The 230,686-nt window shown below is 45.3% G+C and carries 193 protein-coding genes and 1 other annotated feature (1 of these 194 cut by a window edge); of the genes, 101 read left to right on the top strand and 92 right to left on the bottom strand.

All coding sequences use genetic code 11. The features are described from left to right. From oppB to RH86_RS15550, 16 genes are all read left to right on the top strand, one after another. Positions 1 to 690, top strand: the 3' portion of a protein-coding gene (gene oppB / locus RH86_RS15625) for an oligopeptide ABC transporter permease OppB (RefSeq protein ID WP_005596057.1). Its footprint begins 231 nt before the window's first position; only the last 690 of its 921 coding nucleotides appear in the window; the start codon falls outside the window, past its left edge; it ends in the stop codon at positions 688 to 690. A 15-nt stretch (positions 691 to 705) separates the two neighbouring features. Then, entirely contained in the window at positions 706 to 1,608 is a 903-nt protein-coding gene (oppC, locus tag RH86_RS15620; protein ID WP_009387052.1) for an oligopeptide ABC transporter permease OppC, read from the top strand. A gap of 29 nt (positions 1,609 to 1,637) precedes the next feature. Continuing rightward, positions 1,638 to 2,609 carry an ABC transporter ATP-binding protein gene (locus RH86_RS15615; RefSeq protein WP_005596059.1) on the top strand — a complete coding sequence of 324 codons (972 nt, stop codon included), beginning with the start codon at positions 1,638 to 1,640 and terminating at the stop codon, positions 2,607 to 2,609. Next, on the top strand, positions 2,606 to 3,598 hold the full coding sequence (gene oppF, locus RH86_RS15610) for a murein tripeptide/oligopeptide ABC transporter ATP binding protein OppF (RefSeq protein WP_005596060.1): 993 nt from the start codon (positions 2,606 to 2,608) through the stop codon (positions 3,596 to 3,598). Before RH86_RS15615 ends, oppF begins: the two co-directional genes overlap by 4 nt. A gap of 259 nt (positions 3,599 to 3,857) precedes the next feature. After that, entirely contained in the window at positions 3,858 to 4,886 is a 1,029-nt protein-coding gene (locus tag RH86_RS15605) for a PotD/PotF family extracellular solute-binding protein (protein WP_009387051.1), read from the top strand. Continuing rightward, positions 4,886 to 5,929: a histone deacetylase family protein gene (locus RH86_RS15600; protein WP_009387050.1), complete on the top strand. Its 1,044-nt coding sequence runs from the start codon at positions 4,886 to 4,888 to the stop codon at positions 5,927 to 5,929. The genes RH86_RS15605 and RH86_RS15600 overlap by 1 nt, the downstream gene beginning before the upstream one ends. Positions 5,930 to 6,120: 191 nt before the next feature. Then, positions 6,121 to 7,065: a glutathione S-transferase family protein gene (locus RH86_RS15595; RefSeq protein WP_009387049.1), complete on the top strand. Its 945-nt coding sequence runs from the start codon at positions 6,121 to 6,123 to the stop codon at positions 7,063 to 7,065. Between the two features lie 346 nt (positions 7,066 to 7,411). Next, positions 7,412 to 9,493: a type VI secretion system tip protein VgrG gene (locus RH86_RS15590; RefSeq protein ID WP_009387048.1), complete on the top strand. Its 2,082-nt coding sequence runs from the start codon at positions 7,412 to 7,414 to the stop codon at positions 9,491 to 9,493. Then, positions 9,490 to 10,290 (top strand): DUF4123 domain-containing protein, encoded by an 801-nt coding sequence (locus RH86_RS15585; protein WP_009387047.1) that lies wholly within the window; start codon positions 9,490 to 9,492, stop codon positions 10,288 to 10,290. Before RH86_RS15590 ends, RH86_RS15585 begins: the two co-directional genes overlap by 4 nt. Continuing rightward, entirely contained in the window at positions 10,283 to 13,303 is a 3,021-nt protein-coding gene (locus tag RH86_RS15580; protein WP_009387046.1) for a hypothetical protein, read from the top strand. Before RH86_RS15585 ends, RH86_RS15580 begins: the two co-directional genes overlap by 8 nt. Beyond that, entirely contained in the window at positions 13,303 to 14,286 is a 984-nt protein-coding gene (locus RH86_RS15575; protein WP_009387044.1) for a hypothetical protein, read from the top strand. The genes RH86_RS15580 and RH86_RS15575 overlap by 1 nt, the downstream gene beginning before the upstream one ends. A gap of 416 nt (positions 14,287 to 14,702) precedes the next feature. Next, positions 14,703 to 15,203: a Tfp pilus assembly protein FimT/FimU gene (locus RH86_RS15570; RefSeq protein WP_223296354.1), complete on the top strand. Its 501-nt coding sequence runs from the start codon at positions 14,703 to 14,705 to the stop codon at positions 15,201 to 15,203. Continuing rightward, complete coding sequence (locus RH86_RS15565) at positions 15,190 to 15,756, top strand: pili assembly chaperone (RefSeq protein WP_009387042.1); 567 nt, start codon at positions 15,190 to 15,192, stop codon at positions 15,754 to 15,756. The genes RH86_RS15570 and RH86_RS15565 overlap by 14 nt, the downstream gene beginning before the upstream one ends. After that, entirely contained in the window at positions 15,756 to 16,604 is an 849-nt protein-coding gene (locus tag RH86_RS15560) for a prepilin-type N-terminal cleavage/methylation domain-containing protein (protein WP_009387041.1), read from the top strand. Before RH86_RS15565 ends, RH86_RS15560 begins: the two co-directional genes overlap by 1 nt. Continuing rightward, positions 16,579 to 16,968 (top strand): hypothetical protein, encoded by a 390-nt coding sequence (locus RH86_RS15555; protein ID WP_005594679.1) that lies wholly within the window; start codon positions 16,579 to 16,581, stop codon positions 16,966 to 16,968. The genes RH86_RS15560 and RH86_RS15555 overlap by 26 nt, the downstream gene beginning before the upstream one ends. After that, entirely contained in the window at positions 16,965 to 23,864 is a 6,900-nt protein-coding gene (locus RH86_RS15550) for a DUF6701 domain-containing protein (RefSeq protein WP_009387040.1), read from the top strand. Before RH86_RS15555 ends, RH86_RS15550 begins: the two co-directional genes overlap by 4 nt. A 141-nt stretch (positions 23,865 to 24,005) precedes the next feature. On the opposite strand, the gene RH86_RS15545 is transcribed toward RH86_RS15550, so the two are convergent. Then, positions 24,006 to 24,599, bottom strand: a complete 594-nt coding sequence (locus RH86_RS15545) for a TetR/AcrR family transcriptional regulator (RefSeq protein ID WP_005594683.1) — start codon at positions 24,597 to 24,599, stop codon at positions 24,006 to 24,008. Positions 24,600 to 24,787: 188 nt separating this feature from the next. Here RH86_RS15545 and RH86_RS15540 point away from each other — a divergent pair, with 188 nt between their 5' ends. Together RH86_RS15540 and RH86_RS15535 are read left to right on the top strand one after the other, a co-directional pair. Next, a complete protein-coding gene (locus RH86_RS15540; protein WP_009387039.1) occupies positions 24,788 to 25,903 on the top strand; it encodes an efflux RND transporter periplasmic adaptor subunit in 1,116 nt (371 codons plus the stop codon). Continuing rightward, positions 25,903 to 28,953, top strand: a complete 3,051-nt coding sequence (locus RH86_RS15535; RefSeq protein ID WP_009387038.1) for an efflux RND transporter permease subunit — start codon at positions 25,903 to 25,905, stop codon at positions 28,951 to 28,953. The genes RH86_RS15540 and RH86_RS15535 overlap by 1 nt, the downstream gene beginning before the upstream one ends. 68 nt (positions 28,954 to 29,021) lie before the next feature. On the opposite strand, the gene RH86_RS15530 is transcribed toward RH86_RS15535, so the two are convergent. From RH86_RS15530 to RH86_RS15520, 3 genes are all read right to left on the bottom strand, one after another. Then, on the bottom strand, positions 29,022 to 29,273 hold the full coding sequence (locus RH86_RS15530) for a DUF3081 family protein (protein WP_009387037.1): 252 nt from the start codon (positions 29,271 to 29,273) through the stop codon (positions 29,022 to 29,024). A gap of 281 nt (positions 29,274 to 29,554) precedes the next feature. Next, positions 29,555 to 31,708, bottom strand: a complete 2,154-nt coding sequence (pta, locus tag RH86_RS15525; RefSeq protein WP_005594696.1) for a phosphate acetyltransferase — start codon at positions 31,706 to 31,708, stop codon at positions 29,555 to 29,557. A gap of 135 nt (positions 31,709 to 31,843) precedes the next feature. Next, positions 31,844 to 33,040 (bottom strand): acetate kinase, encoded by a 1,197-nt coding sequence (locus RH86_RS15520; protein ID WP_005594698.1) that lies wholly within the window; start codon positions 33,038 to 33,040, stop codon positions 31,844 to 31,846. 362 nt (positions 33,041 to 33,402) lie between these two features. On the opposite strand from RH86_RS15520, the gene yfbV reads away from it, so the two are divergent. Then, on the top strand, positions 33,403 to 33,855 hold the full coding sequence (gene yfbV, locus RH86_RS15515; protein WP_005594701.1) for a terminus macrodomain insulation protein YfbV: 453 nt from the start codon (positions 33,403 to 33,405) through the stop codon (positions 33,853 to 33,855). Positions 33,856 to 34,190: 335 nt separating this feature from the next. On the opposite strand, the gene ald is transcribed toward yfbV, so the two are convergent. Continuing rightward, the gene (gene ald / locus RH86_RS15510; protein ID WP_009387036.1) at positions 34,191 to 35,315 is read right to left on the bottom strand and encodes an alanine dehydrogenase; all 1,125 of its coding nucleotides are present in this window, start codon (positions 35,313 to 35,315) and stop codon (positions 34,191 to 34,193) included. A gap of 156 nt (positions 35,316 to 35,471) precedes the next feature. Between ald and lrp the strand changes: the two genes are divergently transcribed. Together lrp and RH86_RS15500 are read left to right on the top strand one after the other, a co-directional pair. Further along, positions 35,472 to 35,966, top strand: a complete 495-nt coding sequence (gene lrp, locus RH86_RS15505) for a leucine-responsive transcriptional regulator Lrp (RefSeq protein ID WP_006710825.1) — start codon at positions 35,472 to 35,474, stop codon at positions 35,964 to 35,966. A 243-nt stretch (positions 35,967 to 36,209) separates the two neighbouring features. After that, entirely contained in the window at positions 36,210 to 39,278 is a 3,069-nt protein-coding gene (locus RH86_RS15500; RefSeq protein WP_009387035.1) for a DNA translocase FtsK, read from the top strand. Positions 39,279 to 39,570: 292 nt separating this feature from the next. Here the strand turns inward: RH86_RS15500 and dsbB are convergent, their stop codons facing one another. Next, positions 39,571 to 40,092 carry a disulfide bond formation protein DsbB gene (dsbB, locus tag RH86_RS15495; RefSeq protein ID WP_005594708.1) on the bottom strand — a complete coding sequence of 174 codons (522 nt, stop codon included), beginning with the start codon at positions 40,090 to 40,092 and terminating at the stop codon, positions 39,571 to 39,573. 83 nt (positions 40,093 to 40,175) lie between these two features. After that, positions 40,176 to 41,762 carry a Na(+)/H(+) antiporter NhaB gene (gene nhaB / locus RH86_RS15490; RefSeq protein WP_009387034.1) on the bottom strand — a complete coding sequence of 529 codons (1,587 nt, stop codon included), beginning with the start codon at positions 41,760 to 41,762 and terminating at the stop codon, positions 40,176 to 40,178. Between the two features lie 637 nt (positions 41,763 to 42,399). Here nhaB and fadR point away from each other — a divergent pair. Next, positions 42,400 to 43,239 (top strand): fatty acid metabolism transcriptional regulator FadR, encoded by an 840-nt coding sequence (fadR, locus tag RH86_RS15485; protein ID WP_009387033.1) that lies wholly within the window; start codon positions 42,400 to 42,402, stop codon positions 43,237 to 43,239. A gap of 85 nt (positions 43,240 to 43,324) precedes the next feature. Here the strand turns inward: fadR and RH86_RS15480 are convergent, their stop codons facing one another. From RH86_RS15480 to RH86_RS15460, 5 genes are all read right to left on the bottom strand, one after another. Then, the gene (locus tag RH86_RS15480; RefSeq protein WP_009387032.1) at positions 43,325 to 44,413 is read right to left on the bottom strand and encodes a hybrid-cluster NAD(P)-dependent oxidoreductase; all 1,089 of its coding nucleotides are present in this window, start codon (positions 44,411 to 44,413) and stop codon (positions 43,325 to 43,327) included. A 160-nt stretch (positions 44,414 to 44,573) separates the two neighbouring features. Further along, positions 44,574 to 46,235, bottom strand: coding sequence for a hydroxylamine reductase (gene hcp, locus RH86_RS15475; RefSeq protein WP_009387031.1), 1,662 nt, complete (start codon positions 46,233 to 46,235; stop codon positions 44,574 to 44,576). A 206-nt stretch (positions 46,236 to 46,441) separates the two neighbouring features. Then, positions 46,442 to 48,001, bottom strand: a complete 1,560-nt coding sequence (gene norR / locus RH86_RS15470) for a nitric oxide reductase transcriptional regulator NorR (RefSeq protein WP_009387030.1) — start codon at positions 47,999 to 48,001, stop codon at positions 46,442 to 46,444. A 163-nt stretch (positions 48,002 to 48,164) separates the two neighbouring features. Then, entirely contained in the window at positions 48,165 to 49,334 is a 1,170-nt protein-coding gene (locus RH86_RS15465) for a DUF1887 family protein (RefSeq protein ID WP_009387029.1), read from the bottom strand. Between the two features lie 150 nt (positions 49,335 to 49,484). Beyond that, positions 49,485 to 51,476 carry a methyl-accepting chemotaxis protein gene (locus RH86_RS15460; RefSeq protein ID WP_009387028.1) on the bottom strand — a complete coding sequence of 664 codons (1,992 nt, stop codon included), beginning with the start codon at positions 51,474 to 51,476 and terminating at the stop codon, positions 49,485 to 49,487. A 221-nt stretch (positions 51,477 to 51,697) separates the two neighbouring features. On the opposite strand from RH86_RS15460, the gene hinT reads away from it, so the two are divergent. The 7 genes from hinT (at position 51,698) to RH86_RS15425 (ending at position 57,928) form a co-directional block, all read left to right on the top strand. Continuing rightward, a complete protein-coding gene (gene hinT, locus RH86_RS15455) occupies positions 51,698 to 52,048 on the top strand; it encodes a purine nucleoside phosphoramidase (RefSeq protein WP_005594716.1) in 351 nt (116 codons plus the stop codon). Between the two features lie 110 nt (positions 52,049 to 52,158). After that, the gene (locus RH86_RS15450; RefSeq protein WP_190275919.1) at positions 52,159 to 53,529 is read left to right on the top strand and encodes a COG3014 family protein; all 1,371 of its coding nucleotides are present in this window, start codon (positions 52,159 to 52,161) and stop codon (positions 53,527 to 53,529) included. Further along, a complete protein-coding gene (locus RH86_RS15445) occupies positions 53,529 to 53,918 on the top strand; it encodes a YcfL family protein (protein ID WP_005594718.1) in 390 nt (129 codons plus the stop codon). Before RH86_RS15450 ends, RH86_RS15445 begins: the two co-directional genes overlap by 1 nt. Before the next feature lie 62 nt (positions 53,919 to 53,980). Beyond that, positions 53,981 to 54,571, top strand: a complete 591-nt coding sequence (lpoB, locus tag RH86_RS15440) for a penicillin-binding protein activator LpoB (RefSeq protein ID WP_005594719.1) — start codon at positions 53,981 to 53,983, stop codon at positions 54,569 to 54,571. A 45-nt stretch (positions 54,572 to 54,616) separates the two neighbouring features. Then, positions 54,617 to 55,468: a phosphotransferase gene (locus RH86_RS15435; protein ID WP_009387026.1), complete on the top strand. Its 852-nt coding sequence runs from the start codon at positions 54,617 to 54,619 to the stop codon at positions 55,466 to 55,468. Between the two features lie 167 nt (positions 55,469 to 55,635). Then, the gene (gene ycfP / locus RH86_RS15430; protein WP_005594721.1) at positions 55,636 to 56,175 is read left to right on the top strand and encodes an alpha/beta hydrolase YcfP; all 540 of its coding nucleotides are present in this window, start codon (positions 55,636 to 55,638) and stop codon (positions 56,173 to 56,175) included. Positions 56,176 to 56,638: 463 nt separating this feature from the next. Then, on the top strand, positions 56,639 to 57,928 hold the full coding sequence (locus RH86_RS15425; protein ID WP_005594723.1) for an NAD(P)/FAD-dependent oxidoreductase: 1,290 nt from the start codon (positions 56,639 to 56,641) through the stop codon (positions 57,926 to 57,928). 67 nt (positions 57,929 to 57,995) lie between these two features. Here RH86_RS15425 and RH86_RS15420 read toward each other — a convergent pair whose 3' ends face one another. From RH86_RS15420 to RH86_RS15405, 4 genes are all read right to left on the bottom strand, one after another. Further along, positions 57,996 to 58,535 carry a GNAT family N-acetyltransferase gene (locus RH86_RS15420; protein WP_009387025.1) on the bottom strand — a complete coding sequence of 180 codons (540 nt, stop codon included), beginning with the start codon at positions 58,533 to 58,535 and terminating at the stop codon, positions 57,996 to 57,998. Between the two features lie 187 nt (positions 58,536 to 58,722). Next, a complete protein-coding gene (locus RH86_RS15415) occupies positions 58,723 to 59,490 on the bottom strand; it encodes a peptidoglycan binding protein CsiV (RefSeq protein WP_009387024.1) in 768 nt (255 codons plus the stop codon). Positions 59,491 to 59,526: 36 nt separating this feature from the next. Beyond that, on the bottom strand, positions 59,527 to 62,991 hold the full coding sequence (mfd, locus tag RH86_RS15410) for a transcription-repair coupling factor (protein WP_009387023.1): 3,465 nt from the start codon (positions 62,989 to 62,991) through the stop codon (positions 59,527 to 59,529). A gap of 9 nt (positions 62,992 to 63,000) precedes the next feature. Then, the gene (locus tag RH86_RS15405; protein WP_009387022.1) at positions 63,001 to 63,567 is read right to left on the bottom strand and encodes a hypothetical protein; all 567 of its coding nucleotides are present in this window, start codon (positions 63,565 to 63,567) and stop codon (positions 63,001 to 63,003) included. A 176-nt stretch (positions 63,568 to 63,743) separates the two neighbouring features. Here RH86_RS15405 and lolC point away from each other — a divergent pair, with 176 nt between their 5' ends. Genes lolC through lolE form a run of 3 tightly spaced genes read left to right on the top strand, consistent with a single transcriptional unit; the run spans position 63,744 to position 66,875 of the window. Beyond that, on the top strand, positions 63,744 to 64,952 hold the full coding sequence (gene lolC / locus RH86_RS15400; RefSeq protein WP_038219770.1) for a lipoprotein-releasing ABC transporter permease subunit LolC: 1,209 nt from the start codon (positions 63,744 to 63,746) through the stop codon (positions 64,950 to 64,952). Then, positions 64,945 to 65,631, top strand: a complete 687-nt coding sequence (gene lolD / locus RH86_RS15395; RefSeq protein ID WP_005594731.1) for a lipoprotein-releasing ABC transporter ATP-binding protein LolD — start codon at positions 64,945 to 64,947, stop codon at positions 65,629 to 65,631. The genes lolC and lolD overlap by 8 nt, the downstream gene beginning before the upstream one ends. Beyond that, positions 65,631 to 66,875, top strand: coding sequence for a lipoprotein-releasing ABC transporter permease subunit LolE (gene lolE, locus RH86_RS15390; RefSeq protein WP_009387020.1), 1,245 nt, complete (start codon positions 65,631 to 65,633; stop codon positions 66,873 to 66,875). The genes lolD and lolE overlap by 1 nt, the downstream gene beginning before the upstream one ends. Positions 66,876 to 67,067: 192 nt before the next feature. On the opposite strand, the gene RH86_RS15385 is transcribed toward lolE, so the two are convergent. Beyond that, a complete protein-coding gene (locus RH86_RS15385) occupies positions 67,068 to 67,595 on the bottom strand; it encodes a DUF2062 domain-containing protein (protein WP_005594734.1) in 528 nt (175 codons plus the stop codon). Positions 67,596 to 67,603: 8 nt separating this feature from the next. Between RH86_RS15385 and RH86_RS15380 the strand changes: the two genes are divergently transcribed. Genes RH86_RS15380 through kdsB form a run of 5 tightly spaced genes read left to right on the top strand, consistent with a single transcriptional unit; the run spans position 67,604 to position 73,620 of the window. After that, positions 67,604 to 69,916 carry a DNA internalization-related competence protein ComEC/Rec2 gene (locus RH86_RS15380; protein ID WP_083823377.1) on the top strand — a complete coding sequence of 771 codons (2,313 nt, stop codon included), beginning with the start codon at positions 67,604 to 67,606 and terminating at the stop codon, positions 69,914 to 69,916. A 32-nt stretch (positions 69,917 to 69,948) separates the two neighbouring features. Continuing rightward, a complete protein-coding gene (gene msbA / locus RH86_RS15375) occupies positions 69,949 to 71,700 on the top strand; it encodes a lipid A ABC transporter ATP-binding protein/permease MsbA (protein WP_009387017.1) in 1,752 nt (583 codons plus the stop codon). A 3-nt stretch (positions 71,701 to 71,703) separates the two neighbouring features. Further along, positions 71,704 to 72,711, top strand: a complete 1,008-nt coding sequence (lpxK, locus tag RH86_RS15370; protein ID WP_009387016.1) for a tetraacyldisaccharide 4'-kinase — start codon at positions 71,704 to 71,706, stop codon at positions 72,709 to 72,711. Continuing rightward, positions 72,692 to 72,871 carry a Trm112 family protein gene (locus RH86_RS15365; RefSeq protein ID WP_005594740.1) on the top strand — a complete coding sequence of 60 codons (180 nt, stop codon included), beginning with the start codon at positions 72,692 to 72,694 and terminating at the stop codon, positions 72,869 to 72,871. The genes lpxK and RH86_RS15365 overlap by 20 nt, the downstream gene beginning before the upstream one ends. Beyond that, positions 72,871 to 73,620, top strand: a complete 750-nt coding sequence (kdsB, locus tag RH86_RS15360) for a 3-deoxy-manno-octulosonate cytidylyltransferase (protein WP_009387015.1) — start codon at positions 72,871 to 72,873, stop codon at positions 73,618 to 73,620. The genes RH86_RS15365 and kdsB overlap by 1 nt, the downstream gene beginning before the upstream one ends. 61 nt (positions 73,621 to 73,681) lie before the next feature. On the opposite strand, the gene RH86_RS15355 is transcribed toward kdsB, so the two are convergent. The 3 genes from RH86_RS15355 to RH86_RS15345 form a co-directional block, all read right to left on the bottom strand. Next, positions 73,682 to 75,220: a SpoVR family protein gene (locus RH86_RS15355; RefSeq protein ID WP_009387014.1), complete on the bottom strand. Its 1,539-nt coding sequence runs from the start codon at positions 75,218 to 75,220 to the stop codon at positions 73,682 to 73,684. Positions 75,221 to 75,229: 9 nt separating this feature from the next. Then, positions 75,230 to 76,501, bottom strand: a complete 1,272-nt coding sequence (locus tag RH86_RS15350) for a YeaH/YhbH family protein (RefSeq protein ID WP_005594743.1) — start codon at positions 76,499 to 76,501, stop codon at positions 75,230 to 75,232. Between the two features lie 95 nt (positions 76,502 to 76,596). Then, the gene (locus tag RH86_RS15345) at positions 76,597 to 78,531 is read right to left on the bottom strand and encodes a PrkA family serine protein kinase (protein ID WP_005594744.1); all 1,935 of its coding nucleotides are present in this window, start codon (positions 78,529 to 78,531) and stop codon (positions 76,597 to 76,599) included. A 358-nt stretch (positions 78,532 to 78,889) separates the two neighbouring features. On the opposite strand from RH86_RS15345, the gene RH86_RS15340 reads away from it, so the two are divergent. Further along, on the top strand, positions 78,890 to 79,618 hold the full coding sequence (locus RH86_RS15340) for a MipA/OmpV family protein (protein ID WP_038219786.1): 729 nt from the start codon (positions 78,890 to 78,892) through the stop codon (positions 79,616 to 79,618). Between the two features lie 66 nt (positions 79,619 to 79,684). On the opposite strand, the gene RH86_RS15335 is transcribed toward RH86_RS15340, so the two are convergent. Beyond that, positions 79,685 to 80,185, bottom strand: a complete 501-nt coding sequence (locus tag RH86_RS15335) for a YfbU family protein (RefSeq protein WP_005594746.1) — start codon at positions 80,183 to 80,185, stop codon at positions 79,685 to 79,687. 295 nt (positions 80,186 to 80,480) lie between these two features. Between RH86_RS15335 and RH86_RS15330 the strand changes: the two genes are divergently transcribed. Continuing rightward, the gene (locus tag RH86_RS15330; RefSeq protein WP_009387012.1) at positions 80,481 to 81,569 is read left to right on the top strand and encodes a linear amide C-N hydrolase; all 1,089 of its coding nucleotides are present in this window, start codon (positions 80,481 to 80,483) and stop codon (positions 81,567 to 81,569) included. A 73-nt stretch (positions 81,570 to 81,642) separates the two neighbouring features. On the opposite strand, the gene pflA is transcribed toward RH86_RS15330, so the two are convergent. The 4 genes from pflA to RH86_RS15310 form a co-directional block, all read right to left on the bottom strand. Next, positions 81,643 to 82,383: a pyruvate formate lyase 1-activating protein gene (gene pflA / locus RH86_RS15325; protein ID WP_005594749.1), complete on the bottom strand. Its 741-nt coding sequence runs from the start codon at positions 82,381 to 82,383 to the stop codon at positions 81,643 to 81,645. A gap of 205 nt (positions 82,384 to 82,588) precedes the next feature. Further along, positions 82,589 to 83,584 (bottom strand): lipid A deacylase LpxR family protein, encoded by a 996-nt coding sequence (locus RH86_RS15320; protein ID WP_009387011.1) that lies wholly within the window; start codon positions 83,582 to 83,584, stop codon positions 82,589 to 82,591. Positions 83,585 to 83,841: 257 nt separating this feature from the next. After that, on the bottom strand, positions 83,842 to 86,118 hold the full coding sequence (pflB, locus tag RH86_RS15315) for a formate C-acetyltransferase (protein ID WP_009387010.1): 2,277 nt from the start codon (positions 86,116 to 86,118) through the stop codon (positions 83,842 to 83,844). 300 nt (positions 86,119 to 86,418) lie between these two features. Next, entirely contained in the window at positions 86,419 to 87,966 is a 1,548-nt protein-coding gene (locus tag RH86_RS15310; RefSeq protein WP_005594752.1) for a DUF3360 family protein, read from the bottom strand. Between the two features lie 654 nt (positions 87,967 to 88,620). Here RH86_RS15310 and RH86_RS15305 point away from each other — a divergent pair. The 4 genes from RH86_RS15305 (at position 88,621) to RH86_RS15290 (ending at position 91,893) form a co-directional block, all read left to right on the top strand. Then, the gene (locus RH86_RS15305; RefSeq protein WP_009387008.1) at positions 88,621 to 89,391 is read left to right on the top strand and encodes an ABC transporter ATP-binding protein; all 771 of its coding nucleotides are present in this window, start codon (positions 88,621 to 88,623) and stop codon (positions 89,389 to 89,391) included. Between the two features lie 171 nt (positions 89,392 to 89,562). Then, a complete protein-coding gene (locus RH86_RS15300) occupies positions 89,563 to 90,330 on the top strand; it encodes an ABC transporter substrate-binding protein (protein WP_009387006.1) in 768 nt (255 codons plus the stop codon). A gap of 141 nt (positions 90,331 to 90,471) precedes the next feature. Then, entirely contained in the window at positions 90,472 to 91,212 is a 741-nt protein-coding gene (locus RH86_RS15295; protein ID WP_009387005.1) for an ABC transporter permease, read from the top strand. A gap of 3 nt (positions 91,213 to 91,215) precedes the next feature. Then, positions 91,216 to 91,893 carry an ABC transporter permease gene (locus RH86_RS15290; protein WP_009387004.1) on the top strand — a complete coding sequence of 226 codons (678 nt, stop codon included), beginning with the start codon at positions 91,216 to 91,218 and terminating at the stop codon, positions 91,891 to 91,893. 69 nt (positions 91,894 to 91,962) lie between these two features. On the opposite strand, the gene RH86_RS15285 is transcribed toward RH86_RS15290, so the two are convergent. The 7 genes from RH86_RS15285 to RH86_RS15255 are packed head-to-tail and all read right to left on the bottom strand — an operon-like array spanning position 91,963 to position 98,518. Further along, positions 91,963 to 92,799: a LytR/AlgR family response regulator transcription factor gene (locus RH86_RS15285; RefSeq protein WP_009387003.1), complete on the bottom strand. Its 837-nt coding sequence runs from the start codon at positions 92,797 to 92,799 to the stop codon at positions 91,963 to 91,965. Beyond that, on the bottom strand, positions 92,796 to 93,851 hold the full coding sequence (locus RH86_RS15280; protein WP_009387001.1) for a sensor histidine kinase: 1,056 nt from the start codon (positions 93,849 to 93,851) through the stop codon (positions 92,796 to 92,798). The genes RH86_RS15285 and RH86_RS15280 overlap by 4 nt, the downstream gene beginning before the upstream one ends. After that, positions 93,851 to 95,134, bottom strand: coding sequence for a hypothetical protein (locus RH86_RS15275; protein WP_009387000.1), 1,284 nt, complete (start codon positions 95,132 to 95,134; stop codon positions 93,851 to 93,853). The genes RH86_RS15280 and RH86_RS15275 overlap by 1 nt, the downstream gene beginning before the upstream one ends. Further along, positions 95,134 to 95,913: an outer membrane lipoprotein-sorting protein gene (locus RH86_RS15270; protein WP_009386999.1), complete on the bottom strand. Its 780-nt coding sequence runs from the start codon at positions 95,911 to 95,913 to the stop codon at positions 95,134 to 95,136. The genes RH86_RS15275 and RH86_RS15270 overlap by 1 nt, the downstream gene beginning before the upstream one ends. Further along, complete coding sequence (locus tag RH86_RS15265; RefSeq protein WP_009386998.1) at positions 95,906 to 97,171, bottom strand: ABC transporter permease; 1,266 nt, start codon at positions 97,169 to 97,171, stop codon at positions 95,906 to 95,908. Before RH86_RS15265 ends, RH86_RS15270 begins: the two co-directional genes overlap by 8 nt. Next, on the bottom strand, positions 97,159 to 97,857 hold the full coding sequence (locus RH86_RS15260; protein ID WP_009386997.1) for an ABC transporter ATP-binding protein: 699 nt from the start codon (positions 97,855 to 97,857) through the stop codon (positions 97,159 to 97,161). Before RH86_RS15260 ends, RH86_RS15265 begins: the two co-directional genes overlap by 13 nt. Positions 97,858 to 97,867: 10 nt before the next feature. Next, positions 97,868 to 98,518, bottom strand: coding sequence for a hypothetical protein (locus RH86_RS15255; protein ID WP_009386996.1), 651 nt, complete (start codon positions 98,516 to 98,518; stop codon positions 97,868 to 97,870). A gap of 237 nt (positions 98,519 to 98,755) precedes the next feature. Here RH86_RS15255 and RH86_RS15250 point away from each other — a divergent pair, with 237 nt between their 5' ends. Further along, positions 98,756 to 99,340: a hypothetical protein gene (locus RH86_RS15250; RefSeq protein ID WP_009386994.1), complete on the top strand. Its 585-nt coding sequence runs from the start codon at positions 98,756 to 98,758 to the stop codon at positions 99,338 to 99,340. Between the two features lie 186 nt (positions 99,341 to 99,526). Further along, on the top strand, positions 99,527 to 99,967 hold the full coding sequence (locus tag RH86_RS15245; RefSeq protein ID WP_009386993.1) for a hypothetical protein: 441 nt from the start codon (positions 99,527 to 99,529) through the stop codon (positions 99,965 to 99,967). A gap of 93 nt (positions 99,968 to 100,060) precedes the next feature. Here the strand turns inward: RH86_RS15245 and RH86_RS15240 are convergent, their stop codons facing one another. Beyond that, positions 100,061 to 101,071, bottom strand: a complete 1,011-nt coding sequence (locus RH86_RS15240; protein WP_009386991.1) for a DUF6929 family protein — start codon at positions 101,069 to 101,071, stop codon at positions 100,061 to 100,063. 406 nt (positions 101,072 to 101,477) lie between these two features. Here RH86_RS15240 and RH86_RS15235 point away from each other — a divergent pair, with 406 nt between their 5' ends. Continuing rightward, positions 101,478 to 101,720 (top strand): DUF6868 family protein, encoded by a 243-nt coding sequence (locus RH86_RS15235; RefSeq protein ID WP_009386990.1) that lies wholly within the window; start codon positions 101,478 to 101,480, stop codon positions 101,718 to 101,720. Positions 101,721 to 101,776: 56 nt separating this feature from the next. Here RH86_RS15235 and RH86_RS15230 read toward each other — a convergent pair whose 3' ends face one another. The 7 genes from RH86_RS15230 to RH86_RS15200 form a co-directional block, all read right to left on the bottom strand. Further along, positions 101,777 to 102,037 carry a hypothetical protein gene (locus RH86_RS15230; protein WP_005594772.1) on the bottom strand — a complete coding sequence of 87 codons (261 nt, stop codon included), beginning with the start codon at positions 102,035 to 102,037 and terminating at the stop codon, positions 101,777 to 101,779. Between the two features lie 185 nt (positions 102,038 to 102,222). Then, the gene (locus RH86_RS15225) at positions 102,223 to 102,918 is read right to left on the bottom strand and encodes a DNA-3-methyladenine glycosylase I (RefSeq protein WP_009386989.1); all 696 of its coding nucleotides are present in this window, start codon (positions 102,916 to 102,918) and stop codon (positions 102,223 to 102,225) included. A gap of 91 nt (positions 102,919 to 103,009) precedes the next feature. After that, positions 103,010 to 103,630: a thiol:disulfide interchange protein DsbA/DsbL gene (locus tag RH86_RS15220; protein ID WP_005594776.1), complete on the bottom strand. Its 621-nt coding sequence runs from the start codon at positions 103,628 to 103,630 to the stop codon at positions 103,010 to 103,012. Between the two features lie 90 nt (positions 103,631 to 103,720). Continuing rightward, positions 103,721 to 104,086: a hypothetical protein gene (locus tag RH86_RS15215; RefSeq protein WP_009386986.1), complete on the bottom strand. Its 366-nt coding sequence runs from the start codon at positions 104,084 to 104,086 to the stop codon at positions 103,721 to 103,723. Positions 104,087 to 104,241: 155 nt separating this feature from the next. Further along, a complete protein-coding gene (locus RH86_RS15210; protein ID WP_009386985.1) occupies positions 104,242 to 107,067 on the bottom strand; it encodes an Hsp70 family protein in 2,826 nt (941 codons plus the stop codon). Positions 107,068 to 107,256: 189 nt separating this feature from the next. Continuing rightward, positions 107,257 to 109,221 (bottom strand): Hsp70 family protein, encoded by a 1,965-nt coding sequence (locus RH86_RS15205; RefSeq protein ID WP_009386984.1) that lies wholly within the window; start codon positions 109,219 to 109,221, stop codon positions 107,257 to 107,259. Continuing rightward, positions 109,221 to 109,853, bottom strand: a complete 633-nt coding sequence (locus RH86_RS15200; RefSeq protein ID WP_009386983.1) for a DUF2760 domain-containing protein — start codon at positions 109,851 to 109,853, stop codon at positions 109,221 to 109,223. Before RH86_RS15200 ends, RH86_RS15205 begins: the two co-directional genes overlap by 1 nt. Positions 109,854 to 110,143: 290 nt before the next feature. Here RH86_RS15200 and RH86_RS15195 point away from each other — a divergent pair, with 290 nt between their 5' ends. Further along, positions 110,144 to 111,673 carry a sensor domain-containing diguanylate cyclase gene (locus tag RH86_RS15195; RefSeq protein ID WP_009386982.1) on the top strand — a complete coding sequence of 510 codons (1,530 nt, stop codon included), beginning with the start codon at positions 110,144 to 110,146 and terminating at the stop codon, positions 111,671 to 111,673. Between the two features lie 96 nt (positions 111,674 to 111,769). Beyond that, the gene (locus tag RH86_RS15190; protein WP_005594785.1) at positions 111,770 to 112,300 is read left to right on the top strand and encodes a 3'-5' exonuclease; all 531 of its coding nucleotides are present in this window, start codon (positions 111,770 to 111,772) and stop codon (positions 112,298 to 112,300) included. 80 nt (positions 112,301 to 112,380) lie between these two features. On the opposite strand, the gene RH86_RS15185 is transcribed toward RH86_RS15190, so the two are convergent. The 3 genes from RH86_RS15185 to RH86_RS15175 form a co-directional block, all read right to left on the bottom strand. Beyond that, positions 112,381 to 112,833: a TerB family tellurite resistance protein gene (locus tag RH86_RS15185; protein WP_009386981.1), complete on the bottom strand. Its 453-nt coding sequence runs from the start codon at positions 112,831 to 112,833 to the stop codon at positions 112,381 to 112,383. A gap of 149 nt (positions 112,834 to 112,982) precedes the next feature. Then, entirely contained in the window at positions 112,983 to 114,896 is a 1,914-nt protein-coding gene (locus RH86_RS15180; RefSeq protein WP_009386980.1) for a peptide-methionine (S)-S-oxide reductase, read from the bottom strand. 44 nt (positions 114,897 to 114,940) lie between these two features. Beyond that, a complete protein-coding gene (locus RH86_RS15175) occupies positions 114,941 to 115,330 on the bottom strand; it encodes a hypothetical protein (RefSeq protein WP_009386979.1) in 390 nt (129 codons plus the stop codon). Between the two features lie 97 nt (positions 115,331 to 115,427). Between RH86_RS15175 and RH86_RS15170 the strand changes: the two genes are divergently transcribed. The 4 genes from RH86_RS15170 to RH86_RS15155 all read left to right on the top strand — a co-directional run bounded on the left by RH86_RS15170 (position 115,428) and on the right by RH86_RS15155 (position 122,216). Then, the gene (locus tag RH86_RS15170) at positions 115,428 to 116,753 is read left to right on the top strand and encodes a MipA/OmpV family protein (RefSeq protein ID WP_009386978.1); all 1,326 of its coding nucleotides are present in this window, start codon (positions 115,428 to 115,430) and stop codon (positions 116,751 to 116,753) included. Between the two features lie 162 nt (positions 116,754 to 116,915). Continuing rightward, entirely contained in the window at positions 116,916 to 120,845 is a 3,930-nt protein-coding gene (gene hrpA / locus RH86_RS15165; RefSeq protein ID WP_009386977.1) for an ATP-dependent RNA helicase HrpA, read from the top strand. 178 nt (positions 120,846 to 121,023) lie between these two features. After that, positions 121,024 to 121,518: an outer membrane beta-barrel protein gene (locus RH86_RS15160; protein WP_009386976.1), complete on the top strand. Its 495-nt coding sequence runs from the start codon at positions 121,024 to 121,026 to the stop codon at positions 121,516 to 121,518. Between the two features lie 161 nt (positions 121,519 to 121,679). After that, positions 121,680 to 122,216, top strand: coding sequence for an RDD family protein (locus RH86_RS15155; RefSeq protein ID WP_009386975.1), 537 nt, complete (start codon positions 121,680 to 121,682; stop codon positions 122,214 to 122,216). Between the two features lie 64 nt (positions 122,217 to 122,280). Here RH86_RS15155 and RH86_RS15150 read toward each other — a convergent pair whose 3' ends face one another. From RH86_RS15150 to RH86_RS20195, 8 genes are all read right to left on the bottom strand, one after another. Then, a complete protein-coding gene (locus RH86_RS15150; protein WP_009386974.1) occupies positions 122,281 to 123,543 on the bottom strand; it encodes a dicarboxylate/amino acid:cation symporter in 1,263 nt (420 codons plus the stop codon). 424 nt (positions 123,544 to 123,967) lie between these two features. After that, entirely contained in the window at positions 123,968 to 124,774 is an 807-nt protein-coding gene (trpA, locus tag RH86_RS15145) for a tryptophan synthase subunit alpha (RefSeq protein ID WP_009386973.1), read from the bottom strand. Then, positions 124,774 to 125,964, bottom strand: a complete 1,191-nt coding sequence (gene trpB, locus RH86_RS15140) for a tryptophan synthase subunit beta (protein ID WP_009386972.1) — start codon at positions 125,962 to 125,964, stop codon at positions 124,774 to 124,776. Before trpB ends, trpA begins: the two co-directional genes overlap by 1 nt. A gap of 11 nt (positions 125,965 to 125,975) precedes the next feature. Continuing rightward, on the bottom strand, positions 125,976 to 127,403 hold the full coding sequence (gene trpCF / locus RH86_RS15135; protein WP_009386971.1) for a bifunctional indole-3-glycerol-phosphate synthase TrpC/phosphoribosylanthranilate isomerase TrpF: 1,428 nt from the start codon (positions 127,401 to 127,403) through the stop codon (positions 125,976 to 125,978). Positions 127,404 to 127,416: 13 nt separating this feature from the next. Continuing rightward, entirely contained in the window at positions 127,417 to 128,415 is a 999-nt protein-coding gene (gene trpD / locus RH86_RS15130) for an anthranilate phosphoribosyltransferase (RefSeq protein WP_009386970.1), read from the bottom strand. An 11-nt stretch (positions 128,416 to 128,426) separates the two neighbouring features. After that, positions 128,427 to 129,017, bottom strand: coding sequence for an aminodeoxychorismate/anthranilate synthase component II (locus RH86_RS15125; protein ID WP_005596516.1), 591 nt, complete (start codon positions 129,015 to 129,017; stop codon positions 128,427 to 128,429). A 15-nt stretch (positions 129,018 to 129,032) separates the two neighbouring features. Continuing rightward, positions 129,033 to 130,622: an anthranilate synthase component 1 gene (locus RH86_RS15120; protein WP_009386969.1), complete on the bottom strand. Its 1,590-nt coding sequence runs from the start codon at positions 130,620 to 130,622 to the stop codon at positions 129,033 to 129,035. A 126-nt stretch (positions 130,623 to 130,748) separates the two neighbouring features. Beyond that, positions 130,749 to 130,864, bottom strand: a sequence feature (Trp leader region). Further along, complete coding sequence (locus RH86_RS20195; RefSeq protein WP_009386968.1) at positions 130,811 to 130,936, bottom strand: hypothetical protein; 126 nt, start codon at positions 130,934 to 130,936, stop codon at positions 130,811 to 130,813. (Overlaps the previous feature by 54 nt.) A 243-nt stretch (positions 130,937 to 131,179) precedes the next feature. On the opposite strand from RH86_RS20195, the gene rnm reads away from it, so the two are divergent. The 6 genes from rnm to RH86_RS15090 all read left to right on the top strand — a co-directional run bounded on the left by rnm (position 131,180) and on the right by RH86_RS15090 (position 142,226). Further along, on the top strand, positions 131,180 to 132,046 hold the full coding sequence (gene rnm, locus RH86_RS15115) for an RNase RNM (protein WP_009386967.1): 867 nt from the start codon (positions 131,180 to 131,182) through the stop codon (positions 132,044 to 132,046). Between the two features lie 23 nt (positions 132,047 to 132,069). After that, complete coding sequence (locus RH86_RS15110; RefSeq protein WP_005596520.1) at positions 132,070 to 132,690, top strand: L-threonylcarbamoyladenylate synthase; 621 nt, start codon at positions 132,070 to 132,072, stop codon at positions 132,688 to 132,690. Positions 132,691 to 132,818: 128 nt separating this feature from the next. Beyond that, positions 132,819 to 133,787, top strand: coding sequence for a 23S rRNA pseudouridine(2605) synthase RluB (gene rluB, locus RH86_RS15105; protein ID WP_005596522.1), 969 nt, complete (start codon positions 132,819 to 132,821; stop codon positions 133,785 to 133,787). A 257-nt stretch (positions 133,788 to 134,044) separates the two neighbouring features. After that, positions 134,045 to 139,489, top strand: coding sequence for a response regulator (locus RH86_RS15100; RefSeq protein WP_009386966.1), 5,445 nt, complete (start codon positions 134,045 to 134,047; stop codon positions 139,487 to 139,489). 87 nt (positions 139,490 to 139,576) lie between these two features. Next, positions 139,577 to 140,698 carry a two-component system response regulator gene (locus RH86_RS15095; RefSeq protein WP_009386965.1) on the top strand — a complete coding sequence of 374 codons (1,122 nt, stop codon included), beginning with the start codon at positions 139,577 to 139,579 and terminating at the stop codon, positions 140,696 to 140,698. Between the two features lies 1 nt (position 140,699). After that, positions 140,700 to 142,226: a response regulator gene (locus RH86_RS15090; RefSeq protein WP_009386964.1), complete on the top strand. Its 1,527-nt coding sequence runs from the start codon at positions 140,700 to 140,702 to the stop codon at positions 142,224 to 142,226. Positions 142,227 to 142,270: 44 nt separating this feature from the next. On the opposite strand, the gene RH86_RS15085 is transcribed toward RH86_RS15090, so the two are convergent. The 5 genes from RH86_RS15085 to RH86_RS15065 all read right to left on the bottom strand — a co-directional run bounded on the left by RH86_RS15085 (position 142,271) and on the right by RH86_RS15065 (position 146,676). Continuing rightward, on the bottom strand, positions 142,271 to 142,582 hold the full coding sequence (locus tag RH86_RS15085; RefSeq protein WP_223296353.1) for a hypothetical protein: 312 nt from the start codon (positions 142,580 to 142,582) through the stop codon (positions 142,271 to 142,273). Positions 142,583 to 142,649: 67 nt separating this feature from the next. Further along, positions 142,650 to 143,207: a hypothetical protein gene (locus RH86_RS15080; protein WP_009386961.1), complete on the bottom strand. Its 558-nt coding sequence runs from the start codon at positions 143,205 to 143,207 to the stop codon at positions 142,650 to 142,652. A 233-nt stretch (positions 143,208 to 143,440) separates the two neighbouring features. Beyond that, a complete protein-coding gene (def, locus tag RH86_RS15075) occupies positions 143,441 to 143,944 on the bottom strand; it encodes a peptide deformylase (protein WP_009386960.1) in 504 nt (167 codons plus the stop codon). 195 nt (positions 143,945 to 144,139) lie between these two features. After that, positions 144,140 to 144,757, bottom strand: a complete 618-nt coding sequence (locus RH86_RS15070) for a tetratricopeptide repeat protein (protein ID WP_223296352.1) — start codon at positions 144,755 to 144,757, stop codon at positions 144,140 to 144,142. Between the two features lie 302 nt (positions 144,758 to 145,059). Beyond that, positions 145,060 to 146,676, bottom strand: coding sequence for an NAD(P)/FAD-dependent oxidoreductase (locus RH86_RS15065; protein ID WP_009386958.1), 1,617 nt, complete (start codon positions 146,674 to 146,676; stop codon positions 145,060 to 145,062). 242 nt (positions 146,677 to 146,918) lie between these two features. Between RH86_RS15065 and fdxA the strand changes: the two genes are divergently transcribed. Continuing rightward, positions 146,919 to 147,242 (top strand): ferredoxin FdxA, encoded by a 324-nt coding sequence (fdxA, locus tag RH86_RS15060; RefSeq protein ID WP_005596535.1) that lies wholly within the window; start codon positions 146,919 to 146,921, stop codon positions 147,240 to 147,242. A 126-nt stretch (positions 147,243 to 147,368) separates the two neighbouring features. Here the strand turns inward: fdxA and RH86_RS15055 are convergent, their stop codons facing one another. Then, positions 147,369 to 148,103: an RNA methyltransferase gene (locus RH86_RS15055; RefSeq protein ID WP_005596536.1), complete on the bottom strand. Its 735-nt coding sequence runs from the start codon at positions 148,101 to 148,103 to the stop codon at positions 147,369 to 147,371. A 322-nt stretch (positions 148,104 to 148,425) separates the two neighbouring features. Between RH86_RS15055 and RH86_RS15050 the strand changes: the two genes are divergently transcribed. Then, positions 148,426 to 149,604, top strand: coding sequence for a flavohemoglobin expression-modulating QEGLA motif protein (locus RH86_RS15050; protein ID WP_009386957.1), 1,179 nt, complete (start codon positions 148,426 to 148,428; stop codon positions 149,602 to 149,604). Between the two features lie 571 nt (positions 149,605 to 150,175). After that, a complete protein-coding gene (locus RH86_RS15045; protein ID WP_009386956.1) occupies positions 150,176 to 151,066 on the top strand; it encodes a leucine-rich repeat domain-containing protein in 891 nt (296 codons plus the stop codon). Between the two features lie 125 nt (positions 151,067 to 151,191). On the opposite strand, the gene RH86_RS15040 is transcribed toward RH86_RS15045, so the two are convergent. From RH86_RS15040 to RH86_RS15025, 4 genes are all read right to left on the bottom strand, one after another. Continuing rightward, entirely contained in the window at positions 151,192 to 151,902 is a 711-nt protein-coding gene (locus RH86_RS15040; RefSeq protein WP_009386955.1) for a hypothetical protein, read from the bottom strand. A 491-nt stretch (positions 151,903 to 152,393) separates the two neighbouring features. Then, the gene (locus RH86_RS15035; protein WP_009386954.1) at positions 152,394 to 152,792 is read right to left on the bottom strand and encodes a hypothetical protein; all 399 of its coding nucleotides are present in this window, start codon (positions 152,790 to 152,792) and stop codon (positions 152,394 to 152,396) included. Positions 152,793 to 152,918: 126 nt separating this feature from the next. After that, positions 152,919 to 153,533, bottom strand: a complete 615-nt coding sequence (locus tag RH86_RS15030; RefSeq protein ID WP_139047660.1) for a hypothetical protein — start codon at positions 153,531 to 153,533, stop codon at positions 152,919 to 152,921. Positions 153,534 to 153,840: 307 nt separating this feature from the next. Further along, entirely contained in the window at positions 153,841 to 154,944 is a 1,104-nt protein-coding gene (locus tag RH86_RS15025) for a leucine-rich repeat protein (RefSeq protein ID WP_009386951.1), read from the bottom strand. Between the two features lie 328 nt (positions 154,945 to 155,272). Here RH86_RS15025 and RH86_RS15020 point away from each other — a divergent pair, with 328 nt between their 5' ends. Beyond that, on the top strand, positions 155,273 to 155,611 hold the full coding sequence (locus RH86_RS15020; protein ID WP_005596540.1) for a hypothetical protein: 339 nt from the start codon (positions 155,273 to 155,275) through the stop codon (positions 155,609 to 155,611). 213 nt (positions 155,612 to 155,824) lie between these two features. Beyond that, positions 155,825 to 156,352 carry a hypothetical protein gene (locus RH86_RS15015; protein ID WP_009386950.1) on the top strand — a complete coding sequence of 176 codons (528 nt, stop codon included), beginning with the start codon at positions 155,825 to 155,827 and terminating at the stop codon, positions 156,350 to 156,352. Between the two features lie 354 nt (positions 156,353 to 156,706). Here the strand turns inward: RH86_RS15015 and RH86_RS15010 are convergent, their stop codons facing one another. The 3 genes from RH86_RS15010 to RH86_RS15000 all read right to left on the bottom strand — a co-directional run bounded on the left by RH86_RS15010 (position 156,707) and on the right by RH86_RS15000 (position 158,844). Then, positions 156,707 to 157,201 carry a YcxB family protein gene (locus RH86_RS15010; protein ID WP_009386949.1) on the bottom strand — a complete coding sequence of 165 codons (495 nt, stop codon included), beginning with the start codon at positions 157,199 to 157,201 and terminating at the stop codon, positions 156,707 to 156,709. A gap of 116 nt (positions 157,202 to 157,317) precedes the next feature. After that, on the bottom strand, positions 157,318 to 157,560 hold the full coding sequence (locus RH86_RS15005; protein WP_009386948.1) for a hypothetical protein: 243 nt from the start codon (positions 157,558 to 157,560) through the stop codon (positions 157,318 to 157,320). Positions 157,561 to 157,746: 186 nt separating this feature from the next. After that, positions 157,747 to 158,844: a transporter substrate-binding domain-containing protein gene (locus RH86_RS15000; protein ID WP_139047659.1), complete on the bottom strand. Its 1,098-nt coding sequence runs from the start codon at positions 158,842 to 158,844 to the stop codon at positions 157,747 to 157,749. Between the two features lie 225 nt (positions 158,845 to 159,069). On the opposite strand from RH86_RS15000, the gene RH86_RS14990 reads away from it, so the two are divergent. Continuing rightward, a complete protein-coding gene (locus RH86_RS14990; RefSeq protein WP_009386945.1) occupies positions 159,070 to 159,420 on the top strand; it encodes a hypothetical protein in 351 nt (116 codons plus the stop codon). Between the two features lie 25 nt (positions 159,421 to 159,445). Beyond that, positions 159,446 to 160,030 carry a hypothetical protein gene (locus tag RH86_RS14985; RefSeq protein WP_009386944.1) on the top strand — a complete coding sequence of 195 codons (585 nt, stop codon included), beginning with the start codon at positions 159,446 to 159,448 and terminating at the stop codon, positions 160,028 to 160,030. A 125-nt stretch (positions 160,031 to 160,155) separates the two neighbouring features. On the opposite strand, the gene RH86_RS14980 is transcribed toward RH86_RS14985, so the two are convergent. Next, complete coding sequence (locus RH86_RS14980) at positions 160,156 to 161,442, bottom strand: DEAD/DEAH box helicase (protein WP_005596549.1); 1,287 nt, start codon at positions 161,440 to 161,442, stop codon at positions 160,156 to 160,158. 214 nt (positions 161,443 to 161,656) lie between these two features. Here RH86_RS14980 and RH86_RS14975 point away from each other — a divergent pair, with 214 nt between their 5' ends. The 4 genes from RH86_RS14975 (at position 161,657) to RH86_RS14960 (ending at position 164,374) form a co-directional block, all read left to right on the top strand. Then, positions 161,657 to 162,007 (top strand): MerR family transcriptional regulator, encoded by a 351-nt coding sequence (locus RH86_RS14975; protein WP_009386943.1) that lies wholly within the window; start codon positions 161,657 to 161,659, stop codon positions 162,005 to 162,007. Positions 162,008 to 162,066: 59 nt separating this feature from the next. Beyond that, the gene (locus tag RH86_RS14970) at positions 162,067 to 162,651 is read left to right on the top strand and encodes an NAD(P)H-dependent oxidoreductase (RefSeq protein ID WP_317623643.1); all 585 of its coding nucleotides are present in this window, start codon (positions 162,067 to 162,069) and stop codon (positions 162,649 to 162,651) included. A 172-nt stretch (positions 162,652 to 162,823) separates the two neighbouring features. Then, on the top strand, positions 162,824 to 163,822 hold the full coding sequence (locus RH86_RS14965; RefSeq protein ID WP_009386941.1) for an FUSC family protein: 999 nt from the start codon (positions 162,824 to 162,826) through the stop codon (positions 163,820 to 163,822). Positions 163,823 to 163,894: 72 nt separating this feature from the next. Then, entirely contained in the window at positions 163,895 to 164,374 is a 480-nt protein-coding gene (locus RH86_RS14960; protein WP_009386940.1) for a peptide-methionine (S)-S-oxide reductase, read from the top strand. Between the two features lie 70 nt (positions 164,375 to 164,444). On the opposite strand, the gene RH86_RS14955 is transcribed toward RH86_RS14960, so the two are convergent. The 7 genes from RH86_RS14955 to trxB all read right to left on the bottom strand — a co-directional run bounded on the left by RH86_RS14955 (position 164,445) and on the right by trxB (position 174,643). Further along, positions 164,445 to 165,860 (bottom strand): aspartate aminotransferase family protein, encoded by a 1,416-nt coding sequence (locus RH86_RS14955; protein ID WP_009386939.1) that lies wholly within the window; start codon positions 165,858 to 165,860, stop codon positions 164,445 to 164,447. Between the two features lie 157 nt (positions 165,861 to 166,017). After that, complete coding sequence (locus tag RH86_RS14950; protein ID WP_009386938.1) at positions 166,018 to 167,550, bottom strand: NAD-dependent succinate-semialdehyde dehydrogenase; 1,533 nt, start codon at positions 167,548 to 167,550, stop codon at positions 166,018 to 166,020. Between the two features lie 275 nt (positions 167,551 to 167,825). Next, a complete protein-coding gene (locus RH86_RS14945) occupies positions 167,826 to 168,338 on the bottom strand; it encodes an Lrp/AsnC family transcriptional regulator (RefSeq protein WP_009386937.1) in 513 nt (170 codons plus the stop codon). A gap of 37 nt (positions 168,339 to 168,375) precedes the next feature. Beyond that, positions 168,376 to 169,563 carry a M24 family metallopeptidase gene (locus tag RH86_RS14940; RefSeq protein ID WP_009386936.1) on the bottom strand — a complete coding sequence of 396 codons (1,188 nt, stop codon included), beginning with the start codon at positions 169,561 to 169,563 and terminating at the stop codon, positions 168,376 to 168,378. Between the two features lie 472 nt (positions 169,564 to 170,035). Then, the gene (gene cydC, locus RH86_RS14935) at positions 170,036 to 171,772 is read right to left on the bottom strand and encodes a heme ABC transporter ATP-binding protein/permease CydC (RefSeq protein WP_009386935.1); all 1,737 of its coding nucleotides are present in this window, start codon (positions 171,770 to 171,772) and stop codon (positions 170,036 to 170,038) included. Continuing rightward, the gene (gene cydD, locus RH86_RS14930; protein WP_009386934.1) at positions 171,765 to 173,552 is read right to left on the bottom strand and encodes a heme ABC transporter permease/ATP-binding protein CydD; all 1,788 of its coding nucleotides are present in this window, start codon (positions 173,550 to 173,552) and stop codon (positions 171,765 to 171,767) included. Before cydD ends, cydC begins: the two co-directional genes overlap by 8 nt. A gap of 128 nt (positions 173,553 to 173,680) precedes the next feature. Then, positions 173,681 to 174,643 (bottom strand): thioredoxin-disulfide reductase, encoded by a 963-nt coding sequence (trxB, locus tag RH86_RS14925; RefSeq protein WP_009386933.1) that lies wholly within the window; start codon positions 174,641 to 174,643, stop codon positions 173,681 to 173,683. Between the two features lie 398 nt (positions 174,644 to 175,041). On the opposite strand from trxB, the gene RH86_RS14920 reads away from it, so the two are divergent. Both RH86_RS14920 and RH86_RS14915 read left to right on the top strand, forming a co-directional pair. Beyond that, the gene (locus RH86_RS14920; protein WP_009386932.1) at positions 175,042 to 175,698 is read left to right on the top strand and encodes a 2OG-Fe dioxygenase family protein; all 657 of its coding nucleotides are present in this window, start codon (positions 175,042 to 175,044) and stop codon (positions 175,696 to 175,698) included. Continuing rightward, positions 175,682 to 176,920, top strand: coding sequence for a cysteine desulfurase-like protein (locus RH86_RS14915; RefSeq protein ID WP_009386931.1), 1,239 nt, complete (start codon positions 175,682 to 175,684; stop codon positions 176,918 to 176,920). The genes RH86_RS14920 and RH86_RS14915 overlap by 17 nt, the downstream gene beginning before the upstream one ends. 110 nt (positions 176,921 to 177,030) lie before the next feature. Here RH86_RS14915 and RH86_RS14910 read toward each other — a convergent pair whose 3' ends face one another. Further along, positions 177,031 to 177,861, bottom strand: coding sequence for a DUF2797 domain-containing protein (locus RH86_RS14910; protein ID WP_009386930.1), 831 nt, complete (start codon positions 177,859 to 177,861; stop codon positions 177,031 to 177,033). Between the two features lie 273 nt (positions 177,862 to 178,134). On the opposite strand from RH86_RS14910, the gene RH86_RS14905 reads away from it, so the two are divergent. Next, positions 178,135 to 179,448: a GGDEF domain-containing protein gene (locus tag RH86_RS14905; protein WP_009386929.1), complete on the top strand. Its 1,314-nt coding sequence runs from the start codon at positions 178,135 to 178,137 to the stop codon at positions 179,446 to 179,448. Between the two features lie 133 nt (positions 179,449 to 179,581). Here the strand turns inward: RH86_RS14905 and RH86_RS14900 are convergent, their stop codons facing one another. From RH86_RS14900 to RH86_RS14890, 3 genes are all read right to left on the bottom strand, one after another. Continuing rightward, a complete protein-coding gene (locus RH86_RS14900; RefSeq protein ID WP_009386928.1) occupies positions 179,582 to 180,316 on the bottom strand; it encodes a vancomycin high temperature exclusion protein in 735 nt (244 codons plus the stop codon). Further along, on the bottom strand, positions 180,316 to 180,639 hold the full coding sequence (locus tag RH86_RS14895) for a DUF3392 domain-containing protein (protein WP_009386927.1): 324 nt from the start codon (positions 180,637 to 180,639) through the stop codon (positions 180,316 to 180,318). Before RH86_RS14895 ends, RH86_RS14900 begins: the two co-directional genes overlap by 1 nt. A gap of 64 nt (positions 180,640 to 180,703) precedes the next feature. Further along, on the bottom strand, positions 180,704 to 182,392 hold the full coding sequence (locus tag RH86_RS14890; RefSeq protein WP_005596584.1) for an NAD-dependent malic enzyme: 1,689 nt from the start codon (positions 182,390 to 182,392) through the stop codon (positions 180,704 to 180,706). Between the two features lie 197 nt (positions 182,393 to 182,589). On the opposite strand from RH86_RS14890, the gene RH86_RS14885 reads away from it, so the two are divergent. From RH86_RS14885 to RH86_RS14875, 3 genes are all read left to right on the top strand, one after another. Further along, positions 182,590 to 184,950, top strand: a complete 2,361-nt coding sequence (locus tag RH86_RS14885; RefSeq protein WP_009386926.1) for a helicase-related protein — start codon at positions 182,590 to 182,592, stop codon at positions 184,948 to 184,950. A gap of 224 nt (positions 184,951 to 185,174) precedes the next feature. Next, positions 185,175 to 185,552 carry a hypothetical protein gene (locus RH86_RS14880; protein WP_009386925.1) on the top strand — a complete coding sequence of 126 codons (378 nt, stop codon included), beginning with the start codon at positions 185,175 to 185,177 and terminating at the stop codon, positions 185,550 to 185,552. Between the two features lie 234 nt (positions 185,553 to 185,786). Next, a complete protein-coding gene (locus tag RH86_RS14875) occupies positions 185,787 to 186,428 on the top strand; it encodes an outer membrane beta-barrel protein (protein WP_009386924.1) in 642 nt (213 codons plus the stop codon). A gap of 89 nt (positions 186,429 to 186,517) precedes the next feature. Here the strand turns inward: RH86_RS14875 and RH86_RS14870 are convergent, their stop codons facing one another. From RH86_RS14870 to RH86_RS14845, 6 genes are all read right to left on the bottom strand, one after another. Further along, a complete protein-coding gene (locus RH86_RS14870) occupies positions 186,518 to 187,708 on the bottom strand; it encodes an amino acid aminotransferase (protein ID WP_009386923.1) in 1,191 nt (396 codons plus the stop codon). A gap of 415 nt (positions 187,709 to 188,123) precedes the next feature. After that, the gene (locus RH86_RS14865; RefSeq protein WP_005596593.1) at positions 188,124 to 188,423 is read right to left on the bottom strand and encodes a hypothetical protein; all 300 of its coding nucleotides are present in this window, start codon (positions 188,421 to 188,423) and stop codon (positions 188,124 to 188,126) included. A gap of 172 nt (positions 188,424 to 188,595) precedes the next feature. After that, positions 188,596 to 188,826 carry a hypothetical protein gene (locus tag RH86_RS14860; protein ID WP_009386922.1) on the bottom strand — a complete coding sequence of 77 codons (231 nt, stop codon included), beginning with the start codon at positions 188,824 to 188,826 and terminating at the stop codon, positions 188,596 to 188,598. A 255-nt stretch (positions 188,827 to 189,081) separates the two neighbouring features. Next, entirely contained in the window at positions 189,082 to 190,482 is a 1,401-nt protein-coding gene (gene asnS, locus RH86_RS14855) for an asparagine--tRNA ligase (RefSeq protein ID WP_005598750.1), read from the bottom strand. A gap of 357 nt (positions 190,483 to 190,839) precedes the next feature. Beyond that, positions 190,840 to 192,195: a leucine-rich repeat-containing protein kinase family protein gene (locus RH86_RS14850; protein ID WP_009386920.1), complete on the bottom strand. Its 1,356-nt coding sequence runs from the start codon at positions 192,193 to 192,195 to the stop codon at positions 190,840 to 190,842. A 198-nt stretch (positions 192,196 to 192,393) separates the two neighbouring features. Beyond that, a complete protein-coding gene (locus tag RH86_RS14845; RefSeq protein ID WP_009386919.1) occupies positions 192,394 to 194,031 on the bottom strand; it encodes a methyl-accepting chemotaxis protein in 1,638 nt (545 codons plus the stop codon). Positions 194,032 to 194,313: 282 nt separating this feature from the next. On the opposite strand from RH86_RS14845, the gene queD reads away from it, so the two are divergent. Continuing rightward, the gene (gene queD / locus RH86_RS14840; RefSeq protein ID WP_005598753.1) at positions 194,314 to 194,676 is read left to right on the top strand and encodes a 6-carboxytetrahydropterin synthase QueD; all 363 of its coding nucleotides are present in this window, start codon (positions 194,314 to 194,316) and stop codon (positions 194,674 to 194,676) included. A 97-nt stretch (positions 194,677 to 194,773) separates the two neighbouring features. Here the strand turns inward: queD and RH86_RS14835 are convergent, their stop codons facing one another. From RH86_RS14835 to RH86_RS14820, 4 genes are all read right to left on the bottom strand, one after another. After that, a complete protein-coding gene (locus RH86_RS14835) occupies positions 194,774 to 195,238 on the bottom strand; it encodes a GNAT family N-acetyltransferase (RefSeq protein WP_009386917.1) in 465 nt (154 codons plus the stop codon). A gap of 160 nt (positions 195,239 to 195,398) precedes the next feature. Then, a complete protein-coding gene (locus RH86_RS14830) occupies positions 195,399 to 196,760 on the bottom strand; it encodes an L-serine ammonia-lyase (protein ID WP_005598757.1) in 1,362 nt (453 codons plus the stop codon). 91 nt (positions 196,761 to 196,851) lie between these two features. Then, positions 196,852 to 198,105: an aromatic amino acid transport family protein gene (locus RH86_RS14825; RefSeq protein WP_005598758.1), complete on the bottom strand. Its 1,254-nt coding sequence runs from the start codon at positions 198,103 to 198,105 to the stop codon at positions 196,852 to 196,854. Between the two features lie 291 nt (positions 198,106 to 198,396). Further along, positions 198,397 to 199,005, bottom strand: coding sequence for a CoA pyrophosphatase (locus RH86_RS14820; protein WP_009386916.1), 609 nt, complete (start codon positions 199,003 to 199,005; stop codon positions 198,397 to 198,399). 162 nt (positions 199,006 to 199,167) lie between these two features. On the opposite strand from RH86_RS14820, the gene RH86_RS14815 reads away from it, so the two are divergent. After that, positions 199,168 to 199,710 carry a heme NO-binding domain-containing protein gene (locus tag RH86_RS14815; protein ID WP_009386915.1) on the top strand — a complete coding sequence of 181 codons (543 nt, stop codon included), beginning with the start codon at positions 199,168 to 199,170 and terminating at the stop codon, positions 199,708 to 199,710. A 5-nt stretch (positions 199,711 to 199,715) separates the two neighbouring features. After that, on the top strand, positions 199,716 to 201,425 hold the full coding sequence (locus tag RH86_RS14810; RefSeq protein ID WP_009386914.1) for an ATP-binding protein: 1,710 nt from the start codon (positions 199,716 to 199,718) through the stop codon (positions 201,423 to 201,425). A gap of 97 nt (positions 201,426 to 201,522) precedes the next feature. Here RH86_RS14810 and pabB read toward each other — a convergent pair whose 3' ends face one another. Continuing rightward, complete coding sequence (gene pabB / locus RH86_RS14805; protein ID WP_009386913.1) at positions 201,523 to 202,905, bottom strand: aminodeoxychorismate synthase component 1; 1,383 nt, start codon at positions 202,903 to 202,905, stop codon at positions 201,523 to 201,525. Positions 202,906 to 203,083: 178 nt separating this feature from the next. On the opposite strand from pabB, the gene RH86_RS14800 reads away from it, so the two are divergent. The 17 genes from RH86_RS14800 to RH86_RS14720 all read left to right on the top strand — a co-directional run bounded on the left by RH86_RS14800 (position 203,084) and on the right by RH86_RS14720 (position 220,473). Further along, a complete protein-coding gene (locus RH86_RS14800; protein WP_009386912.1) occupies positions 203,084 to 204,604 on the top strand; it encodes a fumarate hydratase in 1,521 nt (506 codons plus the stop codon). A gap of 183 nt (positions 204,605 to 204,787) precedes the next feature. After that, on the top strand, positions 204,788 to 204,973 hold the full coding sequence (locus RH86_RS14795) for a hypothetical protein (RefSeq protein ID WP_005598773.1): 186 nt from the start codon (positions 204,788 to 204,790) through the stop codon (positions 204,971 to 204,973). 150 nt (positions 204,974 to 205,123) lie between these two features. Further along, on the top strand, positions 205,124 to 206,500 hold the full coding sequence (locus RH86_RS14790; protein WP_009386911.1) for a YcjX family protein: 1,377 nt from the start codon (positions 205,124 to 205,126) through the stop codon (positions 206,498 to 206,500). Continuing rightward, complete coding sequence (locus RH86_RS14785) at positions 206,497 to 207,525, top strand: YcjF family protein (RefSeq protein WP_009386910.1); 1,029 nt, start codon at positions 206,497 to 206,499, stop codon at positions 207,523 to 207,525. The genes RH86_RS14790 and RH86_RS14785 overlap by 4 nt, the downstream gene beginning before the upstream one ends. A 101-nt stretch (positions 207,526 to 207,626) precedes the next feature. After that, positions 207,627 to 209,171, top strand: a complete 1,545-nt coding sequence (gene tyrR, locus RH86_RS14780; protein WP_009386909.1) for a transcriptional regulator TyrR — start codon at positions 207,627 to 207,629, stop codon at positions 209,169 to 209,171. Beyond that, positions 209,171 to 209,755, top strand: coding sequence for a ribosomal protein S5-alanine N-acetyltransferase (gene rimJ / locus RH86_RS14775; protein ID WP_009386908.1), 585 nt, complete (start codon positions 209,171 to 209,173; stop codon positions 209,753 to 209,755). Before tyrR ends, rimJ begins: the two co-directional genes overlap by 1 nt. Then, complete coding sequence (locus RH86_RS14770) at positions 209,755 to 210,342, top strand: HD domain-containing protein (RefSeq protein ID WP_005598778.1); 588 nt, start codon at positions 209,755 to 209,757, stop codon at positions 210,340 to 210,342. The genes rimJ and RH86_RS14770 overlap by 1 nt, the downstream gene beginning before the upstream one ends. 13 nt (positions 210,343 to 210,355) lie before the next feature. Then, complete coding sequence (locus RH86_RS14765) at positions 210,356 to 210,829, top strand: DUF2947 domain-containing protein (RefSeq protein ID WP_005598779.1); 474 nt, start codon at positions 210,356 to 210,358, stop codon at positions 210,827 to 210,829. Between the two features lie 239 nt (positions 210,830 to 211,068). Further along, positions 211,069 to 211,245: a hypothetical protein gene (locus tag RH86_RS20575; RefSeq protein ID WP_005598780.1), complete on the top strand. Its 177-nt coding sequence runs from the start codon at positions 211,069 to 211,071 to the stop codon at positions 211,243 to 211,245. Positions 211,246 to 211,635: 390 nt separating this feature from the next. After that, positions 211,636 to 212,232, top strand: coding sequence for a GTP cyclohydrolase II (locus RH86_RS14755; RefSeq protein WP_009386906.1), 597 nt, complete (start codon positions 211,636 to 211,638; stop codon positions 212,230 to 212,232). A gap of 190 nt (positions 212,233 to 212,422) precedes the next feature. After that, positions 212,423 to 213,685: an imelysin family protein gene (locus tag RH86_RS14750; protein WP_009386905.1), complete on the top strand. Its 1,263-nt coding sequence runs from the start codon at positions 212,423 to 212,425 to the stop codon at positions 213,683 to 213,685. A gap of 125 nt (positions 213,686 to 213,810) precedes the next feature. After that, positions 213,811 to 215,205, top strand: a complete 1,395-nt coding sequence (locus RH86_RS14745) for a di-heme oxidoredictase family protein (protein ID WP_009386904.1) — start codon at positions 213,811 to 213,813, stop codon at positions 215,203 to 215,205. 23 nt (positions 215,206 to 215,228) lie between these two features. Beyond that, positions 215,229 to 216,254, top strand: coding sequence for an imelysin family protein (locus RH86_RS14740; RefSeq protein WP_190275916.1), 1,026 nt, complete (start codon positions 215,229 to 215,231; stop codon positions 216,252 to 216,254). Then, positions 216,244 to 217,329 carry a DUF1513 domain-containing protein gene (locus RH86_RS14735; RefSeq protein WP_009386902.1) on the top strand — a complete coding sequence of 362 codons (1,086 nt, stop codon included), beginning with the start codon at positions 216,244 to 216,246 and terminating at the stop codon, positions 217,327 to 217,329. The genes RH86_RS14740 and RH86_RS14735 overlap by 11 nt, the downstream gene beginning before the upstream one ends. 111 nt (positions 217,330 to 217,440) lie before the next feature. Then, positions 217,441 to 218,979, top strand: a complete 1,539-nt coding sequence (locus RH86_RS14730) for a murein L,D-transpeptidase (protein ID WP_009386901.1) — start codon at positions 217,441 to 217,443, stop codon at positions 218,977 to 218,979. A 209-nt stretch (positions 218,980 to 219,188) separates the two neighbouring features. Further along, positions 219,189 to 219,731 (top strand): YcbK family protein, encoded by a 543-nt coding sequence (locus RH86_RS14725; protein WP_009386900.1) that lies wholly within the window; start codon positions 219,189 to 219,191, stop codon positions 219,729 to 219,731. Between the two features lie 85 nt (positions 219,732 to 219,816). Further along, the gene (locus tag RH86_RS14720) at positions 219,817 to 220,473 is read left to right on the top strand and encodes an MBL fold metallo-hydrolase (protein ID WP_009386899.1); all 657 of its coding nucleotides are present in this window, start codon (positions 219,817 to 219,819) and stop codon (positions 220,471 to 220,473) included. A gap of 116 nt (positions 220,474 to 220,589) precedes the next feature. On the opposite strand, the gene RH86_RS14715 is transcribed toward RH86_RS14720, so the two are convergent. After that, positions 220,590 to 221,312: a DUF2982 domain-containing protein gene (locus tag RH86_RS14715; protein WP_411572010.1), complete on the bottom strand. Its 723-nt coding sequence runs from the start codon at positions 221,310 to 221,312 to the stop codon at positions 220,590 to 220,592. A gap of 254 nt (positions 221,313 to 221,566) precedes the next feature. Here RH86_RS14715 and RH86_RS14710 point away from each other — a divergent pair, with 254 nt between their 5' ends. The 6 genes from RH86_RS14710 to RH86_RS14685 all read left to right on the top strand — a co-directional run bounded on the left by RH86_RS14710 (position 221,567) and on the right by RH86_RS14685 (position 227,577). Further along, a complete protein-coding gene (locus RH86_RS14710) occupies positions 221,567 to 221,953 on the top strand; it encodes a hypothetical protein (protein ID WP_009386897.1) in 387 nt (128 codons plus the stop codon). A 376-nt stretch (positions 221,954 to 222,329) separates the two neighbouring features. Then, on the top strand, positions 222,330 to 223,451 hold the full coding sequence (locus tag RH86_RS14705; RefSeq protein ID WP_009386896.1) for a TRAP transporter substrate-binding protein: 1,122 nt from the start codon (positions 222,330 to 222,332) through the stop codon (positions 223,449 to 223,451). A gap of 186 nt (positions 223,452 to 223,637) precedes the next feature. Then, entirely contained in the window at positions 223,638 to 224,171 is a 534-nt protein-coding gene (locus RH86_RS14700) for a TRAP transporter small permease subunit (RefSeq protein ID WP_009386895.1), read from the top strand. 10 nt (positions 224,172 to 224,181) lie between these two features. After that, entirely contained in the window at positions 224,182 to 225,465 is a 1,284-nt protein-coding gene (locus tag RH86_RS14695; RefSeq protein WP_005598805.1) for a TRAP transporter large permease subunit, read from the top strand. Positions 225,466 to 225,593: 128 nt separating this feature from the next. After that, positions 225,594 to 226,949, top strand: coding sequence for a cache domain-containing protein (locus RH86_RS14690; protein ID WP_009386894.1), 1,356 nt, complete (start codon positions 225,594 to 225,596; stop codon positions 226,947 to 226,949). Then, positions 226,942 to 227,577 carry a response regulator transcription factor gene (locus RH86_RS14685; RefSeq protein WP_005598809.1) on the top strand — a complete coding sequence of 212 codons (636 nt, stop codon included), beginning with the start codon at positions 226,942 to 226,944 and terminating at the stop codon, positions 227,575 to 227,577. Before RH86_RS14690 ends, RH86_RS14685 begins: the two co-directional genes overlap by 8 nt. Before the next feature lie 168 nt (positions 227,578 to 227,745). On the opposite strand, the gene RH86_RS14680 is transcribed toward RH86_RS14685, so the two are convergent. The 4 genes from RH86_RS14680 to RH86_RS14665 form a co-directional block, all read right to left on the bottom strand. After that, complete coding sequence (locus tag RH86_RS14680) at positions 227,746 to 228,627, bottom strand: dihydrodipicolinate synthase (RefSeq protein ID WP_009386893.1); 882 nt, start codon at positions 228,625 to 228,627, stop codon at positions 227,746 to 227,748. Then, positions 228,624 to 229,040, bottom strand: coding sequence for a PTS lactose/cellobiose transporter subunit IIA (locus tag RH86_RS14675; RefSeq protein WP_009386892.1), 417 nt, complete (start codon positions 229,038 to 229,040; stop codon positions 228,624 to 228,626). Before RH86_RS14675 ends, RH86_RS14680 begins: the two co-directional genes overlap by 4 nt. Continuing rightward, the gene (locus RH86_RS14670; protein ID WP_009386891.1) at positions 229,024 to 230,364 is read right to left on the bottom strand and encodes a PTS cellobiose transporter subunit IIC; all 1,341 of its coding nucleotides are present in this window, start codon (positions 230,362 to 230,364) and stop codon (positions 229,024 to 229,026) included. Before RH86_RS14670 ends, RH86_RS14675 begins: the two co-directional genes overlap by 17 nt. A gap of 20 nt (positions 230,365 to 230,384) precedes the next feature. After that, a partial coding sequence (locus tag RH86_RS14665) for a PTS sugar transporter subunit IIB (RefSeq protein WP_009386890.1) occupies positions 230,385 to 230,686 on the bottom strand: 302 nt, incomplete at its 5' end.

Genomic DNA, 230,686 nt, shown 5'->3' with positions numbered 1-230,686 from the left:
TCTTTTAAATACCTTGATTACTCTGTTAACGAGTTGATGGCGGATGCACTGCCTGTCTCGGCGAAAGTGGGGGTGATTGCCTTTATCTTCACCGTCATTCTTGGTGTCTCGATCGGTACTTTTGCTGCCCTGCGGCAAAATAGCATCGTCGACTACGCCATTATGTCGACGGCAATGCTTGGGGTGGTATTGCCCTCCTTTGTATTAGCGCCAGCACTGATCTATTTATTTTCACTGCATTGGAAAATATTCCCTGCTGGTGGGTGGCAAGATGGTGGTTTCGAATATCTCGTTCTGCCTGTTATCGCCATGTCTTTACTTTACGTTGCAACCTTCGCTCGTATTACGCGTGGTTCAATGATTGAAACCTTAAACAGTAACTTTATTCGTACCGCACGTGCGAAAGGTTTGAGCTACCCGTATATCGTGGTGAAACACGCTCTGAAACCTGCATTGTTACCTGTTGTGTCATACATGGGGCCTGCGTTTGTCGGCATTATTACCGGTTCGGTTGTGGTAGAAACCATTTTTGGTCTGCCAGGTATAGGCAAGCTGTTTGTGAATGCTGCCTTCAACCGTGACTATTCGCTAGTAATGGGTGTCACCATTTTAATTGGTTTCCTCTTTATTCTATTCAACGCCATCGTTGATATTTTACTAGCAATGATCGACCCGAAAATTCGCTACTAGCAGGGATGTATGGTTATGTTGACAAAAAAAGAAAACCTTGAAGCGATCGAAAAGTTCTCAGAGAACTTAGAAATTGAAGGTCGCAGTTTATGGCAAGACGCTCGTATCCGCTTTATGCGTAACAAAGCGGCAATGGTGAGTTTGTTTATTTTAGTATTGATGACATTGGCAGTGATCTTTTTGCCAATGTTCTCACCGTATGCCTTTGATGATACTGATTGGTATGCGATGCACGTTGGACCGAATGCTGAACACTGGTTTGGTACCGACAGTTTAGGCCGTGATTTATACGTACGTACGTTAGTGGGTGGTCGCATCTCCTTGATGGTGGGTGTGATGGGCGCTTTTGTTGCGGTATTGATTGGTACGCTTTACGGCGCCGCTTCTGGTTTTATCGGCGGTAAAGTGGATCGCATCATGATGCGTATTCTCGAGATTCTATACGCCGTACCATTCATGTTCCTTGTGATTGTTTTGGTCACTTTCTTTGGTCGTAATATCGTGCTGATTTTCGTTGCGATCGGTGCGATTGCGTGGCTCGACATGGCGCGTATTGTACGTGGTCAAACACTGAGTTTACGCAGTAAAGAGTTTATCGAAGCGGCGCATGTGTGTGGTGTCAGTAACTGGAAGATCATCACTCGTCATATTGTGCCGAACGTTTTGGGTATTGTAGCGGTTTACTCAACCTTACTTATCCCAAGTATGATTTTGACGGAATCTTTCCTTTCATTCCTTGGTCTTGGTGTTCAAGAGCCGATGACAAGTTGGGGCGCGCTGCTACAAGAAGGCTCGCAAACGATGGAAATTGCAATCTGGCAGCTGGCGTTCCCAGCCTCGTTCATGGTTGTGACTCTATTCTGCTTCAACTACGTTGGTGATGGCCTGCGCGATGCGCTGGATCCTAAAGACAGATAATCAATAATAACGATGATAAGGAAGCGAAGATGAGCTTATTAGATGTCAAAGATCTGCGCGTCGAGTTTACCACTCAAGATGGTATTGTAACCGCAGTTAACGATTTGAATTTTTCACTCAATCAAGGTGAGACCCTTGGTATTGTGGGTGAGTCCGGCTCTGGTAAATCACAAACGGTGTTTGCCATTATGGGGCTGCTAGCGAAAAACGGCATTATTTCCGGTAGTGCTAAGTTTGAAGGTCGTGAAATTCTTAATTTGCCAGAAAAAGAGCTAAACAAAGTTCGTGCTGAGCAAATTGCCATGATTTTCCAAGACCCAATGACCTCACTTAACCCATACATGAAAGTCAGTGACCAGCTGATGGAAGTGCTGATGCTGCATAAAGGTATGGGGAAAGCAGAAGCGTTTGAAGAATCAGTACGCATGCTGGAAGCGGTAAAAATCCCTGAAGCGCGTAAACGTATCACCATGTACCCGCACGAGTTTTCAGGCGGTATGCGCCAACGTGTGATGATAGCAATGGCACTGCTGTGTCGCCCTAAATTGCTGATTGCCGATGAACCAACCACCGCACTGGATGTAACGGTTCAAGCGCAAATCATGGATTTGCTTAATGAGCTGAAACAAGAGTTCAACACGGCGATTATCATGATCACGCACGACTTGGGTGTGGTTGCCGGTTCATGTGACAAAGTACTGGTAATGTATGCTGGCCGTACCATGGAATATGGCTCGGTGGACGATATTTTCTACAACCCAAGCCACCCGTATGCGGAAGGTCTGTTAAGAGCGATCCCGCGTTTAGATACAGAAGGTGAAATACTTCCAACCATCCCGGGTAACCCGCCAAACTTGCTACGTTTGCCAACTGGCTGCCCGTATCAAGAGCGTTGCCACCGTGTTACCGAGCGTTGCTCTAAAGAAGCGCCTATCTTGTTGCCATTTGGCGATGATCGTCAGCGCGCGTGTTTTTCTGATTGGGAGGCTTGGAACCGATGAGCACAGATAAAAAATTACTACTGGACGTTAGAGATCTTAAAGTTCACTTCAGCATTGCCTCTAAATCGGCATGGCCATGGGCTAAACCTGCCAGCTTGAAAGCGGTGGATGGCGTCAATGTTCGCTTGTATGAGGGGGAAACCTTAGGCGTTGTGGGTGAGTCCGGCTGTGGTAAATCCACCTTTGCTCGCGCCATTATCGGCTTGGTTGAAGCGACGGAAGGCGAAGTGGTGTGGCTAGGTCAAGATTTGACTAAAATGCGCAGTGTGCAACGCCGTGAAACGCGCAAAGAAATCCAGATGATCTTCCAAGATCCGCTGGCGTCACTCAACCCGCGCATGACCGTTGGCGACATCATTGCAGAGCCACTAGAAACCTTCTACCCAGAGCTTTCAAAGCAACAAGTCAAAGATAGCGTAAAAGAGATGATGACTAAGGTTGGCCTGCTACCGAACGTGATTAACCGCTATCCGCATGAATTTTCTGGTGGTCAATGTCAGCGTATTGGTATTGCTCGAGCACTGATCTTAAAACCAAAAATGATCATTTGTGATGAACCGGTATCTGCACTGGACGTTTCAATTCAAGCTCAGGTCGTTAACCTACTGAAAGAGTTGCAAAAAGAGCTTGGTTTGTCGCTGGTCTTTATTGCTCATGACTTATCCGTAGTGAAGCACATCTCTGATCGCGTATTGGTGATGTATTTAGGTAACGAAGTGGAGTTGGGTGAATCGGACGCGCTATTTGCTGATCCTAAGCATCCTTACACGCGCGCTTTAATGTCGGCCGTACCAATTCCAGACCCTAAATTGGAACGCGAGAAAACAATACAAATGTTGGAAGGCGATTTGCCATCGCCAATCAATCCTCCATCTGGTTGTGTGTTCCGTACCCGTTGTCCACAAGCTACCGAGATTTGTGCGCAGAAAAAGCCACAATTACAAGGTTCAGATGTTCACGCTGTGGCTTGTTTGAACGTCAGCGTCTAGGTGGTTTGCATTAAATCATTGTGATGATTTCGCCTGTGACAGGCATAGGCGCGGCTTCTTTGTAGGTCGCGCTTTTTTTATCTGATGAGAATGCAAACGTTAAATTGGCACTAAAAGCCACTATTAAATTGTGGTTTTATTATAATTGTGAACTATATCAATAAACTGCATGGCGTGCGCTTGATCTCACTCTTAGACTGCTATTTAATCCGCGGCGCGCAATATCGCGTTATGACACATTGATAGCATGTTAACGTAAATGAAAAATACTCTTGTTGCTTCGGCCCTAGTCGGCCTTCTTTCTTCTTCTCCTGTTTGGTCCGCTACCACTCTTAATATCTACAACTGGTCTGAGTATCTTCCTCAATCGATCATTGAAGATTTCACAAAAGAAACCGGTATTAAAGTTAATTACGCGACGTTTGAAAGTAATGAAACCATGTACGCTAAGCTTAAGCTTATCGATGGTGAAGGTTACGACATCGTAGTGCCATCGACCTACTATGTATCCAAACTGGCGAACGATGGACTATTGCATCGTATTGATAAATCGAAAATCGACACTTTCGCACAGCTAGATTCAAGCATCATGAATCAAAGCTTTGATCCACAGAACAACTACTCTTTGCCTTACATGTGGGGCAGTACTGCCATCGGTTATAATTCTGAAGTGATCGACGGTAGTCAACTGACTGGCTGGGCTGATTTGTGGAACAGTGAGTACGCAGGCCAACTGCTGCTTACGGATGATGTGCGTGATGTAATGGGCATGGCATTGATCTTAGGCGGTCATAGCGTGAACTCCCAAGATGCCGATGAATTGCAACAAGCGTATGAGCGCTTAACCAGCTTAAAACCTAACGTTATGGTGTTTAACTCTGATGCACCACACGTGCCACTGATCACCGGTGAAGTGAATGTTGGTATGCAGTGGAACGGTACGGCTTACCGCGCCCAGCAAGAAAATCCTGCGATTCGCTTTGTTTACCCACGCGAAGGGGCGATTTTCTGGATGGACAACATCGTGATTCCAGAAAAAGCACAGAATAAAGAAGCGGCTTACGCTTTCATTAACTTCTTACTTGAGCCAGAAAATCAGGCGACGGTGGTAAAAGAGATCGGTTATGCTGTGCCAAATTTACAGGCGCTGGCACATTTGCCGACAGAAATTCGCGATAGCGAAATCATTTTCCCGCCAGCAGACGTTAAACAAAAAGGCCAATTTCTTGGTAGTGTCGGTGACGCAGTAGGATCTTATGAGCGTTACTGGATGGAGCTTAAAAAGTAGTGAAAGTTATTTACAGCGAGAAGCAGCGTTTACACCGAGTGAAGTATGAGTTTCTTTCCGGTGAACCAACCGCGTGCTTTGAAAAACCTGAACGTGCTGACATGGTGCTAAACGCGATTGATCAGCATGGTGGTTTTAGTGTGATTGCGCCTAACAGTTATGGCACCGAACCAATGCAGTGGGTTCATACCGCTGATTATGTTGAGTTCCTGCAATCGGCTTGGTCTGAGTGGGAAGCCCGCTTTGGTAGCGAACACGATGCTTCGCCGTATTGTTTTATTAGTCCACGCCATTTGCGCCATCGTATCCCAAAAGATATCGAAGGTAAGTTGGGCTACTACAGTTTCGACATGACGGCTGCGATCACCAAAACCAGTTGGGAAGCGATTCAGTCTGCGACAGATTGTGCTTTAACCGCTGCTGATTTGATCATGCAAGGTGAGCAATCGGTATTCGCACTGTGTCGCCCACCGGGTCACCATGCAGCGCCTGATTTAATGGGCGGTTACTGCTACATCAACAATGCTGCGATTGCTGCTGAGTCACTGCGCCGTCAAGGCAAAGAGAAAGTCGCGATTTTGGACGTTGATTACCATCATGGTAATGGCACACAAAGCATCTTCTACGAACGTGACGATGTGTTGTTTGTGTCGATTCATGGCGATCCAGATTACGATTACCCGCACTATATTGGCTTTGCTGATGAAGTGGGAGAAGGGGCAGGTGAAGGCTTTAACCTCAATCTTCCATTACCACAAGGTAAAACCGACTGGACTTTGTATGGCCCTGCATTACAAACTGCGTTGGAAAAAATCCAACAGTTTGGCGCGGATGCCTTGGTGATCTCTTTGGGTATGGATACCTACGAGCACGATCCAATCAGTTACTTCAAACTAAACCGCGATAACTATGCTGAAATTGGTCGTCAATTAGGCCAGTTGCAATTGCCAACCTTGTTTGTATTTGAAGGTGGTTATGCGGTGGATGACCTTGGCCATAATACTGTCGCAGTATTAGATGGTTATATGAACTCTCCAGCGTAACGTCAGTTCTGAATACGGAAGGTATAATAGTCGCCCACTTTAAGTGGGCGTTTTTTATCTGAGAATCCAGTGACTTATTTACCCTAGCTTCATTTGAAAAAGCTGAACATCTTCGGCAATTTATTCCGCTTATCTATCGTGATTCACTGATTATACTGATTAATAGTGAATACGATTAAGGAGCGAATAAAATGGGACAATTGGTTAACGGCGTTTGGCACGATACCTGGTATGACACCAAAAATAATGGCGGCAAGTTTGTCCGTGAAGACGCGGGGTTTCGTGATTGGGTGCAGGACAACCCAAAAGCCAAGTTTCAACCAGAATCCGGTCGCTACCATCTTTATGTCTCCCTTGCTTGCCCTTGGGCTCACCGCACGCTTATCTTACGAACGCTGAAAGGGCTAGAGCCACACATCGATGCGACGGTTGTCTGCCCTGATATGCTCAGTGAAGGCTGGCAAATGGGCTTACCTGAACCCTTATTTGGTCACACCCGGCTGCATCAAATTTACACCCAAGCGAAGGCCGATTACACGGGCAGAGTGACGGTGCCCGTCTTATGGGATAAGAAAACCCAAACGATTGTGAGTAATGAATCATCAGAGATCATCCGCATGTTTAACCGCGAGTTTGATCGCCTTACTGGTAATGTGGATGATTACTATCCGCAGCATCTACGTAGCGTAATTGATGAGTGGAATGACTATATTTATCCGGCGATTAATAATGGCGTGTATCGGTGTGGCTTTGCGACTACCCAAGAGGCTTATGAAGAAGCGTATCAGCAGTTGTTTGAGGCGCTTGATCGAGTAGATCGTCATCTTGAAACGCATCGTTACCTTGCGGGTAACCAAATAACCGAAGCGGATTGGCGTTTGTTCACCACATTGATTCGTTTCGATGCGGTCTATGTTGGTCATTTCAAATGCAATAAGCAGCGCATCCAAGACTATCCGAATCTAAATGGCTACTTTAAAGAGCTCTATCAGGTAGAGGGGATCGCGCAGACGACAGACTTTTACCACATCAAGCGCCATTATTATTTTAGCCATACCAGTATTAATCCCACTCAAATTGTGCCGCAAGGGCCGCTATTAGATTTGGAATCTCCTCACGGGCGGATGCATCTATAGGCTAATCAATCGTTGTGATCGACGAGTGTCATCTCATGTTGTGGGCGAAGATCAGCAAGCAAGTTCTTACCCTGCTGAGCAAGATCTTGCTTGTTAGGGCAAGATCTTGCTCGGTCAAACTAGTTGTTCAAGTTAAATAACTGATATTAAGGGTTATTTTCTTTGGCATTATTCTTGTATTTACTCATCAAACGGAGTGTCACTTAACCCAATCGCTAATCAATAGCATGACGTTATTTCTAAATCGGTGGTTTTTGTACCGAATGTCTAAATATCGAAGTGGCCGTTACCTCTTAAGATTCACTTTTCTTGGGAGATTTTGCTGTTTAGATCATAAGGAATAGTGATGGCCACATTAGCATTCACCATTAAAATTAATGGCTTGGAAGATGACACTTTAGTTGTTCGTCAATTTGAAGGGCATGAGACCCTCTCTGAGGGTGAGTTTGCCAATCAGTCTTGTTATGGCTTTCGTTACCAAGTTGAGCTTGCCAGTCGCCGTTTAGACTTAACGCCGGATGACATCGTCGATCAACCCGTCGAGTTAACAATGTATCGCAATGCCCAATGTGTGCAGCGGGTGCATGGTATTGTGCGCAGCTTTTCTCAAGGGGATATTGGTCATCATCATACTTTCTATTCTCTTACGATAGTCCCCGCGCTAGAGCGTTTATCTTTAAGGCAAAACAGCCGTATTTTCCAGTTGCAAACCGTACCTGAAATCATCTCGGTGTTATTGCAAGAGATGGGTATTCAAGATTACGCCTTTGCCTTAACGAGAGAGTGTTTGCCGCGAGAGTTCTGCATTCAATATCGAGAAACTGATTTAGCGTTTATTCAGCGCCTAGCGGCTGAAGAGGGGCTGGTATACAACTTTGAACATGTTGATGGGAAACACTCGGTAATTTTTAGTGATGCAACCGAGTTGTTGCCGAGTTTGGAGATGCCCATTACCTATAATGCGCAGGCTGGTGGGGTTGCTGACACGCCGTATATCCATGCTCTACAAAGCCAAACGCAAGCAGAAGTGGCGCAAGTGACGCTGCATGATCGTAGCTTTAAAAAACCAACCTACCGTTTTGCCCAGCATGCCCAAGCAAGCGAGCTGGATTATCAGCGTGATGACTACGAGCACTTTGATTATCCAGGGCGTTATAAACAGGATGAAAGTGGTAAGGCGTTTAACCAGATTCGATTGGATTACTTGAGAAGAGAAGCGTACACCGCCAATGGACGAAGTAATCAGCCGTTATTGCGCGCGGGTTATCGCTTTACCTTACAAGATCACTTAAATCCAGAGTTTAACCGTGAGTGGCTGGTGGTTTCTGTTACGCATAAAGGCGAACAACCACAAGCACTCGAAGAAGAGGCGGGCAGCGGAGCAACAACCTATACCAATAACTTCAAACTGATCCCTGCCACACAAGTATGGCGCGCCGTCCCTCAACCCAAACCACAAGTCGATGGGCCGATGATTGCGCTGGTGGTGGGGCCAGAAGGCGAAGAAATTTACTGTGATGAGCATGGCCGCGTAAAACTGCATTTCCCATGGGATAGGTATTCCAACGGTAATGAACATAGTTCTTGTTGGGTACGAGTTTCACAAGGTTGGGCTGGCTCGCAATATGGCATGATGGCAATACCGCGTATTGGCCATGAAGTGATTGTTGAGTTTCTCAATGGCGACCCAGATCAGCCGATTGTGACTGGTCGAACTTATCATGCCACCAACGTTTCCCCCTATACGTTACCCGATCACAAAACCAAAACGGTGCTACGCAGCGAAACCCACCAAGGTGAAGGCTTTAATGAACTCAGTTTTGAAGATCAATCGGATGCAGAAAAAATCTACCTGCATGCGCAAAAAGATTTTGAAGCGGATGTACTTAACGACAGTACCACCCACATCAAACATGATAAGCACCTCACCATTGATAATGACCGTTTTAGCGAAATAAAACACAATCATCACCTAACAGTAGCAGGAGAAAGCCGCAGCAAGATCAGCAAAGATCAGACGCTGATTGTTGATGGCTCCATGCACATTAAAACCGGTAAGTTATGGGTCAATGATGTCGGTAGTGAAGTTCACGTCAAAGCCGGGGAAAAAGTCGTCATAGAAGCGGGCAGCGAGATCACCGTCAAAGCGGGCGGCAGCTTTGTCAAAATCGACCCCGCGGGCGTGCACATTGTTGGCGCAGCAATCAATCTAAATTCAGGCGGCAGCGCAAGTAGCGGTAGTGGCTATGCAGGGCAAGTGGCAGCGCTGCCGCTGGGGGTAGCACCATTGGCTCCGCCATTATCGGTTACCCCAGAATTTGGTGCGGCAATTTTGAAAGCGGCGCAAGCTGGCGTTTATATGCTACCCATCTGTGGACAACAAAGTGATGGTTCGTGCACCTTGGGTGAAGAGTGCCGTTGCAAATGATGACAACGACAGACCTATTAACCCGAATTGAACAAGGCGCGTCTTTGTTTGCCATCGTTGACCCGAATCAATACCAAGACTCACTGGCTCTTTTTAAGCTCATCGATGGGATGGAGTTTCGTCCTCTTTTTCGAGGTACGCCTTATCAAGAGTTAATTCCCCACAGCCCTAAGCTCGTTAAATTGACGGAGCAAAGTCGCGCGCTTATTGATGATGTTTTTAAGTGCTTGTCTGGTTGTGTTGTTGCAAGTAATGACGATATAGATCAACTCAACCAAACGTTAGGTGAAATGCTACTCGCTGAGCATGATTCTGAGGGAAAGGTATTTATGCGCTTTTTTGCACCAGCAATGGCACATGCAATATTGAATAGCCCAGAACTTTCCCATTGCTGGAGAGGTTGCAGTCAGGTTTGGTTGCCCTGTTACAAAGGTGAACAATGGCTTGAGTTTGACAAAACAGAGTGTATCAAACCATCAACTCTTCGGATTGCACCAGAAGATTCTCAAGCAGTGATCACCGAACATCTTGCCTATTTGTTGGCAAAAACCAAAGCATGGCAAAACTTAACGTTGGTTGAGGTAAAACTGGCGGCGCAATCATTAGCAAAACTGACGACTCAAGAGACTCTCTCTGCGAAGAAAATGATGCAGTGGGTAGAGTGGCTTGCACTAAATACGTCAATCATGACTGAACCATCATGGCTTTCGCTATTAAACAATCCAATTTCAAATAATGAAAAGTGGCAGAGCGCACAGGCGCTTGTTAGTCAATCTGCGGAGATTACTCATGTCTAACTCTAAAATAGAATTACCTAGTATTGACGTTGCCCCGAGAAGTGGTCCTTTCCCGCTAAACCCCGCTTTACCGATTTCTGTATGTAAACCTGAAAAACAACCGAAAAAATATAAAGATATCGCCTATTTGATGGATGGCGATTATTTCTATTTATTGACTGAAGACGCTTGTGATTTTCTTGATGATGCAGAAAAAAAACTGCAAAGCGTGATAAAGGACAGAGGCAAAGATAATGTTATGTCCGCATTGGCGCAAGCAGGCGTGATAGATGGATTACTAAGCACTGATCCAAGCAGTTTTTTATCCGATCAAGATAAGGCTGATTATTTAGAAAAAAAGCAGTGGCTAGCCGAGGCACCTAAAAACGCCGCGAAGTATCACGAGTCACAAGGTCAATTTGCTACAGGACAAGGATGGCAAGATTTATACATTTATCACACAGAGCAGATGGAACATTATCAAAAAAAAGGCCGAAAAGCCGCAAAAGAGCAAGGTTATGTGTGGGACAAAGAGACTCTTTATTCGCCGAAAGAAACCAAAATCAAACAATTCATCGCACAATATAAACAGGCGCGACATGTCTTTGCTGAAGAGAGAGAAAATACACCGCAAGAGCAAATTAATAATCTAGAACAACGCATCATTCAGACCAAAGCTTTTATTGAAAGCCTTCCTAAAGGCTATGATGTACATAAAGCGGCGGAATTGGCACTGAGTAGAAGTGAATTATCGTTAGCAAAAAAATCACCGATGTTAGAAAAGTTAACCGACGCAATAGAACATTTAGCCTTGGCCGGTATTGCGACGCCAGAATTCGCTTTGGCGAATATATCCGGTGACGATGGCCATAGCTTGCTGGCTGAGTACCATCGCTACATGATTGACGCGGATAACTTTGAACAATCACTCCAAAATAGGCTGAAAGCGTTAGACAGTTCAACCAATCATTACGCTATCCCGCCAAAAGACATTTTGCGTGAAGAGTATGAGGTGCTTAAGAGTTTAAGAAGTAAAGCGAAGCAATTGCATCAACAAGCTCAAATAGCGATAGCGAAGATGGGCAACCCTTGTTTTTTGCTTTGGAACCCGTCGGATTATAAAACCAAGCCCTCAGATAGAGTGTTTACCGATCAATTTCCGCTACGTGAATATTTACGAGGGACGCCTAACCCAAAAAGTAGAGAGGGACAGTTCGAACAATTACGTTACTTCAGTTTGGCCTATTTGGCACAGCCTGAAGTGGATGGAACGACAGCAAAACCGGATTGGTCAGCAACGCTTAAAAATGATACCGCTTTTTATACGGCCATGAGGCAGTATGTCGACCGCCTTCCAATAGAGAAGGGCTGGTTTGATGAGCGTGGTCTGTTTCTTTATGATGAATTTAAACACTCGCTCACTAAGAATAATATTCAGATTGAAGCTTTAGGTGAAGACTACGGTCAGGCGAAAGAGTGGCAGGCCACATTAGAACAAGTGCTTTACTCTGATGAGCTGAGAAAAAGGATCGACCCATTTGATGGCTCACTTCAGGGGCAGTTTTTCCGTTTTGTGACCTTAGATGTGAATGCTGGCGCTGAGATAAACACTAAGCTTGAAGTAAAGAGTGATCTTTTTTCAAGCGAGAGTGAGAGTGCTATAGAAAAAAAAATGGAAGTGAAAGGTGAAGTGGTACTTGCGCGCGGAGAAATAAACCTAGTGCAAGCTATGAGCGGCCAAAAATATCTCTACTACCCTTCAGCCGCTGATGTTAAGCCAAACCGTGAACTTGATGTTGACTACATGGACAACGGCGAACAAAAAACAACAATCTTTTGTTTTGGTGCATTACAAAACCGGATTTCTATTAAAGCGTATGGTTTTGCGGGTGCGAACTTGGCTTTAGGAGCGGGCGTTAAATATGGCTCGAATGGTTTGGAGTTTAGTCACGTTTATCAACAGAAAAAGCATCTAGGTAGCGAAGTACTCACAACAGAGCTCGTTGAACTGAAAGCGGAAGCTCAATTGGGTGTTGAGTTGGCCTGCTACATCGACTGGCATTTACCTCAAGGGAAGCACGCGATTCCTGATTATCTTATCGATGATCAATCGCAGCCGATGACGTTAGCGAAAATGGCCGCGAAAGCAGAAGTGTCCAAAGAGATAAAATGGCCGTTTTATTTTCGATTAGCCGATAAAAAAATACTCATTGGTATGCAAGTAGAGAATGTCGGGGCAAAATTTATCGTCGAAGGTGCTATCAACCCAGATGGCCTCAGTGCGTGGGTTTGGCAGTTTCAAAGGTTATTAAGGCAATGCAATTATAAACGTATTGAAATTGCTGACAGCGAAACCTTTAATACCATGAGTATGCTCAGTCGTTCAATGTTGTATAGCCAGTTGCAGATCGGGCTATTTTTAGCCAAAGGCAAAGATACGTTAGATAACATTTTGAGTGTGTTTGATAGTGACCGCGCAGGCATTGTTGCTTACACACTCTATCAAGGCGATGAAACTTTCTTGAGAGATTGGATTCGATTAATGCACCCAGAAGCATTGGGACCATTGATTGGCACGTTGTTGAGAGATGCAGAGGAAACGAAAATTCAATCAGATGAAGGCGTAAAGGTTAAATATAACAGTCAAAGCGTACTTGCAATGCAGCAAATAGTGCTAGCGAATATATTACGCTGGTTAGCGACAGATCCTGCAAAGACCATCATTCATCGTTTGGTTGAAGAGGCATTTGCGCGCACAGAGCCCGATGAAACCTCAGAATATAAAGAAGAGCGGTTACTGGAATTTAAAGTGACAAAGGAAAGAATCGAACGATTTTTAGAACGAGAAGCTGAATTAGCAACAACGGATATTGCACTTTCTCATGATAGGCGAAGCGCCTTAATGCATACTCGACAACATCTAGATTCGATCTCTTTTCCATTGTATGCAGATGTTTGTGCACGAGAGGATGAACTTAATATGAAAGTAGCGGATCACAAGCGAAGCCAAATGAAAGCATGGGGAGCGTACTAATGAAATGGTTAAAATATTATAGATTTATCTTAGTCGCTTTTGTGGTTGGTTTTTCATCGTTACTTCATGCCAACCAGCCAATCGAAGAGCTCACACCCAAGCAAGCTTACCAGCAAGGAACATTGTTCTATCAACAAAACAAATATACGCAAGCGAGACCACTCTTAAAGTATGCTGCTGATCAAGGTTACCCAGCAGCAGCATTGATGTATGCCGATACATTTTATGCCAATTTATTTATCCAGACTGAAAGAGAAACGGAATATAACGTTATCGCAGCTGAAATGGGCAGTATTTATGGCATGCTTCGGTCGGGTGGAAGGCGTTCATTGAGTTCTGAAAGTGGTGTATGGAAGACAAAGAGCACTCGGATAATAAATAACCTTGCTGAACAAGGTAATAGTTTTGCCATGAGATTGTTGTATGCCAGCATCGATAATAGTGATAATAGTGATTATTGGTTAAAAAAAGCCGCAGAAGCGGGAGACCCATTTTCACAGCATGAGCTTGCCAGACGTTATGAAATGGGAGACTACTGGTTTCTTATTCCCGGTAAGCGAGAAAAAGAAACGGAACGTTTTTTCAAAGCCGCTGCTGATTCAGGTTATTGGCTAGGTATGCTCGATTATGCAGATCGCCTTAAAAAGCGCGGTAATATTAAAGGCTATCAATCAATCATCGATGAGCTAGTTGAAGCTGGAGATGCATTGTCAATTTTGGGGATTTCGGGTAGTTATGTTGACGCCAAAGAATATGAGTTAGCTGCGTATTACAGCAAAATTTATCTAGATTCTATGGGCAATGAAGGCAAGCAAAGTGGATATAAGGCAGCTCAGTCAATTTATGATGAAGCTACTTTACCTCTTACCTCAGAGCAGATTAAACAAGTCGATGTTAGAGTCCAACAATACCTAAAAACTCACACGGTTCGTTATCAAAAACGCATCAAGGATTACGAGTACACGTTAGATTCTTTTCAATGATTCAATCCCCACCAGGGTCGCACATCGCGGCCTCTTTTGTACTTAGCTTCTGAGCTACAGCCATGATTTCAAACACTCGATCGTGCTAACTACTTAAATAAAAATTTAATAAACAATTTGATTACCTGCCTTTATTTAAGATGAAGAATTGCATGTTTTTTGTTCGGTCAGGCCATTTTATGATGACTAGTTATGCAAAAATGTCGCATGCAAGTGTGTGTTTTGATTTGCGTTGTTATGTGAATCAATAGGGTGTAATTGGCGAGATAATCATCGATAAATCTAAGTTTTCATTTAAATGACGCAATATACGCAACAAAGTGTGATTTGCGTCCAAATTACTTGTGTAACAAAACATAAATAGCGTTAGAATAAAGTGATAAAAATTAAATAGTTTGCTGACTTTTTTATTGCTTATGCTGCTTAAATCTCGAAATTACACTGGCTTTACTCTTGTTGAGCTGGTGGTGACAATTATTATCCTCTCAATTCTAGGAGCCGTGGCCTACACGAGGTTTCCGTCTATCTCGGGTTTTACCTTACCAAGCTATTGCCATGTGGCGAAGTCGGCGGTGCGCCGCGTGCAAACCCAAGCGATGAATGATGTTGCTAGTAGCTCTGCTTATCAAATCATCGTCACACCAACAGAATTGACTTGGCATAATGCGAGCCTTGATCTCAACGATAGTCCAAATTGTAGTGGTTCATTTTGCAGTCGATTGGTTGCGATCAGTGAGAAAGATCTTCAGCGTGGGGTTCATTTTTCACCACAACAATTCTCGTTTGATACCATGGGCCGTTTTGTTAGTGCCGCTCATAGCAGCAACAACCAAGCGTTAATAGAGCTTTCATCACCGCGAGAAGCCAGCAAGCAAATCATCGTCTACCGAGAAGGATACGTTGATGGTTGCTCATAACCCCCTTTGCTCACTAAAGCGTCATCACCATTCCCATCAGCACGGATTTAGCCTAATTGAGAATGTCATCGCGATTTGCCTGGCAGGATTTTTGATGATTGCCTTTTCCTCGTTGCTGGCCCCTGCGGCGGTGCAGAGTGCCGATGCTTTAACTCAACAACGAGCATCACAACTTGCTACCTGGCTGCTACAAGAGATGTATTCGCGTGAATTTGATGAGGTCAATATTCAGCATATTGAGCGATGTGGTAGTGATTCTCTTGCCTGCTCAAGTGAAGTAGGAATAGACAGCAATGACTTGAATAACCTTCGTGATGATTTTGATGATTACGATACCCATGGTGTCGCCATGCCCATTAGCGAGTTTGGGTTAAACATTGATGGTGCGTATCAAGGCTTTTTGGTCACAATAGCGGTTCGTTATGCTAATGACCAATTTCAAGCTCTACCGCTTGGAAGTGCTCCTACTCCGACCAAAATAGTCATTTTGACGATTCAACGTGGTCAAGATGGACAAGCGCTGACGTTTAATGCGTTTCGGAGCAATTATTAATGCTAACACAGACGATTGCCCCGATGTTAACGACGAAAAAAACACGCCCGAGCTTTGGCTTTACGCTGATTGAGATGGTGGTGAGCATGGTCATTATTGGCATCATTAGTATTGGACTGATCAATTATGGCGTCATTAGCTCCACCTTGTATATGGACTCAAAATACCGCTTATCAGCATTAGAAGAGGCGCGTTTTCTTCTTGCCCGTTTTGGTCGTGAATTGCCCAATTCGGTGCCAATGAGTCCAAGAATTCTCGGTGAAGGTGAGTGCATTGAATATATCCCCATGCTTTATGTGGGTGAGTTTTTGCCTGACCAGTTAGATCTTAGTGTTCAGCACAGTGAAACGGTCATTCCTCTCACTCATCCTATTCGAGCGTCGTTGCTCGCACAGTGTTTTATTGACGCTAAGCTGCCCTGTTTAGTCAGTATTTATCCGAGAAAATCACAAGAGCTATATCTTGGAGCGAACGTAGATAACCAAATTTACACTCTAAAGTCGGTAGGGAATCAGTCTTTAACCGTTGATGAAAGTATGTTGAGAAGGCCGTTAACCCCTTCAAATCGACTATTTGTCTATCAGCCCTTTGCACGACAAATGTGCGCAACAGCGCAGCAAATGCGTTATTACCCCAACTATCCCTTGAAAGAGGCAGGACAAGGTGTGTTCAACACAGAAGAGTGGACGCCCTTTGCCAAGCAGTTGAGTGGGAGCCAACCTGTTTTTTCTCTCGGCTTTAATGGGACCTATTCGAGCACCGCGAGTATGAAGTTTTCGTTGAAGGTTAATCAAGGCACAGAAACAGTGGAGTTTATGCAAAATGCACAAATCCTCAATGGTCAATAAACGACAGCAAGGCAGTGCGCTTTTGGTGATTTTGTTTGTGATAGTGATCGCCACCTTCTTTGCCGCGCAGTTGTTCCAGTTAACCAAACAATCTAACCAAGCCAACACTTATGAAGTGCTTAGTACCCGTGCTTACTGGGGCGCTCGCTCATTGGTAGAAAGGTTGGTGTATGAAATTACCCCCGTAGCGGGAACGAAAAAAGCATCATGTTTGCCGTCATACCAGATAGAAGCATTTCCAAGTTGCCGTTTTGAGGCGAGTTGTACCCCTAATGGTGAGGCGACGATAGTCACGTCTACTGCCATATGTTCTGAGCAGGCGTATCGAGTGAGCCGTAAGTTTGAAGTAGAGGTTAGACCGTGAGTAAAAAGCTATTTTTATTGATGTTGACGCTGTTTTTCTCCACGTATTCATTGGCACACAATGGTCACAATCAGGGGAGTGCCAACCGATACCATGGCTATTCAGTCTCTGGCTTCATTTTCGAACATTATGATTTTGGTGGGCAATCGCGAGATTTCTATCCTGGTGCTAATGGTATGGTCGCGATGGATAGAATATCGATCGATGTTAAGTTGGCCAATTATTACAATTCCAATCGTGCTTACTATGCTCGTACTGATGGGCGTGGCCAATTTTGGTTTAATCGGATTCCCAATGGAACGTACATTTTAACGTTGCCGAATGTTCGCCCGATGGGCTCGGATAAAGATGGGCAAATTTATTCTGAGCGTGGCGACTGTAATGAGTGTCTACCTGTTCAGGTATGGCCATATGTAAGCGATCACTATCAGCGAACAGTGGTCGTTAATGGTGGTAGTGTTTACGATGCCAACATCGGTTTTAGCTATAGTGTGGTGAACAATAATAACGACTCCGGTGTAGGCTCATTGCGTCAGTTTTTGCTCAATACGCGTTACTTAACCACAGGGCGTCATCCTACCCGCTTAGAGAAAGAAAATCTGCGTCAAGAGTGGCACCCAAGTGGGGTCGACAATGCGATTTTTACTCGTCAACTGGCTGACATCGTTCTGCAATCACCACTGGAAATTTACGATACCGAAGACACTTATGTTGATGCTCGTGTTCGTTTAGGAAGTGGGCGAGCACTTACACTCAATAACCGTCGAAACAAACCTCAGCAAGGTGATTACGGGATAAAAATCACCAACAGTGAAGATCTTCTGATTGCAGGAATGAACTGGAATTATTTTGATGATGCGGTTTATCTTGATCATAGTGAAGAGGTTGAAGTTACCGATAACAGCTTCAATCATACCCGCGATTCCGGTGTTAAGTTGGTACGCAGTGATGAGAACATCATTTCACGCAATATATTTAATGACACAGTGAATGCCGAGCTGCATGAAGATCAAGCCGCCGCGGTATACCTGTACGCATCTGATAACAACCAAGTGATTGGTAATGCATTCTTTGATACCGGAAAAAATCACCCCGCTCCGGCACCAGCTAGTTGGTTAGTCTCGGGTGTGCGTGTGTATTACGGTCATAGTAACCGTATTAGCCAAAATACATTTTCGAATACTCGAGGTTTAGCGATCGATCTACGCCTTAATGAGGGTATTGGCCAACACTCGGAAAATGATGGTCACTATTCTTGGGGGGGCGATATCAGTAATGAAGGTATTGACTATCCTATTTTAGACAATGTATCGGAATCCGGTATCGTTACAGGACGAGTTTCTTTAAGTAACATCGGTGAGCATTATCTAAGTTGTAAAAACCAAGATATCACGGATGTGACCGTCGAACTCTACAAAGCGAGCGGTCAAGCCAGTAATTCAACGATTGAAGGAACCGCTTTTCTCGGTAATTGTCGCTTGAATGCGCGCGGTGAAATTGCAAGTTGTAATCTCGATAACTCTCGCTTTTCCGCCGGTGATCCAATTACCTCAATCGCGATTGATAAGTGCGGTAATACCTCTGAAATGGGTCAAGTGATCACCAGTGAAGACGATGGTAGTTATGATTACGGTGATGCGCCGAACCAAGATTTGCATACCGGTTGGGGTAAGGCTCGTTTTCCAGTACTTAAAGCCGATAATGGCGCCAGACATCGCGTGAAAGCCAATACGTGTTTGTTACCCGTTGGGGCTAGTGAGTGCGCGTTTCATGTGGATGAAGAGAAAGAGGGCCAACCGTCACGTTATGCGAGTGCAGATCAAGAAGATGATGGCGTAAAAATCAATCCAAATAACAGCGAATTAAGCAACGCAGCGATGCCGGTTCTGATGACGGGCTATCTGGATCGTGATGGACGTGAGCAACGTGTCGACAACCAAATTTCCGTTAATGCATCGAAGGCTGGTTATATCTCGGTGTGGTTAGATAAAAACCAAGATGGCAGTTGGCAGGGATTTGAGCGCAATACTCGTCCAGTATCAGAAATGCTACTTGACCGTTATCCAGTTAACGCCGGTGAAAACGTGATTAGTGGGCTTTATCTTTCGCCTTACGATGTGCATGGTGAGAGTTGGCTGCGTATTCGTTACTCGACCGATCAAAACGATGTTACACAACCAACGGGTGTCGCGCTTGATGGTGAGGTAGAAGATTACCGTGTTTGGATTGCAGCGCCTTCACTCGAAGTTGCAGGCTGTGAAGCCGGGCTGCAAAACGGCTCATTTGAACACTTCTTCATTGAGAAAGAACATAATGGCTGGGATACGCCAGAAAGTTCAGTTGCCGGTTGGTCGATTGAGCAACTTGATCCGACACTCAATCCACAAGACTATTTTCCAGTCGAACCGCGCCGGAGCAATATTGAGTTTAACCGTTATGACTATTATGTGAAGCAACCATCGTCTGATGGCAGTCTTAATGTGGCGGAAATGAACGTTTATAACCCAACCATGATGTACCAAGATATTGTGACGAAACCGGGTGATAAAATTCGTTGGTCATTTGATTACTCTAACCGCACAGTGCCTAACGATGGCAAAAATGACCAGATTTCGCTGTTGTTTGGTAGCCCAAATAGCCAGTTGGTTGAAGACCGCGTGATTGATGGCCAAGATCGTTGGGTTAAATATACCGGTGTCTATACAGTACCTGCTGGTCAGTACGTTACACGTATTGCGTTTCGATCTAATTATCCTACGGTGGCATCGTCGGGGAATATCTTAGATAACGCTAAATTTGGTTGTGAAATTGGCTATGACTATGGTGATTTACCCAGTCGTTATGGTCAATTAAATCAAACTCGTTATGAAGTCGTGCCTAACCTTTATATCGGTGAAGAAGCGCCTGATACCGAATTAGCGGCTCAGATCTCTGAGTCTGCTAGTGGCGATGATCAAACGGGCTTTAACGATGAACGTACCTTTGCTAGTCCTGTAATACTTAAAAAGCAACATCAGGTAGAAATAGCAGACTTGAAAGTGGTCAACAGCACTGGGAAAGCCGCCAAACTTGATGCATGGATTGATTTCAATCGCGATGGGGTGATGGAAGACAAAGAGCGCGCCGCGCCGCATACGATCCAATCAAAACATGGCGCGCAAAACGTGACTTTGACTTGGAACGGTATCAACCCAAATAAATGGACCACGCAAGACTCTTCATTCTTGCGCTTAGTGTTGTCACAAGATTCCTCTTCTCGCCGTCAAAATGGTGAGGTAGAAGATCATCTGGTCTATTTCACAAATGATGATCTCTTGCCACAACCGGGTCGCTGCGATGGATTTATTCAGGTCAAAGACCCACAAGGCAGCGGCCGTTATCAATACGCAAAATGGGTCGCTAATGGTGGGCAATTAGCGATTGAAAGCATTAACCCCGCACTTGCGACTGATGAAATTAAGGTGGTGGGGCAAAATCCCATTGATGGTTTAACCTACGGGGTGGGCTCTGATCGCCGTTATGGTTGCACATCTGGCAGTCGATCTAGCTGTGAAGTGCACTTATTTGTTGCAGACCAAAGTCGCAATCCGGCTGCTGAGTTTCATCATTTGGTACCGCTGCGTGCGGCACATGATGGTGTGACTATCCTTGATAAAGAGGGGCATCGCTATACATTCCGTGCTGATGAAATCTTTAATACGCAAAAGAGTGCTGACAATGGCTCGAAAAAACTATCACGTGCCAATTCCGGTGATGTCAGTCTGGATGGGCGCTACTTAGTGATTGGCCGCGGAGTATGGCGTAGCTTAGTTCGTATCGATTTGAAGACAGGCGTGTTTGATACCATTCAACTTGATATTCCACAAGGAGAAGGTACGCCGTGGAGCGCCGATTTTGCGTTTAATCCGCAGTTCGGCGACAGCCGCTACGTGTATGGGTTATCGGGGGACCTCAAGTCACTGTATCGAATCGCTATTGTCGATATCTCTGCGCGTGAAAAAGCGGGCAGCTATTCTCGCTTGCCGTTGAAGTTAGTGCTCAATTCCAGTTTGTCGGTAAACAATCCGCAATGGCCAATAAAAGATCGTAGTGGCAAGTTAGCTTCTGGTGGTGTGGGTATCAACAAAGGCGGCATTGTCTTTGCGATGACGAATGGCGGTTTGCATGATCTTAACCAAAATGGCCGACTCGATTCAGCAGAGCTAAAGACGCCAACGACGGCACTGTATTCGATTGATATTGCTAAACAAGAAATTCGTTTTGAGCTACAAGGTGTTGAAGAGTCGACGACCAGTAACGATGCGGGTGGTTGTGCGATTCATGCCGATTATGGTGATGTACCTGAAGTACTCGAAGGCGGTAACCCTGCGCGCCACTTAGGTTCTAGTGAATTACTTAAGTTGGGTCATCACTGGTCGGCAGATATAGGCCCGGGTCATGATGGCTATGCTGATTCCGATTTTTCCGATGATGGTGTGATCATTCGTGACAAAACCAGCGGCAGCGAAATAAGTTTGCCGAACGGAGCACTGCTGCCACTGCGAAGTTATGCGATTTCGCTTGATAAGCGTGGTGGCGGACAAGCGACGGCATGGGTTAACTGGGGTAATGATACCCAATGGCACAGCGTCAATCTGAATAAGGGTATCGATGTGCCCCTTAATGCGGGAGCTCGAGGTTATTTACGCGTTCGCTACGCCGATCGTGCTGTCACCAGCCCTTATGGGGAAGCGCCTTCGGGGGAAGTTGAAGACATCAGTTTTGCGATTGGTAACCCAATTAAAGGTATCAAGGTGACCGCGCCCGGCTCACCACTGACCTGTGAAGTGGCGGAATATCGTATTCTTCTCGACGTGGAAGGCGGCGTGTTATCACAAGATCTCAATGTTGATGTTAGCTTTGAAAATCCACCGAGTGGCTGCTGGTTCGACGCATCGCCATTTGGCCGTGAAGATGCTGCTTCGCATCCTCGATGTTCAGGTAACAGCAAAACAATATTGTTCAATAAGAATGGCAGTTTGAATCGTTCAATTTGGGTCGCGACCGATTCTGAATTAGGTCCGGTCACATTAAAAGCCAGCGCCAAAGATGTTGGCTTTGATAAAGATTCGGCGCAATTTAGTAAAACGGGCTTTAAGATCGTGCCATATCAAGCGCCTCAATATTATAAAGCCGGACAAGAATTTTCTCTGCAACTGGCTCGTAAAGTCGCTCTAGAAGATCAAACAAGTTGTGCGATTGATACCGACTACCAAGGGGATAAAACATTTACATGGCGCTATAACCAAGGCCTTGAGCCTGTTCTGGGTGACATGTCTCTGCAAGGTAAAACGCTCAATGCTAAAGGTGAAAAGCGCACGGTTTCGTTCTCCAATGGCGTGAGTGAAGTGTTGCCAGCAAGCTACACAGAATCAGGTAGCTTGAATATTGAAGCGGATTACCAGTTAGCAGAAGGGTTGCCAAAATCGGCGGATATGAGTTTGACCGTTAATCCCTATGCGCTGGTGGTAAAACGTAATTACAGTGCTAATGATAGCAAGCTGGAAAACCGGGGTATTCAGCAGCCTTTTGTCTCGGCTGGTACTCCTTTTATGGTTGAGGTTGCGGCGGTAGCAAAAGATGGCACTATTACCCGTAATTTCAATGCTTCGCTAGCCAGCGGTAAAACAGGGTTTGATAGCGGTGTTGTGGTACCCGTTAGCCAAACGAGCAACGCACCACGATTAAGTGCACCGAATGGATTGAATCGCGTTTTTACCAACGGGCTATTAACCAACCGTTTTGAATATGACAACGTTGGGGCGATAAGTACTCATTGGGCGGTAGACCGCTATGCAGGGCAAACAGGATTAGCCAGTTTCCTCGATACGCAGCAAACCAGTGACGCGTTGGAGAATTACGACCAAGTTGGATATTTTTATCCTGACTATATGTTGCTATCGAGTCAATTTTCAGTGCCCATGACGCACAATGGTGAACCGTGGACATATTTTGGTAAGCCGGATGTGGCACTCGCATTTTCGCTTAGTGCAAAAAGTGCCAATCATCGTGATTTGAGTTTTTATGATGCGAGTGTACTAAGTGCTGCTGAGAAGCCACTGCTTGCGAGTATGATATTTGATTACGGTAACTTAGCAATGCCAAGCTGCAATCAACAACTGTTGGTTGATGAGGACAATCAGCCTCTTGATTTCGCTCAGTCATGGAGTAAGGGCCAGTGGCAGCTAAAAGATCACACCGCGATGTTTTATCGAGATGTGGGATGTAAGCAGCCGTTGAGTGATGTGGCATTGCAGGCGTCAGTGTCTAGCAATGTGGCGGGACGTACGATTCCCATTTATCAAAATAGCGATATGGACACCGATCTCAGTGGTGAACCTATTCCGCTTGGTGAATCTGTCGATGTTCGATTTGGTCGCCTAGTGGTTAATAACGCGTCAGGCCCTATTGATCAGTTATTACCGATGGCGATACGTGCAGAATATTGGCAAGGTAGCCGATTTATCAATAATGAGTGGGATCAATGGTCTCAGGTTGGCCAAAGCGGTATTGCCAACTTACCGACGATGGAGCACATAAAAACCTCTCCAGCCAAAGATGGACAAGCGGCCCCAGTCATCATGGCGGGATCAATGGAGACGAATAGTATCAGCAATGGTCAAGTGACCACGCATATCGGTGGCAATGCGCCGGGCTACGCTCGCGTGCCATTAACTTTTAGTGGCGGCGCTGAAAAATGGCTCGGTTATTGTTGGTTAATTGATGATGCATCGACATCTGCGTCAAGCGAGTGCCGTCGTCAAGTGGATTACTGGCAAGCCCCTGAGGCTCTCGCAACATTTGGGGTATCGGCTGGCTCGAATAACGTGATCTATTTTATGGAAAAATATCAGTAGTGAAGCGCTATCTAGCGGTTAAAAAGTAGCGGTTAAAAACGAGACTTAACCTATAAGTAAAAGCCCCAAAATTTGGGGCTTTTTTAGTTGTGCAGCATGGCTAGTTTCGAGTGTTAGATAAGCGACAAATAAGCCATTTGATTAAGGGGCAAAGGCTCGCACAATGGTGGTCACGATGGTTGATACCTTATGTTCCAGTTCCTCGGCTTCAGGGCGAGGAAGAATATCGAGTACTTGAGGCCAAAAAAGCAGTCCTTGGAACACGCTAACATAAACACTAGTAATGGTTTGTTCGTCGTCGGCGACCAGCTTGCCGCTTGCGAGTGCTTTGCTAAACCAGGCGCTGACTGCGCGAGTACGATAGAGGCGCTGGGTAATGCTTTTAGCTAAATCAGGTTGGCGGAAAAACTCCATCACAATGGTGCGTGATAGAGCGATGCCATAAGTGTTATACATCACATCAATTTCACGTAATGTCACAAGCCTTAGCTGTTCTTCGAGTGGTGCGTTTTCATCAAATGGATAATCGACATTGCGCACAATATTTTCTTGAATATCAACTAGAACCTCTTCAAATAACAGTTCTTTGCTTTCGAAGTGGCGATATAAAGTCCGTTTAGAAACCTCTGCTGCAGCGGAGACATTGTTCATGTTCGCGGCTGAAAACCCATTTTGAATGAACTCTTCTTTTGCGGCTTCGATGATAGCAAGCCGTTTTTGTTCTGAACGGGTCATCTAGCTTCTCCTTAAGTGCGATGTGACGCGGGTAATATCACTAGTCTAGCAATATGCGCCTCGAAGGTAAACTTTTGAGTTTACTTTGATTAAAAGCTCCAATAAAATCCCAAAAAATAAACTCATGAGTTTACATTTATTCGCTCTAATTTAGAGCAGATGCAATCTTTGCCTCTTAGGAGAACAACGTGAAAAAAGCGCACAATACCGCCACTTCTGCGAAGTTAAAATCACTCGCATTGGCGATAGGTATCTCTTTATCTGGTGTCATGTTGACTGGCTGCGGTGCTGAAGCCGAAACGCCAGTGGTTAAAAAATCGGTCAAGCCAGCATTAACGGAAACCGTAACGGCAAGTCGTGGCGACAATTTGAGCTTTAATGGTGTGGTCCGTGCTGCAGAGCGTGCAGACCTATCGTTTCGTATTGGTGGCCGTTTAACTGACATCATGGTGAAAGAGGGTGATCGTGTCATTCAAGGTCAGCTATTAGCCCGTTTGGATTCTCGAGATGCGGAGATTGCATTAGCGTCAGCTCGCTTAGAGTTAAATAACGTTGAAGCCGAATACCAACGCGCAAAGGCGATTTACGAAAAGAGCAAAGCGATTTCAAAAAGCAGTCTCGATGAGCTAACTACCCGTTATAACTTGGCGAAAAACCGTCGTGATGAAGCGCAACGTCAGCTTGATTACACTCGTATTGAAGCGCCATTTGCCGGTATTATCGGCCGCAAGCTGGTGGATAACCACATGCAAATCCAAGCAAATGCGCCAGTGTTCACTTTGCATGATTTGAGCGATATGGAAGTGGTCATCCACATTCCTGATAGCGTGATGCTTTCTGGCTTGCGTAGTACAGAAGCGAAAGCGGAAATCAGTGCGATTCCAAGTCAGTTATTTGATTTGAGTTTACGTTCTTACGCGACTCAAGCCGATCCAATCTCGCAAACTTACGCCGTGGTATTAGGGTTTAAAAATCTTAATGGTTATCGCGTATTGCCGGGTATGACGGTGAAAGTGTTACCTGCTGAGCAAGATAATGATCTTGAGAATCCTTTGATTACACTGCCAATTACCGCGGTTGTGCCGGATAACCAAGGCAAGCAGTTTGTTTGGCTAGTTGGTGCCGATAACACGGTAGAAAAACGCTTTGTTGAGGTTGGGGCATTAAGCCGTGATCGCGTCGTGATCAACGACCACCTTGAGTTAGGCGATAAAGTGGTCATCGCTGGCGTATCAAGCTTATTAGAGGGAATGGAAATCCGCCCAATGAGTAATGATGCCCAAGGCAATAACGAGGCGCACTGATGAATATTGCTCGCTATACCATCGCAAAACGCACCAGTGTGTGGGTGATGATTGCCCTGATTTTGCTGGGTGGTTACATCAGCTACTTAAAACTGGGCCGGTTTGAAGACCCTGAATTTGTCATTCGCCAAGCCGTGATCAATACCGCTTACTCAGGCGCGACAGCGCAAGAAGTTTCGGATGAAGTGACCGATTTGATCGAAGGGGCGGTGCAATCGCTGCAAGAGCTCAAAGAGGTTAAATCAGTTTCCAAACAAGGCATGTCGGAAGTCACGGTTGAGATCAAATTGGAATTTGCCAAGAGCTCAGCAGAACTGCAACAAGTGTGGGATAAGTTAAGACGTAAAATTGCCGATGTGCAGCGTCAATTACCTCCGGGAGCAGGGCCGTCGATTGTTAATGATGACTTCTCCGATGTTTATGCTTTGTTCTTTGCGGTAACCGGTGACGGTTACAGTGACAAGCAGTTACAAGATTATGTTGATGGCTTACGTCGTCAGTTGGTGCTTGTACCGGGCGTCGCAAAAACGGCAACGCTAGCTGAACGTCAAGAGACCATTTTTGTTGAGATCTCGAGCGAGCGCTTAGCGAAGTTTGGCGTTTCGGCACAGCAAGTGTTCCAAGTATTGCAAAAGCAAAACGTGGTGACGGTAGCTGGTGCGATTGAAACCACTGATATGCGCATCCCGGTGATCCCAGATTCCAATATTCGCTCGTTTGATGATCTGCGTAATCTGCAAGTGGGTGTCGGCCAAGGCAATACAGTGATGCGCTTAGGCGACATTGCCACGGTGACTCGTGGCTATCAAGAGCCAGCAAGCATGTTGATGCGTTATAACGGTCAACGCGCGGTTGGATTTGGTATCTCGAATGTCACTGGCGGTAACGTGGTGGATATGGGCGACGCGGTAAAAGTGCGCCTTGCTGAACTTGAAGACCAACGTCCTTTGGGAATGGAATTACACGTTATTTCGATGCAGTCAGATTCGGTTCGTGCTTCAGTGGCGAACTTTATCGATAACCTGATTGCGGCGGTAGCGATTGTATTTATCGTACTGCTGCTGTTTATGGGCGTACGCTCGGGCATCATCATCGGCTTTGTATTATTGCTGACGGTTGCCGCAACGCTATGCATCATGTTCATCGAAGATATCGCCATGCAGCGTATTTCGCTGGGCGCATTGATCATTGCTCTGGGTATGTTGGTAGACAACGCTATCGTGGTAACTGATGGCATTTTAGTCCGTTTACAACAAAACCCAGAGGAAGACAAAGAGACCATCGTCTCAGAAGTGGTGGATGCGACGAAATGGCCGCTGCTTGGTGGTACCGTTGTCGGTATTTGTGCGTTCAGTGCGATTGGTTTGTCACCGTCGGATATGGGTGAATACGCAGGTTCATTGTTTTGGGTAATTCTTTATTCAATGTTCTTGAGCTGGGTGTTTGCAGTGACGATTACGCCAATGCTCTGCTTTGATTTCTTAAAAGTAAAAGCGAGCAAAGGGGAAATCAAAGTTGGCCGTATGATGTCGATGTACAAAGCGCTATTGGCTTGGGTACTAAGACACCGTTTGGCCAGCATGATGATGTTGCTGGGTTTGATGACTGTGGCGATCTACAGTTTGAAATATGTGCCACCGGGCTTTATGCCTGATTCACAGCGCCCGCAGTTCGTGGTGGATGTTTACTTGCCGCAAGGTTCGGATATCAGCCGTGTTGAGCGCATGATTGCGAATATTGAGCAAGACGTTAAAGCTAAAGAAGGCGTGACCAATATTGCGAGTTTCATTGGTGGCGGCGGTTTACGCTTTATGCTGACCTATTCACCAGAAGCACGAAATACCAGCTATGGTCAGTTATTGATTGATATCGATGACTATAAAAAGATCGCGCCGTTATTAGTAGAACTGCAAGACGAACTTGCGGTGAAATACCCTGATGCGTCGATCAAAGTATGGAAATTCATGCTAGGTCGTGGCGGCGGTAAGAAGATTGAAGCGGGCTTTAAAGGGCCAGACAGTACTGTGTTACGTCAACTTGCGGAACAAGCAAAGGCAATCATGCAAGCTGACAGCAATCTAATTGCTGTGCAAGATGATTGGCGCCAACAAGTACCTGTGCTTCGTCCAGTTTATTCAGCCGAGAAAGCGCAGCGCTTTGGTCTGACAACCCAAGAGATCAATCTAGCGATTGCCCAGACGTTATCTGGCCGTAATGTGGGTGTTTACCGTGAAGGGGATGATTTGATCCCAATCGTCGTGCGTTCACCACAAAATGAGCGTAACCACCAACGTGCGGTAGAAAATACCGAAGTGTATAGTGCAACAGCGGGTGGTTACATTCCGGTGAGCCAGTTAGTCGATTCGGTTGATGTGGCTTGGCAAGATGCCATTTTGCGTCGTGTTAACCGCATGCCAACGATTATGGTGCAAGCTGACCCCGCGCCGGGCGTACTCACGTCGGATGCCTTTAATAACGTACGCGATAAGATTGAAGCGATTGAACTGCCTGCAGGTTATGAGCTGATTTGGTACGGTGAATATAAAGCGTCAAAAGATGCCAATGAAGGTCTTGCGATTTCAGCGCCATACGGTTTTGCGGCGATGATTTTATCGGTGATCTTTATGTTTAACGCAGTGCGTCAACCTTTGGTTATCTGGTTAACTGCGCCGCTTGCCGTCATTGGTGTGACGGTCGGTTTGATCGTATTCCAAACCCCATTTGAGTTTATGGCGATTCTCGGCTTCTTGAGCCTTATCGGTATGATGGTGAAGAATGCCATTGTTTTGGTGGATCAAGCGGATGTGGAAATTGCCCAAGGCAAAGCAGCCTATTTTGCGATTATTGATGCTGCAACTAGCCGTGCGCGTCCTGTATTGCTGGGGGCGCTAACCACGATTCTCGGTGTGGCACCACTGCTGATTGACCCGTTCTTTAAGAGTATGGCGGTGACCATCATGTTTGGTTTGTTGTTCGCAACCATCCTGACGTTGATTGTTATCCCTCTGTTCTATGCCCTGTTTTTCAGAGTGAAAGTCGAACAAGAGTAACCATACGGTATCTTTCTATAAAAAAGATTCGATAAAAAAGCCTCCAAATTTGGAGGCTTTTTTGTTGGTCATTTAGCGAGAGAATTAAGCTGATTCAGAAACGTGGCTTTGTTACTTTCTTGGTCATAATTGAGCTGATAGGTGTTGTGAAAACCCATCGAAAGCTCAACGCCTTTACCCTTTAGATAGACGTTATACCCATCGTAATCGGAAAATGCTTCGATGCCTAAGTAGCTTTTTCCAAGCTCCGTTTTACAACCGTTACGCATCACACATTCATACGCTAATAAAATCACATTGGAGTCGAGGTCGTTCTTCATTGTGCTCTCCCAACAAAGTTAAATTTAATTTTAGTTGGCCACTATAAATGTTTCGCTGTTCAAATCAGTATGGCTAACGAGCGCACCCCCTACCAGCCTAGCGAGCAATATCAGTGCTCGGTGCTTTTACTTGGTCGAAGTTTATACGTAGCTAAACTGCTCTGAGTTTTGCGTGGGAAGGGAAAAGGGGGACAGTGGATAAGGGGGAAAATACAGGTACAAAAAAGCCCCCAAAGTTGGAGGCTTTTAATTACTTAATTCATTGGTGAATTAGGTAACGATTATTTGTTCGCTTGCTCAGCTTGATCTGCTTGGATAGCCGTTAGTGCAACTGTGTACACGATATCGTCTACTAGCGCGCCACGAGACAAGTCGTTTACAGGCTTGCGCATACCTTGCAGCATTGGACCGATAGAAACTAGGTCAGCTGAACGTTGTACTGCTTTGTAAGTCGTGTTACCAGTGTTTAGGTCTGGGAATACGAATACAGTTGCTTTACCAGCTACTGGAGAGTTAGGAGCTTTAGAAGCTGCTACGTTTTCCATGATTGCTGCGTCGTACTGTAGAGGACCGTCGATGATTAGGTCAGGACGTTTCTCTTGAGCCAGTTTAGTTGCTTCACGTACTTTATCAACGTCTGCACCCTTACCAGATTCACCAGTAGAGTAAGAGATCATTGCTACGCGTGGTTCGATACCAAATGCTGCTGCAGAGTCAGCAGATTGAATAGCGATTTCAGCAAGCTGTTCAGCCGTTGGATCTGGGTTGATCGCACAGTCACCGTAAACCAATACTTGGTCAGGTAGTAGCATGAAGAACACAGAAGATACGATTGACGCATCAGGAGCAGTTTTGATGATTTGGAACGGAGGAACGATAGTGTTTGCTGTGGTATGAACCGCACCAGAAACTAGACCGTCAACTTCGTTGTTCTCAAGCATCATTGTGCCTAGGAATACTGAATCTTGTAGCTTCTCACGAGCCACAACTTCAGTCATGCCTTTCGCGCCACGTAGCTCAACTAGACGAGCAACATAGTTTTCACGAACTGCATCTGAATCGATGATTGTTACGCCAGCACCTAGTTCAACGCCTTGTTGCGCTGCAACGCGACGGATTTCTTCTGGGTTACCTAGCAGCACACATTCAGCGATACCGCGCTCAGCACAGATAGCCGCAGCTTTAACTGTACGTGGCTCATCACCTTCAGGAAGTACGATACGCTTACCAGCTTTACGAGCGAACTCAGTAAGTTGGTAACGGAATGCTGGTGGGCTTAGACGACGAGACTTTTGCGTGCCTTCAGTCATAGACTCAATCCAGTTGCCGTCGATGTGACCTGCTACGTGATCGTTGATGAATTCGATGCGCTCTTTATCGTCCGCTGGAACTTCGATGCTGAAGCTTTGTAGGTTCAGCGAAGTCTGCCAAGTGTTACCTTGTGCTTTGAAGATTGGCAGGCCAGTATCGAATGCAGGTTTACATAGACCTTCAATTTCTTGAGGGATGTCGTAACCGCCAGTCAATAGGATTGCGCCGATTTCTACGCCGTTCATTGCTGCTAGTGCCGCGGCAACGATAACGTCAGGACGGTCAGCAGAAGTAACAAGTAGAGAACCTGGTTTAAAGTGCTCAATCATGTTTGGTAGTGAACGTGCACAGAACGTGATGCTCTTGATGCGACGAGTGTTGATATCACCAGCGTTGATGATGTCAGCGTTTAGGTGTTGAGCCATATCGATCGCGCGAGTTGCGATTAGATCGATTGACCAAGGCACACAACCAAGTACACGAATTGGAGAAGTGTTGAAGATTTCCATCACTTTCATTTCGTTAGTTTGTGCGCTGTCTGCATCGTCAAACATTTCTGATAGGTCTGGACGAGTACGGCCAGCTTCATCTACAGGAGCGTTAAGCTTGTTGATGATAACACCAGAGATGTTTTTGTTCTTAGTACCACCGAAGTTAGAACATGCTACTTCGATACGCTCTTTAAGCTGAGCTGGGTTGTCTAGACCAGGAGTCGCAACAAGTACGATCTCTGCGCCTAGAGTTGCCGCGATTTCCGCGTTCACTTGGTTAGCGAATGGGTGCTTACGAGTTGGTACTAGACCTTCGATCAAGGTTACGTCCGCATCTTTGTTGATTTGGTTGTAACGTTCAACGATTGTTTCTAGAAGCTCATCCATGTTGTCGTTACCGATTAGGCTTTCAGCAACAGACATTTGCATTGGAGTGCCGATCTTCATATCGCTGTTCGCGCCAACGATAGTTGAAGTCAGATCAGGCTGATCGCCGCCAGAACGTGGTTGTGCGATAGGCTTGTAGAAAGAAACTTTAACGCCCTTGCGCTCCATAGTGCGCAGAACACCCATGCTAACACTAGTAAGACCAACACCAGCGCTAGTAGGGATAAGCATAATAGTACGAGACATCGACTAATTACCTTACATTATTGGATTAAAAGCTCAATTACGTATTCCCTGAACAGTTCATGGAATAGGAGTTGAGCCCCTAAATTTCTATTTATAGAAAAACTGGCCAGCCCGAAGGCTAGCCAGTTGAGTCAATTACAGACCTGCTAGACGTGCAGTGTCTTCAGCGATAACTAGCTCTTCGTTAGTAGAGATAACCATTGCTGGGATGCGGCTGTTTGCAGTAGTGATAGTACCTTCACCACCGAAACGTGCTTTAAGGTTTGCTTCGCTGTCTACTTCGATACCGAAGATAGCTAGACGGTTAAGAACCATTTCACGGATTGGGCCAGAGTTCTCGCCGATACCGCCAGTGAAAGTGATTGCGTCTAGACGACCTTCTAGAGAAGCAGTGTAACCAGCTACGTATTTAGCTAGACGGTGACAGAACACGTCCATTGCGCGAGTTGCTTCTTCTTTCTCACCGTAGTTGTCTTCAACGAAACGACAGTCTGAAGTCACTTCAGTTAGACCTTGTAGGCCAGACTCTTTAGTTAGCATGTTGTTGATTTGCTCAACAGAGTAACCTAGTGCGTCGTGTAGGTGGAAGATGATCGCAGGGTCGATATCGCCACAACGAGTACCCATTACTAGACCTTCAAGAGGAGTTAGACCCATAGAAGTATCTACAGATTGACCGTTCTTGATTGCACATACAGATGCGCCGTTACCTAGGTGACAGTTGATGATGTTAACTTCTTCAACTGGCTTGTTTAGTAGGCCTGCAACTTCACGAGTGATGAATAGGTGTGAAGTACCGTGCATGCCGTAACGACGGATGCCGTGCTCTTTGTATAGGTTGTATGGAAGAGCGTATAGGAACGACTCTTCAGGCATAGTTTGGTGGAACGCAGTGTCGAATACAGCAACGTTTTGTAGCTCAGGGAAGTTGTGTTTAGCAGCTTCGATACCGATAAGGTGAGCTGGGTTGTGAAGAGGTGCAAAAGTTGCAGCGTCTTGGATGCCCTTAAGAACTTGATCACAAATAAGTGCTGATTGAGTGAACTGCTCGCCACCGTGAACGATACGGTGACCGATCGCGCCTAGGTTAGCTTTAAGCTCTGGCTTAGAAGCAAGAATAGTTTCTACCATGAAAGATAGTGCTTCTTCGTGTGCTGCGCCTGCGCCTAGTTGAGCTTCGTGCTTACCATCAAGTTTCCACTTCATACGAGCTTCTGGAAGACCAAGACACTCAGCAAGACCTGTTAGGTGCTCAGCACCAGTCTCTGCATCAACAATTGCAAACTTAAGAGAAGAACTACCGCAGTTTAAAACTAAAACTAGCTTTGACATGTATGACTACCTGTTAATCGTCTGATAAAAATCAGTTAGGATGAAATTTAACCACAAGAATAGTCGAGTCTAGTGTAACTGCGTACCATTCTTGCTTAAAAAGCGCTTAAATCCATGTATAAAAAGAGGTCGCTTTACCATGAAAGCAACTTGTGCAATCCTTGCAGATATCTCTCAACGTTGCCTAAATTGTAAATAAGAGCAACAATGAGATTGAGGGCGTGCCAAGGATAGCGATAATAGACAAATATAACAAAAAAAATTTGAAAGAATATTAACTTTCGTCAATTTTTTACGCGTTTAGTTGAAAGTTTCAACTTATTTTGAAGTTAAGTGCCTTGTACCGGAAGTGAGAGAGTAATATGAATAATAAAGTCGGTCTCGTTCACAGCTTACGTGATGGTCAAAAGTACATGGATACTTGGCCTGTGCGCAAAGAACTCGCGCCACTGTTTCCAGAGCAGCGCATTATAAAGGCAACACGTTTTGGTATGAAGGTAATGCCAGCCGTTGCCGCGATTAGTGTGCTTACGCAAATGGTCTTTACCAATCACCAAGCGTTACCGCAAGCGGTGATAGTGGCTCTGTTTGCTATCAGCATGCCAATCCAAGGTATGTGGTGGCTAGGCAATCGCGCTAATACACAATTACCACCATCGCTTGCTGGCTGGTATCGTGAGTTGCACCAAAAAATTATTGAAAGTGGTTATGCTCTAGAACCACTAAAAGCGAAGCCTCGCTATAAAGAGTTGGCTCGCATTCTAAATCGCGCGTTTCGTCACTTAGATAAAACGTCACTTGAGCGTTGGTTCTAAAAAACGAGCTTTTAGCATCAAAGCTTTCAGCTTTGCCCCACATAGAGAGGCGAGATAGCTGTAGTTTGTGACTCGTGAAGGCGGTTGACGAAATTTAACTGTTCAACGATGTTTCAGTGAGTGGTTATTGAAATCGCTATATGAACAAAAAGACGAACAAAAAGGGTTGGCATTGCGCCAACCCTTTGTCTTTTCATTCGTCAATGTTTATTGGCCAGTGTTTAGTGATCAACGTCGAGAAGTCTTAAACTCCCGTTTCTCGTTTCTCAGATCTCTTTTCTCAAAGCGAAGCGCTCTCGCGGCATTCCCGCTTCTCGACTCTCGATGCTCTTTAATCAGTTAAACATCTTAATCGCTTGCTCTGGCTCGACGTATTCAAGGCCAAATGCTTCTGCGACTTCTTTGCAGGTCACTTTACCGTGAATCACATTGAGACCTTCCAAGAAGCCTTTATCGTCCAATAGAGCTTGGCGGTAGCCTTTATTGGCTAATTTGACTATATAAGGAAGCGTTGCATTATTCAGTGCAAAGGTTGAGGTACGCGCGACCGCGCCCGGCATGTTGGCGACACAGTAGTGCACGACATCATCGACGATATAAGTTGGATCGGCGTGAGTAGTGGCATGTGAGGTTTCAAAACAACCGCCTTGGTCGATGGCGACATCAACGACGGCTGCGCCGGGTTTCATTTTGGCAATGTGCGCTTTCGTCACCAACTTCGGTGCCGCTGCGCCTGGAATTAATACCGCGCCAATAACAAGATCGGCTGAGATAACGTGTTTTTCGATGGCGTCTTCAGTTGAATACACCATTTTTGCGCGTCCTTGGAACTCTTCGTCCAATTTGCGAAGCGCATCAATGTTTCGATCGATAATCGTTACATCGGCACGCATGCCGACGGCCATTCTGGCAGCGTTCGCACCGACCACACCCCCACCTATTACTACGATTTTGGCCGGTTCGACCCCTGGAACACCGCCAAGTAATAAACCACTGCCACCGTGGGATTTTTCCAGTGTTTGGGCGCCAGCTTGAATCGACATACGTCCAGCCACTTCCGACATTGGTGCAAGTAGTGGCAAGCGACCCATATTATCTGTTACAGTCTCATATGCTATACAGACGGCTTTACTCTTGATTAGCTCATCAGTTTGTGGAAAATCTGGGGCTAGGTGTAGATAAGTAAATAATATCTGCCCCTCGCGGAGCATTGAACGCTCGGTAGCTTGAGGTTCTTTTACCTTAACGATCATTTCTGCTGTCGAGAAAACGTCAGCAGCAGTAGGAAGAATGGATGCGCCTACAGCGATGTAATCATCGTCTGAGAATCCAATGCCGGATCCGGCTAGGGTTTCAACAAAAACTTGGTGACCTTGAGACACTAGCTCGCGAACGCTGGCTGGAATCATGCCGACGCGATATTCGTGGTTCTTGATTTCCTTTGGTACGCCAATGATCATCCTGACTCCTCATTTTTTTTTGGTTGTAATAACTGTGTGTAGGGTAGTATTGTCGAATTAATATCTAGTATAAGAGCAAATGTTTAACATTTGATACTAAATATTAAAAAGATGTAGTATATATTTTTGCAAGGAAGTAATAAGGTGGAATAAAAAATGGCAGACAACAATAAGAAGCCGTCCAAGGATCTAGACCGTATCGATCGCAATATTCTTAATGAATTGCAGAAAGATGGTCGAATTTCAAACGTAGAATTATCAAAGCGTGTGGGCTTGTCACCAACACCATGTTTAGAACGTGTTCGTCGTCTCGAACGCCAAGGGTACATCACGGGTTACACTGCGTTACTTAACCCACAGTATCTTGATGCGTCTCTATTGGTGTTTGTTGAAATTACGTTAAATCGTGGTGCGCCAGATGTGTTTGAACAGTTTAATACCGCGGTACAAAAACTGGATGACATTCAAGAGTGCCACCTAGTATCAGGTGATTTTGACTATCTATTAAAAACGCGAGTAGCTGATATGGGTGCATATCGTAAGCTGCTTGGCGATACATTACTGCGTTTACCGGGTGTAAACGACACACGTACTTACGTAGTAATGGAAGAAGTAAAACAAACTAATCAGCTAGTGATCAAAACCCGCTAATTATAGTCATTGAGGAGATGAGGCCAAGCTAACAACATTTGGTTAGTGAGCCTTTGGTGCCGTTAACTAGGGTCTTTTTTGGTCAGTCTCCTAGATTGTTATGTGCGCAGAGTGACAGAGGTGGAATCCCTTTCGATATTCTGACGTTAGACAATTGGGTTTTTAGCTTCGATATGGTTAAATCTATAGTCCGAGTAGCTTTGCTGCTCGGGCTATTTTTTTCCTAATAAAGATAAGTAAGTTATGTTCAAAAAGAACAGCAGTAAAGTCGAAACAATTATAAAAACCGGGGAAGAGCCTCAGTCTACCCGTTTATCGGGGCCTGAACGCCTGAAAGAGTGCAGCCTTATTGTGGCAGTACTGGCGTCTATTTTGCTCTATGTTGCCTTATTAACCTTCAGTCCTGCTGATCCATCCTGGTCGCAAACGGCGTGGGCGGGAGATATTGCGAACGCTGGCGGTATCATTGGTGCCTGGTTTGCCGACACTCTGTTCTTTTCATTTGGGTCACTGGCTTACACTATTCCTCTGTTAATTGTCGTCACCGCTTGGGTTTGCTTACGTAAGCGTGATGAAGATGATCCACTTGATTTGATGCTTTGGGGCACTCGTTTCCTTGGCTTCACGATTTTAGTTCTGACCAGTTGCGCTCTTGCCGATATCAACTTTGATGATATTTGGTATTTTTCCTCTGGTGGTGTGATTGGCGATGTACTGACCAGTTTGGCGCTTCCGACGCTTAATGCCCTAGGTACGACACTGGTACTACTGTTTCTCTGGGGCGCAGGTTTTACCCTCCTCACGGGCATTTCATGGTTAACGATAGTTGATTGGCTTGGCGATTCTGCGATTAAGGCATTCACGCGCCTATTTAACCGCGTTCGTGGTGAACAAGATGAAGTGATGGAACCACAGCTCAAACAGGCGGATGAGTTTGAACGCGAACCTATTAAAGCAACGGCTCAAGCGGATCATGACCAGAACAGTGAGCAGGATCATGAGCATGAGCAGCCACGTCGTTACAATATACATATGCCAGAAGCGGTCAGTGCGGTAGCAACAAGTGGTGTTGCAAATGCTGCCGCGGCAAGTGTTCCTGTTTCGCCGCAAGAGCAAGAGGGATATCAGACTCAAGCGTCAACAGTGTCGGAAGAGCCGTTGCATGAAACGTATCAACCTCACGAGGCTCCGAGCGCTGTGGGTTATAACGAACAGCAAGATCAACCGTATACACAACAAGATTTCACCCCACAGGAAGCCCCTCACTATGATCCGGTTTCGAATGGTGAAGTTGAGCGTACGCGCCAACTTGACGCGACGATTGAACAGTTAGAGCAGGATGCGACTCAAGCGGATGATATGGCCGAACAGTTCATCCCACCTTGGCAGCAAGAGACAATGCCGGCAAGTGCTGCTGTTACATCTGATGCTGCCGCTCTTGCGAGTGCTGCTGTTATTCAGCCTACAGAACATAATCAAGCTCCGAATGAAGCGCCTTGGCAGCAAGTTGAGCCACAATCTGCACCAGAGATTAATCAAACGCAGTTGGATGAAATTACTCAGCAAGTAGAACCTAATTCTACCCATATTGAACCAACCATTAGCTCGTTTGATGTCGTAGAACCGAGCGAACAACCGACCGCGCCACCTGCGGCCGTGGATGTGCCAATGAAGGAGCCTGTGACGCTTGAACACGACAATCAAGATGAAGATGTTTCAGCATTTCAGTCAATTGTCGCTGATGCTCAAGCGAAGGTAGTCGCGAAACAAAACCCGTTCTTAGTACAACAAGAACTGAATTTACCTAAGCCGACAGAGCCACTGCCGACTTTAGAGCTGCTTTACCATCCAGAGAAACGCGAAAACTTTATCGATCGTGAAGCGCTAGAAGGCATCGCTCGTTTGGTTGAATCAAAATTGGCTGATTACAAAATCCAAGCGACCGTGGTTGATATTTTCCCAGGTCCTGTGATCACCCGTTTTGAGCTTGATTTAGCACCGGGTGTCAAAGTAAGTCGTATCTCTAGCCTCTCGATGGACCTTGCTCGTTCGTTGTCTGCGATGGCGGTGCGTGTGGTTGAGGTGATCCCTGGTAAGCCTTATGTCGGTCTAGAGTTGCCGAACATGAGTCGTCAAACGGTATTTTTCTCTGATGTAGTGGGAAGCCAAACCTTTATTGATGCTAAGTCACCGACGACCGTCGTCCTTGGTCAAGATATTGCCGGTGAAGCGGTTATCGCTGATATTGCCAAAATGCCACACGTATTAGTGGCTGGTACAACCGGTTCTGGTAAATCGGTCGGTGTAAACGTGATGATTCTAAGTATGCTTTATAAGGCATCGCCGGAAGATCTGCGTTTTATCATGATCGACCCGAAAATGTTGGAATTATCGATTTACGAAGGTATTCCACATCTATTGTCTGAAGTGGTTACTGACATGAAAGACGCATCCAATGCCCTGCGTTGGTGTGTGGGTGAGATGGAGCGTCGTTACAAGCTGATGTCGGCACTCGGTGTACGTAACATCAAAGGCTTCAATGACAAGTTGAAAATGGCAGCTGATGCTGGTCACCCAATCCATGACCCATTGTGGAAACCGGGCGATAGCATGGATGAAGAAGCGCCATTGCTTGAAAAATTGCCTTATATCGTGGTGGTGGTCGACGAATTTGCCGACCTTATTATGGTGGTGGGTAAGAAAGTTGAAGAACTGATTGCTCGTTTGGCGCAAAAAGCACGTGCAGCCGGTGTCCACTTGATTTTGGCAACTCAGCGTCCTTCGGTTGATGTTATTACTGGCTTAATCAAAGCGAACATTCCAACCCGTATTGCCTTTACCGTTTCAACCAAAACCGACTCTCGCACGATTCTTGATCAAGGCGGCGCGGAATCATTGTTAGGTATGGGTGATATGCTTTATTTGGCTCCAGGTTCTAGCCATACTGAACGTGTTCATGGTGCTTTCGCTTCGGATGATGATGTGCATGCCGTAGTGAATAACTGGAAAGCACGTGGTAAGCCAAATTACATCGAAGAAATCATCAGTGGCGAACAGGGGCCTGAAAGCCTGTTACCAGGCGAATCGATGGAAGCAGATGAGGATACTGACCCACTGTTTGACCAAGTGGTTGAGCACGTTGTGCAGTCACGTCGTGGTTCAGTTTCAGGTGTTCAGCGCCGCTTCAAAATTGGTTATAACCGCGCGGCACGTATTGTCGAGCAACTTGAAGCTCAAGGTATCGTGAGTGCACCAGGCCACAATGGTAACCGTGAAGTGTTAGCGCCAGCCCCAGGGCGTGACATGAACTAGAACAAAGCAGGCGAAAGTCTGCTTTTTTACTATCGTCAGTGAAAATGTGGACGAGAGTTAAAGCACACGATAGCAGAAGCGCAGGTTATTCCTGCGCTTTTTTATCGATGTAAAAAAGGGCTGGCATCTCGCCAACCCTATCAGTCATCGCAGACCGTTAATCTCGATTCTCGACGCGAAGTGCTCTCGCTTCTAGCTTTTCGCCTCTCGATTCTCAAAGCGCGGCGGTCTAGCTCTTGCTTTTCGCCTCTCGATTCTCAAAGCAAAGCGCTCTCGCATCTAGCCCTTGCTTCTAGCTCTCGCTCTTAGCAAACTGTGCAACAACAATAAACGCCAGTGCAACCAGATTACCCGCAAAAATCACCACCAACCATTGTGGCATCGAAAGCGTTAAGAATTGCCATACCACTTCTGCGCAATCACCGTAGGCTTCAAACATACCAGGGATCCATTGGTTCAGTGGTGCCCAGCTAGGGAAGGTCACGAACAGATCGCAAGTAGCGAAAGGGGATGGATTAAATTGGTACTCAACGTGCTGCAGGGCAAGCTCTAGACCCTTGTAAGCTGTTGCTCCCCATGCCGCCAGACCGAGCCAGCGGACGAACGGATTTTGCGGTGCGATTAAGCCAATAATCGCAGCGCCACCAATACCCATCATTGCCACACGCTCATAAATACACATCACACAAGGAGCCAACTCCATAACATGTTGGAAATAGAGTGCACAGGCTTCAAAGAGAACGATGGCGAGCAACAAAAGAGACCAAGATAGTCGCCCTTGCGAGAATGTTTTGAGTGTTGAGAGAAAATTCACGAGTAATGTCCTTTACAGAAATAAAAAAAGCTCTGAATACTCAGAGCTTTTTAACGTGTAACAGTTCCCTAATCAAGGGAAATTTAGTGACCGCTTGTGACAGTAGCGCTAACTTCACCAACGTGTTGGCTGATCCAACCTGCATCGTAGAACCACGCAGTCGCAGGCTCTAGGAAGAACACGATGCCCGCTAGGCCAACAAGAGCTAGTACCAAGGTGTATGGCAGAGCCATGATAACCATGCGTCCGTATGATAGGCGAATTAACGGTGCAAGTGCTGAAGTTAACAAGAATAGGAATGCAGCTTGGCCGTTTGGTGTTGCAACAGAAGGTAGGTTAGTACCCGTGTTAATAGCAACCGCTAGTAGATCAAATTGCTCGCGAGTAATTTGGCCATCGATCAGTGCTGATTTCACTTCGTTGATGTAAACCGTACCGACGAACACGTTATCCGATACCATCGATAGCAGACCGTTGGCAACGTAGAACAGGGCCAACTGAGCACCTTTATCTTCAACGGCAAGTACCGCGTCGATAACAGGTTTAAACAACTCTTGGTCGATGATTACCGCCACAACCGCAAAGAACACGGCAAGTAGTGCAGTAAATGGCAGCGCCTCTTCAAACGCTTTACCCATTGAATGCTCTTCGATAACACCAGTAAATGCTGTTGCAAGGATAATTACAGATAGACCGATTAGGCCAACTGCAGCAACGTGTAGTGCAAGGCCAACGATTAGCCATACTGCAATCGCACCTTGAACCCAAAGTTTTGCTACATCTTGGTTAGTACGCGTTTTGCGCTCTTCGTTATCGAAATCAACTAAGATTTGACGCACGCTATCAGGCAGTTCTGCTCCGTAACCAAAGACTTTGAACTTCTCAACCATTGCACAGGTGAGCATACCGCAGAAGAATACTGGGATGGTAACCGGCGCCATACGAATTAGGAATTCAGCGAATAACCAGTCAGCTTGGTCTGCAATGATCAAGTTTTGAGGTTCGCCTACCATGGTCATTACACCACCAAGTGCAGTACCCACACCTGCATGCATCAGCAATGAGCGAAGGAACGCGCGGTAGTTTTCAAGGTCATCACGAGTTAGCTCAGTAATGGTTTCATCTTGAGTATGGTCATGGTCACCAATTGGGTTACCAGAAGCCACTTTGTGGTAGATAGAGTAGAAACCGACTGCAACACTAATTACAACCGCGATAACAGTTAGTGCATCAAGGAAAGCAGAAAGGAATGCCGCGGCAAAACAGAATGCCATTGAAAGCAGAACTTTTGAACGAATACCAAGCAGAAGTTTAGTAAAGATGAACAGCAATAGCTGTTTCATAAAGTAGATGCCAGCAACCATAAATACTAGTAATAGCAGAACTTCGATGTTCGCCACCAGTTCATGTTTTACTTGATCGGCACTGGTCATTCCGATGGCGACGGCTTCAATTGCCAGCAGACCACCAGGTTGAAGAGGGTAGCACTTTAATGCCATCGCAAGAGTGAAAATAAACTCTGCAACTAATAGCCAACCTGCAACGAACGGATCGATGAAAAAGAACACGATCGGGTTGATAATAAGAAATGAGAAAATGGCAACTTTGTACCAATCAGGGGCTTTACCAAGAAAGTTCTTAATAAACGCATTTCCGAGTGACATCGGCATGATTCAATTACTCTTATATGTTGTTACGAATAGACACTGCGCACGCTTGAATTCACGTGATCGATAGACTGATGGCATACCGATGAAACAGCGACTTAGAAAAAACAACACTCCGAAAACTGTCATGTGGCCTTGCCAAGTCACTCCCTGAGAAAGACAAGCACTTTTAACTTCGGTCGTCACTCTACTCTTCAGCGCTATTTAGTCAATCATTATGTTTATATTGATAAAATACGCGGCAATTAATTGTAAAAAACGCGAGCGAAGTGGCGTAAGGCTAACATACGAGTTGTGATAAATTCTGTTTGCTGTCTCACGTCGTGCGAAAGCGAAGAATATGACGTTCTATTGAAGGGAAATAACCCCTTATATATCTGAGTTTTTGCGTTTTTGAAAAATAAGATTTAATAGAAATTCCTTTGTTTACAGTCGTTTCAGATATTTTAGCAAAGGTTAAAGTACTATTTTTTTAGTTTAGAGTTATAAAGAAATAATGACCCTACGTTACTCGGATTAGTGTTATTACTCTATTATTGTTTTGCGAGAAGTTTACAGTTCGTTTGTTTCCGATACGTAATAAGTAGTGGTATGATGAGTTTATCTGATCCCCCTATAAATAGAATATTGGAACAACTCAATGGTCATAAAGGCAAAGAGCCCTGCAGGATTCGCAGAAAAATACATAATTGAAAGTATTTGGAAAGGGCGCTTCCCTCCTGGTTCCATTCTTCCTGCTGAGCGTGAGCTTTCAGAGTTGATTGGTGTCACTCGAACCACACTACGTGAAGTACTTCAGCGACTTGCACGAGATGGTTGGTTGACTATCCAGCATGGTAAACCGACCAAAGTAAACCAGTTTATGGAAACCTCAGGTTTGCATATTCTCGACACTATGATGACCTTAGATGCTGAGAATGCGACTTCTATCGTAGAAGATTTGCTTGCAGCACGTACTAATATCAGCCCGATTTTTATGCGTTACGCTTTCAAAGTAAATAAAGAAAGCTCAATGCGTACGATGCAAAATGTTATTGAATCTTGTGAGGCGCTTACAACCGCAGAATCATGGGATTCATTTATGACCGATTCACAATATGCTGACAAGATTCGTCAACATATTAAAGATGACGGTGAAAAAGATCCGCTTAAGCGTGAAGCTATTTTGATTGCGAAGACATTCAATTATTATGACTACATGCTATTTCAACGCCTCGCTTTCCATTCAGGCAACCAGATTTACGGTCTGATCTTCAATGGTCTGAAAAAGCTATATGATCGTGTCGGCAGTTACTACTTCTCAAACCCACAAACGCGACTGTTGGCGTTGAAGTTTTACCGCGACTTGTACAAAGTTTGTGAAACGGGTGAGCGTGAACAGATCCCAGCGATTGTTCGTCAGTATGGTATCGACAGTGGCCACATTTGGCACCAAATGAAAACGACACTGCCAACCAACTTTACTGAAGATGACAGCTAGTGAGTCGCTTTAGCGAATTAAGCTGAACAACAGAAAGCCCATCATAGCGACATGATGGGCTTTTTAATGGCGAAAAGACGTAGCGCTAGCCAATCTGCACAGCAAGATCGCTTTCAATGGTTGATGAACAAGCCAGAACATAGCCCTGTTCAATTTCTTCTGCGCTTAATGTCTCAAGGCTTGTGCTGCGCACAGAGCCGGATGTCACCTTGCATTTGCATGAACCACAAATGCCACTACGACAGGCAACAATCAGGGGCAGTCCTGCAGCCTCTAATGTGTCGGCTAACACCGCACCTTGCTGGGCAACGACCTCTTTGCCGAACGCTTCGACAGCAACGGATACTGTTTTGTCTTCTGCTTTATCTTCCGCTTGATCGCCTCGCACTGACTCTGCTGTGGAGCTAACGGGCGTAAAACTTTCTTGAAAGAAATTGTTCATATCAAATCCCAGAGCCTGCAAGTTATCGTGTGTATCTTGCATAAACTGACTTGGGCCGCACAGATAGACTGTTCGCTGCATTAAATCCGGCACCAATTGCAAAAGCCATTCTTTATTTAAACGACCTTGTGGATGCATTGTTCCGCCGGCATCTTTTAGTAGTAGCGACAATGTGAACTGTTCTTCGGTTGCAGCCATTGACTCAAGTGCATCAAAGTAGATGGTTTGTTGAGCCGACTTTGCGACATGCAAAAATTGAACATCAACATCAGCACCATTGGCTAGCCACTGCTTGGCCATCGCATAGACGGGCGTGATGCCGCAACCTGCGCTGAGCAGTAATGCTTTTTTATTATCATTGATGCGCACTGGTGGATGATCAATCGTATTGAATTCACCACTTGGCGGTAGGGCGAGTAGGGTGTCACCGACTTGAAGAGTATCAAGTAAATAGTTGGACACTTTACCGCCTTCCACTCGCTTGATGGTGAGTTGTAAATGAGACTCGCCAGCGATCGAACTAAGTGAATACGCGCGATATTCCATTTTTTGCTCAACTTCCACGCCAACCGTAATGAATTGGCCGGGTTTAAAATCGAACTGGATGGAGTCAAACGCGGCAAGTTGGCTTTCTAGCGGCGCAAGTTTAATGCTCATGGTATCGGGTGTTTCAACATACTTGTCGATGCAACGTAATTGGACGGGTTGAGAGCCCTGCCATTCAAAGTACATATCTGATCTCGTTAACTATTTTCACGTGGTGATGGCTAACGTTATGGCTAAAATGAAACTCGGCCGGATGGCTGATTAGCAGCATAACGACAAGCGCAGTGGTGTGATGGGCTGAAATTGGACCAAAAAGCCTACCCTCGAATGAGGGCAGGCCACTGGATTAAGCGCCTAGAATCGTTTGTAGGTCATCTTCAACGTTTGAGATAGAACGCATATCGAACTTCTCTTGGATGATGGCCAATAGGTTGTCGGTGAGGAATGCTGGCGCGGTTGGACCGGTATAGATGCCTTTTACACCTAAAGCGAATAGGGTAAGTAGGATCACGATTGCTTTTTGTTCAAACCACGAAAGTACCAAGGTAAGCGGTAGCTCATTGATACCACAGTCAAACTCGTTCGCCAGTGCTAATGCCAGTTGGATCGCTGAATAGGCATCGTTACATTGACCCACATCGAGTAGACGAGGAATACCATTGATGTCGCCAAACTGGTTTTTGTTGAAGCGGAATTTACCACAAGCAAGCGTTAGAATCAGCGTGTCTTCTGGTGCGCTAGCGGTAAAATCGGTGTAGTAACTGCGTTCGGCTTTGTCACCATCACAGCCGCCAACGAGGAAGAAGTGACGAATGTTCCCTTGTTTAACTTGATCAATAACGGCAGGTGCCGCATTCATAAGCGCATTGCGACCAAACCCAACCGTGATCATCTGCTCGATCTCGTTGTGCTGGAAACCTGGTTGACTTAGAGCACATGCAATCACTGCTGAGAAATCATCCCCTTCAAGATGAGCAACACCAGGCCAACCGACGATACTGCGTGTGAATAGACGGTCAGCATATTGACCCACATCTGGGTTAAGCAGGCAGTTTGATGTCATCACGATTGCGCCTGGGAAGTTAGCAAACTCTTTTTGCTGATTTTGCCATGCGCTTCCGTAGTTACCTGCAAGGTGAGGGTATTTGTTAAGTTCTGGGTAACCGTGCGCAGGAAGCATTTCACCATTGGTATAAACGTTGATGCCTTGGCCTTCGGTTTGTTGCAGAATTTTCTCTAGGTCGTGCAAATCATGGCCTGAGACTAAAATACATTTACCTTGGCGAGTTTTTACGTTCACACTGGTTGGGGTTGGGTGACCAAAAGTCTCGGTTTCACCAAGATCAAGCATCTCCATGACTTTGTAGTTCATCAAACCTATTTCCATTGAGCACTCAAGTAGCTCATTAAGATCCGTCGGCTCAGTGCCTAGCCATGCCATGATTTTATGGTACTGCGCAAAAATAGCGGTGTCTGTTTGGCCAAGTACGCGAGCGTGTTCCATGTAAGCCGCCGCGCCTTTGAGGCCATAGAGGCAAAGAAGGCGTAAGCCTACGACATCTTCGTTGACCTGCTCTTTACCGCGGTTAACCGCTGCATTAGGTGCAAAAGCGAGGATCTGCTCTGCGTTTTCTGGTAGCTCAAAGTTCGCAACTGGGGGCGCAGATTCAAGGGATTGGTTGGCCAGCGTTGCCGCCGCTATGGTGCTTTGTTTAAGACGATCTTTGTAGAGCGCCGCTTGGCTGGTTAGCTCCAAAATACGCTCTGGGTCGAAGTTTACGTTGGTCAATGTGGCGAAGAAGGCGCGTGGTGCCCACATATCAATTTCTTGGTCAACGATGTCAAAACGACGTGCTTGAGAAGCCCAGTAAGAAACACCTTGAAGTAGGTAAACGAGAACATCTTGAAGATCAGAGACCTCAGCGGTTTTGCCACACATGCCTTGGGCAAATGAGCAGCCTTTGATGGTTGGGGTTTGAATCGTCTGTTCACATTGAATACAGAACATAAGGGCTCTCCAGTTTACTCTAAATAATAATTGCGTGGGCCAGCAATTGTTGGCTCACACATCGGTGGTATGAAGCCTATAGAGCACAGAGTGTGCCAAAAGTTATATTATTGATTTTATTGAATAAATAGAATGTCGCCAATCAGATTTGTTGTAATAAAGACAACGTCTGTGATGTCTTTATTACAACATGGCGTGGCTGATCGTTAGGATTTAATCGAGAATTTTTTTCCCATTCGATATAAGTTGCCGCGATCCATTTGAAGAAAATCAGCAGCTTGTGACCATGTATTCGACGATTTGTTTAAGGCGTGCACAATTAAATCTTGTTGGTATTGCTCAACCAACAATCGCATTGGCTGACTTTCAGTAGGAAAATAGCGCGATGTGTTTTTTACATCACATCTCTCTTCTGTATCAAATTGGCTTTTTAATTCGTCAAAATGATCGAGTTGAATTGTGGTTTTATCCTGCTGAATGGCATGTAAGGCCGCGCGTGTTAAGCAGTGTTCAAGCTCACGTATATTGCCTGGCCAAACTTGGTTTTCTAGTACTTGTAGTGCCTTCGGGTGAACATGTAGGTTCGGAGAATTAAATTGCAAACGTACTTTTTCCAGCAGGTAACCAGCCAGCACCGCTATGTCGCCCTCACGCGTACGGAGTGGAGGAACGTGAATTGGAAAAACGTTGAGACGATGGTAGAGATCAGCGCGGAAGCGACCCTGTTCAACTTCTTGTTCCAACTGGCGGTTGGTTGCGGCAACGATACGGACATTAACTGTTAAATGTTGATCACTCCCGACGCGTTGCAGTTCTCCTTGTTGAATTACTCGCAGTAACTTGGCTTGCAAGATCAGCGGCAGCTCACCGATCTCATCAAGGAAAATGGTCCCGCCATCGGCCAATTCAAATTTACCAGAGCGATGGTTGTTTGCGCCAGTGAATGCCCCTTTTACATGACCAAACAGTTCGCTCTCGGCCAAACCTTCAGGCAATGCTGCACAGTTGACGTAAATCATCGGTTTATCCGCGCGGTGAGACTGCGCATGCAGGTTGTGCGCAACCAACTCTTTACCTGTGCCGGTTTCACCACTAATAAGCACGGCAAAATCCGATTGGGCGACGGTAGCGATATTGGTTTTTAGGCGCTCAAACTGCGGGCTAAGGCCGATCATCTCACCTTGTTGCGAGCGAGCTTGGTGGATCAGCGTTTGTGTTACGCTGCGGTGTTTGCGGTTCTGCGCTTTGAGGCTTTTAAACTGGGCAATATTACGCAACGTCGCCGCGGTTAACGCAGCAAAGGTTGCCACTTCAACCGGGTCTAAATAATCAAAAGCTCCCACGGTGAGGGCATCCATAGTTAACACGCCAACTAATTGGCCTTCTACATATAAGCTGCAGCCCAAACAGTCATGCACGTCAATGGTTTGCTCTTCCGTTAGCAGTACTCCATCAAAGGGGTCAGGCAGTGAGCAATTGGCATCAAAACGCACCGGTTCGCGGCTATGCATAATTTGTTCAAGGCGTGGATGGGCGCTAGGGTAAAAGCGCCGCCCTAGAATTGAGGTGGAAAGACCTTTAACTGCGACAGGAGTAAGAAAACCTTGTTCATCGAGAATAAACAGCGCCGCAGCATCACAAGGAAAGACGGTACTCACGCCTTCCACAAGATGCTGATACTGCTCATCACTGGTTAGGTTAGAACTTAAATTCAAAGCAATGTTGAGTAGGGTTTGTGCAAAAGGGGATGTAGGTAAAGATGACATAGCGGCGCTCAAATAAAGTAACCCGGCTATGCTAACGGCGTGATGTCAAAAGTACATCGTGCGAATGTTAAGGATGGCGTACGTTTGATTTCGATCAAAAAAATAGCCTCGAATATAACGAGGCTATTGATGGGGTTGCATAACGATTGTAAATCGATTCAGCTTAGCAATCTGAACAGTCTTCTGAGCCGCCAGCTTCCACAAACCATTGGGTCAGGTATGTTTTAAGATCTTTGAGTTCTTCAGGGCCAATGAGCGCGAGGCCAAGATCTTCTGCGCGGGTGATGTCGTTATAACGTAACGGACGAAAGCTCACCAACATCGCGCGGGCTTGTAGGCCGCCGAGTAGGTCGCGCAACGATTCCAATTTATACAGAGTATCATCGCCATCATCACGCATGCCTTTGGTCTTACATTCGATGATATGGAGTTTATTGTTGACCACTGAAGCGACATCCAGCTCGTTACGTACTTCACGTTCACCGAGTTGGCGATAAACCTGTACGTTGAGTGAGTGATCTTGGATAGTCGGCATATCTTGTTGAATTTGACGTACCGTGCTGTGCACTAAAGTCTCTAGCCATTCACCGTTAGAGAAGCGACGAGCTTCTTCACTGGCGAACGTTAGGATACCGGCTTGGTAGGTGGCGATATCCGCTTCAACCAAGTCGCTGAGTAGCATGTTGAGCTCACGGTAACCTTGTTGCTTTTCCGATAACTCAACGCTCAGGCGCTGCTCTTTACGACAAGTTGTTGCAAGATAGTTTAGCGTTGCGAGGCCAGGACCTAATTCTAAGGCATTACTTGCCCAGCGCTCACCTAGTTCGTACAACTTTTGGTCAAGCTGAGGGGGGAGGTCATGATCATTGAACTCACCACGTGCACCAAACACGGTTAGGTAATCATCAATGGTGATGCGATCTTCGACTTGAGTGTCTTCTTTGCCTTCTGGGTATAACCAGCAAAGTCGGTCGCTGTTTGGTTCGACAACGAAAATAGGCCAATGCAGGCTGCGGAAAACTTCGTATACCGAGAGTAGGCGGTGACGAAGCCCACAACTGGCATTTAGTTTCACTTCTTCACCACGAGACTTGAGGTCACTGGCAAGTTGGCAAACAGCTTGTTTGATCTTAGCAACGTTGGCGACATTAGGAATTTCAAAAAATTCTGAGCTGATGTTGCGTTTAGCCAGCACGCTATGAAGACGGTGGTACATCTCTTCTTGAGTTCTCACACCAATAAAAACGATGTGCTGACTGATAGTACGATTATCGAGTAGTGGCGTGACTAGTCGAATTGGATCCTGGTCAATAATGCCAACATGAACGGCCATAGTTGTTCCTCATGTTTGGCTTGCGAAACGGAAAGTTAATATGGGTAAACTAGCAAGCCTTCTTACCATATAATGTTGCCGCCTTAAAAAAACAAGGGCGATTAATCAATTTAATCGCCCTTGTTCAGTTATTTAGCTAAAAATTTACAATCACACCTTAAATCGGTGTACCAATTCGCCTTGTTGATTCGCCAATTGGGTTAGGCTACTACTGGTGTTCGCAATCTCCGCCATAGCGTGATAACTGGAATCTGCTATGCCGTTAATCTCTTCTATGCTTTGCGCGATTTCAGTTGCCGTTTGATTTTGTTCAACCGCAGCGCTGGAAATGTGCGCACTCATATGACTGATTTCTAAAATCAGAGATTGGATCTCTTCCATTGCACTATTGGCATTAGAAGCTTGATCAACGGACAGAGTCATATCATCCATACAGCTTTGAATCACACTGTTGGCAGACGTTGAACTGCTTTGTAGCGCGCTGATCATGTTTTCGATTTCAGAGGTGGATTCTGTGGTTCGTTGTGCCAGCACGCGGACTTCATCAGCCACCACGGCAAAACCACGGCCTTGCTCACCCGCACGCGCAGCTTCAATTGCCGCGTTCAAGGCCAGCAGATTGGTTTGTTCTGCGATGTTACGAATGACATCAAGAATAGAACCGATCTGGCTACTCATGTTTTGTAGTTCTTTCACCGCGTCAACGGACTGATTTAAGCGTGTTTCTAATTGGTTGATAGTGGTGATGTTGGTGCTCATGATTTGGCGACCTTGTTCAGATGCCAGTTCCACTTGTCCAACCATTTCGAGTGAGCTTTGAGCGCTCTGAGCCACTTCTTCAACCGAGTGCGACATCTGGTTCATCGCGGTTGCCACGCTGGCGGTTTGCTGACGCTGCTGATTGAGTTGTGATTGTGTACCAGTCAGTGTTTCTTGGTTGGTATTGGCGGTATGAGTAAGATCGTCAGATGCTTGATTTAAACGGACCAGAATATTGTGCAGGTTATCAGCCAAATCATTGATGTGGCCACTCACGCGGCTAAACTCGTTGTTGTAACGAATTTCAATGCGTTGAGTCATATCTCCACCGCTAAGCGCTTCTAGCGTTTTTAGGATGCGAGTGAGTGGCGTTCGCACGCTATGTGCGATGTGGTAACCGATACCTGCTGCAAGGGCAACGACAACCAGACAGAGGAAAATGGAACGAACTAAGCCTGAGTCATAAACCTTGCCCGCTTCGACCAAAGAAGCATTTAGGCCGTTCTGCGCGGTTTCACTGAATGAATTCAACAGCGCCATTGAGGTGTCGACTTCTTTGGTTAGGTTGGCGATGTTGCTGTATAGCGCTTGACGGGAAAGTAGGTAGTTATTGTGTTGATCGAGTACGCCACCTTTTTGGCCAATATCAATAGTGAACTGATTTACAGGCGCATCAAACTTCTCTTTCAGTGATGGCAGTTGGGTTAATAGGCCGCGGTATGAATAGTTAAGGTGCGTGACTGCTTTTTTGTTTTTCGCGACGGCTTTGGCCACAAATTCGGTGTCACTGCTTGCCAATGCATCAGAAGTGATCACTTCTGCGTCTTTCAATTTTTCAAAATAGCTGCGAGCCATCACTTTAACAGCGATCTTATCTTGGTCATCCACATACTCTTTCATTCCTGAGCTAAGCTCGGCATGTAAGCGTTGGAATTGACGTGTTGACTGTTGAACTAATTCTTGTGCTTCAAACATATTGCGATAGTTATCCATCGCATCCGCCGCTTCAGCGAAGTAACGCTGTTCCATCGCTTTTACTTGTTCGATACGTTCAATGAGCTCAGGGCTAGTCGCACTTGCTTGTTCAAGGTCGATTAAAGTTTGATCGAAGTGGGCTTTGGCATCGATAAATTCGCCATGAATGACGTCCATACGCTCAAAGCTCTGCGTGGTTAAATAGTCTTTGAAAAGTTTATCAGCTGTTAGCAATGCCACATTGGTTCGGTTAGACATTGAGACGAGCGGCAGAGATGTGTTGGTGACACTCGCGAAATTTTGATGAATTTGTTCCATTCCACGTAATGCTAAAATAGTGGATACTGCGAACATCAAAATGATCAATGCAAAGCCAGCGTACATCCTCCTGATCACTGAACCTTTCATAGACCTCTCCTTGTTTGAATAATTTATAATGAAAATTATCAGACTTAGGACACTTGTATTGATATCGAGACACGCTTTTTATGACGCACAAGACAAAAAAAATTTTCTAGTAAAGAAATCTGAGTGGTTTAGGTTAAATGAACGTTGTTTTTTATTGTGATTTTGCGAAGCATGACGCATACTCATTCGACTATTTAGTTAAGTAAGTTTATGGAGCCACCATGGCCGAAGAGACCATTTTTAGCAAAATTATTCGTAAAGAAATTCCTGCCGATGTCGTTTATCAAGACGAATTAGTGACGGCGTTTCGTGATATTAATCCACGCGCACCTAAGCACATTTTAATCGTACCAAACAAGCTGATCCCAACGGTCAATGATATTGAATCCGACGATGAAATGGCGATGGGTAGAATGTTTACCGTGGCTAAAAAATTGGCGAAAGAAGAAGGTATCGATCAAGACGGTTACCGTTTAATCGTGAATTGCAATTCACACGGTGGTCAAGAGGTGTATCACATTCATATGCATTTAGTGGGCGGTTGTCCATTAGGCCCTCTTTTGATGAACTAAACTGCACTTTATGTGGTCTACCAAAAAGCACGACATAACGACGTGCTTTTTCTTTTAATAAAATGGAGTGCGAATTGAAACTAACTATTCGACTCAAGCCAGTTCGACTCATGCTGGTCATCAGCAGCTCTGTTCTGCTTTCCGCTTGTGCTAACTTCTCAGCCGGTAATTTATTTAGCCACTATAGCGCGCAAAATGAATCGGTGTATCAATCTGTTAAGCGCGGTGATTATCTCCAAGCGAAAGAAGAACTGCCGGAAGATATCGCTGGCGAGATCCTAGATAATTTCGAAAAAGGCCGCGTTTACCTGCTTAACAAAGATTATCAACAAAGCCAAGACGCTTTAGAGTTAAGTGATCGCGCGGTGAGAGTTGAGCAGGACAAAGCGGTGATATCACTCTCGGACACGGCGTCGAGTGTCGGTTCATTAGCCGTCAACGATAATCTCAAAATCTACCAACCTGCTGATTATGAATTAGGCTTTCTCCATCTATACTTAGGTTTAAATTACGTTAAAGCGAATCAACTTGATGACGCGCTAGTGGAAATGCGCCGTGCCAATCAAGTGCAAGAGCAGGCGCGTAAAGAGCGTGAAAGAGCACTAGAGTCAGCGGAAAAAGAGATGAAGTCGCAAGGCCTCACTCCTAATCTTGGTAGCGTGTTAGCGAATTATCCTGATGCGGGCAAAACGCTACAGGCAGTACAAAACGCCTATTTAATGTATGTGTCGGCCCTGTTGTATGAAGCCGACAATGACTTAAATAGCGCCTATGTTGATTATCGCCGTGCATTGGCTGTGATGCCAGATAATCGCAGTGTGATTGACGGTACGATGCGTGTGGCAAAACGTTTAGGGATGCGGGATGATTTACTTCAACTCGAAAGACGTTATGGTAAAGCGCAGAACTTAGCTAAAGGACAAGCGAGAGTGATCGTCTTACAAGAGCAAGATGTGGTCGAAGCTCTGCAAGGCTGGAAATTATCTTTACCGCTTTATGACAGTCGCGGTAATGGCGCGCTGTATTCTTTGGCTTTACCTTATTACCCATCGAACAATGCGCTACGTTTTGTAACGCCAAGATTGAATCATCAAGGGTTATCACAAGATTTACTGACCGATGTGAATTTAATGGCTCAGCGTGATTTGTCAGAACGAATGCCAAATATCGTGATTCGCCAAGCATTACGTGTGGTGGCTAAAGATCAATTACGTAAAGAAGCCGCTCAAGGCGACGACGTGGGTAACTTAATATTCAATGTTTGGAACACGCTCACTGAGCAGCCAGATACGCGCAGTTGGCAAACCTTGCCAGCTTCAGTTTATAGCAGTTCGACGGTGGTAAATGCCGGCGAGCAGCAACTTGATATCAATGGACAGTTATACAACTTCAATGTGCCGCAAGGACAAACGGCGTTGGTATGGCTGTCTCGTCAGGGAAATAACGCCACACTGTGGCATAAGCAACTAGGAAGATTGTAATGAAGAAATTCGTTTTAGTGATCTTATCAATGTTTGCCATTGCAGCTTGTACTACTAATACATCGGGTCTGCGTATTGATGGTGGCTCGCACAGAGTTCTGTTTGCTGATTCATCCATGTCACGCAGCTTGAACGTGGATGACATCACGACCACAACGGTAGATGGTCATGCGCAAGGTATTGTGAGTTTAACGAATAATCTCAGTAGCGATCTTGACCTGCTATACCGTTTTTATTGGTATAACGATCAAGGTTTAGAGGTCAATACCAAGGTAGGAAACTGGCGACGTTTGATTATTCGCGGTGCCGAGACGCGCTCTATATCTGAAGTATCGGTCAATCCTGACGCGACGCAATTTCGCGTACAAATTCGAAGAAACAACGATTGAAAACGGTGGGAACTAAAGTGCTAACGCTTTGGTCAAACTGAAAAATAATGAAGGAAAGTATCATGAAAAAAAGTGTCATTGCACTGTTGGGCTTAGCGGTTGTGTTGGGCGGGTGTTCAAACCAAGTTAGCTATGGTGATGCACAAGCTGTGGAGACCACTACCATCGATTTCGGCTCAACAGATTTACAGACCATCGCTGGCGAAATGGTGGATAGCATGCTGAACTCAGGTTCTGTTGCTGCGATTACTCGTGATTCGCGTCCTATCGTGTTTGTTGAGCGTATTAAAAATAAAACCAGTGAGCATATTGATACCGAGTCGATCACCGACAGTATCAGTACTAAAATGCTTAACTCAGGTAAATTCCGTTTTGTCGACATGGATCGTGTAGAAGCGGTACGTGACCAACTAAACTTCCAAAACAACGATGAGTTAGTCAATCAAAGCAATGCGATTCAATTTGGTAAAATGGTCGGCGCGCAATACATGCTGTATGGCAACCTTTCAAGCATTGCAAAATCAGCAGGTAGTGATAAAGACGTTTACTACAAAATGACCATGCGTTTGATGGATCTTGAGTCTGGCCTGATTGAATGGGCGGATGAAACAGAAATCCGCAAACAAGAATCAAAAAGCTTTTTGGGCTTGTAGTTATTAGCCAATATACGATTGGCATAAAAGAGCAAGGAACGACTTATGGCACGAATGTCATGGAATGAAGCTTGTCAGCTAGACCGCACATTGCTGTCATTAGATCGTTTCTTTGCTATGCCTCCTAACTATGGGCAAACCCTAACAGGGGGCTTAACCAATCGTTGTTGGAAAGTGGTAGAGGATAGTGGTAAGGCCTATGTTTGGCGGCCAAATACACATATAACCAAAGCTTTTTCAATTTCACGTTTTCAAGAATATCAGATTCTTGCTTCAATCGAGTCTGCGGGTATTAGCCCAAAACCGATTCATATCAATGACCAAGGTCTGTTGGTTGAATGGTTAGAAGGCCAAGCTCTCACTGATACACTCAGCGTTGAGCAGTTACTTGACGCCCTTGTCGCTGTCCATTCCTTATCAACGACACGAATTCCTGTCGCTCCATTTAGTTTTACCGCTCGTGTTGATCATTATTGGATGCAACTGAAACCAGAGTTGAAGACTGAAGTATATCAAACCATCTACCGTGACTGGCGCAATGCGCCGAGTTTAGCCGATGTTGGCCACACCTTATGCCATTTTGATCTTGCTGGTTACAACATGGTGGCGAGTGAGCAGGGGGCAAAAATCATTGATTGGGAATACGCAACGATTGGCGATCCGCGCTTAGATCTTACTTTAAGTATCGATGTGGCAGGCGTTGACGAAATGGATGCAATTCAACGCTATTGCCAGCAACGTGAGCTAGAAGGGATCGACGACTGGGTTGAAGGCGTGAGAGCGTGGCGACCTCGTGCGACCATGATGGCGATGCTTTGGTACTTACTTGCGTATCAATTGTGGGGGGATGAGCATTATTTTCAGCAGGCTGAGATCCTTAAACAGCAGTTCGCTTAACCACAGTTTTGCTGTTGAGATCACTGTTTCGTAGTAGGCAAGCAAGAATATGGTTTCTCTCCCTTTAAAACCTTAGCTTTCGTGTTAGATTAAATTACGTTTGTTGCATTTAAGTGAGCTTTTCGTGAGCTGGCGTTTAAACAAACCGATTAGAATAAGGAAATAACATGATCATCTATTTACATGGCTTCGACTCTACCAGCCCAGGTAACCACGAAAAAATTCTTCAATTGCAGTTTATTGATGATGATGTCCGTTTCATCAATTACAGCACGCTTCACCCTAAGCATGATATGCAGCATCTACTCAAAGAAGTGCATAAAGTGATTGAGCAGTCAGACGATAAAAATCCCATTATTTGTGGGGTAGGGCTTGGGGGCTTTTGGTCTGAACGCGTTGGTTTCTTATGCGGTATTAAACAGGTCATTTTCAACCCAAACTTGCATCCAGAACGCACAATGCAAGGCCGTATTGATCGTCCTGAAGAGTATGATGATATTGCGACCAAATGTGTGCAAGAGTTTCGCGTTAAAAATAACAAACGCTGTTTAGTGATTTTGTCACGCGAAGATGAAATTCATAATAACCAAATTACAGCGCAAGAGCTGGATGGGTACTACGATGTCATCTGGGATGAAAAACAGAGTCATAAATTCAGTAAAATCTCACAGCACTTACAAGCGATTAAGGCTTTCAAAGAGAGCTGATCCTACCGTTATTTAAAGCTTGGCTTGACGCAAACGACGTTCCTTCAACGTCGTTTTTGTTTTTCTATACCTTAAGAGGCCTTAAATAGATACTTCAGATTGTCGTCTCAGCGATGATAATCATAGATTTTAAGCACCTCGTTACATAAAACCATACAGATTATAGTGAGTTTTTCTCATTCTCTAGTTGCGCAGTGCGTTTTGCTCTATATAATGAGTAAAATAAAATTTATTTGATAAATATCAAAAAAAATTGAGAGCGAGTGAAAAAACTTGCCCAATATTGCTGGTTGAGGCGTGTTTTTGCCCGATGAGCAAGCGACTGATACAGTCTTTCAATCCAAATACGTGTTTCATTGAGTGAACCTCTATCGCGGCGTAAGCGCGAGCTAAAAATATTTCTTCAGTTTGCAGTGCGAACTGACTCAATTTCTTAGTTTTATTATTTTAGAGGATAGTTGCTGTGACACGAATTATCGTAGTAGGTGGCGGCGCAGGCGGTTTAGAGCTTGCGACCAAACTAGGCCGTACACTTGGCCGCAAAGGTCGTGCGAACATTACTTTGGTTGACCGTAAGGCGAGCCATTTGTGGAAACCACTGTTGCATGAAGTGGCGACCGGTTCGTTAGACGAAGGGGTTGATGCATTGAGCTACCGTGCTCATGCGAAAAATCACCACTTTGATTTTCAGCTTGGTAGTCTGCAAGACATCGATCGCGAGCGCAAAGTGATCATCCTTTCTGAATTGAAAGATGAGCAAGGTGAGTTGTTAATGCCAAGCCGTGAGCTTGAGTACGATATTTTGGTACTCGCGATCGGTTCAACATCGAATGATTTCAACACGCCGGGTGTCCGTGAAAACTGTATCTTCCTAGATAGCCCTGAACAAGCTCATCGCTTCCGTACAAACATGAACAATGAGTTCCTTAAGCTGCACGCCAAAAATGGTCAAGGCACAGTGGATATTGCGATTGTTGGCGCGGGTGCAACGGGTGTTGAATTATCGGCTGAGCTACATAACGCAGTTAAAGAGCTACGTACTTACGGCTTTGGTGACCTGGATTCAAGCAAACTAAACGTGAGCCTTGTGGAAGCCGGTGAGCGTATCCTTCCTGCATTGCCACCACGTATCTCTGGTGCGGCGCATCAAGAGTTAACGAAGCTTGGTGTGAATGTACGTACCGCGACCATGGTAACTCAAGCGGACAAAGATGGCTTAACAACCAAAGATGGTGAAAAGATCCATGCGCAAATCATGGTGTGGGCTGCTGGTATTAAAGCACCTGATTTCATGAAAGAAATTGGTGGTCTGGAAAGTAACCGTATTAACCAATTGGTGGTAAAAGATACTTTGCAAACCACTCGTGATGACAACATTTTTGTTATCGGTGATTTAGCGCAATGTACGCAACCTGATGGTTCATTTGTACCGCCACGCGCTCAAGCTGCGCACCAAATGGCTAGCCGTGCGTTTAGCAATATTGTCGCTAAACTAACCGGTCGTGAGCTGAAAGCGTATGTCTACAAAGATAATGGTTCTTTAGTCTCGCTAAGCCGTTTCTCGACGGTGGGTAGCCTGATGGGCAACCTGACCAAAGGATCGATGATGATCGAGGGACGTATTGCTCGCGTGGTGTACATTTCACTGTACCGTATGCACCAAATGGCGCTGCACGGTGTGTTTAAAACCGCCCTGATTATCTTGATGGGCCGTATTAACCGCGTGTTACGCCCGAACTTGAAGCTTCACTAAGCCGATGTTCTAGACATAAAAAAAAGAGTGCCAATGGCACTCTTTTTTTATGTCTAAATGATGGGTATTAACTGGGTATAACAGAATAGACCGCCCCACACTTAGGTTTGCCATTAAAGATAAAACGGTTCTCAGCATAGGTTTCAAATTTGGCACCACAGGCAAGTGCTAATTTTTGACTCGCAAGATTATTAGGATCACAAACCACTTCTAGCCGAGTCAGTTTTAAAATACCAAAACAAAACTCAATCAATGCGTCGAGCGCTTTGCGGCCATAGCCCTGCTGTTGGAATTCATCGGCAATCCAATAACCTAGACTGGCCATATTGAAGGTTTGGTAAAACTCATTAATCGCCACCATTCCAATTAACACATCGTCACTGCGTCGGAAAATCCCAAAACCATACGCATCCGATTTAACCCAATTTAAACGCGTCGCTAATAGAAAGCGTTCTGCATCTTTAGCGCTAAACTCGCTATGACACCAATCCACCCAGTGGTGAAGCTTTGGAGATCGGACAATGAGGCGCTCAAGCTGGCGGCTCTCTTCGGCATCGATTAGGCGTAACGTAAACTCAGTGGTAATAATTTGGTAGTCAGGACTCATAGGTGATCACAATTAACCGCAGTGAATGGTGAGTATATACCGAAATAAAGAGGGGTGTTGTGAAGCGCTCGTTGTTCGTGTTTGGCGCAAGTTATACGGCTTCGAAAAATAAAAACGCCCTCTAAGGTAGAGGGCGTTATTTGATATTGCTACTGCGTGTTAGATCAAGCGATCAAGAGTCGTTGCATCAGTTGACGCGACGCACTTGAATGATCATGCCCAGTAATGGGTGGTCAAGGAAGTGGGTTTCACCGCTGCGCATGCGACGTTTTTGATCCATGCGATAGCTTTTAAGAAACTCTTCGGTATGGACTGTCGGTGTAATCTCAGTCATCAAACCCGCTTGAACCGTGTTGTCTGTGCTAAAAGTTGCGGTTTCACCAATCTCAATTTCGCGATCTTCCAGAATGATGTCACGTACACTTGGCTCTTTTAAGTCCATTTGAACATCAGCATACAGATAGTGTTCAACGTAAATCTGTAACTTACCATCAAGCTCATACAGCGGTTTAGGGATGGTGTGCTCGGTTACGCCATCAATGACGGATTCATTGCCTAGGCCAATGGGTGAACCATCAGGATTAAATTGACCAGAGTAGTCTTTACCCGCCGTGATATGGAATATCGGGGCTGATAAGCGACCTTGATCACCTTGGCGCCACGCTTTATGCATTAACACTTGAAAACCAGCGTGATTACGCAGTTTTTGTGCTTGAGCATCGAGCTTATAGTTTGCGCGAGAAAGCATCTGAACGCCTTTACGAGCGCGGTAGTTGGTGTCACCAAAGCTACCTACTTTATCCATAGTGATCTCAGGCAGAGTGTTTGGCCACGATTCAGTAACTTTCTCTGCATCCACTGCGCGTTTAAATATGATCACTTCGACATCAAATTGTCGCTGCGCCAAGCTTGGCATAGCAACAAAGAAGAGAAGCAGTGCGATCAGCTTTTTCATCACAACTCCGTATTTGGGTAGCTTTACCCAAAATATCTAATCTTGTTTTGGTAATAAATTTTGCTGGAATTCAGCCAGCATGTCAGTAACAAATTGAATTCTTTGCCGTCTATCCGCTAATGATACAATAAACTTGAACTTAGTTGGTCCTTCCATTGCGAATTTCTGTGGCTGAGATTGTAACAGTCTAACCAAATACATGGGATTTATGTCAGCATCAGGATAGAACTCAATATAGCCGCCCTTGTCATGAGCTTCAATTTTCTTCACTTTTAGCTGCGCTGCGGCCAGTTTAAGCTCAGCAACGGAGAGTAGATTTTTCGCCGCATCGGGTAGTAAACCAAAGCGATCGATCAATTCTACCTTTAAGTTGTTGAGATCATCTTTATCAGCCACACTTGCGATCTGCTTATACATTGACAAGCGTGTGTTCACATCTGGGATATAGTCTTCAGGCAGCAAGGCTGGGATGCGCATTTCAACTTCGGTTTGCTCACGCAGTAAGTCATCGAGTGACGGCTCTTTGCCTTCACGTAGTGCTTCTACCGCTTGCTCCAGCATTTCCATGTAGAGGGTAAAACCGACCGACTGGATTTGACCGCTTTGTTCATCACCAAGCAATTCACCCGCGCCACGAATTTCTAAATCGTGGGTTGCCAGAGTAAAGCCAGCCCCCAAGTCTTCCAATGAAGCAATCGCATCAAGGCGCTTGATTGCGTCTTTGGTCATCGCTTTAGGATGAGGCGTGAGCAAATAGGCATACGCTTGGTGGTGTGAACGTCCTACACGGCCGCGCAATTGGTGCAACTGCGCCAAACCAAGGTTGTCTGCGCGATCCATAATGATGGTGTTGGCGGTTGGTACATCAATACCAGTCTCGATAATGGTGGTACATACGAGCAAGTTAAAGCGTTGGTGATAGAAATCGTTCATCACTTTTTCTAGTTCACGTTCGCGCATTTGTCCATGAGCGACGGTGACACGAGCTTCTGGGACTAACTTCTCTAAATCCTCGGCGACCTTATCGATGGTTTCCACTTGATTGTGTAAGAAGTAGATTTGGCCACCACGCATAATTTCACGCAAAATAGCTTCGCGGATCACAGTGTCTTCACGTTGACGGACAAAGGTTTTGATTGCTAAACGGCGCGCTGGTGGTGTGGCGATGATCGAGAGATCGCGCATGCCACTCATCGCCATGTTAAGCGTACGTGGGATTGGCGTTGCAGTTAACGTCAGAATGTCGACATCCGCACGCATCGCTTTCATTTTCTCTTTCTGGCGAACACCAAAGCGGTGTTCTTCGTCAACAATCAGCAGGCCAAGATCTTTAAAGATGATGTCATTGGACAGTAGCTTGTGTGTACCAACCACAAGGTCGACTTTGCCATCCGCAATGTCTTGCAACACCAGCTTTTGCTCTTTGGCGCTTTTAAAGCGCGACAGTACTTCGACGCGAATTGGTAAATTGGCAAAGCGGTCACGGAAGTTCTCATAGTGCTGTTGGGCAAGCAGTGTGGTCGGCACGAGTACCGCGACTTGTTTGCCGTTGTCGGTGGCGACAAACGCCGCGCGCATTGCGACTTCGGTTTTACCAAAACCAACATCACCACACACTAAGCGGTCCATGGCTTTGGCTTGGCACATGTCTGACATCACAGCGTTGATGGCCATGCTTTGGTCATCAGTCTCCTCAAAGGGGAAGCCGGCTTTAAAGGTCGCGTATTGACCTCGATCTAGCGCAAACTTGTAGCCAGGCTTGAGTTCGCGTTTGGCATACACATCGAGCAGTTCGGCCGCTACATCACGCACTTTTTCTGCTGCTTTGCGGCGCGCTTTGGTCCACGCTTCTCCACCTAGTTTATGCAGAGGTGCGCTGTCTTCAGCACCACCGGAATAACGGCTAATTAGATTCAGTGATGCAACAGGAACGTACAGTTTGGCTTCGTTTTGATACTCAAGCGTCACGTATTCGGTGATCATGCCGCCCGCTTCAAGCGTTTGTAAACCAAGATAGCGGCCGATACCGTGATCAATATGTACCACCGGTTGGCCGGGTTTTAGTTCCGCAAGATTGCGAATAACTGCATCGCTATTGGTCGCTTTGCGATCTTTTCGGCGGCGCTGGATAACGCGATCACCCAGCAAATCACTTTCACAGATGAAGGCAATTTGATTGTCGCCATAAAGGAAGCCATGTTCGGCAGCACCAATGACGAGGGTGAATTTCTCTTTGTGGGCGAGAGCCTCGCAGAAGCTGGCACATTCAATCGGGCGCAGCTTGATCCGTTGGAGTAGTTCTAACAACGCTTCACGGCGACCTTCAGATTCAACCGAGAAGATAATCTTACCGTTGTAGCCTTCGCTAAATTGACGCAGCGTGGCCATTGGTTCTTTATTTTGATGTTGAACGGTGAGTTCAGGTAGCGCCGTTATGTCTGGATTTTGGCGACCTTGCTTTCTCTTAACCGTATCAACGCTAAGCAGTGCTTGTGGCAGTGCTTTAAATTGGGCGAATAACTCGTCCTTTTTCAGCCACAATTCATGGGGCGGAAGTAACGGGCGTAATGGATCGACTTTGCGTTGCTCGTAGCGATAGTCAACATCGATGAGGAATTGGTCGATCGCTGATTCAATATCGCCAACCGCAATTAACTGACTGTTGTCGGGGATATAGTCAAACAGCGTTTCCGTATGCTCAAAGAACAACGGTTGCCAATATTCGATGCCTGCAGGCCAAGTGCCTTTGCTAACTTGCATGTAGACAGATTCAGGTTCACGACGCGCTTCGAATCGCTGACGCCAACGAATGCGGAAATCTTCAATCGCGCTTTCTGAGGTTGGAAATTCATGAGCAGGTAGCAAGCGAATTTCACTAACGTCAGTAATGGAACGTTGATTCTCTGGATCAAAGGTGCGAATGGTATCAATTTCGTCATCGAAGAAGTCGATGCGGTAGGGATCGTTTGACCCCATCGGGAACAAATCAATGATTGAACCACGGCTAGCATACTCACCTGGACCAAAGACTTGATCGACATGGCGGTAACCCGATTTTTCTAACTGTAGACGCAGCTTTTCAAGTGAGAATAGATCACCGGTTTTTACCATTAATGTGTGCTGCATTAAGAAATCGCGTGGCGATTGGCGTTGCAACAGAGTATTAATCGGTACGATGGTGATGCCGTCACTTTGGGTCGGCAATTGATAGAGCCTTGCGATACGATCAGAGATGATCTCTTGGTGAGGTGAAAAATTATCGTATGGCAGGGTTTCCCAGTCAGGGAATAGACGCACGGTATGCTCAGTGAACTGCTCCAACTCTTGTTGCAGTTTTAGTGCGCTTTGCGGATCTGGCGTCGCTAACAACGTATGACCAGCGTGTTGCTCTGCTAACTCAGCAATGGCAAGAGCCAGTGCTGAGCCTGGTAAATTGCCAACGAATTTCTTATCGCCAGCACCTTGTGGATTTACAAGGTTAAGTAATGATGGTTTTGACATGTTGTTACGCTATTTTTCGCGGTTTAGAGAGCGCTGTCTTAGCAATTTTTGTTGTTGATAAAGGGCGGCCTTTATTAACAAATCTTGGTCTAAATCGCGGAGTAGGTCGTACTTGACGGAAATCACATACTGCTGGTTTTCTTGCGTGCATTGAGTCACGGAGCCATAACAATAAATGGCGGCAGCAGGATGGTCGAGAAACAATTTAATGCGCAGCTTTTGACCGATGTTTAAAGCGTTTTCGGCTTGATAGCTAAACTGACTTGCACCAAAGGTTAGTGTTTGATGACGAAGTGTAGGATCATCTTGCTGCGATAACATAAAGGTTAGCAGAAGATTGAGCTTACTATTTTGGGTGTCTAACAATTGAATGACGTGTTTAAAATCATTGCTTTTAAGTTCTGCACGAGCGGCATCATTCAGTTGGTCTAGAAAGCTGAACTCACTGGCGACCAGAAATGGTGCGGGGATTTCAGTCTCAAATTGGTCGAAGGTCGGATAAGGCGCATCTTCTGCCAAGGCTTCGACATTGGCGATCATTTGATAATGAACGGAGAAATATTCTTGGTCAGACATGCAACTTTTCCTTCTATTGATGTTCTGATTATCGTCATACACGGCAACTAATCAAGGTATGTCATTGTTATCGGCGACTTAATTGCTAAATTTAACCGTGAAATGGCAATTTAACGCTATCAGCCCTTTAAATTAACCGTTACAGTATTCGTCATTATTTGGCTTTGGTTTTTGTTATGTTTCATCCAGTGTCGACCTATATTGGATTGCGCTACTTACGTGGCCGCTCTGGTGATAGGTTTAGCCGTTTTGTTTCTTATATGTCGACGGCCGGTATCACGATTGGTGTGATGTCTTTGGTGACCGTGCTCTCGGTCATGAATGGTTTTGAAGGCCAACTTAAAGGCCGTATCCTTGGTGTTCTGCCGCAGGCAATTGTTTCTCATGATGATGGTAAAACACCACGCAGTGAGAGCGCACCGGAATTTATTCAAGCGATGTCGAGCGCCGGCCATCCAGAGCCGATTGTGCAAAGTGAAGCGGTGATTCAAAGTGCTAAAAAACTTAGCGCAGGTTTGCTGATTGGCATTGAGCCGGGCGAACATGATCCGATTGAAAAACACTTGATTGCAGGCCGTCTATCGGAGCTGCAAGCGGGTAAGTACCAACTTTTTCTCGGCAGTTCATTGGCGCGTTCAATGGATTTATCTCCGGGTGATAAAGTACGTTTGATGGTGACCAGCGCCAGTCAATTCACTCCTCTTGGCCGTATTCCTAGCCAGCGTATTTTCACTGTCGCGGGGATTTACAATACGGGGTCTGATGTTGATGGCCAGTTGATGCTGACGCATCTTGATGATGCTGCGCGCTTGATGCGTTTGAATAAAGAGACGATGACAGGATGGCGTTTGTTTTTTGATGACCCATTTGTGGTCAGCGATATGAGTAAACAACCCCTGCCAGAAGGCTGGCAATGGCAAGATTGGCGTGCGCAACGAGGTGAACTGTTCCAAGCAGTACGCATGGAGAAAAACATGATGGGCTTAATGCTTGGCCTGATTGTTGGCGTCGCAGCATTTAACATTGTTTCTGCACTCATTATGGTGGTGATGGAAAAACAAGCCGAAGTGGCTATCTTGAAAACTCAAGGCATGACAGATCGCCAAGTGATGGCCATTTTTATGGTGCAAGGCGCGAGCAGTGGTGTGGTCGGTGCCGTGATTGGTGGCGGACTTGGTGTGCTCCTCTCGGCAAATTTAAATAGCTTATTAGAGAGTGCGGGTATTGCTTTGTTTTCATTTGGTGGTTCATTGCCTGTGGTAATTAACCCGCTGCAAATATTGGTTGTCGTTTCTTTGGCTGTGATGCTCAGCCTACTGGCAACACTGTTTCCTTCTTATCGAGCATCGTCTGTTAAACCTGCTGAGGCATTAAGATATGAGTGATTTACTACAGTGTCGTGATGTAACCAAGATTTATCATGAAGGGGCGCTGGAAACTCAAGTTTTGAAAGGCGTCAGCTTTGATTTGAAACGCGGCGAACTGGTCTCAATTATTGGTACCTCTGGCTCGGGTAAAAGTACCTTACTGCATGTGTTAGGCGCTTTAGATGACACCAGTGCCGGACAAGTGACTTTCTTAGGGCAAGAATTGTCCAAGCTCAGCTCAAATAAGCAAGCCAAGTTGCGTAATAAGCACTTGGGCTTCGTCTACCAGTTTCATCATTTGTTGGCCGATTTTAGCGCGTTAGAAAATGTCGCAATGCCCTTGTTGATTGGTGGTATGAAAGTGGCTGAAGCGAAGCAAAAAGCGCTCGCGTTGCTCGATAAAGTCGGTCTTTCTCATCGCGTTGAGCATCGGCCATCGGAATTGTCAGGTGGTGAACGCCAACGTGTCGCGATTGCCCGAGCCTTGGTGAATAGTCCTGACCTAGTGTTAGCGGACGAGCCGACTGGCAATCTTGACCATAAAACTGCGCTGGCGATCTACGATTTGATGCGAGAGTTAAATCAGGAGTCCGGTACCGCGTTTTTAGTCGTAACTCACGATGGTGAGTTAGCTGGAAAGATGGATCGTCAACTGCATATGAAAGATGGTTTGTTGGTTGATGTGGAGGGTGTGTAGTGTTCTCTTCACTTTCCTTGTTTATTGGTCGACGTTTTAGCCGCGCTAAGCAGCGCAATAAAATGGTGTCGTTTATTTCACTCTCATCGACCATCGGTATTGCGGTGGGCGTGGCGGTGATCATCATTGGTTTATCGGCAATGAACGGCTTTGAACGTGAATTGAAAGATCGCGTTTTATCCGTGATTCCCCATGGTGAATTTGAAGGGGTGCATGGCGCAATTCAAAATTGGCAGAACTTGCTGAACCAAGCAGAAAAACATCCTCAAATTGAAGCGGCAGCGCCTTATGTCAAACTGACCGCACTTGCTGAGCGTGGCCAGCAGCTTAAAGCGATTGAAGTACGTGGTATTGATCCTGATAAAGAGTCTTTGGTCTCTAACTTGAGTCAGTTTATCGATCAAAAGAGTTGGCAGGCATTTCAAGCTGGACAACAACAAGTGATCCTTGGTCAAGGTGTCGCAGAGCGATTAAATGCGCAAGTAGGCGATTACATTAGTCTACTGATCCCATCGTCGGGCAGCGCTAGTAAAGTACAAACACCGAAACGCGTGCGTGTAAAGGTGGTGGGGTTACTCAAGTTGAATGGTCAGATAGACCATAACCTTGCTTTGATCCCGTTAGCGGACGCGCAAAGTTATGCCAAATTAGGCAATGGTGTCTCGGGTGTCTCAGTACGCGTGACTGATGTATTAGATGCCTTGCCAATCATTCGTGAAGTGGGTAATACCCTAAATGAAGTGGTCTATTTACGTTCTTGGCAGAGCAAATATGGTTACCTTTATCGTGATATCCAGTTAGTTCGGACCATTATGTACTTGGTGATGGTTCTGGTGATTGGTGTTGCCAGTTTCAACATTGTCTCTACCTTGATGATGGCAGTCAAAGACCGCGCCGCAGAGATCGCCATTTTGCGCACCATGGGCGCCACCGATGGTTTAGTGAAGCGCATTTTTGTCTGGCAGGGCGTCTTTTCTGGTGTATTAGGCAGTCTTTTTGGTAGCGTGGTTGGCGTGCTGGTTGCGCTGAATCTCACCCCTATCATTAAAAGCCTCGAAGCACTGATTGGCCATCAATTTCTCTCTGGGGATATCTACTTTGTCGATTTCTTGCCTTCACAAGTGCTGTCGAGTGATGTGCTGTTGGTCTCGGGCACGGCGGTGGTTTTAAGTTTACTTGCGACTTGGTATCCTGCTTCTCGTGCCAGTCAATTGAACCCAGCGGCGGTATTAAGTGCCAAATAGTGGATTGCTGTAATAATCATGACGAGTGATAAAACAAAAAAGGACCGAAAGGTCCTTTTTTATTTTCGAACGAGAGTGCGAGTCGTTAGGCTTTAAAGCAAATATTCATACTCAAGCAACATACCAATTTCTTAATGAAATGATGGCCATTTTATATTGCTACAAATTATTCGTTTGTCGTTGTGTCTGAGTCTATCTTAGCTTTCTAGGTAAACGGAAACGACGCTTTTGCCAGCTTCGGACCACTGAATAACGCCAAAGTCCTTTAATGCCGAAATAGCCGATCATAGCGGAGGTGACACCGCAGATCATGCAACCCAACAGGAATGGAGGACCAATGGTGCTCATTTGGTGCAGGATAAATTCCCAAGATAGCTCAAAGTGGAACGGCTGCGGAGGCACATGCATGACCAAAGCGCCCAGTTTGTAGGCAAAGTAAAACAGTACCGGCATGGTAATGGGGTTGCTGACCCATACCAAGGCGACGGAAAGAGGTAGGTTAACACCGCAGACAATCGCAAGCCCTGCAGACATGATCATTTGGCTTGGTAATGGGACAAACGCCATAAACAAACCAACTGCAAACGCTCCTGCTGCTGAGCGGCGGTTAAGGCACCATAAGTTTGGGTTATAAAGTACGTTGCCAAAAACCTTTAGTGCCTTTTGACGTTTGATCATCTCATGATCAGGCATAAAGCGTTTTATGAATTTTCTTGGCATAGGAAATTATGTCTCTCTTTCTTCATTATTGGACATTAGCGTCATTCGCTACCTTGATCATAACCGCGTCACACTGGCCTAATATGCCGTCGTGGATGTGGTCAGTTCCTTGCCTAGTTTGGCTATTGCTTAGTTTCTATTGTAGAAGGCTTCGATGGGGCTGTGGAGTTGCCGCGGCACTAATCGTGATTTTGACTAGCGGCAATCTGCTACACCATCAATCAAACACCCTGTTTCAAGCCGGTTCGAATGTTACCATAAATGCCGAAGTTGACAGTCTTTTTAAGCCAATTAACCATGGCTTTCAAGGCATAGCCTCGGTTAGATCAATCAATGGTGAAAGATTGAACTACCTTTCTCGCCCTAAAGTCTACTTAATTGCCCCTAAAAATCTACAGTTGGGTGATCAGATAACCGCACAAGCCCGATTAAAGCCTGTAATTGGCGTGCTTAATGAGGTGGGGTTTGATCGAGAAAAGCACGCAATGAGCCAAGGTGTTGTGGGCATTGTTTCTATTCACCGCAATCATTCATATTTCATCCAAAGTCAGTTGTCATTCCGACAAATTTTATTTAACCGGATGTTTCAAGCATCGGATTCTCTGGCGAATCAAGGCTTGCTGTTAGCCCTTAGTTTTGGTGAACGAGCTTATATTGAACCGTCGCAATGGCAGGCGTTGCAGCAAAGTGGCCTTAGTCACTTGATCGCTATCTCAGGCTTACATGTCGGAATTGCATTTTCAGTGGGTTGGTTTGTTGGTTTAGGCTTAGTTCTGCTCGGCGGTAAAAAAGTTTATCTACCCGTGATCTGTGGCGGTGTAGGGGCATTGGCTTACACTTGGTTGGCTGGGTTTGCTATTCCGACACAGCGTGCGCTGTGGATGGTCGCGGTACTGATGGCGCTGCAGTTGACACGTACGCATACCTCCTATCGGTTTACTTGGCTGTTGGTGGTTTGTGCTTTGCTCTTCACCGACCCAAAAGCAGCTTATGCCAGTAGCTTTTGGCTTTCGATTACAGCGGTCGCGATTATTTTTTTATTTCTGTCGTTGAGATTGCCGCTGCGATCATTACTGCTTAAGGCGCTACTGATGCAACTCTGTTTGGTTGTGGTGATGGCGTTGCTGGTGGCGTGGCTCTATAACGGTCTGAGTCTGCATGCACTGCTCTACAATCTCATTTTTGTGCCTTGGTTTAGTTTTGTCATTATTCCCTTGCTGCTGTTTACCGTGGTGTTCGCCGTTTTTTTTCCACCGCTCATTCAGTGGCTACTAAGCACTATTGATCTGCTACTCCTGCCGCTGAGTTTGGCGCTACCACTCAGTCATTGGTTATGGTTTGAATTATCAGAACAACAGGTGTTGTTGCCTATTGTGGTTCTGTTTGTGTTGCTACTTGCATTGTTCGTGCGCAGAAAACCGCTGTTGATCGTGTTCTTAAGCATGATCTTGGCCTTAAACGTGCGCAAAGATGAGCGTGTTTGGCGGCTGGATTTGCTTGATGTAGGCCACGGGCTTGCGCTGGTGATAGAGAAAAACAATCGGGCATTACTTTATGATACAGGCGCGGCATGGCAGCGCACCTTCCGGGCGGCTAGCTTCAATTTGAATCAAGATGGTGTTGACGACCGAATATCGCAAGGCAGTTATGCGCAGCAGTTGATTATCCCTTGGTTGAGTCGTCGTGGAGTGATGCTCGATGGGGTTATTGTCAGTCATTTCGATAACGATCATGCTGGTGGATTAGCGGCAATAAGGCGTCGCTGGCCTGAGGCTAAAGTCTGGTCGAGCCAAACAGAGAATCGAATGACCACGGTCAATGAGCCATGCATCAAAGGGCAGCGTTGGCAATGGCAGGGGATTGACTTTGAGGTATTGTGGCCGCCAAAACTAACCTCTCGTGCTTATAATCCCCACTCCTGTGTGGTACGTGTACATGATCGAGAATATGGACATACGGTGTTGCTGACTGGGGATATTGAAGCTGTCGCACAATGGATGTTATTGCGAGGAACAGAGCCTTTACACAGTGACGTGATTGTGGTGCCACATCACGGCAGCAAAACGTCTTCTTCCACCGCTTTTATTAAACGAGTCTCGCCCCAGTTGGCTCTGTCTTCGAGTGCTTTTCAAGGTCGTTGGCAGTTGCCCAACCCAGCCGTTAAAGCTCGCTATTTGGCGGCTAACGCTCAATGGCTTGATACGGGCAGTTCTGGGCAGGTAACGTTGTTCTATCGCGGGAAAAATCGCCGATTAATAACAATGCGTTCAAGCAAAGGTCTGGCATGGTATAGGCAGATGCTGCGTAAGCGAGTAGAATAGAAGGATTATTGTAAAAAGAATAAAGCACTTCTATGTCTCTAGATCAAGATGAAACAACGTGGCAAACCTTTCAACGTTTGTGGGCGTATATCCGCTTATACAAACTGGGTTTATCTGCCGCTGTGGTTGCCCTTATCATCAACGCTATTGCTGATACTTATATGGTTTCATTGTTAAAGCCCCTATTAGATGAAGGTTTTGGCAATACGGAATCCGACTTTTTGAAAATTCTGCCATTTATTATTTTTGGTATGATGATCGTTCGTGGTTTAAGTGGATTCGTGTCTACTTACTGTTTGAGTTGGGTATCGGGCAACGTCGTAATGCAAATGCGTCGTGCTATTTTTAGTCAATTCATGCACATGCCAGTCGCTTACTTTGATAAAGAATCGACGGGTGGCCTGTTGTCACGTATTACTTATGACTCAGAGCAGGTTGCCGGTGCGACGAGCCGTGCACTAGTGAGCATCGTTCGTGAAGGTGCGAGTATTATCGGCCTTTTGACGCTGATGTTTTGGAATAGCTGGGAACTGTCGTTGGTTCTGATCGTGGTTGCTCCCGTCGTGGCGTGGGCGATTGGCGTGGTTTCGAAACGCTTTAGAAAAGTATCGAAAAACATGCAAGATACCATGGGTCATGTTACTTCTTCCGCAGAGCAAATGCTTAAAGGCCACAAAGTAGTCCTCAGTTATGGCGGTCAAGAAGTTGAGCGTGAGCGTTTTGATGTCGTGAGCAACAGAATGCGTCAACAATCAATGAAGTTAGTTTCTGCACAAGCCGTGGCCAACCCAGTGATTCAGTTGATCGCGTCAATTGCGTTGGTGACGGTTCTGTTTCTTGCAAGTGTTGATTCGATTCGCGAAACCTTAACGCCTGGTACATTCACTGTCGTATTCTCAGCAATGTTTGGTTTAATGCGCCCTTTGAAAGCGCTGACTAACGTAACCTCTGAATTCCAACGTGGTATGGCAGCGAGCCAAACCTTGTTCGCTTTGATTGATTTAGATACTGAGCAGGATAACGGTAAATTTGAAAGCCAAAATGTGCGTGGTGATGTAGAAGTAAAAGACGTGACGTTCACATACGGTGGCAAAGAGAAACCAGCATTGTCGAATGTGTCGTTTATCATTCCACAAGGTAAAACATTGGCTCTTGTTGGCCGCTCTGGCTCTGGTAAGAGTACCATTGCGAATCTATTCAATCGTTTCTACGACGTGGATTCAGGTTCGATTAGCCTCGATGGCCACGATGTTCGCGATTACACCCTAAAGAATTTGCGCAGCCACTTCGCTTTGGTTTCGCAAAACGTACATTTGTTTAACGATACTATCGCCAACAATATTGCTTATGCAGCGACAGAAAAATACAGTCGTGAGCAGATTGAACATGCCGCCCGTCTTGCACATGCGATGGATTTCATCGATAAGATGGATGAAGGGCTTGATACCGTTATCGGTGAGAATGGTGCCAGTCTATCCGGCGGTCAGCGTCAACGTATTGCGATTGCACGCGCGTTGCTGCGTGATGCGCCGGTACTGATTCTTGATGAAGCAACTTCCGCGCTGGATACTGAATCTGAAAAAGCGATTCAAGCGGCGCTGGATGAGCTACAAAAAGATAAGACCGTATTGGTGATTGCACACCGTCTTTCAACGATTGAAAAAGCCGATCAGATTTTGGTGGTTGACGAAGGTGAGATTGTTGAACGTGGTAGCCACCAAGAGCTTATTGCGCTTAAAGATGGTGCATACTCTCAGTTACACCGCATTCAATTTGGTGGTTAAGCTGTGATTGAAAAGCTTTGGTTTGAGAATCATCCAATTAAGTATCTGCTGTGGCCGCTATTATGGCCACTCAGTAAGCTATTCGGTTGGATTAGTCGCTCTCGCCGTCAAGACTATCAATCGGGTAAAAAGAGTGCTTATCGTGCTCCTGTGCCGATTATTATAGTTGGTAACATTACCGCGGGTGGTAACGGCAAAACACCAATGGTGATTTGGCTGGTGGAAAAGCTGCAAGCGCTAGGTTATACACCGGGCGTTGTTTCACGTGGCTATGGCGCAAAAGCGCCCAGTTACCCGTTAGTGGTTAACGCGGAGACTTCCACCGCTCATTGTGGCGATGAACCGAAACTGATTTTTAAGCGCACTCAAGCCGCTGTTGCGGTTGATCCAGTGCGCGCAGATGCCGTTAAAGCATTATTGCCACTGGGTGTGGACATTATTATCACCGATGATGGATTACAACATTATGCTTTAGAGCGTGATATTGAATTTGCAGTCGTGGATGGTAAACGCCGTTTTGGTAATCAACAGCTATTGCCTCTAGGTCCTTTGCGCGAAAGTGTGGAGCGCTTAAGCGAGGTCGATTTTATTGTGACTAACGGTGGTCAAGCGCAGCAAGGCGAAGCCGCGATGACGCTAACACCGAGCTTAGCCGTAAATATGAAAACTCGTGAGCAAATTCCAGTGAGCCAACTCAAGGGGCTGGTTGCGATGGCGGGGATTGGTCATCCTCCGCGATTCTTCAATACACTGGAGCAATTGGGGGCGGATTTAGTTCACTGCCAAGGCTTTGCCGATCACCAAGATTTTGCGATTGCGCAATTGAACGAGTTAGCCGCTCGCGGTACACATCTGATTATGACTGAAAAAGATGCCGTCAAATGTGCGAAAGAAGCGCAAGAAAACTGGTGGTATTTACCCGTATCTGCGACTTTCTCTCATGATGATGAAATGCGCATCTTAGAACGAATTAACCAAATAAAGGAACATTATGGATCACCGTCTGCTTGAAATCGTTGCGTGCCCTGTGTGCAAAAGCAAACTGACTTACGATAAAGATAAACAAGAGTTGATTTGTAAAGCGGATCGCCTTGCTTACCCAATTAAAGAAGGCATTCCAATGCTACTCGAGCCTGAAGCACGCTCGATGAGTATGGATGAGGGCAGATAATGTCATTTACGGTTGTTATTCCAGCTCGTTATCAATCGACGCGCTTGCCGGGTAAGCCTCTTGCTGATATCGGTGGTAAGCCGATGGTGCAATGGGTATATGAGCAAGCGGTGCAAGCGGGCGCCGACCAAGTGATCATCGCGACTGACGATGAGCGTGTCGAACAAGCTGCTAAAGCATTTGGTGCGCAAGTGTGCATGACGTCACCGAATCATGAGTCGGGTACTGAACGTTTGGCCGAAGTGGTTAAGCTGATGGGCATTGCCGATGATCACATCATCGTTAACGTTCAAGGTGATGAACCACTGATCCCGCCATCAATCATCACTCAAGTGGCAGACAACTTGGCTAATAGCCAAGCACCGATGTCGACTTTGGCGGTAGAAATTAGCGATGAAGCGGAAGTCTTTAACCCGAACGCGGTTAAAGTACTGACTGACAAAGATGGTTACGCGATGTATTTCAGTCGCGCGACGATTCCTTGGGATCGCGACAATTTTGCTAACAACAATACCATTGCTCAGCCATTACTGCGCCATATCGGTATCTATGCTTATCGCGCAGGCTTTATCAATACCTACATTAACTGGCAGCCTAGTGCGCTTGAGAAAATTGAGTGCTTAGAGCAGTTGCGAGTGCTGTGGTACGGTGAAAAAATCCATGTTGCCGTTGCGAAAGAAGCACCGGCAGCAGGGGTTGATACACCAGAAGATCTTCAAGCGGTGCGCGATATTATCGCTAACCGATAATAAGATCACCGCATAGAAAAAGGGGCTCTGAGAGCCCCTTTTTGTTGCTTGCTATTTGATGCTAAATACCAGAATCATAACTATTGCGCTGTGGGCAAGAGCCAATAATTTCTCTGCGGCCTGTGTCTTTAAGCTCCTCAAGAATAATATCAAAGCCCCATAGTCGGTAGAGATGTTTTAGCACCTCGGCAGAGCTATCATGCAGTGGGATACGGTCATGAGGTACATATTGTAGGGTCATAGAACGATCGCCACGCACATCGATATTGAACACCTGAATATTCGGTTCAAGGTTGCTGAGATTGTATTGCGCAGCTAACTTCTCGCGTATCGCCCGATAGCCCATGTCATCATGAATATGGCTAATCTCAACATAGTTCTTACGGTCATCATCGACGATTGAAAACAGCTTAAAATCACGGATTAACTTTGGTGACAGATATTGGCTAATAAAGCTTTCATCTTTGAAGTTCTTCATCGCAAAATGGGCGGCCTCTAGCCAATCGGTACCGGCAAGATTCGGGAACCACTCACGGTCTTCATCAGTGGGTTCTTCACAAATTCGGCGAATGTCGCGGAACATAGCAAAGCCAAGTGCATAAGGGTTAATGCCACTAAAGTAAGGACTGTTGTAAGCGGGTTGAGCGACGACCGCGGTGTGACTGTGTAAAAACTCTAGAATGAAGCGTTCAGAAACCACGCCTTCATCATACAGGTGGTTCAAAATGGTGTAGTGCCAGAACGTAGCCCAACCTTCGTTCATTACCTGTGTTTGCTTTTGTGGATAGAAATATTGGCTTACTTTGCGCACGATACGGACAATCTCACGCTGCCATGATTCCAGTAGCGGTGCGTGTTTCTCGATAAAATAGAGAATGTTTTCTTGTGGTTCAGAAGGGAAACGTACCTTGGCATCTTCTTCTTTTTCAGCTGATTTCGGTACAGTGCGCCATAAGTCATTGACCTGAGATTGTAAGTAAGCTTCACGTTCATCTTGGCGTAGTTTCTCTTCGGCAATCGAGATTTTCTCAGGTCGCTTGTAGCGATCAACGCCATAGTTCATCAGGGCATGGCAGGAATCGAGTAAATCTTCCACTTCATTGACGCCATACTTTTCTTCACATTCAGCGATGTATTTTTTAGCAAACAACAAATAATCAATAATCGAACCGGCGTCAGTCCAAGTTTGGAATAGGTAATTGCCTTTAAAAAAGGAGTTATGCCCGTAGCAGGCGTGCGCCATCACCAAAGCTTGCATGGTAACCGTGTTCTCTTCCATTAAGTAAGCGATACACGGGTTAGAGTTAATGACAATCTCATATGCTAAGCCCATTTGGCCGTGCTTATAACCTTGTTCAGTTTGAATGAATTTTTTACCAAATGACCAGTGATTATAGTTAATCGGCATACCAATACTTGAATAAGCATCCATCATTTGTTCGGAGGTAATCACCTCAATTTGATTGGGGTAAGTATCGAGGCGGTAGTGTTCAGCGACACGTTTGATTTCAACGTGATAGCGTTCAAGTAGGTTAAACGTCCAATCGGGACCGTCGGGAAGTAACTTGCTGTTAGTCGGCTGCTTTGTCTTTGTTGTCATATTGCCTCCCTAAGCGTTTTCTTTGCTGAATAGTTCCCTAAACACAGGGAATATATCATCAACACTGCGGATATTTTTCATGGCAAAGTTACCAAATGCACTCTCGAGTTTTTCATATTCGTGCCACAAGGTTTGATGAGAGCGACGGGTGATTTCGATGTAAGAGAAATACTGGCACTGCGGTAACAGTGACTCTTGCATCAATTCTCGGCAGCGAGGTGAATCATCCGCCCAGTTATCACCATCAGAAGCCTGTGCTGCGTAGATATTCCACTGTCCGACAGGGAATCGATCCGCGACGATTTCGTTCATGAGGCGTAGGGCGCTAGATACGATCGTGCCACCCGTTTCTTGCGAGTAGAAAAACTCATGTTCGTCGACTTCTTTTGCTTGTGTGTGGTGACGAATAAAGACCACCTCGACGTTTTCATACGTACGGGTAAGAAATAGGTAAAGCAATACGTAGAAGCGTTTAGCGATATCTTTAGTCGCTTGATCCATTGAACCAGAAACGTCCATGATGCAGAACATCACCGCTTGACTGGATGGAATAGGGCGGCGTTCGTAGTTTTTAAAGCGTAAATCGAACGTATCAATAAACGGAACGCTGTCGATTTTTTTTCGTAGCGCTTGGATCTCTTCTTTCAAGCGGCGCTCTTCAATGAGCTGTGCAGGCTCTTGGTTTTGGATTCGGTTTAACTCTTCTTCGAGTTCATGCATCATGCGGCGTTTACCCGCAGTCATTGCAGTTCGACGTGCTAAAGATTGTTGCAGTGATTTGACGATCGCGATATTAGCGGGCACCCCAGCGGTTTGATAACCCGCACGATGGGTTTTCCACTCGGTGATTTTGTTGACTTGTGTTTTTTCTAAATTGGGTAGAGCGAGGTCTTCGAAGAGAATATCCAGATATTCATCTTTAGAGATTTGAAACACAAATTCGTCTTGCCCTTCACCATCTGGGCTTGCTTCACCTTCACCCGCACCGCCACCTTGACCACCGCCTTTCGGGCGTTCAATCTTATCACCCTTAATAAATTGGTCATTACCGGGATGCACACGTTCTTTCAAGCCGCCTTGACCTTGATGGAAAATAGGCTCATTGATGTCTTTATGTGGAATCGCAACGTCTTCGCCTGTTTCGGTATTGGTGATAGAACGACGATTGACGGCATCCGCTACCGATTCCTTGATTTTCTCTTTATGACGACGAATAAAACGCTGTCTATTTACAGCACTTTTATTTTTTCCGTTCAGTCGTCTATCGATAAATTGCGCCATGACTCACCCCTTATTTACCATGCTATTCGTCCATCGTTGATGGTAATCATTGACGGCCCGCATTGGCGACATAGCGCCAATGCGGGTTATCGTCCTTATGAGGACTTACGAACGCGTAGATACCATTCAGATAGCAGGCGTACCTGTTTCTCGGTATAGCCTTTCTCCATCATACGAGCGACGAAATCGTCATGTTTCTTCTGATCTTCAGAAGAGGTTTTACTGTTGAATGAGATAACTGGCAGCAACTCTTCGGTATTTGAGAACATTTTCTTCTCAATAACGGTGCGAAGTTTCTCGTAGCTGGTCCATACCGGATTAGAGCCGTTGTTGTTGGCACGAGCGCGTAAAACGAAATTGACGATTTCATTACGGAAATCTTTCGGATTACTGATGCCAGCGGTTTTCTCAATTTTCTCTAGCTCGTTGTTCAAGGCTGAGCGGTCAAACAGTTGGCCAGTCTCAGGATCACGGTACTCTTGGTCCTGAATCCAGAAATCGGCATAGGTAACGTAACGGTCAAAGATATTTTGTCCGTATTCAGAGTAGGACTCTAAGTAAGCAGTTTGAATCTCTTTACCAATGAACTCGACATAACGAGGCACGAGGTAACCTTTTAGAAATTCGAGGTACTTTTCAGAGACATCTTGTGGGAACTGCTCGCGTTCAATTTGTTGTTCGATAACGTAGAACAGGTGTACTGGGTTCGCAGCCACTTCGGTTTGATCAAAGTTAAACACGCGTGAAAGGATTTTGAAGGCAAAACGGGTAGAAAGCCCTGACATACCTTCGTCGACACCAGCGTAATCACGGTATTCCTGATAGCTCTTCGCTTTTGGATCGGTATCTTTCAGTGTTTCACCATCGTAAACACGCATTTTTGAGAAAACCGACGAGTTTTCAGGCTCTTTCAGGCGTGACAGGATACTAAATTGCGATAGTAGCTCAAGCGTACTTGGTGAGCATGGCGCATTAGATAGCTCTGAGTGATCGAGTAGTTTCTGGTAAATTTTAACTTCTTCGGAAACACGTAAGCAGTAAGGCACCTTAACAATATATACACGGTCTAAGAAAGCCTCGTTGTTTTTATTGTTACGGAAGGTTTGCCATTCAGACTCATTTGAGTGGGCGAGGATCATGCCATCAAAGGGTAGGGCTGAAAGTCCTTCGGTACCGTTGTAGTTGCCTTCTTGCGTTGCGGTAAGCAGAGGGTGCAAGACTTTCAACGGTGCTTTGAACATCTCAACGAATTCCATGACACCTTGGTTTGCTTTACACAGTGCACCGGAGTAGCTGTAGGCGTCTGGATCGTCTTGTGAGAAATGCTCGAGCATGCGGATATCGACTTTACCCACCAGTGATGAAATATCTTGGTTATTTTCGTCACCCGGCTCGGTTTTCGCAATCGCTAACTGATCAAGAATCGACGGGCGAACTTTAACGACTTTGAACTTGGTAATATCACCACCAAAGTCATGTAGGCGTTTGGCTGCCCAAGGTGACATGATTGATCGCAAATAGCGCTTTTCAATGCCGTATTCTTGTTTGAGCAATTCGCCATCTTCTGCGACATCAAACAAACAAAACGGGTGGTCATTCACCGGGCTGCGTTCGCCATCAGCAGAGAGTATATAAACGGGTACTTGTTGCATTAATGCTTTTAGCTTTTCAGCTAAAGATGATTTACCACCACCCACAGGACCAAGTAGGTAGAGAATTTGTTTGCGCTCTTCCAATCCTTGAGCTGCATGTTTTAGATAAGAGACGATTTGTTCAATCGCATCCTCCATGCCATAAAAGTCTTTGAATGTTTCATAGCGCGAAATGACGCGGTTTGAAAAGATCCGACTTAGGTGAGGATCTTGAGCCGTGTCGATGACTTCTGGTTCACCTATGGCCATGAGTAAACGTTCGGCCGCGTTTGCGTATGCGCTTTTGTCATCTTTACACAATGCTAAGAAATCTTGTAAAGATAGCTCCTCATCCTTAGACGCTTCATAGCGCGCTTGGAAATGGTCGAAAATGCTCATAATGATTTCCCCTCTGAACCTGTCTAACTGACATACAACTCGCTAATAAATAACTAATCCCTCATTAATTAAGCCTAGTGTGGATTTCTAATATTGCTTAAAAAATATGGATTTATTTGCGTTATTTGCGATTAGTGAAGTGACGAATGGAAGAAATAAGAGACTGATATTGAGTATGTGACGTGATGAATAAAGACCTGAGCAATCAAACGTGCCACCTTGCGAAATATAGCTGATCGCAACGCATTGATCTTCATGGGGGATGATTTGAAATATGGAATGTCATTCTGTATAGTGCCGATGAATGAATTTTAAACAGGGATTAGGGTATACCGTGAAAAAACAATTATTGGTCACGATGCTTACATGCTACGCAGTGTCACCGACACTTGTATTAGCAAACATTTCACAATGGTCGTTAGGTGTGGCGGCTTCTTATTCACCAGCGGTGTATAAAGATACGCCGGCCAATAAGGCGGTGATTCCTGTGATTGGCTATGAAGGTGAGCATTTCTTTATGCGCGGCTTTAGTGCTGGTTACCGTTTGAATCCAATTGGTTCTACACACAATATCGTTTTTCGCGCTGTTTATGATCCTCGAACGCTTAAGCCAGAAGATTCGGATAACGCCGTTGTACAACAAATGGACGAACGTAAAAGTACCATATTAGGCGGCGTAAGCTATCAGTTAATTACCATGGTGGGTATGTTTGAAGCAACGGCAGGCAGTGATATTGGTGGTAAGCACAACGGCTTATATGCTGAAGCGGCGTGGCGCCTACCTATTCGAGGGCGAGGTTGGGCTATCACGCCAGGTATTGGTTATGCCTACAACAGCGATAAAATTAATAATCATTTATACGGGGTGAGTAAGAGTGAAGCGGTTCGAGCCAGGATTGACCATTTTGACCCAAGCTGGGATGGTCAGTATTTCATTGGTGCATCGGCCTTCATGCACCTAACACCGAACATTCGCGTCACCGGTGGTATTCGTTATACCAATTTAGAAGGCGAGATAGAAAAAAGCCCATTGATTGAATCGGGTGTTAACACCACGGGTAATATCGGTATTGCTTACGTATTTTAGCCTTGAAGATAAATGCGTATAAAAAAGGGTTGCAAGTGCAACCCTAAGATAAGCTTAACAATATGGTTAAGCGTTAAAAATTTGTTTTAATTCGTTGGCGCACAAGTGGTATTGACGTGGACACTTGCGCCATGTCGCGAGCATGCGGCGGTATTTTTCAAGCATTGGCATCTGTGCGTTGAAGTGGTGTTCACCTTTCTCAAACTGCGGGTAAAGACCTTCAGATTCCACTAGGAAACGGACGTAGTGTACTAATTTGCACTCAGTACCACAGTCAAAGCCAAGGAACTGTAAGCGGCGCTGATCGACTTCTTTGCGTTCGTGCTCTTCTAGCATGTTGTTGGATTCTTGCATTGCATGATACATCTCCATGATGTCGGTGATTTCACGACATTCATCTTCTTCAATACAGCCAAAATCTTTATTTAACTCACGCATTTGCATTACGTAGCCGCGTTCAACAATCGTTTGTAAGCGTTTGTATTTTGCCGCATTTGTTGGATCCATTTGCGACATTAAGTAGTACTGGTTAGATAGGATCAAACGTTGAGCGTTTGTCATTTCCATTGGATGGCCTCATAGTTCTAATACATCTTTATTGTGCTTAGGTTAGCCTTTTGTTGTGACATGAAACATGATCTCAACACAGGTTTGTGAGTAAAAATGAAAACTTTTTATCTTAATATATCGATATTTAATCTTATGTATCATCAAGACCGAAATGAGGCGGGGAACGGGGACTAGGCTTATGAAATATGGCGGATAGCTTTGTTTATTTGGCCGGATAGGTGTAGTTTTAAGCAGACAACTTAAGCTGCCATCGAGCAGAGTTTAAATCGATAACATCGAGTGTGATTGAATTATGAAAAAATCGATACTAGCGTTAATTTGCGCATCTTGTTTTAGTTATGCTGCCAATGCCTGTACGGGCATTTCTCTTTCCACAACCAATGATGATTACATTCAAGCGCGTACGATTGAGTGGGGACACAGTGATCTTAATAGTAAGCTGATCGTTTCTCCGCGCGATTATCGCTATACCTCAACCATGCCAGATCAAAAACAAGGGTTGAGTTGGCAGAGTAAGTACGGTTTTGCAGGTATTTCTGTTAGTGATGACAAATTTATCGCGGAAGGAGTGAATGAAAAGGGCTTGAGCGCGGGATTGTTCTATTTCCGCAATTACGGTTCGTTGGCAACTTATGACCCGCAAGACACCAGCAACAATATCACCGACATGGACTTTGTGCGTTGGATGCTGAGCCAGTTTGAAACGGTCGAGCAGGTTGAAGCTGCGCTGAGTAAAATTAAGATTGTGACCGTCTATTTTGATCAGCAAGGTAATCCGTCACCAACGGCGCACTGGCGTGTGTCGGATAAGCAAGGCAACAGTATTGTGATTGAAATAATGGATCACGGTAAAATCAATATTCATAAAAATACCGCTCAAGTGCTGACTAATTCGCCAGACTATTCATGGCATGTCACCAACTTAAACAACTACATTAATTTACACCCCGGCTCTAGCCCAAATCAAAAGTTTAACGGCGTCGAAGCACAATCGTTTGGGGTCGGTTCAGCGTTTGTCGGTTTACCAGGTGATATCTCGCCACCGTCTCGCTTTGTGCGTGCAGCGTTTTATGTTAACTCAGCTCCGGAGTTAAAAAATGGCGAGCAAGCGGTCTCACAAGCGTTCCATATTCTGAACAATTTTGATATTCCATTGGGCAGTGAGTTTAATGACAAATCACATATTCCCGACTTGCCAAGTGCCACACAATGGACATCGGTTATCGATCAAAGTAACGGCTTACTGTTCTACAAAACCATGCACGATAGCACCATTCGTCGAGTGGACTTGAACACGCTTAACTTTGATGCAAAAACAGAAACCAAACAAGCACTGGATAGCGGCTCATTCAGCTATCAAGATGTGGTTATTAAGCCATAGATAAGGCTTTTGTTGTGTAACAAAAAGGGCACTCCCACTGGGTAGCGCCCTTTTTTAATCGACTTGAAATAGATTAGTATTTCACATTTGAGTGGTATTGGCTGAGGATGGATTGAATGTTTTCCATCGTCTCTTTTGATGGCGGTTGTACGCCGTCAAGTGGATAGTCAAAGCCAAGTGCTTCCCATTTATGAGCACCAAGTTTGTGATAAGGTAACAGTTCAATTTTCTCAACGTTATCCATATCTTTGATGAACTCACCAAGCATGTGAGCCGCTTCATCTTCATCGGTGTAACCTGGAACCACCACGTAACGGATCCACGTTTTTTGACCAATTTTTTGTAAGTAGCGAGCAAAATCCAATACACGACGGTTGGAAACGCCAATAAATTCTTGGTGGATTTCATCTTTCATGTGCTTAAGGTCAAGCATCACCAGATCGGTCGCTTCAAGAACTTCATCAACCACATCGGTGTGTTTACGAATGTAGCCATTGGTGTCAAGACAAGTGTGGATGCCTTCTGCTTGAGCTGCACGGAAAAAGTCGCGGACAAATTCTGGCTGAAGCATCGCTTCACCGCCTGAACAAGTAATACCACCGCCAGATGCTTTCATGAAATGACGATAGCTTTTTGCTTCGTTGATGATCTCTTCAACGGTCACTTCTTTACCGTCATGGGTATCCCACGTATCACGGTTATGACAATACATACAACGCATTAAACAGCCTTGAAGGAAGACAATAAAGCGAATTCCAGGACCATCGACAGTGCCACATGATTCAAAAGAATGAATACGACCAGTTGTAGACATGAGCTCATCTCTTATAAATTATTTGCCTGTTATTTTATTACAAAAACACCTTTTTAAATAGGGGTTAGCGGTCGGTGAGGGCAAATAAATGGCGTAGATACTGACATTCGAATAGTAGAATAAAAGTGTGTACGTGATAGGTATAGAAAAGCACCTTTAAACCAATTGAACAAGGCGGATTTCAATTGGTTTATCTGGATGAAGTTTAGAAGAAAGTAAACAGCGATAAACTGCCGGTACCATAGATATCGTCAGGAGCATCTTTGTAGTCGGCGGTTTTGATGGTGGTGGCTAAACTGAGGCCATAAGAGGTGTTGTACCATGCGACGCCAACAATAGCTGTTGCTTGGTTGTGTGCGAGTGAAACCTCATATAAGTCGGGGTCTGGTAAGCCAGGGCGATCACCTTCAATGGTGATATCGTTAAACCGATAACGCGCTTCGATGCCACCGTAAACAAACCAACCACCATTGGATGCCCCTATCATCCCGGCTCGAAATGGATTTTCGCTATCAATATTGGCCGCTCCCATGTTGCCAGCTAAATCCGTTCCCCAACGAAACATGATGCCAGTTGAGACATCACTACGGAAATTACCCACATTAAGCTCTGATACATTGGCAATTTCAAATTCGGTATTGCTACTAATGCGTTCGCGATACCAGTTAAAGTGACTGAGATAACCGAGGTTAGCGACGATTTGATCACCAACTTGGTAGTGCCAACCTTGCGGATCATCGGATCCGGTTATGCCATGGACAATGTCCTGAGCCTTGTCTGCAAGAGAGTTTTCCCCCGTGGTACCCAAGGTGAAATTAAAGCGTTGGGCTTGCTGAGGGTGCAAGCTGATGTAGTTTAACTCGGCATGGAGAAATCCAGCATAAGGGCGGTTATCGGCGAGAGGTTCTGTGGCTTCAATATCGGTAGGGGTGTACATTTTGTGGCCAAGAGTAATCTCATATTTATCTAAAGATGAGGCTCCCCAAAACGATAAGCTGAGCGGTTTTAAAAGGCTGTTAGGTTGGATGGCCGATGAAGTGTAGGAGAGGAAAAGCCCGTTGGTGTAGTCTTGATCGACACCGAAGACACCATCGTTATCAATAGAAAACGAGAGGGTAGACCTTTCGGAAGCATAGCTAATCGACGAGGTTAACAACATCAATGTCACGATGCTCATCGACACAATGTGGACTCTTTTCATAAGACAACTTCCATGCACAAACAACGAGTAGAACTCTCGTAAAGATAGGAGATTATGTTACTACAAGCGCTGCGATAGGGAGCGATTAAGCGTCAAGGTTGTGCGCTGAATCCGATCTAATTCGCAGAGTTATTCAGTGACTAAATATGGTTGTGTTGCGTATTGAAATAGGTAATAAACACGTGAGTGCAGATTGCAATGCAGGCAAAAAAAAGCCCCGCTAAAAAGCGGGGCTTCATCAATCATTCAACCGAGAATTATAGAGACTCAGTGAAAGTACGTGCGATTACGTCAGCTTGTTGCTCTGCAGTTAGAGAGTTAAAGCGTACAGCGTAACCAGATACACGGATTGTTAGCTGAGGGTATTTCTCAGGGTGCTTAACTGCGTCTTCTAGAGTTTCGCGGTTAAGAACGTTCACGTTTAGGTGTTGACCACCTTCGATGCCAGCTTCGTGGTGGAAGTAACCATCCATTAGGCCTGCAAGGTTAGAACGTTGGCTATCTTCTTCTTTACCTAGTGCGTTTGGCACGATAGAGAATGTGTAAGAGATACCATCTTGAGCGTCAGCAAACGGTAGTTTACCTACAGAAGTTAGTGATGCTACAGCACCTTTCTCATCACGACCGTGCATTGGGTTTGCACCAGGAGCGAAAGGAGCGCCAGCACGACGACCGTCTGGAGTGTTACCAGTTTTCTTACCGTACACAACGTTTGAAGTGATAGTAAGGATAGACTGAGTTGGGATTGCATCACGGTACATCTTAAGTTTACGGATTTTGCCCATAAACGTAGAAACTAGTTCACATGCGATGTCATCTACGCGTGAATCGTTGTTACCGAATTTAGGGTAATCGCCTTCGATTTCGAAGTCGATTGCAATGCCATCTTCGTCACGAACTGGTTTAACAGTTGCGAATTTGATTGCAGATAGTGAGTCAGCTGCAACAGATAGACCTGCGATACCACATGCCATAGTACGACGAACGTCACGGTCATGAAGAGCCATTAGAGACGCTTCGTAGCTGTATTTGTCGTGCATGTAGTGGATGCTGTTTAGTGCAGTCACGTATTGCTTAGCTAGCCAATCCATGAAGTGATCTAGACGATCCATTACTTTATCGTAATCAAGAACAGCGTCAGTCATTGGAGCTTCTTTTGGACCAACTTGCATTTTCAGCTTCTCATCAACGCCGCCGTTGATTGCGTAAAGCATAGTTTTAGCAAGGTTAGCACGCGCGCCAAAGAACTGCATTTGCTTACCAACGATCATTGGAGATACACAACATGCAATTGCGTAGTCGTCAGATTGTAGGTCAGGACGCATTAGATCATCGTTTTCGTACTGGATAGAAGAAGTATCGATAGATACTTTAGCACAGAAACGTTTGAAGCCATCAGGTAGCTGCTCAGACCAAAGTACAGTGATGTTTGGCTCTGGAGAAGGACCCATTGTGTATAGGCTGTTTAGGAAACGGAAGTTAGTACGTGTAACTAGTGTACGACCGTCAAGGCTCATACCACCCATTGATTCAGTAGCCCAGATAGGGTCACCAGAGAACAACTCATCGTATTCAGGAGTACGTAGGAAACGAACCATACGTAGCTTCATTACGAAGTGGTCGATCATTTCTTGAGCTTCAACTTCTGTGATCTTGCCAGCAGCGATATCACGCTCGATGAAGATGTCTAGGAAAGTCGAAGTACGACCTAGAGACATTGCAGCACCGTTTTGTGATTTAACAGCAGCTAGGTAGCCGAAGTAAGTCCACTGGATAGCTTCTTGAGCAGTTTGAGCTGGCTCAGAGATATCGTAGCCGTACTTAGCAGCCATTTGTTTGATTTGACCTAGAGCGCGGTGTTGCTCTGCAATTTCTTCACGAAGTTGCATAGTAGCCGTTAGGTCTTCGCCGTTCTCAAAACGCTCTTGAAGAGATTTGAATTGAGCTAGCTTGTCCTTCATTAGGAAGTCGATACCGTATAGTGCAACACGACGGTAGTCACCGATGATACGACCACGGCCGTAAGCATCTGGAAGACCAGTCAGAACACCAGACTTACGACAAGCTAGGATATCTGGAGTGTAGATATCGAATACGCCAGCGTTGTGAGTTTTACGGTACTCTGAGTAGATTTTTGAAATCATAGGGTCAAGAGTTTCACCGTATGCTTTGCAAGAACCTTCAACCATACGTACACCACCGTTAGGGATGATTGCACGTTTAAGTGGTTTCTCAGTTTGTAGACCAACGATAGTTTCTAGATCTTTTTCGATGTAGCCTGCATCGTGAGCAGTGATGGTAGAAATAACGTCAGTATCGAAATCAAGAGGCGCTTTAGTTGCGTTCTCAATTTTGATGCCTTCCATTACTTTAGCCCAAAGCGTGTTAGTTGCTTCAGTACCTTCAGAAACTAGGAAAGATTCGTCGCCTTCATATGGAGCGTAGTTCTTTTGGATGAAATCACGAACGTTTACTTCGCTTTGCCACTCACCTGCAGCAAAACCTTCCCAAGCTTTAGCAAATTGCTCTGCCATGACATACCTACCTTTTTAGTAGAAAAAACACGTACTGGTTTCGCTGTTGAGCCAGCTATCCCGAGAATCGGGAACAGTACACTCTAATTAATAACAATATGTATAGCCTGTACCGTTTCGGTATTGAAACCGATCACAAACCTATAAATATTGTCACTACTCTTTATGTGGAATCTTACCAGTTCATTTTCAAGGTTACACTAAAAAAATTTTTAAACCTTAAACTAAATCAATAAATCCTAAAAAATGTTGATAAAAAAGGGGGCATATATGTTTGCCCCCACAGTTATAGCTTAAAAATTATAGGAATGCCTTGATGCCGTATTGACCTTCAAGCATACCAACTGCAAGCATTGCAACCAAACAGATTACAAGAACACCTACAGGGATAACAATCTTATCAACGAATGATAGACGAGCAGCACGCTCTTTATCACCAATTAGACCGTTGTTATCAAGAAGCATGGTTAGTGCCCAAGCAAGAACAGGGTTAACAACCGCAGAACCAAAGATACAGATACCTGCAGCTTGTGAATCTTTAGAGTCTTTAACCATCTGCATACCCGCTTCAAGTAGAGGTAGAGATACACCTACAAGTAGAGCAACACGCATTACTGGTGGCCATACCGCGATATCCATTGGGAAACCTAGGATTGCGATGATCATAACCAATAGACCTAGCAAGATCGCGCCGCCTGGGATAGGGCGTTTAGCAATCGCTGCAGGGATCATGTACGTACCCCAAGAAGAAGTAATGTTACCACCACCAACTGCAGTACCAACCATCTGACGGATAGAACACATGGTCATTGTATCATCAACGTCCATCAGTACTTTTTCAGTCTTACGTGGGTAGTTCAGTTCTTGGAAGATACGGTGACCTAGGAAGTCTGGTGACCACATTGCAACCGCTAGAATAGCAAACGGTAGTGATGCGATGAAGTGTTGCGTGTTTGGTAGACCAAGCATCCAACCTTCGTCTGTGCTACCCCACCAGTAAACTGGGTTTAGGTTAGGAAGACCCGTTTCAGTTACGAATTTAATATCGAAACCTGCGCCTAGGATTAGAGCAATGATAAGACCGGTAAATGCACACACTGGAATTGCCAACCAACGCTTGTTCACTTTTGCAAGTAAAGCGTAAAGAGCAATCGTCACAGCAAGAACAATCAGACCGACATAACCCATGCTACCCGCTTCAACGGTGCTAGATTGCAGACCAACCGCCCACTCTTGAATAGAGGTGATTTGGCTCATGGTACCCGTTAGACCTAGGAAGATTAGCAAGCCACCGGCTGTACCTTCTGAGGTGAGGTTCACCAGTTTCGAGCCACCTTTAAGGAAGCTAAGAATCAGGCCAAAGATACCAATCAAAATTGCTAACGCAAGAGGGTGTGCACCGGCAAGAGCGATCGTACCGATTAGTGGGATCATTGGACCGTGGTTACCCGCAAGGTTCGCTTTCGGGTTAATAAAGCCAGAGGCTAGAACACAGAACAAGAATGCTGGGATAAGCATTTCTACACGAGCAACTTCGATCGCGAATTCTTTACCAAGATTTACGTGATCCCAAGCGGCTGATAAGCCTTCTGCCCAAGACATCATTACCGCTGAGTACATCGCGATGATGCCGATTGTGCCAGCTAGTGCTGGAACAAGGTCTTCTAATTCGAAACGGAAATCACGACCAGGAAGGTTTAGAGCGAAGCGACGAGGCTTCATAATTTGTAGTTCGTGATCTAGGTAATCTGAACGGGTTTCGAACTCCGAAGCTGGACGGTGCAGCTCTTGGTAGCTCTTGTTCTCGATATCCGAATCAGAGTGCGGCTTATTGACTGCGTCTGACATAGATTCCTCATATAATAAAAGTTAATGGTTTTTTAAAGTCGCTTGTCTTTAATTGTGTTCTAAGCGACTGCGTAACAACGTTAAGCTTCCTGCATTGAGATCTTTATATCGCCTACGTAGCACGAAGTCTATGTGCTTTAAAATAGACGAAGATCCGAACAAAAGATCCTATTGGGGCTTTTATCTCTCGGGAGTTTAACGTGCTAATCCTGAGCAGTGATTGATTTAGATCACTTTATGAAAGAATGTGAAAGAAAACTACGCAGAATGGTTAAACTTTGACTAAGTGAAATCACAGTGCTGAAAATAGGTTTCATAATGTAATTTTTACTAGACGTATCTGAATTGTTTTATTTAGGTAGCGTGGTTGCGATGGTTGCTGAGTAAAAAGTGAGATTGTGGACGTTATTGTTAATCTTTTTGCGGGAGCTTGGCTTGATTGATTTGTGGTTAATATGCAAAGAAATAAGTTTATTACACTGCGTGATGCATTAATACTCACTCATATTGATTAAATATCGAACTTATCTAGGTTAATAATTTGTTGCATGTTTTTGGTGTTAGTGCTAGTTTCAAGTTCATTGTGGGAGGAGCCCATGTAACTAAACGTGTCGTAATGCGTTTGGTTAAATTAAGTACAGGGAGTGACAGCGCATGAATGATGTACCAGCGCTTAATATCAAAAATCTGCATAAAACCTTTGGTCAAAACCAAGTATTAAAGGGCATATCTTTAGAAGCTCATAAAGGCGATGTTATCTCTATCATCGGCTCTTCCGGATCAGGTAAAAGTACTTTCCTACGTTGCATTAACCTTCTTGAAACGCCAACCGCTGGCGAGATTTGGGTCAATGGCGAATTGATCGAAATGAAAAACAATCGTGCAGGTGAAGCGATTCCAGCTAATGACAAGCAAGTACAACGTATTCGCTCCCGCTTAGCGATGGTGTTTCAAGGTTTTAATCTTTGGTCTCACATGACTGTTCTTGAAAATGTGGTTGAAGCACCAATTCATGTATTGGGTGTGCCTAAAGCACAAGCGATGGAAAACGCCGAATTGATCTTAAAGAAAGTCGGGCTTTATGAGCGTAAAGATTATTATCCCGGCCATCTTTCAGGTGGTCAGCAACAACGTGCGGCAATTGCACGAGCGTTAGCGGTTGATCCTGAAGTGATGTTGTTCGATGAACCCACTTCTGCGCTTGATCCTGAGTTAGTGGGTGAAGTGTTGGGGGTTATGCGTGATCTCGCCGAAGAAGGGCGCACTATGCTCGTCGTGACACATGAAATGGCTTTTGCTCGTGATGTTTCAAATCACGTGATGTTCTTGCATCAAGGATTGGTGGAAGAGCAGGGCAATCCTGACAATCTGTTTACTAATCCGGAATCAGAGCGTCTTAAACAGTTTATCTCTTCAATTTATTAGTGGTTGAGTAACACCGAAGGCGCCACATCAACCGTCACACCACCGTTCGGTCGTGACGACTTCGATTGATTTGACTTAGTCTATTCTGAAGACTGAAAGTGAACACAACATAAGTAACACTATAAAAAGCAACATAACATCTACAAGTAAAACAATCACAGGAGTATGGAAATGAAAAAGTGGTTAGTCGTAGCCGCACTGGCAGCTACAACCTTGACTGGTATGGCCCAAGCGAAAGAATGGAAAACCGTTCGTTTTGGTATTGAAGGTGCTTACCCTCCATTTAGCTGGACTGAAGCGGACGGCTCATTGAAAGGGTTTGATGTCGATATGGCCAACGCATTGTGTGCCGAGATGGCGGTGAAATGTAAAATTGTACCGCAAGATTGGGATGGCATTATTCCATCACTATTGGCTCGTAAATACGACGCGATTATCGCGGCAATGTCGATCACCGAAGAACGTAAAAAGAAAATCGATTTCACGGGCAAATACGCACTTATTCCAAACAACTTTATTGCCAAGAAAGACGCAGGTTTGAACTTCGATAACCTTGCTGGAGTAAAAATAGGTGTTCAACGTGCAACAACGCACGATAAGTACCTAACTGATAACTACGAAGACGTTGAAATTGTTCGTTACGGTTCATTTGATGAAGCATACCTAGATCTAGCCAATGGTCGTATTGCTGCGGTATTGGGCGATGCATCAGCGCTTGAAGAAGGTGTATTGAATGCTAAAGGTGGTGATGGCTACGAGTTTGTTGGCCCTTCATTAACCGACCCACAGTGGTTTGGCGAAGGCTTCGGTATTGCGGTTCGTAAGCAAGATAAAGACTTAACCAAAAAGCTTGATGCAGCGATCCTTTCACTACGTGAAAAAGGTATTTACCAAGAGATTGCCGCTAAGTACTTCAACTATGATGTATACGGCGAGTAATTTCTCGTCTAGACATACGGTTCTCAATGATGAGCAATGATAGATAATGTCATTGTTCACTGAGATAGGTATCAGCGACCGTTGGCTTGTTCCTAGAAGTAGTCAACGGTCGGTTTCAAGTTTAGGGACAGGAACTTACCTATGCTGGATCTTCAAGGATATGAAGCCTCAATCTTAAATGGGGCCTTGGTTACCATACAAGTCGCGCTACTATCACTGTTGCTTGCGATGATATTAGGCATGCTTGGCGCATTAGCCAAATTAGCGCCTTATCGTTTCGCCCGCGCTATTGCCACCCTTTACACCACAATCATTCGCGGCATTCCTGATCTCGTACTGATGATGCTTATCTTCTTTGGTGGACAAATTCTTCTTAACAACAGTTTGTATTCGATCAACGAATGGCTCAATGAGTGGTTTACCTCAAGCGACCCAAACCATGAGTGGACGGCCTATTTACCAGATTACATTGATGTCAGCCCGTTTGTTGCTGGTGTTTTGACGATTGGATTTATCTTTGGCGCTTATATGACAGAGACCTTCCGTGGTGCAATTATGGCGGTAGATAAAGGTGAACTTGAAGCGGCCAAAGCCTATGGGATGAGCTCAGCGTTGGCGTTTCGCCGTATTTTGTTTCCACAAATGGTGCGCCATGCGTTACCCGGCTTTGGTAACAATTGGCTCGTGTTACTCAAGACCACGGCTTTGGTTTCTATCATTGGCCTTGAGGACATGGTACGTGTAAGTGCGTTAGCTGCGGGATCAACCAAGATGCCATTTACCTTTTATATGGCAGTCGCGGTGATATTTCTGTTTTTTACCAGTGTTTCGACAGGCTTACTTAAGCTAGTTGAGCGCAAGTTTAGTATTCACGCGAGGTAGGGAATGGATTTTTCACTCATTATTGAAAGCTTACCGATCTACTTTGAAGGACTATGGACCACTACTTGGTTAGTGGGGTTAGCGCTGATCATTGGTTTAAGCGTTGCGATTCCGCTGGCGATTGCGCGCAACAGTCACAACTACTTGCTCATCGCGCCGAGTTGGGCGTTTATCTATTTTTTCCGTGGCACACCACTGCTGGTTCAACTTTATTTAATTTATTACGGCATGGATCAGTTTTTCCCAGTTAAAGATACCTTGTGGGAACATGCATGGTTTTGTGCGTTAGTGGCGTTTGTGCTTAATACCTCTGCCTATACCGCTGAAATTATTCGTGGCGCGATCAACGGTTTGCCGAAAGGCGAAATCGAAGCGGCGAAAGCCTATGGTATGAGCCCAGCTAAAACCTACCGTCGTATCATATTGCCGAGTGCATTGCGCCGAGCATTACCTGCATACAGTAATGAAGTGATCTTTATGCTGCATGGCAGTGCCGTCGCAGGTATCGTCACCATCTTGGATCTGACGGGTGCGGCCCGTTTGGTGAACTCGCGTTATTACGCACCGTTTGAATCTTTCTTAACGGCAGGCCTGTTTTATATGGCGCTGACATTCATTATTTTGTGGGTGTTCAAAAATGCCGAGAAGAAATTTTTGGCTTATATGCGCCCGTTATCGTGAGCGATTTTTATGAATTAACCACGCATTATTTTTTATTAAAAGAGTCCCTTAAAATGGGACTCTTTGGTTTTACATACCTTTAAATAAATTTTGTTGGGCGCGGCTTACCGGTAGTTTGTGTTTCTGCATGGTGACAAACATTCGTCCGGTAAAGTCTTTCGATACTTTTTCAATCGATGCCACTCTGACCACGGTAGAACGATGAATCTTCCAAAACTCTTCCGGATCAAGTTGAGTCAATAGCTCTTTGATTGGCGTTCTTATCAGATATTCACAATTGTCGTCGGTGTAAATTGAAACGTACTTTTCTTCTGCTTTGAAATAAAGCACCTCATTGACAGAGATTAGGTGGATATCTTCCCCGTGTGAGGCTTTGAGCCAGCTTAGGTACCGACTTGGTTTTGGGGTTAATTGACTAATATGAGCAAGCAGTTGATTGATGTCAGGCGTTTGGCTGGCGACGGAGAGGTGATTATCGATTTGTTGAATAGATTCAAGTCGCTGTTTTAGCTTTTCACAACATGCCGCAAGGCGATCTTCATTGAGCGGTTTGAGTAAATAATCGACCGCATTGTGCTCGAACGCTTTAATGGCATATTCGTCGTAGGCAGTAACGAAGACGACTAATGGCTGGTAGCGTGTTTGGTTTTTTGACGGAATACTTGATTTCTTGCTTGATTGCGGATGATTAAGCGCTTTCGCTACAGCCATACCGTCAAGTTCGGGCATACGAATATCAAGAAAGACCATATCGGGCTGTAAGCTTGTAATTTGGTCCAGCGCTTGTTGGCCATCACCACAAGTAGCCACAATCTCTAATTCTGGCCACACTTCAGCAAGGCTACGATCAAGATGATGACGAAGTAGAGGTTCATCATCGGCGATGAGGGCGGTGATAACAGTCATGTCAATTGCGTCTCCTTGCTGTTTAAGGGCTGACTCATTGGGATAGAGATGGTGACACAAAATCCACCACATTGAGGTTGAGTGATGACAACACTCCCCAGTTGCTCATATAGGCCTTTGATTCGCTGTTTAATGTTACTTAATCCGACACCGTGTCCTTTTGTATCGGTTGATTGATTTAAGCCGATACCATCGTCTTTCACTTGGATTTTAAGTTGTTGTTGATGTTGCGAGAGTGATACATCAATCGTACCGCCAGCGCCTTTGGGTTCAATGCCATGTTTAATGGCGTTTTCGACTAAAGGTTGGATCAGCATGGGTGGAATCAAAGCGTAAGTCAGTTTGTCATCAACGTTGATAGTGAAATTGAGCCGCTCATCGAGACGTATTTTTTGAATCGCAAGGTAGGCGCTTAACTGTCTAATTTCATCATCGACTGTGGTCTCGGATAGACGCGAGTTGGCTAAAGTGGTGCGCAGTAGTTCCGTTAATTTATCAAGCATCATACGCGCCTTCGTGACATCTTGGCTCATAAGGGCGCTGATATTAGCGAGTGTGTTGAAGAGGAAGTGTGGCTCAATTTGGCTTTGCATCTGCATTAATTGGCTGAGAATCAGTGCCTTTTCTTGCTCTGCCTGTTTGCGCTTAGTTTCTTCGAGTAACTGACCCGCAATGGCTTGTTGTTCTCGGTTATAGAAGTAATAAAAGCACATACCGGAAAATATTACGCCTAACATGACGACGGGCAACAGGTCATTCAAGCTTTCTCCTAAATACCCATCCAGCCATAACCAAGCGTTTAACGATCCAAGCAGAACCGAGCTAGTGAGTGAAATCGTAATTTCCATGAGCCGCGGGATATTAGGGAAACAGTGCTCAAGGAAAAGCGAAGAGAGTAGAGCGGAATAACCAAACCCTAAACTGGTAAAAACGTGTACATACCAAGGGCCTCCCCAGACGGTATACGTGGTGAGTGCAACCAATAAGCAAAACAGACTAGTGATAATAAAGTTGCGCCACTTTGGGCAGAGGATATCGCGTGAGGTGGTCATTAAAACTTCCCTTTAATCGTAAAGACTAGTGTACGGCGATCGTTGATCTGCGCGTAAGTAGAATCCGACTTTCCGGTTAAAAATCGTGCAGTAAATTCCAAATCTACCGATGCAGCTCCGGTATCTATCCATTGATAAGTGAGCCATTGTGTCGCGATGACGCCGCCATCTTGTGGCGCAATTAATAGATCTAGCTTCGGTGTTACATTACTTAGCCAGTGCCAGTTGGTGTCAGATTGCCACTGTAACCACGCTTGGGTGTCCCAGCTCCAGTGGATCATAAGGCTATGTTGGGTGAGGTTATAGTGGCTCAAACCTTGAGCATAAGAGGTTGCGAGTGGTGCGGTGGCCGGATTGGAGTGAAGTTTGTTGGCACGTGTTTTCGCCTCTTGCCACTCGCTGGTGCTCCAGGCGCGGCTATCGTACCAATATTCCCCAATCAGGCTATGGCCAGTCATCGATGTATAAGTGAAGCCAGCAAGCGCCTGCCATGCATTGCCTTGTTCTTTTATACCCACCGTTTGATTCTGAGAGTTTGGTCGTTCATAGCCCACGCTTTTGTGTTGCCACAACGCTTCACTATGCAGCTCCCACGCATCACCAATCACACTGACCCAACTACCACCGAGTGCGCCACGGCGAACATCATCATAATAAGCGATGAGCTGATATTCATGTTGTGCGAGTAGTCCATAGCGACGTAGGCCTGCGCCTTGTTGTTGATTGGCCTCATCAAACGCATCGATACTTGCATCACTCCAGTGCGAGTTGGTGTAGATCAAGCTCCATTCACCATCGCCATCAAACTGTGAAATTGTCGCGACAGTTGCGCCTTCTTCGACACTTAAGCCAATCGGATTTTGTCGGTAAGGTTTGAACATATCTAGCGGTCGGTAGCCGTAACTCACCCCATAATCGAGACGAATTTTCCCCAAGCTTACATCAACATTATGTTGGCCAATATCAACATCGCCTTGCCATGCAAGTTCACGGACAATCCATTGATTATCGATGTCATCAAACCAGCCCTGCAGTTGGCTGTGATAAATATCTTGGCTGTATAGCGCAAAAAGACCACTCCATTGGCCATAGCCAATTTGAACATCAAGTAGACCGTCGAGATGTGATGCTGAGTCGTAACGTGGTTGGATAAAATCGCTGTTTTGTCGCTGGTGGTGCTGAGCGGATACGGCCCAATCCCAATCAAACTGCCACTGTGTAGCTTGTGCAGGAAGCGTTGTGACCGCAGTGAGTAGAGCATAGAGTGGAATTAGGCGCATCATTACAGCTCCGAAGTGCTATTACGAGCGAGGAAGCTTGGATTGTAAAACTTGTCATCCAATTGCCATGGCGTGATAGATTGATACTCAATCACGGTTTTCTTATCCGTTTGTATTGCGTCGACCAATGTCATTGCCGTGACTGCTGGTGCATCATTACGCTCTCCACGCGAGAAAGTGGCTTGTTTAGCCAGCTTGCCCGAGCGCAGGTAAAGGTTGGCTTTGATTGGAAATCCAGTCTCTTGCTCAAGCCACAGCTCTATCCTCTGATAGCTTGCCCCAGTGGTTTTGGCCGTTAACTCAATCAGATGTGTCGCATATCGGTTGTGACTCTCGTCATTGACGGACTCGTCACTCAACCACTGACCTTGATAATCTTCACTCCAAGTTAGGGTGCTGATGTCACCAACAGAAGCATCGCCGAGTAGTTTTTGCATTGGAGTGATGCGAATAGGACGGCGACTTTTTGGCATTTGCAGCCAAAAGTTGTCTTGTAGCATGAGCATTTTTTGCCCCGCTTCGACAGCGGATTTGAATACCACCAAAGATTCGCGATCAGGACGTGAATACACATTGTATTGACGGGTTTTATCCAGTTCACCGCCTTTGTATAAGTGAACCAACGATATAACACGTGCTGACACATCATCCATGCGATAGTCGTCAGCTTGTTTTACCAGTTGGCTGACTTGGTCATCATTCAAGGCTTGGGCTTGTGCCGTTAAGCTAAGCAAGGCCAGACTCATTACTAATGTGGTCAATATAGATTTGTAATTAGACATGAATTAACGCCTCAGTGATCGGTTTATTTACCCCTTTACGGGCGGAGAAAAACGCAGCGGTTAGGCAGATGGCGAGTACGCCAAGCAGCGCCCATATGGCCAATGAAAACGAGAAATAAATCGTCAATGGATAACCTTGCGTCATACCCGGTGGCGGCGGCATTTGCACATCGACCACCATTAAAAAGAGGGTCAAAATACCCGTGGCGAGCACGCCGAATAGACTGCCGATTACCGCGAGTAACCCCGCCTCACGCATAAATCCACCAATGATTTCGTTAGGGTAATTGCCTAAAGCGGAGAGGGTGCCAATTTCGCGGGTGCGCTCAGTGACCGACATTGTCATGGTATTGAAAAGTGCAACAAACACGACCAACGCCATGATGAGCCCCATGATGCCAAAGATGCGATCATAGAGATTTTTAACGTTTTGATAGTAAAACGCACGTTCGTGCCATGGTGTAATCTCTAGTGCCTGAGCTTGCTGGGCGATCAATTGGTTAATGGCTTGCGAGACCACTTCAGTCTGCTCTAAATCAAACAAGAATACAGAGATGGTGCTGACTTTCTCGCTATAAAGTAGGTCTTGTGCACTATCGATATGGACAAACAGTTGGCGTTTATCCATTTCGGGTACGCCAGTTGAATAGATGCCATGCACCTTAAAGTCGTAGGCATTGAGGGCACCATCGGTTGTGGTGGCGAGTAGCGTTACCCAGTCACCAATGGTCACGTTGAGATTGCGTGCCAGATCAACCGCCAACATCACTTCTGGTTCTGCTGGGTCATAGCGAGATGAGCGCAGGTTAGAGAGTGTTTTACCTTGCTGAACATCTAAGAACGGACCTTTCATGTCAAATTCGCGTTCGTTAACGCCATTACCGATATAAATCGCAGATTTATTGCCATTGGAAATCAAACCGGTAAACGCAATATTTGGCTGCACGCCTCGCACGCTATCTAGGGCGATGATCTTTTTCACCAGATCATCGGGTTGCTCTAGACCATTGGAGAGTGGCATCTCTTCGTCTTTTTGAAAGTAATCAGGCGTTGAGATTATTAAATGACCAATGTCACGGGCTGTCGATTCTTTTAGGCTTTGATAGGTGTATAAGCCAAAGCCTCCTGTGGCGGTGAGCGCAAATACAGCAATGCTAATAATCAACATCGACATGGCACTACGGCGTTGATTACGGCGCAAGTTGAGCCATGCAAGTCGCATTGAATCCGGTATCAGTAACGAGATTAACTTGCCCATGAGATCACCTCACTATTTTGTTCAAGCTGATGCAACTTGCCATCGAGGAGCTCAATGGTGCGATCACAACGAGAGGCCATACGTGCATCATGAGTGGCGACCACAAAAGTAGTGTTCATTTCATGACCGAGGTTTTTCATAATATCGATAACTTTATTCGCGGTTTGGCTATCGAGGCTGGCGGTCGGCTCATCGGCAATCACCAATCTTGGTTGATGGACTAACGCTCGCGCAATCGCTACGCGTTGTTGTTGCCCGCCAGATAGGTTATCAGGGCGATGTTGGTGGTAGTCCTCAAGCCCAACGAGTTCGAGCATTTGCGCCGCTTTATAGTGTTGCTCCTTGCGACTAAAGCCATTAAGCAACAGAGGGTAGGCGACGTTCTCCATTGCGTTCATGACAGGAACTAAATTAAAGCGTTGGAAAATAAAGCCTAAACTGGTTCGGCGCAGCATAGCGGCTTGCTTGGCATTTTTGGGAAGTGGAATCCCATCCATACTGACGCTACCTTGGTATTGCATATCCAGCAAACCTAAGATGTTGAGTAGAGTGCTCTTACCGCTTCCTGAGGGGCCGCACAGCGCGACCATTTCGCCGGCTAAAATCTCGCCCGAAACATCTTTGAGTGCGGGGACGGTTTGACTACCCAGTTGGTAATGACGTTCGATGTGGTTGAAAATGAGCATAACGCGTCCCTCAACCTTGGCTTGCGACAAGGCGTTTTGCTGCCTGAGTTTGTGGATTATTCGTATCAAAGTTTTCCATGGTGCTTAACCAAGCTTGTGCTTGAGGCAAATCCTCCGCTCTAATCGCCGCAACGATGCCAGTGTGATAAATCCAAGCTGAAGCGGCAAAAGGTTGCTGAACGAAATTCTCGTCGTTGAGCAGATTAAGGTAGATGTCATAACCACGCTCAAAGTGATTGAACATGTCGGGTAGGGAGGTGTAAGTGACGGCTGCCATTGCCTGCGCTAAATACGCTTCCGGCAAACCTTGGATGCGCTCTTGTTGGTTGATATCTTCAGGTAAGGTATCAAGTAAGCCAATCCCTTTCGCCATGGTGGCTAATCCTTGCTCGGTGTACTTCATTTTGTTCCATGGCATAAAGGCATCACGGCCTTGCAGTGTTTGTGTGCTGCCTAAATAGACCATGGTGAGTGGTTTAGCGCCTTGTTGTTCAATCAGTGCATTGAGTTGGTCGTAGACGGTTTCAACCATGGCTTCATCGCCATCGGCAGCTTGTGAATAGCTGGCTAGAATGTCGGCGGTTGGGTTGGCATAAAGGTGAGCACTGCCAATTGATGTGGCCAGAGCAGCGCTTAAAAGTAAAATTTTGCATGTTGTCATTGCGTGAATCCCTGTCGCTATGTGAATGATGACAGAATAGGCGCAACGACTAAGTGGTGTTGGTCGATGAGATAAACGGTCATTTACCGGGATAAATGGTCAGTGGCTCGGATGAATTGTGATGACAAAAGGTTCGCTCGCTTCGGTAGTGCGCTTGGTATAAAGTGACCGCTCAGTTTAGTGATGAGGTAAATCCTGAGCTGTAGACGTGACCAAAAATACAGGAACATAACTTTTATGAGCGAACTGAATCCTCAGCAAGAAACGGCTCTCGCTACGTTCAAAGCGAATCTTCATCTACCACATGGTGGCTTCTATGCCTTGATTGTCGAGCTGAGTAAAAAGTACCAATTGCCTTTTCAAACGGTGCGCTCTGTCGTGATGAAAGCACAGCGAGGGATTGAGAATAGTATTCGCACTGGGCCTGATACGCTGAGTAAGATTGATATTAGCCAAGCTCATTGGCGGAATGTTATCGATCAAGCACTGCATGATCTTGCCAAAGAGAATACCCAAGTGATGGATGACTTAGCGAACAATCCAAGCTATCAGAAAGCACTAAGCGCAATGTCGCAGATTGATAGTGAAGCGATGCGCGAAGAAGTCCTAGAGTGGTTAATGCAAGCCTACGAGAAAGAAGTGCTTAAACCTTTATTAGCGATGCTAAGAACCTCGCCACTCTATTGGAAATTGATGCTAGCGGAAGAACTTAATCAGATGAATGAAAGTTGTCGGTCTCAATTTCATGAGTATCCGCAGCACGTTGAAGCGGCCGCACATCTATTTGATTTAGATAAAAAAGTCAGATCAATGACCTTTTAAAAGAATAGAAGTATTTAGAAATCCCTCGATTTATCGAGGGATTTTTTTGTGATGAAGAAAATCACGAGTGCGTCTCATGCTGGTTTATGTATCGTGAGAAAGGATAACGGTACATAACCGCTTTATGGGAAGATCTAGGATGATTGACAACAATAGATATTAGAAATGTGACAAGGAAAGGTTAACGTGCAAAATAGTAAGTTTAAAGACGGTTTAAAAATGGTGGCGTTCACGGTTGCTGGACTGGTGATCTTCAATGTCATGGCCGTGATGATGGGGTTTGTGACTTTTTATCTTTGTGAGGATGTCTTCAACATCTACGGTGATGAGGCCCCTATAGGCAGCGCCGCGTTTATTGCGGGGATTGTTTGCGTGCTGTTTCTTAGTGGTAGGGTCGCGGCACTTTACAAGCAGGCTGCATCAGTGCAAACGTTGTTTCTATCAACCTCATTGCTTTATCTCGCCATAATTTTAATTGTTCGTCATATTGTTATTTCCTTCGGTTTTGATCAGTTGGTCAATACGATTGTTGTCGCTCAATTGTTGGTATATTTGTTTTTGATTTTCTATATCAATTTAAAATACAGTAAAAAGAAAACCGCCAATGTCGAGTTAAGCGCTGAATAAGGCGGTCGTTCTATTGTCTTGTTAGTGAGATGGAAAATCCCTCGATTTAATCGAGGGATTTTTTAATAAATGGCTGTACTCTGATTGATATGATTATTGATCAATCGTAAACGTAAAGAATTGGCTGGTACCGTTATCATTATCACTCACGATATAGCCCGTAGCCTCGTTACCATTTTGTGTGTCTACAGCGATTGACTCCGCTTTTGTCATAAGCATTTGTCCGTCTTGTTCAATCGCTTGACTGTAAGGTGCTAAATTGAGGGTGGTTTGGTTATTGAGAGCATTTATAGGCAATACACCAACAAAGCTACCTTGAATAGCACCGTCGTTGACACTGCTTTGGTTGTTGCCTTCCACAGAAGCGGTAAAGACTAGGCTATTAGTACCTGGCCAGTAATCCGCACCGGAGAAACAGGCTTGCACGCCATTGATGGTAGGTAGTTGTGCTTGAACTACATCCAAAGAAGGAATAGTGGTCGCTTTACCTTGTAGGAAGTTCAACATGTCCGCAGTTTTCATCATGAAGATTGCATTTTTTCCTTCATTACCGCGGTTGAAGATATAGGTTTCATCGGCTGAATTAGCGATACCTTCAATGTTGATTTTTTCGTTTACCGTGAAGCCCGCAGCTTGGTGCAAGTCTGCGTAAAATTTAGACAATGATAGTTTGATGTTATCACCGCCATTCGCTGGGATTAGGTAAGCATTTTCACGTAGCTCTTTTTTGCTACCAGAGCCAACAACAAAGTAGTAAGGCTGATTGTTGTAGTTCAATAGCGTCATTGCCTCAAAATCTGGTTTAGTTTTGTGGTCAATGCGGTTGTCTTTGTTGACTGGGTAGCTGTCAATGAGTGTGGTGCTATCAATGGTGAAGTCTTGATCGACATCGAATAGCCATGGTGAGTCATCACCAGAGACGATAATGTCATCATCGTTAACGACCATTGCCGAGCCTGAAGGTAGATTTTGGTTAATGGTTGAGTTTGCAATCGCAAAATCAAACTGTTCAGATTGTGCTGGTGTTTGTGAACAACCACTAACGAAAATCGCAATCGCACTTAGAAGGCCAACAGTGGCGTAGTTTCTTGTTTTTGTTTTCATTTCAATACCTACATTCGTGAAATGGTGTGAGCGAGTCGAATGTATACCCAGTGAATCACTTAGGAAGCAGTGAAAACATAGATTTTGTCGATTATATTGCTTTACATAATGACTCATTCAGCAACGATAGATTGAGTTATTTGGGCAATAAATGCTTTGGTGGATTAATAATTGGAGTCATGAATAGCGGTTAATCCAACATGAAAAAATGTAGAGTTGCAGCCCATCTTCATAGACAGAACCAGCTTAGGCATTAGCGAAATATTTCAGCCCAGCGCAAATTAATGGCACCTATGAGCTATATTAGGTTTAAATATTTTGTGCAGTGCTTGTAAGGTAAAATTACGATGACTGGGTATCTAATGACCACGTCACGGTACGATAGATAAACGCGGAGGAATACGTGATGGATATTGAAGTGTTGAGAGCGTTTTTTGGTTGGTGTTCAGTGCTAAATTTGCTGGTGTTAATCGTGGCGGGTTTTTCATTGTTCAATGGTCAAGAGCGTATTATGAGTATCCACCGTCAATTTATCGCTTTATCTGATGATGAATTAAAAGCGCAGTATTTTCGTTACCTAGCAACCTATAAGCTGTTAATTTTAGTGTTTAATGTCGTGCCTTATGTGACGCTATACATTATCGCTTAGGATTGAATATTTACTATTCGGTAGCAGTGGGGCCGTCGCCCCACTGCTAATTCTTATTAGTTTTTCTTTTCGAAACAAACCGTTAGCTCAGTGGTTGATTTGTTGTCAGTTGTGTATTCTGACGTATAAACCATTGTCCAACCATCATAAGCCGCAAGTTCTTCGTTGGTATCTGAAGACCCAGTTTCCACTGTTACGCAACGAAACATTTTTTCTGAGTTAGTCGCGTCAAAATCACGCATTTGGCTGGTCACGTTAGCACCAGAACAAGCCGTTAACATAACAGCGATGATTGAAGCGAATAAGCCTTTGTACATAGTGTGTAAATCCATAGAGTTATATTTCGGCTGCGAAGTTAATGGAATGGCACTCTGTAAGCAAGAAAATTATTGAAAATAGTAAGTTAGCTTGAGCGCAATCCATTGCGTTCAAGCTGTTTTTGTTTGAAAAGAATCAGTGTGTTTTTGCACAAGCAGGATAAAGTAACAGTGCAAATGTGGCTTTATTCGCTAACAATACGATTGTCACCGCAACTAAACGCAATGATTTGGCTAATGTGAGTGAGGCTACGCCCACTTTGTTGCTGCCAATGCATAAATGCTTGATTGCATTGGCTAAGGGAACGCTTAGTATCTCGACCGCCTTCGATGATCTTGTAGCTACGTAAATACGCTTCCACATCACTGGATAAAATAAAGGTATCCACTCCCATTTGGCGCAATGCATAAGGGCCGGTGTTGCCACCCAAACGTTGGCCATTTTTCTTCAAGTAAAGCCATAGGTCGGTGAGGTTTTCAGCTGGCCAGTTCGCAATCATCTTGCCCAGTGAGCCATGTTCAATACGCGCCTCGTGAATCATTTGCGCGTTGGCAGCAATCGACATCACTTTACCATGGTGACGAATAATACGTTTGTCGCTTGCTTTTGCTTCCCATTGCTCGTCAGAGAGCATGAGTAATGGTTCGATCTTAAAACCAAAAAAGAGCTCTTCAAAATTAGGCCATTTATTGCGCACTACTTTCCACGCCATACCGCATTGAAATACCTTCATTGAAAAGGCAGAGAGCCAGCGGTCATCGCTAATCGCCCCGATCTCTTCGCGGCTGAGAGGCGTGGACAGCAGAGCTTCAAGCGCTTGCTCACCGCCTTTACGTTCCGCAGCGCGTTGGTAGATAGCTGTGAAGTGTTCTAAGTTCATCGCTTCAATCGACATGGTGTGAATCCTAATAAAAAAAGCCAGAACATGAGCTCTGGCTAGTGGAGTGTAGGGAAAATGGCGAGTGTAACGCCTATAGCGTCAGTAGGTAGTTAACCAACTGGTTGTACTCGGCGTAACTAGTGATCTTATTCGCGACAACGATGTACTTGTCATTCACCACCACCGCAGGTACACCGCGTAGTGTGCTGTTGGTGAATTTTTCATCGTATTCTTTTAGCTTGGCTTCTACCGCTTTGCTGTTGTAAGCCAAATCGAACGCGTTAGCACTAACACCTTTATCGATGAATAACTGGCGGATTTCCGCTTCACTTTGAGGCGCTTTACGCAAAATATGGATTTGTTCGAACATCGCAGGAACCATGCGATCTTCTACCTGCAGTACCACCATGGTGGCATACGCTTTCACCATCGAAGATGCCATTGGGCCACCCATAAAGCCGACATGCACTTTTTCGAACGTCACATCGTCCGCCAGCGCTGGTTTTAAGTTCTTCACGATCGATTCAAACTTGTAGCAGTGTGGGCAATAAAATGAAAAGTATTCAGTGACGGTGGGAGTGTCGGCTTTTGGCCCGTCGATAACCGTGTAGTAGTCGCCTTCAGTAAAGGTCGGTTTTGGTTGGTCGGCAGTGGCGGCTTGTACTGAAAATGCCATCATCAATGAGGCGAAAAGTGCAAAAATCTTGTTCATATTCTTATTTCCTAATGGTGTCGCTTTAAACGTAATACGCGTGCATACCGCACGAGGGCGATCGTTTGATCGGATTAACGAGGTCTAGAATTAGGATATCGGAGGACGAAAAAGTGTTTGGGTTCGGCTAATCGCTTTACCTACAACATCATGCCCGATCGGCGCAATAGCAGAGGGGGAAAGTTGTAATGCGTAATTGAGCGGCTCAAAAGGCATTTTCATCACGCAAAATGACGAACAGCTTTGATGCTCAACCTTAGCATGATGATCGAGGTTAGCTGAGCGATTGCTATCAGAACATTCGACCGCAGAAACCGCGGCTTGATTATGATGAATATTATAGTTGGTTTGATCAGGAAGGGCAGCACTGGCTTGTACGGAATTAAACGCGCTCAGCCATAGCAGGCAAAAAGCACTGAATAGAGCGACCAGTAATTGACGATTTGTTTGTGGCATCAATGGGCTACCTATTTCCTCATTGCTGATCATCTTACCCCAAGCTTGATTGAGAGGGTAGTGTTAAAAAATGCCCCCAAGCTGGAACAGCAAGAGGGCAGTTATCGCTTTAAAACTAAATGTGTCGTACTGATGTTAGGCGAACAACGGCAATATTAGCTTTTTACCAGTGTTAATCCGTGAGGCAGTGCGTCACCAAAGATACGTTTAGATTCACTCGCTGACAGCTCTTTGACTTCGGCAACTAACTCTAACCATGAATCTGGTACTTTGCTCTGTTTCAACTTATCGAGTACTTGCTGACGATAATCCTCAGAGATATCAAATTGACGATCCCCAGTTTTACGACAGATCATCACAGTAGCAAAAGCTACCATCGGCTCTTTCTGCCAATCTTGTTCAAGTAACTTAGGCAACCACTGTTCAGCTTGCTCACGGCTAACCACATTATGTTGGCTGCCATACAAAGGGGTACGAGAAGCAAGACGCCCCAAAGCCCACCAGTGTGCTTGTTGATATTGATTGTGGTTAATCGCTTTACTTAGGAACCAAGTGCTCAACAGCACCTTATCTTCAACATCCAGTTGTTCAAGTGACGCGGATAGACGCACCATAGATTCATAACCCATCTCTTGGGCGGTTTTAGCCGATTGAGGGTTCTTCATCGCTCCAGGATGCAAGTATTTGGCGATGTCAGCCAAGATGGTTTCTTGTTGTTCTTGGTTCAAGCCACCAGCAATACGACGCCAGAATACCCACCAATCGGTCCAGCCTTGGTGATTCTTAAACTGGATCCCCTGTTGGTATAAGCTCCATACTTGCTCAATTCGCCAGCCATCAGTGGCATCACCAAAGCCGGGACGCAGAGCAAAACCGGCCAGACGCAGCCAGTTTTTCTCGTGTTGCTCAGAACGACGACGGCGCTTACGACCAGTCGCAAAGGCATCGAATAACTGACGAAGAGTGGTGAAATCCCAATCATCTCGTGGCCCAAGGCGCTTTTCTAACCCTTTCGCGAGCGTTTTTATTTCGTTACCTTCGGCGCTTTTCTTATTGGCGCTATAGATGCGACTGACAAGCTCTTTACACTCTTCTAAGCGAGGATGGATATTTTGCTCTTGCTGGTCGGTTTGTTGGTTGCGAACTTCAAATTCTAGCGCCCAACGTTTGTTGTCATCTTGGCTAGATACGCACTCCATTTTCAACGTGCCGACTTCAGTCAATTGACAGGCGAGCAACACTTCCACGCGCTCTTTTTGGTTGGCTTGCAGCTCCGCTCCCTCACTATCAAGGGTTGAAATATACGGCGGAAGTGGCTGGAAGAGATCCGGATCCACATCCACCATCATGCCATTTTGTACCGTGGTGTGATTGTGCAAGGTATCGTGAGTTGAGGTGAGTAAGTTAAAGCGTACCGGTTCACCCAGAGTGAGTGAAAATCGGCGACCACTCAAACGGATTTCTTGGCCTTCCTCTGTCCCTTTGGCAAGTAGGCATAAGGCTTTGCCAAGTTTGTTTTTTTCTTGTAGATGCAAGAAGTAAGAACGGGCAACACCACCACCAATTTTTAATTGTGCACCACGTCGAGCCTTACCAAAGGCGACTGCGCCTAGCGCTACTGACCAATCTGGGTGTGGGTTATCTAATACGGTGATCTGGCCACCGCGCCAGTTTTCTAATAGCGTGGTGACTCGTTCGGTGATCAATTCACTATTGAAGACACCGCCGTTAAGCAGTAAAGCAACCGGAATCGCATTTTGTGTTTCGTCTAACCCTAATGCTGCTCGTGAGACTTGTTGGTGTTGAGTTAAAAATTCGGCAACGTGCTTACTGACGGCAGGATCAGCAACGTATGGCAGGCCAAATTCAACCACAGCGCTGCGGCGCTTGTCTGGCAGTTCGCTAAATTCGCTGATTGGGAAGAAACCATCTAACGCAATTTGATGTACTTCTTGTTTGCTTAAATCAATACTTTTAGTGCCGCCGAGTAGTCGAGAGCCGCTGCCTAGCATGGTGATTTTTACCTGCTCAGGTGCGTTAGCTGATAATAGGCTCTCTTTTGCTGCTCGCGTTTGTTGGATCAACTTGGTTAGGCTCGCCGCGTTGAGTTTTTTGTTTTGGCTTGATTGGGCAAAGCGCGTTTCGGCTAAATGCGCTAAAGCTAAATCAAGGTTATCACCACCCAGCATTAGGTGCTCGCCAACCCCAATACGATCGAGCGCTAATTCGTCAGTGTTGCCATTCTCTGAGGTAAAGCGAGCTTCAATCAAGCTCAAGTCAGTAGTACCACCGCCAACATCACACACGAGAATCAATGGCAGTGATTTGAGCTCTTGTGCTGCGGTTTGTTGATGACGGGCATACCAGTCGTAACAAACGGCTTGTGGTTCTTCAAGCAGCACAATGTTAGTCAGGCCAGCCAGTTCAGCGGCTTCTAAGGTCAGCTTGCGTGCCGTTTCATCGAATGAGGCAGGTACGGTGACCACAACGTCTTGATCTTCGAGCTTATTACTAGGGTTACGGTAGTTCCATGCTTGACGGATATGGTTGAGGTAGCTGGCACTGGCGATCAGCGGTGAGACTTTTTCAACATCACTCGCACCCGCCCAAGGCAAGATCTCCGAACGGCGGTCAACCGCTTGATGCGACAGCCAGCTTTTGGCGCTAGAAACCTGTCGACCTTCTACTTTTGCCCCCAGTTCGCGTGCCCATTCGCCGATGATGATGTTGTTACTGTCACCAGGAACCGCTTCATTTTGCCATGGTAGAGTAAGATCATTGGCAGAAACTTGTCCTGCCGCAGGGTGATAACGGAATGAGGGTAAAAGAGGTTTGCGTACGACTTCACCTGCACCGATCAACTGGTCTATTTCAAATAGGGAAACTTGGGATTGTTCAAGGTTGTCGGTGATTTCACAGTAAGCCACCACAGTATTGGTGGTGCCTAAATCAATACCAACAAGAAAACGAGGAGATGCCATACAAACCTTCTGCTGCTTATGAGGTGACGGATTATTATTGTTGTTGTTCTCGAAAAGAAGGTACGACTGAATCGAGAATCTTGCCACTGCAGTTAAAAATAGAATTCCCTAACTTGCTCGTACCCCGCGCTAGGGAAGGACATAACGATATAATTACGGCATCCATTTGGATGCCGTTTGACTCACGAGTTATTCTTCTTCGCTTGCTGCGTCTGCGTCACTGTTCGCATCTTCGCGCACATCGAATTCAACATGCCATTTCTGGCCATTGTCGGCGGCGATCGCCTCAAGATAAAGCGTGCCAAGTTCAGTGACGCGAGAGGCTAGGGTTACGGGTACCACTTCACCTTCACGGCGGCCTTCAGAAACCGGTAGCGTGACTTGAATTTCAGGTAGCTCTTCTAGTTCTTCTGGTGCCCAGTAATCTAAGTGAGTACCTGCGATATCGTCACGACGTACTGTTGAACCAAAGAACTGGAAGTTAACCGGTTGGCCGATAATCAAACCAAATGGTTGGCTTGGAACATCAACACTTGAACCTTCTTCCATACCAAATGGAGCAACACAAAGTGCTTCCATTGGTGGGGCCATACCCGGAATCGCTGGCATCGCGCTTTCAATGCCAACATAGTAGCTTGATGCGATACCACCGCGGATACGCACACCTTGGCCACGACGAACTGAGCCGTAGTATGATGCGCCACTTGCTACCGCAAGATCGAGATCCGTACCGGTTAAACGGGTTGGTAGCTCCGCGTCTGCTTCAATGAGCCACTCACCAATGGTCTCTTCTAAACGATTAGACAATAGGGTTGATTTCAACACACCGCCGTTAAACAGTAATGCCGTTGGTTTGATGAAATCCGCAGACACGGTTTCGCCACCCATGCCTGGCATGCCAGCAAATGGGTTGTATTCTTGTGCTGGCGTTGACGCGCCACCATTTCCTGAAACAGCAAGGGCATTCGCTTGTTTAGACAAGAATGCTGCGATATGACGAGTGATGCCCGCATCTTGTGCGTAAGGCAGACCCATTTGAGTCAATGCGCCACGGTTACGTTGTACCGGGTGCTCAGTTACCGCGACTTTCGGGAAGAAGCCATCAACCAGAGTTTGTTGGACTTCTTGCTGCGTCAACTCAGTTTTCAGTGTTGCGCCAAGCAATTTAGAACCACGGCTTGGGACCACGATCGGTACCGCTTGCAGTTCAGCATCGTTAAGCAACGCTTCTTTTGCATCGCGACAAGCGTGAGTCATGGCTTGAACTTGCCATGGCTGTAGCTCTTTGCCTTCTTGGGCCAGCTTCATTTTTAGGCGGTAAGCAAGCGCGAGATCCATGTTGTCACCACCAAGTAGGATGTGTTCACCTACAGCGATGCGGTTGAGCGTTAGGTTGCCATCTTCTTCAGTCACTTCAACTAAAGAAAGGTCAGTTGTACCACCACCAATATCGACCACCAGTACGATGTCACCCACCGTTACTTGATCGCGCCATGCATCGTTACTGTTATCAATCCAGTTATACAATGCTGCTTGTGGTTCTTCTAGCAAGGTGAGATGTGTCAAGCCAACGTTACGCGCCGCTTCTGCGGTTAGATCACGCGCAGCAGGATCAAACGAAGCAGGAACCGTAATGGTCACATCTTGCTCTTGCAGTGGTGCATTTGGATGAGTGTGGTTCCATGCCGCGGTTAGGTGCTCTAGATACAACTCGGTAGCACGCAGTGGCGATACTTTTTCCACTTCTTCTGGACTACCAGCTGGTAAGAAAGCATCACGACGGTTTACACCAGCATGGCAAAGCCATGATTTTGCACTCGCAATCAAACGAATTGGGGTTTTCGCACCTAAGTTACGTGCAATGGCACCCACTAATGCTTTAGGTTCACTTGACCAAGGTAACACACGTGATGCGCTATCCATCTCGTTTTCGTGTGGTTGGTATAGGAATGAGCCAAGCTGATCACGGGTTTCTACCATGCCTGGCGCGGTCAGTTGAGCGATTGGCATCACTTCAACTTTGGCGTTTTCATCGCGGGTATCTAGGTATGACAGTACGCAGTGAGTGGTACCTAAGTCGATACCGACACTGAATGCAGGTTGGCTGCTTTCTAGTAGCGTAGCGTCTGTAGACTGGCTTTGTTGGTGTTCCATTACAGCTCTACCTCAGCTGGTGCAATCACTGATGCATTGTAGTTCTCAGCCAGTTTAGGCAGGGTCATGTCAGTTGCTTTCCAACCTTTATGTACCAATGTACCGCTAAATGGTGCTTGACCTGTTACATTACCTGTTAGGCGAATCTCTTGAGGGTTGAAGCCAGCTTCAACGGTAACGCGAGTTTCTTCATCTTCGTTACGGATGTGCTCAAGCGTTACGTAGTCAGCCAATACTTTCTGACCGCCAGTGTGAATAACACGTGCAGCCGCGCCCACTTCTTCATCTGAGAATGAAGTCAGGTCTTCTTTCAGGAAGTCAATTAAGCGCGCTTCTTGTTGCATGATAGAAAGCAGTTGCATCGCTGAGTCGGTTGATGCAGTGGCAAGCTTAGATTCAACTTCAACTACTTTCTCAATCACTTTTTCAACTTCGACAATTTTTTCAACTTCAACGATCTTTTCGACCGGTTTTTCAACCTCAACGATTTTCTCAACTGGTTTTTCGATCACTTTCTCAATCACTTTAGATTTACGCGATACCGCAATCAGAAGTAATAGGATGCTAGAAACCGCAAGGCCAGCATGCAGCATGTCAAAGGTGTGAGGAATCATTTGTAAATCGAACGTCATGACAATTCTCTTATAGGTTTCAGTTCAAGTTCCGCATGATACGGCCCTTGGGGTAATCTCAAATAAATTGGGATGAATGTTATCACATTCAAGTATGGATGCTTGTAGAAAACGCTTGTAAAGCATTATAGACCTTACTGGTTGGTCTGTTTTTGAGCAGCTTTTTGTGCCTGTCAGAAAAATCGGACTCTAATCTAATGAAAAAGGCTGATAAGTGCGCAAGAAAAGTTTTAGTCCTAACGGGGGAAGGAGTAGTATGAAGGGACTAGAACGATAAAATAAATGATTGAATGATTTTAACGCTTGAGAAAAAATGGCTCTATCCATTAATCACCTTTACCGTGACGGCGCTGATTGCGTTGTGTGTGGGGTATTTTTCTTACTTGTCCCAGCAGCGCTATAGCCAGACAATATTTGAGAACTTAGCTGAGCGACAAACCGAAGTTTTGGCTGAGTTTATTGGCAGTGATCTTGACCACATTGGTGCGGGAGCCAATTTCTTTCACGCAACAGATCGTGATGAATGGGATCACTTTCCTATTTTCGCTCGACAAGTGGTAGGTGCTTCGCAAACGCTGGTCACTTTGCAGTGGATGGAGCGAGTCGAAGAAGCGCAAGTCGATCAGTTTGTTGCCAATGCCCGTCTTCAATACCCTAATTATCAAATCTATACGATTCCGAAAGGTGGCGAGAAAACCCTCGGTTACATCATGCCTGCCGAAGCGCCTATTTTTGCTGCGCGTGATATCTACCCTCGCAATGCCAGCAACGAAAGTGTATTGGGCTTTTATTCCTCACGTCCGCGCTTCCAATTGGTGGTGGACAATATGCGCATTCACCATAAACCAAGCTTGTCAGATAAAGTTCGCCTAATTCAAGATGGCCTCGACAGTAGCTTAGAACGCGATGGTATCTTGGTGTATCACCCGGTGTTTGATATGGAGACGAATCAGTGCTTGATTGGTGTTGTGATAGGTGTCATCCGCACCTCACACTATTTTGAAGGTTTAATGGTGCGCACCGCGGCAGAGCAAAAACTTGAAGTGAAAGTGGTCGATCTTGGTTTCGATGCCGAAGATGATCCGGTGTTATTTGAGAGCGATAACTGGGCGACGACGGATGGGTTAGAAGTACGCAAAGTGTTGGACTTACCTAACCGCCAATGGGCAATCTATTTCAGACTTGGTGATAAAGTAACCGTCAATGACCTGTTGATCGTGCATGGCATTCTTTTTGGTGGTTTTGTGATTGCTTGTCTGCTGAGCTATATCGCGTATCTGCAAGTGAGAGCCAAATCTAACCTAGAGCATCAATTAGCTCAGCGCACCAAAGAACTACAGTTTTTGGTTGAGCATGATTCATTGACAGGGCTTTATAGTCGCCATGCGTTTAACCAATTTATTGCAGCAATGGTGGAAGAAGATCGTCGGTTTACCCTGATTAGTTTTGATGTCGATAAATTTAAGTTGGTTAACGACAACTTCGGCCACGCAGGTGGCGACAAAATGTTGATTCATGTTGCTCGCACGGTCGAGCAGTGCTTAGAGCCGGGCGATATCTTTATTCGCCTTGGTGGCGATGAGTTCGGCATTATTAGTAATGTGATTGAACGAGATAAGCTGCACACTTATCTCAATCATATTTGTTCCACGGTATTTACCAGTAACATCCAGATAGCTGGTCAGGCAGTTTGCTGTTCTTTAAGTATTGGCGCGGCGATTCGAGAGCATGATTCGGTCGAGCAACTGATTCACTCTGCTGATGCACAAATGTATAAAAGTAAAAATGCTGGTAGAAATACAGTATCGATTGCTGAATAACTCAGCGAACAGCACTTGAGTTGTGATGGGTTACTTGGGTTAGCGTGAGCTTTACGGTAGAATTTCGCGCTTTAGTTATCTCTTGTTGGGCGAGTCATGAATCATAATCGTATCGTTTGTTTTGACCTAGAAATGTGCTGCTGGAATATCGATGGCGTCGGCACGACTGGCGAAATTATCGAGATCGGCTTGGCAGAGATTGATTTGGTTAAAGGCGAGATCGTCAAGCGTGCTCAGTATTACGTTAAGCCCGAGCACGATGAAGTTTCCTTATTTTGTGCAGAGTTAACGGGCATCACGCCACGTAAAGTGGAAAAACAAGGACGACCATTAGCGGAAGTGATCAAATCGATGATCAAGAATTTTGGCGGCAACAACAAAATTTACGCTGCATGGGGACGTGATGATTTGGTGTTAGCAAAAGAGTGCGCGGACAAAGGCATTGAAATGCCGTTTAAAGAGTATGTGAACCTCGCCACTATTTACCGCATTCAAAATCGTTTAAAAGAAAAACGTATTGGCCACAAGGCCGCGCAAGAAGCGAAAGGCATTGAGTGGGAGGGCCGTCAGCATTCTGGTTATGTTGATGCCTACAACTTGGCGAAACTGGCGCTAACCATGCTGTAATCAATGTTCATACTGGTTGAAAGCGAGCTTATAAGCTCGCTTTTTTGTAATCTGATGTCGTGCTAGGCCGATTCACCATGCTATTTGTTCTGATCGGTCACCGAGATTTTTGCGCGAATGAAATCACGATGGTCAACATAGAGTAGCTCGGCTGATTTACGAATCACCGCATCTTCTTGTGGGTCGATTTCCCCATCGGCATGGGCCACTTCCCACATGGCTTTGATCAAGTTATAGCGTGTCTCTTGGCTTAACTCTCGCAATTGGGTGGTGAACTCATACAAAGAGGCGGCGTCTTTTACTTTGGCTTCTGCACGGCTTAGCAAGATTTGAGCTTGCGTTGCATCGAGCCCCAGCAGACGGGCAATCAGTTGTTGCTTTGCTTCTACTTCACTTTGCTCTATTTGGTGATCAGCACCCGCCACTTCGCACAATAAGCAGGCAATGGCCAAGTTTGGGTCGGCTTTATTTTGGTTGCTAAGGTCATGACCTTCTAAGAGTTGTTTAAATAGTTTACTGATTGAATTGAGCATCTTCATTGCCTTGCTTGGTTCTGTTGTGACTGATTTTAGAGCGTTTCGAGTTCTTTTGTACCTATCGCACTTTTGCAGCGTTTTGGTTTTTCTTTATCGCTCTCGTTTGATCGTACTCTCTTTTTATAGATAGTGGCTTTCCATTCAGATCACAAGCTTTCTTGGTCGGTTGGTGGAAAACGAACCGTTTTACCTTCAGCGGTTAAAATCGCAATTTCACTGGGTTTGCCGTGGCTATCGAGCTTTAATTCACCCACTGCGCTGGCATTGACCAAGCGGCGAGAGCCTTTGATATCAGGGTCGCGCTTAAACACTTTCAACCGTTTACGCTTGGTAAAAAAGTTTAATGGCGAGCGTGGCGAATAAAGCGCTCGGTCAAAGCGGTCACAAATCGCTAATAACGGCTCTGGGAATTGGTTTTTAAACCCGCTACAGGTGATTTGGTAGATGTTTGGGCTCGACTTTCTGAATCTTAGTTTGATGTCGTAGGCGAATGAATAGTGCACATCTCCCGACAAAATAACGAAATTAGTTGGTGTCTTAGTGTGAGTAAAAATACTCAGCAAGGTATTGGCACTGCCGGGGTGAGCCATCCAGTTTTCTGCATCGATTAAAAGCGGCTGGCCCAATAAGGTCATGCTTTTTTGTAATGCTTCGATGAATTTCACGCCGAACATTGGCGCTGCCGAAATCACGATCACCTTGTCTTGATGCATGAGTTGCTGCTGAAACTCGATCAGAGCTTCCCAATCCATTAGTCCGGATGGTTTGTTCATGCGTGATTCTGAGCGCCAGCGGCGGGTACGTGTATCCAACACCACGACTTTTGGTGAGCTATGAATGGTGTAGTGCCACTGTTCAAAGCTATACAGGTATTGAATTAGGTCATCTTGCGCTTGTGCTTGTTCACTAGCACTGAATCGCTGCGCTAAGGTAAGCAACTCTGTTGGAAAGCTATCGGGTTCATTTCCCCAACCCTGACATAACCAGTAGCTGATCAAACCATTCCCGATGATACGTTTGGCAAACACATTATCGTAGGCCGCTTTTTCCCAACCAACGGTGAGGTTCCAATCATCGGTAACATCGTGATCATCGAAAATCATGTAAGTGGGAATGTGGGCAATTAAGCGCCGTATGTGGCTTAAACCTGCAACAAATTGTTCAATATGTTTTTTTTCTTGGTGCCATTGTTTGATGTCCACTGCCGCCAATCGGTTTCCTGCGTGTTGAAAATCCTGTTCTGCTAACCGATTAAGATTAACGTGCGACCAAAGCGTCGGTGACCAAACCAATAAATACATCGCGATGAATTCGCCAAAGCTAATCAGATGGTTTTCGCACTCACGTGAACTGAATATTGGGCTGTATTTGGCGTGTAGCCAACGGTTGAGCCAGTGGCTGTGGTCAAGATAACTTGGCAGAAGTCGGTCGCGTTGATAGTAGCAATTTGGGTGTTCAAACAGTGCTTGGCTGGTTTGGATTGGAGCATCGACGAAACGTTCTTGTTTGAGACCGAGTAGATCACAGACCTGATGAATCGCATCCAGCATTGGGCCTGCAACGTGATCAGCGTAGATCTGATCGCCACTCATCATCAATAGGTCGGGACGTTCTTCAAGCGCTTGGGTTGATACTTTTAAGTCCGCTTGAACTAAGGCATCTTTACTCGCGTTATGAGGATTACGGCACGAGCCATGGAGCAAATAATCGGCTTGGGTGCTGATGCGGAAAGTGGGCCTAATCTCATCCTCATAGAGTAAGTCAGGCATCAATTCAGCAAGGCTACCTTGTGAGGTCTTCAGGTCGTAGCTTAAGGCGACATTCGCCGGAAACGTCCCTTTGAATTGAGCACAAACGACATAGGCGTGTTCACCGACTTTCAATGACTGGCAGTCGCTAAGCGGGGCTTGATAAATGAGCGCGTTGTCAGCGTCAGCATAGAGCTGAAACTCACCGGAAACCGGTTGACTGGTTACATACCACAGCACCAATTCTGACGGTGTGGTTTTTCTCAAAATAGGGCCGGCTAGAATAAGCGGCAAAGATTGGGTGTCGCTCATAGGGTATTCGATGATATGGTCTCGTTTAGTTATTCGCTGACAGGCTATTCGCTGACTGATTCTTCAAATGCTTGTTGTTCATATTCAGCGCTTTCTAGAATTTCAATTACTTCGCCGCTGCTTTGTTCGTGGCCGATGAGAAATAGCGCCAAGAGCGCATCAGCTTTACTGCTGTTATCGGAATCTTCAGCAATAATTTGCTCAAACCGCTGACGAATCATGTCAATTTCATGATCGACGAAGCCGCGAGCTTCTTCACCTTGAATATCTTCGGGTGCATTGTCAAACTGTAAAAACAGCATATCGTCTACCGTTGAAGTAGCGACTAATTGCTCTGGTAACCATTCATCACCTGTGACGACATTTAAGTCGCAATCGGCGGGAAGGGCATTAAGTACATTCTTGAGTTCAGAAACTTTCACAATTTTTAGCATCGAGAGATCGTATCATTCTATTTTAACGGCGAATGTCAGTGAAACATAAGAGCAAAGTCGCTGATCTGGGTAAATTAATTTTCTTTTGGTTAAAAAAATGACAATTCACAACCGGCTACCAATTTTTATCGCAATAATCAGCTCCAGTTTCACCTCTCTGGTGCTGGCGAAACAAGCAGAACCGATCGCAGAACAAGATTGGGGGTTGGCGGCAATGTATCGTATTGCCAGTGTGCCATTTGCAACCGAAAGTGGCGATCAAACGGTAGGGACCTTTGTTCCCTTAATGTATTTCAGCAACGATTGGGTCTTTATTGACGGTCTTGAAGGGGGCGTTCACCTGACTCAATGGCAAGATGATAGCTTGCAGTTGAATGCGTTAACGCGGATGCGTTTTGTGGATATTCCCGCTTCTATTCAAAACGCTAACCAAGGCGATAGCGCCGATTTTGGTTTGCAACTACGCCAATCATTGAATGATGAATGGCATCTAGACTGGGAAGTCATGAGCGATGAAGACTTTCGCTTTCATACTAACCTTCGTGCCAGTGCCGAATATCAATGGGGCGACTGGAACCTCAAACCAAGTGCAACATTGCGTTATAAAGACGCCGATTTTAATAGTCAATACTATGCATTTAGTGAGTATACCGCGCAAAAAATCGGTGCGGGAGTGGATGTTAATATCGGCGTTGATGCTCGCTATCATGTTGCCTCAAATTTGTATTTACTCGGTTCGACTAGCATCACGCGTTTAGATCATAACGCTTATCATGCCCAAGCGGTGGAAGAGCGTTATCAGGGAGAAGTGTTTGTTGGGTTTGGCTTTTTTAATGACAGCAGTGCGCCTAAAAAAACACAGTTAACCAATTCACGTTATTTAAGAGTGGCGCATGGGTGGGCGACGCCGTCTAATATTGGCGATATCTTTGCCCTTAACCGCGAAAAAGACCCGTACAACAACCAATTGACTTCGTTATTTTATGGCCATCCATTAACCGATGAATTGTTTGGCTACCCAATCGATCTCTATTTTACCCCCGGAATCGTGCATCATTGGTCTTCCGGTGTGCAAAATGCCAGCACTGAATGGGTGGCGGCAATTAAAGCCTATGTGACGGTCGAGTGGCCAACGCGCTGGCGTTTTGGTGTGGCAGAAGGGCTGTCTTACATCGATAACATTAGTTATATCGAACAAAGTGAAATGGACCGAAAAGGCTATACGCCGAGTCATCTACTGAACTACTTGGATTTTTCCTTCGATGTCAATGTGGGTGACTTAGTCAATCAACCTTCATGGCAGCATGTTTGGTTTGGCTACTCCTTGCATCATCGTAGTGCCATTTTTGAAAAAGCCTCTCAGTTTGGCCGCATTAAGGGTGGAAGTAACTACAATACGGTTTATTTACAGTTCGATTTTTAGTCGGTGTTGCAGGCTAATTCCGACTATGTTTATTCAAGCAGAAGGCGAAAAGATTCGCCTTATTGATTTGTTTATTAGCCCAGTCCTCAACGGCAAGTTACTTAGGGCTATTCTGTGATACAATTCGCGCAGTTTTGATAAGTAAAAAGAATAGGACACGCTTTGACCTCGTCACAGCCGAAAAAATCTCAGCCTAGCGAGACCGCAGCGCATGCAAACAATGCCGCGTCTCTGCGTAAGGCCCTTGAACAATGTATGATTCGAGACCGCTTCCGTTTGAGTAAGCGTATTTCTGGTGCAAGCAAAATCAATAAAGAAGCGTCGCGTAATGCGGTGTTCGATGAAATTGCACTGGATATCGCCAAATCAATGATGGAAGTTGAGCAGCGCCATGCGCAGCGAATTACCATTGACTATCCTGAAATCCTGCCTGTTAGCCAAAAGAAAGATGACATTGCCAAAGCGATTGCTGAGCACCAAGTGGTGATCGTTGCTGGTGAAACTGGCTCAGGTAAAACCACTCAGCTACCAAAAATCTGTGCCGAGCTTGGTCGTGGGAAATTTGGTCTGATTGGTCACACTCAACCACGTCGATTGGCGGCACGTTCGGTCGCAAACCGTATTGCTGAAGAAATGCAGACCCAACTGGGTGAGTTTGTCGGCTACAAAGTTCGATTTAACGATCAAATTTCAGAGAATACTCAAATCAAGTTGATGACAGACGGTATTTTGCTGGCTGAAATTCAACACGACCGATTCCTTAATCAGTACGACACCATCATTATCGATGAAGCGCATGAGCGCAGCTTAAACATCGACTTTATTTTAGGCTACCTCAAAGAGTTGTTGCCGCGTCGTCCTGATCTCAAGATCATCATCACCTCTGCAACGATTGACCCTGAGCGTTTCTCAAAACACTTCAGCAATGCACCGATCATTGAAGTTTCTGGCCGCACCTATCCGGTTGACACTCGTTACCGCCCATTAAGTGGTTACGATGATGTCGATCGTGATCAGCTAGAAGGCATCTTTGAAGCGGTCGATGAGCTGTGTGACGAAGGCTTAGGCGACATCTTGATCTTTATGAACGGTGAACGTGAAATTCGCGACACCGCAGATGCACTGAGCAAACGTAACTTAAAGGGCACCGAAATCGTGCCGCTGTACGCTCGATTGTCTGCGAGTGAACAGAACCGTATCTTCCAGCCACATGCTGGTCGTCGAATTGTACTGGCGACCAACGTCGCGGAGACCTCGTTAACCGTTCCGGGTATTAAGTACGTCATCGATCCGGGTACTGCGCGCATTAGTCGTTATAGCTATCGTACCAAAGTTCAGCGCTTGCCGATTGAACCGGTTTCTCAAGCGAGTGCTAACCAGCGTAAAGGTCGTTGTGGTCGTGTTGAAGAAGGTATCTGTATTCGTTTGTATTCAGAAGAGGATTTTAACTCCCGTCCTGAATTTACTGATCCAGAAATCCTTCGCACTAACTTAGCCTCAGTTATCTTGCAGATGACTGCTCTGGGCCTCGGCGATATAGAAGCCTTCCCATTTGTCGAAGCGCCAGATAAACGTAACGTGCAAGATGGTGTACGCCTGCTTGAAGAGCTAGGTGCGCTGAATGGTGATGTTAAAGAGGCTAAAAAACGTCTTACCAATACGGGGCGTCAGCTTGCTCGTTTACCGATTGATCCACGTTTAGCGCGTATGGTGCTTGAAGCGCCAAAGTATGGTGCGCTAAAAGAAGTGATGATCGTTGCAGCAGCACTGTCGATTCAGGATCCGCGCGAACGTCCAAGTGATAAGAAACAATCTTCCGATGATAAGCATCGCCGCTTTTTCCATGAAGATTCTGACTTCCTGACGTTTGTGAACCTGTGGGATTATATTCAAAAGCAGCAGAAAGAGCTGTCAGGTAACCAATTCCGTAAGCAGTGTAAGCTTGATTATCTCAACTACTTACGCGTAAGAGAATGGCAGGATGTTTACTTCCAAATTCACCAATCAATGCGTGAAATGGAGTTTAAGCTTAATTCTGAACCGGCGAATTACCAAAGTGTCCACAGCGCGATTTTAGTTGGTCTTCTTTCGCATATTGGTATCAAAGACCAAGAGAAGAGTGACTATCAAGGTGCGCGTAATGCACGCTTCCACATTTTCCCAGCTTCTGGTTTATTTAAGAAACAGCCGAAGTGGATCATGTCGGCAGAGCTGGTGGAAACCTCGAAGCTTTGGGGACGCATCATTGCTAAGATCCAACCAGAGTGGATTGAGCCGCTAGCCGGACATTTGATTAAGCGCAGCTACAGCGAACCACATTGGTCGAAGAAGCGCGCTGCGGTCATGGCTCACGAAAAAGTGATGTTGTACGGGGTGCCAATCGTGCCAAAACGCTTGGTTAACTACGAGCGTATTGATGCCACTATTAGCCGCGAAATTTTCATTCGTAGCGCGCTGGTGGAAGGAGATTGGGAAACCAAGCACGCCTTCTTCAAACAAAACCGCAAATTACTGCAAGAAGTCGAAGAGCTCGAGCATAAATCACGTCGTCGTGACATCTTGGTCGATGACGACGAGCTGTTTGATTTCTACGATCAGCGTGTTGGCACCGAAGTGGTCTCTGGTCGTCATTTCGATACTTGGTGGAAAAAAGCGTCAAAACAAAACCCTGAACTGCTTAATTTTGAAAAAGAGATGCTGTTCAGAGGGGATGCGAGCCACGTAACCGATTTGGATTATCCGAACTTCTGGTATCAAAATGGCCTCAAGTTGAAGCTGAGCTACCAATTTGAACCGGGTGATGACAACGATGGTGTAACGGTGCACATTCCGTTGCCGATCTTAAACCAGATCGAGATGGCAGGCTTTGACTGGCAGATCCCAGGTCTGCGCCATGAATTGGTGATGAGCTTAATTAAGTCACTACCAAAAACATTGCGTAAGAACTTTGTGCCTGCGCCAAATTACGCTGACGCTTTCCTTGCTCGTGTGACTGCGATGGAAATGCCGCTGCTTGATGCGCTGGAAAAAGAGTTGCGTCGCATGACGGGCGTTGAGTTGTACCGCGAAGATTGGAAACTAGAACAAGTGCCAGAGCATCTGAAGGTGACTTTCCGTGCGGTCGACCATCGTAATCGCAAGCTAAAAGAGCACAAAGACCTGCATGAGCTAAAAGAAAGCCTCAAAGATAAAGTACAAGAAACCTTATCTAAAGTGGCAGACTCAGATATTGAGCAACAAGGTCTGCATACTTGGAGCTTCGGCGAATTGCCTAAAGTTTATCAACAAAAACGTGGCGGCTACGAAGTAAAAGCGTACCCAGCGATTGTTGATAACAAAGACAGTGTTGAGATCAAACTCTACGAAACCGAGCAAGAGCAAGTGGCAGCCATGCGCGCAGGTCAGCGTCGTCTTGTGCTTCTTAACGTACCGTCGCCGGTGAAATACTTGCACTCGAACTTGCCTAATAAATCTAAATTGGGTCTTTACTTTAACCCTTACGGTAAAGTAATGGACTTGATCGATGACTGTATTGCTTGTGGTATTGATAAGTTGATCGAAGAGCAGGGCGGCTTGGTTTGGGAATCAGCTCAGTTTGAAAAGATGAAAGAGCATATTCGTGCAGAGCTCGGTGATACGGTGGTTGATGTTGCTCAGCAGGTAGAAACCATTCTGACCACTGCGTTCAACATCAATAAGAAACTGAAAGGACGTATCGATTTTACCATGGCGTTTGCTTTGTCAGACATCAAGGCGCAAATCGAAGGTTTGATTTTCAAAGGCTTCGCGACCGAATGTGGCTGGAAGCGTCTGCCGGATATTTTACGCTACATGAGAGCGATTGAACGTCGCATGGAAAAACTGCCAATCGATCCAAATAAAGACCGATTACATATGCTAAAAATTGAATCAGTAGTGAGTGATTACAAAGAACTATTGAACAAGATCCCGAAAGGCATGGCGGTACCGGACAACGTTAAAGAAATCCGTTGGATGATAGAAGAGCTACGTGTTAGCTTGTTTGCTCAACAGTTGGGTACGCCGTATCCGGTTTCTGACAAGCGAGTGATCAACGCAATCAACGCTTGTTAACCGACAAAATAGCAAGATAAACCATTAAGCCCACTAGAGAATTTCGCTCTGGTGGGTCTTGTTTTACATACCGTTTGCAAAACGGTATGTAATTTGCATTGTTTTAGCCCAATGGCAGAACTGTCAGAGATCCGGCAGAGCATTGCCGAGCTCACAAAATTATAAGAGAAGGTTAATTATGAAAAAGACATTACTCGCTCTAGCACTTTTAGGTGCATCTGCGACCGCTTCAGCTGATTCATGGATCTACGGTGGCGCGAGCGCAGGCCAAGCGGATTTAGGTAATGAGTCTGCAACTTCATACAATGTTCACGTTGGCACCGGCATTCTACCCTTCATCGGTCTAGAAGCGGGCTACCAGAACTTTGGTGATTTCGGCACAACTCAATACGGTAACAAGCTTATTGGTGATCTTGAAGGTTCTGCGGTTTACTTTGCTGCGAAACCAAGCATCGATTTTGGTCCTCTACACGTTTACGCAAAAGCGGGCGTACACTCATACGAGTTGAAGGGCACTAACTTCAAAGAAGATGAGTACGACACAATGTATGGCATCGGCGCTGAATACTTCGTTATGGGTCCTATTTCTCTAGGCGCGAGCTACAATGTTTTCTCTATGAAAGAAGAAGACGTGAAGAACTTCTCTATCAACGCGACGTTCCACTTCTTGTAATCGACGCGTGGCTCGTTTATAAAACCAGCAATTCCCAAACCCAGCCAATGTGCTGGGTTTTTTTATCCGCCATTTTTGAAATCGATCTGAAAATCGGCGTGCGTACACAGAGGGTTTTATGACCAATGTTAGGCTGTGTTCTTTTATTTAGGAGATCGCCTATGAGATATGGAGGTTTTTGGCGTCGGTCAGCCGCGTCGCTAATTGATGGTTTAGTTTTGTTGCCTTTTACCGCACTGCTAATTTACGCGCAAGGCTTCTCGAAAGAGATGGGTATATGGCTCTCTCTTCCAGCCGCATTACTGTTTTCAAGCTATTACATCATCATGCATTGGCGTTATGGGGCAACCGTTGGTAAGCGCCTATTAAGCTTACGCGTTGTGGATGAATACTATGAGCGAGAAATCAATTTCCGTTCCGCGCTATTACGTGGCAGCTTTTATCTCGTTTTCGCAATGATCTTCAGTTACTGGGAAATTATCGGTTTTCAATCTATCCCTGCTGACCAATATGCCCATTTAGAATGGTATGTACGTGATGAAATCGTGCAGAGTCGGGCGCCAAGCTGGTCGTCTTATGTCATGATTGCGTCTTGTGTGTGGTTTGTGATTTCGTTCTTCACCTTGGTAATGACAGAGAAAAAGCGCACCTTACATGACTATTTGGGCAGCACTGTCGTGGTGAGAGTTTATAAGTAGAATGGCTTGTGAGCGGGAACAAAAAAGCCACTCAATTGAGTGGCTTGTAATATTTTAGCGTTGGTTAGGCTTGCTGTTTCTCAAGCTCAACTTGTTCTGCTACTTCATCTTCAATCAGCGCATCAACGATAACAGCACAAGCCGCATCGCCAGTGATGTTCAGTGCAGTACGAATCATGTCGAAAATACGGTCAAGTGCGAACAACAGTGGTAAACCTTCAATTGGAATACCAGCGGCAAGAAGAACGGCAACCACGAGGAATGATGGACCAGGTACACCAGCTTGACCGACAGCACCAAGCGTTGATGTAACGATGATCGCGATGTAAGCACCCATTCCAAGATCAATATTGAACAGCTGAGCAAAGAAGATAGCGACTAGGCCATAGTAGATTGCATTACCTGACATGTTGATAGTTGCGCCTAATGGCAATACGAAAGAAGCGGTAGAGTTACGTACTTTCAGCTCGTGCTCAACCGTATCCATGGTGACAGGCAGCGTCGCCATTGATGAAGCGGTTGAGAGTGCCACAGCCTGAGGCTTTTTCATCGCACTAATAAATTGCTTCGCTGACGTCTTAGTGAAGACGTGGATCATCGCTGGGTAAACCACAAAGCCGAAGATCAGGATTGCTGCGGTGTAAACAAGGAATAGCTTGAATACCACCATCAGTGCACCAAAACCAAAGGTACCTACAGCTTCAGCCATCAAGCCAAACACACCGATAGGGGCGATGATCATCACTTTGTTGATCATCCATACCATAGAATCAACGATGCAGTTTACGCCGTTAATAATTGGTGTGCGGCGCTCTTCAGACTGCTTTGACAGTGCAATACCAAAGAATAGGCAGAAAACCAAAATTTGGAGGATGTTTGCTTCGTTCAGTGATTGGAAAACGTTGGTTGGGATCATACCAGTGATGGTCGCCCAGAAAGTAGGTAGTTCACCTTTAGAAGCATACTCAGCAGAGAACATGCCTTCGACACCTGATAAGTCGATACCAATACCTGGTTGGAAGACTGCACCCATGACGAGAGCAAGTGCAACAGCCAGCGCAGATGTTAGCGCGAAAAATCCGAGCGTAACGGTGCCGACTTTACCTGCAGATTGGCTATTTCCTAGGCCTGCTGCACCTGAAATCAGCGCAACGGCAACTAATGGAATCACCAACATTTTGATTAGATTGATAAAAATAGCACCAAGTGGGGCGAACATCACCGCGCTTTGACCCATCATGGCACCAACGGCAGTACCAACGATCATTGCGATGACAACTTGGATACCAATGTTGCTTAGCAAACTCTTTTCTTTTAACACTTCCATAACCTCTGTGCTATTAAATTTGAAAATCCTAGTATTAACCACTGCGCATATTGCAACGAATGGATAATAATTCGAGTGAATTTGTACACGTAATTTTCACAATTGGCAATAAGCAACACGTGAAAAACGGCCGACAAAAGTCACGTTTTGCGGTTGAAGTGTGATTTTTGTTCAAAAGCAAACGTTTGCTTGTGAGCCTAATGCACGCAGAATGGCAGCGTGTGGATTAGAAACGACGATTTGTTGATAATTTAATGCCAGCTGGTTGCATTGCTGTGAGTGATGAGCTTGATTGATAATTGGACTGAATGGTTGCGTTACTGCTGTGAGGATAAAGAGAGATCGCAAACACACAAGGTGTCGATATGCGCAGCAAGGAAGTAGGGGCTATTAAAGCAATAACCCCTCATTTAGGCTGAAAAAGCTACTTTTGCGTGGCTGCTTTCATCGTTGTGACGAATTGGCCAAGTGACTGCAGCATGAGTGCTGGCTGGTCAATATTTGACTCAATGATTTTCACCACCGCAGAGCCAGAGATTGCCCCTGCGGCACCCGCATCAATCGCTTCTTTAACTTGTGCCGGTTCTGAGATACCAAAGCCAAGTAGCGCAGGAGGCGCATCAAATTGATTAAGGCGAGCCAGTAGATCGCCGACGGGCATATTCGCTTTGGTTTCCGCGCCCGTCACGCCAGCGCGAGAGAGTAGATAAGTATAACCACCGCCTAGCTGTGCAACGGCCTGTAATGTTTCGTCACTGGCGGTTGGTGGCGCGATAAAGATTGGGTGGATACCAAATTTTTCTGCCGCCGCAACAAACTCAGCGCTCTCATTGGTTGGGACATCAGCAATCAGTACCGAATCAACCCCTGCCTTGGCACAGCGTTGATAAAAGTCTTCAATGCCGCGCGAGAAGACAAGGTTGGCATACATCAGCAAACCAATTGGCAGTTCAGGATACTCTTGACGAATTTTACTGATCAACTCGAAGCAAATATCCGGTGTCGCACCAGAATCTAATGCACGAATATTGGCCCCTTGAATGGTTGGTCCATCCGCAAGAGGATCGGAGAAGGGCATGCCTAATTCGAGTGCATCAGCACCTGAATTAACCAGCGTTCGCATGATCTCTAGTGACTGCTCGGGGTTAGGATCGCAGATGGTGACAAATGGCACAAACGCGCCTTGTTTGACTTCGTCTAGGCGTTCAAACATCAGTTGATAACGGTCCATTAAAACACTCCTTTTTCTTCAAGAATGGCGTGGACGGTAAAGATGTCTTTGTCACCACGACCGGATAGGTTGACCACCAGTAGCTGTTCTTTTTCAGGGTTGTTGCGTGCCATATGCAGAGCGTGTGCAAGTGCATGAGAGGACTCAAGCGCAGGAATAATCCCTTCGCTACGAGCCAGTTCTTGGAACGCGTCTAATGCTTCGTCATCGGTAATGTTGTCGTATTCCGCGCGACCAATTGCGTTAAGGTGTGCGTGTTGTGGACCAACGGATGGGAAATCAAGGCCAGCAGAGACTGAGTAAGACTCTTCTACTTGGCCATTAGGATCTTGCATTAATGGCGCTTTCATACCAAAGAAGATACCCGTTTTGCCATGCTTCAACGGTGCGCCATGTTGGTCGGTGTCAATCCCTTTACCAGCAGGCTCAACCCCGATCAGGCGTACGTTCTCTTCCTCAATAAAATCAGCAAACATACCAATGGCATTGGAACCGCCACCCACACAGGCGATCACAGCATCAGGCAAACGGCCTTCGCGCGCCAAAATTTGATTCTTGGTTTCTTCGCCAATCATACGTTGGAATTCACGTACGATGGTTGGGAATGGGTGAGGGCCTGCTGCCGTACCTAAAAGGTAGTGCGCGGTTTCGTAGCTGCCAGACCAATCACGCAAAGCTTCGTTACAGGCATCTTTTAATGTTGCTGAGCCAGAATGAACTGGGATCACTTCCGCGCCCATCAGCTTCATGCGGAAAACGTTCGGGCTTTGACGCTCAACATCTTTTGCCCCCATATAAACGCGGCATTTTAAGCCCAACAGTGCACACGCCAGTGCAGTTGCAACACCATGTTGACCTGCGCCAGTTTCTGCAATGATTTCGTTTTTGCCCATGCGTTTTGCCAGCAAAGCCTGACCGAGCACTTGGTTAGTTTTGTGCGCGCCACCATGCAACAAATCTTCACGTTTAAGGTATAACTTAGTTTTGGTGCCCTTAGTGAGGTTACGCGTCAAGGTCAGTGCTGTTGGGCGACCAGCGTATTCTTGTAATAGGGTCATGAATTCACTGCGAAATTCAGGGTCTTCTTGTGCATCAATAAACGCTTGCTCTAACTGCTCAAGCGCAGGCACTAATATTTGCGGAACGTATTGACCGCCGTACTCGCCAAAATAGGCATCTAACTTTGCCATTGCTCTCTTCCTTAATATTGTCGAATTGCAGCAAACGCTTGTTGCAACTTCACTAAATCTTTCTTACCCGGTGCGCTTTCCACACCTGAGTTAAGGTCTAATCCTAAGCAGCCAAGTTGACTTGCTTGTTGTGCGTTATCGGCGCTAATACCACCGGCCAACATCACTTGTTCAGTGTTGCCAATCAGCGACCAATCAAATACTTGCCCTGTTCCACCACTTTGGTTGCCAACCTTGGTATCGAGAAGGTGACGGTCGACATGGCGACTCAGGCGAATGGCGGTTTGATCACTCACGCCATAGGCTTTCCAGATTTCGATCTCTGCGGGCAATTGAATGCGTAAGGCATCAACGTACTCTTGTGACTCGTTACCGTGTAACTGGATGGCAGTTAGGTGTAGCTGGTCAGCAATCTCTGCAACAATCTCGGCGGGGTGGTTCTGAAATACACCAACATAGTTAAGTGGTGCGCCACTCATCACTAAGCGAGCGTGTTCTGGCGTCACGTAGCGTTTAGAGGCCTCAACGAAAATCAAACCGCCATACACTGCACCGGATTGATAGGCTTTGGCGGCATCATCACAATGAGTCAGCCCGCATACTTTATTCTGCCCCAGTGTTACCTTGCGCACGGCCAGTTCGATGTTACTTTCCGCCATCAAAGAGCTACCAATCAAAAAGCCATCGGCATAGGTACTTAAATCACGTACTTGCTGGTGGGTATAAATGCCGGATTCAGAAATAATCGTTGCGTCCGGCGCGAGTTTACGCAGGGTCGGAGCCAGCTGCTTGGTACGATTCAAATCGGTACTGAGATCGCGCAAATTACGGTTATTGATGCCAATCACTTTCGCGCCAAGATTGACCGCGCGATGCAGTTCTTCATCGTTACTGACCTCAGTCAACACGCCCATGTTAAGTGAGTGGGCAACCTCAGCAAGCTGTTGATACTCCTCGTCGTCAAGCACTGACAACATCAGCAGAATGGCATCAGCTTGGTAGTGTCGTGCCAAATAAACTTGATAAAGGTCAATCATGAAGTCTTTACACAATACCGGCTGGCGAACCTGACGGCTGACTTGTGGAAGAAAATCAAAGCTGCCTTGAAAGTACTTTTCATCGGTCAGTACAGAGATAGCATCAGCATGGTTGTTATACACTGAGGCGATGTAATCGAGATCAAAGTCGTCGCGAATCAACCCTTTTGATGGTGATGCTTTTTTGCATTCCAAGATAAAAGCGGTTTTGTTGCCACTGAGCGCTTGGTAGAAGTTTCGCTCAGAGGGCGTCAGTGACGATTGAAATTCTGCCAGTGGCTGCGTGGCTTTACGCGTGGCAACCCATTCGAATTTATCACGTACTATTTTCGCCAGTACTTCCGCCATCTGTGCCTCTTTACGTGAGACATGCTGCGATAAATTGTCGGATACTTGTGTCATGGTGATCCCTTAATTATCCACGCGCTGCCAGTTGTTCAACTAACTGATACGCTTTACCTGAATTCATGGCCTCAATGGCTTGTTGTGTATTGGCTTTTAAATCTTCATGACCGAACAAGCGCATGAGTAGAGCTACGTTTACCGCGACCGCGCCCAGCTGTGCTTCAGTGCCTTTGCCAGTCAAAATATTGGTGATGATGGCTTTGTTTTCTTGCGGATCGCCGCCTTTGATCGCCTCTAGTGGAAAGCGAGTAACACCAAAATCTTCCGGCGTTAAGGTGTATTCGTGGATTTGACCATCTTTGATTTCAGCAATAGTGGTTTCGCCATGAATCGCCACTTCATCTAAACCGCTGCCATGCACGACCGCAGCGCGTTTCATGCCCATTTTTAACATTGTTTCAGCAATAGGACGTACGAGCTCTTCGCTGTATACGCCCATTAATTCGATATTAGGTCGTGCTGGGTTAATCAGAGGACCGAGAATATTGAAAATGGTGCGGGTTTTCATGGTTTGGCGCACCGGCATCGCATGGCGAACACCACCGTGATATTGCGGCGCAAACAGAAAGGCGACGCCAAGTTCATCGACGGCGTCTCGCGTGTCTTGTGCGCTCATGGCGAGATTAATGCCGAATGAATCAAGCAAGTCTGAAGAGCCAGATTTACTCGATACGCTGCGGTTACCATGTTTGGCGATTTTTAAGCCACAAGCGGCAGCAACAAAGGCGGCGGTGGTCGAGATGTTGATGGTATCGTGCCCATCGCCACCAGTACCAACGATATCCGCAAAATCATAATCAGGGCGAGGGAAGGCGTTCGCATTCGCGAGTAAGGCTTTTGCGGCGCCGGCAATTTCGGCTGGCGTTTCGCCTTTGATCTTTAACGCGGTTAGCGCGGAGGCCATCAGTACAGGATCGAGTTCACCACGAATGATGATGTCGAAAAGCGCTTGGCTCTCTTGCTCGGTTAATGCTTGTTGCTCGTAAAGCTTATTAATAATCTGTTCCATGATTATATTCCTTATCCTTTGCTTCGCTCTAACGCCCATTCAATGGCATTGGCGAGTAATGTCGCCCCGTAGGTGGTCATAATGGACTCTGGGTGAAATTGAAAGCCACACACCTTGTCTTGTTCTTGAACCACTGACATCACTAGATCATCTACCTCTGCGGTCACCGTTAGCTCTGCTGAAACATGGCTAGCGACCAACGAGTGGTAGCGCGCGATGGCAAGTGGTGACGGTAGGTTGGCATAAATGGCGTGATTTTGATGCGCCATCATTGATACCTTGCCATGCACAATATCACCTGCGCCAGAGACTTTGCCGCCATAAGCTTCAACAATCGCTTGATGACCAAGACAAATGCCAATCATTGGCACTTTGCCTTTTAGGCGTAAGATTAGCTCGGGCATGCAGCCCGCTTGCGAGGGTTCACCAGGGCCCGGTGATAGTAGTACTACCGGGTTGTCTAATTGTTCGATAGCCTGTTCAATCGTGGCTGCAGCAATGTGGTTGCGATAGATGGTCACGTGGTGACCAAGCGTGCGAAACTGATCAACCAAGTTGTAGGTAAATGAATCGAAGTTATCGATAAAGACGATGTTTGCCATGATAATCTTGCTCCCTTACCCGTTGTGAGAATGGTCTTGAGGATGACGCTGATGGGCGGCTTGAATCGCTGAGATAACCGCTTGTGCTTTACCTCGAGTCTCATCGGCTTCCGCTTGTGGTTCCGAGTCAAACACCACACCTGCGCCAGCTTGCACTTGAGCAATGCCGTTTTCGACATACGCTGAACGAATCACGATACAAGTATCTAACGTGCCTTCACCTGTTAAGTAGCCGACAGCGCCACCGTAACTGCCACGTCTTGCTTGCTCAACATCGCGAATCAGCTGCATTGCCCGAATCTTTGGCGCACCCGTTAACGTGCCCATATTCATACACGCTTGATAAGCATGTAACGCGTCTAGATCATTGCGTAATTGACCAACAACACGCGAGACAAGGTGCATCACATGGCTGTAGCGATCGACCTTGAGAAGGTCGGCGACATGGCGGGTACCCGCTTCGGCAATACGAGCAACATCATTACGTGCCAAGTCAACCAGCATCATATGTTCCGCATTTTCTTTGCCGTCAGTACGTAGCTCTAGTTCAATACGGCTATCGAGATCGAAATCAATCTCACCGTTAGCACGCTTACCACGGCGTCGAGTGCCTGCAATCGGGTAAATCTCAACTTGGTTGGTGTCAGTTTCATACTTCAACGCGCTTTCTGGAGAAGCACCAAACAGAGTAAATAGCTCATCTTGCATGTAGAACATGTAAGGGCTCGGGTTACTTAATTTAAGCTCTTTATAAGCGGCTAATGGAGAAGGGCATGGCAGAGTAAAACGGCGTGACGGCACTACTTGAAAAACGTCACCTTTAATGACGAACTGTTTTAAGTCTCGCACTGTTTGGCAAAAATCTTGATCGGACACGCTCGGGGTTACCGTGACCTCGTCAAGTTGCGTTGCCATTGGTAGCGTTTTCGGATCGCCACATGCATACGCAATTTCCACTAAGCGTTTTTCGATGGTTGCCGAGCTGCTAGACGAATCAAAACGAGTGGCTTGTAATAAGCAGGTTTGTTCTTGGTGATCGACAATTAAGAGTGTTTCAGCCACGTAGAAAACGTAATCAGGGCATTGATTGGTGGCTTGGGCATCGCCAAGTGGTTCAAAGTTTGCCACTAAGTCATAGGCAAATAAACCACCCAAAAACAGCGCATATTTATCGTGATTAGCGAGATAAAAGCTATGTTGGATCAAGCGCAGTGCATCAAATGATGAGGCTTCACGTAAGCGAGAATCTTCGTCTAGTTGATTATTGGGTTCAGAATAAGTCAGTGTTAAGCAGTTATCGAGTAGCTCAAACTCAATACTCGGCGCGATATTTTTGACGAGATGACGAAGGAGTGCTTGGCCGTTGTCGGTGAGTGCCGTCATCGTGACTTGATGGCCGTAACAAACAATGCGTACCGCAGAGTCCACGATCAGTAGGCTTTTTAGATTCTGCTTCGAATCGATTTCAGCAGACTCAAGTAACAAGCTGTCGGTCTTGTTTTCGCACAAAGTATGGAAAAGACGTGTTGGGTCTTGAGCATACGGTACTTGAGTATGGATCACATCGACACTAGCCAGTGCGTTAATTTTAATGGCCTTGTTCACAAGACCTCCTTTTTATTATCGGTATCCTTCCTGTCGTACAGTCTCGCACAAAGCAAACGTTCTCCCAAACTGCGATGGCAGTTATTTGTTTATTCTTTAAACAGTTGGGTGTGAGCTGCACAACAAAACAAAAAGCCCGCTAACTTAGCGGGCTTTACGAGTGACTTCTTTTTCAATCTGTCGATAGTTTAGAAATACACGCTAGCCCACCAAGAACTATTCCAAGTGCGCCACCAAGATAACTCTACTTGCTCACGCTTAGGTGAGTGCAAAGTCACTTTTGTTTTCTGCTTTTGGTTAAATTCTTGTAACATAGCCTGTCTTCACATTCTCGCCTGTAATTGCGTACTAGTTAACTAGTATTTTAACTTGGTGTCAACCTTTCGACCTACACTAATCAATATCTTTTTATTGAGTTGCGCCGAATAACGGTTAACAAGCCCAGTCACCTCAGACGTCATTGACTCATAGAACGTGTTTTTAACCATGAATTTAAGTGTGGTGGGTGAAGATATGCAGCCGAGAATGAACAAAATAATTGGTACAAAGAAATAGATATGAAAATAGACCTACACAGCCATACCACGGCTTCAGATGGCAGATTTAGCCCCCAAGACTTAGTCGATCGCGCGGTAGGTTTTGATGTAAAAGTACTGGCGATTACCGATCACGATACCGTGAATGGACTTGCGCCAGCCAAGCAATATGTTGCTGATAACAATATTGATTTGCACATTATCAATGGCATTGAGATTTCGACGGTATGGGAAAATAAAGACATTCATATCGTTGGGCTGAATTTAGATCCAGAACATCCAGCACTACAAAGCTTGATCACCGAGCAAAAGCAGCGTCGTGAAGTTCGTGCAGAACTCATGGCTGCTCGTCTGGAAAAAGCCACCCGAGAAGGCGTGCTCGAAGAAGTGAGAGCGATTGCCGATGGTGCGCCATTAACCCGTGCACATTTTGCAGCATGGCTGGTCGCCAATGGCTATGCTAAGACGATGCAGCAAGTGTTTAAAAAATATTTAACGCGTAATAATCCCGGTTATGTGCCACCAAATTGGTGCTCAATGTCGGAAGCGGTGGCGGCGATTCATGCCGCTGGTGGTAAGGCGGTACTTGCTCACCCAGCGCGTTATGGTTTGACGGCGAAGTGGATAAAGCGTCTACTGGCAGCGTTTGTTGAAGCGAACGGTGATGCAATGGAAGTTGCTCAGCCACAACAAGCACAACAAGAAAGACGCAACTTGGCGGATTATGCGATACAATACAACCTATTAGCGTCCCAAGGCAGCGACTTTCACTATCCGTCACCATGGATGGAACTGGGACGTAACCTCTGGTTGCCATCCGGCGTTGAACCAGTTTGGAAAGATTGGGGTATCGAGCCTTCATATTCCGATACTCCTGAGAGCGAATAAAGCTCGATTAATGAGGAATTACCATGAGCCAGTTTTTTTACGTGCATCCTGAAAACCCGCAGGCTCGCTTGATCACTCAAGCGGTAGCAATCATTCGTAACGGTGGAGTCGTTGTTTACCCAACAGATTCTGGTTACGCACTTGGCTGCCAGCTAGAAAACAAGCAAGCGCTAGAGCGCATTTGTCAGATCCGTCGTCTTAACGATAAGCATAATTTTACGTTATTGTGTCGTGATTTATCTGAGATTTCATTGTACGCGCGTGTTGATAACGCCGCGTTTCGTTTGCTAAAAAACAATACGCCGGGGCCTTACACCTTTATCTTTAAAGGAACCAAAGAAGTGCCACGTCGTCTAATGAATGCCAAACGTAAAACCATAGGTATTCGTGTACCAGACAACCGCATTGCACTAGATTTATTGGAAGCACTAGGTGAACCGATGATGTCAACATCGTTGATTCTGCCGGGCAACGAAGTGACTGAATCGGATCCAGAAGATATCCGCGATAAGCTAGAACATGCAGTGGATGTGATTTTAAATGGTGGTTATCTTGGTGAACAACCAACCACTGTGATTGACTTTAGTGAAGGTGAAGCCGAGTTGGTGCGTTTAGGTGCGGGCGATCCAGCCCCATTTGAATAACCAACAATCGGTGTGCTGAGATCACAAAATTAGCTGTCTTCACCGCTAATATTTGATATATTATGCGACCGCGAATTTAGGTCGCATATTTCATTCGACGTCTGCGAAGACGACACATAGGTAGTTAGATGAACGAAAAACTTCAGAAAGTATTGGCTCGAGCGGGTCATGGCTCTCGACGTGAATTAGAGACGTTGATTAAAGCAGGACGCGTGAGTGTGAACGGCATGGTGGCAAAACTAGGTGAGCGCCTAGAAGATGAAACTGCAATCGTTCGTATTGATGGACACACTGTGTCTGTTAAAGCAGATGAAGAAGTGGTCTGTCGTGTATTGGCTTACTACAAGCCTGAAGGTGAATTGTGTACTCGTCACGATCCAGAAGGTCGTCGTACAGTATTTGACCGTCTACCTAAAATCCGTGGGTCTCGTTGGATTTCTGTTGGTCGTCTAGATGCGAACACATCTGGCCTACTGCTATTTACTACCGATGGTGAGTTGGCTAACCGCCTAATGCACCCAAGCCGCCAAGTAGAACGTGAATACCTAGTACGTGTATTTGGTGAAGTAAACGAACAGAAAGTGAAAAACCTAGTACGCGGCGTACAACTTGAAGACGGCATGGCTCGTTTTGAAGACATCGTGTACGCAGGTGGTGAAGGCATGAACCACACGTTCTATGTCGCGATCAACGAAGGTCGTAACCGCGAAGTTCGTCGTTTGTGGGAATCACAAGAGACAACAGTAAGCCGCTTGAAACGTGTTCGTTACGGTGACATCTACTTAGATAAGAAACTGCCTCGTGGTGGTTGGATGGAACTGCAACTGAAAGACGTTAACTACTTGCGTGAACTGGTTGAGTTAAAACCAGAACGTGAAACCATGCTAGACGAAAGCAAGGATTCCACATCACGTAGTCGTGAGCGTTCACGTAGCCAGAAGATTCGTCGCGCAGTTAAGCGTCACGAAGAGCGTGTAAGCGCACCAAAAGGCCGCAGCAACAACCCTAGTCGCCGTAAGCCGAAAAAAGCGGCAGGTGAGCAAGGTGCTCGTGCCAAAACGCAAGTGAGCCGCCCAAGCCGCCCTGCGAAAAAATAAAACGAGAAAGCAGCCTACGGGCTGCTTTTCTATTGCTTGAACACAGTGACCTGCCGTTCGTTATTCGGATCGTGTAAGCAGTAACCATATTAACTGTAATGAATTAACTTTTAGCACTAAAGTTTAACTGAGCTCACAGTAAAGAAAGCAAATAACGCTTAGCCACACAAAGTATAAAACTATTCTGGCCAATAACTTGCTGAATCCACACGGCTATCCTACGTTAAATCTATCGTAGTATATGCAAGGAAATGCAAATGATAAGTTTAGGATTGGGTTTGGTGCGGCAATTATTGCTCAGAGTTATAGCTAAATTTTGTGTCACGTTGTTATATCCTCTTCTTTTCCTTTCTCCTTTTATAGCCTCAGCCAATCTAGATGGCTTACCCCCTTCTTTACAAGGTCAGTTAACCCAATCTCAAGCCAAAAATATCGCCGTTGAGTTGAAATATCTTGATGAAGTTCTGACTTCATCGGTATTGAGTTATGCTTTTTCTGGTGATGAAAAGTGGCTTGATCGCTACCTAGAAAATGAACCTCGTCTCACTGAGTTAATTAATGCGCTATTGGCGAGCCAAGCGAATACCGATTTAACCTTGGTTAAACAAATGGAAAGTGCCCATTTTGAACTTGCGGTACTTGACATGCAGGCCATCGATTTAGTCCAAGAAGATCAGCGCCGCGCGGCCATGGATCTGATTAACCAAGAGCAGTATCACGACTATAAAAATCAATATATGTCGGCATTGATCAAGCTGGCTCAACATATCGAACAACGAGCAACACAAAGTCAAACCACAGGCGCTTTAGCATTAAGTGACGATGAGCGACAGTGGATGAATGAACGTGTTGTGAAAGTGGGTATTGAACACTGGCCACCAATGTTATATCGCGATGAGGCGGGAAAAATTGGTGGGTTGTCAGGTGAAATCGTTAATCAAATTGTTGCCAAAACTGGACTTAAGATTGAAATCGTTGAAGGGGAGTGGGGCGATCTGCTGCGTCAATTTGAAAATGGCGAAATTGATCTATTACCTCATGCATATAAAAACGAATCCCGACTGCAATTTGGACAGTTTTCCACGCCTTATTTTTTAGTGCGCGAGCTGTTCTTTGTTAAAGACCAAGATGAACAATTTCGTGTAGCTGCCGATCTTGCCGAGGCCACTGTCGCCATTTCTGCTGGCTATACCACGATAGACAAGGTTAAAAAGCTCTACCCAAAAATAAAGGTACTAGAGACATCAGGCATCGATGAAGCCATCCATGCCGTATTGGATGGCCGTGCTGATGCGGTGTTGGATGCTGAGACAGTCGTTAACAACTGGTTGGTGCAAAACCAAATCTCAGGGCTACATTCAATCAATGAAGACGTAGTTACTCCTTCGTCATTGCATATCTGGACAAGTAATCAAGTGCCTTTGCTGGGTTCGATAATGCAGAAAGGGCTTGATACTCTCGATCTGCGAAATCTGATTTTGACTAAGAACGACTGGTATAAACAGCAACAACCACTACCTGCATTTACTGATGGGGGTGTAAACCTTAATCAAACCTTACAGTATGTGATTATCGCTGTGTTTGTTTTGCTTATTCTGCTGATGTTAATGATTTCACGGGTATTCAAAGCAAGCGATAAAGAGTTGGCGAAAAAATTCAGTAGTGTTAGCTTCAAGCGCTCTATCCTTATCGTACAAGTGGGCTTATGCGTGGCTTTAATTGCCACCGCGGTTAACGTCACTCGCTATGCTGAGCGGCAAAGTGTCGAGTCTATCAACGATAGTTTATCTACCTTACTTGCATCTGCGCACAAACGCATTGTCGGTTGGGTCGATTTAGAGCTCGATAACCTCAAGCAATTGGGGCGCAATCCTCAGTTAGTTAGCTTGACCGAAGAGTTGCTTGAGGTCGCCAGAACTCCCCAAGCCTTAAAAAACTCGCCTCTACAGCCACAGATAAGAGAGTTTATTGAAGGCCATTCTGGGATCTCAGGTTCGTTTGGTTTCTTTATTATATCTCCCGATATGATCAGCCTTTCATCGCGCCGTGATACCAACATCGGTAGTCTTAATCTTATCCAGCAAGAACGACCGGATCTTATGCAAGAAGTGCTGAATGGGAAGGGTGTTTTCGTTCCGCCGATCGAGTCTGATGTAGTACTGGAAACTCAAGGTGGAGAACGCAATCCGCCAACGATGTTTTTCGCCGCACCCATTGAGAACAGTGCGGGTGAGGTGATTGCGATTTTAACCAAACGGGTTAACTTTGAAGGCGTATTTTCATCGGTTCTATCCGCTGGATTTATTGGCAAAAGTGGAGAAACCTATGCACTCGACCGCTCTGGTTTGTTGCTGTCGAATGTTCGTTTTGAAGATCAACTCAAGCAAATTGGTTTGTTAGCCGATGAGCAACGTTCATCACTCAACATGCGAATTGCCAATCCAGGTTCTGACATATCCAAACGTCAAGTAGAAGCGGATCCGAGTTGGCCGTTGACCTATATGGCGAGCAACATCAGTGAAAGAAAATCTGGTCGTAACTTGTCGGGTTATAAAGATTATCGTGGTGTGCCGGTCGTCGGAAATTGGGTGTGGGATAGCACATTAAATTTAGGTATTGCCGCTGAGATGGATAGCGGCGAAGCGTTCGCCTTATTGCGCACCTTTAAGTTCACAGTATGGTCGATATTGGGTGTTGCTCTGGTGCTAATGATGGGCACGAGCTTATTTACCTTGAGGCTAGGGACTCGTGCAACCAGAGCATTAGCACGCTCACAAGCTGAATTAGAAACACAGGTGATTGAACGGACGTATGAGTTGAAAATTAATGCAGCTCGCACACGCGCTATTATCGATAATGCTTCAGATGGCATCATTGTCGTCAATGCGCAGGGCGTTATCGTCGAGTTTAGTCCTGCTGCAGAGTCGATTTTTGGCTATCAAGCTGCAGAAATACTCGAAACATCCACCTTAGTCGAAACCTTGATGTCTCGTCCTTATCATCTTGTTTATCAGGAATTAATCAATAAAGGTGAGATCGAAGGTAGCCCATTAATTGAGCTTATTGGTTACCGAAAAACGGGGCAAGAAATTAACTTAGAAGTTGCAGTGAGTGAAGCGGGTTTAACCGGAGAGCAGTTGTTTACTGGTATCGTTCGTGACGCAACGGAGCGAAAAGAAGCTGAACGTGAACTCATGCTCGCGAAACAAAAAGCCGAGGAAGCCACTCAAGCGAAGAGTGATTTTCTGGCTAACATGAGCCATGAAATCCGCACGCCAATGAATGCCATCATAGGTATGAGTTACTTGGCGATGCAAACGGATCTAAATAAAAAACAATCCGACTATGTTAATAAGATCCAAACTTCAGCCGAGTCACTATTAGGCATCATTAATGACATTCTCGATTTCTCAAAAATAGAAGCAGGTAAGCTGGATCTAGAGCAGACGGAGTTTGATTTAGAAAGCACCATAGACAACCTAGTTCAAGTGGTATCGCAGCGAACTCAGGAGAAAGATCTGGAACTGTTGGTCGATCTCGACCCGCAACTTCCGACCCATCTAATTGGTGATCCACTACGTTTAGGGCAAATCCTACTAAATCTTGCCAACAATGCGATCAAGTTTACCGACCAAGGGGAAATAATTGTCAAAGCGGAGCTCATAGAGCAAAGCGATGACAAGCTAGAGGCGCGTTTTTCCGTCAGTGACACCGGCATCGGTATGACAGAAGAGCAAATGGCGCGCTTATTCCAATCATTCAGTCAAGCCGATGCGTCAACCACGCGCAAGTATGGTGGGACGGGGCTAGGCCTGACGATCAGTAAAACGTTGGCTGAAATGATGGAAGGTTCGATTTGGGTTGAAAGCGAAAGTGGCCAAGGCAGTACCTTCTTCTTTACCGCGCAATTTGGTCTATCGAGCGAGATTCCACAGCAGCCCGTTTTAGCGCCTGAAAGTATGAAAGAAGTGTCGATACTGATTGTCGACGACAGTGTTGCTGCCCGTGAAATCCTATTCAGCTTATGTCAGAGCCTGAAGTTTAACGCCGATGTCGCCAGCTCTGGCGCAGAAGCACTAGAGAAAATTCGTCATGCCGAGAATAATGAACAGCACTTTGATGTCATTTTGTCTGATTGGAAGATGCCACAGATGGATGGTATTGCGCTTGGACAGCAAATTGAATTGATACACCAAAGCAAAGAGATAGCAACGCTGCCTCATTTTGTCATGGTGACGGCTTATGACAAGGATGACATGCTGGCGAATCGCCAAGGGGTGAACATTGTTGCATCGATGACCAAACCAGTCAGCTCTTCAACCTTACTCGATACCCTATCAAGAGTAATGACCAAAGAGGGGATCACGAACAAGACCAACACCAGTAATAAGCTGGATACCTCAATCGCGCAAGGCATTGCGGGAGCGCGCATTCTTTTGGTGGAAGATAATGCGATTAACCAAGAAATCGCCACTGAGCTACTGCAAATGGTCGGGATGGATGTCACCACCGCCAACAATGGTCAAGAGGCCGTAGATTTGGTTGGCTCGCAAGATTTTGACTTGGTATTGATGGATATTCAAATGCCGGTAATGGATGGCTATCAAGCCACCCAAGTGATTCGTAATACAGGCCAATATGATGATCTGCCGATTATCGCCATGACTGCCAATGCAATGTCGGGCGATAAGGAAAAATGCCTAGCGGCGGGGATGAATGATCACTTGCCTAAGCCGATCAATCCTAACCAAGTATTTCAAGCGCTGGTGGATTGGATTGAACCGACCGGAGAATCCGTTTCGGTCATGATTGAAGATGAAGCCCTCACCATCGAAATAGAAGATTTTGATACAGAGGGAGCAATCGCTCGGATGGGGGGCAATCTTAAAGCCTACAAAAAGACGCTGGCGAACGTGATGCATAGCGAAGCGGATGTAGTGGCAAGAGTTAACGAAGCGATAGCGCAACAAGACATCAACACTGCCGTCATTGCAGTCCATTCCCTCAAAGGGATCGCTGGCAATATCGGTGCGAATTATCTGCGAGCCCCTGCTGAGAAACTCGAGCATGCTTTGGCAGAACAGCAAACCCAATCGCGATGTGAATTAGGCTCTGTGGAACAGCAAATGCTCGCGGAAGTCGCATCCTTGGTCGAAAAAATGATTCAGGCCATTGCAAGCGCGTTAGCAAAGAGCGAAGCCAATAGTGCTAAAGAAGTGACAGTAATTGATGCCGATCGATTTAGAGAGCTGGCACACCAACTTAGCCAGCAACTCGATGACTTTGACAGCGCCGCGGTTGATACCTTTGAAGAGATGCTTCTATCTGTCGGCGATAAGCTCGATAAGAGTTTAGCCAATCAAATCTCAACTGCGATTTCGAATTATGACTTTGATGCGGCACTGCCGTTGTTAGAAGAATTTATTCAACAAATGGAACAAGCATTGTCTTCATTACCGTCTTCATCACAACCGCCATCAGCTCAGTCTGTACAGCCTGATCTTAGCGAATGGTTGAACACAATGAAGGAGAAGATAGACCTATTTGATTCAACGGTGGTTGATAGCCTTGATGAGGTATTGGAGAGCGATATTGATGACTGGCTAAAAGCTCGCCTAGAACAATTACGGGAGCCATTAAGCAGTTACGATTTTGATAAAGGAGCTGAAATCATTAAGCAACTTAAACAAGAAATGGATTGAACGGAACTAGGGCTGAATCATCAATTTACCAACAGTGTTGAAGATAAATAAAGCACAAGTGAACGCATAGATAAGAGAGATGCGAGTATGGATACAAATAACAGAGCGATCATATTGGCGGTGGATGATACCCCGATTAATATTGAGGTCGTCAAAGGTGTGTTGTCAGAAGAGTATTTGGTTCAGGCGGCGCTCAGTGCGCCAATGGCGATGAAAATTATTGACAAACGTAAGCCGGATTTAATTTTGCTTGATGTCATGATGCCGGAGGTGGATGGTTACGAAATGTGCCGCCAATTGAAAGCATCTCCGGAGACAAAAGATATACCGGTGATTTTTCTTACCGCAAAGTCTCAAGAAGATGACGAGAGAAAAGGCCTCTCTCTTGGCGCGGTGGATTACATCACTAAACCGATCAGCCCTGCCATCTTAAAAGTGCGGGTGAAAAACCATTTGCTGCTCAAATCAGCGCGAGATCAACTCGCTCAGCAAAACGAAATTTTAGAGCACAAAGTTAAACAGCGTACCCAGCAGCTTGATGATATGCAAAACGTGGTGCTGGTGGCGATGGGGGCGCTGGCGGAGTCGCGAGATCCAGAGACTGGCAACCACATTCGCCGAACACAAAAGTACGTGGAAGTGTTGGCACAAGAGCTGGCAAATCATGATAAATATCGTGACTACTTAACGCCCGATGTCATCGCGGCGATGGCTAAATCAGCCCCACTGCATGATATTGGCAAAGTGGGTGTCGTTGACAGCATCCTACTCAAGCCGGGCAAATTAACCGAGCAAGAGTTTGAACAGATGAAGCTGCATGCGGCTTATGGGCGTGATGCAGTGGAAGCGGCGGAAGGCTCATTGGGGTTTGCAGACAACTTTCTTGAATTTGCCAAAGAGATTACCTATTCCCATCATGAAAAATGGGATGGCAGCGGTTATCCCGAAGGGCTTGTTGGTGAAGAGATCCCGCTCTCGGCAAGAATCATGGCACTGGCAGATGTCTACGACGCGCTGATCTCTGCAAGAGTATACAAGCCAGCCTTTAGTCACGAAAAATCGCTGCAAATTATTTTGGAAAACAAAGGGTCGCACTTTGAACCTCTGCTAGTCGATGTCTTCATCGATATTGCAGAGCATATCCGTGATATTGCCGAAACTTACAAAGACGCCTCAAACAACACAACGCTTTTACATGGAGGAGCATAGCATGGACAGTTTTAAGCGGGTTGCTTATGACTCACCCTATAAAGGGATGTCGGTTCTTATCGTCGATGATTTTGAAGCCATTACTCGCACGCTATGTGGGGCTTTTGAGCAACTTGGTTTTAAGACCATATATCAAGCGCGTGATGGGCGTGAAGCGTGGCAGAGTTTAGAGCGTAATTCGGTTGATATCATTGTCTCGGATTGGAAAATGCCGAAAATGACCGGCTTAGAGTTACTGAAAAAAGTTCGTCAATCCAAAGCACACAAGAGTGTGCCATTTATCATGCTGACTGGTAACTTACATCAAAGTGACGTAGTGGAAGCCATTGAAGCGGGAGTTTCTGAGTATTTAGTTAAGCCTTTTTCCAAAGTCACCTTGAGCGAAAGAGTTCATAAAGCGTTTGTGTCACCAATCCGAAGTCATTCATCTAATCGTTCAAGCGATAAAGATCTGCAGCTTGATGTTGAGGTGAAACGTACGATTTTGGTGGTCGATGATGAGCCTTCGAACTTACAAGTGCTTGGCGAACTGCTGAAGCCGATTTATAAAATCAAAGCCTGCCGCAGTGGTGCACAAGCGATTGATATTTGTAGCAAAGCTGATAAACCAGACTTGATTCTACTCGATATAATGATGCCTGAAATGGATGGTTTGGCAGTGTGTAAGGCGCTTAAATCAGATCCTGATACGGAGTTTATTCCGATCATCTTTGTGTCGGCATTATCGCAAACGGACGATGTGGTGAAAGGGCTTAAATTAGGGGCGCTGGATTACATCATGAAGCCGGTGATCCCTGAAATCGTATTAGCGCGGGTAGAAACACACATTAACGCCGTGATTCAAAGAGAAAAGCTGGTTAAACAGATCGATCAGTTGATTGAGTCATCGCGAGATCAAGATCAAGCCGACCAAATGTTCATCCATGATCTGAAAAATCCATTAACGGCGATTCAAACCACGCTGGAACAGATCAAAACGGAAGACCAAGATATTCAGATGGTGAAAAGCAACACCATGATGCTGGCGCAGATGATTGATAGCTATCGATTGCTGAAGCAATTAGAGCAAGGGCAATATTCTCAATCATTAACGTCAGTGTCTGCTCAGAGTGTGATGCAGAAAGTGATCGATAATTACCAAGCGCAAGCTGAGCAAAAGCAAGTGCGATTTAGCCTCGATGTCGATCCCGCGCTGAGTTACACGGGGGATGAGCTACTTAGCTACACTATGTTCTGTAATCTATTTTCCAATGCCATTGATGCCGCTCCAGCATCTTCTGCCATTACCATTCAAGCCAGTAAGATCGAACAAGAGTTGCTGATCACCGTGCATAATGATGGCGAGGTGCCTGAGGAAATTCGTGAGCGATTCTTCGATAAGTTTGTGACGTCAGGAAAGCAAGGTGGTACAGGTATTGGTGCGTATTCGGCTAAGCTATGCGCTCAGGCGCAACAAGGTGATATCAAGCTGGACTTGCAAGGTGGAGAAGGCACAACCATCACGCTATCGATGCAAGCGAAGGGGTAAAGAACCGTGCTTAGGTTGACGGTTTTAATTCAAAATGTTTCACGTCATTCATCGCTTGAGGAAGGCGAGAGTGGTTTGCTTGTGAAATGGTATTGATTAAAACAATCGACAGCGTGTAAAAAACCTTGATAGGCCTTTTCAAACGTTTCGCTGGTGGCATTGGCAATGTCATCAGCAGCGTTATCTAACTGACACTCAGTGGTGATTTTTTCGAGCCGTTGTTGTGATACTTGCTGACCATTTTGATCGTACCAAGCGACAGGCGGAGGAAGATTTGGCGCTCCCTCATCTTGAGTGGACGTGTTTGCCATATTATCCGCATAAGCCGCACTGCTCAGCAGGATGCTAATACTCATTAAACAGCATTTCAGATATTTGTGGGTGTGCATTAAAGGCTCTTTTTCATGATGAATAGTCGGCGTCTCAGCCAAGTAGGGTCGCATGTTGTGCCCAATCCCAAACACACGCCCAAGTAAATAAGCCACAACTCATGGCCCACAACAGTTTCTCTGCAATGTTATAGAGATATTCGTTGTCCCGTTTATCGTAATGATCAATAACGGTCACCAACAGCGCTAGCGCAAGGCAGAAGCAAGCGGCGAATACCAGCACGACAGTCGCACCGGAAAAAGTGATCCCGTCACTGCGTTTACCCGGAATGTAAATCTCACCATTGATTAATCCATGACTGGCATAGAGGATGATTAGCGTCGCTAAACCCGTCCATAAATTGCGCATTTGTCGCGGTATTTCATTGGCAACGTAAGCAGGCACTTTTTTGCTGAATTCATACTGACCATGACGTTTATTGAGGAAAGATTTTTTGATCAGCAGCCGCAGGATCAGTGCTTCTTCATCCGCGCTGTAATAGCCCGTATTGAGCTTGGCAAAGAGTTTTTGCCCTAGAGCAGGGGTAATGTCTTCTTTGCCACTATAGAGCACTTTGCGTTGTTGCCAATAAAAATGCAGCTTACTAAACATGGTGTTTGGTTTCTTATCAAGATGTGCTGAGTTGCTAGACGAATCTATCAGGGAAATAAGCAGAGTAAAGTACCTCAAATCATGACGTAAAAACCCGTTTTAGTTCATATTTTTACCGATAGTGAGGGAGGTTATTAAATATCGATGGGTGGAAAAATAGGAGAAATTTAGAATAGGCGGCGTAGACTCAACCTGATTAGTTATCTTGTCACGCCGCGCTCACGCATCAATAATTATGCGGTTTGCTTTAGGTGCTTTTTCACTTTTTTCAGTGCCATATTGCGCTTAAGTGGCGAAAGATAATCAATGAAAAGGTTACCTGCTAGATGGTCGATCTCATGTTGCAGTGCAATGGCAAGAAACTCATCGTTTTCGATAGTAACAGGGTTACCTTGGCGATCGAGTCCAGTTACAACCACAGAAGTGTAACGCTCTACATCAGCATAGTACTCAGGTACTGACAAGCAGCCTTCTTGACCCATTGCTTTGTCTGAGCCACTCACGACTTCAGGGTTAATCAGAATAAGAGGGTCATTACGTTCTTCTGATAGATCGATAATGATGATCGCTTCTTTGCTACCGACTTGCGTTGATGCCAAGCCAATACCGTTATCCGTTGCGTAAAGGGTATCCAACATATCATCAATAAGCGTTTGGACTGATTCAATATCACTCACTTTTGTTGCTGGGATTTTAAGTCTTGGATCTGGGGCAGTGAGAATGTCTAAAACGGCCATAATTACCTTCTAATTTTATTGGTCATGCTGAATGATGTTGCAATGGTGCTGCGATCTGAAGTTTGAGCTTGCCTCAAATAGCGCGCGGTATTATATACCGAACTTGGTATGAGATGTTTGGTTGCGTGATAATTATTTGCTCAGCGAACTTAGCGGTAGTTTGAGTTCCATTGAGCTCATGGATAACACAAGCCATCAATGGCAAATGTGACTGCTTAAAACGTGCTGACAATGGTTAATGTATTCCTGAGCTTCAGGGAAATATAGGTCATTATCTTCCATGAGAGTGACTTGCTGAAAAATCTCAATCGCAGCTTGGAATAAGTTGCCGCCTTGCACAAAGTTGTCGGCGTTCCACGCGATCTCACCGTTGTCCATCAAGGTTCTCGCTTTGTAGAAAAAGTGTTTGGCACTTGGGTCCTCACTGATGACGCGATCCAATATTTCGATAGCGTACGCATTGACACCTTCGCAGCAAATAAGATCGGCGTACAGCAGTAAGCAATCGATGTTATTCGGAGCGAGATTCAATGCCTTCTCCAGCAGTTCTTGTGCAGTACGGTCATCGATATTGAGTGCAAAATAGAGGTTTGCGAGTTGGTAATAGGCGTCAACCAAGCTGGGATCTAAGTCAATCGCGGTATTAAAATCGTCAATCGCTTGTGGAACGTCGTTCTGCTCGCTTCTGCCATGAACTTGAGCGGGTAGCATATAATCGCCCGCCAATAAAATCCCGCGTTGATAGTAGGCACTCGCCGAATCTGGATAGGATTCAATCATTGCATTTAACTGTTCAAGCCTTGATAAAGCCATCGAGTCTGTTGGAGAGGATTTTAACAAGTGAAGGAAAGTTTTTAAGCGATTCATGGCATTACGTGGTTAAGGATAAATAAGATCACTACAGCGGAATCGACACGTTATCGGTCAAATTCGGTGGCGTAGAATAGCATGACTTTAGAGGTTTAACATTGGTCGAAATGAAATTTCTATGGTTGGATGATAGTCCGTTGGGTATTTGGTATTAAACCGGGATAAAGACATCCAATAAAAAAGCCAGTCAACACGTGCTGACTGGCTCTAAACTAATCGCTATTTCGGTGCGCAAAGCACAGTGATTAGCGGTTTTCTGCGTCTGCAACCATAGCAAGAGCCACGGCTTCAGCGACCTTGATACCATCAATACCAGCAGATAGGATACCGCCCGCATAACCAGCACCTTCACCCGCAGGGTAGAAGCCTTTAAGGTTGATGCTTTGGTAATCTTTACCACGCTTGATGCACACTGGAGAAGAGGTACGAGTTTCAACACCCGTTAGCAGGCCATCTTCAGAGGCAAAACCTTTGATTTTCTTATCAAAGGCAGGGATTGCTTCACGGATCGCTTCAATTGCAAAATCGGGTAGCGCTTTAGAAATATCGGTTAGCTTGATACCCGGCGTGAATGATGGTTCTACATCGCCAATAGCACTTGGATCGCGACCTTTCAGGAAGTCACCAATTTTTTGTGCTGGTGCATCGTAGTTCTCGCCGCCTAACACGTAAGCGCCAGACTCAAGTTCACGTTGCAGACGAATACCAGCGAGTGCGTCACCTGGGTAATCGCGCTCAGGGTCGATACCGACCACGATAGCACTGTTTGCGTTGCGCTCAGCACGAGAGTATTGACTCATACCGTTAGTCACAACACGACCTTCTTCTGATGTTGCCGCAACCACAGTACCGCCTGGGCACATACAGAAGCTGTAAACCGTGCGGCCATTTTTACAGTGGTGAACCAGCTTGTAATCAGCTGCGCCAAGGATTGGGTGACCGGCGTTTTTGCCAAAACGCGCTTCATCAATCATTGATTGCTTGTGCTCAATACGGAAACCAACCGAGAATGGTTTTGCTTCCATGTAAACGCCGCGCTCATTCAGCATTTCAAACGTATCACGTGCAGAGTGACCAACAGACAATACAACATAGCGAGATTTGATTTCTTCGCCATTTGAAAGCGTTACACCGGTGATTTGACCGTCTTCCATATGGATATCGTCAACACGAGTACTAAAGCGGATCTCGCCGCCTAGTTCGATGATTTTTGCACGCATTTTTTCGATCATCGTTACAAGCTTGAACGTACCGATGTGCGGTTTGCTCACGTACATGATCTCTTCTGGAGCGCCCGCAGCAACGAATTCAGTGGTTACTTTGCGGCCGTAGAAATTTGGATCTTTGATTTGGCTGTAAAGTTTGCCATCAGAGAAAGTACCCGCGCCACCTTCACCAAACTGCACGTTTGATTCAGGGTTTAGCGCACGCTTACGCCAGAAACCAAACGTATCTTTAGTACGTTCGCGAACTTCTTTACCACGCTCAACAATGATTGGGTTGAAGCCCATTTGTGCCAAAACTAGACCCGCAAACAGACCACATGGGCCAAAACCGATCACCACAGGGCGTTCAGTTTGGTTTGCTGGTGCTTGAGCCACAAATTTGTATTCCATGTCTGGCGTTTCTTTGACATGCGGATCGCTAATAAAAGCTTCAAGCATTTCAGCTTGGTTTGCCACTTCAACATCAAGTGTGTAGATCAGTTGGATGTTGGCTTTTTTACGAGCATCGTAGCCACGTTTAAACAGATTAAAAGAAAGAACTTGGTCAGCAGCGATGCCAAGTTTTTTAGTAATGGCGTCTAAGATCGCGCCTTCCTCATGATTTAGAGGCAGTTTAATTTCAGTTAAACGTATCATAGTGATATCTCGTTACTTATGTTGCAGTAGGTGTCTTAGCCAGCTTTGCCATCACTCAGTCGTTTGAGGACGGTTGACTCGCTCACAATGGCGCGCATTTTACGAGAAATTGAATTGTCTGTCATACTAAATCAGGAATAGGAGAGCATTTTGCCGAAGATTAACCGCGCATAATGTTGAATTTTGATTTGGGATGAGTATTATCCCCATCTTATTTTTGATCAAATTAAGAGTTGATTGTCATGGCGTTTGTCGTAACGGATAACTGTATCCAATGTAAATACACTGACTGTGTCGCGGTATGCCCAGCCGATGCCTTCCATGAAGGGCCAAATTTTATGGTGATCAACCCGATTGAGTGTATAGATTGCGGCTTATGCGTGGACGAATGTGCAGCGCAGGCGATCTTTCAAGAAGATGAGCTTACTGACGACCAACAAGTGTTCATTGAGCTCAATGCGGAATTGGCTGAGATCTGGCCAGTACAAACAGAAGTTAAGCCTGCTATGGATGATGCCGAGCAGTGGAATGGCGTGCCAAATAAACTCGACAAGTTAGAGCGTTAAGACCAGATTAGGCAGTAACACCAATAGGTAGAATTAAAAAAGCGTAACGATTGAATCAGTCGTTACGCTTTTTTTATTGTTCGCTATGTCGCGCTTAATTTTCGAAGCGCTTCCGCAAGCGCTGAATTAGCTGTGCTGACGACGCATATTATCGAGTATGATGCCTGTTGCCATCGCAACGTTGAGTGACTCTGCACCACCAAATGCTGGAATGGTGATTTTATCGGTCACAAACGCGGCTGCTTGCGCGCGAATGCCGTGAGATTCACTGCCCATCAACAAAATACCTTCAGCCGCAAATTCAGTTTTATGTACGCTTTCACCTTCAAGGAACGCGCCGTAAACCGGTAGATTCGCTTGCTCAAGATAGTTAGGCAGATCCAATTGGTGTACTTGCACACGGCCAAAGCTGCCCATGGTGGCACTGATGGTTTTTGGGTTGTATGGGTCAGCACAATCTTGGCTGGCGACAATGTGCTTAATGCCATACCAATCGGCGACGCGAATAATCGTACCAAGGTTACCCGGATCTTGAACGCCATCGAGCGCAATCATCATGCCTTGGGCAACGGGCGCCTCAAAGGTTGGGATCTCAACCACGGCAATCGCCGCGTTATTGCTCACCAAGGTGCTCGCTTTGGTTAGGTCATCCAGCGATGCTTCGATGCATTCAAAGCGCTCAAGCGTCGCTTGATTCTGCTCCAAAAAGTCGGCGGTTGCGAAAACGTGTTTTACCGTTAACGTACTACTTGCCAGTTCAAGTACGTTTTTTTCACCCTGAACTAGGAATAAGCCGAGTGCTTTACGCTGTTTCTTTTGGCCTAAAGCACGCAGCAGTTTTAGTTGGTTTTTAGAAATCATTTTTTTATCCCAGATGAAAACGCAGCGATTATAACCGCAGTCGTCACTCGATGCTACGTACAGCGTAATTCCGTTTATGCCTTTATGCACTTGAGTATTGCGGTTGTTTGAATTCCCACCAATGCACTTGTTCTTCTCATTAAGTGAGAATGAGGCACTTATCAATAATTGTTGCCTTTATTAAAGCAGCGCATATTCGAGAGAGGCAGCAAGCAAGGTGCATGAGAGCGTTTCGCAATGCTCATTGTGCCTATAGCGATGCGCGATGGATTCGCAAGCAATCTTGGTGTCAGTTCAAAGGACAAAGCAAAGAGGATAGGGAATGTTGAAAGAGGTAAGCCGTTTGAATAATCATGAATTTACAGCGCGACATAACAGCGAACTTCGCCATGCTAAAGCACTGGATAAATCCTTGTTTGAGTTGGTCAATGGAATTGAAATCCTCAGTGCGGTTGGGCCGACCAATTATAATCAACAGAAAAGCGAGTTCTTTAAACGTCACTTTTCTATTGAGCCTGAATTTAGCTACAAAGAGAACATTCACAACCCGTTTCAGTTAAAGCGCCAACTGTTCAATTTACCGCTTGAGTCGGTAGAAGATGCGGATCTGCATAGAATTTATGAAGATGTCATTCTTTCTTATGTTGATAAAATCGATCAGTTGCAAACCATTGGCACGCAAGACTTTCTCTATAACTCTTTACGTTACTTCGGTGAACCAACGGAGAAGGATATTCGCAACGCGACCTTTATCCTTCACTTACCGGACTCAGATGAAGATGATCAAAAGCTGATCGATGCTCAAGGTATTCAAGCCATCATGGCTGAATTCGCCAAACAGGAAGACTACCAATACGATTTGGTGATTGACGACGACATGATCGCCAATGCGTTGGTGAACAAAACCACCGTTAAGATCAACAGTGCGGCAAGTGTGCCAGAGATTGAAGCACATGCTCTTGCGCACCATGAATTGGGTGTGCACCTTGCGACCACCATCAACGCAATGAATCAGCCATTCCATGTTTTGTCACTCGGTTGCCCAGTCAACACCATGACTCAAGAAGGCATGGCGATCTTAAGTGAATATTTGGCAGGCCATCTGACGATTAAGCGACTCAAAATTCTTGCACTGCGTGTGCTGGCCGTTGAATCGATGATCAAAGACAAGTCCTTCCGCACCACGTTTATGATGCTTAAAGAGCAACTCGGGGTAGAGAAGAACCTCGCTTTCACCATTACCGCGCGTGTTTATCGTGGCGGTGGCTTTACTAAAGATTACTTGTATTTGCGTGGATTCCACGAAGTGTTGCACGCCTATGAAGAGCAAGAAGGGTTCTTGAATCTACTTTGCGGTAAAACCGCGCTGATGCATTTACCGCAAATTAATCGTTTGGTGGAGAAGGGGATATTTAACCCACCAATTAAGATCACGCCATCATTTGTTAATCCAACCGATAACGATGATGTGCGCCGTTTTATTACGCACGCGATCAAGTAGCATCATTGATGATATTGAACAAAAGCAGCCAGTGGCTGCTTTTTTGTTGGTGGAGGATTGGGAGCAAAAGAGTAAGCGTTATCTAGCGAGTTTTTGGACAAAACCTTCTTAGAATATTAATTTAATTTAGAAAATACAGATAACCTTTAGTATAGAAAAGTCGCGTAGTAAAATGTCCAATTTGACTGAAGCAGCTCAATACCATTTTGACTCCTGCACTGGACTAAATTAATGCTCTTGATTTATGTATTTGATTGTTATCACTTATGTGTATGAGAAGTTGCACCATGAACAGATATACAAGATCGCATCATATATAGAAGGGTTAGAGTAAGTTTGTTCTATTATCGATTGTATAACCTCAATTACTAGATATATAACTAGCCAAAATAACGCACTGACAAGGGTCTCATATGACATATTAACGTTAGTTAGCTTGTTATTATTTGAGTCATAGTTGCATCTCAATTTAAAAAACACAAAAAAATACGCAACCTACCTTACGATTAAGGCATAATATAAGCTGCTTAATATCAGCATTATTAATCGCTTTAGCACCAACTTACCTCCCATGTTAACTGGTGCTATCCTTGCCACGCTGTTTGGGCTTGCTATAATAGAAAGCTCAGCGCAGCAAACCAAGTTCCTCCCAAGCCTCGCACTTAAAGCTGCAACTAATACAACTACAACAAAAAGAGAATTAGCCGTGAGCCAGCCACATACCCTGACATTAGATGACGTCTCATTTGATAAAAAACAAGGCAGGATTGATGTTTACAAGGGCAAGCATAAACACATTGTCATCCCTGATAATTTTGACGGGATCCCCGTCACCGAGATCTGGGATTATGCTTTTTCAGAGGTTGAGGACTTAAGCGAAGAATTCGAAGAGGTCCCACAGAACCCAATAGCCAGCGTGGTGATCCCTAATACTGTCACCGAAATTGGCGAAGGTGCCTTTCAGCGTAACGCCCTTACCGAGATAGTGATCCCAAGCTCTGTGACTCGTATTGGTTACAAGGCCTTTGCTGAAAACGCACTTACCAGCGTTGATATTCCAGATTCAGTGACTGAAATTGCAGAGAGTGCATTTGCTAAAAATGCATTAACTCAGCTGAGCCTGCCAAATTCATTGACTAAAATTAATGAGCGAGTGTTTCAATTTAATGCGTTAGCCAGCATCACTATTCCAGATTCAGTGACTGAAATCGGCTTAGGCGCATTTAGGGGCAATGTACTTCAAAGCATCACAATTCCAGACTCGGTAACTGACATAGACTCTGAAGCGTTTGCAGACAATGCTATAACCAGTGTATTCATTCCGACTTCGGTCACTTACATGGGTCATGGCGCTTTTACCGATAACCCATTAAGGGGCAGGATCATTAAAGGCTTTGGCGAGAAAAAGCCGCCCAGAGAGCTCACTGACGAAGAGTGGCTCGAAGTCTTTGGTGACTTATAAGCTAAAGCATTGCTGCGCGCACATCTAACATCTGATTGCGCGTAACCTTGTGAGCTTACTGCTCACAAGGTTTACAGCAGAGAAGTAACTGTACTCCCCTTTTATATAGCCTAAATAGCTTCGAGTTAATCGTATTCAGCAACGAGCATGACTTTCTTTAACTGTGGCTGGTAAAACACCATAAACTCACCGGCAAAGCCCAAGTACTCACTATCTCTAACCAAGTAAGCTTCATCTTTAAAGCTGCCTATGAAGGTATATTCTTTATTGTCTTTCTCATCCACATAAACAATATCGCGAGTGCTCATATGTTCAAATTCAGGATGATTAAGGCTGCAGGTCACTTCATAGTAATGATCCAGCGATGGGTTCTTTGCCAGTTCATTATATAAACATGAAGCCCAGTTCTGGCCAAATCTAGGTTGACCACCCAAAGTGATTAATGGCAGCTTTTTGCCACGACGCATCAAACACTGATTGGCAGCAAATTCGTCCTGCGCTTGCTGATAGTTGTCTAAGTACTCGTCTTGTTCCTCAAGCGTATCATCATTGGCGTACTCGTCATCTAAGCACCAGCCTTGTTGCTCATCAATATACGAATAGGTGATAGGGCCATAATCGCCATCGGGAATTCCTTGCAGATTAGGTAGTGCAATGAGTGTTTTATCGTCAACGCCTGCATCAAACATATTGAATGACAACAAGCCAATTGGAATTAATTTTTCACGGTCAAAAGTCACCGACTCAGCAGTTGGAAATGCAGCATAACCAGCTTCATCATTGAAAATATCGGTTTCAGCCACATTCAATTTGGTATCTTTAATTACAAACGCCATATTTTACAACACATTCCTTTTTATTATTAATAGTTTAAATTACTGATTCGCAAACACTTTCCACAAGCGACTCATAGATTGTTGATGCCAGTATACGCTCTTGTTAGCGTAAATTGGCGTATTCAAATGCGCCGAAAATCACGCTTTGAGAAATCAAATTTACTCAGGTGAGGGTTAAGCAGAGCTCCCTTACATTAAAAGGAAATAGGGTCAGGTCTTGCGTTTTGCCATACATTATTGTTGTAAATCAAAACTAGCTGATTATCTGTAACATATTGGGAAGCGTAACAAACCTTCGGGCACAAACGAGTTAGATGACGTTCAATCTTTACTCATATACTCCCTGTTTGTCATTCCCGTAACAACAAGTCGATGCGCACCAGATTCCCGCCTTCGCGGGAATGACGTAATGGCGAAATTCTTGGCTGGTAAAAGGCTAGACCTGACGCTGTTATTTCACGGTAAATTAAATCCTTACGTACTCAATAAAACTAATTATACACATTAACTAGGTACAGAATGGATTCTGATAGACAGCTAAATTCTTCTTCTTCACCAAAACTCACGTTACTTGAATCGCCAACGCAAAACCTATTTTTGTCAGCAGACCAACGTAAAATATAATAATCTCTTGAGCCTAGCCAAATCTCGGAATCTCCCCACCACTCAAATAATTGGCTATCGTCACAGCTATGGAGTGTCAGTGAATCTAGACAAGGAACTTCGTAAAAGTGTACATAAAATTCTATTAACTGTTCTATCACGTCTTTTGGTACTGAGAGAGCGTTAGCCTTCGATCTAAATATATTCAATGCATTATTAGAAGTTGGCTCAATTTCACAGTCATATTCTTGGAACAATAGTTTTAAACTATCAACTAATTTTTGCATTTTCTATCCATAACGAAAAAGGTAATAGTAAGGTAGCTATGAAACCTTAAGTATATAATAAGGTTAATGAGAAATAAGAGCATCTACCGCTAGAGGCGATAATCAACCTGTCTCAAATAATAGAGCCTAAATTTGGATGTGTATATGATCATCATGCCTAACGGCACCGCATCCATGAAATCGAATTCGGTTATCAATTAAGCCGAGTCTTTTTACCAAGTGGGGTTCGATGAAAACCTTAGTAACGGCGTCATTAGCAAGAATGCTGTGCATCAGCTTTTTATTCCATTGGTTGGAAAAAGTTAACTTTGAATCGGTTTGTCCTAGCGTCAGGAACTTAGGATAATCATATTGAAAGTAACCATTTTCTTTGCAAAAACGGGTCGTGTTATATTCATTCTCATCAGAGGACTCAAACACACCATAGCCGCTGATTGACGGTTTTAGGTTGGTGAAGTTTCCTTTCTCATCTTGATAGAGATAACTTAAATCTACCTTCTTGCCATCATGGTGACTTAAGTGTGGTAAAAGCGGGTATTTATCAAAAAATGGAAAGCCAGCGTCCAAATAATATAGGATAACATTCGGTGACTGGGTCATCATATCCTTAGATAATTTTTGCAATACTTGCTCTAACTCGGGCACCACATAATTTCGATTTAATCCGACGGTTACCCAGTAACTCCAAGGTTTCAACACGGCAGTATTGGTAATGGCCACTCTACCAAAAAAACGGCGCAATGATAGGCACTAAAGCGAATGTGAACAACGCATACAGAGCGATGTTAAGCAAAACCTTGTATGAGAAATATTTAATTTTAAACAGTTTAGATACTAGGGTTGAGAGCAGATAGGTGAGTGCTCCTACCTGTGTCAAAATGGCTAAAAATACGACGATTAAACCATTAAAAATAATATTTATAGCCTTTTTCATGCTCTACAAATTCCTTTACGACTTACCACTAACAGCTTTGGTAAATATATCTACCTATTGTGAACTGTTTGTTCAATATGGATAACAACCAGAGTGTATTTGCTTGTTATAAAATCATTGTTTATATGGTGATAGTTGAGAGTTCAACCATTTTTCATTATCACCGTCAATTAGATCGGCTGCATACTCTAAAAGCTCTTCAAAATAATCCTTATCATCCCCGCAGGAATCATAAATTGATTTTACAGCCGTATTTAAAAAGAACGTTTTTAGCTCTGGTTTTTCCACGAATAAGGTAAACATTTCTTCTTGATGTGCGTCAGCATGGTTAATACCCCACTGCCCGCGAGCACCACCGAGGCGATGTGCAATCAAGAGAAGTGTGTTTTCACATATGCCGTACTTTGCTATCAAATCTTCAATGTGTTCTGCTTGATAACACTCATGGTCCATGTCATTGAGTAGTATCACTTCACAATACAGAGGGATATATTTTTCGTCATGCATAGAAAGAATGTAAGCAGCATGTTCGGCTAAAGGTTGGTCATCACATTGCCAAATAGTCGCACTCTGGTTTCGGCACCATTCATTTACATTTTGAATAAAATTAACCACTTTTAACTCTAACATTGGATGACCAATGAAATGTTCAAAGAACGATTCATCGCTAAAGCCATCTTTGGTTATGACGCGGATGCTATATTCAAGTAAGCTATATTCTGCCTGTATGCCATGGTTGGCTATATTCTCATTAATTTTTTCTGATAACTTGACGTAAATATCTGCAATGAGATTTAAACTGTCTAAAGAACAGATGTCCGACACGCTAATTTCATTTGTAATCATGCCAGAGTCGTTAAATATATTTAAATTATCATTTTTAAAAGATAAACATTTTGGGCTTTTATTGCCTACAATTTTTACTACGCCATCGTCGAACGCATGATAAGAGATGCTAATCTTTGATTGAGGGAAAGTGATTGTCGTAAAGGCATTTCCTTTAAAACTTCTATAATCAATAAACGTCAGAGATTCAGGTAAGGAGACGCTGATTAATGACTTGTTTTCAAAAGTATAACTTTTAATTAACCTTACAGGTGTGCCTTCAAAATTATCTGGGATCACGATCTGCTTATAATCGGCACTATATTCCTCTATGGCGCCAGTATCTTTGTCAAACGTCACATCATTCAATGTGAGAGTATGTGCTTCAGTCATTTTATCAATCAAAATTTATTTAAAAACAATACCATCTAATATATCGGCATCTGATGATTTTGAATACTTTTTACGTGGCAAGTTGTGGCATGAGGGAATAGAGTCAGATCGTGTGTTTATCTCGTATTACTTTTGGGAGGTCTAAAATTGCTGACTAACTGAAACCACATTTCGAGGCCTAACGCTAAAAGGAACAATAAGCTGTTTTAAGTTGGCTGGAGTGAATAGCCTAAAGTGGTGCTTAATGACCATTTTTAGCCACGAAATCTTTACGACGTTCGCCGCTGATAGTGATAAAATCGCCGCAAAAGAATTACTGAGAAACCCTATGTTTATCCATCATGTTAACGGCATCGACTGGCTGGTGATTACCGCTTTTGAAGAACTGAAAACGATGTTTATCGAAGATGCAGGGGCGATCCCGTCTTGCTTCTCTAGCACTAGTGAATTGAGCCTGATTGATCAAGCTAAGCGCAGTTATGGATATTTGCCGACACTCAGCGGCGTAATCACCGATGTCGGCACATTTCAAAGCAAGAATAACGAAGAAGATTTAGACCCACAGCTTGCTTGCCTAGTTGAGGGGCGTGGTCGGGTGTTTATCTACCACGGCGGCTTTGTCGCTTTTGTAGATGACGAGCAAACTTTTATTACTCGAATGGACTGAAAATTATTCAGTAAGTTGAAATCGACGAATTGGCATCCCTAACAAGGCAGGGCACTTCGAAGTTACGAACAGCCCGCGGAGAAGGGGCTGGGCAATTGTGTGTCAATGATATGGATAAATTAGCGTTGCAAGGATTATCAAAGATAGTGCAAATCTCTAACCGAGTAGGCGAATACGCTCATCCACTAAACTTATATAAGACAGGTTCCGACAATGCCAATTAAAGATGAGTATTATGTTTTTTCAAATGACTACTCTAAAGTCAATTTTGTCGTCAATATGAACGATACTCGCAGACTGGGGATTTTGCGAGACCAAGCGATATTAACAAATATCCCGGCTAGTTTTGAATGCAAAAGTCTGCACACCTTTAAACCCATCGCCGCAGCATTCGACATTTCGGCGAGCACTAAGCTGCTCTTTGATATGGACTATGCGCAACCTTTAGTTGAGCTGGATCTATATAAGAATTCGCTTGTTCCCGCTAAGGTTATTGATAAAGATTACCTTTATCTTCACTGCTACAACATCATTAATATTTTGGATGATGAGGTCGGTTTTGACTTCGAAAAGTTAAACTCGATTGCGTTAGAAAATAGGCTGGTGTTTAGGCCCTCATTTGAGTCCTTCATCGTCTTTTTTCATCAGTCTGTGATTGACGCAATTGTCGCGATTAAGACCCCCTCCTACGCAAAGCCAGTTAAAGTCTCTGATTGGACGATAGAATCCGAGTTTTCATAAGCTTAAAAAACATCCGTAAAACACGGTCGCAAACCATTGCCGCAAAATTCAGCCCCTAAATAATCATTCACCTAACAATAACTCGATACGCACTAGGTTCCCGCCTTCGCGAGCATGACGAAGTAAAGAGTTTTCCGTCGTTGCGGGAATGATGGGGAAATAGGGCGCTTGGGAGTTCTTAGACTCCCGTTTTCACAAGGCCAAAGAAAGTTATTACGTCAGTCAGTAAGCGGGATAGCCTCTCTTAATTCACCAAGCCCAAGATCAAACAAGGCGAACCAATCGATTCGCCTTGTTTGCTAAGAAAGTGATGACTTGCTTTTAGGTACTACTTTATCGCGAGGCGCAATAAGGTTACTTGGATTGTGATGCGGCGTGCTGCTCAACCATGAACGCGATCACTTCTTCATTTAAGCAAGATTTACTCACGTATTGACGTTGTTTACCGATATGCAGGATGAAACCTAAATCGGTTTGTTCAAGTTGGTCGATTTCACTCCAGCCGAGTTTGCGGTTGATTTTGCCACTTTTATAAGTCACACCATCAGCATTCACTTGCAGTTGCACTTTTCTCATGCGGCTCGAGCTTATGGTTTGTCGCCATAACCACCATGTGCGCTTGCAATAAACACTGAAGGCTTCAACAACACTCAATACGATAAAGAACCAACCAACATAACCGTTAGGTAACAGCTCAAACGCTAATAAAACCACACCAAAAATAAGAAAGAGCAGTCCTTTTAAATACGCGTGTGGGAATTTAACGGGTTGGCTTGTTTGATCATAACACTCAGCAAAGAAAGGCTTGTCGAGTGAATATTCTGTAGTGAAATCGAAATCTTTAGACATCTATGATTACTTCTAGGTTTCTGTGAATGAGTTTTCCATGTTGCGAGTGTTCAACATGGTCATGGCCGCGCAGCGCCGAGCTTATCATTAACAAGGTTGATTCTATGTTGGGACAATTAGCGGGGCTGGTGGCCTGTCTTCTTCGCAAATTGTTGCATCGCCTCGGCAAACGTTGTTGTGCCGCCTTTGGTTTGAACCTGTACTACCTTATGCCCCATTTTCTCCAGCGCTTGGCGCTCTGCCACAACCGCGTCGTCGTTTGGTTGACTGCCCTGTACAGGCTGATGAATGTAACACCCCTCTAGTTGACCATCTTCGACCAGTTGGTGGTGTTTCAGTGCATCGATATCAAAATTCATAGTCAGTCTTTTAGTGTGAATGGCGAGTCTCTATGGCAAAGCTCGCGAGCATTTATCGTTATTTCCAATCAGGCATTATAACCATAAAAAGTGAATGTAAATACAGCAATCCAATGGTCTGTCATCGGGACGAATGACGCAAGGAAAGAGCGCTCAAATTGAAAATGGCTAAATTCGTGGTCATCTTCATTCTTCAGCAAAGTATTCATGCAGTACTTGTCGCCATTCTGGGCTGTGACGGATTTTGAGCAGCGCACGATTAATTTGTTCTCGATATGGGCTGTTGTTTTCAATCGCGAGACCATAGTTTTGTTTTTCAAATCGATACGGTAGCACCGTTAATTGTTCGTATTGGCCTTGTTCCTTGGCTTGCTTAATCAGGTATTTGAGCACCGCGTCGTCGGCAACGATGGCATCGACTTCATTCCCGTCGAGTGCTTGTAAAAGTTGGTCTATATCTGCGTAAGTACGATGCACAATCGCTTGAGAGATCAGGTACTCAGAAGAGGTCGACGATTTTTTCGCGCCGACAGACATGTTGGCCAAATCGTTAACGTTTTTGATGTCGCTATTAAGCAGCCCCAAGGTGAAAGTACTGGCGAGCACGGCGGTCACGCTAGCAATAAAGAAGGTGGTAAAAATTGCCAAAAAGACGGTGAGTATTCGCCCTGGTAGGGTCTTAAATTCAAAATAGTTAAAGGGGCCTTTGGTAATAAACAATAAGCCAAGGATAAAGCCTTCGACCATTTGCGCTTTTTTACCCGGCATGGAGTAGAGTTTGTCGTTGATCCTGTGTTCTAGTAGGTAGTAAATAACCCCAACGATCGCGGCAAGCACAAACACAAAACCGATGATATAGAGCAGTTTGGTGTTGGTGAAAATGTTACCGATAGAAGCGAGGTAGCCTTGCTGCTTAACGGCGATGGCTAAATGGGTTTCGTAAAATGAATGGGAGAAATCGAGGATTTCTTCTCTTTGTGGCGTGATGGACAAGCAGGATACACCGACATTCAATGAGCCGTTGGCGACATCATCGATCAATTCGCTCAGGCCGTGATCGGTGATGTTGTAGCTTACGCCGAGATCTAAGGCGATCTCTTGCCACAAAAACAGACTTAATCCAGAGTAGCTGCCATCACCCTCTATGATCACAAAGGGTGGGCAACTGTATGTCCCGACATTAATGTTGGCGAGTGTGTCGTTCTCTGCCATGGATGGTGCGGCCGAGAACACCATGAGGAACGTAAGCAGCAAACTGAGTTTAGCGGTTGTTATTGTTTTCATCATCACGCCTCAATCGCTCCTTATTTACTTTGTTTCTTATCAGTATAGCGGTACTTTTGCTTACGCTGGCGTCGACCTCAGCTGCGCTTTGGCTTTGTCGATCGCTTAGCCTTTGTGACTCTTCGCGCATTACAGACCATTTTCGTCAATGACGGTCACTTGCGAGTTGTGCTTATTCCACGACAGTGGCAGGCTTGGCGAAAATCCCAAAACAGAGACGTGAGAATGAATTTTGCGCACATGTCAGACGAGCGAGTGTGGCAGATCGCCGATGATCTGATGGACAATCTAATGGCGGGTTCTACGATGATTGATCATGCTCAGCATACTCGAGATTTTACCCAGAGAATGCGGGATATTGTGACGGCAGAATATCTCCAACGGGTTTGTGTTCATTATCAAGACGAGAAAGGCTTTTTTACACAACGTGAGCGTGTGGCTTTGTTTCGCAGACCAGATTCATTCGCTCTTGTTTGGAAGCAGGCGTTCAGCAAAGTAGACGGTGAGTATGTCGCAGAAATGGTCATGGTTGAGCGTGATGGTCGAATTTTAGTGGATCATGTCATGGTGTTTTAGCCTTGGGTTTAGCAGTAAGTGGACAATGAACGAGTTGAAAAAGAAAAGCACCGCTGAGAAGGCGATTACCTTCTTGCTTGGCGTGACGATGATTTTAGGTCTCATCGGGCTGTTTAGTGATTTTGTGCCGATTAAATCGGTACAAATATTCGGTGGGGGTGTCGCGATATTGCTGATGGCAGTGACGATCATTTATGGTCGAAAAATGTCGATCCTTAAGCCGCATTTTAATAATCGTTATTTGAAGGTAGTGGAATCTCTGTTTGGTGGCGGCCTTTTATTAATGCTGTATTGGGTCTCTGCCGCTTATGCTCTTCCTTCCATTTATACGCAATGGATGGGCACAGAACATAAGAAGGTCGAGATTGTCACGCCGTATCATCTGCCAGCGACAAAAGAGTGCGACTACAAAATTGAGAGCGATTATATCAAAGGCACCTCACGTGGTTTCATTTGCATTACGCAAGCATGGTATGAACTTGATGAGACGAATTATGTACTCTATGGCGATCAATCTGAATTAGGTTTTTATATTCGCGGTGTAGTGCCGTTAAAAGCTTTACGGATCGCCATTGACTCGCGAGGACGTGAGTCTAGTAGCAGCCATTAAGAGAGGTGTATTAACAAAAAGTTGCGTAATAACAAAAAAGCAGCCAATGGCTGCTTTTATCTTTGTCTATTTGCTGTGGGCAAGTGTTTCTGCATACTCGCGATAGGCAATGTAGACTGTGATTGTTAGTTGTTTTTCAACCAAACGTCACCTTGAGCTGCTTGGTTCTTTTTACGTTTCTTTTTGCCCGTACCTGCTGGTTTTGCCATTGGCTTGTTTGCCTCAAGCATGGCAGCAGTAATGGTTTCGTCCACTTCAAAGCCCGGTACTTGCTCACGCTCAAGACGAATTTTGTTCTTTTTCTCAATCACTTTGAAGTGGTGGTAATCTTCGTAATCGATTAGCGATAGCGCTAAGCCCACTTCGCCAGCACGACCACTGCGGCCAATACGGTGCATGTAATCTGATGGGCTGCGTGGTAAATCGTAGTTGATAACCACAGGCAGTTTTTCCACATCCAGACCACGCGCTGCGATATCAGTAGCGATAAGTACATCAAGCTGGCCCGCTTTAAAATCTTCCAATACGCGAGTACGCGCACCTTGGCTTTGGTCGCCGTGGAATACTTCGACAGAAATACCACGTTTGTAGAGCTTGTCGGCAAGATGTTCACAGCCGTTTTTCGAATTCACGAAAATCAGTGCTTGGCGCCAGTCATTTTCTTTAATTAGGTGAGCCAGCAGCGCGGTTTTTTTGCCTTTATCTACGGTAAACACACGTTGAACAAGCGTGCTAGCTTCGCTGCTTTGCAGTTGCACTTCAACAGGGTTATTCAATAGCTCTTGAGTTAGCGCTTGCACTTCTTCAGGGAAGGTTGCTGAAAACAGTAAGGTCTGCTTCTGTTTTGGTAGCAGTGCCAACAGCTCCGACAGTTCCTCGGTAAAACCAAGGCTTAACATGCGGTCTGCTTCATCCAGTACTAAGGTTTTTACTCGGTCGAGTTTAACGGCATTGCTTGAAATCAGATCAAGTAAACGACCCGGAGTGGCCACCAAGATATCAGCCCCGCCACGTAGCGCGAGCATTTGGCTGTTTACCGATACACCACCGAACACACACACGGTTTTCATCGCGCCATTAAAGTGAGTCGCGTAAGACTTGATGTTGTCCGCCACTTGCTTTGCCAGCTCACGAGTAGGCACCAAAATAAGCCCAGTGACTGAGTTATTTTTTCGGTAAAGGCTTGGATGCTGATTAATGAAAATGTTCTGCAACATTGGTAGCGCAAAAGCGGCTGTTTTACCTGAACCTGTGTTCGCTCCAGCGATCAAATCACGGCCTGCCAATACACTTGGGATCACTTGCGCTTGAATCGGTGTAGGTTGTTGATATTCAAGCTCAGCTAGTCGTGCTAACAGGGGTTGAATCAGGTTTAGTTCAGCAAAGTTGGCTGGTGTTGTCGCAGTAGTCATTAATAGTAAAAGCTCAATACAAAGAGAATGGCGCGCATTCTAGCGTATTTACCTGCGCTTAAGTAGAGGAATGACAAAACTAAAGGGAGAGTAATGAAAGCATGAAGCGCGCTTAGTGTTTAAAGTGAATTGATTTCATTAAAGTAATTGCGAATATATAGTGTTTACGAGATGTTTTCGTGCTTAGCGTATTCAATATTCATGGAGTAATAACGTGTATATCGGTGAAATAGCAAAACGGTCAGGAGCCTCGCCTAAAGCGATTCGGCTCTATGAATCACTCGGGCTACTGGTTGATATTAAGCGGCAAGGCCGCTATCGAATTTATGATGAGCGTGATGTTAAATTTGTCCGCTTGATCAAAGACGCGCAAACCCTTGGCGTGAGTTTGTCTGATTTGCGCTCGCTAATGGTTGAACGAAATGAACTGAATTGGCACGCAGCGATTGAATTGTTGGCTGAGAAGCTAAATCGAATTGATCATGATATGAAGGCATTAGCGAGGCAGAAAGAGAAAGTTGAGCAGTATCGTTCTGAAATCGAAAAGTGTTTAAATCCTACTTAAAAAGCATTGACTCTGCCCTATAGGACAAGCGGTAAGCTTATGGTTTTATAGGGAGTAATATGATGTGTAAGAAAATTTTGGTCGTCAACGGTAACCCAAAACCTGACAGTTTTTGCGCTGAACTGGCTAACAGTTATATCGCTTCGAGCAAGCATAATGAAGTGAAACTTATCTCGTTACATGCGCTTGAGTTTGATTGTGACCTGACCAGTGGCTATGACGAGATTCAGGCGCTTGAGCCGGATTTGGTCGACTTTCAACAAGCGATCTTATGGGCGGAGCATGTGGTATTTGTTTTACCCGTTTGGTGGGGCGGAATGCCTGCTAAATTGAAAGGTTTAATTGACCGAACCTTTTTACCTGGCTTCGCCTTCAAATTCTTGGAGAATAAAACCATGCCGGAGAGGTTGCTCAAAGGGCGCACTGCTGATGTGATTGTCACCATGGACTCTCCACCATTTTACTATCGTTGGTTTCAAGGTAATCCAGTGGTTAAGCAGCTAGAGCGTACTATTCTAAAATTTAGTGGCTTCAAACGTGTCTCTGCGACTTACATTGGCCCTGTCATTAACTCTACGACGGTACAAAGAGATAAGTGGACTAAGCAGGTCGTTAAGCTTGCCAGCAAACGTGCAGTTGGTTAACCGCCTTTCCCAAAGAGCGTGGTTGCTTAGACTATCCCGCTCTCTGTACGGGGCTGTTTGTATACTCATGGTTTGTTCGTTGTTGTGGTTTTCCGTTGTTGTGTCATGCTTCGAGTATCGAAATGAAGATGTTTTTGCCACTCACTAGCGCAAAAAATACTTGGAGATCGTAGTGCTAACAAAACCAAGTAAAGATGATTGGATTCGCGGCGTTTTATATGCAACTGCAGTTGGGTTGCCTCTGTTATTACAACCTTGGATAGAAAGCCAAATTGTGGTGTTTATTACTCTTGGCGCTCTATTTACCTTGAGGCTCGATCCTCGTAGCCATGTTAAGCATCAAGCGATAGCGATGATCGGCGGAGTGGCATTAGTCATACTCGCCGGCGCTGTGGGTACGTTATTGGTCGGTCACTTCGAACTGGCGATTATCGTGCTTGTGGTTATCAGTTATTTGGCTGGTCAGCCAACAATAGAACAAAAATATTTCTCGTTACTAGGAAAGTTTGTCGCGGCGGCGTTTGTACTTGAGGCGGTTGGAAGCCCGGTTACGTTGATGACGGGTGTTGCTTTCTTTTGTGGCGGAGTATTGGCATTGATTCTAACCATTCTACAAGCTCGCTATTTTGCCACTCAGGTCAATGGGTGGTCACTGGTGGATGAATGGCAACAACTACGTTCTGGGAAGATCAATGGCCCACTGTATGGTATGACGCTACCGATCACTGTTCTGGTTTCGATTTTGAGTGCTCAATGGCTTAATGCTCAGCATGTCTCGTGGGTTGGTTTGACGGTTCTATTTGTGATGAATGTGGATACCGTGACCGCTTGGCGCAAGATTTGGATGCGAACTGTCGGAACCTTGTTGGGGGTGATCAGTGCCTATATTGTGGTGGTCTTTTTTCCGAGCGCACTGTTGTCCCTTACTATTGTGTTATCAGCCCTTTTTATGCCGATGTTTCTTCGTCAAAATTACATGATTTTTAGCTGGTTAATGAGTATGTTTGTGCTGCTGGTGGTCGATTTGGCGATGCTGCAAAGTGGCGGCGATGAGTTTTTGATTCAGTGGCGATTTATCGATACTCTCATCGGCTGTGGATGGGTTATGGTCAGTTTAAGCTTATTGCATTTAGGCAGGAAATGGTGGCCTAACCAACCCAGTAAAGGCTAATTTAAACGGTGGCTGAAAGGGCTGCTTGGTAAACGATTTGAGCCTATATACTCAGTTTTATTGGAGACGATGATGCAAGAAATCTACTTCGCTGGTGGTTGTTTATGGGGCGTACAAGAATTTATGCGCCACCTACCGGGAGTGATGAGCACGGAAGCCGGACGAGTGAATGGCAGCAGTGATACAACAAGCACGCCTTATGATGGTTATGCGGAATGTGTGCGTACACGGTTTGATCCCCTGCAGGTGTCGATAGCTCAGTTAATGGATTTTTTCTTTGAGATCATCGACCCATATAGCCTTAATAAGCAAGGCTATGATGTGGGCGAGAAGTATCGAACGGGCGTCTATAGCACCAACGCCGATCATCTCTCTCAAGTAAAACAGTATATTGCGCAGCGCAGTGACGCAGACAAGATCGTCGTGGAAGTCTTGCCAATGCTCAATTACGTTAAGAGTGATTTAGAGCATCAAGATAGGCTGACAAATCACCCTAACGATTACTGCCATATCCCGCTCGACTTACTGCATAAATACAAGTTGCAAGAATAGTTTTCTAACGGCGAATGCCGGTTATGGAACAATGAAAAAGGCCAGATTCTTCTGGCCTTTTTCATTTACTCTAATCAAGCCTAATCACTTGCCATTGTTTGCTGGTGACCAGATGATCGGTGACCTTGTTGATGGCGTGATGGGCTTTATCAACGATCATGTCGATGTCGTCTTTGGTGGCGATGAGTGGAGGAGCAAAGCCTAAAATGTCGCCGTGAGGCATTGCTCTGGCGATAAGTCCAGCTTCGCCACATGCAGCAGCAATCATTGGGCCGACTTTCATGTTGGGATCAAACGCCATACGACGCTCTCTCTGTGATGAAAACTCTAGTGCGTGTAACATCCCTACACCACGTGAATCACCAATGATGGGGTGCTCAGCAAAGGTCTCTGTCATGCGTTGTTGTAAATAAGCACCGTTGTCCGCCGCTTTTTGGATTAGGTTCTCCCGTTCAATAATGTCCAGATTACAGTTGGCGGCTGCAGCGCCCAGCGGATGGCCTGAGTAGGTATAGCCGTGACCAAATGCGCCCCAGTTATCGGTGCCGTTTTCCAATGTTTGCCAGACTTTATCGCCAACAATTACCCCGGAAAGCGGCTGATAAGCCGAGGTGAGCCCTTTAGCAATGGTGATAAGATCGGGACGCATCTCATAGTGAATCGAGCCAAATGGCGAGCCGATGCGGCCAAAACCACACACCACTTCATCGGCAATTAATAACACATCATACTTATCAAGCACTTGGCGAATCGCAGACCAGTAACCCTCTGGTGGTGGGACAATTCCTCCTGTGCCTAGTACCGGTTCGGCAATCATGGCCGCGACCGTTTCTGGACCTTCTTCAAGAATCATCGCTTCTAATTGATAAGCGCAATAAGCGGAGAACTCTAGCTCACTCATTGAATCATCACGGCGATGGTAGTAGTAGGGGGAAATGGTGTGCTTAATGCGCTCAAGCGGCAAATCAAAATGGGCGTGAAACAGCGGTAAGCCGGTCATTGAGCCAGAAGCGATGCTTGAACCATGGTAGCCTCGCTCGCGAGAGATGATTTTTTTCTTTTCAGGGCGACCTAATACATTGTTGTAGTACCAAACCAGTTTGAGTTGGGTTTCATTTGCGTCGCTACCAGACATGCCGTAATACACTTTGCTCATGCCTGAAGGGGCCATATTAATAATACGCTCAGACAATGTAACCAGCGCTTCATTGGTATGGCCGACATAGGTGTGATAGTAGGCGAGTTTTTTCGCTTGCTCGTAAATGGCCTCAGCCATTTCTTCACGGCCATAACCGATATTGACGCAGTATAAACCAGCAAACCCATCGATTAATTCGTTGCCGCAGGAGTCATGAATGCGAATGCCACTCGCGCCGGTAATGATCCGACCCGGAACTTCGCCATGCGCATATTGTTTAAGATGAGTTGAGGCATGAAAAACATGCTGGCGATCGCTATCGAGCAATTGTTGAGTTTTGTTATCCATCTAAAAACACTCCTAATTGTCGGGCTACGGGTTCAATCGAGAGGGAGATTACAACCGCAGCGTTATCTAGATTTACTTTTTTACGTCACCTTTTTTATGGTGAAAGAGGCATTGTGAAAATTTTAAAGTGAAACGAGTCACCACTTTATTTTTATATTCAGCTGCCGCTAGCGGTTGGTAGCGCGCCTAAGCAGCAATATTTAATTTCGCTGAACTCATCAAAGCCGTGTTGGCTACCTTCGCGGCCAAGACCGGATTGTTTCATGCCACCAAAGGGAATGGGATGACCGGTCATTTTCACCGAATTTACGCTGATCATGCCAAACTCTAAGCCGCGCATGCAGCGCCATATATCGTGAATATCATGACCATAGACATAGGCGGCGAGGCCATATTCGGTGTCATTACCCATTTCAATTACTTGGTCTATATCGTGGTAAGGCAACACTGCCGCTAACGGGCAGAAATTCTCTTCTCGATACACCGCCATATCGGGTGTGACATCGGCTAAAAGCGTCGGTGGGAAGAAGTTACCTCTGGTTGAAGTATGACCTTTTGCAGAAGGACTCTGTGCGACGATGCGCGCCCCTTTTGACAGTGCATCGTTGAGCAATTGCATCGCTTTTTCAGCCGCTTTGCGATTAATCAGCGGGCCAACGGTGACATCGGGGTCTAAACCGTTGCCAACCACTTGCTGCTCAACATGTTGAGCGAAATGTTCAAGAAAGGCATCGTAGTGAGTGTGGTGAACGAAGATGCGATTCGCAGCAAGGCAATCTTGACCTGAGGTTTGAAATTTTGCATCAGCAGCAGCCTGAGCCGCTTGGGCAATATCCATATCGGGTAAGACAATAAACGGCGCGTTGCCCCCCAATTCCATACTGCATTTTTTAACGGTGCTGGCGGCATCACTCAGTAGCAGCTTGCCAATCGGTGTAGAGCCAGTGAAGGAGAGCGCTTTGACCTTATCGGATTGACACACGACATGAGAAAAAGTGCTGGCTTTACCCGTTACGATATTGAATATCCCCGCGGGAATACCCGCTCGGTCAGCGAGTTCGGCTAAGGCGAGTGCGGAAAAGGGCGTTTCACTGGCAGGTTTGATTAATACAGGGCAGCCAATCGCCATAGCAGCGGCGGCTTTACGGGTGATCATCGCATTAGGAAAATTCCACGGGGTAATGAGCGCCGCTACGCCAATGGGCTCACGAATGGTAGAGAGTTGTGCGTTGGGAATGTGGCTGGGAATGGTTTCGCCATAACTGCGCCTTGCTTCTTCGGCAAACCAGCGGACAAAAGAGGCGCCATATTCAACTTCACCCAGCGCTTCGTTGTAGGTTTTTCCTTGCTCTATCACCATCAAATGGGCGAGGTCTTGCTTGGCTTCAAGAATCAGTTGGTACCAGCGCATCAGGTATTCGCCACGTTGGTCGGCTTGTAATTGTCGCCAAGGTTTAAAGGCATTATCGGCCTCAAGAACCGCTTGTTCCATTTGCTCACAACTGAGTTGTGTTGAGTAACCGACTATTTCATCGCTGGCAGGGTTATAAACGGGATTAAACTGCTCGCCACTTATCCACTTGCCATTAATGTAGGCAAGGTTACGGACCAGACGCACATCTGTAAGGGCGGCCATCATTTCATGTGTGGCTTTGGTTTCTTCAATAACAAATCGTCGAGCTGTGCTCATGGCAAATCCTCCAACTTGTCTATTTTCTAACAGAGAAGTGTGAGTACAGCGACAGCCGAGAGGCGGTAAAACGTTTTAGATAATCATGGCGTGTACTCACCGTTTGAAAGAAGCTGGCCGATTGAAGGAGACACCAAGCCAACGGCTTTCATAGTTAAACCTTAGGCGAGAAGCGGTGTGATTTTTTTCTGTAATAAGCGTTAAACGTGGTGAATTTTCTGAAATAGCGTGCGTTTTCGTGAGTTGATGGTTCGAGTTGGCTGGCTGAATTTGATCTAGTTTCGCGTTGTGGCTTCGGAATGGTGAATGACGCTGGCTTCGTCCTCATTGATGGCGAGTACTTGCTTTGGTTGCTTGACGATCTTAGTCACAATGTAGGTGTAATAGCGCTCAATGCCCATATTAGATTCGAGCCAGCGGTCGATACAACGTTGGTATTGGTCGATGTCAGCACACTTCAGCTTTACAACATAGTCAATGCCACCCCCGGTTGCGTAACATTCTAATACTTCATCGGTTTTAATGACTTGTTGCTCAAACTGTTTAAACGCTTGTGCGTTGTGCTGTTTCAGCGAAATTTCCACGAGAACTGTGGTGCACTTGTTGGTTTCGCTAAGTGAGATTTTGGCGCCGTATCCTTGAATGATGCCTGCCTGCTCCAGTTTTTTCACCCGTTCCCAGCAAGGACTAATGGAAAGGTTGATTTGCTGCGCCAATTGCGACTTAGTTATACGGCCATCATGCTGAAGAATTTGCAGTATTTTCATGTCGTATTTATCTAAGCGCATAGCGGTTCTCCTTGCTGTTACGTCTGGATGTAGAGGTTTAATGTTTGATAAAAAGATGACGAGGAAAGTCGCACAAAGTTTTGGCTCCTTGCTTGGTGATCACGATACTTTCGGTCGTTTCGAGCCCCCAATCTTCAAACCATAATCCCGGCATGAGATGAAAGGTCATGCCTTCCTGTAAAATCGTGTTGTCGCTATCACGCAGGCTCATGGTGCGCTCGCCCCAATCGGGTGGATAGCTCAAGCCTATGGGATAACCACAACGAGCGCCTTGGCGTGAGAATCCTGCTTTATCGAGAATGCGATTGAGGATTTGCGCCACTTCTGCGCAGGTGTTGCCCGGTCGGGCCGCGTCGATACCCGCTTCTAAGGCTTTTGTTAGGGCATGATCGGCGCGTTTGAATTTGTCACTGGGCTCTCCAAGAAAAATAGTGCGAGAAAGCGGGCAGTGGTAGCGCCGATGCGCTCCGGCGATCTCAAAGAACGTCCCTTCACCTTTACGAAAAGGGCGATCATCCCAGGTTAAATGGGGAGCGGAGGCATCGGCTCCTGAAGGTAATAGCGGCACGATTGCGGTGTAATCGCCAAAATGATCTTCATGGCCCAAAATCGCTTGGCGATTGAGCTCAGCGACTAAATGATGTTTTGGCAAACCCGGCTCAATCATGTCAAAAGCGACTCTATGCATGTTTTCGACAATCCGCGCGGCGCGATACATATAGTTAAGTTCAGTCTCTGATTTGACTGCACGACACCAGTTCACTAGCCCTGTGGCATCAACCAAGCTGGCATTAGGCAAATTGTCGCTAAGAGATTCGAACGCGGTGGCACTGAAATAGTAGTTGTCTTTTTCCACCCCAATTCTGCCGCGATCCCACAATCTTGGCTGTAGAACACTCTCGACGAGATAGGCCATTGGATGTAGCGGTGGATTCATCACATAGTGATCGGGGTAATAGGCGATGTTCTCGGCAGACATATAGACCGTGCGGTAAGCACCATTGGCATCTTGGCAGCGACCAAACCAAACCGGATCGTCAGATGGGCCAATCACCACGCATTGAGGCACATAAAATGACCAACCGTCGTATCCCGTCAACCACGACATGTTTGACGGGTCGTGAATGATCAATACGTCGATGTTTTTCTCTGCCATCGAATGACGAACTTTAACCAAGCGCTGTTGGTATTCATCATGGTCAAAATGCAAAGCAAAGCTTGTCATTTCCAATCTCCTTATTGAATCACTTAGCGGTGCCTTTGGTGGCCGTTGTGCTCTGCTAAGGTCGTCACAGTGAAGAAATCAGTCATTGCTGGTTAGCTTGGCTGCTGGGCTTCTATAGAGCTTTTATCTTGAATTGTATTGTTGTTCGATGAGGTGAATATGCCTTGGTTGTTTGACCGTTCGTTAAGAGGCAATCTTGGTAATCTCATTCACCAATTATCATCATCTCATCGATTTAATGGGTGTTATAAATATGTTAATTATCAGCTTGTGCTAAAAAAGCGATTTTCACAAGCGAAGGGGTGAAATAACTCTAGAGAATTGAGAATTGAGAATTGAGAATTGAGAATTGAGAATTGAGAATCCAGAATTGAGAAGAAAGAAGCGAGAGCGAGAAGAGCAGAGTGAGGAAAAAGGCCGAATTAATAAGTTCGGCCTTTGAGGTGAGTCAGTGGCAGTTAGCCTGTATTAGTTATAGCGTTTGATTAAGCGCGTAATAACGGCCTTTTTGCGTTAATAAATCATGATGCGAACCGTGCTCGATGACGTGACCATCTTCGATCAGACACACCGTATCCATCTTGTCGAGATTGACCAAGCGGTGGGTAATAAACAGCACGGTTTTATCAGCGAAGTGCTGCTCAAACAGGCGCATGATTTGTTGCTCAGTCTGTTTATCCAAACCTTCAGTTGGTTCATCTAGCAGTAGGATTGGCGCGTTATGCAGCAATGCACGAGCAATACCAATACGGCGCTTTTCACCACCAGAAAGCTGACGGCCACCATCACCAAGCCAAGCGTCTAAACCACTTTTCTCTGGAGTATCGCCTTGTAATAGTTTGCTCAAGCCGACCTTGTGCAGGGCGAGGCTGATTTCTTCGTCATCAGCATCCGGTTTAGCCAGGATTAAGTTGTCGCGTAACGTGCCATTTAGCACATCAACACGTTGACTGACCACAGTAACGGCGGCACGCAGTTGCGATTCACTCCATTGTTGAATCGGTTTGCCGGCGATCAGTAACTGTCCTTGATTCACATCCCAGTAACGCGTCAACAGTTGGATTAGGGTTGATTTTCCTGAACCCGTTTGACCAACAATTGCCATGCGATGTTTTGCTGGAATATGAAGGTTCACTTGCTCCACAACGGGTTGATGGCCATCAGGGTAGGTGAAGCTAACATCACGATATTCGACGCTAAACTGACCATCATGAGCTATTGGGCTTTCTGGGAACTGAACTTCTGGTTCGGCTAAGATCACTTCATTAAGGCGGCGAGCTGAGGTCAGCGTTTTACCTAAATGCTGGAAAGCACCTGCAATCGGCATTAGCAGTTCAACACTGGCCATCGTCGCGAAAGCAAATAGAGCAATCATTGGATCAGGTTTGGCACCCGCGACACCATCGGCGGCAAGCCAAAGCATCAGAACTAATGTCCAACCATTTGCCAGCATCAATAGCGCTTGAGCCAAGCCAGAGAAGTGCGCATTGACCAGTTGGTTTTTTAGCAGCTTTTCCTGCGCAGAGTAAATCGCATTGCGGTAGCGCTCTTCAGCACCAAACAGGGTCAGCTCACTGTAGCCTTGTAACCAATCTAGTGTGGTAATACGAAAATCGGCTTTGTTTTGCGTTAGTTCACTGCCGTTACGTTTGCCTAATTTGTAGAATAAAACTGGCCAAACGATGAGAAGAGTCAGCAATATGCCGCCAAGAGTTAAACCAAGAGTGGCATCAAACCAATATAAAACTGCGGTTAAGGCAGCAACGCCGAACACGCCAACCACAACGGGATTGATAAGACGCAGGTAGACATGGTCCATTGCATCAATATCAGCGACTAGGCGGTTAAGCAGGTCAGCATCACGTAAATTAGCCACTTTACCCGGCACAAGAGGGGCAAGTTTCTTAAAGAAGAAAATACGCAGATCAGTGAGCAGTTTAAACGTTGCATTATGGCTAACAACGCGCTCACCCCAACGACCAGCAGTTCGACCCATCGCACAGCCACGGACAAAAGCTCCGGGCAGCATGTAGTTGAACGTTTCACGGGCGATGGTTAAACCTGCCACTGCTGCCGCAGATAAGAACCAACCGGAAAGCGTGAGCAAACCGATAGAAGCGCCGACGGTAAGCAGCGCAAGTAGCATACCTAAAGTAAGGCCAAACCAATGTTTGCGATACAGTTTTAAGTAGGGAAGTAAATCACGCATCTAAGTTCCCCTCGTTGCTGTGTTGCATGGCTTGATTGGCAGATAACATTTGTTGGAATAAGCCATCGGTTTGAGAGAGCTGTTCAAACGTTCCGGCTTGAACGATTTGGCCGTCTTGCATAACCAGAATTTGTTCCACGTTTTGCAGAGGGGCCAGTTGGTGCGTCACGATAAGTGCACTTCGCTCTTGGATTTGGTTATTGAGACCTTGGGTAACAAGGTGTTCACTACGCGCATCAAGGCTGGCAGTTGGTTCATCTAATAGCCAGAACTGGCCATTTTGCAGCATGGCTCGAGCTAGTGCTAAACGCTGCGCTTGACCAACGGAAAGTCCGCCAGAACGATCAGAGACCGGATAATCAAGGCCATGTAGGTCAACAAATTCAGCGGCAAACGAGTCTTGCAACGCTTGCTTGATGACTGCTTCGCTAAGGTCATCTTTACCTAGCGTGATGTTGTCACGAATCGTGCCGTGCACCAACAATGGGTTTTGTCCAACCCAACTAATATGTTTGCGCCAATCGGCTAGGTTCAGCTCGGTACGTTCAATCCCATTAATGGTTAAAGATCCTTGGTAAGGTAAAAAGCCTAAAATCGCATTCACTAAGCTGGTTTTACCCGCGCCACTTGGACCCACGAGAGCGGTGGTTTGTTGTGGACGCAATTCAAACGTAATAGGGCCGAGCAGTTTCTTACCCTCTAAGCTAAACACTTCTAAATTAGTTGCTTTGATGGTGATGTCGTTTGGATTTTGCAGTGGCTTATCGCCTGACTTTACTGCAGTAACATCAGTATCTAGAAATTCTACGATACTTTCTGCAGCGGCGACGGCTTGCTGCTTGGCGTGATAGAAGGTGCCGAGATCGCGAAGCGGTTGATAAAATTCAGGGGCAAGGATCAGAACAAACATACCGGCAAACAGAGTCACGGCTGCGCCATAACCGCCAAAGTTAAGTTCACCAATGAAGGCAAAACCAAAGTAAACCGCGGTCAAGGCAATCGAGATCGACGTAAAGAATTCCAATACTGCAGAAGAGAGAAAGGCAATACGTAATACTTCCATTGTGCGTGAGCGGAACACTTCGGAAGCGCCTTGCATCAATTCTGTTTCTGCTTTGGTGCGGTCAAATAAGCGAATGGTGGTCATCGACTGTAGACGATCGTAGAAATGACCTGAGAGACGTTGCAAGGCCTTAAAGTTTTTTTGTCCCGCATCGGCCGCTTTAATGCCGACTAAAGCCATAAATAGCGGAACTAATGGTGCGGTGAGTAAGAAGATTACCCCGGCAGCCCAGTTAACTGGGAAGACGACCACGAGAATAATAAAAGGCACCATGACAGCTAAAGACATCTGCGGCAGATAGCGAGCGAAGAAATCGTGCATTTCTTCCACTTGCTCAAGCAGGAGGGTTGCCCAAGAGCCTGCGGGCTTACCTTTGATGTAAGCAGGGCCGAGTTCGCGCAGTTTGTCGAGAATCAACTGGCGAATGTAGATACGAATTTGTTCACCACAGCGGTAACCAGCAATTTCGCGTCCCCATGAGCATAGGGCACGCAACGCGATGGTAATCGCTAATGTGACAAACTGGCCAATAAGCGCTGACTTATCGACTTGTTCGATGATCAATTGATGAAGGATGGAAGCGAGCAATGCTGCTTGCCCCAAAAGGAGAACACTTGAAAGTACGCCTAAACCGACAGCAAGGAGTAGCCAGCGCTTAGCCAGTTTACTTTGCTCTCGAAGCCACTTGTTCAAGCCGCGTTGTTTCTTTTTATCCATTATGAAGGCTTACTGCTGTTTTTTATTATTTGTGAACGGTTGAGTATACAAAAGAAAGCCCCGCGGTAATACCGCAGGGCTTTAGGGATTTAGTGAAAAAATGTGAGTAAACTCGGCTGAGGGCGATTTTACGCTTTGTCAGCTAGGCTATCGAGGTAGCGTTCTGCGTCCAATGCGGCCATACAGCCCGTACCTGCTGAAGTGATTGCTTGGCGGTAATTGTGGTCCATGACATCACCCGCAGCGAAGATACCTTCGATACTGGTTTGGGTTGCGTTGCCATCAAGTCCTGATTTAACAACGATGTAGCCATCTTTCATTTCTAATTGACCGTCAAAAATCGCGGTGTTTGGCTGGTGGCCAATAGCGATAAATGCGCCCATTACAGCTAACTCTTCGATGGTGTCAGATTGGGTATCTTTCAAGCGAACGCCTGTTACACCCATATCGTCACCCACAACTTCTTCCAAAGTGCGGTCGGTATGCAAAATAATATTACCGTTTTCAACTTTGTCCATTAGACGGTTGATGAGGATTTTTTCCGCACGGAAACTATCACGACGGTGAATAAGATGCACTTCAGCGGCAATGTTTGAAAGATACAAGGCTTCTTCAACGGCGGTATTACCACCACCGACAACGGCGACTTTCTGATTGCGATAGAAGAAACCGTCACAAGTTGCACACGCCGATACGCCGCGACCTTTAAACGCTTCCTCAGACTCTAAACCAAGATATTTAGCCGATGCACCTGTAGAGATAATTAAAGCATCGCAAGTGTATTCGCTGCTATCGCCTTTTAGGCGGAATGGACGCTGAGTGAAATCCACTTCGTTGATGTGATCAAACAGCATTTCAGTCTCAAAACGTTCTGCATGCTCTTTCATGCGTTCCATCAATGCCGGGCCGGTCAAACCTTCCGGATCTCCAGGCCAGTTTTCAACTTCAGTTGTTGTGGTTAGCTGACCACCTTGCTGCATACCGGTCACCAGTACTGGTTTTAGGTTGGCACGTGCAGCATAAACTGCCGCGGTGTAGCCCGCTGGGCCAGAACCAAGAATTAGTAGGTTGCAGTGTTTTACGTTGCTCATTAGCGCTCCATTAGCATTACCCGAGCTACGCCTTAGGCGAGGTGGGGCTCACTGTACGTTGAGATTGTTTCTGATTGTAATAGAAATATTGGGGAGGGGAAAAGGACATTCAAGCCAACTATTACAAATAATTGGCTATAGCTTAGAACCAAGCTAAGCGGCTGAATTGAATAACAAACGCATGATGGCCAGTCAACTCATCTAGTTTTAGATAAGCCTAGGATTTTATGTTGGTGTATATCTCTACCATCTTGGGTTTGCGTGGGGTTATGTGTTGTATTGTTTAATTTTACCGATTCATATTTTGAGTTTTATTGATTTGTCGGAATTAATGCGCAATAGTTAATGTAATGAAAATGTTAAACTTGCAAAGGTGTATATTCATTAAGGAGTCGATGATGATACATAATCATGAGAATACGCTGCAGCTGACTCAACTGAGCCGCAATGCGATTCGCCAACTTTCCCCTTCATTTGGCACGTTGCCACATACTAAGCATGCAGATGGGCAATATCGTTTACGTCGTTATTCTGTGATCCGCTTTGTTGATGGTAAGGTGATTGCGACGGACAAAAACGCCTTCGTGCAATCTGAAGATATTAATCATTTTCAAGGTGATATTGTGCGTCAATTTGAGCCTTTGCTTGATGCAACGCTAACCAGCCAAGGAATGCAAGAAATGTGCGCCTTGTTTGTCGAAAGCAATGAACTTGCAAATGGGCAAGAGATTGAAATCCATCAGATACGTGTGACGGCTATCTTTGATGAAACACAAGTTGCACCGGAAGGTGTGCACCAAGATGGCTTTGATCATATTGCCCTTATTGGTATTGACCGCCATAACATCGTGGGCGGAGAAATAATGCTATATAACGATAATCATGAAGCGCCATTTTTTAGGAAAGTACTGGAAAATGGTGAAGTGGCGTTGTTAGCAGACAGCAAATTATGGCATAACGCTTGTCCTATTCGAGCGATTGACCATCATAATGAAGGTCACATGGATGTGTTTGTTTTGACGGCTAAGGATGGTGTTGATGAGCTTCACTCCTGAGCGTGTACGAGCACAATTTAGCGCTTTGCATCAGCGGCATAATAATCAAACCGTCAGTTTTTTTGATGGCCCGGGTGGGGCACAAGTGCCGATGTCGGTGCTCGATGCAATGAGCGCTTATCTAGGCTACTCCAATGCCAATTTGGGTGGACATTATTTTACTAGCCACAAAACCAATCAATTGCTTAGTGACGCGCGTAGTAGTTGCCAAGCGTTGTTGAATGCGCCCAGCGCCGATTCAATCGTATTTGGTGCCAATATGACTTCTCTGACTTTTTCTTTGAGCCGGGCGATTAGCCGCAATTGGCAAGCGGGAGATGAGGTGATTGTCACAGCCCTTGATCACTATGCCAATGTGAGTACTTGGCAGCAGGCTGCGGAAGACAAGTCTGTTCAAGTCTTTATGGCCAAAGTCGATCCAGAAGATTGCAGCGTTGATATTGAGCACCTACTGTCATTGATTAACGAAAAGACACGTTTAATTGCGATTACATTAGCGTCTAATACCACAGGATCTATTGTCGATATTGCACCAGTGATCGCAGCGGCGAAAGCGGTAGGTGCTCAGGTGTATGTGGATGCCGTGCACTACGCGCCGCATCACCTTATTGATGTTCAAGCACTTGAGTGTGATTTTTTGGTCTGTTCCGCTTATAAGTTTTGTGGGCCGCATATCGGTATTGCCTATATTGCCCCCAAATGGTTGCAAGTATTGCAGCCTTATAAAGTTGAGCCTGCCACAGATCTTGGGCCGGGACGCTTTGAAACCGGGACACAAAGTTTTGAAGCCTTAGCTGGCCTGGTGGCAACGATTGAGTTCCTCGCTCAATGGGCCGATGAGAGCCTGACGCTCAGAGAGCGTTTAGAGCAGAGTTTTAAAATTTATAATCGCTATGAAACTCAATTGAGTGACTATTTTCTGCTGCGTTTAGGCAAAATGAAAGGGGTCACATTGTGGGGGCGGGATGTGGCGGACGCCAATTTGCGCACGCCAACCTTTGCACTGACGTTCGCGGGCATTGATCCGGTGAATGTCGCTAAAGCATTAGGCGAGCAAAATATATGCCTGTGGAGTGGCCACTTTTACGCTTTGGGTTTGGTGCGCCAACTTGATCTAGAAAGAAGCGGTGGTGTGGTACGAATTGGCATGATGCATTACAACACGAAGGCGGAGGTAGATCGTTTGTTTGACGCGCTTGAGCATTTTTGTGTTGATGATTGAATCGCGGATCATTAATCACTACGGTGATGCTCAGTTGTCATGTTCCAATAAAAAAGCCGCGTCTAGCGGCTTTCTGTGTTTTATGAGTGATGTCATGAGGACGGCTTAGTTTAAGCCTCGTCACTCACTTCCACTTCGTATGAGGTGAATTTACGTACGTTGATCACACCAGTATCAAAGATTAAATACTGGCCCTTGATGCCTTTTAACGTGCCGGTGACCACTGGGTTTTTATCAAAGTTGTGCGAAACAATTTTAGTTGGATGCTCGTTAACAGGGTAAGCAATCGGTGTTATTGCCTCATTGAGTATCTCAATCGCATCATCACCAAATTGTTGTTTAATCTCAGCGATTTTTTCTTCAATCAATGGCAGTAACTGAGCAAATTTCTCTTCAAGCGGCAGTGGTGCGCCATCTTCTTTGAGCAATGTACGCCAATTGGTTTTATCGGCGATATGTTTTGCTAACTCGATTTCGACTAAGCCCGAGATATAGCGGCTTTTCACTTTCAAAATCGGTAGGCCTTGGGTTGCGCCTTGATCGATCCAGCGAGTGGGGATTTGCGTGTGGCGAGTAATGCCGACCTTCAAGCTTGAGGTGTTTGAAAGATAGACGTAATGGTCAACCATGCAGTTTTCTTCGCCCCACTGCGGTTCACGACAAGTGCCTTGCTCATAATGGCAGGTTTCTGGCTTCATGATGCACATATCGCAGCTTGCCAATTTCTTCATGCAGACAAAACAGTGGCCTTGAGAGTAGCTTTTCTTGGTTTTTTTTCCACACGATTGACAAAATATATTACCCGTGTGAGTTAGCGTTAGTGACTTACCTAGAAAAGGTTTCAGATCAACAAGTTGATCACCGACAGGCAGATGGTAGTGAACTTCTTGCTCGAGAGAGGCTCGCATTTTTTTTAGCGTACCGGTTGTGATTAACGACATGACTTTGCTCTATATGTTTTTTTATTGGGTGGAATCGGTGACGATCCGTTTCATGACTATGTTAACAGAAATATGAACCCTTTTGTTTAACTGTACATTTTCATCCGGCAACGGTTCACAAGTTATCCGTCTGCCGTGTTGTATGAGCTGCCTCATAAATATTGTGCTACTTACTGATTTTTAGTTGTGTTGGTCTGCTGAGTTAAGTAAATTTGCTCTTAAAAATAAGATTTAATTCAAACGTTAGTGTGCTTGTCTGGCTGGAATGTGAAATTGAAAACAATTCATAAACTTATATTTGGCTTATTCATCTTTACGATATTTGTTGTAACGTTACATTGGCTTTATGGCGAGAAAAAAATTTATCGCGTTAGTCCAAGCCAATATACCTATCTTGCAACCAATGATCAGTTACAAAAAGGCGCCTCCACCAGTTCAATCAGCAGGGAAGGTGATGAAGTTATTCTTGACTGTGAACTCAAAGTTAGCGCGGATTATAAGTGGCCATACTGTGGTATCTCCATTTTGTATGATAACGAAGACCCGACGCGAGGAAATGATCTCTCTGATTATCACACCGTACGTTTAGATGTGGACTTTATCCGTCTTGATGGTGATACCAACCCCGCCCTACGTGTCTACTTACGCAACTACAACCCAGTCTATTCTCTACCAGATAACGAATATACCCATAAATATAATGGCCTTGATTACCGCCAAGCTGACTACTCTCAAGTACTGGAAGTACCACTGAAAAGTTTACAAGTATTAACTTGGTGGTTAGTGGATAACCAAATTCCGATCGCGCATTCAGCACCTGAATTTAACAACGTCAACCGAATTGAATTTGCCACTGGCTCAGGAACGCCCGTCGGGAAGTATCAACTACGTATTCGTAGTATTGAATTTGTCGGTCATTATATTGACGGCGAAATATTAATGTTGATGCTGCTGTTTCTTTGGGTTGGATTAGCGCTGATATTTAGTGCAACGCAAATTCATCGCAAGCAACGTATTTTGAGTGAATCAGAAGCACGCCGCCAGCATCTAAAATTGTTGAACCGCTCATTGCGGGAAGAAAATACCCAGTTTGCTGAGTTGGCGCACCGTGATGCTTTGACTGGGGCGATGAATCGTCATTCTATTCGTAATTGGCTGGAACAAGAGTATTACCCTGAACGTGAACTCAAAACGCAGTTGACTGTAATCTATCTCGATATCGATTATTTCAAACAAGTTAATGATGTTCATGGCCACAAAATGGGTGATGATATTCTGCGAGAATTTGCCATTGTCGTGATGTCGGAGTTGCGCGCTAGTGATCGTTTTGTTCGCTGGGGTGGTGAAGAGTTTGTGGTTTTTTGTCCGAACAGCACACTACGCCACGCTTCAATTTTGGCGGAACGGTTAAGACAAAAAATCGAACTGCATAAATGGATGCATGGTGAAGTATTGACAGCGAGCCTCGGTGTTGCGGAGTTAGGTCAAGAAACAGCGATTGATATGCTTACGCGAGCGGATGAAATGCTTTATCGAGCTAAGCGAAGTGGTCGAAACCGAGTGGAAATCGAGAGTCAGGAACAATAACGAACAGAATGAATGGGGTTTTAAGCTAAGTTATTCGCCACGACTTTCTCTCATAGATGATTTTGTCTCATAGATGATGAAAACGCCCCAATGATGGGGCGTTTTTTTGTGTTGGATATGCGTTAGTTAGAGTTTAAGGTTGCTCTTGCTCTTGCTCTTGCTCTTGCTCTTGCTCTTGCTCGTCTATCGTAACAATAGGCTCTTTCGGGCCGAGAAACTTAGGTTTCTCTCCAGTGATGTAAAGATCAAGTACTGCTTTGACCCGGGCAAAGACTTCACGAAAGCGCACTTTAAACCCTGAGTGGGAAGAAGGGCCGGCCACAGCCAAACATTTCGCTTGGATATTGTGATAATTAGCGATAAACAAGGCGCGTTCACAGTGGAATTGTTGCGAAATGATCAAGAAATTGTCGGTATCAAATATCTCTTTAGCACGAACCACGGAATCTAAAGTACGAAACCCTGCGTAATCAAGGTAAATACGCTCTTCAGGGATCTCTGCACGTAATAAGTCGCGTTTCATGGTCCAAGGTTCGTTGTATGAACGATGGGCGTTATCGCCACTGAGAAGAAAATTATCCACTTTATCTTGCTGATAAAGTTCAATCGCAGCATTAATACGATGTAGGTAATACTCATTGAGTACTTTACCTAAATATTTGCTAGTACCTAAAACGACCGCGACATCGTATGAGGTAACCTCATCGGCTGAAAAATAGAGTTGGTCTTGCGTTTGATAGCTGACCCAGCGGTCAATGGCAAATAGAGCGACCACAAGCAGTACCACTGAAATGAGTGATAACTTCAGAGCATTAACTATCCATCGTAAATGGATTTTATTCAAAAGGTTATAAAAAATCTTACGCACTAAATCTGTCTATTCCGTTGAGCCCAAAGACCGATGACAATAAAACTTGTCACGACAACAATAAACATTGTGCCATACGGAAGTTGGCCTAATGTCTTGGTAAGGTAAGGTGTTGCTTTTACGATGATTAAGCCGTAACCAAACGCATTGATCAAGATGAAGACAATCGTTCTTATGGCAAAGTTCTGACTTCGGAGTAATTTTCGTAGGCTAGAATTGATTTCACCACCAAACATCACCAATGCACACGCAATCAGAGCCGTAGCAATCTCACTTAAATAAGAGGCGATGTATTGTCCGGCTGGGGCTAAAAATTCAAACATATCAATTTAATTCAAAGCCCCTAAAAGGGGCTTTGTTTCTATTTAACGTTAATTAAAATAGCGTTTAGAACGCAGTACGCTTGTAGCGACGGTAAACTGGCTGCCAGAAGTAAGCTTCGATCGCTTCTTCTAGTGCTTCGTCAGTGATTTCCTGAGCTACGCCTTGTTCAATGGCTTTCTTACCTACGGCGAAGGCAATTTTCTTCGATACAGAGTGAATTGCTTCTAGTGGTGGCAGCAGCGCACCTTGGCCATTGATTGCCAGTGGAGAACACGTTGCAAGTGCACGGCTTGACTCTTGCAGCATTTCGTCGGTAACACGACGTGCAGAGACAGCAAGCACACCTAGACCGATACCCGGGAAGATGTAGCTGTTATTGCATTGCGCGATTGGGTATGTTTTGCCATCGTGTACAACTGGATCAAATGGGCTACCTGTTGCAACAAGCGCTTCTCCATTGGTCCAACGAATAATGTCATTCGGTGTCGCTTCAACACGGCTAGTCGGGTTTGATAGCGGGAATACGATCGGACGTGCACAATGTTTGTGCATTTCTTTGATCACATCTTTGCTAAATAGACCTGGCGCACCAGATACACCAATCAGAACGGTTGGTTTTGCATTTGCCATAACGTCAAGCAATGAGAAACCATTGCCTTCGTTTGGCCATTCAGCGGTATTTTCAGTTGGCTGAACTAGGCGTTGTTGGAAGTCCAACAGATTTGGCATGCCTTCTTGTAGCAGACCCCAACGGTCAACCATGTAAACTTGCGAGCGAGCTTGAGCATCAGAAATACCTTCTGAGACCATCTGCGCGATAATCGCTTCGGCAATACCACAACCCGCGGAGCCTGCACCTAAGAAGGTGATGCGTTGGTCAGATAGTTTGCTGCCAGCGGCCTTACATGCGGCGAGCAGTGAGCCTACGGTGACCGCCGCAGTGCCTTGAATATCATCATTGAAGCAACAAATACGGTTTTTGTATCGCTCAAGCAAAGGCATCGCGTTCTTCTGAGCGAAATCTTCAAATTGAACTAATGCTTCTGGCCAACGACGCTGTACTGCTTGGATGAACTCTTCGACGAAAGCATCGTAATCTGCACCAGTGATGCGTGGATGACGCCAGCCCATGTACATAGGATCAGCTAGACGTTGTGGGTTATTGGTACCCACATCAAGCACGATAGGTAGCGTGTAAGCAGGGCTGATACCGCCACAAGCGGTGTATAGAGCCAACTTACCGATAGGAATACCCATGCCGCCGATACCTTGGTCACCCAGACCAAGAATACGCTCACCATCGGTGACTACGATCACTTTGACGTTGTGGTTTGAGGCATTGTTTAAGATGTCATCAATACGATCGCGGTTAGCGTAAGAGACAAACAATCCACGGCCACGACGGTAGATATTGGAGAAGTTCTCACAGGCGGCACCTACCGTTGGGGTGTAGATGATTGGCATCATTTCAGAAATGTGGTTCTGAACTAAACGATAGAAAAGCGTTTCGTTAGTATCTTGAATATTACGCAGGTAAATGTGCTTATCCATGTCATTTTCGAAACTGCGGTATTGTTGATACGCACGCTCCACCTGTTCTTGGATCGTTTCAGTCGTCTCTGGCAGGAGACCTTCTAAGTTGAAGGAGATGCGTTCTTGAGCGCTAAACGCACTGCCTTTATTAAGCAATGGAGTACTAAGAAGCGCAGGGCCTGCGAAAGGAATATAGAGTGGACGTTTGTCGTTATACATTGCGAACCTATTATCGGGTACGAGGAACAGTTGTGCGTGTGTTCGATGCCAGTTAAGAGTCATAACATGGTAATCTGTAAGGTATTGTAACGTGGCTTGCTATGGTCGACAAGAAACACGATTCGAAGTGGGATCTTAATACCCACTTATTCTCATTGTCGTTATAATCATCGGGTTAATTCCTAGATTATCTTGCTATGACTTCATTACCAATAGACACCTTACGCGAAAAGTTTCTCGTACAACTCACCAAAAATCATCTGATTGTTGAAGCGGAAACCGGTTCTGGAAAATCAACCCGTTTACCTGTTTGGGCTTCAGAACAAGGACGTGTATTGGTGATTGAGCCGCGTCGAATCGCTTGTACTTCTCTCGCGCAATACTTAGCACAGCAACGTAACGAGCCAGTCGGACAATCTATTGGTTATGCGATAAAGCTAGAAACTCGCTTTAATGAAACGAGCGAAGTCGTCTTTGTGACTCCCGGTGTTGCGCTGCGTTGGTATAGTGAAAACCAGTTAGCAGATTACGATATTGTTATTGTCGATGAATTTCATGAACGTCGCTGGGACACAGACCTATTAGTTGCGTTACTAAAAAAACATCAAAAGCATCGCCTGGTGGTGACCTCAGCAACCATTGAAGGGGCAAAATTGGCCAGCTATGTGGGGGCCGAACGCCTACATGCAGAAGGACGTAACTTTAAAGTTAGTTTGCAATATCGCGCCAGCGAGTCGCGTCAACTGCCCGATAGCCGGCAGTTGGAGCAACGAGTAAAACAGGAAGTACTCCACGCTTTAGAATCTTGTCGTGGTGATGTATTAGTTTTTCTTCCTGGGCGTAAAGAGATCACTCAGTGTACGCAAATGTTGCAGAGCCTAGAGGGAATTATCGTTGCGCCTTTACATGCGTCGGTGAGCGATGAGCAGCGTGAAGTTGCCCTTAATATCCAAGCGCAACCCAAAGTGGTATTAGCGACTAATGTGGCTGAAACCTCATTAACCATTCCTAATATTGCATTAGTGATAGATTCCGGCTTAGAGCGTCGTACCGAGCAGCGCAATGGTCGCACGACGTTGAGCTTAAAACACATTTCACAAGCTAGCGCCAAACAACGAAGTGGACGGGCGGGGCGTGTTATGGATGGCGTTTGTGTTCGCCTTTATGGTGAGCATGCAGCGCTCGCTTTAGTGACACCGCCAGAGATGCATCGCGAAGCGTTGACCGAGGCGATGCTTGCTGCCGCCTGTTGTCATCAGCCGTTATCCTCATTAGATTTTCTCGAACCGTTGCCAGAAAAAACGCTTCACCAAGCGACTCAATTGCTGCTAAACATGCAGGCGATCGATGAGCAGGGAAATGCGACTGAACATGGACGCAAGATGTACCCATTGCCGATTGATGCGCTGCTGGCAGATTTGGTCACTCGTATGCCTTCGAAGGCGCTAAAAGAGGCAATGATCGATTACACAGCCGCTTTAGCGACACCGGCAAAACTCTATCGCATTATTGGCAATGAAGAGCAACAAGAGCAATTGGCCCAGCAAGAACCGTTAGGGTGTGATGTGCAACTTGCGATTGGCTTAATTCGAGGTGAGTCGTTTTCGGCGTTGGAAATAAGTAATGACGCACTGAATGACGCCAGAGCGTTAGCAGCACAGATGCGTGAGGTTTTTGAACTGCCTCAACTTGAAGTCGCATCACGATATCGTCATGGTGATCTGGTCAACGCTATCGCCGTTTTACACCCGGAGTTGGTCTTTATTCGTCGTGAGAAAAGAAGAGAAGCGCTCGCAAACGGGATTATTGAGGTCACACTGGGACGAGAAAGTCGTTTTAACAAACAAGCTGAAGCCGCTATCGTGTTAGATACGCACAGTTTACCCGGTAGAGGGGTTAAACAAACACTGACACTGGCAACTCAAGTATTACCGCTAGAGCTTAGTGCTTTGCAAGCGCTTGGGCTTGGTCAGTGGCAAGAAGGTGCGGTCATCGTTGAACAAAATCAGGCGGGGCAAGAGCAAACCTATATAGAAATGGGGCTAATTTACGCCGGCCGTACGATTGCGACTAAGCGAGAGCTGGCGCAGGGCGCGTTGGCCATCACGCCGATTCTAAAAGCCGTCATTGCAGGAGATCTCCTCGCTGGCTTTTATCCGATGCGCCACCGCCAAATACTACTTTGGCGTTTGTATGTTGAGTTAGGTCTTGCTGAGCAAAAAGAGCATCATCAGGTGACTTTCGAAGGTTGGTTTACCGAGCAATTGCAGCTACTGGACCTCACCGATATCGATGAACTTGAATTGTTCTGCGCTGAAGATTTTGTTTTTGAGGGTATTCCCGATTGGCAATACGATGATTTCGCCGAACGGTTTCCGTTCACACTGGCACTGGGCGATCTTAATTTGGACGTTGAGTACCAACCAGCAGCCAAGTTAGTGACGGTGCTATATCGTGATGGCTTGCGTAAAGGCGACCCCAAGCGCTGGGAGCTACCACGTTGGCAAGGTTGGCGAGTGAAATATAAAAAGGCGAGTCGCATCATCGATATAAAATAGTGATGAAACATGTGTAATAGGTAATGATTTATTTTAGTAAGTCAAATATTGCGCAACAGGTTTTATATGTCACTTGCTTGTGGAAACTTTGTTATTTGATTGGTTTTTATATGCCATTTTGCCTCACAAAAAGGGTATAAAAGACCATTGTTCTATATCCTATTGCTATATGTATTTAGTTGGCCGATATTGAGTGTGTTGTGTTGCCAATATCGGGGGATGATATGGAACGTCAAGGCAAGACATGTGTGGTGTTTGACTATACCTCTTTTCTCGGCGCTTCGTGCAGTAAGAAATGGACGTTTCTTGAAGCATTGAGCACCATCGCGCCAGTATTTACTATTGCGTGGAAAGATACTGTCGAGCTATCTCGTAGTCCTGAAGAAAGATTATGGGAACAGGCTATGAAGTCGCTTTCTGCTAGTCGTAGTGATGAGTCAAATATCCATACACTGGTAAAACTCGCCAAATCAGAAGGAATAGACGAACTAAAGTTGGTTATGCCTTATGAGTTGGAATCCGAGTTAATTGAACGGCTAAAAATGCGTTCGCAAGTAAACATTCAAAATCTACAACAAGATGAATGGATGATTACGTTATAAAGGTTTAAGGCTTGTTGTCATTCAATAGGCCTTAAACCTTTTCACGAACAATGCTCCGAATACTCTATTCCTATTTCGTTCCATTCCTAGAGCCTGCTACCCTCATTTATTGCGGTAATTTTCCACGCCAATCCACAGTTTCAGGTTGTTAACTTGTTGTTTTTAGATTTGATTACTACGATTATTTTTATGCGTAAATAAACACTGGTAGTGAATAAAGGATAAGGAGATCAGATGGAACTGAATCCATTCAGAAAACACCTCGTGACTTGGTTGGTTTTTGCGATTACGTTGCCGATCTCTCTTTCCTGCTTTGGGCAAATAGGCCTATCGGATTATCGATATGGTTATGTTGAGTTTGCTTCTGGTTCGTTAGATGAAGACATCGGTGGCAATAGCAACATCACCGCCATTAATACCGGTGGTAAGTTACCTATTGATCAGCGTTGGTTAGCAACACTCGATTATTCCGCTCGCTTTATTCACCCAGAGAAAACCACCACGGAGATTTACACGCTCTTGCCTGGTGTTGCTGCTCGTATAGATGCGGGGCCGGGATTGGAGTTTCTTGTCGGCGGGAAAGCGGGGATGCAATGGGCACGGCTAACCGATGACGATACCGATGTAAAACTCGAAAGCAGCAATGAGTTTGTTTGGGGCCTGGAAATTGGTTTGATCTATAACATTACACAGCGTTGGCGCTTAGCAACTGATGCCGAGTTAAATCGTAGTGACATATTAGATGTGGATATCTATTCACTACGCGCTGACTATCGGATCAACTCAGGTTTTACCGCTGGTGCATTTTATAGCCATCGAGAAAGTGATCGGGGTTCGACCAATGAAGGTGGTGTAGCGTTGAAGCTATTTTTTTAGTGCCTCACTGAAGGGCGGCTTAAACTGTGGTCAATTTGAAATAAAAAAGCCAGCGGAAGCTGGCTTTTTAGATTGGGCTGTTTACTTGATTACATTACAGCAGCAATGCCTTGGCACAGTGGCAGCATGTTCGATTTTGTCATGCCTGCAACACTGATACGGCCAGAGCCAACAATGTAGATTGCGAACTCATCTTTCAGACGAGCAACTTGATCTTTATTTAGGCCAGAAAACGAGAACATGCCGTTTTGGCGCTCGATAAAGCTAAAGTCTGCATCCACACCTTGTTGCTTCAGTGTTTGTACAAACAGTTCGCGCATCTCTTGAATACGATCACGCATTTCTTTTACTTCCGCTTCCCATTCAGCGCGTAGACCAGCATCATTTAGGATGTAGGTCACTACTGCCGCACCGTGTGCTGGTGGGTTAGAGTAGATAGAACGGATGATAGCTTTAACTTGAGAGAATGCGGTAGCGGCAACATCTTCATTCTCACCAACCAGTGTGAATGCGCCAACGCGCTCGTTGTACAAACCGAAGTTTTTAGAGAACGAGCTCGCAATCAGAATCTCTTTATTGTATTTCGCAAAAGTACGTAGACCCGCTGCATCGTCTTCTACGCCAGCGCCGAAACCTTGGTACGCAAAATCGAATAATGGTAGCAGTTTTTTCTCTGCAACGATTTTTGCCAGAGTTTCCCATTCATCGGCTGTTGGATCGATACCGGTTGGGTTATGGCAGCAACCGTGTAGTAATACAATATCGCCCGCAGTTGCTTGTTCAAGATCGGCAACCATCGCCGCAAAATCTTTCTCTTTAGTTTCTGCGTTGTAGTAGCTGTATTGTGCAGTTTCAAGGCCAGCAGCGGTAAATACACCAATGTGGTTTGCCCACGTTGGGTTACTTACCCATACTTTTACATCACCAAGTTGGCGTTTAATAAACTCACCGGCAACGCGTAGCGCACCTGTACCACCTGGTGCTTGGGCTGTTTTAGCACGTTTATCAGTAATGATTTCTGCATTTTCACCAAACAGTAACTTTTGTACCGCTAGGCCATATTCTGATGTACCTTCGATGGTTAGGTATGACTTGGTTTTCTCGGTTTCAACTAATGCTGCTTCCGCTTTTTTAACGGTTGCAAGTACAGGCGTTTCACCTTGTTCATTTTTGTAAATACCAACACCGAGGTTGATTTTTTCAGCGCGAGGATCCTTTTTAAACTCTTCCGTGAGGCCAAGAATCGGGTCTGCCGGAGCAGCAACTACTTTTTCAAACATAATTGTCATCCATGTTAATCGAAGGGGATAATTGTAATAACTTGAATATTTATACCTTTATGACGCACGAGTGACAACACAAAAGCGTTAGAAACAACAAATTTTATTGATTAGCTGTTAAACCTTGTTCGATGGGCGGAGTTTTTATCAATTATGATTATAAGAACAGCCTCTTAGCGGTACTCCTTAATATCGAAATGGCGCTAAATGAAGTGCTGAATGATGGATTCGTGTGAAGATGAGCCCTTATAAAATCGGACCAAATTTGATTTGCCTCAATTTTCCCGTTGCCGATATTGATGTTTTGCCGCCATTTTTTATTAAAACGGGGTGAGTAGGGGATTAGAGGACGTTTGCCAGAAGTTGCAGCGTTGATTAAAACGAGCCGATTCAAAGGCTGAATCGGCTCGTATGGCTACTTTTTCAAATCGATTTGTGATTCATGAGCATGAGTTTCAAACTCTGGGTTGCTTGACATTTTTTCTGTCGCCCAGTGATTGATATGGCTAAGAATGGCTTTTAGCGCGTGTTTTTCAGTTGGTGTTTCGTTCTCTGCGGTTTCTAGCTCAGCTTTTGGATGAGTCCCGGTCGCATCTTCAGCAATGTGCAGCCAATCAGGGTGCCAGTAGTAAGGCTGACCTAATGGTGTTGTCCAAGTGTGAACACCATTGGTTTCGCCTTTATATTCGATATCGTTTTCGTTGTACTTAGTCATTATTATCTTCTCTCATCATCTATGAGTTGAGGGTTGTCACTTTAACGTTATAAATGTAACAGATTGGAATTATATTTATGTGATGCCAATCGTTTAGCGCTGGCATCAACCCAACTAAACATTGTGATTTGATCTTAAACGACTTTTAGTTAAGCCCGTAGAGTGTTCAGGGTTAGCGGCCGTTAAGGTGGTCGAGGATTGCTTTCTCGGCATGTTGTTGTGAGGCACTTTCTCCATCGGGTACATCAATTGGCTGCTTAGGGTGCAATCCAAGGGCATCTTCTGCGACGTGAAGCCATTCAGGATGCCAATAGTAAGGGTTGTCACCTTGAGGATGATCCCAACGGTGAACGCCCTGATGTTCGCCTTTGTAAGACAGGTCGTTGAGTGTAAATAACTTCATTCTCTTCCCTCTCTATTTGTCGTCAATATTGAGTATGTACCAAAACGGAGAGACGCGCTGCTTGGGATAGTCTTTGGTGCTTATCTTTAAGTAAAGATCTGCTTATTTGATGCGGTAACGGTATGAATTGAATCGCTCTTTAGAAGGGGGAGGCGACCAATAGGTGTTGCAGTGTGTAAACAAGAGAAGATTCGCGCCAATATAAAAAAACCTCCGACAATGCGGAGGTTTTTTTGCGTTTCTACTTACTTCAAATTAGAAGTTAGCTGAACGTGGAGTACGTGGGAATGGGATCACGTCACGAACGTTGCCCATACCTGTTACGTAAGACACTAGACGCTCAAAACCAAGACCGAAGCCTGCGTGAGGTACTGTGCCGTATTTACGTAGATCGCGGTACCAGCTCATGTGCTCTGGGTCGATACCTACTTCACGCATACGCTCATCTAGGATCTCTAGACGCTCTTCACGTTGAGAACCACCGATGATTTCACCGATGCCTGGTGCAAGTACGTCCATCGCCGCAACTGTTTTACCATCATCGTTCGCACGCATGTAGAATGCTTTGATATCTTTCGGGTAGTTCTTCACGATTACTGGCGCTTTGAAGTGCTCTTCAGCTAGGAATCGTTCATGCTCAGAAGACATGTCGATGCCCCACTCAACGTCAAATTCAAATTTCTTACCAGAATCTAGTAGGATTTGGATTGCGTCAGTGTAATCAACTTGTGCGAAATCAGAAGAAACGAATTGCTCTAGACGAGTAATCGCTTCTTTATCAATGCGAGATGCAAAGAACTCAAGGTCGTCGCGGCACTCTTCAAGTACAGCTTTGAATACGAACTTAAGCATGTCTTCAGCCAGTTTTGCCACATCGTTTAGATCCGCAAAAGCCACTTCAGGCTCAACCATCCAGAATTCCGCTAGGTGGCGGCTGGTGTTTGAGTTTTCAGCACGGAAAGTAGGACCGAAGGTGTAAACTTTGCTTAGTGCACAAGCGTAAGCTTCAGCGTTTAGCTGGCCAGAAACGGTTAGGAACGTTTCTTTGCCGAAGAAATCTTCGTTGTAATCTACTTTACCTGCGTCTGTGCGAGGTAGGTTTTCCATGTCTAGCGTTGATACGCGGAACATTTCACCAGCACCTTCTGCATCAGATGCAGTGATCAGTGGTGCAGAAACCCAGAAGTAGCCTTGCTCGTGGTAGAAGCGGTGGATCGCTTGCGACAGGCAGTTACGTACACGTGCTACTGCGCCGATCACGTTAGTACGTGGGCGTAGGTGAGCAACTTCACGTAGGTACTCAATCGAGTGGCGAGTTTTCGCCATCGGGTAAGTTTCTGCGTCTTCAACCCAACCAACCACTTTTACTTCTGTTGCAGCAAGTTCAAATGCTTGACCTGCTGCAGGAGATGCAACGATGGTACCCGTAACTTCAACAGAACAGCCAGTCGTTAGCTTAAGGACTTCGTCGTTGTAATTATTGAGATTATTTGGGACCACGGCCTGAATCGGGTCGAAACAAGAGCCGTCATAGATGGCAAGGAATGAAATTCCAGCTTTGGAATCACGACGTGAACGGATCCAGCCGCGAACAGTTACTTGACTGTCTACTGCTAGCTTACCGCTCAATACGTCTTTAACAGGCGCGTAAGTCATGTTTAAAATAATCTCCATTGAGGTAAAAATTAAACCTAAGGTCATTGAGCGTTAATAAAGGCTATTTTGACCAAAAAAACGTCTAAACATTAGGTTGATATTACTTTTTTATCGAAATGACATATTACCTGTCAAATCGTTCGCTTCAACCTTTATTATCGTTTTGACAGAGATAATTGCACTAATTTTATTGTACCGTCTCGCGCGGTGATGAAAATTGTTCAAGAAGTGCTGCTTCTCGCTCCAGCAATGCCCTCGACACAAGGAGGCCTTTGTCGGTTTGCCATCGCAACTTAACAGCGCAACGGTATCGCTGCGCTTCTCTCTATGGAGTAGAGATGGTCTCTAAGGCGAGCTCTAAGCGAGCGGTGCAAGTTGTTGTAGCTGATGACTAATCGCTGCAAATGTCGGTCGCTGATTGACGGTGTGTTGCAGGCAATCTTCGCTGAGTACGCTCAACTTAGTTAACACGTCTTGATTTGGTTGGCTGGTATGCTCTAACTGTGTCAATAAATCAGCCATCAAACAGCCCAGCGCTCGTACCTCAATATTTTGCATCGCCTCTCTATGCTGCGCAGGCAATTTAGCCAGATTGGTTGCAGCACCAAAATCACCAAAAAGGATCTCAGCAGAGCTGTTAAACATGGTGTTGTGGGCGTAGATATCACCATGACTCACTTGCTGATGGTGTAAATGCTCAAGCGCTGAAGCCATCTGTTGTAGCATCGTCACAATCACACTTAACTTATGGTGAGAGTTCGGTGTGAAAGTATCGCGAGTGCACGTTTGTAGCGAGGGTGGTAACCCCAAGTTGGCAAAGTTTCTTGGGATCAACTCCATCACCAAACCGAGTTTTTCTGCTTGATTGATTTGTGCGATGACCTTGATTAAGTTGCTGTGATGACCGGCTTGTAAGCAGTTGAGCAGTTCATCTTGTGGGTAGCCATCACTGGTGACCTCGCCTTTGAAAATCTTGACTGCGATATACGCATCAGTGCCACTCAGTTCCGTCGGTTGTTTAAGCCACTTGGCGCGGTAAATTACACCAGACGCACCTTGACCGATGACCTCGAGTAATTCAATGTCGGCCAATGCCACCTGCGGAATCATTACTAGTGATGATGTGTTCGCGCTATTGAGGTTTGATCGCTCGCTGCTTAGTGGGTTGCCATCAATTGCGAGCCAGCTCAGCTTTGGTAATTGGAACAACCAATCTGGCAGCACAGTTAGCGCGTTGGCTGATAATCTTGCCAACTCCAAGCTTTGGCAATCTGCCATTGATGCTGGCAGTTCCTTTAGCATGTTTCCTGCCAATGCGAGCTTTTGCAGGCGATGTAAACGCCCCATATCTTCAGGCAGTTGCGTGAGTTTGTTGTCAGTTAAAATTAACCAACGGGTATCGTCGGGTAGGGCGCCAGCAGGGATGTGCTGCAACTTATTCGACTTGAAACTGATCATTTCCAATTTAGGACATTGAGCTAATACGCTTGGAATGGTTTCAAAGCAGTTGTTGGTTAGAAATAGGATTTTAAGCTGGTGTAATTGAGCCAAGCAATCTGGCAAATCATGTAATTGATTATCTGACAAATCGAGGATTTCTAAGCTGTCAGCCAGTCCGATGATTTCGAGTGGAAACTCAGTTAACCCTAGTTTTAACTCCAGACGAGTGATGCCGTGTAATTTACCTGATTGTAACTGCTCAATAGTATGCAAAACGCTAACCTTAACGCGTGAAAAACAGCGCGCAATACTATCTGATAATCGAGTTGGGATAAACGTGTAAAGTCGCTATTCGGGTAGATTGCGAAAGGGGGCGGATAAGGTAAGTGTTTTCCTCATTTTGTTTGATTAAAAACACTTACCCTTGACCTTGCGATATCAGTGATGGCACTTAACGCCGTTATTACCTCTCTATTTACTCATCAGGGATCCGCTATTTTTCTTCTGTTCTAAAGAGAATTGATTAAGCAACTGCTCCAAGCGTTCGGAGAGGTTTTCCAGATCTAAACTGATGTCTCGAGTCTGTGATGCCAATTGAGAGGTCCCATTGGCGTGAGCGGTGATGGTGTCGATTTTGCTTTGAATGTGATGACCAACCGAGGAGGTGGTCTGAGCTTGTTGCTCAATGTTTTGCGTATGGTCAAGCACTTGATGCATTTCATCCACAACGCTATGCATCGCGGTAGAGAGAGACTCTACATCCTCCGAGCGTTGATGGGCTTGTTGGCATACGTTATCGACTGAAATGAGAGACTCACGACTGCCTTGCTGGAATTGATCGATGATGGTTTCAATATTGCTAGTGGCTTCTGCGGTGCGACCTGCAAGGTTACGAACTTCTTCTGCAACCACAGCAAAGCCACGGCCTTGCTCACCTGCGCGCGCCGCCTCAATCGCGGCATTCAAGGCGAGTAAATTGGTTTGGTCGGCAATGCCGCTAATGACTTCAAGAATTGATGATACTTCTGTCGTTTGATCATTCAGAGCTGTGATCTTTTGTTTTACCTGCTCAATTGAACCGACTAAAAGCTTAATATCGTCGCTGGCGTTATGTGCATTACTTGCACTTTGGGTAACGATATCCACCGTGTGGTTCACTAATGTCGAGGCCTCCAATGTTGCTTGTTCTGTCTGCTCTTGCTGAGTCAACATGTTATTGATGTTGCTCTGTACATCATTGGTTTCAGTTTGCTGATTGTTGGCTGCGTCATCGGTAGATTGAGCCACATCGGTCAGTTGGCCTGCGGAATCTGCAAGTGAGTGGCTGGTTTGCTGCACTTTGTGCAAGCTGTCGCTGACGGTATCCATAAATGAGTTAATCGAGTTTGCCAACACACCAATTTCATCATTTTGTTTGCTTGGCAGCCGCTCGAGTAGATTTTTGGATTCGGCAACTTGCAGCATAAAGCGTGAGGTTTTTTGTAACGGTCGTACAAGAATTTTTCGGGTTAGCCCCATCGTAAAGAGAAAGCCGATAAAGGTGATAGAAGCCATAATGCCCATGGCGAATATCGCTTGTTTGCTGACCATAGAATTAACGTGGCTCATATTATATTCAAGGCGTATGGCTCCCAGTACTTCGCCTTCTTGTGCGGCATGGCAACCAACGCAGTTGGTGCCTCGGTAATCAAGGCTCGATTTCATCGGTAGTGCGACGACCAGCCCGTTGCCCCAGTCAGCACTGATCGGTTCGATAACCAGTTCTCCGCTGAGTGCGCGCTGATCGATATCATCTTGTACGGTTTGGTTTGGATTGCCCGGGCCATAGAGCTTATCGACGGCGGGAGCTCGTAGAACACGAACTTGTTCAATACCATCTTGGGCTAAGGCTTTATCGCGCAGTGTCTCTTTTTGCGACATGGTGCCCGTGAGCATCATCATATTCAGGCTATCAAAGTAGTTACTGGCTTTATCGTGTAACTGTTGACTGAGAACGTCGTGGATGAGTTGCTTTTGTTGCTGATATTGATAGATAGTCGAGATCGCAAGGACACAACCAAACACCATGACCAACGTGACGAGGAGTTTAAAAGTTATTGTTGAGCGCATTATTATTTTACATTTTATTAGAATAGACATAACAATTTTATGGATATTTATTAGCGTATGTCATAGGAAACTGGTTTGAATGTGACCACTACCGAAAACTTCCATCTGTAACTGTGATGTAAGTAACATGTGTCCTTTATGTTTCTGTGTGAATGAGTGTCCGAGGCTGGTCTAGCAATGTTGTGGGAAAAAGAAAAGTGACTATTGCGATAGATGTGAGCTTGTCACTCTGCTTACAAGGCTTTAGTATGACGGCTTCTTGACGAAAGCCTGAGAAAAATGATGAAAACAGAGTTGTACAAAGAGTTTATGTTTGAGGCCGCACACCATTTGCCTCATGTCCCAGAAGGTCACAAATGTGGTCGTTTACACGGGCACTCTTTTTTAGTTCGTCTTTATGTTGAAGGGGAAGTGGACCCGTATACTGGTTGGGTGGTTGATTTCGCTGAAATTAAAGCGGCTTTTAAACCAATCTACAATCGTCTTGACCACTACTACTTAAATGACATTGAAGGGTTAGAAAACCCAACCAGTGAAGTACTAGCAAAATGGATTTGGCAACAGCTAAAGCCCGCGTTACCTTTGCTGAGTAAAGTAGAAATTAAAGAAACGTGCACCGCTGGATGTATTTATAAGGGTGAGTGATCACCTGACTCGCTTTAATGTGAGTCAATCTGCGTTGAGCATACATAAAAAAGCCAATCAATAGATTGGCTTTTTTGCATTCGTATATCTAATGCCGCTAGAGTCTATGGCGCATAATGCGCTCTTTGCCACTTTCACCATAGAAAAAACTATCGGTATCACTGAAACCGATGCGAGAGAAGAAGGTGCGTGAAGCTTCATCTTTGGCGGGGAGAGTGACACACAGTGAGTCACTATCACCATTGACGGCATAGGCGTAGACAAACAATTTCTGCATTGCTTCTCGACCAAAGCCTTGGCGCTGATGGTGCTTATCTAATACGATGTATTTCAGGCCAAGCTCGTTACGACGAGCAAATGTCGCGTAGTGAGAAAAGGCCTTGTCTAATACGAGATAACCAATCGGTTGGCGCTCAGAATACAGCGCAAGAATCACTTCATATTTAGAACGATTGTGGTACACCTCTTCAAAGGGGAGGTGGTTTTCTTTCTGCTCTTGATGCACTTCAAGCTGCATTAAACTGGCGAAATCTTTCAGCTTGGCCGGTTTTATCGCAATCATATTGCCTCATTAATACTACGGTAACCAACGGGGATTCAGCAGGGGCTGATTCTCAAATTGGTCATACAAAAATGGCGACCATTACAGTCGCCATTATATCGTCTTAATTATCAATAAAATATGCTTTTACTAATAATTTGACCGCTGTTCACTACTAAAGTTAGCAGATAACTTTAATTGCTAGGCCGCCTTGAGACGTTTCGCGGTATTTTGCGTTCATATCTTTACCGGTTTCTAGCATTGTTTCGATAACTTTATCTAGAGAAACGGTTGGAGCTGAAGAACGACGTAGTGCCATACGAGTTGAGTTGATTGCTTTTACTGCAGCAATACCGTTACGCTCGATACATGGTACTTGTACTTGGCCCGCAACAGGGTCACATGTAAGACCTAGGTTGTGTTCCATGCCGATTTCAGCTGCCATACAGACTTGCTCAGGACTACCGCCCATAAGCTCTGCAAGGCCTGCGGCTGCCATAGAACATGCTACGCCAACTTCGCCTTGACAGCCTACTTCCGCACCAGAGATAGAAGCGTTACGCTTGTAGAGACCACCGATCGCGCCAGAAGCGGCGAAGTAACGGATGTAATCTTTCTCTGTCACGGTTTGAATAAACTTGTCGTAGTACGCAAGTACAGCAGGGATAATGCCACATGCACCATTGGTTGGCGCGGTAACAACACGGCCACCAGCTGCGTTCTCTTCGTTTACTGCGAAAGCAAACATGTTTACCCAGTCAACCACAGCCATTGGATCGTTAGAGGTTTTCTCTGACGTTAGCAGCTGTTGACGCAGTGCTGCTGCACGGCGAGGTACGCGCAGTGGACCAGGAAGAATACCTTCAGTATTCATACCACGATCCATGCCTTCACGCATGGTTTTCCAGATGTTGGCAAAGTAGGTGCGAGACTCTTCATCTGAGTGTAGAGCCGCTTGGTTTTTCATAACCAAAGCGCTGATAGAAAGCCCATGCTCTTTACATTGATCCACAAGCTCTTCAGCGGTTGTGAACGGGAAAGGAACCTTGATTGGGTTTTCTTCTTCTTTACCAAAGTTTTCCTCATCGACGATGAAACCACCACCGATAGAGTAATACGTTTTCGAGTACGCGACTTCGTCATCGATCCAAGCGTGGATCTGCATGCCGTTTTCGTGTAGCGATAAGTTAGAAGTATGGAAGTTCATACCGCCATCTTTAGGGAACGATACTGTGTGACAGTGCATGCCAACAGGAAGGCGTTCAGTTTCTTCTACGCGTGCAATGAAGCTTGCAATAGAATCGATGTCGACTTTTTCAGGGGTATTGCCAGCAAGACCCATGATGATAGCGATATCGGTGTGGTGACCTTTCCCTGTCAGTGATAGTGATCCATAAACGTCCACGGTGATTTTAGTGATGTCGCGCAATTTTCCCATTGAACGAAGATCATCAATAAATTCTTTACCCGCTTTCATTGGGCCTACAGTGTGAGAACTAGAAGGACCAACACCGATCTTATAGATGTCAAAAACACTAATCATATCGATTACCTCAAAAGCAAGCCTCCCTAGAGAGGGAGGCTTAGAATTATCATTATATTTTTGTTTTAACTACCCAAGTTTACAGGGGTAATTAAAGAGCGCCGTAGATTACAGAAGTAATCGCTGCAAGACCACAGATAACTGTGAAAATCTGTACAGGTGCAGAAGTTTTGTACTTCGCCATCGCAGGAACTTTCTTCATTGCGAATACTGGTAGAAGGAACAAGATAGCCGCGATCATTGGTGCGCCCATTGTTTCAATCATACCTAGGATGCTTGGGTTGATGATTGCAACAATCCAAGTAGTGATTACGATGAAGATTAGTGAACCTTTCTCAATAGTGCTTACCGGAGTAGAAGCACGAGATTTGATTAGACCAACTAGACCTTCGTGAGCACCTAGGAAGTGACCGAAGTAGCTAGAAGTAATCGCAGCAAAAGCAACAACAGGACCCATGTAAGAGATGATTGGGTTGTCGTGTACGTTTGCAAGGTATGAAAGTACAGAGATGTTTTGCTCTTGTGCCATTGCTAGCTGCTCTGGAGATAGAGACAGAACAACAGAGAATACGAAGAACATTACAAAACCCATTAGCATCATTGCCGCACCGCCAGTGATTGCGTCAGTTTTCTTAACTGCGTCATCACCAAAGTTCATGCGTTGTTCTTTAGCAAACTGAGAAATAACAGGGCTGTGGTTGAATGAGAATACGATGATTGGAATCGCTAACCATACAACGATAGGCATTGTGCTGAAATCAGGCGCAACTTCAACCATTGATGTATTCCAATCAGGGATAAGGAATACAGACAGTGCTAGTAGGATAATAACCAATGGGTAAACCATTGCAGAGGTTGCCTTAAGCATTAGGTCTTTGCCAAATACTACGCCCATAGTCATAGCAGCAATAAGTGCACCAGACAGTAACCAACGAGGAATAGATTCCATGCCCATTTGGTTAACTAGGAAAGAGTCAACTGTGTTTGTGATACCAACACCGTAGATAAGAACGATAGGGTAAATGGCGAAGAAGTAGGCGAAAGTAATAAGGTTTGCGCCAGTTTTACCAAAGTGTTCTTCAACAGTATCAGTGATATCTGATTCAGGGTTTTTAGCAGAAAGTACAAAACGAGCTAGAGACTTGTGAGCAAACCAAGTCATAGGCGCTGCGATTAGGGCTAGCATAACTAATGGCCAGAAGCCGCCAGCACCTGCTTTAATTGGAAGAAATAGTACGCCAGCACCTACAGCAGTACCGAAAAGTGATAGACACCATGTGAAATCTTTGTAAGTAAACTTACTCGATGATTGCACCGTAGATGCCGTTGAAGTAGTAGAACTCATATTGGGATACTCATTTTTTGGGAACAGGTAATAAGTTGCGTGCAATTCTGCACAAAAGGATTGCACAATTATTAGATCTAAATCACAAATTGATGGGACTGATAATATGATATTCCAAAAAGGAGTTTATTGTCACGAAAATGACGTGCCACACCTGATTTATCTTAATGTGACGCATTAGAAAAACTTATCAACTGGATAAGCTGACGTTATTTTGTGCAAGGGAAACGTTTGCGGAGTTGAGCGTTGATTTCACTAATGTGAGCGTTTGTTGACCAATCGTTGCTTTTATTAACATTGATGCATAATATGATTCTGTAATGCATGGATGATTTGCGCGGTCATTCCCCAAATAAATTGCCCTTGATAGTTGATGGCAAACACACGGTGGTGCTGCTGTTTTACGCAAAAAGTGTCGCTGTAGAGATGTTTCGGGTCGAGTACGATTTCGACAGGCACCTCGAAAACCGATTCCACTTCGTTATGATCGATTGCTGCAAAATAATTGGCATCAATGAAAGCAAGGTACGGCGTCACCGAAAACTGGCTAATTGTTGGCAGTTCGGGCATCTGTCCAAATATCTCAATTTGCTGTGCAAAGACCCCGATCTCTTCATGCGTTTCTCGCAATGCGGTCGCACGTAGTGAGCCATCCTCGAGTTCATATTTTCCGCCAGGAAAGCTCACTTGCCCCGGATGGTGCTTTAAATGTGCTGCGCGTTTGGTAAAGAGCACATTTAATCCGTTCTCTCGTTCAACAAATCCAATCAATACCGCCGCTTTGCGTAACGTCTGATTTTGCAAATGATTAAGTCGTTTAAGCGATTCCCGATGATAGGCGGCAGGCTGCTGTAACGAAAAACGCTGAATGAGTTGTTGCCGGCTGGGTGGAATGTACACATTAACTTCCTATAGGTATTTGAAAAAGCCAGTTTTATAGATCATGCTTTGAATAATATATAAAAGGTTAGCGAACTCGTCACTCTACCTCAAGGTGCTCTATATATCGAAAGGTAAGTAGTTGAAAAGAGATTAGTAGAAAACCATGATAAAGGGCTGGGCATGAAAGGAATCATATTTACTGAATTTCTGGATCTTGTGGAGCAGAAATTTGGGCTGGAATTATTGGATGAGTTATTACTTGAAGCGAATGACGAGGGTATTTATACCTCTATTGGCAGTTACGACCATCGCAATTTGGTCAAACTGATCGTGCTACTGAGTCAAAAGACGGGCATTTCCGCGGAAGATCTACAGCAAGTGTTTGGCCAGTCTGTTTTCCTTAATCTATACGCATCCCTACCGAATAAAGCCAGTTTAGGCGAATGCAAAAACTCTTTTCAATTTGTTCGCTTAGTAGAAGATTATATTCACATCGAGGTGAAAAAACTCTACGCAGAGGCCAACCCACCTAAATTTGAATTTATTTCCGAAACAGAAACTGAAATGGTGTTCGATTATAAAAGTGCTCGTTGCATGTCTCATGTTTGCCTTGGTTTAGTCAAAGGCTGTGCCGATCATTTTGATGAAAGCCTTGAAATCACCATGGCCAGTGAAACAACCGATAACAGCCATGTTCGTTTCTATCTCTCTCTGGTTGAATGAATGCGATGGATAGCAGTAGTGCATTAGAACGCAAAGTCGCCCGAGAAAGGGCGGCGAGAAAAGCAGCAGAGTCTTTGCTCGAGCAAAAAAGTCTTGAGCTTTACGAGGCAAATCAGCAACTCAAGTTAGTGCTTGGTCAGTTAGAAACTCAGAACTTGCAAGGACTAAAGAAGCTTGAGTTTGAAGGCCACATCAATGAGACATTGATTCACTTTGGTCGAGCATTCTTAACGCGTACGCTCGATGATGGCTTATTGTCGAGCTTTTTGGAGCGCCTATCTGCGAGTGCGCTTGTTTATGGCATCCAGCTTTCTATTAGCGAAAATACGCTATCGACAGTACTTGCTCGTGAATTTGGAGCGTTACCCTCTTTGGTTCCCAAACCCGTTTTAACGTCGATTCACCCTCAAGAGCTTTGGCAAGGCAGTGTTATTTACATTCCTTTGGAAGTTGAGCATAAATTACTGGGACAGTTATGTGTTGATGTGGATGTTAGTGACATTGAGCCACGGTTTATTTCTAGTCAGCTAACTTTGGTGGTTGAGTTACTTTGCAGCGCGATTAGTCGCCAATTGATGGTGGAAAAAACTCAGCAGGCTCGCAAATATGCTGAAGAATCTGAGCGAGCCACTAAAGAGTTTGTGGCGATGATTAACCATGAGTTGAGAACTCCGCTTAATGGCTTACTTGGCAGTGCGGAGTTATTGTCGGACACGCCGTTGAATAATCAGCAAACGCAATTGTTGACCAATTTAACGCACTCTGGTGATCTTTTAAGACATATCATCAATGACTTGCTCGATTACAGTAAAATGAGTGCAGGAATGATGGAGTTGTTTCCGACCCATTTCAGTTGGCATGATTTGAAAAGCATGCTCAATGGCATTTTTTCTCCCCGAGCCCAAGAGAAGCGCATTTTTTTTATCATCGAGGAATCCCCTAATATGCCAGCGGCGTTTTATGCCGATTTTGAACGCATTAGTCAGATTTTGGTCAATTTGATTGGTAACGCGATTAAGTTTACCTCTGAGGGAAAAGTGGAAGTGTCGGCGTCGTGGCAAGAGGATAATTTACATGTGTTGGTTTCAGATACTGGGTGTGGTATTCCACAACAAGCTCAAGCACAGTTGTTCGATCCCTTCGTTCAGGCTGATCGAACGACCAAACGAAGTTTTGAAGGGACGGGGCTTGGTTTAGCGATTTGCAAAAATTTGGTTGAATTAATGGACGGGCAGATCGGCTTTGAAAGCGATGTTGGCGAGGGCAGTACGTTCTCAATTCAATTACCTTTGAATGTTGCGCATCAACCTGCTCAAAATACCGAAGCCTTGCAGACCCAACGAGTACACAAGACACTGGAGAGTTTATCCGTGTTGGTGGTTGATGATATTCGCATGAACCAAGTGATCATCAATCAAATGCTGAAAAAATTTGCGATTGAACCAGATCTTGCCGAAAACGGCCTTGAAGCAATTAGAGCTGCAGAACAAGGCCAGTACGATTTGATCTTTATGGACTGCCGCATGCCTGAAATGGATGGTTTTGAGGCGGCGAATTACTTGCGCGCTCATCATTATTCTCGCCCAATTATCGCCTTAACTGCTGGGACTACGCTTGAAGAACGCGAGCGCTGTATTGAGAGTGGTATGGACGATATCCTCACCAAGCCCTACACGGCGGCAGATTTGAAATTGATGATAGAAAAATGGATCTAACGAGCGTCAGATCCATTGATTTGTTTGTCGCGACTTACTTTTATCGCGACTTATTCATTGTTATTTATGCTTCGCGGTTAACTACTGAAATAGGTCGTTACGCATTTTCCAGCGCCGGTAAAATGCGGCTTAATTTATCGAAGGTTTCTTGATATTCCGCATCACACTGGCTGTCTGCGACTAAGCCTCCGCCTGCCCAGACGTACAATTGACCTTTCTCCGCCACCAGAGTGCGAATGGTAATGCTGGTATCCATTCGGCCATGACGGCTGATATAACCAATACTCCCACAATAGGCATTGCGTCGGTGTGGCTCTAGCTCTTCGATAATTTCCATCGCGCGCACTTTTGGTGCACCCGTAATGGATCCGCCGGGGAAACTGGCGCGCAACAAATCAAGCGCAGTATAGCGTTCATCTAATTCGGCTTTGATGGTACTGACTAAGTGATGAACGGCAGGGAAGCTTTCGATATCAAATAGCTTTGGTACATGCACGGTCCCGGGTTTTGCCACGCGACCTACGTCATTACGCAGCAAATCGACGATCATCAAGTTTTCGGCTTGGTCTTTCTCGGCCAAGGAGAGCTCGAGAGCAGAGGCTTTATCGAGAGTTTCATCGGCAAAACGCGGACGGGTGCCCTTAATAGGTTTGGTTTCAATGACGTTGTTATTGACTTGCAAAAAGCGCTCAGGGGAGACACTCAAAATGGCGCTGTGCTCGGTACGAATAAAGGCTGAAAACGGCGCTTGGTTTACTTGCTCTAGTTTTTGGTACGCTTGCCATTCATCACCTTGGTATTGCGCACTGAAACGTTGAGCAAGGTTAATTTGGTAGCAGTCGCCAGAAAGAAGGTATTGCTGCACTTGTTCAAAGCGAGTTTGGTACTGGGTTTTGGTCAGGTTTGATTGCCATGGGCTTTGCAGTGCAAATGGCGTACACCGTTGCTCATCGTGCTGCAGCGCTTGTTGCTGTAGCCATTGCCAATGCTGGTCGGTATTGTTACCTACGACCCAAGCTTGTTGCTGTAGATGATCAATAACAACGGCCCAATCATAAATACCTACCGCCATATCTGGCGAAGAGAGATCGTGTTCGGCTAACGCCGGAATTGATTCAACTCGACGACCTAAATCATAAGAAAAATAACCTAATGCACCACCAACAAATGGTAAATCACCGTCATAATCACAAGCGCCCAAATGCGAATGCTGTATTTGCTCAATCAAACCAAACGGGTCTTGTTCAGAACGAGTTTGCTCATCTTGCTCAGTGATTACCGTTGTCTCTCCAAAAGTGGTCAATGTCACCAGAGGATTCGCCACTAAGATATCGTATCGGCTGTCGACATGTTGCGAAGATGCTGAGCGCAGTAACATCGCCCAATGTTGCTGGGCAATCGGGGCGAACAGGAGGCAAGCTAGATCAGAAGAGTAGGAAATCTGTTTGATTTGTAAGCAATTTGATTGACTGTTATTCATTTGTTTAATTTGTGACAAAGAGATCGTTCACTTCGTGGCGCGTTGAGGAAAGCAAGAGTATCATAACCAAATCATAACCCGCTACTTTGAATAAAGGTTGATGGCGAAGCGTACTCAGAGCGCGATAGCAAACGTTTAAATAAAGTGGGAATAAACGGAAGCAAATAAGAGGCAAGTAATGACTATAATCCGCAAACAGGATGTGATCAGCAGTGTTGCTGATGCGCTGCAATATATTTCTTACTACCATCCGCTCGATTTCGTTCAAGCGCTGGAAAAAGCTTATCATCGTGAAGAAAGTCAGGCGGCAAAGGATGCGATCGCCCAGATTTTGATTAACTCTCGTATGTCGGCGGAAGGTCATCGACCAATTTGCCAGGATACAGGCATCGTTACTTGCTTTGTGAATATTGGTATGGGCGTTCAATGGGACTCCACCGATATGACGGTTCAGCAGATGGTGGATGCGGGCGTACGTGAAGCGTACACCAATCCTGATAACCCATTGCGCGCTTCTGTTTTAATGGATCCTGCGGGTAAACGTATTAACACCAAAGACAACACACCTGCGGTTGTGCACATTAATATGGTGCCGGGAAATACTGTTGAGATCCAAATAGCGGCTAAAGGCGGCGGTAGCGAAAATAAAACCAAAATGGTGATGCTAAACCCATCAGATGATGTGGCTGAATGGGTAGAAAAAACCTTGCCGTTAATGGGGGCGGGTTGGTGTCCTCCGGGCATGTTGGGTATTGGTATTGGTGGGACGGCGGAAAAAGCCGCTGTACTGGCCAAAGAGTCATTGATGGAACATATTGATATTCAAGAGCTTATCGATCGTGGTCCACAAAATGCGGAAGAAGAGCTGCGTTTAGATATTTTCAATCGAGTGAACAAACTTGGTATTGGTGCACAAGGTTTAGGCGGGTTGACGACCGTGGTGGATGTGAAGATCAAAACCGCACCAACACACGCAGCCTCTAAGCCGGTGTGCTTAATTCCAAACTGTGCGGCCACGCGTCACGTTCATTTTACGCTCGACGGTAGCGGCCCTGCAGAATTAACACCACCAAAACTTGAAGAGTGGCCAGACATCACTTGGGAAGCGGGTGCCAACACCCGTCGTGTCAATCTTGATGAAGTGACGCAAGCGGATGTAGAAGAGTGGAAAACCGGCGAGACCGTGTTGCTGTCAGGTAAAATTCTAACCGGGCGTGACGCGGCGCATAAACGCATTCAGGGCATGCTAGAAAGCGGTGAAGGTTTACCGCAAGGTGTCGATTTTAAGGGTAAATTTATTTACTACGTTGGTCCTGTTGACGCGGTGGGTGATGAAGCAGTGGGTCCGGCAGGCCCGACAACCTCGACACGCATGGATAAGTTCACCGACATGATGCTTAATGAAACAGGCATTATGGGTATGATTGGTAAAGCGGAACGTGGGCCAGCCACCGTGGAATCGATTAAACAGCATAAAGCGGTTTATCTAATGGCAGTTGGTGGCGCGGCCTACTTAGTGGCAAAAGCGATCAAAAAAGCACGCGTAGTAGCGTTTGAAGATTTGGGTATGGAAGCGATCTACGAGTTTGAAGTAGAAGATATGCCAGTAACGGTTGCTGTGGACTCAAATGGTGCCAATGCACACCAGATTGGCCCTGACACTTGGAAAGTAAAAATCCAAGAAATGGAACTTGATTAAGTCAAGACACTGAATAAGTTGCCAAAAAATGACAAAAGTGCCGCGAAAGCTGCACTTTTTGTCTATATACTATCTATGACCAAGTAACTCCAAGAGGCAGGCCGGTGAAACTTATCACCAACCAAGCATCTCGAAGCTACTTGGGAATCAACATTCATAAGACAAAATAACAGGGGGAGCGCAATGCCTCGCTTTATCCAAATTCTACAAATCATCATTGCAGCCGTCGTGGGTGCGTTTGTTGGTTACGATTTGATCCTTCATGGCATCAGCATCTTCGACGTTAAGTACGTCACCATCACTTGTGTGTTGTTTGTCTTACTCGAAATTGCACTGTTTGTCATTTATAAACTGATTGAAGATGATTAATCCTATCTAGAATTAGTCAACAACACTGCGCCTTTCGGGCGACTATGATATACATTAAACCTCTGATGAACCTCAGAGGTTTTTTTGTTCATCCAAGATTAATGTTGTATTGGTTATCCTAGGTACGGTTATCCGTTAACGAGAGATTCAATGAAGAATATTCAGCAAGAAGTGAACGATTTTTTACACCGTAGTATGGACTCGCATGTGCGCATTGCTGTCACGGGTTTATCGCGCGCGGGGAAAACGGCGTTTATCACCTCACTGGTTAATCAGTTACTTCATACCTCGACTCACAGCCAACTACCTTTACTCAGTGCCAGTCGCGATAAGCGTTTAGTAGGCGCTAAGCGCGAACCACAATCTAATATGATGGTGCCACGTTTTGCCTATGATGAGGCAATGCTGCAATTACAGGGTGAACAACCCAATTGGCCTGAACCGACTCGCGATGTCAGTGAAATTCGCCTTGCACTCAAATATAAGCCAAGTAAGAAGACCAAAAGATTGTTCGGCAATACCGCGACATTAAACCTCGATATTATTGATTATCCGGGCGAATGGCTGCTTGATCTTCCCTTACTGGATATGGACTTTTCGGCTTGGTGCCAAAGCCAATTTAGTGCTTTAAAAGGGCTGCGCTTAGAGTTGGCTAAACCATGGTTAGAGCAATTGGAAACGCTCGATTTAAGTGCTGAAGTGAGCGAAAGTCAATTAGCGTCGATTGCACAAACTTACACTCAATATCTGCATGATTGCAAAGATAATGGTTTGCATTGGGTCCAACCGGGACGATTTGTTTTACCGGGTGAATTGGAAGGTGCACCAGTGTTGCAGTTTTTCCCATGTCGCTTTGATGCCGAAGTGAAAGCAGATAAGCACAGCAATCTGGCGATGCTAAAAGCGCGTTATCATGAATACCAAACCAAAGTGGTTAAAGCGTTTTATAAACATCACTTTGCTACGTTTGATCGCCAAATAGTCTTGGTGGATTGTTTACAGCCACTGAATGCTGGTTATGAATCCTTTATGGACATGCGTAATGCCCTCGAGCAAATCATGCACAGTTTTCGTTATGGGCGCAGTTCGTTGCTAAAGCGTCTGTTCGCGCCGCGTATTGATAAAATCTTGTTTGCAGCCACTAAGGCCGATCATATTACCCCTGATCAGCATCCAAATTTAGTGTCATTGCTACAACAGATGGTTCACCCAGCGTGGCAAACCGCCTCATTTGAGAACATTGAAATGAGCTGTATCAGCATGGCATCGATACAAGCGACACAAACGGGTTTTATCAATCAAGGGGAACAGTCAATCCCCGCGATTCAAGGGACAACAATGAATGACCAAGCCATCACGGTTTATCCCGGCGAAGTACCGCGCAAACTGCCGTCGGCATCGTATTGGCAACAAAAGGGGTTTGAGTTTACCGCCTTTAAACCATTGGTCACTCATCAAGATGAGCCGCTGCCGCATATTCGCATTGATAAAGCATTAGAATTGCTGATTGGAGACAAACTAAAATGAGCGAATTCAAATCTAAACAGCTCTTTGATCAACCATTAAACCAAGCATCAAAGCCAGAACCAGAATTAACGGCGCAAATCCAATTCCAACCATCAGAACAGTTTGTGCCTAGCGAGATAGAAGAGGCGCAAGGCTCGGATGTAGAGCAACAGCTTGATCATGTGATTCGTCCAAAGTCCGGCCGAAAGTGGTTAAGTGCTGGCTTACTTAGTGTGTTTTCTGCCTTGGTCGGCTGGCAAGCAATCGATACAGTTATTACCGCAATTCAAACCGCAGATTGGCTTGCACTTGGTTGGGCTGGCTTTGTCTCAGCGTTGTCAGCATTGGGCATTGGTGCCATGGCGAAAGAGTTGTGGAAGCTGCGTCGCTTACGCAATCACTTTTCAGTGCAAGAACAGAGTGAATCTTTGTTGGCCAGTGACAGTGTGGGGCAAGGTAAAGCGTTTTGTCAGCAGTTAGCCAAACAGGGTGGAATTCAACCGCATTCACCGAGTTATGACCGTTGGGTTAATTCCGTCAATGGCTCTCACAGTGATGCTGAAGTACTGGATATGTATGATGCGATGGTGATAGCGGAACAAGACAAACTCGCGACTCAGATCGTGTCGAAACACGCAACTGAGTCGGCGGCATTAGTAGCCATAAGTCCATTGGCCGTGGCAGACATGTTGCTGGTGGCTTGGCGCAATTTCAAAATGATTGATAGTTTGGCTCAAGTATACGGTATTGAACTGGGTTACTGGTCGCGTTTACAACTGTTCAAATCGACATTGGTCAATATGGCGGCGGCAGGTGCGAGTGAGTTAGCGATTGATGCGAGTATGGATTTACTCTCGATGGATCTGGCTGGCAAACTGTCAGCACGGGCAGGGCAGGGGCTTGGTGTAGGGATTCTGACGGCTCGATTAGGCATTAAGGCAATATCTTTATTGCGCCCAATGCCTTGGCAAGCAGAGCGAGCGGTTAAACTGTCATCAATCCGCAAGCAAATTGTGGCGAAAGTCGCGTCTATTTCGGTCAAATAGCGTGAATGTGAAGCAAGTGATATCGCTTTGCTTGACGAGGATCTAGGCTTAGGGGAAACTACTGTCAACTTTTCCTGACACCTTAACTTAGGACTCTCTCAGTGCGTCTAGAAGTTTTTTGCGAAGACCGACTCGGCTTAACACGCGAGCTACTCGATATCCTTGCCTCTAAGAGCATTGATTTACGAGGTATCGAAATTGATATTTCTGGAATTATTTATTTAAATTGTCCGGATATTGATTTTGATACCTTCAGTGAATTAATGGCGGAAATTCGCCGTATATCGGGTGTAAAAGATGTCCGAAAAATTCAGTTTATGCCGATGGAAAGGCATAACACCGAGCTTATTTCGTTACTCAACAATCTTCCAGAGCCGGTATTAGCGATAGACCTAAAAGGCAACGTCGACATGGCCAACCATGCTGCGTTGAATCTATTTAACCGTGACGAACAGGAAGTGATCGCTCATCAAATTGGTCAGCTGATTCCAAGTTTTAACTTCAGTAAATGGGCTGAAGGGCAAATTACTCGCCAGCGTGAGAATATCGTTATCAGTGGTCTTGATTACGTCATGGAAATCATGCCGGTTTACATCACGACTGAGAGTAAAGAATCGATCTTAGCCAGTACAGTGATGATTATCCGTTCAGCGCAAGATAAGCCGCTGCTTAAAGAAATTCTCCCTTTACAGAACAATCTTGGCTTTGAGCATTTTGTTGGTGTCTCCAATCGTCATAAAGCGCTTATTACGCAAGCGAAAAAGCTTGCGAATCTTGAGCAACCATTGCTTATTCAAGGCGAGACGGGCACAGGTAAAGAGATGTTGGCACGCGCTTGCCATAGTCGCTCACATCGAGCGGGAGCACCATTTTTAGTATTAAGTTGTGCTTCGATGCCTGATGACGTGGCGGAAACCGAATTGTTCGGTCATGCTCCGGGCAGTTTTAATCATCAAGAAGGCAATAAAGGGATCTTTGAACAAGCCAACGGCGGGACGGTATTTCTCGATGAAATCGGTGAAATGAGTCCGCACTTGCAAATTAAGCTGTTGCGTTTATTGCAAGATGGCACCTTCCGCCGTGTTGGTGAAGAGCACGAAGTGCATGTTAATGTGCGCGTCATTGCTTCAACTCGCCATAACTTGGCCGATTTAGCCGAATCTGGCGCGTTTCGAGAAGATCTTTTCTATCGTTTGAATGTACTAACGCTCAATATTCCATCGTTACGCGATCGTTCCAATGACATAGCACCATTACTTGAACTGTTTGTCGCTAAGTACATTAATCAGTTGGGGATGGTGAAGCCTGAAATTGATGACAATCTTGTTGATCAGTTAGCGTCGTACAACTGGCCGGGTAACATGCGCCAGTTAGAAAACATGGTTCTACGTGCTCTAACTGAATTGGAAAGTGAGCGACTGACGGTTGAGCTATTCCATCTACCTCAGGTTGAAGCCTCTGTTTCAAGTGGGGGCTCGATCAACCTTGATGGTTCGCTTGATGACATTATGAAAGATTACGAATCTAAAGTGTTGGATAGACTCTATCAATCGTTCCCATCAAGCCGTAAGCTCGCTAAGCGCTTGAACGTTTCGCATACCTCGGTCGCGAACAAACTACGTGAATATGGAATTCGTAAAAGTTGATGTCGAAAGTGAGTACCCCTCTACAAGTGTATGAGGTGGATAAGGATATCGTTTTGCGTACCGCTGAGCCAACGGACGCGTATAAAATTAGTCAGTATTTTATTACTAACCGAAGTCACTTAAAGCAGTGGGAGCCAGAACGGGAAGCGGAATTTTTTACGTTACCAGGCTGGACACAGCGCCTGATCAAACTCAGTGACCTGCATCGGCTCGGGTTAGGGTATTATTTACTGATTATTGATCGTCACAGCGATCAAATGTTGGGTACGATATCCTTTAGTAGTTTAACTCGCTTTCCAGTTCATGCTTGTCATGTTGGTTATTCACTGGCTGAACAAGCACAGGGAAGAGGAGTGATGGGTCGAGCGCTAAAAATGGCTCTCGACTACATGTTTACGAAGCAAAACATGCATCGAATTATGGCCAGCTACATGCCTCACAACCAACGTAGTGAAGCGGTATTAACGCGATTAGGTTTTGAGCGAGAAGGCTACGCTAAAGATTACTTATTGATTGATGGCCAATGGCGAGACCACGTTCTGACGGCGCTGATCAATTCTGAATGGCGTGAGGTAAAGAAGTAATGCAACGATTAGAGCAGCAATTGAATTTGATCATCGAATTAGATCAGCTCAAAAGCGTACTTCGCCGTACTCGGGTTAAAAGTGCTGATGGTCGATTAGAAAACAGTGCGGAGCATAGTTGGCATGTCGCTTTGATGGCAGTGCTAATGCAAGAGCATGCCAATCAACCGGTTGATATCAGCAAAGTAATGAAAATGCTGCTGTTGCACGATATTGTTGAAATCGACGCTGGTGACACCTTTGTTTACGATGTCGCTGCATCAGCGCAGCAAGAAGAAAAAGAACGTGCCGCTGCAGAGCGATTGTTTGGTTTGCTACCGAGCGATCAGGCGACAGAGTTAAAAAATATTTGGTTAGAGTTTGAACAGGCCCAAACCGCCGAAGCAAAATACGCTAAGGCACTCGATCGGATTATTCCGATGCTTTTGAACTACCATAATGGTGGTCAAAGTTGGCAAGAACACAATGTAACTAAGCAGCAAGCATTAACGGTGAATCGTAGAATTGAAGATGGTTCATCTACTTTGTGGCATAAAGCCCAGCAACTAATTGAAGAAGCCAGCGAAAAGGGTTGGTTGAAGTCTTAATTGAGGAACATAGATGTCTTATTTACCTTTGGACCAGTACCAAAGAAAATGGATTTTTACCCATCAGTCGATGCCGGTAGCAGAGCAAGATCTTGAAGCGATCAAACCAATGGATCAAGCCCGTGCCGCCCAGTTGTGGAAAGATAACATCAGCGCGCAGAGTCCAGATGCTGACCGACTCGCCTCAAGTGATTGGCCAATGAAAGCGCCAAATTGGAGTAACAGTGTTGATTGGATGACGGCTTGGGAATCTGATGAAGAAGAATTGCCCGCTGAAATTTTAGAGTTTATCGACTGGCAAGATGATGTAACTGTTTATTTTTGTTATGAAAAGTACAACATCCTCGAAACCAAGTGGAGTATCTTCAAGAAATATTGGAAGAACTTCTTATTCTACGATGACGGTCCTTTTTTGATTGGCCGCCGCCGTACAGAAGCACTGTGGTTTGATGACAAAGGTCAGGTAAAACTGGGCAAACGCGATTAGTTTCCACACACAAAATAGACAAACGGGTTGGTCAAATGATCAACCCGTTTTATTTTGTGCAAAATGATCAAAAAATGGATCTTAAAATTAAAATCAAAGCAACTCTATTTTGTGTGATGTTACTCCAAAATAATTGATTAAATTGTGCGCAAAATGAAGCTTTTGTTATCATAAGAACATGGATGCCATATACGGTCATGGCTAAACTTTTGTTTTAGTTAGAATATTAGGAATGCGCTGTGGAAACGATGCTACTACAATTAAGAAAGGACTTTTACTCACACATTAGTTCGTTGCAAGCTCATACGCTTCCGCAAAGTAAACCAACATTAAGCGTTCTTACCGATGACGAGTTAAAAGAGCTTGAGCACGTCTGGGTTGAGCTTTCTGTTTGGCAGCGCTCACAAGCGCATTAACTGACCTAATTTAAGCTGCATCCTGCTGCTATATCGCCTCGGTAATCCCACAACCCGGGGCAAATGCCCACGTTGTGTCATTCTTCTCTTTATTGAACACAGTCATACCCCTTGATTGTTTATTTCATCATTGAATCTTGTTCGACGCCATCAGTTGCTCTGCAGGTTTAGTCTCTAGTCATGTCATTTCGCCACGTCTTAAACAAGGATAAATCTTTAACAAATTCCTCGACGAGCAACCTCTATCTTTATGAACTATAATTGTTATATTATAACAATAGTGATCTAACCATTGAATTCTTGAGTAAGAGTCCTCATAGTTAGTTACAAAGGACGGTCGTTTGATTGCGATAGTCAATAAATATTAAAAGAGTTCGAGTGAGTATTGATATGGCGGAAGTACGTGCCAGAGTAGAATTTAAAGTCGGTGTTGGAAGTAAAATTGACGCAGAAATCTTGTCTTTTAAGGGATTAAAAACGGACAAAGAGCATGTTGCGGTTATCTTTAAGCAAGCCGATCAAAGCCAAGATATCCCACTTGTGCGCATGCATTCAGAGTGCCTGACTGGCGATGTATTCCATTCTTCTCGTTGTGATTGCGGCGAGCAACTTGATGAAACGATTGAGCGTATGGGGGAGTACGGCGGTATCATCCTATACCTACGTCAAGAAGGACGTGGCATTGGTTTGTACAATAAGATTGATGCTTATCGCCTACAAAGTCAGGGTATGAACACCTACGAAGCCAATAATCACCTCGGCTTTGGTGATGATCTGCGTGATTTTTCAGAAGCGGCACAAATGTTATTAGCCTTAGGTGTTGGCAAAATTCGCTTAGTGACCAACAATCCGAAGAAAGTCAACGAACTTAAAGAGCACGGAATTGAGATTGCCGAAGTAGTGAACACCTTAGCGCATATTAAAGAGGGTAATGAAAGTTACCTTAAAGCCAAGGTCTCACACGGTAAACATCTGCTGAAATTCTAAAGTCTTGTTAACATGACGCGATAAAAACCTCATCTTTATGAGGTTTTTTTGTTTTTACCTTGCAAAAAAAATGTAACTTTGTATTATTCGCAATCTAAGTGTTAATGATAATAATTAGCACTACCAATTATAAAGTAGATACGTAAGTTAATTAAGTAAGGTAACTTCAAGCTCAACAAGGACTTTAATCATGAAGGTAAAATCAGCTTTGGCGCGTTCAATTGCCGCGACTCTTGTGTTCGCAAGTGGTTCAGTTTTCGCTGCGGACGTCACCAAGCAGCAAGTGGTAGAACATTATGCCGACATCGCCCACGCGGTATTTTCTGATGCTTTGACTACAGCGCAAGCACTCGATACGTCTATCGAATCATTTCTCAACACTCCATCAGAAAAAACACTCGCTGATGTAAAACAAGCTTGGCTCGACTCTCGCGTACCATACCAACAGTCTGAAGTATTCCGTTTTGGTAACGCAATCGTTGATGATTGGGAAGGGCAGCTGAACGCATGGCCTTTGGATGAAGGTTTGATTGACTACGTTGATGCGGATTATCAATACGAGTTGGGTAACGAAGGAGCGATTGCTAATATCGTGGCGAACAAAGAGCTTACTATCGGTGCGAATAAGCTTGATGTTGCAAAAATCACCCCAAAACTGATTGCGGATCTTAACGAAGTTGGCGGATCTGAAGCGAATGTGGCATCGGGTTACCACGCCATTGAGTTTTTACTTTGGGGCCAAGATTTGAACGGCACTAACGCTGGTGCCGGTGAACGTGCCTATACCGACTTTGTGGTTGGTAAAGAGTGCACAAACGGCAATTGTGATCGTCGTGGCGATTATCTTCGCGCCGCTGCGGATCTGCTAGTGCAAGATCTTGAGTGGATGGAAAAGCAGTGGTCCTCTGAGCAAACAGACAATTATCGCCAAGAGTTGCTCAATGAATCAGCGGAAAATGGTTTGCGTAAAATGATGTTTGGTATGGGCTCATTGTCGTTAGGCGAATTGGCTGGTGAGCGGATGAAAGTGGCACTTGAAGCCAACTCAACGGAAGATGAGCATGACTGTTTCTCTGACAACACACATAACTCTCATTTCTATAACGAGCAAGGCATCTACAACGTTTACACCGGTAGCTACCAAAAAGTTGATGGCAGTAAAGTAGAAGGTCCAAGCATCTATAACCTAGTTGCACAGAAAGATCAAAAAGCCGCGGACGAAATTCAAAAGCAATTTGACGCTACACGCGCTCAAGTGGGTCAGTTAGTGACATCTGCTGAGAAAGACAATCAGCACTTCGATCAATTGATTGCGGCGGGTAACACTCAGGGTAACGCTTTGGTCAATGAAACGATCCTTTCACTGGTTGCGCAAACAGCATCAATTGAACGTGCAGCGAACGTGATTGGGATTACCAGCCTAAATCCAGACACCGCTGATCACGAATTCTAAACATGAGTTTGATCTGATATGAGTTGTTGCAAGGGCTCTGTGATCAAGAGCCCTTTGTTTTTCAATCTCCCCGAGCGTAAACATAACTAATTTTAAAAGCCTCGGTTGTTGTAGGATGCACTGGAATGAAGCTGTATTTAAAATCCTCTCTAGCATGGTTGCTAATCTCATTTTTCTCTTTCGCTGTTGCGGCAAGCGATGTTAAGTCGGGCGGCAACACATCCGTGAAAAAAGAGGGCGCCAACGCGTTTTCCTTACCTGCCGCTAATCTACCTATGTCAAAGCGACTCGATTTTAGTGTCGGCAATAGTTTTTTTCGAAATCCTTGGGTACAAGCACCAGCATCGACAGATGCACGCGATGGCCTAGGACCGCTGTTCAATACCAATGGTTGCCAAAACTGCCACGTCAAAGATGGTCGGGGGCATCCACCGGAAGAAAATGATTTGCATGCAGTGTCAATGCTGGTGCGCCTGAGCATTCCGGCAATGAGTGCTGAGCAGAAAAAAGCCTACATTAAAGATGGCGTGATCCCTGAACCCACTTACGGTGGTCAGCTACAAGATTTCGCCTTGCAAGATCAAACCCCAGAGGGAACGATTAAAATTACCTACAGTGATGTCCCAGTAACGTTTGCTGATGGTACAAAAGTCGTGCTGCGCAAACCAAAAGTGGAAATTACTGATTTGGGTTACGGGCCTATGCATCCAGATACCATGTTATCTGCCCGCGTAGCACCACCTATGATTGGCTTGGGCTTATTGGAAAGCATTCCCGATGAAACCTTACAAGCATGGAGTGACGAAGCGGATCAAGATAATGATGGCATTTCAGGCAAAGTGAATAAAGTATGGGACGTGCAAAAGCAGGATTTTGCGATTGGTCGATTCGGCTGGAAAGCGGGCCAACCGACACTGATGCAGCAAAATGCCGCCGCTTTTAATGGCGATGTTGGTTTAACCAGTCGTCTATTTCCAAACGAAAACTGTACCAGTGCACAAACACTCTGTGATGAATTACCTAACGGTGGCAAGCATGAAGTCAGTGATAACATTCTGCAATTTGTTGAGTTTTACTCTCAACATCTCGCGGTTCCGGTACGCCGTAACGTCGAAGACCCACAAGTAAAATTAGGTCAAAAGCTATTCAACGATATTGGTTGTCAGAGCTGTCATAAAACCAATATTAAAACGGCGCAACGTGAAGGGTTACCAGCGTTATCCAATCAAATAATTCATCCATACAGTGATATGTTACTGCACGATATGGGCGAAGGATTGGCCGATAATCGTCCTGAATATCTTGCCAATGGGCAAGAATGGCGCACCACACCGCTGTGGGGGCTCGGTTACACTGAAGAGGTCAATGGACATACCTATTTATTGCATGATGGACGTGCTCGTAATGTGATGGAAGCAGTTCTGTGGCATGGTGGTGAAGCAGAAATGAGCAAGCAGAAAGTGCTTAAGCTGAATGTTAATGAGCGTGAGGCATTGATTGCCTTCTTGAACTCTTTATAACGGTGGTATTCATGATTAAGCGAATGAATAAAGCTTTATTGGCCGTTACCGCAACGGCATTGTTATTAGGTTGCCAAGGTCAGACAAATTCTCATTATTCAGCCGATACATCAAGCCATATTAGTGCGGCGGTTTATCAGCTTGAATTTGCATCGGCAGCACAATTTCATCTACAGGCGCTGTGGTTAAATCAGGCGATGTCTCGTTACTGTCAAGTGGGTGGGAGTACCGTTGAATTAGAGCAAAATTGGCAACTCACGATGCAGGCATGGATGGCGTTGCAGGGGCAAGAACGTGGCCCCCAGTCTGCACTTGAACAGAGTTGGAATGTTCAATTTTGGCCAGATAAAAAAAACACCACTGGTCGTAAGATGAGTGGCTTAGTCAAACAAGAGAAGCTTTGGACGGCCGCTGAAATCTCGCTACAGAGTGTTACCGTGCAGGGATTAGGCGCGATTGAATGGTTACTTTATGATCCGAAGTCAGACTTCAAAACAGCATCAAACAGTTGCCAATTAGGAGCGGCAATCAGTGATAACTTAGCCAACAATGCCGCTGCGATTGTTGCGGCATGGCAAACGAATCCTTGGCTTACGTTGGATCAAAGCGCTTGGAATGCGGAGTACATTGCACTGTTGTCTAATCAACTTGATTACAGTATGAAGAAGCTCTCTCGTCCGATGGCAAAAGTCGGCCAACCTCGCGCTTATTTCGCTGAGTCATGGCGCTCTCAAACATCGATGGCTAATCTGAAGCACAATGTGGCTGCACTAAAAGCGCTCTATCTCGCCAATGGTGACGGTTTAGATCATCTGTTGCGTCAGCGGGGGAGAGAGTCACTAGCGGATCGCATTGTTTATCAGTTTGATATGACTCTGGAAACTTGGCCAGAACAAAGCAGTCTGTTTGAACTGTTGCAGAGCAAAGCGGGTTATCAATTGGTCACTGCACAGTTCAATAAGCTAGAACATCTCAATTATCTCATTCATGAAGAAGTCGCGATTGAACTTGGTGTCGTGGTAGGATTTAACGCAACCGATGGTGACTGATAAAACAAGACGAACGCTGCTTAAGGCAGCGTTATTTGGGTCGACGGTTCCCATACTGCCTTTTGGTTGCAGTTCCATCGCCTTATCTCAATCTCGTTCGCCAGCTCTGATTGGCTGCTCATTGTCTGGTCGTAGACGCTTTAATGTTGTCGTTGCCGATCAGCAAGGATTACCCATTTCAGTACTGCCTTTGCCTGCTCGGGGACACGGGGTGGCGATTCACCCTACTCTTGATCACGCGGTGGCCTTTGCCCGTCGTCCGGGGGATTATTTTATGGTGTTTGATTATCAACGCGGAGCCATGATTCAATTGAGGCAAGCGGATCGTCAGCGTCATTACTATGGTCATGGCGTGTATTCACCGGATGGGCAATGGCTCTATGTGACCGAAGGTGAGCGAAACACTAGTCGTGGCATTATCGGCGTCTATGAGGTTGCTACAGGCTATCAAAAGCGAGATGAATTCAGCGGTTTTGGTTTAGGTCCTCATGAAGTGATTATGATGCCAGACGGTACACTGGCAATTGGTGTTGGCGGTGTTCATACCCAAGGCCGGAAGCCAATGAATCTTGAGAATATGCAGCCGAGTCTCAGCTATATTTCGTCGCAAGGAGAGCTGGTTGATCAAGTTGAGTTGGTCGATAAGAAGCTCAGCATTCGCCACTTGGCACATGATGGTGAGAAAACCGTGCTTTGTGGTCAACAGTATCGTGGCGAGGTTGAAGATAACCCAGCACTGTTAGCGATGCATACTCAAGGAGGTGGGTTGATTGAGTTGCAAGCTGAGCCTGAGCAGTGGGCTCGATTTGACCACTATATTGCCAGTATTGCGGCGACTGAAGATTGGATTTTAGCCACCTCACCAAGAGGTAATTGTTTTGGAATTTGGTCAAAAAACAGCTTGGAGTTGGTGGAGTTGTCACCATTGCCTGATGCATCGGGTGTGGTGGTGTTCGATGATGCGTTCCGTATCAGCTCAGGTTCTGGTTCGGTGATTACTCAAATCAAACCGAAGCAAAAAAGTTCGATTCGTTCGACAATACAATGGGATAACCACTGGTCTGCTATTGTGTAAATTATCATTATATCATTAAGTTATTGATATAATTTCTCAAAAACAAGTCGGCCGCTGAGTGAAAATTCTGCCATACTTATTGCAAAGAGTGCGTAATAAGTGTGTCAATAAATGTTAAAATTCAATGCAGCGCTGCTAACACTAGTATTAATGCCCATGCCTTCATGGGCATTATCATATTTTGAAGATATTGGTTGGGTTAGTCCCAATAGCCAAGCGGTCACCCAACTGCAATACCCGTCATTAGTGGAAGATATTTACCGTGATAACGGTGAACAGCTGATTTGGTTCGATCTTCAACAAAGTAGCCAGTTGGAATTTCAACTCGAGTTGATTCAGCAAGCGAATGTCAGCCCGTTTCTGTCGCGCCAACTCAAGCAGTTGCGTTTTTATCGCAATAGTAACCGTTGGTTTGAATACGATATTTTGGCCACCGATGCCATGATTACCTACATGAGTTACGCAGAACAAGCGAAGCATATGGGCAAAGAGTGGTATTTTGAAACAAAACTCACCCAGCCTTTAGCCCCTCCGACTTTATCTGCGCTTGATGCCTTACACGCTTCGATTGAATCACAACAACTGGGTGAATTAATTGAGATATATACACCTGATAGCGATAACTACCAGTCGCTTATTCGTGCCTACCTTCACCTTGCTAATTCGCACGAGGAAGAGCTGCCGAAATATCATCAAGATACCCAGTTGAAACGGGTAGGCGATCTGTTAGAGGCGCGCCCTGCATTACTTGACCGATTAGAAGTCGTCGACGTTGATCTCTCAAACGTTAAATTTAATATAGGCTATTATGATGGGCGACTTGAAAAAGCGGTTAAGCAGTTTCAAGCAATGCATGGATTAAAGCCCGATGGTGTCATTGGACCTAAAACCATTCAATGGCTGAATGTCGCTAATCGCGAACGTTTAACCATGCTTGCTGTGAATGCTGAGCGTGAACGAATGTGGCCACAGCAACGCAACACCATCATTGTGGTTAATGTGCCAAGCTTTGAAATGGAATATTGGTACGGCGGGGAATCGATGTTTCAATCTCGTGTTGTCGTCGGCCGTGAGGCTCGCAAAACGCCAGTGATGTCGACTAATTTGGACTCAGTTATCCTCAATCCGACGTGGAATGTACCATGGAAAATTATGGTAGAGGATATTATTCCACATATGCAATCTGATCCTAACTACCTCAGTCGGCAGAACATAGATATTATTGCAAATTGGCAATCAAATCAGGTGATTGACCCATCAGAAATTGATTGGGCAACACTTAACCCTAAAGCGTTTCCCTATCGAATGCGCCAAATGTCGGGTAATTATAACGCGTTAGGCCTGTATAAATTTAACACGCCGAATAAGCGCGCAATTTTCCTGCATGATACGCCAAGTAAGCATTTGTTTAGTAAAGAAAGTCGAGCATTTAGTTCCGGTTGTATTCGGGTTAAGCACGCCGATGCCTTTGCCTCTTTGCTGTTAGAGAATCAAGGTGTCGATTTAGAAAAGTTGGATGTATCCCCTGATGAAGCTAACAAAGCGGTTTCATTACGCAAGCGCATTCCCGTGCATATCATCTACCAAACCGCATGGGCAGAGGATGGCGTGGTGCAATATCGGGACGATATTTACCGTTTTGATCGCTAGAGGCGGCAATTAAACGGCAAAGCGTGATCTTTACGAAAAATTTGCAATTTGCCTTATGAAATAAAATTGTTAATTAGTTCAATAATTAATCTATGGAAGAAATAATTTGTCACATTTCTAGCACGCTTTATGCATTTGCACTTCACAAAAGAGTTAGGTAGTGTCGGCTTCGACACGATAATCGTATCGGATTGTGAAGGGTTTATAGAGTGCAAGTTACACGTAGACATTTTTTTAAGTTGGCAGGAAGTGGTTTGGTAGTTGCGAGTTGTGCCCCGAGTGTGGCACTGGCTTCTTATCCCGATCTTTCACGCTCATTAGCAATGAGCAATGTCCATACTGGCGAAGCACTCGAAACACGTTATTTCGATGGCAGCGAGTATATTCCAAGAGAACTGGGCCGAATTGATCAAATTTGTCGTGATTTCAGACGTAATGAAACACACAAAATGGACAAGCATTTGTTCGATCAGATCTCTCTTATTCAATCAGAATTAGGCGTAGAAGCTGAGGTGCAGATAATCTCGGGTTATCGTTCGCCTGCGACCAATGAAGCGTTGCGAGCACGTTCTAGCGGCGTAGCCAAGAAGAGCTACCATATGCTTGGTCAAGCGATTGATTTCCGTCTCGATGGTGTGTCACTAAAGAAAGTTCGTGATATCGCAAGAGAGATGAAAGTCGGTGGTGTTGGTTACTACCCAAGTAGTAATTTTGTCCACATTGATACAGGCCCTGCACGCTACTGGTCATAGGCTTTTTCACGATAGCTAACTCACTTGAGCTTAGTTGGCTATCGTGTCATAGTTCGGCCAGTTTCGATATTTAAAAGGTTTAGCTATGTCTCTGAAGTATCAGGTTGTGCCTGTCACCTCGTTCTCTCAAAACTGTTCTATCGTATGGTGCGATGAAACGATGAAAGGCATTGTGATCGACCCCGGTGGTGATGAAAAACAACTGGCGATGCTGATCAAAGAACTCGGTGTTGATGTTGAAAGCCTAGTACTGACACATGGTCACCTAGACCACGTTGGTGGCACCGAAGCTTTAGCGCGATTATTAGGTGGCAAAGCGATTGTAGGCCCACACAAAGAAGATAACTTCTGGTTGCAAGGCCTTGAAGGTCAGAGCCAGATGTTCGGGTTTCCGTTAACAGAAGCATTTGAACCTGATCAATGGCTAAATGACGGTGATGTGATTTCTTTCGGCAACCAAACGATGGATGTAATCCATACTCCAGGCCATACGCCTGGTCATGTGGTTCTATTCAGTAAAGAAGCTCAACTTGCTTTTGTCGGGGATGTATTGTTTAACGGCGCTATTGGTCGTACCGATTTCCCTAAAGGTGATTTCAATACCTTAATTAGCTCGATCAAAAACAAATTGTGGCCACTTGGTAACGATGTGCGTTTTGTTCCTGGTCATGGCCCAGAGTCAACCTTTGGCCGTGAAAGAGCAAGTAATCCATTTGTTGCCGATGAAATGCCCCTTTACTAAGCACTGTTAACACAAGTTGCTATCAATTTGGTATTGATAAATAAGGTCGCGGAAAGCGACCTTTTTTGTATCCGTTTTCTGGGAACGCGGTGTGAAATAGTCGTTGGTAAGGAGAGCTAATCGCGATCAGATTCCCTATCTGTACATCGCTCTTTGCTTGCTATCGGAGCATGCTCGACCTCTTGTGATGCAGCTAAATAGCGGCGCATTAACCCAACAAACTCATCGGGTGGACGGTCTAGATCATTGGTGGAGATAAATACGTCATAGCCAAAGAGTTGCCTTTGATAGTGCATCCGATTTGCCAGCATGGCTTGTAGCCCTGTGTATTGTTTTCCATCAGCGGCTCTGTAAGGTTTAGGGTCTAAAACCATTTCTTCAAATTGGGTGGTTTTGTGTTGCTGTTGTAAGCCGACATAAAGTAGCGGTCGTTGGCTAAGCAATATCTCAGTGGTAATACGGGGGCAGATGCTGTCGAGATAGGGCGAATAATCTTTGAGGCGAATCCCGACCCAGGGTAGGGGCTGATACCAACCTTCGTGTTGGCATTGGCAAATATCTATTTTACTGATGTTACGCCACTTTAAGACCCAACCACCTTTATAGAAATGCTGTTGAAAATGAGTTGCGGTTAAGGTGTAAGCAACGATGCTGGTTTTGAGTAGCCACTGAGCGGCATAAAATAGGGCGATTAGCACCAATAAGCCCACCACAAACTGTTGCCATTGATTGGTAAACCAGATCAATCCTCCCAATGCGACACACACGATTGCTCCCTTCCATACATTGGCATACGCCAGTAGAGCAGTCGGTTGATTTGAAAGGTGGCGAGTTGGCATATCAAATCTCATGGGCATATCAAACTCTTTGCGTTAGTTAACGCTCCTGTTGGTTTCAATATCTGTGTATATATTCAGTAGTCGCAAAATTGCAAATATCGAAGATTGTCTAAATTGTAGACTTATAACTACCGTTCGCTTATTTTTGTCGCAGAAACACCGAGATACCCTGTCATTAATGGCAAATTTTTGGTATAAAACGCGCTTCAAATTTTCACCACTGCTCCGTATGCAGTGAAATGGAGAAACACTCGATGAGACTTGCTCATAAGCGCAAAGTGCAACAGAAACTGCAAAAGCACATCAAAGCGACAGTTGCAAATGTACCAGCAACTAAGAAAGCTAAGCCTGTAGTTGAGAAGACAGTCGCTGTAGCACCAGCTGCGGAGAAAGTAGTTGCACAAGAACAAGTTGTAGCAAAACAAGTTGACGTTGCACTGACTCCTAAGCAACAACAAGTTCTTGATATCGTTGTGAGCAATGCTGACGGTATCAACCCTAAAGGTATCGGCCTTGCCGCTGGTCAAGAAGAAGCTAAAGCTGCATCTTGGGCAACGGGCGCACTGAAAAAACTATTAGACGAAAACCTAGTAGTAAAAGAACAATTAGCGGGCAACAAAGTTATCTATAAAGCTCTTTAAAGAACTCGCAAAAGTTGTTTTTGAGGCCTCGACTATGTCGAGGTCTTTTTTGTTGTAACGATAAAATGATACAGAATAGAAACGGTTGTATCACAAAAATTAAAATAACCTCAAAATCCTCGCCGCGTTACTACGTACGTATAGATCAGCACCTTGTCCTGTTCGGTTAAATGCTAATCCTCTTAATTTAAATGCCTTTTACATTGCTCTAATTGATCTCCTACGTACTTATACGTAGTGGGTTTTATGGAAGCTCCAATCGTGTTGTTAATTTCTCCGTGTTCTCGCTGATATTTTACGCTTGCCGGATCCTGCATGCTGTCCTCGAAACAGGAAGTGTCACATTCAGACGCACCATGAAACAAAGGACCTGATAATGAGAGCATTACATTCATTTTTTGATGGAAAGTTGAAGTTAGGCATCGCGACATTAGCCGCATCGGTTGCGCTAGTGGGCTGTGGTGAAGAGAAGCAAGCGGATACCGCCAAGCAAGCCGAACCTGAAAAAGTCTATAAGTTAAAGCTGGCTGAAACTTGGGGACCAAACTTCCCAATTTTTGGTGATGCGACGAAAAACATGGCGAAGATGGCAGAAGAGATGTCGAACGGTCGTCTGGTGATCACAATTGACTCCTCAAACAAGCACAAAGCACCATTAGGTGTGTTCGATATGGTGAAATCGGGTCAGTATGATCTGGGTCACTCGGCGTCATACTACTGGAAAGGCAAAGTGCCTAATACGCTTTACTTCACGTCCATGCCATTTGGTATGCTGCCGACAGAGCAATATGCATGGTTCTACTACGGTGGTGGTATGGAGTTGATGGAAGAGGTGTATTCAGCTCATAACCTACTGTCGTTTCCTGGTGGTAACACCGATACGCAGATGGGTGGCTGGTTCCAAAAAGAGATCAACTCAGTCGATGACCTGCAAGGCCTGAAAATGCGTATTCCGGGTTTCGCGGGAGAAATTCTAGCGGAGATTGGTGCTAAGCCAACCAATATTGCCCCAGGTGAGCTATACACGTCGCTAGAGCGTCGCACGATCGATGCGCTAGAGTGGGTGGGTCCTTCACTAGACTTACGCATGGGTTTCCATAAAATTGCCCCTTACTACTACACCGGTTGGCATGAGCCAGGGACCGAGCTTCAGTTCCTAGTTAACCAACGTACATGGGATAGCCTACCCGCTGATCTACAGTCGATTCTGCAAACGGCGATGAAGACAGCTGCCTACGACATGTATACACAATCTAAGCACGAAAGTGGCAAGAACTGGGCATCGATTCAATCTGAGTACCCAAATGTTCAAGTCAAAGATTTCCCTGTCGAAGTCATTGCGGCATTGCGTGACGCTAACGACCGTTTGCTCAGTGATCATGCAGCAAAGGATGATCTGGCGAAGAAAATTCAAGCTTCACAAGCGGCTTACATTGAGCAAGTTCGTCCATGGTCAAATATTTCTCATCGTGCATACCTAAACAGCCAAGCGCAGTAGTTAGCCATAAAAATTAAGCGCAATCGTGACGTGCGGATCGAGAAAACCCAAGTGTCAAAATAAGATTGTGCATGAAAAACAACAGTGACTCTGTCACTGGAAGCCCAAGTCCCCCTTAAATATTACAACAATAAGCTCCGCCGGCATTGTCGAGCGGAGCACCTTTAAAGTTCCACGGAGTTAGGAATGAGAAGACTGATCTATATCGAGCGGCTATTCAATCGTTTTGGCGATTGGCTTGGCTGGCTATCCAGTATTTTGTTTATTTTACTGCTGATCAACGTCGTGTATGACGTTGTGATGCGTTATGCCTTCAACGATGTGTCGATTGCTTTTCAAGAAATGGAATGGCACTTATTTTCGGCGGTATTTCTCATTGGTGTGCCGTACGCGATAAAAGCGGGCGGTCATGTGCGAGTTGACCTGTTCTACGAACGTCTATCCAACAAAGCGCAAGCCATTATTGATTTGCTCGGTACGGTATTTTTCCTCCTTCCTTTCTGCTTGTTAGTTGCATGGTATGGCATTGATTTCGCCAAAGAAAGCTATGTGCTTGGCGAGACATCGGGTGATCCCGGTGGTCTGCCTTATCGTTGGATCATTAAAGGAATGATCCCGCTTTCGTTTCTCTTTATGGCGGTGAGTGGCATTGGCCTGATGCTGCACTCGCTAAATAGAATTGTTAATCCGCATCTGATGCACGCCCAAGCGAATAAGTAGGAGACAAAAAATGGTCGGTATAGTTATGTTTTTTGTTGCCTTACTTGCGTTGCTAGTAGGCTTCCCTGTGGCCTTTACCTTTGGTGGTATCGCACTGATTTTTGGTGTTTGGGCCGAGGGTTTTGACATGTTTGCCTTTATGCCATATCGCATACAGTCAATAATGGAAAATACCGTCCTTATGGCGGTGCCGCTGTTTGTCTTTATGGGGTTAGTGTTACAAAAAACCCGTTTAGCTGAGCAATTGCTTGAGTCTATGGGCAAATTATTTGGTGGTGTGCGTGGCGGTATCGCGATTTCGACGGTACTGGTCGGTGCATTGCTTGCCGCTTCAACCGGTGTGGTTGGGGCTTCAGTGGTGGCGATGGGGCTAATCTCACTGCCAGTCATGCTGAAATACAATTACGATAAAGGTTTAGCCTGTGGCACCATCTGTGCGTCTGGTACTTTAGGGCAGATCATCCCACCATCTATCGTTTTGATATTGCTGGGGGATGTGCTGGGTGTTCCCGTTGGCGACTTATTCCAAGCTGCGATTTGGCCGGGATTAGTGTTGGTGGGAGCCTATGTGGTGTATATCCTTATTTATGCCAAGATGAATCCGGACGCAGCGCAACCTATCGAACGAGATGAAAATGTGAGTCGCTCTGAGGAAGTGTTCAAAGCACTCAAAGCGGTTATTCCACCACTTGCTCTGATTGTGGTTGTATTAGGTTCCATCTTCGCAGGTGTTGCAACACCCACTGAATCTGCGGCCTTAGGTGGTGCGGGTGCGATTGTATTGGCTGTGCTGTACAAACAATTTAGCTGGAGAATGGTTTACGACGCTTCTAAAGAGACCGTCAAAGTCACGGCAATGGTGTTTGCTATCTTACTGGGTGCGACGGCATTCTCAATGGCGTTCACTTATACTGGTGGTGACCACCTTGTTGAGCAGTGGATGTTGCAAATACCGGGTGAAAAATGGGGCTTCTTGATCATTACTATGCTGGTCATTTTGGTGTTGGGTTTCTTCATCGACTTCGTTGAAATCTGTTTCATCATTGTTCCTATCCTTGCTCCGGTGGCAGAACTGATGGGGATAAACATGACGTGGTTTGCCATCTTGATCGCGATGAATTTGCAAACCTCCTTCTTAACACCCCCATTTGGCTTTAGCTTGTTCTATTTGAAAGGTGTCGCGCCAAATGGTGTCACGACGCGAGATATTTATCGAGGGGTCATGCCATTTATCGCGATACAGATAGTGGTGCTCGCTTCGTTACTGGTTTTCCCAGAATTTTACGGAATGTGATCATGTGATTTTTGTTAACGTGGTGTAAATGTTACAGTGAACGGCTTACTCAGGTAAGCCGTTTTTATTTGTCTGCATTGTATTTAGTTACAGGCAAAGCAATCTGCCAAATTTGCGTGGGAGCAAGGATGCCTCTTAAAGTCAAATTGATACTACTGAGCTTACTGCCGTTACTCTTGGTGACGGTGAGCATCAGCTGGATTTCAGTTCATCAGTCTCAAGCACTGCGTGATAAAGAGGTCGAGATCATTCGTTCGAGCCTCATCCAATCAAAAGAAACCGCCTTAAAAGACAGCGTCGATTTGGCCTTCGATGCGATACGTCATGTATACAACGATGCCAGTCTTGATGAGTCGATCGCCCAAACGCAAGTGAAGCAGATCATCGCCAAACTGCGCTATGGCAAAGATGGTTACTTCTTTGTTTATTATCGCGATGGTACCAATTTAGTTCATCCGATCATGCCTGAATTACAAGGGCAGAATTTGCGCCATATTCAAGATGAGAATGGCGACTTTCTGATTAAAACGTTGTTGGAAAAAGCGCAGCAAGGTGGTGGATTTCACCAATATTTGTGGCAAAAACCCTCCAGTGGAGAAACCGTCCCGAAACTGAGTTATGCCGCTTGGCTGGATAAATGGGCTTGGATGATTGGCACCGGTTTGTATATTGAAGATATCAGTAATGAAGTGACGAATCTTAAACGGGCAGTCGATAAGAACATCGAAACCACCTTCTTCTCGATGATGGTGATTGTGGTCATTACGGTCGCGGTGATTGTCGTGGTGACTTTAGCGGTTAACTTACATGAACACCGAATTGCCGACCGAAGTTTAAAAGAGCTGGCGCATAAAACGGTGATGTTCCAAGAGGATGAGAAAAAACATCTTGCACGGGAGCTGCATGATGGCATCAATCAGCTGTTGGTATCGAGTAAATGTCATTTGGAATTACTGGGCAACAAGCTTGATGATGAGACGCAAAAACAGCATTTGAGCCAGTCACAGCAGTCAATCATGATGGCGATTAATGAGGTGCGTCATATCTCGCACAAACTAAGACCAAGTGCATTGGATGACATCGGGTTAGAGGCGGCTCTTAATACACTGCTGCAAGACTTTCGTTCCCACTCGGGTATACAAGTGGAAGTTGTCTTTAATCGGCGGGATGTGAAGTTGAAGTCAGAAATTGCCACAACACTCTATCGCGTTGCGCAAGAGTCATTAACCAATATTGAGAAGCACGCACAGGCTAAGACGGTTAACGTGATTTTGCAGCAGATGGGCAGTTGTTTGCAGCTGATCATTCGTGATGATGGTGTCGGGTTTGAGGTCGCTACAACGTTACGTAAAACCGGCATTGGTCTGCGCAATATGCGTGAGCGAGTTGAATTTATTGGCGGTGAGTTTGAATTGGAAAGTGAACCGGGTTTAGGTACGGAAATCACCGTCCTACTGCAATTGGATGAGTTAGTGTATGGATAGACCAATCAAAGTGGTGATTGTAGATGATCACCAAGTGGTGCTGGATGGATTTATGGCGCGTTTGAGCCTAGAGCCCAATATTGAAGTGATCGGTACGGCAAGTAATGGCGTTGAAGCGATCGAAGTGGTGAAAAACCTCCAGCCAGATGTGGTACTCATGGATGTAAGCATGCCAGTGATGAATGGTATTGATGCAACGCGAGTTATCAAAGATGAAATTGCCGATGTTAAAGTGTTGATGCTCACCATGCATGATAATCGAGAGTACATCATGAAGGTAATGCAGTCAGGCGCGGTCGGATATATGCTAAAAGAAATTTCTTCCGAAAAAATGGTGCAAGCGATCAAAACGGTTGAACAGGGATCGACTTATTTTTGTGAGTCAGTAACACAAACACTGTTTTCTCATGGTGAAATTCCGGTGGCGAATAAACCGAATCCACTTAGCCGTCGTGAAGAGGCGGTGCTAAAGCTGGTGGCGCAAGGGCACAGTAGTAAAAAGGTCGCTTCACTACTTGATATTAGTTATCGAACGGTAGAAACCCATCGGCAAAATATCAAACACAAACTTGAATTGAGCAGCATTGCTGAACTGGCAAAATATGCGGTGGAAAGGGGCATTATTTAATCAATGCAAGTTGAAAAAAAGCCTCTATCTATTCGATGAGAGGCACAGCTAAATCCGCTTCTGTAAGGAGGACAAGTTTGTTATCTCAGTTGGGTTGACTCTTGATAACAAAGGAAAAGGATTGAGCAATAACACGTGTTTATTATGCACAATCCAAAGGTGATATTTTTAGCGGCGATTGGCCATTCGCTTAAATTGATGGCGGCGCCCGCGCAGCGTTAAACCTAAACGCATAATATTCTCGAGTGGTGCGATGCCACTGTAGCCACCATCGCCAATATGTACGATATCAGCTCCTGCCGCTTTAGCTGTGATAGCCACCTGTTCGATATAGCTCTCACTGGCGCCCTCTTGTGATGTACCAATCGCTAACATGCCCAGCATGTTGGTTTGATGAACCGCTGCCATCATCTGTTGTGCAAGCTCAGGGCTTACGCCTGGTGTTGTATAGGCAGCAGGAAACATCATGATATCGGCACCTGCTTCGGCGAAGGCGGGCACAATGTTGAGGTTGTAGTCGTTACCCACGCCACCAGCATGCATTTTGCCTGCGACGATGAGCATTTCAGGGGCAATACTGCGTACCAAACCAATCGCCTTTAGGATGGTTTCTTGCGAGACACCATTACCTGGATTGCCAGTCAACATGACATAATCAAGACCAATTTCTACCGCCCGACTAATGGTTTCTTGCGTCACGGTGCGCCCAACCGCGAGGTGAGTGATACCTTCAGGAATTGGCTCAAGGTTGCACCCCACTAATCGACCGGTGTACTTTTTGACTTGCTCGACCGTCATGAACTCATCAGGATCTTCAGAGAGAATACGGATCTTAGGATCAAACACGTCTAAGCAGTTGAGAGTGATCATATCCGCGCCAAACGCAGCAGCTAATTCTGGGCCTGACACCATATCAATCGGTGGTGTAAGTGCGACAACGTTCTCTACCATGAGAGTACGCCCTTCGGATTGGCGTATCGCTTGCACTAGCTGTTCGCGATTCGCTAAACGAAAGTCTTCCGCAGTGTAATCAAAAATACGTTTATTCACGATTTCAGTCCTTTTAACTCTTGATGAATCGCGATCACTTCTTCAGTTACTTCGCGACATAACATGGTGGTCATTATATGGTCTTGAATATGCGTCAGTATTAGTGTCATCTGCACCTTACCAGAGCCTTGGTCATAACCGATAAGCTCAGTTTGTGACTTATGGACATCTTTTAATGCTTGGTCACCTTCAGCAATTTGCTGATTAGCGAGCTCAAAGTTACCACTGCGTGCGGAGCGCATCGCTGAAATAAAAGCAGAGCGTGCCGCGCCAACGTAGCAGAGCAGGGTCATCAGGAACTCTTCGGTGATTTCCAATTCTGGAGCGCAGCTTGAAAACTCGGTAGTGTTTTCCGTTGCTCCACACGTAGCATTATCTGACTTAGTTTCATCTGGCTTAGTTACGTGCTGCATTGAGTTCTCCTTGCTTTGCTGGTTTTGGTGAAGAAGCCTGTTCAGCGGCCTTTTCTTCGGCCAATAACTGCTTTTCATGAATTTTCATAAATGGATAGAACACCACCATACTGACGGTAAGACAGGTTAAAACGACAACGGCTGCGGTGATTGAGTTGGTCGACATCACAGCGCCAATTGGCGCAGGCATTGTCCACGGTGGTAGAGCAATGATTTTTGCGACAAAGCCCGTTTTGAAAGCCATCCACACAATTGTGGTGTTAATAAATGGCGCGACAATCCAAGGAATGAAATAGATTGGGTTCATGACGATTGGGGTACCGAAGATCACCGGCTCATTAATGTTAAACATGCCAGGGACAATCGACATTTTGCCAATGGTTTTGAGTTGGGTTGCTTTAGAACGCATCATAAGCAGCACCAAGCCAAATGTTCCGCCAGCGCCGCCGACGAAAACAAAGAAGTCGACCAAGGGATTAACAAAGATTTTTGGTAGTGCTTCGCCGGCTGCGAGTGCTTCTTGGTTTAGGCCAAGGTTGACCAGCAGCATCGGCGCGATAATGCCACCTACCACAGAGCCACCATGAATGCCGCTAAACCACAGCAGTTGAATCAGCATCACGGCGAGTAGGGCAGCAAAGTAGGAATCTGATGCTAAAACCAATGGTTTGAACAATTCCATAATGGCGGAAGGAATTTTGAGGCCGTGTTGCGCCAACAAGGTGTTCATAACCATGATGATCACGGAGATAAACACAATTGGGATCAGTAAATCAAACGAAGCTGAAATTTTAGGCGGTACTGCTTCAGGCATCTTGATGCGAATGTTGTACTTGATCAGTAAACGCTGCATTTCGGGCACTAATAAACCACAAAGAATGGCTGTAAATGCGCCTGCACCACCTAGGAATGCTCCCGGTAATACGCCACCTATTTCAACCGTAGTCATGGGGGCGGCAGCTAGCACAAAAGCAAACATAGATAACATACCAGTGTTCATCGGTCGCAGCTTGTATGATTCCGCCAAGCTAAATCCAATCCCAAATGCGGCATAGACAGCAAAGATACCCATACTGACGTTGAAAGGAGCGAGAATATTATCTTGGCCGATTGAATTGATTAGAGAGTGCCAACCTTCAAAGAAAAAACCGGAGTCAGATGGCGGAAAGGCCAGTACTAACAGCAGTGAACCAACAATTAAAAAGGGCATGGTTGCCACGAAACCATCTTTCACCGCAATGACATGTTTTTGCGCGGATATTTTTCCCGCAATTGGTGCGACGACGTTTTCGACGAAGCGCATAGTAGTATCGAATATAGACATGGTTATTCCTCAATCCTTGTTTAACGCGACTCGTACAGTGAGATAGCTTGGTTTAGTACCGCTTCACCATTGAGCATTCCGTAATTCATCATGTCGATAAGGCCACAGCCTTTGCCAACCGCATCAGCCTCACGTTTGAACTCTTCATATTTAAATTTGACCTGAGGCGCGACCAAGCAGACATCACATTCTGCAAGGCACTCTTCAAACTCAGAGACTGAATGCGCCGAGATTTGGCATGGTATATCGTTATTTTCTGCCGCTTTTTCCATTTTGGTGACAAGCATGCTGGTCGACATTCCAGCAGCACAACAAAGAAAAA

This window comes from Vibrio sp. N418, from assembly GCF_000222565.1.
In the GTDB taxonomy this organism is placed as follows: Bacteria; Pseudomonadota; Gammaproteobacteria; order Enterobacterales; family Vibrionaceae; genus Vibrio; species Vibrio scophthalmi.
Note: the sequence above shows the minus strand (reverse complement) of the source record. Positions and strands in the feature narration are given on the sequence as shown.

Bases quoted from the DNA above. Each gene is read 5' to 3' on its own strand.
- RH86_RS15195 (WP_009386982.1), top strand. From the start codon at position 110,144: ATGATTTTAACGCTTGAGAAAAAATGGCTCTATCCATTAATCACCTTT.
- asnS (WP_005598750.1), bottom strand. From the start codon at position 190,482: ATGACTTACGCGCCTGTTAAAGACGTATTGAGCGGTAAGCTAGCAGTA.
- RH86_RS15180 (WP_009386980.1), bottom strand. From the start codon at position 114,896: ATGAGCGACACCCAATCTTTGCCGCTTATTCTAGCCGGCCCTATTTTG.
- RH86_RS15530 (WP_009387037.1), bottom strand. From the start codon at position 29,273: ATGAAGAACGACCTCGACTCCAATGTGATTTTATTAGCGTATGAATGT.
- RH86_RS15025 (WP_009386951.1), bottom strand. From the start codon at position 154,944: ATGACTGAAGCACATACTCTCACATTGAATGATGTGACGTTTGACAAA.
- RH86_RS15345 (WP_005594744.1), bottom strand. From the start codon at position 78,531: ATGAGCATTTTCGACCATTTCCAAGCGCGCTATGAAGCGTCTAAGGAT.
- RH86_RS14755 (WP_009386906.1), top strand. From the start codon at position 211,636: ATGGCGGAAGTACGTGCCAGAGTAGAATTTAAAGTCGGTGTTGGAAGT.
- RH86_RS14830 (WP_005598757.1), bottom strand. From the start codon at position 196,760: ATGATTAGTGTTTTTGACATCTATAAGATCGGTGTTGGTCCTTCTAGT.
- RH86_RS20195 (WP_009386968.1), bottom strand. From the start codon at position 130,936: ATGTTACAAGAATTTAACCAAAAGCAGAAAACAAAAGTGACTTTGCAC.
- pta (WP_005594696.1), bottom strand. From the start codon at position 31,708: ATGTCTCGTACTATTATGCTTATCCCTACTAGCGCTGGTGTTGGTCTT.
- RH86_RS15125 (WP_005596516.1), bottom strand. From the start codon at position 129,017: ATGGCAAACATCGTCTTTATCGATAACTTCGATTCATTTACCTACAAC.
- RH86_RS15050 (WP_009386957.1), top strand. From the start codon at position 148,426: ATGTTGAAAGAGGTAAGCCGTTTGAATAATCATGAATTTACAGCGCGA.
- RH86_RS14765 (WP_005598779.1), top strand. From the start codon at position 210,356: ATGTCTTATTTACCTTTGGACCAGTACCAAAGAAAATGGATTTTTACC.
- mfd (WP_009387023.1), bottom strand. From the start codon at position 62,991: ATGTCAAAACCATCATTACTTAACCTTGTAAATCCACAAGGTGCTGGC.
- trpD (WP_009386970.1), bottom strand. From the start codon at position 128,415: ATGGAACAGATTATTAATAAGCTTTACGAGCAACAAGCATTAACCGAG.
- RH86_RS15005 (WP_009386948.1), bottom strand. From the start codon at position 157,560: ATGAATTTTGATATCGATGCACTGAAACACCACCAACTGGTCGAAGAT.
- RH86_RS15010 (WP_009386949.1), bottom strand. From the start codon at position 157,201: ATGTCTAAAGATTTCGATTTCACTACAGAATATTCACTCGACAAGCCT.
- RH86_RS15415 (WP_009387024.1), bottom strand. From the start codon at position 59,490: ATGAAAAAGCTGATCGCACTGCTTCTCTTCTTTGTTGCTATGCCAAGC.
- RH86_RS15085 (WP_223296353.1), bottom strand. From the start codon at position 142,582: ATGAGTATTAGCATCCTGCTGAGCAGTGCGGCTTATGCGGATAATATG.
- RH86_RS15365 (WP_005594740.1), top strand. From the start codon at position 72,692: ATGGATCACCGTCTGCTTGAAATCGTTGCGTGCCCTGTGTGCAAAAGC.
- RH86_RS14885 (WP_009386926.1), top strand. From the start codon at position 182,590: ATGACTTCATTACCAATAGACACCTTACGCGAAAAGTTTCTCGTACAA.
- RH86_RS14710 (WP_009386897.1), top strand. From the start codon at position 221,567: ATGAGACTTGCTCATAAGCGCAAAGTGCAACAGAAACTGCAAAAGCAC.
- RH86_RS14785 (WP_009386910.1), top strand. From the start codon at position 206,497: ATGAGCGAATTCAAATCTAAACAGCTCTTTGATCAACCATTAAACCAA.
- RH86_RS15110 (WP_005596520.1), top strand. From the start codon at position 132,070: ATGAGCCAGTTTTTTTACGTGCATCCTGAAAACCCGCAGGCTCGCTTG.
- RH86_RS15300 (WP_009387006.1), top strand. From the start codon at position 89,563: ATGAAAAAGTGGTTAGTCGTAGCCGCACTGGCAGCTACAACCTTGACT.
- RH86_RS15340 (WP_038219786.1), top strand. From the start codon at position 78,890: ATGCTTACATGCTACGCAGTGTCACCGACACTTGTATTAGCAAACATT.
- RH86_RS15200 (WP_009386983.1), bottom strand. From the start codon at position 109,853: ATGACGTTCGATTTACAAATGATTCCTCACACCTTTGACATGCTGCAT.
- RH86_RS14690 (WP_009386894.1), top strand. From the start codon at position 225,594: ATGCCTCTTAAAGTCAAATTGATACTACTGAGCTTACTGCCGTTACTC.
- RH86_RS15090 (WP_009386964.1), top strand. From the start codon at position 140,700: ATGGACAGTTTTAAGCGGGTTGCTTATGACTCACCCTATAAAGGGATG.
- RH86_RS15435 (WP_009387026.1), top strand. From the start codon at position 54,617: ATGGCACGAATGTCATGGAATGAAGCTTGTCAGCTAGACCGCACATTG.
- rluB (WP_005596522.1), top strand. From the start codon at position 132,819: ATGAACGAAAAACTTCAGAAAGTATTGGCTCGAGCGGGTCATGGCTCT.
- RH86_RS15590 (WP_009387048.1), top strand. From the start codon at position 7,412: ATGGCCACATTAGCATTCACCATTAAAATTAATGGCTTGGAAGATGAC.
- RH86_RS15215 (WP_009386986.1), bottom strand. From the start codon at position 104,086: ATGCCACAAACAAATCGTCAATTACTGGTCGCTCTATTCAGTGCTTTT.
- RH86_RS15585 (WP_009387047.1), top strand. From the start codon at position 9,490: ATGATGACAACGACAGACCTATTAACCCGAATTGAACAAGGCGCGTCT.
- pflB (WP_009387010.1), bottom strand. From the start codon at position 86,118: ATGGCAGAGCAATTTGCTAAAGCTTGGGAAGGTTTTGCTGCAGGTGAG.
- RH86_RS15535 (WP_009387038.1), top strand. From the start codon at position 25,903: ATGAATATTGCTCGCTATACCATCGCAAAACGCACCAGTGTGTGGGTG.
- RH86_RS15185 (WP_009386981.1), bottom strand. From the start codon at position 112,833: ATGCTCAATTCAATCAGTAAACTATTTAAACAACTCTTAGAAGGTCAT.
- RH86_RS14890 (WP_005596584.1), bottom strand. From the start codon at position 182,392: ATGTATAACGACAAACGTCCACTCTATATTCCTTTCGCAGGCCCTGCG.
- msbA (WP_009387017.1), top strand. From the start codon at position 69,949: ATGTCTCTAGATCAAGATGAAACAACGTGGCAAACCTTTCAACGTTTG.
- RH86_RS14915 (WP_009386931.1), top strand. From the start codon at position 175,682: ATGAGCTTCACTCCTGAGCGTGTACGAGCACAATTTAGCGCTTTGCAT.
- RH86_RS15555 (WP_005594679.1), top strand. From the start codon at position 16,579: ATGCACAAATCCTCAATGGTCAATAAACGACAGCAAGGCAGTGCGCTT.
- RH86_RS15285 (WP_009387003.1), bottom strand. From the start codon at position 92,799: ATGACTGTTATCACCGCCCTCATCGCCGATGATGAACCTCTACTTCGT.
- fdxA (WP_005596535.1), top strand. From the start codon at position 146,919: ATGGCGTTTGTCGTAACGGATAACTGTATCCAATGTAAATACACTGAC.
- rimJ (WP_009386908.1), top strand. From the start codon at position 209,171: ATGTCGAAAGTGAGTACCCCTCTACAAGTGTATGAGGTGGATAAGGAT.
- RH86_RS15150 (WP_009386974.1), bottom strand. From the start codon at position 123,543: ATGGAAGTGTTAAAAGAAAAGAGTTTGCTAAGCAACATTGGTATCCAA.
- RH86_RS15445 (WP_005594718.1), top strand. From the start codon at position 53,529: ATGAAGAAATTCGTTTTAGTGATCTTATCAATGTTTGCCATTGCAGCT.
- RH86_RS15220 (WP_005594776.1), bottom strand. From the start codon at position 103,630: ATGAACAAGATTTTTGCACTTTTCGCCTCATTGATGATGGCATTTTCA.
- RH86_RS15450 (WP_190275919.1), top strand. From the start codon at position 52,159: ATGCTGGTCATCAGCAGCTCTGTTCTGCTTTCCGCTTGTGCTAACTTC.
- RH86_RS15580 (WP_009387046.1), top strand. From the start codon at position 10,283: ATGTCTAACTCTAAAATAGAATTACCTAGTATTGACGTTGCCCCGAGA.
- RH86_RS15460 (WP_009387028.1), bottom strand. From the start codon at position 51,476: ATGAAAGGTTCAGTGATCAGGAGGATGTACGCTGGCTTTGCATTGATC.
- RH86_RS14675 (WP_009386892.1), bottom strand. From the start codon at position 229,040: ATGCAGCACGTAACTAAGCCAGATGAAACTAAGTCAGATAATGCTACG.
- RH86_RS15275 (WP_009387000.1), bottom strand. From the start codon at position 95,134: ATGATGCGCCTAATTCCACTCTATGCTCTACTCACTGCGGTCACAACG.
- RH86_RS14835 (WP_009386917.1), bottom strand. From the start codon at position 195,238: ATGATTGCGATAAAACCGGCCAAGCTGAAAGATTTCGCCAGTTTAATG.
- RH86_RS15355 (WP_009387014.1), bottom strand. From the start codon at position 75,220: ATGACAACAAAGACAAAGCAGCCGACTAACAGCAAGTTACTTCCCGAC.
- queD (WP_005598753.1), top strand. From the start codon at position 194,314: ATGAAAACAGAGTTGTACAAAGAGTTTATGTTTGAGGCCGCACACCAT.
- RH86_RS15290 (WP_009387004.1), top strand. From the start codon at position 91,216: ATGGATTTTTCACTCATTATTGAAAGCTTACCGATCTACTTTGAAGGA.
- ald (WP_009387036.1), bottom strand. From the start codon at position 35,315: ATGATCATTGGCGTACCAAAGGAAATCAAGAACCACGAATATCGCGTC.
- trpA (WP_009386973.1), bottom strand. From the start codon at position 124,774: ATGGACCGTTATCAACTGATGTTTGAACGCCTAGACGAAGTCAAACAA.
- RH86_RS14825 (WP_005598758.1), bottom strand. From the start codon at position 198,105: ATGAGTTCTACTACTTCAACGGCATCTACGGTGCAATCATCGAGTAAG.
- RH86_RS14875 (WP_009386924.1), top strand. From the start codon at position 185,787: ATGGAACTGAATCCATTCAGAAAACACCTCGTGACTTGGTTGGTTTTT.
- hinT (WP_005594716.1), top strand. From the start codon at position 51,698: ATGGCCGAAGAGACCATTTTTAGCAAAATTATTCGTAAAGAAATTCCT.
- RH86_RS15035 (WP_009386954.1), bottom strand. From the start codon at position 152,792: ATGCAAAAATTAGTTGATAGTTTAAAACTATTGTTCCAAGAATATGAC.
- oppF (WP_005596060.1), top strand. From the start codon at position 2,606: ATGAGCACAGATAAAAAATTACTACTGGACGTTAGAGATCTTAAAGTT.
- RH86_RS15160 (WP_009386976.1), top strand. From the start codon at position 121,024: ATGAAAAAGACATTACTCGCTCTAGCACTTTTAGGTGCATCTGCGACC.
- RH86_RS14745 (WP_009386904.1), top strand. From the start codon at position 213,811: ATGAAGCTGTATTTAAAATCCTCTCTAGCATGGTTGCTAATCTCATTT.
- RH86_RS15225 (WP_009386989.1), bottom strand. From the start codon at position 102,918: ATGAACTTAGAACACTTCACAGCTATCTACCAACGCGCTGCGGAACGT.
- lolD (WP_005594731.1), top strand. From the start codon at position 64,945: ATGAGTGATTTACTACAGTGTCGTGATGTAACCAAGATTTATCATGAA.
- RH86_RS14940 (WP_009386936.1), bottom strand. From the start codon at position 169,563: ATGACAAGCTTTGCTTTGCATTTTGACCATGATGAATACCAACAGCGC.
- lolC (WP_038219770.1), top strand. From the start codon at position 63,744: ATGTTTCATCCAGTGTCGACCTATATTGGATTGCGCTACTTACGTGGC.
- RH86_RS14945 (WP_009386937.1), bottom strand. From the start codon at position 168,338: ATGCGCTTAGATAAATACGACATGAAAATACTGCAAATTCTTCAGCAT.
- RH86_RS15260 (WP_009386997.1), bottom strand. From the start codon at position 97,857: ATGCTCATTTTCAACCACATCGAACGTCATTACCAACTGGGTAGTCAA.
- RH86_RS15305 (WP_009387008.1), top strand. From the start codon at position 88,621: ATGAATGATGTACCAGCGCTTAATATCAAAAATCTGCATAAAACCTTT.
- RH86_RS14750 (WP_009386905.1), top strand. From the start codon at position 212,423: ATGAAGGTAAAATCAGCTTTGGCGCGTTCAATTGCCGCGACTCTTGTG.
- RH86_RS14950 (WP_009386938.1), bottom strand. From the start codon at position 167,550: ATGAGCACAGCTCGACGATTTGTTATTGAAGAAACCAAAGCCACACAT.
- kdsB (WP_009387015.1), top strand. From the start codon at position 72,871: ATGTCATTTACGGTTGTTATTCCAGCTCGTTATCAATCGACGCGCTTG.
- RH86_RS14715 (WP_411572010.1), bottom strand. From the start codon at position 221,312: ATGCCAACTCGCCACCTTTCAAATCAACCGACTGCTCTACTGGCGTAT.
- RH86_RS15015 (WP_009386950.1), top strand. From the start codon at position 155,825: ATGCCAATTAAAGATGAGTATTATGTTTTTTCAAATGACTACTCTAAA.
- RH86_RS14895 (WP_009386927.1), bottom strand. From the start codon at position 180,639: ATGTTTGAATTTTTAGCCCCAGCCGGACAATACATCGCCTCTTATTTA.
- RH86_RS15045 (WP_009386956.1), top strand. From the start codon at position 150,176: ATGTTAACTGGTGCTATCCTTGCCACGCTGTTTGGGCTTGCTATAATA.
- RH86_RS15065 (WP_009386958.1), bottom strand. From the start codon at position 146,676: ATGATACGTTTAACTGAAATTAAACTGCCTCTAAATCATGAGGAAGGC.
- RH86_RS15420 (WP_009387025.1), bottom strand. From the start codon at position 58,535: ATGAGTCCTGACTACCAAATTATTACCACTGAGTTTACGTTACGCCTA.
- RH86_RS14800 (WP_009386912.1), top strand. From the start codon at position 203,084: ATGACTATAATCCGCAAACAGGATGTGATCAGCAGTGTTGCTGATGCG.
- RH86_RS15500 (WP_009387035.1), top strand. From the start codon at position 36,210: ATGTTCAAAAAGAACAGCAGTAAAGTCGAAACAATTATAAAAACCGGG.
- oppC (WP_009387052.1), top strand. From the start codon at position 706: ATGTTGACAAAAAAAGAAAACCTTGAAGCGATCGAAAAGTTCTCAGAG.
- RH86_RS14870 (WP_009386923.1), bottom strand. From the start codon at position 187,708: ATGTTTGAAAAAGTAGTTGCTGCTCCGGCAGACCCGATTCTTGGCCTC.
- def (WP_009386960.1), bottom strand. From the start codon at position 143,944: ATGGCCGTTTTAGACATTCTCACTGCCCCAGATCCAAGACTTAAAATC.
- RH86_RS14685 (WP_005598809.1), top strand. From the start codon at position 226,942: ATGGATAGACCAATCAAAGTGGTGATTGTAGATGATCACCAAGTGGTG.
- trpB (WP_009386972.1), bottom strand. From the start codon at position 125,964: ATGGCAAAGTTAGATGCCTATTTTGGCGAGTACGGCGGTCAATACGTT.
- RH86_RS15095 (WP_009386965.1), top strand. From the start codon at position 139,577: ATGGATACAAATAACAGAGCGATCATATTGGCGGTGGATGATACCCCG.
- RH86_RS15080 (WP_009386961.1), bottom strand. From the start codon at position 143,207: ATGTTTAGTAAGCTGCATTTTTATTGGCAACAACGCAAAGTGCTCTAT.
- RH86_RS15310 (WP_005594752.1), bottom strand. From the start codon at position 87,966: ATGTCAGACGCAGTCAATAAGCCGCACTCTGATTCGGATATCGAGAAC.
- RH86_RS15615 (WP_005596059.1), top strand. From the start codon at position 1,638: ATGAGCTTATTAGATGTCAAAGATCTGCGCGTCGAGTTTACCACTCAA.
- RH86_RS15295 (WP_009387005.1), top strand. From the start codon at position 90,472: ATGCTGGATCTTCAAGGATATGAAGCCTCAATCTTAAATGGGGCCTTG.
- RH86_RS15335 (WP_005594746.1), bottom strand. From the start codon at position 80,185: ATGGAAATGACAAACGCTCAACGTTTGATCCTATCTAACCAGTACTAC.
- RH86_RS15055 (WP_005596536.1), bottom strand. From the start codon at position 148,103: ATGATTTCTAAAAACCAACTAAAACTGCTGCGTGCTTTAGGCCAAAAG.
- RH86_RS14980 (WP_005596549.1), bottom strand. From the start codon at position 161,442: ATGACTACTGCGACAACACCAGCCAACTTTGCTGAACTAAACCTGATT.
- RH86_RS14740 (WP_190275916.1), top strand. From the start codon at position 215,229: ATGAATAAAGCTTTATTGGCCGTTACCGCAACGGCATTGTTATTAGGT.
- RH86_RS14910 (WP_009386930.1), bottom strand. From the start codon at position 177,861: ATGTCGTTAATCACAACCGGTACGCTAAAAAAAATGCGAGCCTCTCTC.
- RH86_RS14810 (WP_009386914.1), top strand. From the start codon at position 199,716: ATGGATAGCAGTAGTGCATTAGAACGCAAAGTCGCCCGAGAAAGGGCG.
- RH86_RS15520 (WP_005594698.1), bottom strand. From the start codon at position 33,040: ATGTCAAAGCTAGTTTTAGTTTTAAACTGCGGTAGTTCTTCTCTTAAG.
- RH86_RS15235 (WP_009386990.1), top strand. From the start codon at position 101,478: ATGGATATTGAAGTGTTGAGAGCGTTTTTTGGTTGGTGTTCAGTGCTA.
- RH86_RS15480 (WP_009387032.1), bottom strand. From the start codon at position 44,413: ATGTACTTTGAATGGCAGGGCTCTCAACCCGTCCAATTACGTTGCATC.
- RH86_RS15560 (WP_009387041.1), top strand. From the start codon at position 15,756: ATGCTAACACAGACGATTGCCCCGATGTTAACGACGAAAAAAACACGC.
- RH86_RS14815 (WP_009386915.1), top strand. From the start codon at position 199,168: ATGAAAGGAATCATATTTACTGAATTTCTGGATCTTGTGGAGCAGAAA.
- RH86_RS15385 (WP_005594734.1), bottom strand. From the start codon at position 67,595: ATGCCAAGAAAATTCATAAAACGCTTTATGCCTGATCATGAGATGATC.
- RH86_RS15380 (WP_083823377.1), top strand. From the start codon at position 67,604: ATGTCTCTCTTTCTTCATTATTGGACATTAGCGTCATTCGCTACCTTG.
- RH86_RS15320 (WP_009387011.1), bottom strand. From the start codon at position 83,584: ATGAAAAGAGTCCACATTGTGTCGATGAGCATCGTGACATTGATGTTG.
- fadR (WP_009387033.1), top strand. From the start codon at position 42,400: ATGGTCATAAAGGCAAAGAGCCCTGCAGGATTCGCAGAAAAATACATA.
- pflA (WP_005594749.1), bottom strand. From the start codon at position 82,383: ATGTCTACAACTGGTCGTATTCATTCTTTTGAATCATGTGGCACTGTC.
- RH86_RS14670 (WP_009386891.1), bottom strand. From the start codon at position 230,364: ATGTCTATATTCGATACTACTATGCGCTTCGTCGAAAACGTCGTCGCA.
- lpoB (WP_005594719.1), top strand. From the start codon at position 53,981: ATGAAAAAAAGTGTCATTGCACTGTTGGGCTTAGCGGTTGTGTTGGGC.
- RH86_RS14970 (WP_317623643.1), top strand. From the start codon at position 162,067: ATGATGTGTAAGAAAATTTTGGTCGTCAACGGTAACCCAAAACCTGAC.
- RH86_RS14700 (WP_009386895.1), top strand. From the start codon at position 223,638: ATGAGAAGACTGATCTATATCGAGCGGCTATTCAATCGTTTTGGCGAT.
- RH86_RS15265 (WP_009386998.1), bottom strand. From the start codon at position 97,171: ATGGGCAAGTTAATCTCGTTACTGATACCGGATTCAATGCGACTTGCA.
- RH86_RS15240 (WP_009386991.1), bottom strand. From the start codon at position 101,071: ATGAAAACAAAAACAAGAAACTACGCCACTGTTGGCCTTCTAAGTGCG.
- RH86_RS15605 (WP_009387051.1), top strand. From the start codon at position 3,858: ATGAAAAATACTCTTGTTGCTTCGGCCCTAGTCGGCCTTCTTTCTTCT.
- nhaB (WP_009387034.1), bottom strand. From the start codon at position 41,762: ATGCCGATGTCACTCGGAAATGCGTTTATTAAGAACTTTCTTGGTAAA.
- pabB (WP_009386913.1), bottom strand. From the start codon at position 202,905: ATGAATAACAGTCAATCAAATTGCTTACAAATCAAACAGATTTCCTAC.
- cydC (WP_009386935.1), bottom strand. From the start codon at position 171,772: ATGCGTGATTTACTTCCCTACTTAAAACTGTATCGCAAACATTGGTTT.
- RH86_RS15070 (WP_223296352.1), bottom strand. From the start codon at position 144,757: ATGGCTTTATCAAGGCTTGAACAGTTAAATGCAATGATTGAATCCTAT.
- RH86_RS14960 (WP_009386940.1), top strand. From the start codon at position 163,895: ATGCAAGAAATCTACTTCGCTGGTGGTTGTTTATGGGGCGTACAAGAA.
- RH86_RS15155 (WP_009386975.1), top strand. From the start codon at position 121,680: ATGAGATATGGAGGTTTTTGGCGTCGGTCAGCCGCGTCGCTAATTGAT.
- RH86_RS15465 (WP_009387029.1), bottom strand. From the start codon at position 49,334: ATGGCCGTTCATGTTGGCATTATTGACCAGGATCCAATTCGACTAGTC.
- RH86_RS15545 (WP_005594683.1), bottom strand. From the start codon at position 24,599: ATGACCCGTTCAGAACAAAAACGGCTTGCTATCATCGAAGCCGCAAAA.
- RH86_RS15040 (WP_009386955.1), bottom strand. From the start codon at position 151,902: ATGGCGTTTGTAATTAAAGATACCAAATTGAATGTGGCTGAAACCGAT.
- RH86_RS14735 (WP_009386902.1), top strand. From the start codon at position 216,244: ATGGTGACTGATAAAACAAGACGAACGCTGCTTAAGGCAGCGTTATTT.
- RH86_RS15020 (WP_005596540.1), top strand. From the start codon at position 155,273: ATGTTTATCCATCATGTTAACGGCATCGACTGGCTGGTGATTACCGCT.
- RH86_RS15255 (WP_009386996.1), bottom strand. From the start codon at position 98,518: ATGACAACATGCAAAATTTTACTTTTAAGCGCTGCTCTGGCCACATCA.
- lrp (WP_006710825.1), top strand. From the start codon at position 35,472: ATGGCAGACAACAATAAGAAGCCGTCCAAGGATCTAGACCGTATCGAT.
- RH86_RS14795 (WP_005598773.1), top strand. From the start codon at position 204,788: ATGCCTCGCTTTATCCAAATTCTACAAATCATCATTGCAGCCGTCGTG.
- RH86_RS15190 (WP_005594785.1), top strand. From the start codon at position 111,770: ATGAATCATAATCGTATCGTTTGTTTTGACCTAGAAATGTGCTGCTGG.
- trpCF (WP_009386971.1), bottom strand. From the start codon at position 127,403: ATGACACAAGTATCCGACAATTTATCGCAGCATGTCTCACGTAAAGAG.
- RH86_RS15350 (WP_005594743.1), bottom strand. From the start codon at position 76,501: ATGGCGCAATTTATCGATAGACGACTGAACGGAAAAAATAAAAGTGCT.
- RH86_RS15270 (WP_009386999.1), bottom strand. From the start codon at position 95,913: ATGTCTAATTACAAATCTATATTGACCACATTAGTAATGAGTCTGGCC.
- RH86_RS15575 (WP_009387044.1), top strand. From the start codon at position 13,303: ATGAAATGGTTAAAATATTATAGATTTATCTTAGTCGCTTTTGTGGTT.
- RH86_RS15170 (WP_009386978.1), top strand. From the start codon at position 115,428: ATGACAATTCACAACCGGCTACCAATTTTTATCGCAATAATCAGCTCC.
- ycfP (WP_005594721.1), top strand. From the start codon at position 55,636: ATGATCATCTATTTACATGGCTTCGACTCTACCAGCCCAGGTAACCAC.
- RH86_RS15205 (WP_009386984.1), bottom strand. From the start codon at position 109,221: ATGGAACACCAACAAAGCCAGTCTACAGACGCTACGCTACTAGAAAGC.
- RH86_RS14920 (WP_009386932.1), top strand. From the start codon at position 175,042: ATGATACATAATCATGAGAATACGCTGCAGCTGACTCAACTGAGCCGC.
- cydD (WP_009386934.1), bottom strand. From the start codon at position 173,552: ATGGATAAAAAGAAACAACGCGGCTTGAACAAGTGGCTTCGAGAGCAA.
- trxB (WP_009386933.1), bottom strand. From the start codon at position 174,643: ATGAGCAACGTAAAACACTGCAACCTACTAATTCTTGGTTCTGGCCCA.
- RH86_RS15250 (WP_009386994.1), top strand. From the start codon at position 98,756: ATGAGCGAACTGAATCCTCAGCAAGAAACGGCTCTCGCTACGTTCAAA.
- RH86_RS14845 (WP_009386919.1), bottom strand. From the start codon at position 194,031: ATGCGCTCAACAATAACTTTTAAACTCCTCGTCACGTTGGTCATGGTG.
- RH86_RS14880 (WP_009386925.1), top strand. From the start codon at position 185,175: ATGGAACGTCAAGGCAAGACATGTGTGGTGTTTGACTATACCTCTTTT.
- RH86_RS15175 (WP_009386979.1), bottom strand. From the start codon at position 115,330: ATGCTAAAAATTGTGAAAGTTTCTGAACTCAAGAATGTACTTAATGCC.
- RH86_RS14730 (WP_009386901.1), top strand. From the start codon at position 217,441: ATGTTAAAATTCAATGCAGCGCTGCTAACACTAGTATTAATGCCCATG.
- RH86_RS15565 (WP_009387042.1), top strand. From the start codon at position 15,190: ATGGTTGCTCATAACCCCCTTTGCTCACTAAAGCGTCATCACCATTCC.
- RH86_RS14990 (WP_009386945.1), top strand. From the start codon at position 159,070: ATGAATTTTGCGCACATGTCAGACGAGCGAGTGTGGCAGATCGCCGAT.
- RH86_RS15230 (WP_005594772.1), bottom strand. From the start codon at position 102,037: ATGTACAAAGGCTTATTCGCTTCAATCATCGCTGTTATGTTAACGGCT.
- RH86_RS14985 (WP_009386944.1), top strand. From the start codon at position 159,446: ATGAACGAGTTGAAAAAGAAAAGCACCGCTGAGAAGGCGATTACCTTC.
- RH86_RS14770 (WP_005598778.1), top strand. From the start codon at position 209,755: ATGCAACGATTAGAGCAGCAATTGAATTTGATCATCGAATTAGATCAG.
- RH86_RS14865 (WP_005596593.1), bottom strand. From the start codon at position 188,423: ATGACTAAGTACAACGAAAACGATATCGAATATAAAGGCGAAACCAAT.
- hcp (WP_009387031.1), bottom strand. From the start codon at position 46,235: ATGTTCTGTATTCAATGTGAACAGACGATTCAAACCCCAACCATCAAA.
- RH86_RS14790 (WP_009386911.1), top strand. From the start codon at position 205,124: ATGAAGAATATTCAGCAAGAAGTGAACGATTTTTTACACCGTAGTATG.
- RH86_RS15280 (WP_009387001.1), bottom strand. From the start codon at position 93,851: ATGACCACCTCACGCGATATCCTCTGCCCAAAGTGGCGCAACTTTATT.
- rnm (WP_009386967.1), top strand. From the start codon at position 131,180: ATGAAAATAGACCTACACAGCCATACCACGGCTTCAGATGGCAGATTT.
- yfbV (WP_005594701.1), top strand. From the start codon at position 33,403: ATGAATAATAAAGTCGGTCTCGTTCACAGCTTACGTGATGGTCAAAAG.
- RH86_RS15595 (WP_009387049.1), top strand. From the start codon at position 6,121: ATGGGACAATTGGTTAACGGCGTTTGGCACGATACCTGGTATGACACC.
- RH86_RS15210 (WP_009386985.1), bottom strand. From the start codon at position 107,067: ATGGCATCTCCTCGTTTTCTTGTTGGTATTGATTTAGGCACCACCAAT.
- RH86_RS14720 (WP_009386899.1), top strand. From the start codon at position 219,817: ATGTCTCTGAAGTATCAGGTTGTGCCTGTCACCTCGTTCTCTCAAAAC.
- RH86_RS15330 (WP_009387012.1), top strand. From the start codon at position 80,481: ATGAAAAAATCGATACTAGCGTTAATTTGCGCATCTTGTTTTAGTTAT.
- RH86_RS14860 (WP_009386922.1), bottom strand. From the start codon at position 188,826: ATGAAGTTATTTACACTCAACGACCTGTCTTACAAAGGCGAACATCAG.
- RH86_RS15100 (WP_009386966.1), top strand. From the start codon at position 134,045: ATGATAAGTTTAGGATTGGGTTTGGTGCGGCAATTATTGCTCAGAGTT.
- RH86_RS15405 (WP_009387022.1), bottom strand. From the start codon at position 63,567: ATGTCTGACCAAGAATATTTCTCCGTTCATTATCAAATGATCGCCAAT.
- RH86_RS14695 (WP_005598805.1), top strand. From the start codon at position 224,182: ATGGTCGGTATAGTTATGTTTTTTGTTGCCTTACTTGCGTTGCTAGTA.
- RH86_RS14955 (WP_009386939.1), bottom strand. From the start codon at position 165,860: ATGGATAACAAAACTCAACAATTGCTCGATAGCGATCGCCAGCATGTT.
- RH86_RS14705 (WP_009386896.1), top strand. From the start codon at position 222,330: ATGAGAGCATTACATTCATTTTTTGATGGAAAGTTGAAGTTAGGCATC.
- RH86_RS15000 (WP_139047659.1), bottom strand. From the start codon at position 158,844: ATGAAAACAATAACAACCGCTAAACTCAGTTTGCTGCTTACGTTCCTC.
- norR (WP_009387030.1), bottom strand. From the start codon at position 48,001: ATGTCATCTTTACCTACATCCCCTTTTGCACAAACCCTACTCAACATT.
- RH86_RS15570 (WP_223296354.1), top strand. From the start codon at position 14,703: ATGCTGCTTAAATCTCGAAATTACACTGGCTTTACTCTTGTTGAGCTG.